This is a genomic window from Lelliottia sp. CFBP8978 (assembly GCF_034046055.2).
GTDB lineage: Bacteria > Pseudomonadota > Gammaproteobacteria > Enterobacterales > Enterobacteriaceae > Enterobacter.
In genome coordinates this window covers 2,643,014-2,873,699 of the sequence record NZ_CM188253.1, presented here as the reverse complement: position 1 = coordinate 2,873,699, position 230,686 = coordinate 2,643,014, and the positions used below count along the sequence as shown (strand labels likewise).

200 protein-coding genes, 8 tRNA genes, 4 pseudogenes, 1 riboswitch and 1 other annotated feature (2 of these 214 cut by a window edge) are annotated in these 230,686 nt (G+C 53.3%); of the genes and pseudogenes, 119 read left to right on the top strand and 93 right to left on the bottom strand.

The annotated features are described in order from the left end of the window. Nucleotides 1-355, top strand: partial view of a galactose/methyl galactoside ABC transporter permease MglC gene (gene mglC, locus SOM82_RS13560; RefSeq protein WP_100779526.1) — the final stretch only. 656 nt of this gene lie to the left of the window's left edge; 355 of the gene's 1,011 nt are visible here — the last part of the coding sequence; the start codon falls outside the window, past its left edge; the stop codon is at nt 353-355. Nucleotides 356-402: 47 nt separating this feature from the next. Here mglC and sanA read toward each other — a convergent pair whose 3' ends face one another. The 4 genes from sanA to SOM82_RS13540 form a co-directional block, all read right to left on the bottom strand. Then, on the bottom strand, nt 403-1,122 hold the full coding sequence (gene sanA / locus SOM82_RS13555) for an outer membrane permeability protein SanA (protein WP_154127374.1): 720 nt from the start codon (nt 1,120-1,122) through the stop codon (nt 403-405). Between the two features lie 127 nt (nt 1,123-1,249). Continuing rightward, a complete protein-coding gene (cdd, locus tag SOM82_RS13550) occupies nt 1,250-2,134 on the bottom strand; it encodes a cytidine deaminase (RefSeq protein WP_320459778.1) in 885 nt (294 codons plus the stop codon). A 128-nt stretch (nt 2,135-2,262) separates the two neighbouring features. Continuing rightward, nucleotides 2,263-2,958 carry a CidB/LrgB family autolysis modulator gene (locus SOM82_RS13545; protein ID WP_154127372.1) on the bottom strand — a complete coding sequence of 232 codons (696 nt, stop codon included), beginning with the start codon at nt 2,956-2,958 and terminating at the stop codon, nt 2,263-2,265. Beyond that, nucleotides 2,955-3,353, bottom strand: a complete 399-nt coding sequence (locus SOM82_RS13540; RefSeq protein WP_154127371.1) for a CidA/LrgA family protein — start codon at nt 3,351-3,353, stop codon at nt 2,955-2,957. The genes SOM82_RS13545 and SOM82_RS13540 overlap by 4 nt, the downstream gene beginning before the upstream one ends. 293 nt (nt 3,354-3,646) lie before the next feature. Between SOM82_RS13540 and dusC the strand changes: the two genes are divergently transcribed. The 4 genes from dusC to SOM82_RS13520 all read left to right on the top strand — a co-directional run bounded on the left by dusC (nt 3,647) and on the right by SOM82_RS13520 (nt 9,130). Further along, nucleotides 3,647-4,579 carry a tRNA dihydrouridine(16) synthase DusC gene (gene dusC / locus SOM82_RS13535; RefSeq protein ID WP_320459779.1) on the top strand — a complete coding sequence of 311 codons (933 nt, stop codon included), beginning with the start codon at nt 3,647-3,649 and terminating at the stop codon, nt 4,577-4,579. Between the two features lie 311 nt (nt 4,580-4,890). Further along, nucleotides 4,891-5,724 (top strand): BglG family transcription antiterminator LicT, encoded by an 834-nt coding sequence (gene licT, locus SOM82_RS13530; protein WP_320459780.1) that lies wholly within the window; start codon nt 4,891-4,893, stop codon nt 5,722-5,724. Between the two features lie 136 nt (nt 5,725-5,860). Then, nucleotides 5,861-7,723: a PTS beta-glucoside transporter subunit IIABC gene (gene bglF / locus SOM82_RS13525; protein ID WP_320459781.1), complete on the top strand. Its 1,863-nt coding sequence runs from the start codon at nt 5,861-5,863 to the stop codon at nt 7,721-7,723. A gap of 12 nt (nt 7,724-7,735) precedes the next feature. After that, nucleotides 7,736-9,130, top strand: coding sequence for a glycoside hydrolase family 1 protein (locus SOM82_RS13520; RefSeq protein WP_320459782.1), 1,395 nt, complete (start codon nt 7,736-7,738; stop codon nt 9,128-9,130). A 46-nt stretch (nt 9,131-9,176) separates the two neighbouring features. Here the strand turns inward: SOM82_RS13520 and yohP are convergent, their stop codons facing one another. Beyond that, nucleotides 9,177-9,260, bottom strand: coding sequence for a small membrane protein YohP (gene yohP, locus SOM82_RS13515; RefSeq protein ID WP_015572324.1), 84 nt, complete (start codon nt 9,258-9,260; stop codon nt 9,177-9,179). A 219-nt stretch (nt 9,261-9,479) separates the two neighbouring features. Between yohP and mdtQ the strand changes: the two genes are divergently transcribed. Next, the gene (gene mdtQ / locus SOM82_RS13510; protein WP_320459783.1) at nt 9,480-10,898 is read left to right on the top strand and encodes a multidrug resistance outer membrane protein MdtQ; all 1,419 of its coding nucleotides are present in this window, start codon (nt 9,480-9,482) and stop codon (nt 10,896-10,898) included. A 50-nt stretch (nt 10,899-10,948) separates the two neighbouring features. Beyond that, a complete protein-coding gene (locus SOM82_RS13505; RefSeq protein ID WP_320459784.1) occupies nt 10,949-11,731 on the top strand; it encodes an SDR family oxidoreductase in 783 nt (260 codons plus the stop codon). On the opposite strand, the gene SOM82_RS13500 is transcribed toward SOM82_RS13505, so the two are convergent. Continuing rightward, complete coding sequence (locus SOM82_RS13500) at nt 11,728-12,294, bottom strand: DedA family protein (RefSeq protein ID WP_320459785.1); 567 nt, start codon at nt 12,292-12,294, stop codon at nt 11,728-11,730. The two genes, SOM82_RS13505 and SOM82_RS13500, sit on opposite strands and share 4 nt — an antisense overlap. A gap of 176 nt (nt 12,295-12,470) precedes the next feature. On the opposite strand from SOM82_RS13500, the gene SOM82_RS13495 reads away from it, so the two are divergent. Together SOM82_RS13495 and pbpG are read left to right on the top strand one after the other, a co-directional pair. Next, nucleotides 12,471-13,058 (top strand): Yip1 family protein, encoded by a 588-nt coding sequence (locus SOM82_RS13495; RefSeq protein WP_320459786.1) that lies wholly within the window; start codon nt 12,471-12,473, stop codon nt 13,056-13,058. A 167-nt stretch (nt 13,059-13,225) separates the two neighbouring features. Beyond that, on the top strand, nt 13,226-14,146 hold the full coding sequence (gene pbpG / locus SOM82_RS13490; protein ID WP_320459787.1) for a D-alanyl-D-alanine endopeptidase: 921 nt from the start codon (nt 13,226-13,228) through the stop codon (nt 14,144-14,146). Nucleotides 14,147-14,523: 377 nt separating this feature from the next. Here the strand turns inward: pbpG and SOM82_RS13485 are convergent, their stop codons facing one another. Together SOM82_RS13485 and dld are read right to left on the bottom strand one after the other, a co-directional pair. Further along, entirely contained in the window at nt 14,524-15,078 is a 555-nt protein-coding gene (locus SOM82_RS13485) for a GNAT family N-acetyltransferase (RefSeq protein ID WP_320459788.1), read from the bottom strand. Nucleotides 15,079-15,172: 94 nt separating this feature from the next. Next, nucleotides 15,173-16,939 (bottom strand): D-lactate dehydrogenase, encoded by a 1,767-nt coding sequence (gene dld / locus SOM82_RS13480; protein ID WP_320459789.1) that lies wholly within the window; start codon nt 16,937-16,939, stop codon nt 15,173-15,175. Between the two features lie 189 nt (nt 16,940-17,128). On the opposite strand from dld, the gene bglX reads away from it, so the two are divergent. The 8 genes from bglX (at nt 17,129) to SOM82_RS13440 (ending at nt 27,738) form a co-directional block, all read left to right on the top strand. After that, complete coding sequence (gene bglX, locus SOM82_RS13475) at nt 17,129-19,426, top strand: beta-glucosidase BglX (protein WP_320459790.1); 2,298 nt, start codon at nt 17,129-17,131, stop codon at nt 19,424-19,426. Between the two features lie 345 nt (nt 19,427-19,771). Further along, nucleotides 19,772-21,124 carry a glycoside hydrolase family 28 protein gene (locus SOM82_RS13470; RefSeq protein WP_320459791.1) on the top strand — a complete coding sequence of 451 codons (1,353 nt, stop codon included), beginning with the start codon at nt 19,772-19,774 and terminating at the stop codon, nt 21,122-21,124. Next, nucleotides 21,121-22,674, top strand: coding sequence for an MFS transporter (locus SOM82_RS13465; protein ID WP_320459792.1), 1,554 nt, complete (start codon nt 21,121-21,123; stop codon nt 22,672-22,674). Before SOM82_RS13470 ends, SOM82_RS13465 begins: the two co-directional genes overlap by 4 nt. Next, on the top strand, nt 22,671-23,906 hold the full coding sequence (locus SOM82_RS13460) for an MFS transporter (RefSeq protein WP_320459793.1): 1,236 nt from the start codon (nt 22,671-22,673) through the stop codon (nt 23,904-23,906). Before SOM82_RS13465 ends, SOM82_RS13460 begins: the two co-directional genes overlap by 4 nt. 80 nt (nt 23,907-23,986) lie before the next feature. Then, nucleotides 23,987-24,904: a glycine betaine ABC transporter substrate-binding protein OsmF gene (osmF, locus tag SOM82_RS13455; RefSeq protein WP_320459794.1), complete on the top strand. Its 918-nt coding sequence runs from the start codon at nt 23,987-23,989 to the stop codon at nt 24,902-24,904. Nucleotides 24,905-24,916: 12 nt separating this feature from the next. Continuing rightward, complete coding sequence (locus tag SOM82_RS13450; RefSeq protein WP_320459795.1) at nt 24,917-26,074, top strand: ABC transporter permease; 1,158 nt, start codon at nt 24,917-24,919, stop codon at nt 26,072-26,074. Further along, nucleotides 26,067-27,017, top strand: a complete 951-nt coding sequence (locus SOM82_RS13445) for an ABC transporter ATP-binding protein (RefSeq protein WP_320459796.1) — start codon at nt 26,067-26,069, stop codon at nt 27,015-27,017. The genes SOM82_RS13450 and SOM82_RS13445 overlap by 8 nt, the downstream gene beginning before the upstream one ends. Next, the gene (locus SOM82_RS13440) at nt 27,001-27,738 is read left to right on the top strand and encodes an ABC transporter permease (RefSeq protein ID WP_320459797.1); all 738 of its coding nucleotides are present in this window, start codon (nt 27,001-27,003) and stop codon (nt 27,736-27,738) included. Before SOM82_RS13445 ends, SOM82_RS13440 begins: the two co-directional genes overlap by 17 nt. Here the strand turns inward: SOM82_RS13440 and SOM82_RS13435 are convergent. Both SOM82_RS13435 and mlrA read right to left on the bottom strand, forming a co-directional pair. Then, entirely contained in the window at nt 27,713-27,826 is a 114-nt protein-coding gene (locus SOM82_RS13435; protein ID WP_154127352.1) for a protein YohO, read from the bottom strand. The two genes, SOM82_RS13440 and SOM82_RS13435, sit on opposite strands and share 26 nt — an antisense overlap. A gap of 79 nt (nt 27,827-27,905) precedes the next feature. After that, the gene (gene mlrA / locus SOM82_RS13430; protein WP_154127351.1) at nt 27,906-28,637 is read right to left on the bottom strand and encodes an HTH-type transcriptional regulator MlrA; all 732 of its coding nucleotides are present in this window, start codon (nt 28,635-28,637) and stop codon (nt 27,906-27,908) included. Nucleotides 28,638-28,856: 219 nt separating this feature from the next. Between mlrA and SOM82_RS13425 the strand changes: the two genes are divergently transcribed. The 3 genes from SOM82_RS13425 to SOM82_RS13415 are packed head-to-tail and all read left to right on the top strand — an operon-like array spanning nt 28,857 to nt 31,775. Continuing rightward, entirely contained in the window at nt 28,857-30,545 is a 1,689-nt protein-coding gene (locus tag SOM82_RS13425; RefSeq protein ID WP_154127350.1) for a LytS/YhcK type 5TM receptor domain-containing protein, read from the top strand. After that, nucleotides 30,539-31,258: a two-component system response regulator BtsR gene (btsR, locus tag SOM82_RS13420; RefSeq protein WP_320459798.1), complete on the top strand. Its 720-nt coding sequence runs from the start codon at nt 30,539-30,541 to the stop codon at nt 31,256-31,258. The genes SOM82_RS13425 and btsR overlap by 7 nt, the downstream gene beginning before the upstream one ends. Before the next feature lie 46 nt (nt 31,259-31,304). After that, entirely contained in the window at nt 31,305-31,775 is a 471-nt protein-coding gene (locus tag SOM82_RS13415; protein ID WP_320459799.1) for a YehS family protein, read from the top strand. Nucleotides 31,776-31,834: 59 nt separating this feature from the next. On the opposite strand, the gene metG is transcribed toward SOM82_RS13415, so the two are convergent. Beyond that, on the bottom strand, nt 31,835-33,868 hold the full coding sequence (metG, locus tag SOM82_RS13410) for a methionine--tRNA ligase (protein ID WP_320459800.1): 2,034 nt from the start codon (nt 33,866-33,868) through the stop codon (nt 31,835-31,837). Nucleotides 33,869-34,004: 136 nt separating this feature from the next. Between metG and apbC the strand changes: the two genes are divergently transcribed. Continuing rightward, nucleotides 34,005-35,114 (top strand): iron-sulfur cluster carrier protein ApbC, encoded by a 1,110-nt coding sequence (apbC, locus tag SOM82_RS13405; RefSeq protein ID WP_154127346.1) that lies wholly within the window; start codon nt 34,005-34,007, stop codon nt 35,112-35,114. Nucleotides 35,115-35,136: 22 nt separating this feature from the next. Here the strand turns inward: apbC and SOM82_RS13400 are convergent, their stop codons facing one another. Together SOM82_RS13400 and SOM82_RS13395 are read right to left on the bottom strand one after the other, a co-directional pair. After that, on the bottom strand, nt 35,137-35,622 hold the full coding sequence (locus SOM82_RS13400) for a GNAT family N-acetyltransferase (protein ID WP_320459801.1): 486 nt from the start codon (nt 35,620-35,622) through the stop codon (nt 35,137-35,139). After that, on the bottom strand, nt 35,567-35,899 hold the full coding sequence (locus SOM82_RS13395; protein ID WP_320459802.1) for an RcnB family protein: 333 nt from the start codon (nt 35,897-35,899) through the stop codon (nt 35,567-35,569). Before SOM82_RS13395 ends, SOM82_RS13400 begins: the two co-directional genes overlap by 56 nt. Nucleotides 35,900-36,395: 496 nt before the next feature. Here SOM82_RS13395 and SOM82_RS13390 point away from each other — a divergent pair, with 496 nt between their 5' ends. From SOM82_RS13390 to SOM82_RS13380, 3 genes are read left to right on the top strand one after another with little or no spacing between them, the layout of a single operon-like run. Beyond that, nucleotides 36,396-37,535: a polysaccharide export protein gene (locus tag SOM82_RS13390; RefSeq protein WP_320459803.1), complete on the top strand. Its 1,140-nt coding sequence runs from the start codon at nt 36,396-36,398 to the stop codon at nt 37,533-37,535. After that, nucleotides 37,535-37,978, top strand: a complete 444-nt coding sequence (locus tag SOM82_RS13385; protein WP_154127342.1) for an arsenate reductase/protein-tyrosine-phosphatase family protein — start codon at nt 37,535-37,537, stop codon at nt 37,976-37,978. The genes SOM82_RS13390 and SOM82_RS13385 overlap by 1 nt, the downstream gene beginning before the upstream one ends. Before the next feature lie 6 nt (nt 37,979-37,984). Next, on the top strand, nt 37,985-40,192 hold the full coding sequence (locus SOM82_RS13380) for a polysaccharide biosynthesis tyrosine autokinase (protein ID WP_320459804.1): 2,208 nt from the start codon (nt 37,985-37,987) through the stop codon (nt 40,190-40,192). A 60-nt stretch (nt 40,193-40,252) separates the two neighbouring features. On the opposite strand, the gene SOM82_RS13375 is transcribed toward SOM82_RS13380, so the two are convergent. The 5 genes and pseudogenes from SOM82_RS13375 to SOM82_RS13355 all read right to left on the bottom strand — a co-directional run bounded on the left by SOM82_RS13375 (nt 40,253) and on the right by SOM82_RS13355 (nt 46,015). Next, nucleotides 40,253-41,719 carry a pyridoxal phosphate-dependent decarboxylase family protein gene (locus SOM82_RS13375; RefSeq protein WP_320459805.1) on the bottom strand — a complete coding sequence of 489 codons (1,467 nt, stop codon included), beginning with the start codon at nt 41,717-41,719 and terminating at the stop codon, nt 40,253-40,255. A gap of 18 nt (nt 41,720-41,737) precedes the next feature. Beyond that, entirely contained in the window at nt 41,738-43,114 is a 1,377-nt protein-coding gene (locus SOM82_RS13370) for a diaminobutyrate--2-oxoglutarate transaminase (protein WP_320459806.1), read from the bottom strand. Between the two features lie 263 nt (nt 43,115-43,377). Then, a complete protein-coding gene (locus tag SOM82_RS13365; RefSeq protein ID WP_320459807.1) occupies nt 43,378-43,839 on the bottom strand; it encodes a hypothetical protein in 462 nt (153 codons plus the stop codon). A 724-nt stretch (nt 43,840-44,563) separates the two neighbouring features. Next, nucleotides 44,564-45,403 (bottom strand): annotated as a pseudogene (locus SOM82_RS13360) (IS3 family transposase); the annotation flags it as partial. 126 nt (nt 45,404-45,529) lie between these two features. Next, nucleotides 45,530-46,015 carry a DUF8093 domain-containing protein gene (locus tag SOM82_RS13355; protein WP_320459808.1) on the bottom strand — a complete coding sequence of 162 codons (486 nt, stop codon included), beginning with the start codon at nt 46,013-46,015 and terminating at the stop codon, nt 45,530-45,532. A gap of 337 nt (nt 46,016-46,352) precedes the next feature. Beyond that, nucleotides 46,353-46,449, top strand: a riboswitch (TPP riboswitch). A 36-nt stretch (nt 46,450-46,485) separates the two neighbouring features. Here SOM82_RS13355 and thiM point away from each other — a divergent pair. From thiM to SOM82_RS13310, 9 genes are all read left to right on the top strand, one after another. Further along, a complete protein-coding gene (thiM, locus tag SOM82_RS13350) occupies nt 46,486-47,256 on the top strand; it encodes a hydroxyethylthiazole kinase (protein WP_154127334.1) in 771 nt (256 codons plus the stop codon). Continuing rightward, the gene (gene thiD, locus SOM82_RS13345) at nt 47,253-48,053 is read left to right on the top strand and encodes a bifunctional hydroxymethylpyrimidine kinase/phosphomethylpyrimidine kinase (protein WP_320459809.1); all 801 of its coding nucleotides are present in this window, start codon (nt 47,253-47,255) and stop codon (nt 48,051-48,053) included. Before thiM ends, thiD begins: the two co-directional genes overlap by 4 nt. A 348-nt stretch (nt 48,054-48,401) precedes the next feature. Then, nucleotides 48,402-49,454, top strand: coding sequence for a class I fructose-bisphosphate aldolase (gene fbaB, locus SOM82_RS13340; RefSeq protein ID WP_320459810.1), 1,053 nt, complete (start codon nt 48,402-48,404; stop codon nt 49,452-49,454). 375 nt (nt 49,455-49,829) lie between these two features. Next, nucleotides 49,830-50,984 carry a mandelate racemase family protein gene (locus tag SOM82_RS13335; RefSeq protein ID WP_154127331.1) on the top strand — a complete coding sequence of 385 codons (1,155 nt, stop codon included), beginning with the start codon at nt 49,830-49,832 and terminating at the stop codon, nt 50,982-50,984. 100 nt (nt 50,985-51,084) lie between these two features. Next, complete coding sequence (locus SOM82_RS13330) at nt 51,085-52,701, top strand: ABC transporter substrate-binding protein (protein ID WP_320459811.1); 1,617 nt, start codon at nt 51,085-51,087, stop codon at nt 52,699-52,701. After that, complete coding sequence (locus SOM82_RS13325; RefSeq protein WP_154127329.1) at nt 52,698-53,735, top strand: ABC transporter permease; 1,038 nt, start codon at nt 52,698-52,700, stop codon at nt 53,733-53,735. Before SOM82_RS13330 ends, SOM82_RS13325 begins: the two co-directional genes overlap by 4 nt. Next, nucleotides 53,732-54,637, top strand: a complete 906-nt coding sequence (locus SOM82_RS13320) for an ABC transporter permease (RefSeq protein WP_154127328.1) — start codon at nt 53,732-53,734, stop codon at nt 54,635-54,637. The genes SOM82_RS13325 and SOM82_RS13320 overlap by 4 nt, the downstream gene beginning before the upstream one ends. After that, entirely contained in the window at nt 54,609-55,472 is an 864-nt protein-coding gene (locus tag SOM82_RS13315; protein ID WP_320459812.1) for an ABC transporter ATP-binding protein, read from the top strand. The genes SOM82_RS13320 and SOM82_RS13315 overlap by 29 nt, the downstream gene beginning before the upstream one ends. A 9-nt stretch (nt 55,473-55,481) precedes the next feature. Next, on the top strand, nt 55,482-56,255 hold the full coding sequence (locus SOM82_RS13310) for an ABC transporter ATP-binding protein (RefSeq protein ID WP_320459813.1): 774 nt from the start codon (nt 55,482-55,484) through the stop codon (nt 56,253-56,255). Here SOM82_RS13310 and yegS read toward each other — a convergent pair. The 10 genes from yegS to yegD form a co-directional block, all read right to left on the bottom strand. Next, nucleotides 56,252-57,151, bottom strand: a complete 900-nt coding sequence (yegS, locus tag SOM82_RS13305) for a lipid kinase YegS (RefSeq protein ID WP_320459814.1) — start codon at nt 57,149-57,151, stop codon at nt 56,252-56,254. The genes SOM82_RS13310 and yegS overlap by 4 nt on opposite strands. 249 nt (nt 57,152-57,400) lie before the next feature. Beyond that, complete coding sequence (gene trhP, locus SOM82_RS13300; RefSeq protein ID WP_320459815.1) at nt 57,401-58,762, bottom strand: prephenate-dependent tRNA uridine(34) hydroxylase TrhP; 1,362 nt, start codon at nt 58,760-58,762, stop codon at nt 57,401-57,403. A gap of 212 nt (nt 58,763-58,974) precedes the next feature. Continuing rightward, nucleotides 58,975-59,916, bottom strand: a complete 942-nt coding sequence (locus SOM82_RS13295; RefSeq protein WP_501083530.1) for a hypothetical protein — start codon at nt 59,914-59,916, stop codon at nt 58,975-58,977. A 168-nt stretch (nt 59,917-60,084) separates the two neighbouring features. Further along, nucleotides 60,085-60,807 carry an envelope stress response regulator BaeR gene (gene baeR / locus SOM82_RS13290; RefSeq protein ID WP_154127323.1) on the bottom strand — a complete coding sequence of 241 codons (723 nt, stop codon included), beginning with the start codon at nt 60,805-60,807 and terminating at the stop codon, nt 60,085-60,087. Then, on the bottom strand, nt 60,804-62,207 hold the full coding sequence (gene baeS / locus SOM82_RS13285; RefSeq protein ID WP_320459817.1) for an envelope stress sensor histidine kinase BaeS: 1,404 nt from the start codon (nt 62,205-62,207) through the stop codon (nt 60,804-60,806). The genes baeR and baeS overlap by 4 nt, the downstream gene beginning before the upstream one ends. After that, a complete protein-coding gene (locus tag SOM82_RS13280) occupies nt 62,204-63,619 on the bottom strand; it encodes an MFS transporter (RefSeq protein ID WP_320459818.1) in 1,416 nt (471 codons plus the stop codon). The genes baeS and SOM82_RS13280 overlap by 4 nt, the downstream gene beginning before the upstream one ends. Beyond that, nucleotides 63,620-66,697, bottom strand: coding sequence for a multidrug efflux RND transporter permease subunit MdtC (mdtC, locus tag SOM82_RS13275; RefSeq protein ID WP_320459819.1), 3,078 nt, complete (start codon nt 66,695-66,697; stop codon nt 63,620-63,622). It lies immediately after the preceding gene. After that, the gene (locus tag SOM82_RS13270; RefSeq protein WP_320459820.1) at nt 66,698-69,820 is read right to left on the bottom strand and encodes an MdtB/MuxB family multidrug efflux RND transporter permease subunit; all 3,123 of its coding nucleotides are present in this window, start codon (nt 69,818-69,820) and stop codon (nt 66,698-66,700) included. Continuing rightward, complete coding sequence (locus tag SOM82_RS13265) at nt 69,820-71,067, bottom strand: MdtA/MuxA family multidrug efflux RND transporter periplasmic adaptor subunit (RefSeq protein ID WP_320459821.1); 1,248 nt, start codon at nt 71,065-71,067, stop codon at nt 69,820-69,822. The genes SOM82_RS13270 and SOM82_RS13265 overlap by 1 nt, the downstream gene beginning before the upstream one ends. Before the next feature lie 294 nt (nt 71,068-71,361). After that, entirely contained in the window at nt 71,362-72,714 is a 1,353-nt protein-coding gene (gene yegD / locus SOM82_RS13260; protein WP_320459822.1) for a molecular chaperone, read from the bottom strand. A gap of 133 nt (nt 72,715-72,847) precedes the next feature. On the opposite strand from yegD, the gene alkA reads away from it, so the two are divergent. Further along, a complete protein-coding gene (gene alkA, locus SOM82_RS13255; RefSeq protein WP_320459862.1) occupies nt 72,848-73,687 on the top strand; it encodes a DNA-3-methyladenine glycosylase 2 in 840 nt (279 codons plus the stop codon). Between the two features lie 33 nt (nt 73,688-73,720). Here alkA and SOM82_RS13250 read toward each other — a convergent pair whose 3' ends face one another. Further along, a complete protein-coding gene (locus tag SOM82_RS13250; protein WP_320459823.1) occupies nt 73,721-77,050 on the bottom strand; it encodes a diguanylate cyclase in 3,330 nt (1,109 codons plus the stop codon). Between the two features lie 344 nt (nt 77,051-77,394). Between SOM82_RS13250 and udk the strand changes: the two genes are divergently transcribed. The 3 genes from udk (at nt 77,395) to asmA (ending at nt 80,585) form a co-directional block, all read left to right on the top strand. Further along, nucleotides 77,395-78,036 carry a uridine kinase gene (gene udk, locus SOM82_RS13245; protein ID WP_100779601.1) on the top strand — a complete coding sequence of 214 codons (642 nt, stop codon included), beginning with the start codon at nt 77,395-77,397 and terminating at the stop codon, nt 78,034-78,036. Nucleotides 78,037-78,132: 96 nt separating this feature from the next. Beyond that, a complete protein-coding gene (gene dcd / locus SOM82_RS13240) occupies nt 78,133-78,714 on the top strand; it encodes a dCTP deaminase (protein WP_320459824.1) in 582 nt (193 codons plus the stop codon). A gap of 23 nt (nt 78,715-78,737) precedes the next feature. After that, complete coding sequence (gene asmA, locus SOM82_RS13235; protein ID WP_320459825.1) at nt 78,738-80,585, top strand: outer membrane assembly protein AsmA; 1,848 nt, start codon at nt 78,738-78,740, stop codon at nt 80,583-80,585. A gap of 37 nt (nt 80,586-80,622) precedes the next feature. On the opposite strand, the gene SOM82_RS13230 is transcribed toward asmA, so the two are convergent. Then, entirely contained in the window at nt 80,623-82,206 is a 1,584-nt protein-coding gene (locus tag SOM82_RS13230; protein WP_154127314.1) for a TerC family protein, read from the bottom strand. 817 nt (nt 82,207-83,023) lie between these two features. Between SOM82_RS13230 and SOM82_RS13225 the strand changes: the two genes are divergently transcribed. The 32 genes from SOM82_RS13225 (at nt 83,024) to ugd (ending at nt 120,665) form a co-directional block, all read left to right on the top strand. After that, a complete protein-coding gene (locus SOM82_RS13225) occupies nt 83,024-84,163 on the top strand; it encodes a polysaccharide export protein (protein WP_154127313.1) in 1,140 nt (379 codons plus the stop codon). 6 nt (nt 84,164-84,169) lie between these two features. Then, nucleotides 84,170-84,613 (top strand): low molecular weight protein-tyrosine-phosphatase Wzb, encoded by a 444-nt coding sequence (gene wzb, locus SOM82_RS13220; RefSeq protein WP_154127312.1) that lies wholly within the window; start codon nt 84,170-84,172, stop codon nt 84,611-84,613. A gap of 2 nt (nt 84,614-84,615) precedes the next feature. Next, a complete protein-coding gene (gene wzc / locus SOM82_RS13215; protein WP_320459826.1) occupies nt 84,616-86,778 on the top strand; it encodes a tyrosine-protein kinase Wzc in 2,163 nt (720 codons plus the stop codon). A gap of 528 nt (nt 86,779-87,306) precedes the next feature. Then, nucleotides 87,307-88,149: a colanic acid biosynthesis glycosyltransferase WcaA gene (wcaA, locus tag SOM82_RS13210; RefSeq protein ID WP_154127310.1), complete on the top strand. Its 843-nt coding sequence runs from the start codon at nt 87,307-87,309 to the stop codon at nt 88,147-88,149. Nucleotides 88,150-88,151: 2 nt separating this feature from the next. Further along, the gene (gene wcaB, locus SOM82_RS13205; RefSeq protein WP_320459863.1) at nt 88,152-88,640 is read left to right on the top strand and encodes a colanic acid biosynthesis acetyltransferase WcaB; all 489 of its coding nucleotides are present in this window, start codon (nt 88,152-88,154) and stop codon (nt 88,638-88,640) included. Further along, entirely contained in the window at nt 88,637-89,854 is a 1,218-nt protein-coding gene (gene wcaC / locus SOM82_RS13200) for a colanic acid biosynthesis glycosyltransferase WcaC (RefSeq protein ID WP_320459827.1), read from the top strand. Before wcaB ends, wcaC begins: the two co-directional genes overlap by 4 nt. Beyond that, nucleotides 89,829-91,049: a colanic acid polymerase WcaD gene (gene wcaD, locus SOM82_RS13195; protein WP_320459864.1), complete on the top strand. Its 1,221-nt coding sequence runs from the start codon at nt 89,829-89,831 to the stop codon at nt 91,047-91,049. The genes wcaC and wcaD overlap by 26 nt, the downstream gene beginning before the upstream one ends. A 16-nt stretch (nt 91,050-91,065) precedes the next feature. Continuing rightward, nucleotides 91,066-91,812 (top strand): colanic acid biosynthesis glycosyltransferase WcaE, encoded by a 747-nt coding sequence (gene wcaE / locus SOM82_RS13190; protein WP_320459828.1) that lies wholly within the window; start codon nt 91,066-91,068, stop codon nt 91,810-91,812. A gap of 15 nt (nt 91,813-91,827) precedes the next feature. After that, nucleotides 91,828-92,376, top strand: coding sequence for a colanic acid biosynthesis acetyltransferase WcaF (gene wcaF / locus SOM82_RS13185; protein WP_320459829.1), 549 nt, complete (start codon nt 91,828-91,830; stop codon nt 92,374-92,376). Nucleotides 92,377-92,401: 25 nt separating this feature from the next. After that, nucleotides 92,402-93,523 carry a GDP-mannose 4,6-dehydratase gene (gene gmd / locus SOM82_RS13180; RefSeq protein ID WP_154127305.1) on the top strand — a complete coding sequence of 374 codons (1,122 nt, stop codon included), beginning with the start codon at nt 92,402-92,404 and terminating at the stop codon, nt 93,521-93,523. Nucleotides 93,524-93,525: 2 nt separating this feature from the next. Beyond that, on the top strand, nt 93,526-94,491 hold the full coding sequence (fcl, locus tag SOM82_RS13175) for a GDP-L-fucose synthase (RefSeq protein WP_320459830.1): 966 nt from the start codon (nt 93,526-93,528) through the stop codon (nt 94,489-94,491). Between the two features lie 2 nt (nt 94,492-94,493). Further along, nucleotides 94,494-94,973, top strand: coding sequence for a GDP-mannose mannosyl hydrolase (locus SOM82_RS13170; protein ID WP_154127303.1), 480 nt, complete (start codon nt 94,494-94,496; stop codon nt 94,971-94,973). Then, nucleotides 94,970-96,193, top strand: a complete 1,224-nt coding sequence (gene wcaI / locus SOM82_RS13165) for a colanic acid biosynthesis fucosyltransferase WcaI (RefSeq protein WP_320459831.1) — start codon at nt 94,970-94,972, stop codon at nt 96,191-96,193. Before SOM82_RS13170 ends, wcaI begins: the two co-directional genes overlap by 4 nt. Before the next feature lie 3 nt (nt 96,194-96,196). Continuing rightward, nucleotides 96,197-97,633 (top strand): mannose-1-phosphate guanyltransferase, encoded by a 1,437-nt coding sequence (gene cpsB, locus SOM82_RS13160; protein WP_320459832.1) that lies wholly within the window; start codon nt 96,197-96,199, stop codon nt 97,631-97,633. An 89-nt stretch (nt 97,634-97,722) separates the two neighbouring features. Further along, nucleotides 97,723-99,093, top strand: coding sequence for a colanic acid biosynthesis phosphomannomutase CpsG (gene cpsG / locus SOM82_RS13155; RefSeq protein WP_320459833.1), 1,371 nt, complete (start codon nt 97,723-97,725; stop codon nt 99,091-99,093). Between the two features lie 592 nt (nt 99,094-99,685). Then, complete coding sequence (wcaJ, locus tag SOM82_RS13150) at nt 99,686-101,080, top strand: undecaprenyl-phosphate glucose phosphotransferase (RefSeq protein ID WP_154127299.1); 1,395 nt, start codon at nt 99,686-99,688, stop codon at nt 101,078-101,080. Between the two features lie 32 nt (nt 101,081-101,112). Next, nucleotides 101,113-102,591: a colanic acid undecaprenyl disphosphate flippase WzxC gene (wzxC, locus tag SOM82_RS13145; RefSeq protein ID WP_154127298.1), complete on the top strand. Its 1,479-nt coding sequence runs from the start codon at nt 101,113-101,115 to the stop codon at nt 102,589-102,591. Nucleotides 102,592-102,722: 131 nt separating this feature from the next. Beyond that, nucleotides 102,723-104,003: a colanic acid biosynthesis pyruvyl transferase WcaK gene (gene wcaK / locus SOM82_RS13140; protein ID WP_154127297.1), complete on the top strand. Its 1,281-nt coding sequence runs from the start codon at nt 102,723-102,725 to the stop codon at nt 104,001-104,003. After that, nucleotides 104,000-105,220 carry a colanic acid biosynthesis glycosyltransferase WcaL gene (gene wcaL / locus SOM82_RS13135; RefSeq protein ID WP_320459834.1) on the top strand — a complete coding sequence of 407 codons (1,221 nt, stop codon included), beginning with the start codon at nt 104,000-104,002 and terminating at the stop codon, nt 105,218-105,220. The genes wcaK and wcaL overlap by 4 nt, the downstream gene beginning before the upstream one ends. A gap of 11 nt (nt 105,221-105,231) precedes the next feature. After that, nucleotides 105,232-106,623: a colanic acid biosynthesis protein WcaM gene (wcaM, locus tag SOM82_RS13130; RefSeq protein ID WP_320459835.1), complete on the top strand. Its 1,392-nt coding sequence runs from the start codon at nt 105,232-105,234 to the stop codon at nt 106,621-106,623. Nucleotides 106,624-106,798: 175 nt separating this feature from the next. Continuing rightward, on the top strand, nt 106,799-107,695 hold the full coding sequence (galF, locus tag SOM82_RS13125; protein ID WP_154127294.1) for a GalU regulator GalF: 897 nt from the start codon (nt 106,799-106,801) through the stop codon (nt 107,693-107,695). A 348-nt stretch (nt 107,696-108,043) separates the two neighbouring features. Continuing rightward, the gene (locus SOM82_RS13120; RefSeq protein WP_320459836.1) at nt 108,044-109,330 is read left to right on the top strand and encodes a lipopolysaccharide biosynthesis protein; all 1,287 of its coding nucleotides are present in this window, start codon (nt 108,044-108,046) and stop codon (nt 109,328-109,330) included. Nucleotides 109,331-109,338: 8 nt separating this feature from the next. After that, complete coding sequence (locus SOM82_RS13115) at nt 109,339-110,460, top strand: hypothetical protein (protein WP_501083529.1); 1,122 nt, start codon at nt 109,339-109,341, stop codon at nt 110,458-110,460. Then, complete coding sequence (locus SOM82_RS13110; protein ID WP_320459838.1) at nt 110,453-111,613, top strand: glycosyltransferase; 1,161 nt, start codon at nt 110,453-110,455, stop codon at nt 111,611-111,613. Before SOM82_RS13115 ends, SOM82_RS13110 begins: the two co-directional genes overlap by 8 nt. Then, nucleotides 111,613-112,764, top strand: a complete 1,152-nt coding sequence (locus SOM82_RS13105; protein WP_320459839.1) for a glycosyltransferase — start codon at nt 111,613-111,615, stop codon at nt 112,762-112,764. Before SOM82_RS13110 ends, SOM82_RS13105 begins: the two co-directional genes overlap by 1 nt. A gap of 14 nt (nt 112,765-112,778) precedes the next feature. Beyond that, nucleotides 112,779-113,813, top strand: coding sequence for a UDP-N-acetylglucosamine 4,6-dehydratase/5-epimerase (gene fnlA / locus SOM82_RS13100; RefSeq protein ID WP_154129020.1), 1,035 nt, complete (start codon nt 112,779-112,781; stop codon nt 113,811-113,813). Nucleotide 113,814: 1 nt separating this feature from the next. Continuing rightward, a complete protein-coding gene (gene wbjC / locus SOM82_RS13095) occupies nt 113,815-114,921 on the top strand; it encodes a UDP-2-acetamido-2,6-beta-L-arabino-hexul-4-ose reductase (RefSeq protein WP_320459840.1) in 1,107 nt (368 codons plus the stop codon). Further along, entirely contained in the window at nt 114,918-116,048 is a 1,131-nt protein-coding gene (wecB, locus tag SOM82_RS13090; RefSeq protein ID WP_320459841.1) for a non-hydrolyzing UDP-N-acetylglucosamine 2-epimerase, read from the top strand. The genes wbjC and wecB overlap by 4 nt, the downstream gene beginning before the upstream one ends. Continuing rightward, nucleotides 116,048-117,283: a glycosyltransferase family 4 protein gene (locus tag SOM82_RS13085; protein ID WP_320459842.1), complete on the top strand. Its 1,236-nt coding sequence runs from the start codon at nt 116,048-116,050 to the stop codon at nt 117,281-117,283. The genes wecB and SOM82_RS13085 overlap by 1 nt, the downstream gene beginning before the upstream one ends. Continuing rightward, nucleotides 117,252-117,656: a WbuC family cupin fold metalloprotein gene (locus SOM82_RS13080; RefSeq protein ID WP_320459843.1), complete on the top strand. Its 405-nt coding sequence runs from the start codon at nt 117,252-117,254 to the stop codon at nt 117,654-117,656. The genes SOM82_RS13085 and SOM82_RS13080 overlap by 32 nt, the downstream gene beginning before the upstream one ends. A gap of 182 nt (nt 117,657-117,838) precedes the next feature. After that, nucleotides 117,839-119,245, top strand: a complete 1,407-nt coding sequence (gnd, locus tag SOM82_RS13075; protein ID WP_320459844.1) for an NADP-dependent phosphogluconate dehydrogenase — start codon at nt 117,839-117,841, stop codon at nt 119,243-119,245. Between the two features lie 253 nt (nt 119,246-119,498). Beyond that, complete coding sequence (gene ugd, locus SOM82_RS13070; protein ID WP_320459845.1) at nt 119,499-120,665, top strand: UDP-glucose 6-dehydrogenase; 1,167 nt, start codon at nt 119,499-119,501, stop codon at nt 120,663-120,665. Between the two features lie 55 nt (nt 120,666-120,720). On the opposite strand, the gene SOM82_RS13065 is transcribed toward ugd, so the two are convergent. Beyond that, nucleotides 120,721-121,725, bottom strand: coding sequence for an NAD-dependent epimerase (locus SOM82_RS13065; RefSeq protein ID WP_320459846.1), 1,005 nt, complete (start codon nt 121,723-121,725; stop codon nt 120,721-120,723). 195 nt (nt 121,726-121,920) lie between these two features. Here SOM82_RS13065 and wzzB point away from each other — a divergent pair, with 195 nt between their 5' ends. Next, the gene (wzzB, locus tag SOM82_RS13060) at nt 121,921-122,901 is read left to right on the top strand and encodes an LPS O-antigen chain length determinant protein WzzB (protein ID WP_320459847.1); all 981 of its coding nucleotides are present in this window, start codon (nt 121,921-121,923) and stop codon (nt 122,899-122,901) included. A 36-nt stretch (nt 122,902-122,937) separates the two neighbouring features. Here the strand turns inward: wzzB and hisIE are convergent, their stop codons facing one another. From hisIE to hisL, 9 genes are all read right to left on the bottom strand, one after another. After that, on the bottom strand, nt 122,938-123,549 hold the full coding sequence (hisIE, locus tag SOM82_RS13055; RefSeq protein ID WP_320459848.1) for a bifunctional phosphoribosyl-AMP cyclohydrolase/phosphoribosyl-ATP diphosphatase HisIE: 612 nt from the start codon (nt 123,547-123,549) through the stop codon (nt 122,938-122,940). Beyond that, nucleotides 123,543-124,319 (bottom strand): imidazole glycerol phosphate synthase subunit HisF, encoded by a 777-nt coding sequence (gene hisF / locus SOM82_RS13050; protein WP_320459849.1) that lies wholly within the window; start codon nt 124,317-124,319, stop codon nt 123,543-123,545. Before hisF ends, hisIE begins: the two co-directional genes overlap by 7 nt. Continuing rightward, on the bottom strand, nt 124,301-125,038 hold the full coding sequence (hisA, locus tag SOM82_RS13045; RefSeq protein ID WP_320459850.1) for a 1-(5-phosphoribosyl)-5-[(5-phosphoribosylamino)methylideneamino]imidazole-4-carboxamide isomerase: 738 nt from the start codon (nt 125,036-125,038) through the stop codon (nt 124,301-124,303). Before hisA ends, hisF begins: the two co-directional genes overlap by 19 nt. Further along, on the bottom strand, nt 125,038-125,628 hold the full coding sequence (gene hisH / locus SOM82_RS13040; protein ID WP_154129008.1) for an imidazole glycerol phosphate synthase subunit HisH: 591 nt from the start codon (nt 125,626-125,628) through the stop codon (nt 125,038-125,040). The genes hisA and hisH overlap by 1 nt, the downstream gene beginning before the upstream one ends. Beyond that, nucleotides 125,628-126,695, bottom strand: a complete 1,068-nt coding sequence (gene hisB / locus SOM82_RS13035; protein ID WP_320459851.1) for a bifunctional histidinol-phosphatase/imidazoleglycerol-phosphate dehydratase HisB — start codon at nt 126,693-126,695, stop codon at nt 125,628-125,630. Before hisB ends, hisH begins: the two co-directional genes overlap by 1 nt. Next, the gene (gene hisC, locus SOM82_RS13030) at nt 126,692-127,753 is read right to left on the bottom strand and encodes a histidinol-phosphate transaminase (RefSeq protein WP_320459852.1); all 1,062 of its coding nucleotides are present in this window, start codon (nt 127,751-127,753) and stop codon (nt 126,692-126,694) included. The genes hisB and hisC overlap by 4 nt, the downstream gene beginning before the upstream one ends. Beyond that, nucleotides 127,750-129,054: a histidinol dehydrogenase gene (hisD, locus tag SOM82_RS13025; protein ID WP_320459853.1), complete on the bottom strand. Its 1,305-nt coding sequence runs from the start codon at nt 129,052-129,054 to the stop codon at nt 127,750-127,752. The genes hisC and hisD overlap by 4 nt, the downstream gene beginning before the upstream one ends. 5 nt (nt 129,055-129,059) lie before the next feature. Continuing rightward, nucleotides 129,060-129,959 (bottom strand): ATP phosphoribosyltransferase, encoded by a 900-nt coding sequence (gene hisG / locus SOM82_RS13020; RefSeq protein ID WP_154129004.1) that lies wholly within the window; start codon nt 129,957-129,959, stop codon nt 129,060-129,062. Nucleotides 129,960-130,004: 45 nt separating this feature from the next. Then, nucleotides 130,005-130,128: a sequence feature (His leader region), on the bottom strand. Then, nucleotides 130,104-130,154 carry a his operon leader peptide gene (hisL, locus tag SOM82_RS13015; protein ID WP_099516347.1) on the bottom strand — a complete coding sequence of 17 codons (51 nt, stop codon included), beginning with the start codon at nt 130,152-130,154 and terminating at the stop codon, nt 130,104-130,106. (Overlaps the previous feature by 25 nt.) Nucleotides 130,155-130,329: 175 nt before the next feature. On the opposite strand from hisL, the gene SOM82_RS13010 reads away from it, so the two are divergent. The 4 genes from SOM82_RS13010 (at nt 130,330) to SOM82_RS12995 (ending at nt 133,760) form a co-directional block, all read left to right on the top strand. Beyond that, a complete protein-coding gene (locus tag SOM82_RS13010; protein ID WP_154129003.1) occupies nt 130,330-131,154 on the top strand; it encodes an SDR family oxidoreductase in 825 nt (274 codons plus the stop codon). 41 nt (nt 131,155-131,195) lie between these two features. Continuing rightward, nucleotides 131,196-132,125 carry a LysR family transcriptional regulator gene (locus tag SOM82_RS13005; protein WP_320459854.1) on the top strand — a complete coding sequence of 310 codons (930 nt, stop codon included), beginning with the start codon at nt 131,196-131,198 and terminating at the stop codon, nt 132,123-132,125. Between the two features lie 221 nt (nt 132,126-132,346). Next, nucleotides 132,347-132,409: a membrane protein YoeI gene (gene yoeI / locus SOM82_RS13000; RefSeq protein ID WP_154129030.1), complete on the top strand. Its 63-nt coding sequence runs from the start codon at nt 132,347-132,349 to the stop codon at nt 132,407-132,409. Then, a complete protein-coding gene (locus tag SOM82_RS12995) occupies nt 132,399-133,760 on the top strand; it encodes an APC family permease (protein ID WP_154129001.1) in 1,362 nt (453 codons plus the stop codon). The genes yoeI and SOM82_RS12995 overlap by 11 nt, the downstream gene beginning before the upstream one ends. A 63-nt stretch (nt 133,761-133,823) precedes the next feature. Here the strand turns inward: SOM82_RS12995 and sbcB are convergent, their stop codons facing one another. After that, entirely contained in the window at nt 133,824-135,248 is a 1,425-nt protein-coding gene (sbcB, locus tag SOM82_RS12990; protein ID WP_320459855.1) for an exodeoxyribonuclease I, read from the bottom strand. Nucleotides 135,249-135,458: 210 nt separating this feature from the next. On the opposite strand from sbcB, the gene dacD reads away from it, so the two are divergent. The 4 genes from dacD to SOM82_RS12970 all read left to right on the top strand — a co-directional run bounded on the left by dacD (nt 135,459) and on the right by SOM82_RS12970 (nt 138,895). Further along, nucleotides 135,459-136,625 carry a serine-type D-Ala-D-Ala carboxypeptidase DacD gene (dacD, locus tag SOM82_RS12985; RefSeq protein ID WP_320459856.1) on the top strand — a complete coding sequence of 389 codons (1,167 nt, stop codon included), beginning with the start codon at nt 135,459-135,461 and terminating at the stop codon, nt 136,623-136,625. A 132-nt stretch (nt 136,626-136,757) separates the two neighbouring features. Beyond that, the gene (sbmC, locus tag SOM82_RS12980; RefSeq protein ID WP_154128998.1) at nt 136,758-137,231 is read left to right on the top strand and encodes a DNA gyrase inhibitor SbmC; all 474 of its coding nucleotides are present in this window, start codon (nt 136,758-136,760) and stop codon (nt 137,229-137,231) included. Nucleotides 137,232-137,332: 101 nt separating this feature from the next. After that, the gene (locus SOM82_RS12975) at nt 137,333-138,391 is read left to right on the top strand and encodes an FUSC family protein (RefSeq protein WP_320459857.1); all 1,059 of its coding nucleotides are present in this window, start codon (nt 137,333-137,335) and stop codon (nt 138,389-138,391) included. A 168-nt stretch (nt 138,392-138,559) separates the two neighbouring features. After that, complete coding sequence (locus tag SOM82_RS12970; protein ID WP_154128996.1) at nt 138,560-138,895, top strand: DUF496 family protein; 336 nt, start codon at nt 138,560-138,562, stop codon at nt 138,893-138,895. A 55-nt stretch (nt 138,896-138,950) separates the two neighbouring features. Here the strand turns inward: SOM82_RS12970 and SOM82_RS12965 are convergent, their stop codons facing one another. Continuing rightward, nucleotides 138,951-140,156 (bottom strand): ISL3 family transposase, encoded by a 1,206-nt coding sequence (locus tag SOM82_RS12965; protein ID WP_501083528.1) that lies wholly within the window; start codon nt 140,154-140,156, stop codon nt 138,951-138,953. A 296-nt stretch (nt 140,157-140,452) separates the two neighbouring features. Between SOM82_RS12965 and SOM82_RS12960 the strand changes: the two genes are divergently transcribed. Then, entirely contained in the window at nt 140,453-140,698 is a 246-nt protein-coding gene (locus SOM82_RS12960; RefSeq protein ID WP_154128995.1) for a YmjA family protein, read from the top strand. Nucleotides 140,699-140,857: 159 nt separating this feature from the next. On the opposite strand, the gene SOM82_RS12955 is transcribed toward SOM82_RS12960, so the two are convergent. Next, a tRNA-Asn gene (locus SOM82_RS12955) sits at nt 140,858-140,933 on the bottom strand. Between the two features lie 51 nt (nt 140,934-140,984). Here SOM82_RS12955 and SOM82_RS12950 point away from each other — a divergent pair. The 3 genes and pseudogenes from SOM82_RS12950 to SOM82_RS12940 form a co-directional block, all read left to right on the top strand. Next, nucleotides 140,985-141,035, top strand: a pseudogene (locus tag SOM82_RS12950) (hypothetical protein); the annotation flags it as partial. A gap of 126 nt (nt 141,036-141,161) precedes the next feature. Continuing rightward, a complete protein-coding gene (emmdR, locus tag SOM82_RS12945; RefSeq protein WP_320461469.1) occupies nt 141,162-142,607 on the top strand; it encodes a multidrug efflux MATE transporter EmmdR in 1,446 nt (481 codons plus the stop codon). Nucleotides 142,608-142,687: 80 nt separating this feature from the next. Further along, nucleotides 142,688-142,763: transfer RNA gene (locus SOM82_RS12940), tRNA-Asn, on the top strand. Nucleotides 142,764-142,847: 84 nt separating this feature from the next. Here SOM82_RS12940 and SOM82_RS12935 read toward each other — a convergent pair. The 3 genes from SOM82_RS12935 to shiA form a co-directional block, all read right to left on the bottom strand. Further along, complete coding sequence (locus SOM82_RS12935) at nt 142,848-144,623, bottom strand: aminopeptidase P family protein (protein WP_320461466.1); 1,776 nt, start codon at nt 144,621-144,623, stop codon at nt 142,848-142,850. An 18-nt stretch (nt 144,624-144,641) separates the two neighbouring features. Beyond that, a complete protein-coding gene (locus tag SOM82_RS12930; RefSeq protein WP_320461465.1) occupies nt 144,642-146,096 on the bottom strand; it encodes an AMP nucleosidase in 1,455 nt (484 codons plus the stop codon). Between the two features lie 75 nt (nt 146,097-146,171). Continuing rightward, nucleotides 146,172-147,485: a shikimate transporter gene (gene shiA, locus SOM82_RS12925; protein WP_320461464.1), complete on the bottom strand. Its 1,314-nt coding sequence runs from the start codon at nt 147,483-147,485 to the stop codon at nt 146,172-146,174. Between the two features lie 256 nt (nt 147,486-147,741). On the opposite strand from shiA, the gene pagP reads away from it, so the two are divergent. Beyond that, nucleotides 147,742-148,317 (top strand): lipid IV(A) palmitoyltransferase PagP, encoded by a 576-nt coding sequence (gene pagP, locus SOM82_RS12920; protein ID WP_320461463.1) that lies wholly within the window; start codon nt 147,742-147,744, stop codon nt 148,315-148,317. Between the two features lie 6 nt (nt 148,318-148,323). Here the strand turns inward: pagP and SOM82_RS12915 are convergent, their stop codons facing one another. Continuing rightward, nucleotides 148,324-149,247 carry an acyltransferase gene (locus SOM82_RS12915; protein ID WP_320461468.1) on the bottom strand — a complete coding sequence of 308 codons (924 nt, stop codon included), beginning with the start codon at nt 149,245-149,247 and terminating at the stop codon, nt 148,324-148,326. A 38-nt stretch (nt 149,248-149,285) separates the two neighbouring features. Beyond that, nucleotides 149,286-152,348, bottom strand: a pseudogene (locus SOM82_RS12910) (efflux RND transporter permease subunit). Between the two features lie 99 nt (nt 152,349-152,447). Between SOM82_RS12910 and SOM82_RS12905 the strand changes: the two are divergent. After that, a pseudogene (locus tag SOM82_RS12905) lies at nt 152,448-154,040 on the top strand (HAD-IC family P-type ATPase); the annotation flags it as partial. Between the two features lie 52 nt (nt 154,041-154,092). On the opposite strand, the gene SOM82_RS12900 reads toward SOM82_RS12905, so the two are convergent. After that, nucleotides 154,093-154,168 (bottom strand) — tRNA-Asn (locus SOM82_RS12900). A gap of 320 nt (nt 154,169-154,488) precedes the next feature. Between SOM82_RS12900 and nac the strand changes: the two genes are divergently transcribed. After that, nucleotides 154,489-155,406 carry a nitrogen assimilation transcriptional regulator NAC gene (gene nac, locus SOM82_RS12895; protein WP_154128975.1) on the top strand — a complete coding sequence of 306 codons (918 nt, stop codon included), beginning with the start codon at nt 154,489-154,491 and terminating at the stop codon, nt 155,404-155,406. Between the two features lie 96 nt (nt 155,407-155,502). Next, complete coding sequence (gene cbl / locus SOM82_RS12890) at nt 155,503-156,453, top strand: HTH-type transcriptional regulator Cbl (protein WP_320461462.1); 951 nt, start codon at nt 155,503-155,505, stop codon at nt 156,451-156,453. 100 nt (nt 156,454-156,553) lie between these two features. On the opposite strand, the gene SOM82_RS12885 is transcribed toward cbl, so the two are convergent. The 6 genes from SOM82_RS12885 to mtfA all read right to left on the bottom strand — a co-directional run bounded on the left by SOM82_RS12885 (nt 156,554) and on the right by mtfA (nt 163,727). After that, nucleotides 156,554-158,449, bottom strand: a complete 1,896-nt coding sequence (locus SOM82_RS12885) for a heavy metal translocating P-type ATPase (protein WP_320461461.1) — start codon at nt 158,447-158,449, stop codon at nt 156,554-156,556. Continuing rightward, nucleotides 158,446-159,498, bottom strand: a complete 1,053-nt coding sequence (hflK, locus tag SOM82_RS12880) for a protease modulator HflK (protein WP_320461460.1) — start codon at nt 159,496-159,498, stop codon at nt 158,446-158,448. Before hflK (SOM82_RS12880) ends, SOM82_RS12885 begins: the two co-directional genes overlap by 4 nt. Then, nucleotides 159,491-160,480, bottom strand: coding sequence for a protease modulator HflC (hflC, locus tag SOM82_RS12875; RefSeq protein WP_154128972.1), 990 nt, complete (start codon nt 160,478-160,480; stop codon nt 159,491-159,493). The genes hflK (SOM82_RS12880) and hflC overlap by 8 nt, the downstream gene beginning before the upstream one ends. Then, on the bottom strand, nt 160,477-162,345 hold the full coding sequence (gene hflK / locus SOM82_RS12870; RefSeq protein WP_320461459.1) for a protease modulator HflK: 1,869 nt from the start codon (nt 162,343-162,345) through the stop codon (nt 160,477-160,479). Before hflK (SOM82_RS12870) ends, hflC begins: the two co-directional genes overlap by 4 nt. Before the next feature lie 408 nt (nt 162,346-162,753). After that, a tRNA-Asn gene (locus tag SOM82_RS12865) sits at nt 162,754-162,829 on the bottom strand. 100 nt (nt 162,830-162,929) lie between these two features. Next, nucleotides 162,930-163,727 (bottom strand): DgsA anti-repressor MtfA, encoded by a 798-nt coding sequence (gene mtfA, locus SOM82_RS12860; protein WP_154128970.1) that lies wholly within the window; start codon nt 163,725-163,727, stop codon nt 162,930-162,932. A 93-nt stretch (nt 163,728-163,820) separates the two neighbouring features. On the opposite strand from mtfA, the gene SOM82_RS12855 reads away from it, so the two are divergent. Then, a tRNA-Ser gene (locus SOM82_RS12855) sits at nt 163,821-163,910 on the top strand. Between the two features lie 225 nt (nt 163,911-164,135). On the opposite strand, the gene fumA is transcribed toward SOM82_RS12855, so the two are convergent. Beyond that, complete coding sequence (gene fumA / locus SOM82_RS12850; RefSeq protein WP_320461458.1) at nt 164,136-165,785, bottom strand: class I fumarate hydratase FumA; 1,650 nt, start codon at nt 165,783-165,785, stop codon at nt 164,136-164,138. A 55-nt stretch (nt 165,786-165,840) separates the two neighbouring features. Beyond that, nucleotides 165,841-167,349 (bottom strand): anion permease, encoded by a 1,509-nt coding sequence (locus SOM82_RS12845; protein WP_320461457.1) that lies wholly within the window; start codon nt 167,347-167,349, stop codon nt 165,841-165,843. Nucleotides 167,350-167,964: 615 nt separating this feature from the next. Between SOM82_RS12845 and SOM82_RS12840 the strand changes: the two genes are divergently transcribed. Both SOM82_RS12840 and SOM82_RS12835 read left to right on the top strand, forming a co-directional pair. Continuing rightward, entirely contained in the window at nt 167,965-170,745 is a 2,781-nt protein-coding gene (locus tag SOM82_RS12840; RefSeq protein WP_320461456.1) for a flavocytochrome c, read from the top strand. A gap of 65 nt (nt 170,746-170,810) precedes the next feature. Next, nucleotides 170,811-171,776, top strand: a complete 966-nt coding sequence (locus SOM82_RS12835) for an FAD:protein FMN transferase (protein ID WP_320461455.1) — start codon at nt 170,811-170,813, stop codon at nt 171,774-171,776. Here SOM82_RS12835 and dcuR read toward each other — a convergent pair. Both dcuR and SOM82_RS12825 read right to left on the bottom strand, forming a co-directional pair. Then, the gene (gene dcuR, locus SOM82_RS12830) at nt 171,757-172,476 is read right to left on the bottom strand and encodes a two-component system response regulator DcuR (protein ID WP_320461454.1); all 720 of its coding nucleotides are present in this window, start codon (nt 172,474-172,476) and stop codon (nt 171,757-171,759) included. The two genes, SOM82_RS12835 and dcuR, sit on opposite strands and share 20 nt — an antisense overlap. Beyond that, entirely contained in the window at nt 172,473-174,089 is a 1,617-nt protein-coding gene (locus SOM82_RS12825) for a sensor histidine kinase (RefSeq protein WP_320461453.1), read from the bottom strand. The genes dcuR and SOM82_RS12825 overlap by 4 nt, the downstream gene beginning before the upstream one ends. A 164-nt stretch (nt 174,090-174,253) precedes the next feature. On the opposite strand from SOM82_RS12825, the gene SOM82_RS12820 reads away from it, so the two are divergent. From SOM82_RS12820 to SOM82_RS12800, 5 genes are all read left to right on the top strand, one after another. Next, entirely contained in the window at nt 174,254-175,117 is an 864-nt protein-coding gene (locus SOM82_RS12820) for an N-acetylmuramic acid 6-phosphate etherase (RefSeq protein WP_320461452.1), read from the top strand. Between the two features lie 277 nt (nt 175,118-175,394). Continuing rightward, nucleotides 175,395-175,676, top strand: coding sequence for a cell division protein DrpB (gene drpB / locus SOM82_RS12815; RefSeq protein ID WP_320461451.1), 282 nt, complete (start codon nt 175,395-175,397; stop codon nt 175,674-175,676). Between the two features lie 36 nt (nt 175,677-175,712). After that, the gene (locus tag SOM82_RS12810; RefSeq protein WP_320461450.1) at nt 175,713-176,408 is read left to right on the top strand and encodes a phosphohydrolase; all 696 of its coding nucleotides are present in this window, start codon (nt 175,713-175,715) and stop codon (nt 176,406-176,408) included. A 49-nt stretch (nt 176,409-176,457) separates the two neighbouring features. Further along, a complete protein-coding gene (locus tag SOM82_RS12805; RefSeq protein ID WP_320461449.1) occupies nt 176,458-177,891 on the top strand; it encodes a DNA cytosine methyltransferase in 1,434 nt (477 codons plus the stop codon). Then, a complete protein-coding gene (locus SOM82_RS12800) occupies nt 177,872-178,363 on the top strand; it encodes a very short patch repair endonuclease (RefSeq protein ID WP_320461448.1) in 492 nt (163 codons plus the stop codon). Before SOM82_RS12805 ends, SOM82_RS12800 begins: the two co-directional genes overlap by 20 nt. Here the strand turns inward: SOM82_RS12800 and yedA are convergent. Further along, entirely contained in the window at nt 178,335-179,249 is a 915-nt protein-coding gene (yedA, locus tag SOM82_RS12795; protein WP_154125861.1) for a drug/metabolite exporter YedA, read from the bottom strand. The two genes, SOM82_RS12800 and yedA, sit on opposite strands and share 29 nt — an antisense overlap. Before the next feature lie 177 nt (nt 179,250-179,426). Here yedA and SOM82_RS12790 point away from each other — a divergent pair, with 177 nt between their 5' ends. The 3 genes from SOM82_RS12790 (at nt 179,427) to dgcQ (ending at nt 182,393) form a co-directional block, all read left to right on the top strand. Further along, on the top strand, nt 179,427-180,338 hold the full coding sequence (locus SOM82_RS12790; protein WP_154125860.1) for a DUF808 domain-containing protein: 912 nt from the start codon (nt 179,427-179,429) through the stop codon (nt 180,336-180,338). A gap of 78 nt (nt 180,339-180,416) precedes the next feature. Then, nucleotides 180,417-180,599, top strand: a complete 183-nt coding sequence (locus SOM82_RS12785; protein WP_282495385.1) for a YodC family protein — start codon at nt 180,417-180,419, stop codon at nt 180,597-180,599. Between the two features lie 102 nt (nt 180,600-180,701). Further along, entirely contained in the window at nt 180,702-182,393 is a 1,692-nt protein-coding gene (gene dgcQ, locus SOM82_RS12780; protein WP_320461447.1) for a cellulose biosynthesis regulator diguanylate cyclase DgcQ, read from the top strand. Here dgcQ and SOM82_RS12775 read toward each other — a convergent pair. Next, complete coding sequence (locus SOM82_RS12775; RefSeq protein ID WP_320461446.1) at nt 182,360-183,187, bottom strand: mannosyl-3-phosphoglycerate phosphatase-related protein; 828 nt, start codon at nt 183,185-183,187, stop codon at nt 182,360-182,362. The genes dgcQ and SOM82_RS12775 overlap by 34 nt on opposite strands. A gap of 291 nt (nt 183,188-183,478) precedes the next feature. After that, a complete protein-coding gene (gene yodD / locus SOM82_RS12770) occupies nt 183,479-183,706 on the bottom strand; it encodes a YodD family peroxide/acid resistance protein (protein WP_154125856.1) in 228 nt (75 codons plus the stop codon). 127 nt (nt 183,707-183,833) lie between these two features. Between yodD and dsrB the strand changes: the two genes are divergently transcribed. Further along, nucleotides 183,834-184,022 carry a protein DsrB gene (gene dsrB / locus SOM82_RS12765; RefSeq protein WP_320461445.1) on the top strand — a complete coding sequence of 63 codons (189 nt, stop codon included), beginning with the start codon at nt 183,834-183,836 and terminating at the stop codon, nt 184,020-184,022. A 107-nt stretch (nt 184,023-184,129) separates the two neighbouring features. Here dsrB and rcsA read toward each other — a convergent pair whose 3' ends face one another. The 14 genes from rcsA to fliF all read right to left on the bottom strand — a co-directional run bounded on the left by rcsA (nt 184,130) and on the right by fliF (nt 195,647). After that, nucleotides 184,130-184,753 (bottom strand): transcriptional regulator RcsA, encoded by a 624-nt coding sequence (rcsA, locus tag SOM82_RS12760; RefSeq protein ID WP_154125853.1) that lies wholly within the window; start codon nt 184,751-184,753, stop codon nt 184,130-184,132. Between the two features lie 288 nt (nt 184,754-185,041). Next, nucleotides 185,042-185,836 carry a flagellar biosynthetic protein FliR gene (fliR, locus tag SOM82_RS12755; RefSeq protein ID WP_154125851.1) on the bottom strand — a complete coding sequence of 265 codons (795 nt, stop codon included), beginning with the start codon at nt 185,834-185,836 and terminating at the stop codon, nt 185,042-185,044. An 8-nt stretch (nt 185,837-185,844) separates the two neighbouring features. After that, on the bottom strand, nt 185,845-186,114 hold the full coding sequence (gene fliQ / locus SOM82_RS12750; RefSeq protein WP_154125850.1) for a flagellar biosynthesis protein FliQ: 270 nt from the start codon (nt 186,112-186,114) through the stop codon (nt 185,845-185,847). 10 nt (nt 186,115-186,124) lie between these two features. Then, the gene (gene fliP, locus SOM82_RS12745) at nt 186,125-186,862 is read right to left on the bottom strand and encodes a flagellar type III secretion system pore protein FliP (RefSeq protein WP_320461444.1); all 738 of its coding nucleotides are present in this window, start codon (nt 186,860-186,862) and stop codon (nt 186,125-186,127) included. Further along, a complete protein-coding gene (gene fliO / locus SOM82_RS12740; protein WP_154125848.1) occupies nt 186,862-187,236 on the bottom strand; it encodes a flagellar biosynthetic protein FliO in 375 nt (124 codons plus the stop codon). The genes fliP and fliO overlap by 1 nt, the downstream gene beginning before the upstream one ends. A 2-nt stretch (nt 187,237-187,238) precedes the next feature. Then, nucleotides 187,239-187,652 carry a flagellar motor switch protein FliN gene (gene fliN / locus SOM82_RS12735; protein WP_095282473.1) on the bottom strand — a complete coding sequence of 138 codons (414 nt, stop codon included), beginning with the start codon at nt 187,650-187,652 and terminating at the stop codon, nt 187,239-187,241. Then, nucleotides 187,649-188,653, bottom strand: a complete 1,005-nt coding sequence (gene fliM, locus SOM82_RS12730) for a flagellar motor switch protein FliM (protein WP_320461443.1) — start codon at nt 188,651-188,653, stop codon at nt 187,649-187,651. Before fliM ends, fliN begins: the two co-directional genes overlap by 4 nt. 4 nt (nt 188,654-188,657) lie before the next feature. After that, a complete protein-coding gene (gene fliL / locus SOM82_RS12725; RefSeq protein ID WP_154125846.1) occupies nt 188,658-189,125 on the bottom strand; it encodes a flagellar basal body-associated protein FliL in 468 nt (155 codons plus the stop codon). A gap of 105 nt (nt 189,126-189,230) precedes the next feature. Next, nucleotides 189,231-190,445, bottom strand: coding sequence for a flagellar hook length control protein FliK (fliK, locus tag SOM82_RS12720; RefSeq protein WP_320461442.1), 1,215 nt, complete (start codon nt 190,443-190,445; stop codon nt 189,231-189,233). Beyond that, the gene (gene fliJ, locus SOM82_RS12715) at nt 190,442-190,885 is read right to left on the bottom strand and encodes a flagellar export protein FliJ (RefSeq protein ID WP_154125844.1); all 444 of its coding nucleotides are present in this window, start codon (nt 190,883-190,885) and stop codon (nt 190,442-190,444) included. Before fliJ ends, fliK begins: the two co-directional genes overlap by 4 nt. Nucleotides 190,886-190,906: 21 nt before the next feature. After that, entirely contained in the window at nt 190,907-192,277 is a 1,371-nt protein-coding gene (fliI, locus tag SOM82_RS12710) for a flagellar protein export ATPase FliI (RefSeq protein ID WP_154125843.1), read from the bottom strand. Next, nucleotides 192,277-192,984 carry a flagellar assembly protein FliH gene (fliH, locus tag SOM82_RS12705; protein WP_320461467.1) on the bottom strand — a complete coding sequence of 236 codons (708 nt, stop codon included), beginning with the start codon at nt 192,982-192,984 and terminating at the stop codon, nt 192,277-192,279. Before fliH ends, fliI begins: the two co-directional genes overlap by 1 nt. Beyond that, nucleotides 192,977-193,972 (bottom strand): flagellar motor switch protein FliG, encoded by a 996-nt coding sequence (fliG, locus tag SOM82_RS12700; protein ID WP_154125842.1) that lies wholly within the window; start codon nt 193,970-193,972, stop codon nt 192,977-192,979. The genes fliH and fliG overlap by 8 nt, the downstream gene beginning before the upstream one ends. After that, nucleotides 193,965-195,647: a flagellar basal-body MS-ring/collar protein FliF gene (gene fliF, locus SOM82_RS12695; RefSeq protein WP_154125841.1), complete on the bottom strand. Its 1,683-nt coding sequence runs from the start codon at nt 195,645-195,647 to the stop codon at nt 193,965-193,967. The genes fliG and fliF overlap by 8 nt, the downstream gene beginning before the upstream one ends. A 228-nt stretch (nt 195,648-195,875) precedes the next feature. On the opposite strand from fliF, the gene fliE reads away from it, so the two are divergent. Next, nucleotides 195,876-196,190, top strand: coding sequence for a flagellar hook-basal body complex protein FliE (gene fliE / locus SOM82_RS12690; protein WP_154125840.1), 315 nt, complete (start codon nt 195,876-195,878; stop codon nt 196,188-196,190). A gap of 85 nt (nt 196,191-196,275) precedes the next feature. Beyond that, nucleotides 196,276-196,689: a lipoprotein YedD gene (gene yedD / locus SOM82_RS12685; RefSeq protein WP_154125962.1), complete on the top strand. Its 414-nt coding sequence runs from the start codon at nt 196,276-196,278 to the stop codon at nt 196,687-196,689. Nucleotides 196,690-196,736: 47 nt separating this feature from the next. Here yedD and amyA read toward each other — a convergent pair whose 3' ends face one another. The 4 genes from amyA to fliD all read right to left on the bottom strand — a co-directional run bounded on the left by amyA (nt 196,737) and on the right by fliD (nt 200,501). Further along, nucleotides 196,737-198,224: an alpha-amylase gene (gene amyA, locus SOM82_RS12680; protein ID WP_320461441.1), complete on the bottom strand. Its 1,488-nt coding sequence runs from the start codon at nt 198,222-198,224 to the stop codon at nt 196,737-196,739. A 66-nt stretch (nt 198,225-198,290) separates the two neighbouring features. After that, nucleotides 198,291-198,653, bottom strand: coding sequence for a flagella biosynthesis regulatory protein FliT (gene fliT / locus SOM82_RS12675; RefSeq protein ID WP_320461440.1), 363 nt, complete (start codon nt 198,651-198,653; stop codon nt 198,291-198,293). Continuing rightward, on the bottom strand, nt 198,653-199,063 hold the full coding sequence (fliS, locus tag SOM82_RS12670; RefSeq protein ID WP_320461439.1) for a flagellar export chaperone FliS: 411 nt from the start codon (nt 199,061-199,063) through the stop codon (nt 198,653-198,655). The genes fliT and fliS overlap by 1 nt, the downstream gene beginning before the upstream one ends. 13 nt (nt 199,064-199,076) lie before the next feature. Further along, entirely contained in the window at nt 199,077-200,501 is a 1,425-nt protein-coding gene (gene fliD, locus SOM82_RS12665) for a flagellar filament capping protein FliD (protein ID WP_320461438.1), read from the bottom strand. Between the two features lie 385 nt (nt 200,502-200,886). Between fliD and SOM82_RS12660 the strand changes: the two genes are divergently transcribed. The 3 genes from SOM82_RS12660 (at nt 200,887) to SOM82_RS12650 (ending at nt 206,708) form a co-directional block, all read left to right on the top strand. Then, nucleotides 200,887-201,723, top strand: a complete 837-nt coding sequence (locus tag SOM82_RS12660; protein WP_320461437.1) for a flagellin N-terminal helical domain-containing protein — start codon at nt 200,887-200,889, stop codon at nt 201,721-201,723. 199 nt (nt 201,724-201,922) lie between these two features. Then, complete coding sequence (locus SOM82_RS12655) at nt 201,923-203,317, top strand: hypothetical protein (protein ID WP_320461436.1); 1,395 nt, start codon at nt 201,923-201,925, stop codon at nt 203,315-203,317. Nucleotides 203,318-203,360: 43 nt separating this feature from the next. Further along, nucleotides 203,361-206,708 (top strand): O-linked N-acetylglucosamine transferase family protein, encoded by a 3,348-nt coding sequence (locus SOM82_RS12650; RefSeq protein WP_501083527.1) that lies wholly within the window; start codon nt 203,361-203,363, stop codon nt 206,706-206,708. 94 nt (nt 206,709-206,802) lie between these two features. Here SOM82_RS12650 and SOM82_RS12645 read toward each other — a convergent pair whose 3' ends face one another. Continuing rightward, nucleotides 206,803-207,630 carry a methyltransferase domain-containing protein gene (locus SOM82_RS12645; protein ID WP_320461434.1) on the bottom strand — a complete coding sequence of 276 codons (828 nt, stop codon included), beginning with the start codon at nt 207,628-207,630 and terminating at the stop codon, nt 206,803-206,805. 277 nt (nt 207,631-207,907) lie between these two features. On the opposite strand from SOM82_RS12645, the gene SOM82_RS12640 reads away from it, so the two are divergent. Then, nucleotides 207,908-209,047 (top strand): DegT/DnrJ/EryC1/StrS family aminotransferase, encoded by a 1,140-nt coding sequence (locus SOM82_RS12640; RefSeq protein WP_320461433.1) that lies wholly within the window; start codon nt 207,908-207,910, stop codon nt 209,045-209,047. Between the two features lie 36 nt (nt 209,048-209,083). On the opposite strand, the gene SOM82_RS12635 is transcribed toward SOM82_RS12640, so the two are convergent. The 10 genes from SOM82_RS12635 to SOM82_RS12590 all read right to left on the bottom strand — a co-directional run bounded on the left by SOM82_RS12635 (nt 209,084) and on the right by SOM82_RS12590 (nt 218,157). After that, nucleotides 209,084-210,214 carry an FkbM family methyltransferase gene (locus tag SOM82_RS12635; protein ID WP_320461432.1) on the bottom strand — a complete coding sequence of 377 codons (1,131 nt, stop codon included), beginning with the start codon at nt 210,212-210,214 and terminating at the stop codon, nt 209,084-209,086. A 25-nt stretch (nt 210,215-210,239) separates the two neighbouring features. Then, nucleotides 210,240-211,448 (bottom strand): acyl-CoA reductase, encoded by a 1,209-nt coding sequence (locus SOM82_RS12630; protein ID WP_320461431.1) that lies wholly within the window; start codon nt 211,446-211,448, stop codon nt 210,240-210,242. Next, complete coding sequence (locus tag SOM82_RS12625; RefSeq protein ID WP_320461430.1) at nt 211,432-212,517, bottom strand: LuxE/PaaK family acyltransferase; 1,086 nt, start codon at nt 212,515-212,517, stop codon at nt 211,432-211,434. Before SOM82_RS12625 ends, SOM82_RS12630 begins: the two co-directional genes overlap by 17 nt. Beyond that, nucleotides 212,501-213,880: an AMP-binding protein gene (locus SOM82_RS12620; RefSeq protein WP_320461429.1), complete on the bottom strand. Its 1,380-nt coding sequence runs from the start codon at nt 213,878-213,880 to the stop codon at nt 212,501-212,503. The genes SOM82_RS12625 and SOM82_RS12620 overlap by 17 nt, the downstream gene beginning before the upstream one ends. Before the next feature lie 3 nt (nt 213,881-213,883). Beyond that, nucleotides 213,884-214,846, bottom strand: a complete 963-nt coding sequence (locus SOM82_RS12615; protein WP_320461428.1) for a transketolase family protein — start codon at nt 214,844-214,846, stop codon at nt 213,884-213,886. Beyond that, on the bottom strand, nt 214,840-215,667 hold the full coding sequence (locus SOM82_RS12610; RefSeq protein ID WP_320461427.1) for a transketolase: 828 nt from the start codon (nt 215,665-215,667) through the stop codon (nt 214,840-214,842). The genes SOM82_RS12615 and SOM82_RS12610 overlap by 7 nt, the downstream gene beginning before the upstream one ends. Beyond that, a complete protein-coding gene (locus SOM82_RS12605) occupies nt 215,664-216,407 on the bottom strand; it encodes an SDR family NAD(P)-dependent oxidoreductase (RefSeq protein WP_320461426.1) in 744 nt (247 codons plus the stop codon). Before SOM82_RS12605 ends, SOM82_RS12610 begins: the two co-directional genes overlap by 4 nt. Before the next feature lie 11 nt (nt 216,408-216,418). Then, complete coding sequence (locus tag SOM82_RS12600) at nt 216,419-217,162, bottom strand: SDR family NAD(P)-dependent oxidoreductase (RefSeq protein WP_320461425.1); 744 nt, start codon at nt 217,160-217,162, stop codon at nt 216,419-216,421. 3 nt (nt 217,163-217,165) lie between these two features. After that, entirely contained in the window at nt 217,166-217,408 is a 243-nt protein-coding gene (locus tag SOM82_RS12595) for an acyl carrier protein (RefSeq protein WP_320461424.1), read from the bottom strand. A 104-nt stretch (nt 217,409-217,512) separates the two neighbouring features. Beyond that, nucleotides 217,513-218,157: an acetyltransferase gene (locus SOM82_RS12590; RefSeq protein WP_320461423.1), complete on the bottom strand. Its 645-nt coding sequence runs from the start codon at nt 218,155-218,157 to the stop codon at nt 217,513-217,515. A gap of 461 nt (nt 218,158-218,618) precedes the next feature. On the opposite strand from SOM82_RS12590, the gene SOM82_RS12585 reads away from it, so the two are divergent. The 7 genes from SOM82_RS12585 (at nt 218,619) to sdiA (ending at nt 224,306) form a co-directional block, all read left to right on the top strand. Further along, nucleotides 218,619-219,338: an RNA polymerase sigma factor FliA gene (locus SOM82_RS12585; protein WP_320461422.1), complete on the top strand. Its 720-nt coding sequence runs from the start codon at nt 218,619-218,621 to the stop codon at nt 219,336-219,338. Nucleotides 219,339-219,392: 54 nt separating this feature from the next. Continuing rightward, entirely contained in the window at nt 219,393-219,944 is a 552-nt protein-coding gene (gene fliZ / locus SOM82_RS12580; protein WP_154125833.1) for a flagella biosynthesis regulatory protein FliZ, read from the top strand. 85 nt (nt 219,945-220,029) lie between these two features. Then, complete coding sequence (tcyJ, locus tag SOM82_RS12575) at nt 220,030-220,830, top strand: cystine ABC transporter substrate-binding protein (protein ID WP_154125832.1); 801 nt, start codon at nt 220,030-220,032, stop codon at nt 220,828-220,830. A gap of 107 nt (nt 220,831-220,937) precedes the next feature. After that, nucleotides 220,938-221,924 (top strand): D-cysteine desulfhydrase, encoded by a 987-nt coding sequence (gene dcyD / locus SOM82_RS12570; RefSeq protein WP_320461421.1) that lies wholly within the window; start codon nt 220,938-220,940, stop codon nt 221,922-221,924. Between the two features lie 19 nt (nt 221,925-221,943). Then, complete coding sequence (gene tcyL, locus SOM82_RS12565) at nt 221,944-222,612, top strand: cystine ABC transporter permease (protein ID WP_154125830.1); 669 nt, start codon at nt 221,944-221,946, stop codon at nt 222,610-222,612. Then, the gene (gene tcyN, locus SOM82_RS12560; RefSeq protein WP_154125829.1) at nt 222,609-223,361 is read left to right on the top strand and encodes an L-cystine ABC transporter ATP-binding protein TcyN; all 753 of its coding nucleotides are present in this window, start codon (nt 222,609-222,611) and stop codon (nt 223,359-223,361) included. The genes tcyL and tcyN overlap by 4 nt, the downstream gene beginning before the upstream one ends. A gap of 222 nt (nt 223,362-223,583) precedes the next feature. After that, nucleotides 223,584-224,306 carry a quorum-sensing transcriptional regulator SdiA gene (gene sdiA / locus SOM82_RS12555; protein WP_154125960.1) on the top strand — a complete coding sequence of 241 codons (723 nt, stop codon included), beginning with the start codon at nt 223,584-223,586 and terminating at the stop codon, nt 224,304-224,306. A gap of 66 nt (nt 224,307-224,372) precedes the next feature. Here sdiA and SOM82_RS12550 read toward each other — a convergent pair whose 3' ends face one another. Together SOM82_RS12550 and SOM82_RS12545 are read right to left on the bottom strand one after the other, a co-directional pair. Beyond that, entirely contained in the window at nt 224,373-224,597 is a 225-nt protein-coding gene (locus tag SOM82_RS12550) for a DUF2594 family protein (RefSeq protein ID WP_154125828.1), read from the bottom strand. Then, nucleotides 224,584-224,664, bottom strand: a complete 81-nt coding sequence (locus SOM82_RS12545; protein ID WP_422655530.1) for a hypothetical protein — start codon at nt 224,662-224,664, stop codon at nt 224,584-224,586. Before SOM82_RS12545 ends, SOM82_RS12550 begins: the two co-directional genes overlap by 14 nt. Nucleotides 224,665-225,066: 402 nt before the next feature. On the opposite strand from SOM82_RS12545, the gene uvrY reads away from it, so the two are divergent. The 8 genes from uvrY to SOM82_RS12505 form a co-directional block, all read left to right on the top strand. Then, nucleotides 225,067-225,723, top strand: coding sequence for a UvrY/SirA/GacA family response regulator transcription factor (gene uvrY, locus SOM82_RS12540; protein ID WP_154125827.1), 657 nt, complete (start codon nt 225,067-225,069; stop codon nt 225,721-225,723). Beyond that, nucleotides 225,720-227,552, top strand: a complete 1,833-nt coding sequence (uvrC, locus tag SOM82_RS12535) for an excinuclease ABC subunit UvrC (RefSeq protein ID WP_320461420.1) — start codon at nt 225,720-225,722, stop codon at nt 227,550-227,552. Before uvrY ends, uvrC begins: the two co-directional genes overlap by 4 nt. A 56-nt stretch (nt 227,553-227,608) precedes the next feature. Next, on the top strand, nt 227,609-228,157 hold the full coding sequence (gene pgsA, locus SOM82_RS12530; protein WP_154125826.1) for a CDP-diacylglycerol--glycerol-3-phosphate 3-phosphatidyltransferase: 549 nt from the start codon (nt 227,609-227,611) through the stop codon (nt 228,155-228,157). Nucleotides 228,158-228,308: 151 nt separating this feature from the next. Then, nucleotides 228,309-228,384, top strand: a tRNA-Gly gene (locus SOM82_RS12525). 52 nt (nt 228,385-228,436) lie between these two features. Beyond that, nucleotides 228,437-228,510, top strand: a tRNA-Cys gene (locus tag SOM82_RS12520). A gap of 12 nt (nt 228,511-228,522) precedes the next feature. Beyond that, nucleotides 228,523-228,609: transfer RNA gene (locus SOM82_RS12515), tRNA-Leu, on the top strand. Between the two features lie 122 nt (nt 228,610-228,731). Beyond that, nucleotides 228,732-229,400 carry a YecA/YgfB family protein gene (locus tag SOM82_RS12510; protein WP_320461419.1) on the top strand — a complete coding sequence of 223 codons (669 nt, stop codon included), beginning with the start codon at nt 228,732-228,734 and terminating at the stop codon, nt 229,398-229,400. 132 nt (nt 229,401-229,532) lie between these two features. Continuing rightward, nucleotides 229,533-230,686: the 5' portion of an ISL3 family transposase gene (locus SOM82_RS12505; RefSeq protein WP_501083526.1), read on the top strand. Its footprint extends 52 nt past the window's final position; only the first 1,154 of its 1,206 coding nucleotides appear in the window; its start codon is at nt 229,533-229,535; its stop codon lies off the right edge, out of view.

The window sequence follows — 230,686 nt, the reverse complement described above, 5'->3', positions numbered from 1 at the left end:
GGCTAAAGTATCAGGGGTTAACGTTGCTCTGAACCTGCTGATGATTTATGCGCTGTCCGGTGTGTTCTATGCCTTCGGTGGGTTACTGGAAGCGGGCCGTATCGGCTCAGCCACCAACAACCTGGGCTTTATGTATGAACTGGATGCGATCGCAGCCTGCGTAGTGGGTGGCGTTTCCTTCAGCGGTGGGGTGGGGACAGTTGTTGGCGTGGTCACCGGTGTTATCATCTTTACCGTCATCAACTACGGTCTGACCTACATCGGCGTGAACCCGTACTGGCAGTATATTATCAAGGGCGCGATTATTATCTTCGCCGTTGCGCTGGATTCACTGAAGTACGCACGTAAGAAGTAATCACGTTACAGATGGAAAAAGCCCGCTCATCGTTGAGCGGGCTTTTTTTATTTGCGGGTTTTCTTCTCTATATCCAGCAGCTGTTCCGGGGTGACCGCCGGGTAATCCTGCGCATCTTCCGGTATCTGGTGCATCGCCGGGATGGGAACCAGCGGGCCTAAAAAACGAGGTTCACGCTTGAAGAGATAAAGGTCGGCCAGAGCACCAAAGCGTGCGCCAAACTCGCGAACGCGGACGCTCCACATATCTTTAGGCGAAGGGACCGCATAACACTGGGCCTGAATGCCCATATGGAGCGCGATAAAGAGCGCTCGTTCGCAGTGGAAGCGTTGAGTGATGATGATGAAATCATTGGTATCAAAGACTTTACGCGTGCGGACGATCGAATCCAGCGTGCGGAATCCGGCATAATCAAGCACGATATCCGCCGGATCGACGCCAGCGGCAATCAAATCCTTACGCATCGTCACCGGCTCGTTATAGCTCTGCTGGGCATTATCGCCGCTCAGCAGCAGGTAATTGACCTTGCCGCTGTTATAGGCGTTTAGCGCGCCCTGAATGCGGTAGCGGTAGTACTGATTAATGACCCCGGTACGATAATATTTTGCCGTCCCCAGCACCACGCCGACCTGGCGATAGGGCAGGTCCTGCAAATCATCAAAAATATAGGGGGCGGTTTTCCAGCTCATCCAGCGATCGAGGCCGAGCGCCGTCAACAGCAGTATGCCGACCAGGACAGACAGGCTGTAAAACACACGCTTTAACATGAAGATGACTCGATCCGTGGGTGAAATTTCACTCAGGCTACTGTACCCGCCTGTGAAGCGCAAGAAACGGTGGTTTGATTGGGGGGATTTTCATCAGTATGGCGGACATTTCTGTCCGCCAAAAGCATTAAGCCAGTAACACGCGGTCGATGGCAGAACAACCCAGCGCTTTCAGGGTCGCGGCGGTGGCGTCCCACTGAATTAAAGGCGCATCGCCTTTTTCAGCCAGAATCGCGCGCTGAATATCCGGGTAGTCGTACCCGTTCAGGCTCAGCAGATTGAGTGCGCCTTGCAGCGGTGGCAGCGTCGGGTTGAATGCGGCATTTTCGGCGTAGCTGCCGGTGAAGATACGGCCATCACGGCACTCCAGCGCCACGCCGCTCGGCGCCTGGCTGTAGGGTGCATGGCTGTTGTTCGCCGCAGCGATCGCCGACTGGGCCAGTTCGTCGCCCGTTAACGCAAAGCCGTGGTTCTGCTCGTCCATCAGCAGCGTTTTGATCTCCAGATCTTTCGGGCCAAAAGCATCTGGCAGATAATCGCCAAGCGTATGTGGCTCACGGCCTGGCAGATTAATGCGCAGTTGCAGACCGCTGTTCAGCTCATTCATAAACTGACGGCAATGACCGCAAGGGGTGTAGTTGACGGTGATGGCTTGCAGCGCTTTTTCACCGCGCAGCCACGCATGGCTGATAGTGCTTTGTTCTGCGTGGACGGTTTGTTGCATGGTCGCACCAAGGAACTCCATGTTCCCGCCGAAATACCAGGCTCCACTGACGCCGCGCGCGATTGCGCCGACGTTAAAATGGGAGAGATCGGCTCTGGCGCAGGCGGCAGCCAGCGGCAGTAATGCGAAAGCCAGCGCGTCTTCGTCCAGTCCCGTTGCCTGTTTAAGCGTCGCGACCTGCTCTGCCGACAGCATGGCGGGGAAGTGCGTATCCGCCAGAACCGGGGCCAGGGCTGATTGCAAATTCTCTGCGAGCTGGGCGAAAGCAGTTTGAAAACGTGGGTGCATGGCAATGCCTCATAAAGGTTAATGGATCGGTAGTGTACGGAGCCAACAGGGCTTTATATGTGATCCAGTTCTCATTATGTGTGCAACTTATGAAATCAAAATGAATTTTGCGCGACGCATCGCAAATTTTAGCCCACCACCGCCAGAATAATCGGGAACAGGAACGGAGCAATCAGCGAGGTCATAATCCCGCAAATCACCAGCGCCAGCGAGCTGAAAGCGCCTTCCTGATAATCCAGCTCCGCACAGCGCGCAGTACCAAGGGCGTGTGAGGCGGTTCCCATTGCCAGACCGCGTGCGGCTTTGGTGCGGATACGCATTAAATTGAGCAACGTATGGCCAAACACCGCCCCCAGGATCCCGACAAAAATCACGCACATGGCGCTAATGGCCGGGATACCACCGATGCTGCCGCCCACGGCCATCGCAATCGGCGTGGTCACGGATTTCGGCAGAATAGAGGCGGCGATTTGCGGTGAGGCGCCCATCAGCAGGGCAACCGAGGTGCCTGTGACCATCGCCACCACGCTACCGATCAGGCAGATGGTAATGATCGATTTCCAGCGGGCGCGGATCTGATGCAGCTGCTCGTAAAGCGGAAACGCCAGCGCCACGACGGCAGGCTGCAGCAGATCGTTTAAAATCTTACTGCCCGCAAAATAGCGTTCGTAAGGAATGCCGGTGAGCAGCAGGAACGGAATAATCACCACCATCGCCACCAGCAGCGGGTTGAGCAGCGGCATTTTAAAACGGGCGGCAAGTTTACGTGCGGCGAAAAACACCACCAGTGTCAGTGGCAGCGACCACCAGATATTGGCCATCATTTTTTACTTCCTTTCTGCCCAACGACTTTGCGTTCGCCGTGCACCAGATGCGAACTCCAGCTCACCACCAGGAACACCACCAGCGTACTCACCGCACAGGAGACCAGAATTGGGCCGTACTGCGCTTTAAGCAGATCGTAATATTGCATCACGCCGACGCCGATCGGCACAAACAGTAGCGCCATATAGCGGATAAGAACGAAGCAGCCCGGGTTGACCCATTTTGCGGGAAGAATTTGCAGCGCCAGCAGCAGAAAAAGAATCAGCATGCCGATAATGCTGCCGGGAATGGTGATAGGCAGCAGAGATGAAATGAAAATCCCCGCATAGAGGCAGGCATAAATCAGAATAAACGCGCGCAGATATTGCCAGATAATATTGAATGATTTGCTCATGGTGAAAGTCCTTGATGGAACATATTCATCATACAATTAAACGTTAAAACGTGCTACGGATCACATCATGAATTTTGAGCATACCAGACATTCCTTTCTGGAACGTCGGGCATTTTCACAGGATTAACGGTAAAAGCGATAACAATCAGTGTAGTTGTCGTGCCCAGATTTGAAGCAGTGAAAGGAGAGAAACACCTCTGTCCTTACGGCGGGTTGCGGAGTCTCGCTTGAAAGCCTTTCCACGCTTCAGGAGAGCGGCTACCATAGCGCGTCTTTTTTCACAGGTATTGATCATGCGGGTATTACTGGCGCCGATGGAAGGCGTGCTCGACTCACTGGTGCGCGAGCTGCTGACTGAGGTCAATGATTACGATCTTTGCGTCACCGAGTTTTTACGGGTGGTCGATATGCTGTTGCCAGTAAAGTCGTTTTATCGACTCTGCCCGGAGCTGCATCGTCAGAGCCGGACCACTTCCGGTACGCTGGTGCGTATCCAGCTGCTGGGGCAATACCCGGAGTGGCTGGCGGAGAACGCCGCCCGCGCCGTAGAGCTGGGCTCTTACGGTGTGGATCTCAACTGCGGCTGTCCGTCCAAAATGGTCAACGGCAGCGGCGGTGGCGCAACGTTACTGAAAGATCCCGAGCTGATTTACCGTGGCGCGAAAGCGATGCGTGAGGCCGTACCTGCTCATTTACCGGTGACGGTAAAAGTGCGTCTTGGCTGGGACAGCGGCGATCGCCAGTTTGAAATTGCCGATGCGGTACAGCAGGCCGGTGCAACGGAGCTGGTGGTGCACGGGCGGACCAAAGAGGACGGCTACAAAGCCGAACGCATTAACTGGCAGGCCATCGGTGAGATCCGCCAGCGTCTGTCGATACCGGTGATCGCGAACGGCGAAATCTGGGATTACGAGAGCGCTCAGGCGTGTCTCAAAGAGACCGGCTGCGATTCCGTCATGATCGGTCGCGGGGCGCTCAACGTGCCCAACCTGAGTCGGGTGGTAAAATACAACGAACCGCGTATGCCGTGGCCTGATGTGGTCACGCTATTGCAAAAATATTCTCGCCTGGAAAAGCAGGGTGATACGGGGCTTTATCATGTGGCTCGTATTAAACAGTGGCTGAGTTATTTACGTAAAGAATACAGTGAGGCGCTCGGACTCTTTCAGGAGATCCGCACATTACAGACCTCAGCCGATATTACGCGCGTCATTCAGGCCAAATAATAGCGTCGGGATCGGAGCGTCAATGCGCTCGCAGGCCTGCATATGGCATATAAAACGCTATATGCGCTGAGTTTACTGAGGTGTTCCGCAAACGCAGAGTGCTGAATGACGGAACTGAAAACCGCCGTGGCCTTCTGACATCAGGGTAAAACCGCATCAATGACGACCTGCGTCACGTTTTTACACGTGATACATTGAGGCTGCGAATGAAACTGATAGAGTGCAAAAACTGGATTGTTACTGCTGCGGCAGGCAAAACCTGATTTTCTGGCATCTGCCGGAGGTCAGGTTTTTTTGTTTCTGGGGTTCTGATGAAAATCGCCAAAATTCTTAATAATAATGTGGTGGTTGTTCTGGATGAGCACAAGCGCGAACAGGTCGTGATGGGGTGCGGGCTGGCCTTCCAGAAACGCATTGGTGAAGATCTTGACGCGGAGAAAGTGGAAAAGGTTTTCGCACTGCAAAGTGACGAACTAGCGCGTCGGCTGGGGGAGTTACTCAGTCAGATCCCGCTGGAGGTGATGACCACCTGCGACCGCATTATTGGGCTGGCGGTGCAGCGGCTGGGGAAATTGCAGGATAGCCTCTACATCACGTTGACCGACCACTGCCATTTTGCCATCGAACGGCAAAAGAAAGGCTTAGCGATCAAAAATGTGCTGTTGTGGGAGATCAAACGTCTGTACCCGAAAGAGTTTGAGCTGGGGCAGGAAGCGAGAGCGATTATCGCCAGCAGGCTCGGGGTGGAGCTTGCTGAAGATGAAGCGGGCTTTATTGCCCTTCATCTGGTTACCGCGCAGCTGAACAGCGAAATGCCTGAAGTGATGCACGTCACCCGCGTAATGCAGGAGATCCTGCAGCTGGTGAAGTATCAGCTTCAGCTGGAATATGACGAAGAGTCGCTCAGCTATCAGCGCTTTGTCACCCATCTGAAGTTCTTTGCTCAACGGATGCTGACCCGCACCGTGGTGGAAGATGACGATGTGACGCTGCATACGGCGGTAAAAGACAACTACGCGAAAGCCTGGATGTGCGCCGAGAAAATCGCGCAGTATTTGCAGAAAAGTTATCAGCGCGAGCTGACGACGGAAGAAATTATGTTTCTCACCATTCATATTGAGCGCGTGAGAAAAGAAGGGCGATAAGCCCCAAAATCTGGATTGTTACTGCATAACGCAGGCAAAACCTGAGCGCGGCATCTGAAGAGGTGCCGTTCTCGGGTTTTTTTATTTTTATACTCAGTCAACAGATGCCTGCGGGCATCGAAGAAAGGAAATCGAGATGGAATATCAAGCTTTGGCGAAGGATATTCTCGGCCACGTAGGGGGCAAAGATAACATCATCAGTCTGGTTCATTGCGCCACCCGGCTTCGCTTTAAACTGAAAGAAAATCAAAAAGCGGATGCCGAAGGGCTGAAGAAAAATCCGGGTGTGATCATGGTCGTCGAAAGCGGCGGGCAATTTCAGGTGGTGATTGGAAACCATGTGAATGATGTCTGGAAAGCGGTGCGGGCTGAAGCGGGTTTGCATGACGATACGCCAGTGGCCGCAGACGAGAACGGAGAAAAAGGCAATCTTCTCGGGCGCTTGATCGACGTTGTCTCCGGCATCTTTACCCCGTTTATTGGCATCCTGGCGGCATCCGGTATTTTGAAAGGATTGCTGGCGCTGGCCGTGGTTTGCGGGTGGCTCAGTCCTGACAGCGGAACCTACAAGATCTGGTTTGCGGCAAGCGATGCCTTATTCTTCTTCTTCCCGCTGGTGCTGGGCTACACGGCCGGGAAGAAATTTGGCGGCAATCCGTTTATCACCATGGTCATCGGCGGTGCGCTGACCCATCCGATGATGATTCAGGCGTTTGAGGCCAGCCAACAAACCGTGGCTGTAGCGGACGCATTTCTTGGAATTCCGGTCACCTGGTTCAACTACAGCGCGTCGGTGATCCCGATTATTTTCGCAGCGTGGGTCAGCTGCTGGCTGGAAAAACAGAGCGGCAAGCTGCTGCCGTCGTCGATGAAAAATTTCTTTACGCCGCTGATCTGTTTAGCGGTCACCGTCCCGTTGACCTTCCTGGTGATTGGACCGGTAGCGACCTGGCTGAGCCAGCTACTGGCTAACGGCTATCAGGTGATTTATGTCCTTGCCCCGTGGCTGGCGGGTGCTGCGATGGGGGCGCTGTGGCAGGTGTGCGTGATCTTCGGTCTGCACTGGGGGCTGGTGCCGCTAATGATCAATAACCTGGCGGTGCTGGGGCATGACTCGATGCTGCCGATGCTGCTGCCTGCGGTGATGGGGCAGGTGGGGGCCGCGCTGGGGGTCTTCCTGCGCACTCGCGATGCGCGTCTGAAAATGCTGGCGGGCTCATCGGTAACGGCGGGGATCTTTGGCATCACCGAGCCGGCGGTGTATGGCGTGAACTTGCCGCTGCGCCGTCCGTTCATCTTTGGCTGCGTGGCCGGGGCGATTGGCGGTGCCATCGTAGGCCTGAGCCAGGCCTACGTTTACTCCTTTGGGTTTGCCAATATCTTTACCATTGCGCAGATGATCCCGCCGGGTGGCATTGATGCCTCGCTGTGGGGGGGGATTATCGGGACCGTGGTGGCACTGATTTTGAGTTGCGTGATGACGCTGGTTGCGGGGATGCCGGGGCGTGTAGTTGAGACGACGCCGGTCGCGGTAACCGCGGGCGAAGACGATGTGCTTTCGCCCATGAGCGGGACGGTACTGGCCCTGGATCAGGTGCCGGATGCCACTTTTGCGAGCGGTCTTCTCGGTCAGGGCGCGGCAATTATCCCGTCTGATAACAAAGTTATCGCCCCGTTTGCGGGTGAGGTCGCCTCGCTGTTCCAGACCAAACACGCGATTGGCCTGCTAAGCGAAAGCGGCATTGAAGTGCTGATCCACGTCGGTATCGACACCGTTAAGCTCGACGGTAAACCGTTCACCGCTCACGTCAACGTGGGCGATAAAGTGAAGCCTGGCGATCTGCTGCTGGAATTCGACAGACAGGCCATTCTTGACGCCGGATACGATCTGGCGACCCCGATTATTATCAGTAACAGCGACAGTTATGCCGAGGTGATCACCGTGGCGGCCAGCGCCGTCAACGCCGGTGCGCCGCTGCTGACCGTCAGCCATCAATAACAGGAGAACGTGATGAAAACTTTCCCGGATGCATTTTTATGGGGCGGCGCGGTTGCTGCCAACCAGGTAGAAGGCGCTTACCTTGAAGATGGCAAAGGCCTGTCAACGTCGGACGTCCAGCCGAAGGGTGTATTTGGCCCGGTGGTGGAGCGCGTGCCGGGCGACAGCGGGATTAAGGATGTGGCGATCGATTTTTATCATCGCTATCCGGACGATATTAAGCTGTTTGCTGAGATGGGATTTAGCTGCCTGCGTGTCTCTATCGCCTGGACGCGTATTTTCCCTGACGGGGATGAGCAGCAGCCGAATGAAGCGGGTCTGGCGTTTTACGACAAACTGTTTGACGAACTGGCCGCGCACAATATCACTCCGCTGGTGACGCTGTCGCACTATGAAATGCCGTGGGGCCTGGTGAAACAGTACGGTGGCTGGGGCAGCCGTCAGGTGATAGGTTTCTTCGAGCGTTATGCGCGCACGGTGTTTACCCGCTACAAAGACAAAGCGAAGTTGTGGCTGACATTTAACGAAATCAATATGTCCCTGCATGCGCCAATGACGGGCGTCGGCCTGCCGGAAACCAGCAGTAAAGCGCAAGTCTACCAGGCTATCCATCATCAGCTGGTGGCCAGCGCATTGGCGGTGAAAGCCTGTCATGAGATTATCCCGGAAGGCAAAATTGGCAATATGCTGCTGGGAGGGCTGGTCTATCCGCTCACCTGTAAGCCGGACGATGTCCTGGAAGCGTTGCAGGAGAACCGCGCGTGGCAGTTCTTCGGCGATGTGCAGTGTCGCGGCGCTTATCCGGGCTATATGCTGCGTTTCTTCCGCGATAACGGTATTCAGCTTGAGGTCACCGATGCCGATCGCGAGGCGCTGAAATCGACCGTCGATTTTATCTCCTTCAGCTATTATATGACCGGTTGTGTCACTACGGATGAAGAGCTGAACCAGCAGGCGCGCGGCAACATTTTAAGCATGGTGCCAAACCCGCATCTCGCCAGCTCAGAGTGGGGCTGGCAGATTGACCCGGTTGGTCTGCGTACTCTGCTGAATGTGCTGTGGGATCGCTATCAGAAGCCGCTGTTTATTGTTGAAAATGGTCTGGGCGCGAAAGATAAACCTGATGCCGACGGCATCGTGCAGGATGACTATCGTATTGACTATCTCAACGATCATCTGGTGCAGGTGCGCGAGGCAATCGAAGACGGCGTTGAGGTGATGGGGTACACCAGTTGGGGGCCGATCGATCTGGTGAGTGCGTCGAAAGCGGAGTTGTCCAAACGCTACGGCTTTATTTACGTCGATCGCGATGACAGCGGTAAGGGCACGCTGGCCCGCAGCCGTAAGAAAAGCTTCCACTGGTACAAAGAGGTCATTTCGACCAAAGGCGCTTCGCTAAAAGCGTAATCGCACGAAGCTTTGCCCGACCAACAATAATCGGTCGGGCAAATCATCAGAAAATCATTTTAAATACGCCCGTCACGACCAGTAAACCAATCAAAAAAATGATTAAGATAACCCACAGTAATATCTTCATTCCCTTCTCCTTAGCCAATGAGCTTAAGTGAATAAAGTGTAGCAGCCTGACGGTAAAGCTAAATAATAAGTTACATGAATGAATTTAACTTATTAATTCACAAGATAAATATTTTTCTGATTGTGTACGTATATATCAAATTAAGTATTGCCACGGGTTACTAAAAAAAAGAAAGACAGAAGAGGTAATTTGCGCCTTTCTTTTTGTGTGAATGGCGTGATGAAACGTTCGACTCTCTTATCGTTAACCTTACCTTTGTCTTTATTACTTGTTGCTTGTGCTCCCGGTCATGATACGTCAGCGTCACTGAATCAGCAGATCCCCGCCACGCGAATTAATACCCAGCTGTCGCAGCAGCAGTGGCCCAAAAATGAGTGGTGGAAAGCATTCCACGATACGCAGCTGAATGAACTGATCGCCAAAGCCCAGGCGGATGCCCCGGATATGCAGATTGCTCGTCAGCGTATCGCCCTGGCGGAGGCGCAGGCGAAAATGGCCGTTGCAGCCGACGGGCCGTGGGTCGATTTTTCCGCAGATGCCGAGCGGCAAAAAATGTCGGCAGAAGGGTTGATGGGACCTTTTGCAACGACCGATCCCGCAGCGGGAACCACCGGGCCGTGGTATACCAACGGAACCTTTGGTTTAACCACCGGCTGGAATTTGGATCTGTGGGGTAAAAACCGGGCAGAGACAGAAGCCCGAATTGGTAAGGTCAACGCGCAAAAAGCGGAGATGGAACAAACCCGCCTGGTGCTCGCCAGCAGCGTGGCGCGTTTGTACTGGGAATGGCAGACAGAGGCGGCGATAGGCAACGTGCTGACGGCGATTCAGCAGCAACAGGACGCGGTGGTCAATGCCGATCGCGAACTCTACGAGCACGGCGTCACCTCCTCGGTGGAAGGGGTGGTCAATAATATGAACTCCAGCAAAACGCAAGAACACGAGGCTGAAGTCGCCGGAAAAATGAAAGCCATCGAGGCGCGTCTGGAAGCGCTGACCAACACGTCATCGCTGAAACTCACCCCCCACGCATTGCCGGTGGTGGAGTCGTCGTTGCCTTCAACGTTGGGCTACGAACTGCTGGCGCGTCGTCCCGATCTGCAGGAGGCGCACTGGTATATTGAAGCGTCAATGAGCGAAGTGGACGCTGCAAAAGCGGCCTTCTACCCCGACATCAATCTGATGGCGTTCCTGCAACAGGACGCGCTGCACCTAAGCGATCTGTTCCGCTCCTCGGCACAGCAAATGGGGGTGACAGCCGGACTGACGCTACCGATCTTTGACAGTGGTCGGCTGAATGCCGGGCTGGATATCGCCCAGGCGCAAAGTAATCTGAGCATCGCGAACTACAATAAAGCCGTGGTGGAAGCGGTGAATCAGGTCGCGCATACGGCCAGCGAAGTTGAAACGCTGATCGGTAAAAATAAGCATCAGCAGCATGTCGAAGCCGATGCCGCTCGCATTGTCGCACTGGCGCAGGCGCGCTTCTCGGCCGGAATCATTGCAGGCTCACGAGTCAGTGAAGCCCGGATCCCCGCTCTGCAGGAGCAGATCACCGGGCTGATGTTGCAGGGGCAATATATTGACGCCACGCTGCAGTTGACGGCAGCACTCGGCGGCGGTTATCACCAGAGCTAATTAGTGTGCCTTATCTATACTTACCTCTTTGTCGTTTGACGGAGGCAGGTATGGCATCAACTCAACGTGTTGCAATTGTGACGGCATCAGATTCCGGGATCGGTAAGACGACGGCTCTGCTTCTTGCCGGGCGCGGGTTTGATATAGGCGTGACCTGGCATTCTGATGAGGGCGGGGCGCTGAAGACCTGTCAAGAAATTGAAGCGCTTGGCCGACGCGCCGAGGCCATCCAGCTGGATTTAAGCCATCTGCCGGAAGGGGCAAACGCCATTGAAACGCTTATCGCCCGCCTGGGTCGCCTGGACGCATTGGTCAACAATGCCGGAGCGATGGCCAAAGCCCCGTTTCTGGATATGTCGTTTGAAGACTGGCGATCGATATTTACCGTGGATGTGGATGGCGCGTTTCTCTGTTCGCAAATCGCCGCCCGGCAGATGATTCAGCAGGGAGAGGGGGGACGGATTGTGAACATCACCTCGGTGCATGAGCATACGCCACTCCCGGAGGCCAGCGCCTATACGGCAGCTAAACATGCCCTGGGCGGGTTAACCAAATCCATGGCTCTGGAGCTGGTGCATCACAATATTCTGGTTAACGCCGTGGCGCCTGGCGCTATCGCTACGCCGATGAATGATATGGACGACAGTGAAGTCAAAGCCGGTTCAATGCCGGAAATCCCTCTCGCTCGTCCGGGCCATACCAGTGAGATAGCCAGTCTGGTGGCCTGGCTGTGTGACACTGATGCCAGCTACACCACCGGGCAGTCGTTTATTATTGATGGCGGTTTTATGCTCGCCAATCCGCAGTTTAAGCCGCAGGATGATGGGCGCTAATCGCGCCGCTTGTCGCGATATTTGAACCACAGCCGTACCGCCACCACCAGCACGACGACCAAAACCACCCAGATCCAGTGCTTCAAATGCTGATCAAGGTTATGCAACCAGGGGGCGATCACTTCGCCTCCGACATAACCCAGAGAGGTAAAAATGAGTGCCCAGGCGATGGCACCAATAATATTGAGCGGCAGGAAAATCTTAGGCGGCAGGTGGCTGGCGCCAATCAGTATTGGGCCAATAATGCGGAAGCCGTACATAAATCGGGTTCCGATAACAAATAAATAGGGGTGGCGCTGGATCAGTCGTTGGGCGCGATGAATTTTTTTCTGATGCTTTGCAAAACGTTTAAGAAGCGCGGGACCAAAGCGTAAACCCAGCAAATAGAGGAGCTGATCGCCAATCATCCCGCCCAGCGCCACGGCAGCAACCACCAGCGGAAAGCGGAGCAAACCCTGATGGGCCGCGACACCGCCAAGAAGTGTAATCGTTTCACCTTCCGCCACGCTGCCAATCACCAGTGCGACGTACCCATACTGCTCAATTAGACTATTGATATCCATAAAGTAAGCGTAGTCTCCCTGCGTTAACGTGCTTTAAGCATACACCCTGTCAATCAATGGTGCGGCAACCATCGCGAATTCCCCCTCTGCGGCATTTTTAGTGCTGTACATAAAATAATCTAAAGGCTGCATTATACTGAAAGTATCGCAGTGCGGGCTGACAATGAGGGGGCGGTATGAACCATGTCTGGGGGCTGTTTTCCCATCCCGATCGTGAAATGCATGTCATCAGAAACGAGAACGAAACGGTCGCGCATCACTATACGCACCATGTCCTGCTCATGGCCGCAGTACCGGTGATATGCGCGTTTATTGGCACCACACAAATCGGCTGGAATTTTGGCGATGGCAACATCGTGAAGCTCTCCTGGATGACCGGGCTGGCTCTTGCGGTTGTCTTTTATGGTTTGATGCTGGCAGGCGTCGCGGTGATGGGACGGGTCATTCACTGGATGGCGCGCAACTATCCTCAACGGCCATCGCTGGCGTTGTGCATGGTGTTCGCCGGATACGTTGCCACACCCATTTTTATGAGCGGCATCGTCGCCCTCTATCCGCTGGTGTGGCTGTGCGCGCTCGTGGGAACCATCGCGCTGTTCTACACCGGTTATCTGCTGTATGTCGGTATTCCCACTTTTCTCAATATTAACAAAGAAGAGGGATTAAGCTTCTCCAGCTCTACCCTCGCCATTGGCGTGCTGGTGCTTGAAGCACTTCTGGCGCTGACGGTGATCCTCTGGGGCTACGGCTATCGTCTCTTCTGACCTGAATACATTGCTGGTATTTATGCCAGCAATGCATTATTTGTTCATGATTCTTCACTGGCGACATATTCCCGGGCCAGCTATGATGCCTTTGCCAGCCTGTGTTTGCTCTTTTTCACAGGAAGCGTACGTCATAACGTGCATGAATAATTATCAGAAGTCTCACCATGCTGAAATTCCGAGTTTCTTTACTTAGCCTTGCGCTGATCCTGGCCGTGGCTGTTGCTGCGCCAGCGTTTGCCAAATCATCTGCAGTAACTGCTGCCGCGCAACCGGAAATTGCCTCCGGAAGTGCGATGATTGTCGATCTGAACACCAACAAAGTGATCTATTCCAGTCACCCGGATCTGGTGCGCCCGATTGCCTCAATTACCAAATTAATGACCGCGATGGTGGTGCTGGATGCACGGCTGCCGCTGGATGAGAAACTGAAAGTTGATATCAGCCAGACGCCAGAAATGAAGGGGATCTATTCCCGTGTGCGTCTGAACAGTGAAATCAGCCGTAAAAATATGCTGCTTCTGGCGCTGATGTCGTCGGAAAACCGCGCTGCAGCAAGCCTGGCGCACCATTATCCGGGCGGATATGGCGCATTTATTCGAGCGATGAATGCCAAAGCCAAATCACTGGGCATGAGCAATACGCGTTTTGTGGAACCGACGGGGCTGTCGATTCACAACGTCTCGACGGCGCGCGATCTGACCAAATTGCTGCTTGCCAGCAAACAGTATCCGTTGATTGGCCAGCTCAGCACCACGCGTGAAGAGATGGCCACCTTTGCGAACCCGGCCTACACGCTGCCGTTCCGCAATACCAACCATCTGGTGTATCGCGATAACTGGAATATCCAGCTGACCAAAACGGGTTTCACCAATGCGGCGGGTCACTGTCTGGTGATGCGTACCGTATTTAACGGTAAACCGGTCGCGCTGGTGGTGATGGATGCCTTCGGTAAATATACCCACTTTGCCGATGCCAGCCGTCTGCGAACCTGGATTGAAACCGGGAAAGTGCAGCCCGTTCCGGCCGCAGCATTGACCTATAAAAAGCAGAAAGCGGAACAGATGGCGACGGCGCAGAACGACTGAGCCGTTTGTGCGCGCTAATGCCCTCACCCCGGCCCTCTCCCACAGGGAGAGGGAGAAAAAACTAAAAACGGTAACCCAGGTTACCGTTTTGCTTTTACTCTGTGCGCGCTGATGCCCTCACCCCGACCCTCTCCCACACGGAGAGGGAGAAAACACTAAAAAAGGCAACCTAAGTTGCCTTTTTGCTTTTCTTCTGTGCGGTCTGATGCCCTCACCCCGACCCTCTCCCACAGGGAGAGGGAGAAAACACTAAAAAAGGCAACCTAAGTTGCCTTTTTGCTTTTCTTCTGTGCGGTCTGATGCCTTCACCCCGACCCTCTCCCACACGGAGAGGGAGAAAACACTAAAAACGGTGACCCAGGTTACCGTTTTGCTTTTTATTCCGGCAGCGTCCAGTCACCTTCGTTGAGTGGACGCTGCATAATCAGCGTATCCCGCCAGTTGCCTTTCTTATATCCCACGCTTCTGAGTTGCCCGGCTATCTCAAAACCATGCTTTTTATGCAGTCGAATTGACCCGGCATTGTTATGCCCGTCGCCGACCACGGCAATCATCTGCCGCCAGGGGCCTTTTTCACAGCGTTCGATCAGCGCGTCCATCAGCGCAGTGCCAAAGCCGCGTCCGGTGGCGCTGGCATCAACGTAGATCGACTCTTCAAGCGTATAGCGATAGGCGGGGCGGGCGCGATAGAGTGAGGCGTAGCAGTAACCCACGACCACGCCGCGATAGAGCGCCACCAGCCACGGTAAACCGTCAGCGGCGATGTGGCTCATGCGCTGGCGCATTTCATCAATGGCGGGAGGAATTTCTTCGAACGACGCGCGTCCGTTAAGCACATGCCAGGCATAGATGGCAGCGATGGCGTGGACGTCGTCAGGTTGGGCGTCGCGCACCTCAACTTCGGAGGCAGACAAAATATCAACGGCCGACATGGTGGGCGGTATCCTCAGAATAAAATGCCGGAGAAACGTTTCTCCGGCGATGTGAGGTTACTCTAGTACGATTGTTACAAGCTTAACAATAATTTCAGTGTGGCTTTACTATGTGATCAGCGGCTTGCAGATCCACAGGCTCTGTTTTTGACGCTTCTTGCCAGTATTTGTGCTTTGTTGTTTTACCAATGCCGGGGTTCATGCTGTTTGTCGGGTCATTGTCACGATAAAAACGTTTAAGCGTTTCTGGTGCTTCATACAGATGCCCCACGTTGTGTTCAGCCGGATATTGAGCCCCGCGTTCACGCAGCAGCGCCAGCATCTGATCTTTCAGCGCGTGCGCATCAACCCCTTTTTTGACGATGTAATCCTGATGGAAAACATGGCACATAAAGTGGCCGTAGTAGAGTTTATGCACCAGCTTGCTGTCGATTTCCGGCGGCAGATGTTCAAACCACTCCGTGTCGTTACGACGCAGCGCAATATCCAGCGCGAGAATATCTTCTACCTCTTCGGCATGAACCGCCTGATAGCGAATCGCCGCTCCGGCCGCCGCAAAGCGATGCAGGAAGGCTTTACTGCCTTCTTCAGGAGTGCAGGCAAAGAAATCGCCTTCCGCCGTTTTGAAGTAGTCACTCAGCCAGCTTTGGGCCTCGGCAATCCCGTCGCCCGCCATTTTCAACAGCAGATGATGTTCGTATTTATCGCGCCAGCTTTTCATTCGCGGCGGCAGATGCGCCGGGAAAGCGTTGCCCAGCTTTTGCATAAAGCGATCGGTGAAATGCGGTTTGAACAGCGACACTTTACCCAGCATCGCGTCGGCACGGCCTTTCATCGTAAAGAAGAACGGCATTTTGTCGGTGCCGAGTTTGTCGATCATCAGGAAGGTGTCTTTGCCGTAGCGCTCCGCGATATCGTAAATATCACGATGCATGTATTCGCCCGCCACCGGCAGATTCGCGAATTCGCCCAGAATGTGGCGGCGAATTTCCGTTAACACGTCGGGCTGATTCGTGCCGATATAAAACACCTGCTGTCTTTTCTCGGCAGGGAAGGTGTCCAGACGTACGGCAAACACCGCGAGTTTTCCCGCGCAGCCGGACGATTCGAACAGCCGGTCCGGATCGGCGTTATAGCGAGCGGGCGTATCGGCCTCGATATCGCGCACGCGTTCGACATAATCATGATCGTGGGCGTGACGGCCATCGTGCTGGACGTCGGCGTCGCTCACCCGCTCATCGTCGAGTTTGCTGAGGATCTGCTCCGGCGTGACGCCAAGAGTGATCCCCAGATGGTTAACCAGCTGCAGTTTGCCGTGTTCATCAATGCGCGCATACAGCGACATTTCGGTATAGGCCGGGCCGCGCTGCACCAGCGAGCCGCCGGAGTTATTGCAGATCCCGCCAATGACGGAGGCGCCAATGCAGGAGGAGCCGATCACCGAGTGCGGCTCGCGACCCAGCGGCTTGAGCGCTTTTTCCAGCGAATAGAGGGTCGTGCCCGGATAGGCCAGCACCTGTTCACCTTTGTCCAGCAGATGCAGTTTATCCAGACGCAGGGTGCTGATAATGACAATGTCACGATCGTAATCGTCGCCGTTCGGCGTCGAGCCTTCTGTCAGGCCGGTATTGGCCGCCTGCATCAGAATGATTTTGTCGGCGTCAACGCAGCAACTGAGGACACGCCACAGCTCCAGCAGCGTGCCGGGGAAGACCACGGCAAGCGCTTTGCCCTGGCCAGAACGAAAACCTTTGCGATAGCGGGCGGTTTTTTCCGGATCGGTTAACAGGTGAGCGTGACCGACCAGGCGCGACAGTTCGTTAATAAATGTGTTGTTATTTTGCGTGCGAACAGAAGTCATTTTCCACTCCTTGTGGTGGGGCAAATTTCTCGCTGTAAAGCATAGCGCGATTAACTGTTAAGCGAGCAAGTATTCATTAGAAAAATCAGAGAATAACCCTGCAAGGTTCAGAGGGTTTGTGGCACACTGCGCTTTTCGCACGGTCTGGCCGAGTTTTTCCGGCGGTTGATGATGAGAGAGTACAACAACATGAAATGGCTTTGTTCTGTAGCTGTCGCAGTAGGTCTGGCGCTGCAACCCGCGCTGGCTGAAGATCTGTTTGGCAATCACCCGTTAACGCCTGAAGCCCGCGACGCTTTTGTCACGGACTTGCTCACCAAAATGACGGTCGATGAGAAAATCGGCCAGCTACGCCTGATCAGTGTCGGACCGGATAACCCGAAAGAGGCGATCCGCGAGATGATCAAAGAGAGCCAGGTCGGGGCGATTTTTAACACCGTCACCCGCGAAGATATCCGCAAAATGCAGGATCAGGTGATGCAGCTCAGCCGCCTGAAAATCCCTCTCTTCTTCGCCTATGACGTGGTTCACGGGCAACGTACCGTTTTCCCGATCAGCCTGGGATTAGCGTCAGCTTTCAATCTGGATGCGGTGCGCACCGTCGGGCGGGTATCCGCGTATGAAGCCGCCGATGATGGTCTGAATATGACCTGGGCTCCGATGGTTGACGTCTCCCGCGATCCGCGCTGGGGCCGCGCCTCAGAAGGCTTTGGGGAAGACACCTATTTAACCGCCACGCTGGGCAAAACGATGGTGGAAGCGATGCAGGGCAAAAGCCCGGCGGATCGTTATTCGGTTATGACCAGCGTTAAACACTTCGCTGCCTACGGTGCGGTGGAAGGGGGCAAAGAGTACAACACCGTTGATATGAGCCCGCAGCGCCTGTTCAACGACTATATGCCGCCGTACAAAGCCGGGCTGGATGCGGGCAGCGGCGCGGTGATGGTGGCGCTGAATTCGCTCAATGGCACGCCAGCCACGTCCGATTCATGGCTGCTGAAAGACGTTCTGCGCGACCAGTGGGGCTTTAAGGGCATTACGGTTTCCGATCACGGCGCGATTAAAGAGCTGATTAAACACGGCACCGCCTCCGATCCGGAAGACGCGGTGCGGGTGGCGCTCAAAGCCGGTATCAACATGAGCATGAGCGACGAGTATTACAGTAAGTATCTGCCAGGCCTGGTGAAAAGCGGTAAGGTTACGATGGCTGAGCTGGACGATGCGACCCGTCATGTGCTGAATGTGAAGTACGACATGGGGCTGTTTAACGATCCGTACAGCCATCTGGGGCCGAAGGATTCCGATCCTGTGGATACCAATGCCGAAAGCCGTCTGCATCGTAAAGAAGCCCGCGAAGTGGCGCGCGAAAGCCTGGTGCTGCTGAAAAACCGCCCTGAAACGCTGCCGCTGAAAAAATCCGGCACCGTTGCCGTGATTGGCCCACTGGCCGACAGCACGCGCGATGTGATGGGAAGCTGGTCGGCAGCGGGCGTGGCTGACCAGTCTGTTACCGTCCTGACCGGCATTAAAAACGCGCTGGGTGAGCAGGGTAAAGTGGTGTACGCCAAAGGCGCGAACGTCACGAACGACAAAGATATCGTCACCTTCCTGAATCAGTACGAAGAGGCGGTGAAGGTCGATCCGCGTTCAGCGCAGGAGATGATCGACGAAGCCGTTAACGCGGCCAAACAGTCCGACGTGGTGGTGGCCGTGGTTGGCGAGGCGCAGGGTATGGCGCATGAGGCCTCCAGCCGGACCGATATTACCCTTCCGCAGAGCCAGCGCGATCTGATTGCTGCGCTGAAGGCAACCGGCAAGCCGCTGGTGCTGGTGCTGATGAACGGTCGTCCGCTGGCGCTGGTGAAAGAAGACCAACAGGCCGATGCGCTGCTGGAAACCTGGTTCGCCGGTACTGAGGGCGGCAACGCTATCGCCGACGTGCTGTTTGGCGATTACAACCCGTCGGGCAAACTGCCGATGTCCTTCCCGCGCTCTGTCGGGCAAATCCCGGTCTATTACAGCCACCTGAATACCGGTCGTCCGTATAACGCCGATAAGCCGAACAAATACACTTCGCGCTACTTTGACGAAGCCAATGGCCCGTTGTATCCGTTCGGTTATGGTCTGAGTTACACCACCTTTAAGGTGTCGGAGGTGAAAATGTCCGCGCCAACCCTGAAGCGTGATGGCAAGGTGACCGCCAGTGTCGAAGTGACCAACACCGGTAAACGCGACGGAGCCACGGTTATCCAGATGTATGTTCAGGATGTCACTGCTTCCATGAGCCGTCCGGTGAAACAGCTGCGCGGTTTCGAAAAGGTTGACCTGAAGCCGGGTGAGACCAAAACGGTGAGTTTCCCAATCGACGTCGATGCGCTGAAGTTCTGGAATCAGCAGATGAAATATGATGCTGAAGCCGGCAAGTTTAACGTCTTTATCGGCGTTGATTCTGCCCGCGTCAACAAAGGCGAGTTCGACCTGCTGTAACGGCGATGTGCCCCTTTCTTAAACGGAGAGGGGCACAGATTGCACAATCCCGGTTTCCCCTCTCTGCGCTCAATTCGTGACGGCCAACACAAACTTTCGCCGCTTTGCGCTGTAATGCTCCCGAAATACGCTATTTACCCCCGATTGTCCGCCTGAAATGTGATGATTTTCACACTTCATTTTTGCGTCACGGTCCAAAACGTGAACACTGTCAAAAGCGCCGATAGCGCCATCAGACTCGCGTGATGCCCTTCACTCTTCCCGAAAAAGCCCGGCAAAGACCTCGCGAGCGGCAGACAGAAAGACCCTTTAATACCTGTCACTTAACCTCTGACAGGTATCAACATGAAACTCTCATTAGAAAATGTCGCACTCGACCGTAGCGGAAGGACTCTCGTCACGTCCACGCTCCAGCGCTTAATCGACACGCTGCAGCAGGCCGGTGGTGGAACGCTGGTGGTCACGCCCGGTATCTACCTGACGGGAACGCTGATTCTGCCGTCTAATTTCACACTGCACCTGGAGGCGGGCGCCCGTCTGCTCGCCAGCCAGCACGAAGCCGATTATCAGGCCGCTGAAACACTCACGATGGCCGAGCTTTCCCGGATGGCGCTCATTTATGCGCGGAACGCGCGCAATGTCAGTCTGAGCGGCGAGGGCTGTATCGACGGGAATGCAACCGCCTGGTTTAGCGCGGAGGCGGATACGCAAGGCTACCGCCAGCCGAAAACCCAGCGTCCGCGTCTGCTGGTGCTGGAAGGGTGTGAGCAGGTGCGCCTCACCGATATCACGCTGCATGATTCGCCGATGTGGACCGCGCATCTGGTGAGCTGCAACCACGTGTTCATCCGTAATATCACCATTGATAACGATCTGGCGCTGTCGAATACTGACGCGCTGGATATCGACAGTTGCCAGCATGTGCACATCAGCGACAGCTACTTTAGCGCTGCCGATGACGGTATCTGCCTCAAGACCACCGCGAAGCCCGCAGAGCTGCAGCAGCCGGTGTATAACGTGACGGTGAACAACTGCATTATCCGCTCCAAAAGCTGCGCAATTAAGGTCGGCACTGAGACCTTCGCCGACATTACCCATCTGGCCGTCAACAACTGCGTGATTTTTGAATCCAACCGCGGCATTGGTCTGGTGTCGCGCGACGGCGGACGCTTCAGCAAGATGAGCTTCAGCAACATCCTGTTTGACTGCGGCCACGGCAATCCCTGTCACTGGGGAAAAGCCGATCCGGTCTTTGTCTCCGTACGCCATCGCGCGCCTGACGTGACTCCCGGTGACATCAGCCTGGTGGTCTTCTCTGGCCTCAACGGAGTCGGCGAGGGGGCCATCAATTTGCATAGCGAAATACCCGGCGCGATTCGTGATGTCACCTTTAACGGGCTCACTTTCAGCCAGCGTGTCAGCGAATCGGACGAGCAGGGGTGCTACGACGTGCGTCCGCCGTGCAATCCGGATCGTCCCACCGGAATGGGACGGGATAACGCCTGGCGGGTGAATCCGCAAACCGGTCGGGCCCACGGAGTGGAGCGTTATCCGCAGGGGCTTCCTGCCATTTATGCCCGCGGTGTGCAGGGCTTGCAGCTTAACGCCATCAATATTACGCGACCTGAACCGCTGCCTGCGGGCTGGGATGCAGAGCATATCCGTATTCAGGACGGCGATATCAGGGAGGCAAAATGATCATCAACGTGCGGGAAATAAAGCTGCGTAACTACGTCTGTTACGGGCTGGCAGATGTGATTGGTTCAGGAGCGTTTACGCTGGTCAGCGCGTGGCTGCTGTTTTTCTTAACCACCTTCTGCGGGCTGACCCCGATTCAGGCGGGATCGCTGTTTGCCGTGGCCAGAATTGTCGATGTGATTATGTGCCCGGTGATCGGGTATGTTTCCGATAACTTCCATAAAACACGCCTTGGCCGCCGGTTTGGCCGCCGCCGTTTCTTCCTGTTAGCCAGTATTCCCCTGGTCTCGGTGTATAGCCTGCTGTGGGTTCAGGGCTTTAACTACTGGATGTATCTGCTGTTCTATATTCTGTTTGAAATCGTCTACACGATGATCATCATTCCTTACGACACCCTGTCGGCGGAGATGACTTCTGATTTCAAAAAGCGCTCAAAACTCACCAGCGCTCGCATGTATATTGCCCAACTGGCGGGCTTTGCGGCGGCTTTTCTGCCCGGGCGACTGGTGGCGTATTTCGGTCCTGACTCTTCTGAATCCTTTTTCTATACCGGGGCGATATTTACCGTCTCGTTTATGATTGTGCTGTTCTTTGTTTACTTCGGCACATGGGAGCGTTCGCTGGAAGAGATCCAGCAAAATGAGCAACACGACGAGGAGGAGGAAAAAGAGCCTTTCACCACCCGTGCTTACCATATCTATTACGATTTTGTCTCGACGTTAAAAATCAAAACCTTCCGCTCACATCTGGGGATGTACCTCGGCGGTTCGGTGGCGCAGGATATTTTCAATTCGGTGTTTACCTACTTTGTGGTTTTTGCGCTGATGACGTCGTCGGTGATGGCCTCTAATCTGCTGGGGGTGGTCAACGGACTGCAATTCTTTGGCGTCGGTATCGCGACATGGCTGACGCTGCGCTTTTCACCGTCGCGCGCGTTTGCCACGCAGGCGAGTATGGCGCTGGTGGCATTTGCGCTGTTTGTCGCGGCCTATTTCAGCAAATCCAGTGGCATGACGATGCTGTATATCGGCGCGGCCATCGCCGGGCTGGCGCGCGGGGGGATCTACGCGATTCCGTGGAATAATTACACTTTCGTCGCGGACGTGGATGAAATCCTCACCGGTTGTCGCCGCGAAGGGATCTTTGCCGGGTTTATGAGCCTGCTGCGTAAAGCTTCTCAGGCGCTGTCCATTTTCCTTGTCGGTGTGGCGTTGCAGATGTCGGGCTTTGTCTCCGGACAAAGCGCACAGCCGCAATCGGCTATCAACATGATCCTGATGATCATGATTGTGCTGCCGGTGATACTCACCGTCTGGGGGATCTGGTCGGCCTTCCAGTTCAACGTCAATGGCAGAACGCACGCCATTCTGAACGAAGAGGTGGCCCGCCTGAAGCAGGGCGGCAGCAAGGCGACCGTCAGCGCAGAAAACAGAGCGGTGATCGAGAGTCTGACCGGCATGCCTTATGACCACTGCTGGGGTGACAATCGCGTTGGCTATCTGAATCGTAAACGCATGAATATGCGCTCACTGCGAGACAAAATGGCATGACGGAGCAGAGCATTATTATCCAGCAGGGCCTGTGGGCCCGGCTGGGATTACCCCGGGAACTGTGCTGGGGTTTTATCGGCGTATTTCTGTTTATTACCGGAGCCACCATTGAGCAAAGCTGGCTGGCCTCAATGCTTCAGCATCGCGGTTTTGATGCCGTACACATCAGCCTGCTGTCGTCGGTTTTTGGTTTGTGTGTCGCGGCGGTGTCGTGGTTTTCCGGTATTGGCGCGGGCGTGCTGGGGTTAAGGCGGCTGATGTGGGCCGCAACGATTATCTATTTTGCAGGCTCGGTTCCATTTATTGGCTACGCGCTGCCGCAGGGCAACTATCCGCTGATGGTGGCGAGCTATGCGCTCCGCGGCGTGGCGTATCCGCTGTTTGCCTATTCATTCCTGGTATGGGTTAACCAGCGCTGCGAACAGGCGATCTTAGGGCGCGCGGTGTCATGGTTCTGGATTGCCTTCGGGGCAGGCATGACCATTGTCGGCCCGTGGTACTCCAGCCTGATGTTGCCTTTAATGGGCGAAATATCGACATTGCTGAGCGGCTTTATCTTTGTTGCGCTGGGGGCCATCTGCGCGCTACTGCTGAATCGCGATCGGCCAGACGGGCAAAGTCATGCTCATCTCGGGGCGGCATTCGCCGAAGGGATTCTGGTGCTGGTGCGTGAGCCGAAAATGCGTCTGGCGGTGATCGTCAAGACCATCAACGATATTGGTAAATTCTCGCTGGTGATCCTGATGCCGGTGTACCTGCCGCGCTTTGGGTTTAGCATCGCCGAGTGGCTCACCATCTGGGGGCTGGTGAATGTGGTCAATATTTTCGCCAACTACCTCTTTGGCTGGTTGGGCGACACCATTGGCTGGCGAAATACGGTGGTCTGGTTTGCAGGATCGCTGTGCGGTGTAGCGATGCTGGCGGTGTGCTATGCGCCGGTTTTATTTGGCGACAGCGAGACGGCGCTTTTTCTGGCGCTGGCGCTGTACGCCATCGGGCTGGGAGCATTTGGCCCCCTGAGTGCGCTGATTCCGTCATTATTACCGGAGAACAAAGGGGCAGCGATCTCCTGCCTGAATCTTGGTTCGGGGTTAAGCAATTTTGTCGGGCCGTTAATTGTGACGCTGTGCGTTTCACCGTTGGGTGTGGAAGGGACGCTGTGGGTGATGGCACTCCTCTATTTTGCAGCCAGCCTGCTGACTCTTCCTCTGAAATTACCCACAGAGCGTTGAATGCAGGATGAAATGGCGGAATTCGTCTACGCTTTTCTCTCAAGCCTCTGATAAAGGCGGCAAATAATGAGGAAAGCGGAATGACAATCACAAAGGGGATATGGGGTTCAGCGGCGTTACTTGCGGCGCTGAGCCTGCCTTTACAGGCAGCGGAACCGGTCAAAGTGGGATCGAAGATTGATACGGAAGGCGCATTGCTCGGGAATATTATTTTACAGGTACTGGAAAGTCACGGCGTCAAAACCGTTAATAAAGTGCAGCTGGGGACAACGCCTGTTGTCCGCGGTGCGATCACCTCCGGCGAGCTGGATATCTACCCGGAATATACCGGTAACGGGGCATTCTTCTTCAAAGATGAAAATGATGCAGCGTGGAAAAACGCCAGCGCTGGCTACGAGAAAGTCAAAAAACTCGATGCCGAACAAAACAAACTGATCTGGCTGACGCCTGCGCCGGCTAACAACACCTGGACCATTGCCGTGCGTAAGGATCTGGCGGAGAAAGGCAAACTGACCTCTCTCGACGATCTGAGTCGCTACCTGAAAGAGAAAGGTGACTTTAAGCTTGCGGCCTCGGCGGAATTTATTGAGCGTCCGGATGCGCTGCCTGCTTTCGAAAAAGCCTATGATTTCAAACTTGAACAAAGCCAGCTGCTGTCGCTGGCTGGCGGCGACACCGCCGTGACGATCAAGGCCGCGGCGCAGAAAACCTCTGGCGTGAATGCGGCGATGGCCTACGGCACCGACGGCCCGGTGGCTGCGCTCGGTCTGCAAACGCTTACCGATCCGAAAGGCGTGCAGCCTATCTATGCGCCAGCCCCCGTGGTGCGTGAGGCGGTTCTGAAAGCGTATCCGCAAATGGGCGACTGGCTGAAACCCGTCTTTGAAAGTCTGGATGAAAAAACGCTGCAACAGCTCAATGCGAGCATCGCGGTGGAGGGGCTGGATGCCAAAAAAGTGGCAGCAGACTACCTGAAGCAAAAAGGACTGGTGAAGTAACAGGATAAAGCGGTGCCAATAAAATGTCATAACCGCGTACTGCTGCTGCTCGTGATTCTCGCGCTGGCAGCGTGCGCGTTACCGTTCGTCAATTTTGCCCCTAATCGTCTGATGTCGGGAGAAGGGCGGGCCGTGTGGCAGGTGTGGACATTTTCACCCGTGCTGCTGGCGATCGCCCTCGTGCTGCTTTTGGCGCTGGCACTGCGGCAAGGACGGCTGCCGCTGCTGCTGACTCTGATCCTCAGCGAGCTGCTGTTTGCGGTTCTCTTCTGGAGTGCCGGGCTGGCTGCGACCCATCTGGCAGCGGTTGAGAGCCCGCTGGCGCGCACCTCCACGGGCAGCGGACTGTGGCTGTGGCTGGCGCTTTGCCTGCTTGCCTGCAGCGATGCCATCCGCCGTCTGACGGATCGCCCTTTGTGGCGTTGGCTCCTGAATGCGCAAATCTGGATCCTGCCCTTGCTGTTGCTGTTTAGCGGCGAGCTGAACGATCTCTCCCTGCTCAAAGAGTATGCCAACCGCCAGGATGTTTTTGATGATGCACTGGCGCAACACCTGACCATTCTTTTCGGTACGCTGATCCCGGCCCTGCTTATCGGTGTGCCGGTGGGGCTGTGGTGTTATCGCCATCCCGCGCGTCAGGGCTCTGTGTTTGCCGTGCTGAATGTCATTCAGACGATCCCTTCGGTGGCGCTATTTGGTTTACTGATTGCCCCGCTGGCCGGACTGGTGAAACAGTTTCCCGTGCTCTCTACGCTTGGCATCGCCGGGACAGGGCTGACGCCGGCTTTGATCGCGCTGGTCCTTTATGCGCTGCTCCCGCTGTCGCGCGGTGTTCTGGCCGGACTCAGTCAGGTCTCACCGGACGTGCTGGAGAGTGCAAATGCGATGGGGATGAGCCCGCCACAACGATTCTGGAAAGTCCAGTTGCCAATAGCATTGCCGCTTTTGTTGCGCAGTTTGCGCGTGGTTGCGGTGCAAACAGTGGGGATGGCGGTGATTGCGGCACTGATTGGTGCAGGGGGTTTTGGGGCGCTGGTGTTTCAGGGGCTGCTCAGCAGCGCGCTCGATTTGGTTTTACTTGGCGTCATTCCGACGATAGCTCTGGCGGTGGTGATTGACGCGATCTTTGCTTTGTGGCTCGCCCTGCTCAAGGGGAAAAACGATGATTGAATTTCACGATGTGAACAAAAGTTTTGCCGGGCAGCCGGCAGTCAGCAACCTGAATCTGCATTTTGAGGAAGGGGCGTTTTCAGTGCTGATTGGCACATCCGGTTCCGGAAAATCCACCACTCTGAAGATGATTAACCGGCTGGTGGAGCATGACAGTGGCCTGATTCGCTTTGCCGGAGAGGAGATCCGCAGTCTGCCCATCCTCGAGCTGCGCCGCCGCATGGGGTATGCCATTCAGTCCATTGGGCTGTTTCCGCACTGGACGGTGGCGCAGAACATTGCCACCGTACCTCAACTGCAAAAATGGTCGCGGCAGAAAGTGGCCGATCGGGTGGATGAACTGATGGCGCTGCTGGGGCTTGAGCCGGTACTGCGTGAACGCTATCCACACCAGCTTTCCGGCGGACAGCAGCAGCGTGTCGGTGTCGCGCGTGCGCTGGCGGCCAATCCACAGGTTCTGTTGATGGATGAGCCTTTCGGCGCACTGGACCCGGTCACCCGCAGCGCATTGCAAACAGAGATGACCCGCATTCACCGGATTCTGGGGCGTACCATAATCCTGGTGACCCACGATATTGATGAAGCGCTTCGCCTTGCGGATCGCCTGGTGCTGATGGATAACGGGGAAGTGGTCCAGCAGGGCACGCCGCTGGAGCTGTTAACGCAGCCGGCGACGGATTTTGTACGTGAATTCTTTGGGCGCAGCGAGCTGGGTGTCCGGCTGCTCTCATTACGCACGGTAGGCGACTATCTGCGCCAGCAGCCTGCGGGGATGCCTGGCGAACCGCTGCGGACGCAGATGAGCCTGCGGGATGCGTTATCCGCCTTTGTCGCGCGGCAATGCGAAATTTTACCCGTGGTCGATGAACATGGCACACCGTGTGGCACGCTGCATTTTCGCGATCTGCTGACGGGGGAGGCGGCCGATGAAATGGGCGCGTGATCCGCTGCTGTGGCTGGTATTACTGTTCGTCGGCTTACTGTGGCTGATGCCGCACAGCGGCGGGCTATTCAGCGCCTTATTTCCCGGCTTGCCCAGACCCGTTTATTTGCAGGAGAGCTTTATCAGCCTGACGCTGGCGCATTTCTGGCTTGTTGGTATATCGAGTGCGATCGCTATTGTGCTGGGCGTCGGGGCTGGTATTGCGGTGACCCGCCCGGCGGGCAAAGAGTTTCGCCCGCTGGTAGAGACCATCGCCGCCATTGGTCAGACCTTCCCGCCTGTGGCGGTACTGGCGATTGCGGTACCCGTCATTGGGTTTGGTCAGGAACCGGCGATCATTGCGCTGATTCTCTACGGCGTATTGCCTATCCTTCAGGCCACTCTGGCAGGGCTGGCGGCTGTTCCGGCGGCGGTCATTAGCGTGGCGGAAGGGATGGGAATGAGCGCCTTTCAGCGACTGCGCAATGTTGAGCTCCCGCTGGCTGCGCCGGTGATTCTGGCCGGGGTGAGAACGTCGGTGATTATTAATATCGGGACAGCGACCATCGCTTCGACGGTCGGGGCTAACACGCTGGGCACGCCGATAATTATCGGCCTGAGCGGATTTAACACTGCCTATATTTTACAGGGGGCGATACTGGTTGCGCTGGCGGCGATTGTGGTTGATCGCGGTTTTGAACGGCTGGCGCAGTATCTCAGCCGACACCGCCGCGGACAATAAATGAGTAGCCGGCCAGCATAACGCCGCCGATGCCGCTGATGGCCATAAAGGCGAAGAGAGTAATAACGGCGACTTTGGTTGCCTTCATAATGTGCTCCTTTTGTTAACCGCCCAATTATACGGTGAAGCACGCCTGTTAATGAATCATTAAATGCCGTTTTAGCGATTTAGAGACCGAGAATGATGACGGGGTAGCCATGCTCCCGCCATTCCGACAGCAGCAGCTGTTGGGCGGCGGAGGGAATATCTCCGCACCACACCAGCAGGGTTTGCCCCTCGAACAGCTCAGGGCGAAGTTGGGCTAAAGAATGGGCCAGCACGTCCACCCGCCAGCCTTGTTGAGTGGCAATCCAGGCTTCGAGCCACAGGCGCGTCGTGTCATGAACGTTCCACCCGACCACCAGCGCATCCCTGCCAGCCTTTTTGCGTGCGGATGAGAGGCAAACGGAAATGTAGTTGATCAGCACGCCATCCAGCATGCTTAACAACGCCTGCAATGTTGGCTGTTGAGACTGAAGGCGGCGGCGCAGGGGAATAAAAAGTTCGGTGATCAGCGTCTGGGCGGGATAATCCCGACCCTGTTCTTTGATCCAGCCGCGCAGGCGTTGCAGATTGCCGGCCTGCAAAAAGCGCAGCAAGGTTTCCTGATGTTCTCGCCATTCGCCCTGATGGCAGGGGTCGTGTTCAGTTAACAGCGATTTGACCTTACTGACCTGGACACCGTTGTCGATCCAGCTTTTGATTTCGCGAATGCGGTCGATATCGGCATCGTTGAACAGACGATGTCCCCCGTCGGTCCGCTGCGGTTTAAGCAGTTCGTACCGGCGCTGCCATGCCCGTAATGTCACAGGATTGATATCACAAAGGAGTGCCACTTCACCTATCGTGTACAGCGCCATCTTAGCCCCCTGGCTTGCGCGACCCCAGAATAACTGTAGTCGTTGATCTACGAACCAGGAAGAACCGACCGTTTTTTGCACAAATAATGCGAAGGATGTATGACCTTCAGCTAAACGATGTGATGGCCGACACGAATTGCAGCTTTTTTGGAATGCTTCAAAGAAAGTTAAAGCGCATCAGTGTATGTTACGCGTTTTTAGAAAGTGCGGTTTGCGGTCATGTACGAATTTAATCTGGTGTTGCTGCTGCTACAGCAGATGTGCGTGTTTTTAGTCATCGCGTGGCTGATGAGCAAAACGCGGCTGTTCATTCCGCTGATGCAGGTCACCGTTCGCCTGCCGCATAAATTCCTCTGCTACGTCGTTTTTTCCATTTTCTGCATCATGGGGACCTGGTTTGGTCTCCACATCGAAGATTCTATCGCCAATACCCGCGCTATCGGTGCTGTGATGGGCGGGCTGCTCGGTGGCCCGGTCGTTGGCGGTTTAGTGGGGTTAACGGGCGGATTACATCGTTATTCCATGGGTGGCATGACGGCGCTGAGCTGTATGATCTCAACGATCGTTGAAGGTCTGCTGGGCGGCCTGGTTCACAGCTATATGGTCAAACGCGGCCGCCCGGATAAAGTGTTTAGTCCACTGACTGCCGGCGCTGTCACCTGCGTGGCGGAGCTGGTGCAAATGCTGATTATCCTGTTGATTGCGCGCCCGTTTGAAGATGCTCTGCACCTGGTCAGCAGTATTGTTGCGCCGATGATGGTGACGAACACCGTCGGCGCTGCGCTGTTTATGCGCATTCTTCTGGACAAGCGCGCCATGTTTGAAAAATACACCTCGGCGTTTTCTGCCACGGCGTTGAAGGTTGCCGCGTCGACGGAAGGTATTCTGCGTCAGGGCTTTAACGAAGAGAACAGCATGAAGGTGGCGCAGGTGCTGTATCAGGAGCTGGACATTGGCGCGGTGGCGATAACCGATCGCGAGCGGCTGCTGGCGTTTACCGGCACCGGCGACGATCACCATCTCCCCGGTAAACCGATATCGTCGGCGTATACCTTGCGCGCCATTGAGACCGGCGAAGTGGTGTATGCCGACGGCAATGAAGTGCCGTATCGCTGTTCCCTGCATCCCCAGTGCAAGCTGGGTTCGACGCTGGTGATCCCATTACGCGGCGAAAATCAGCAGGTGATGGGCACGATCAAACTCTATGAAGCGAAAAACCGGCTGTTCAGTTCCATCAACCGCACGCTGGGAGAGGGGATTGCGCAGCTGCTTTCTGCGCAGATTTTAGCCGGGCAATATGAGCGTCAAAAGGCGCTGCTGACCCAGTCGGAGATCAAACTGCTGCACGCTCAGGTGAACCCGCATTTCCTGTTTAATGCGCTCAACACGTTGAAAGCGGTGATCCGCCGCGATAGCGAACAGGCGACACAGCTGGTGCAATACCTGTCGACGTTCTTCCGTAAAAACCTGAAGCGACCCTCGGAGATTGTCACCCTGGCGGATGAAATTGAGCATGTGAATGCCTATCTGCAAATCGAAAAAGCCCGCTTCCAGACGCGCCTGCAGGTATCGCTGTCTGTGCCGGAAGCACTTGCTTATCAGCGTCTTCCGGCCTTTACCTTACAGCCGATAGTGGAAAACGCGATTAAGCACGGAACATCACAGCTGCTGGGCATCGGGGAGATCAGCATTAAGGTTAGCCAGTTTAATCATCATCTGGTGCTGGATATAGAAGATAACGCAGGGCTTTATCAGCCCGGCGCCGAAGCCGGTGGGCTGGGGATGAGCCTGGTGGATAAACGGCTGCGCGCGCACTTTGGCGACAGTTGCGGGATCACCGTGGCCTGTGAGCCAGACAGTTTTACCCGAATTACCTTACGATTACCGCTGGAGGAAAACGCATGCTAAGAGTGCTGATTGTCGACGATGAGCCGTTAGCACGGGAAAACCTGCAGGTTTTGTTGCAGGAACAGGGCGATATTGAGGTGGTGGGCGAATGCGCCAACACCATCGAAGCGATCGGCGCTGTGCACAAGCTGCGCCCGGATGTGCTGTTCCTTGATATCCAGATGCCGCGCATCAGTGGCCTTGAGATGGTCGGCATGCTGGATCCGGAGCATCGCCCGTACATCGTCTTTCTGACGGCGTTTGATGAATATGCGGTTAAAGCCTTTGAAGAACATGCGTTCGATTATTTGCTGAAACCTATCGAAGAGAAGCGGCTGGAAAAAACGCTAAACCGTCTGCGTCAGGAGCGTTCCGCTCAGGATGTTTCGCTTCTGCCGGAACATCAGCAGGCGTTGAAGTTTATCCCTTGTACCGGTCACAGCCGGATTTATCTTTTGCAAATGGACGACGTGGCGTTTGTCAGCAGCCGCATGAGCGGGGTGTTTGTGACCAGCGCCGAGGGAAAAGAGGGATTCACGGAGCTGACGCTGCGTACGCTGGAAAGCCGCACGCCGCTTGTCCGCTGTCACCGGCAGTATCTGGTGAACATGGCGCATCTGAAAGAAATTCGCCTGGAAGAGAATGGCCAGGCCGAGCTGGTGCTGCGGGCGGGGCAGACTGTGCCGGTGAGTCGGCGTTATCTCAAAAGTCTGAAAGAGGCGATTGGGTTGTAAAACTGGTACACTGCGCCCCATCGCATCACCGACAGCTGAAGGCTTTATGTTAAGTAACGATATTCTTCGTAGCGTGCGCTACATCCTGAAATCTAACAATAACGATTTGGTTCGTATTCTCGCTCTGGCGGAGGTCGAAACGACGCCGGCGAATATTGCCAGTTGGATCACCAAAGAAGACGAAGAGGGGTTTGTTCGCTGCCCGGATATTATCCTGTCATCGTTCCTGAATGGCCTGATTTACGATAAACGCGGCAAAGATGAGTCTGCTCCGGTGCTGTCGCCAGAGCGTCGCGTGAATAACAACATCGTGCTGAAAAAACTGCGCATCGCGTTTTCACTGAAATCTGACGATGTGATGGCTATCATGACCAAGCAAAAATTTCGCGTGTCGATGCCGGAAATCACGGCGATGATGCGCGCTCCGGATCACAAAAACTATCGCGAGTGTGGCGACCAGTTTATGCGCTACTTCCTGCGCGGGCTGACTCAGCGTGTGCATGCCGCAAAGCCATGATCTAGCGCCACCGGGCGACAAAGCATAAAAAAGCCGGAGATGATCTCCGGCTTTTTAGTTTATTTCACCTGCTGACCAGGCTTCGCGCCTTCGTCAGGGCTTAACAGGAAGATGTCCTTCCCGCCAGGGCCTGCGGCCATCACCATCCCTTCCGAGATACCGAAGCGCATTTTACGCGGCGCAAGGTTAGCGACCATCACCGTCTGGCGGCCAATCAGCACCTGCGGGTCCGGATAGGCAGAACGGATGCCGGAGAAGACGTTACGCTTCTCGCCACCGAGGTCCAGCGTCAGGCGCAGCAGCTTGTCAGAGCCTTCAACGAATTCCGCGTTTTCAATCAGCGCGATGCGCAGATCGACTTTGGCGAAATCATCAAAGGTGATGGTGTCCTGAATCGGATCGTCTACCAGCGGGCCAGTCACTGGCGCAGCGGCGGCTTTCACCTCTTCTTTCGACGCTTCAACCAGCGCTTCAACCTGTTTCATTTCAATGCGATTATACAGCGCTTTAAAGGTGTTCACTTTGTGGCTGAGCAGCGGCTGCTGGATAGCATCCCAGGTCAGTTCGGTGTTCAGGAAAGCTTCGGCACGTTCCGTCAGCTGCGGCAGAACCGGCTTCAGGTAAGTCATCAGCACGCGGAACAGGTTGATACCCATGGAACAGATGGCCTGCAGATCGGCATCGCGGCCTTCCTGCTTCGCCACCACCCACGGTGCCTGCTCGTCGACATAGCGGTTTGCCAGATCGGCCAGCGCCATGATTTCACGAACCGCTTTACCGAATTCGCGGGCTTCCCATGCATCGCCAATCGTCGTCGCTGCGTCGATGAAGGTCTGATACAGCGCTGGATCGGCCAGTTCTGCCGCCATCACACCGTCGAAACGCTTGGCGATAAAGCCTGCGTTACGGGAGGCGAGGTTCACCACTTTGTTGACGATATCCGCGTTCACGCGCTGTACGAAATCTTCCAGATTCAGGTCGATATCGTCGATGCGGGAAGAGAGCTTGGCGGTGTAGTAGTAGCGCAGGCTGTCGGCGTCGAAGTGATTCAGCCAGGTGCTGGCTTTGATGAATGTGCCGCGAGACTTGGACATCTTCGCGCCGTTGACCGTTACATAGCCGTGGACGAACAGGTTGGTCGGCTTGCGGAAGTTGCTGCCTTCCAGCATCGCCGGCCAGAACAGGCTGTGGAAATAGACGATGTCTTTACCGATGAAGTGATACAACTCGGCATCGGAGTCTTTTTTCCAGTATTCATCGAAGCTGGTGGTGTCGCCGCGCTTGTCGCACAGGTTCTTGAAAGAACCCATGTAGCCGATTGGCGCATCGAGCCAAACGTAGAAGTATTTGCCTGGCGCATTCGGGATTTCAAAGCCGAAATAAGGCGCATCGCGGGAGATATCCCACTGCTGCAGGCCGGATTCAAACCACTCCTGCATTTTGTTCGCCACTTGCTCCTGCAGCGCGCCACTGCGGGTCCACGCCTGCAGCATTTCGCTAAACGAAGGCAGGTCAAAGAAGAAGTGTTCAGAATCGCGCATCACTGGCGTCGCGCCGGATACCACAGATTTCGGCTCGATAAGCTCGGTTGGGCTATAGGTTGCGCCACACACTTCGCAGTTATCGCCATACTGATCCGGGGATTTACATTTCGGGCAGGTGCCTTTGACAAAACGGTCCGGCAGGAACATGCCTTTTTCCGGATCGTAAAGCTGAGAGATGGTGCGGTTTTTGATAAAACCGTTCTCTTTCAGACGCGAGTAGATAAGCTCTGACAGCTCGCGGTTCTCGTCGCTGTGCGTCGAGTGGTAGTTGTCATAGCTAATGTCAAAGCCAGCAAAATCGGTCTGATGCTCCTGACTCATTTCGGCAATCATCTGCTCCGGAGAGATCCCCAGTTGCTGCGCTTTCAGCATAATCGGCGTGCCGTGAGCATCGTCCGCACAGATGAAGTTGACCTGATGGCCGCGCATTCGCTGGTAACGGACCCAGACATCAGCCTGGATATGCTCCAGCATGTGGCCGAGGTGGATTGAGCCGTTTGCGTACGGCAGTGCGCACGTTACCAGAATTTTTTTCGCGACTTGAGTCATAGTGGGCATTACTTCTTTAACAGTAAAAAGGGTTTTTGATAGTAACAAAAGGGCCATTATTAAGTAAGCACAAACCACGGCCTTTCAGGTAAACTTGTTCAACTAAGGTCTTATTCACAAGAACAAAGGAGTCGGGATGAGTTCTCAATCCCAGGCCAAATCACCGGAAGCCTTACGAGCAATGGTTGCCGGGACGCTGGCCAATTTTCAGCATCCAACCCTGAAGCATAATCTGACGACGCTCAAGGCGTTGCATCATGTGGCGTGGCTGGATGAGACGTTGCACATTGAGCTGCAAATGCCGTTTGTCTGGGCCAGCGCATTCGAAACGCTGAAAGAGCAGTGCAGTTCCGATCTGCTGCGCATCACCGGCGCGAAGGCGATTGACTGGAAGCTGACCCACACGATCGCCACGCTCAAACGCGTCAAGAATCAGGCGGGTGTGAACGGCGTTAAAAATATTATCGCCATCAGTTCGGGCAAAGGTGGGGTCGGGAAGTCTTCTACCGCGGTGAACCTGGCGCTGGCGCTGGCCGCCGAAGGGGCCAAAGTCGGTATTCTGGATGCCGATATCTACGGCCCGTCGATTCCGAATATGCTCGGTGCGGAAAATCAGCGTCCAACCTCGCCGGATGGCACGCATATGGCGCCGATCGTGGCGCACGGTCTGGCAACGAACTCTATCGGCTATCTGGTGACCGACGACAACGCCATGGTTTGGCGTGGTCCGATGGCCAGCAAAGCGCTGTTGCAGATGCTGCAGGAGACGATGTGGCCGGATCTGGATTATCTGGTACTGGATATGCCGCCGGGAACCGGTGATATTCAGCTGACGCTGGCGCAAAATATCCCTGTGACCGGGGCTGTTGTCGTCACCACGCCGCAGGATATCGCGCTGATCGACGCCAAAAAAGGCATCGTGATGTTCGAGAAAGTTGAAGTGCCTGTCCTCGGTATTGTCGAGAACATGAGTATGCATATTTGCAGCAACTGCGGACACCATGAGCCTATCTTTGGCACCGGTGGGGCCGAAAAACTGGCAGTCCAGTATCACACGCAATTGCTGGGGCAGATGCCGCTGCATATCACGCTGCGCGAAGATCTCGATAGCGGTAAGCCGACCGTCGTGAGTCGTCCTGACAGTGAATTTGCCGGGATGTACCGTCAGCTTGCAGGCCGCGTGGCCGCGCAGCTGTACTGGCAGGGTGAAGTAATACCGGGTGAAATCGCCTTCCGCGCGGTGTGATCCCTTCGTTACAGGCTGTCTTTTAAGGCAGCCTGTAATGCATCAGATAATACTCTCCTTCCGGAGAATCCCCCGTCCCTTCTTTCTGCCAGCCGTGTCGCTGATAAAAAGCTACCGCACGTTCATTCTTGACCAGACATTTGAGTGACCCGGTGCTGGTAAAGGTTTGATGAACGTAGTCCAGCAGTACGCTCCCCACGCCTAAACCCTGGTACTGCGGATCGACAAACAGATGGTGCAGAAAATTATCGTGGGTGTAGAGGGACGCGAATCCGAGACGATGGCCTTCGCCGATGGCGACCCAGATTTGCTCGTTCAGCGTTGCCGAATCGAAATCTTCTAACTGCCAGTCGGCGCCATCAAGCCAGGGCCAGGCCTCACGACGGGCATGGAGAAAGAGGGTGCGCAGGAAAGGACGATCGCTTTCCTGCCAGGGTCTGACGATGATGAGATCAGCGGTGATAGAAGATATCTCCGTTATAGGCTTTATGAATTTTACCGTCTGCATCGCCTATCAGGACGTAGTTTTCACCCATGTAGGTCCAGTGTGTTCCTGCATCAGGCGCAGGTAAGTTGCGCAGCTGATACTGCTTAATGGTGTATTCAGGCGTTTGATAAAGAGACGGGGCGGTATCGCCAATTTTAAATTTTGTGAAATCGGCGATGAACTCTTGTTCTTCATAGGCCTGGATGCCGGTGGGCGCAGAAGCCGTTTGCGGGGCTGAATATGCCGTGCCCGCCAGTGACATCAATACGCTGAGAAGCAGCAATTTACTCTTAGCCATTTTTTCTCCAGTTAAACCGTTTGCTGAAACCTTCAGCTTGCCGATTTTGTAACAGCGCGGCAAGCAGCCTATTTTATGCAGCACAGGCGCGTTTGTTAGAAAAATAATGTAACAAATATGAACCGATTTGTCTGGTGCTCAATTATTCACCATAAATATGGATTACCTCAATATATGAGGCTTAACATTATAAATAGAGTAAACGTTGGACAATATTATTGGTGCAAAATTGGACACCGGATCGAATGCATTTTGCGCGATTACCTTTTAATATGAGATTAGCTGAAAATATCTTTTGTTATTAAAGTGAGAATAATTTTTTATTGTCTGACAAAGGATTATGCAGTAAACCCTTTTTGATTTACTCAATTGTTTTGCATTGATGTTTTTTTGTTTAATTTATTTCAATTAAATCATTTGGTTATAATTCATTTTTGCTAATTGATCTAAAAAGCATCGCAATAATTCTTGACAAAATAAAGACCCGTCTACTTCAATGAAAATTAAAATATCGTTTCCTCTTGTCGCTCTGATAATACTCCCTTTGACCGGCTGTACATTTATGCCAGGCCAGAGTCTGAGCATGTCGGATAAAAATATTATTGATGCAACTGATGCTAATTACAGTCTTGATAAAAGAGTGGATGTCTATCCTGTTACGCCATCGTTGATTGAGTCTCTTCGGCCAACAGCCCTGAAATCTCAGTCAAATCCTAATCTCGATGAACAGTTGAAACACTGGGAATACCACATTGATGTAGGGGATATCCTGACTATCACCGTCTGGGATCACCCTGAACTGACGACCCCGGCAGGTCAGTATCGCAGCGCCAGCGATACCGGTAACTGGGTCGCTGCGGATGGCACAATTTTTTACCCCTACATTGGCAAACTTTTGGTGGCCGGGAAAACAGCGTCAGAAGTGCGGGAAGAGATCTCAACCCGGCTGGATAAGGTGATCGAAAGCCCGCAGGTCGACGTCAGCGTTGCCGCTTTTCGGTCGCAAAAAGCGTATGTCACGGGAGAAGTGGTCAAATCGGGACAGCAGGCGATTACCAATATTCCTTTAACCGTCATGGATGCTATCAATACGGCAGGTGGATTGTCGGCCGACGCTGACTGGCGGGATGTGGTGCTGACTCATGATGGGCAGGACACACACATTTCTCTCTATGCGCTGATGCAACATGGCGATCTGACGCAAAACCACTTGCTTTATCCGGGAGATATTCTTTTTGTCCCGCGTAACGATGCCCTGAAAGTGTTTGTGATGGGGGAGGTGGCGAAACAAAGCACACTGAAGATGGATCGCAGTGGAATGACTCTCGCCGAAGCGTTGGGAAATGTCGGTGGGCTTAACCAGGATATGGCGGACGCCACCGGGATTTTTGTTATTCGCTCGGCTGCTAAAGCTAACCCGGACGGGAAAATCGCCAGCGTATATCAACTTGACGCGAAAGATGCTTCAGCTTTGGTGCTGGGAACCGAATTCCAGCTGCAGCCCTATGACATCGTCTATGTCACAACTGCGCCAGTCTCGCGCTGGAATCGAGTGATTTCGCAGTTGGTTCCGACCATCAGCGGCGTGCATGACCTGACAGAAACCGTTCGCTATATCAGATCGTGGCCGCAGTGATGGTTCATTCAATTTTAGTGGTATGCACCGGGAATATCTGTCGCTCGCCAATCGGTGAGCGGCTGTTACGCCAGCAAATGCCTGGATTTACGGTGGCTTCTGCAGGCGTGAGTGGTCTGGTCGGCCATCCGGCAGACGCGCGGGCACAAGAGGTCGCGGCGTCGCATGGTATCTCACTGGATGGACATGTGGCGCGCAAACTCACCCCGCAACTGATGCGCGAATATGATCTTATCCTGGCGATGGAGCCGGATCACCTGAACCATATTTCGGCTATTGCGCCTGAGGTCAGAGGAAAATCGTTATTGTTTGGGCAATGGCTCCAAAAGCGGGAAATACCCGATCCATATTGTAAGAGCCACGATGCGTACGAATATGTGTTTGAGCTGCTCGGCAGAGCAAGTCAGGAATGGGCTCAACGACTGAGCCACCAGAGGAACTGAGTTTCAATGTCTTCAAATAATACAGACAGCTATTCTGCCGCGAATGGCAATCAAGAGCTGGATCTTGCTTACCTGCTTGGCGAGTTGATCGACCATCGCAAACTCATTCTCTGTATTACGCTGTTTTTTACGGCCTGTGCAGGGCTGTACACCTTTATCGCGACCCCGATTTTCCGGGCGGATGCGATGATACAGATAGAAGGTAAACAGGATAACAGTCTCCTTAAGACGCTTGGCGAGCTGAGCCCGGAGCTGTCACCGGATGCACTGCCGGAAATCCAGCTGCTTAAATCACGCATGATTCTCGGCAAAACGGTAGAAGATCTGCATCTTAATTATAATATCAAAGAGCGCTATTTCCCGCTGATTGGTCGCTCCTGGGCGCGACTGACTGGCAATGAGCCGGGCAAACTCAATATCATCAGTCTGCGTATCCCGACGACGAAGGGCAAAACACCCTCTCTGGCGCTGACCGTTCTGGATAAAGATCGCTATCGTATTGAGGGCGAAGGTTTTCAGGGCGAAGGGCGTGTCGGAAAACCGTTTGAAAAGTCGGGGGTTTTCATTTGGGTAATGGAAATGAACGCAACGCCGGGCACGAAATTTTCGCTGTCTGAAGAATTGCCGCTACAGACCATTAACGCACTGAATAAACAATTCACGGTGGTTGAAACAACCAAGCAGAGTGGGGTGCTTAATCTGTCATTGACGGGTGCAGATCCTGATTTGATTGCGGCTACGCTAAACAGTATCGCAGATAACTATCTAAAGCAGAATATCGACCGTCAGGCGGCGCAGGATGCGAAAAGTCTGGCGTTTTTACAGACTAAATTACCGCAAATTCGCAGCGATCTGGATCAGGCTGAAGAGCGACTCAACACTTACCGCAAGCAGCGGGATTCAGTTGATCTTACGCTGGAAGCGAAATCGGTACTGGAGCAAATCGTCAATGTGGACAACCAGCTTAATGAGCTAACGTTCCGTGAAGCGGAGATTTCTCAGCTCTTTAAAAAGGATCACCCTACCTATCGGGCGTTGAAGGAGAAACAGCAAACGCTTGAAAGTGAGAAAGTGCGCCTAAATAAACGCGTCACGACCATGCCTGCAACGCAGCAGGAGATCCTGCGTTTGAGCCGGGATGTGGATTCCGGGCGGGCGATCTACTTGCAGTTGCTGACACGTCAGCAAGAGCTGAGTATCTCGCGGTCCAGTGCAATTGGTAACGTGCGCATCATTGACTCTGCGGTTACGCAGCCTGAGGCGATTAAACCTGCAAAAGCGTTAATTATTATCATGGGCTTTTTGCTGGGAATGTTTCTTTCCATCGGTATCGTACTGGTGCGAAAAGCGTTTAACCACGGTATTACCACTCCCGAGCAGCTTGAAATGCAAGGGATCACCGTGCTGGCAACCTTGCCACGTTCAACCTGGCTATGGAAGAAAACCCGCCTGCGCAGCAAGCGTTTTATTGGCGAACGCTGGAGCCATAAGGTCAGTGATGTGCCCTTCCTGCCCGTTGACCGGCCACTCGATCTCTTTATTGAGGCCATCAGGGGCCTGCGTACCAGTCTTCACTTCACTATGATGGAAGCAGATAACCGCATCGTTCTGTTAACGGGACCAACGCAGAACTGCGGTAAGACGCTTATTAGTACGTCACTGGCTGCCATTGTCGCTCAGAGTGGGCAGAAGGTGTTATTTATTGATGCAGATATGCGCAAAGGCTATGTACACCAGATTCTGGCGCTTAACAACCATATCGGTTTAGCCGATATTTTGACGGGCAAAGTCGCACACCCGGATGCCATACAGCATTATGCACCCGGAGGCATTGATGTGATCACCTGTGGTCTGAATCCCGGGAATCCGTCTGAGCTGCTAATCGGGGAGCGATTCCAGCAATTGCTTAAATGGGCAAATGACCATTATGAGATGGTTATCGTCGATACCCCGCCGATACTCGCCGTAACCGATGCTGCGTTAGTGGGTCGACGGGTTGGAACAACCTTATTGGTGGCGCGATTTAGAATGAACAGCGCGAAAGAGATGCAGGCTTGTGTGAAGCGTCTGTTGCAGGCTGGTGTGTCTGTGAAAGGTGCAATTCTGAATGATGTGGTTAAATCTGCCGCGCTGTACTACCAGAATGGTTATAACGCCTACGATTACAGCTATACAACCGATCAACATAAAGCCAAAGAGCGTTCCCGCTCCTGACTTAAGTCACACCGTCTCGCTAAGATTTCCCCCTCTCTTCGATAAGAGGGGGAAACCGAATTACTTCGCGAGGATCTCGTGCGCCGTGCGTTCAACCAGCGACAACAAGGTCTTCACATCATCCAGCGTTACCGTCGGATTCAGCAACGTCAGCTTCAGGCAGGTCACCCCGTTGTGCTCAGTCACGCCGACGTTAGCGCGACCAGAATCGAGCAGCGCATCGCCAATTTTTTGGTTCAGCAGCGCGACAGCAGCATCGTTGATTTCATGCTGCGGGCGGAAGCGGAACAGCACGCTTGCGAGCTGCGGTGGCATCACCAGCTCCAGCGTATCCTGGTCCTTGACCCACCCGGCAACGTGTTGCGCCAGTGTGACGCCGTGGTCGATAATGGCCGCATACTGTTCCTGCCCCAGCGCTTCCAGGCTCATCCACAGCTTGAGGGCGTCGAAACGGCGCGTCGTCTGCAGTGATTTGGATACCAGATTCGGAACACCTTGCTCTTCGTCAAACTCAGAGTTGAGGTATGCCGCCTGGTAACGCATCAGCTCGTAGTGGCGGGCTTCTTTCAGCAGGAATGCACCGCAGCTGATGGTCTGGAAGAACTGCTTATGGAAGTCCAGCGTGATGGAGTCTACCTGTTCGATGCCGTCCAGATAATCACGATACTTATCGGACATCAGCAGCGCACCGCCCCAGGCTGCATCGACGTGTACCCAAATCTGCTTCTCTGCGGCCATCTCTGCGATAGCGCGCAGCGGATCGATAGCACCCGCATCAGTGGTCCCCGCCGTCGCGACGATCGCCAGGATCTGTTCGCCATTCGCGTCACACTGCGCAATTTTCGCGGCCAGATCGGTCAGGTCCATACGTGAACATTCATCGGTTTTTACCTGAATAACCGACTGATAGCCCAGACCGAGCAGCGCCATGTTCTTCTGAACAGAGAAGTGCGCGTTTTCAGAGCACAGTACGCGAATCTTACGCAGATCGCCCACCAGACCATCCTGCTGGATGGAGTGCCCCTGACGTGCGAAGAACGCATCGCGCGCCAGCATCAGCCCCATCAGATTGCTCTGAGTGCCGCCGCTGGTGAACACGCCCGCATCCCCGGCCTGATAGCCAACGCGGGTACGCAGCCATTCAATCAGCTTCATTTCAATAATGGTGGCTGACGGGCTCTGATCCCAGGAGTCCATACTCTGGTTTGTTGCGTTGATCAGCACTTCCGCTGCCTGGCTAACCACCAGACTTGGGCAGTGCAGATGCGCCACGCACTGCGGATGGTGGACAGATAAACTGTCTTTAAGGAAATACTCAACGGCACGGGCAATTGCGGCTTCATTGCCAATACCTTTCTGTCCAAAATTCAGGGAGATATTGTCGCGCAGTTCGGCAACGCTTTTTCCCTGGTACATCTCAGACTGCTGCAGCCACTGCATAACCGCCTGAGAGCTCTGCTCAATGGCCTGCTGATAGGCCTCGATGCTTTGCGCCGAGGACGACAGAATAGGGTTTGAATCAGACATCGTGATCAATAACTCCGGTTATACCGGGCGAACGCCCGCGGCGAGCAGCGCCTGCTCAAATTTATCCAGGAAGACTTTCAGCTCCTGATTGCTGATCAGCAGAGAAGGCAGCAGACGCAGAACCACGCCATTGCGACCGCCGCGCTCCAGAATCAGCCCCGCTTCGAAGCATTTTTTCTGAATCAGTGCTGACAGATCGCCATCACCCGGGAAACAACCCATGTGGTCGGCGGCTTCGTGTGGTTTCACGATCTCAATACCGATCATCAGGCCCAGGCCACGAACATGGCCAATCACCGGATAACGCTTCTGCAGTTCAGCCAGCTGACCTTTCAGCCATTCGCCCTGCGCGGCAACTTTGTCGGCAATATTCTGATCTTTGAGAATCTTCAGCGTGGTCAGGCCGGTCGCCATAGCGAGCTGGTTGCCACGGAAAGTCCCGGTGTGATGACCTGGCGCCCAGGCGTCGAACTGCTTTTTGATACCGAGCACAGCCAGCGGCAGACCGCCACCGACGGCTTTGGACATGACGATAATGTCTGGCTCAATACCCGCATGTTCAAAGGCGAAGAACTTACCGGTGCGGGCAAAACCTGCCTGCACTTCGTCAAGAATCAGCAAAATGCCGTGTTCCTGAGTCACCTTGCGAATGCGCTGCAGCCACTCAGCCGGAGCCGGGTTGACACCGCCTTCACCCTGAACGGCTTCGAGAATCACCGCGGCCGGTTTACGTACGCCGCTTTCGACATCGTTAATCAGATTGTCAAAGTAGTAGGTCAGAGCCTTCACGCCTGCATCACCACCAATGCCCAGCGGGCAGCGGTACTGATGTGGATACGGCATGAACTGCACTTCTGGCATCATGTTATCAACGGCTTCTTTCGGTGACAGGTTACCTGTCACGGAGAGCGCGCCGTGCGTCATACCGTGATAGCCACCAGAGAAGCTAATAATGCTGCTGCGGCCAGTGACTTTTTTAGCCAGCTTCAGTGCAGCTTCAACAGCATCTGCACCGGATGGTCCAGTAAACTGCAGGCAATACTCTTTGCCCTGACCCGGTAACTGGGAGAGAAGGTATTCTGAAAACTCGTCTTTCAACGGCGTGGTCAGATCCAGTGTATGTAACGGCAAGCCGCTGGTAATGACATTTTGGATGCTTTTCAGCACATCAGGATGATTGTGTCCAAGCGCGAGGGTGCCGGCGCCTGCAAGACAGTCGAGGTATTCTTTATTATCTGCATCGGTAATCCATACGCCGTCTGCTTTAGTGATAGCTAAAGGCAGCTTGCGAGGATAACTCCTGACGTTCGATTCAAACTCGGCCTGACGGGCCAGATAGGTTTCGTTGCTTTTGCGGGCATCTGCGGTGTCAATACGGACTTTATCCGTCATCATATCACTCCTACAACCGGGGCTGTCTTATGCGCCTCGATTGAATAAATAGTTAATAAAGGGTGGGGTGTGTAAAAAACGCGGCCAATATAGAGCCTTTTGGCGCGTGGCTCAATGGTTAATTTGTTTACTGTTTTGTTACAAAACGGATGATAAAATAAGATGGGTATAACAGTTTGTTTTTGTTGAAGTTAATGCAGGCCTTCTGTGGATGAAAACCCTCTCATCAGCAGACAGTTAAAGGCGGCGTTTTAGCCGCCTTAACATTACTTCTGAATTACCTGCAGTAATCCATGATCTCTTCCATGGGTTTTGTTCCATGAAGCATCTGTAATGCCGTTCTCATCGAGCGTGACTGACAGAATGTAACCCGCGCCAGTGATCTCATACGCGTTAGCATTAAAGCGCTTTACAGTGGCTTTCTTTCCATTGACTGTCGCGCTGAAGAAACCGTTACTGACCGTGGCTTTAATCCCATTCGCGGTAAATGAGGCTTCACGCAGAGGATCCAGTACTTTTGCACTCTGCCCATGCTGGACGGCGTTCGCAGCATTTTCTAACGCTTGTTTCTCCGCTACAGCATTCATCGCCGTAGAACGGTTTTGTTCGGCCATATAGCACGTATCTTTACTGACACCTTGTGCTTCACACTGCGCCATACGCTCAGCAGGAGAAGAACAGGCAGAAAGAACCGAGACCGCAATCGCTACTAACATTAACTTCTTCATTAAAACCTCTACTTCCATCAGAAAAAACAATAAAAAAATCTATATTTCAAACGCTTATCGTTATCCGTTGTGACAGTTTACCGACTGTTGCGGGAAAAAATCGCGATACATCGTACCGACCCAAAAGCCAGTAAGCATTAATGCAATATAAAGCGTAGCAGACAGGATGATAATTTTTAGCATGAGTCATTTATCAGATTAACAGGGTATCGGTATGTAATGGAGGACTAAATAAAATTAATTATTGTTATTTTACTATTTCGCAGGAAACTATTCTCTGTAAAAATAACAGATAAATCCTAAACTGTTTCTTTAACTGCGATAGCATTTTGTGGCTGAACTATCGCCCAACGGTCGCGAAGGATCTTTGATTTGGATCATATGAAATACATTTTATAACTGTAGCAAAAGTCAACATTAATAATTTTTATATTATTGATTTTATGCAGTTTGTTTTGCTGATGTCTATTTGGGTATAAAATTCCTGCATTCGTTTAAGTCTTAATTTATGAGAATTCAATGACATTAAATGTATACATATATTCTCGGTGGTTATTTTTATAACAGCTATTTTTGGTGAGTAAGAAAAATAGTAAATTCTGGTTGCTGGATTAATCACAATGCCAGTGATTCGCTCCCCGTATGTGATCCAGCCATAATCAGGAATAACCGGCTTCATTCTGGCTGCATATTCTGGCAACCGGAAGATTTTCGGCAAATTCGCGGGGGGCATCCAGCCCAGTGCAAAATGGGGACGACTCTGGTTATAGTGTATGCGCGCCTTGATTTTGAACCGTGCATCCTCCAGAGACATGAACCCGTTCTCGTTCAGGCATTCCTGCCGCACCTGCCGTTGAAGGACTCGACTGTAGCGTTGTCCGTCGATGTCCCGGGCATGAGAAGTCGATCCTTATTCCTCTTTCATACACCCACTTGTCCAGCATTTTTCATGCAAATTCAGAACCATTATCGGTTATCAGCAACTGTGGTAAAGGACGCCCGAGCGCTATACTGTCCAGTATCCCAGCCACTTCTGTCGAACGCAGATTCCCAGACATTCTCGGGTGTAAAGGTCGATAACCGTCCACAGGCGGAGTCGTCGCCTGTCAAACAACGCATCAGAAATAAAATCCATGCCCCAGACGTGGTTTGGATATTGCTGGGCAGATTTATTGCGGCGTGGTCGTTTGAAGCGTAGCGACAGCCCTTGCTCACCGTAGAGGCTGTAGATTCGTTTGTGATCGTCTCGCCAACCCTCACGCCGGAGCATCACGTGTACCCGGCGATATCTGTAGTGAATTTGCGTTTCGGTGATCTCACAGATACGCAGGCGCAGTGCGCTGTCATCGGCAACCAGTTTCTTCAGCCGCAGATTTCCCTCTTCCCGTTGCCACATATGTTTGAGTTCACAGGGAGTATTTCCACCGTATTTCTTGCGCCAGGTGTAAAAGGTGGCATCGGAGTTATCCAGCTTGCGGCAAACATCCGGCAAGGACACCTACCCAGCTCAGCCTGTTTGAGGGTAAAGAGAATCTGTGTCTTCGGCGAATCGTGTTTTTTTCATCGACACCACCTCCGTTCAGGGGAGTGTATTTCATGCCGGAGTTCTGTTTCTGAATGGAGCAGGATTTTGGGGTAGGGTCAATGCCGGATGACCTCTAAATATGAATGGCACGATTATGTGGGGTACTTACAGTGCATCTGATGGGTGAAACTTCTGTGTAGGTGCTGGTTGTCTTCCCTGATGGCTATCTAAGCATTTTCGGTAAGCATCTCTAACTTCCATTTCAAACCATGAATGCCAGTGATCCATAAAGCAATCGTAGACAAGTTCACCTTTCTCATCAAAATAGAATGGATGCTTAAAATAATCCCATTGCTCGGATTCATCTATTCCAATAAACCAACCAGTATCTACATTATGTTGTGTATGATCATAAGCACCATCATACATGCCATTACTCTTACGGTCATACTTAGCTGAAAAGGAATTGATAAAACCGCTTTTCCTCTTTGGCATTTGTTGAAGGCTAAAGTGAGAGTAGTTGTCAGAATCAAGATCGTAGTAAACCCTTGCTCTTTCGAATGCTACCTCTGGCCTTAGTATGTATTGGAAATCTTGGGGGCTAAGTTCTCTTGCAGCATCCCATATCATGATTAATCTGAAATCGTGCATGTGAATCCCTCATAATGTTAAAGGTTTATGTTGGCGCCGTTCTTTATATGGTCAATTGTGGTTTAGGGAGTTTTTCGCTCTATCGATGCTCTTAATTTATCGGTATAGGTGTTTTTATTCTGTGATTAAAAAGTAGGGGAAGCAAACCACGACAGCTAAATCACTAAATCACTGCTCACGACAAGGATAAACCGGACGGTTTTAGAGTGTGATACGGGATGATAAGTGCTGTGATACCCTTTTGCTGCTGCCAGGACGTGAAGAAGCGATAACCGGAAGGCGGGCTTGCGCAAGCAAGCCACTTCCCCTAAGCTGGCAAAAAGTATAGAGATTCAATCTACATGACTCGGGGTGCCCTTCTTTGTGAAGGCTGAGAAATACCCGTACCACCTGATCTGGATAATGCCAGCGTAGGGAAGTCAGATGCCTTTCACGGTTATCGCTTCTTCACGCAAGGCAGGAGCGAAACCATGCAGCCTGACCTGCTCGATTTACACGTCTTACACCACTTCCGCGCGCGATCACCTTTGACACACTGCATGACTAACGATGTGGTGCAAACCTTTACGGCTAACGTTTTGCTGGCGCTGGGTGCTTCTCCGGCAATGATCGTCGAAGCCGAAGAAGCAGAGCAATTTGCCGCCATCGCCGATGCCCTGTTAATCAACGTTGGCACGCTCACTTCGCCTCGCTCGCAGGCGATGCGTCGGGCCATCGAAAGTGCGGTTGCCGCAGGCAAGCCGTGGACGCTCGATCCCGTGGCCGTCGGTGCGCTGGCATTTCGGACCCGTTTTTGTCAGCAAGTGCTAAGCCTGAAACCCGCGGCGATCCGCGGTAATGCCTCGGAAATCCTTGCCCTTGCAGGGATGAGCGCCGGCGGGCGTGGCGTCGATACTACCGATGCCGCCGCCATTGCACTGCCTGCCGCACAGGCGCTGGCTCGCCAGACGAATGCCATTGTTGCCGTCACCGGAGAAGTAGATTACGTCACGGACGGGCAGCGAACGAAAACGGTCAGCGGAGGGGATCCTCTGATGACCCGAGTGGTCGGCACCGGATGCGCGCTGTCGGCGGTGGTAGCGGCAAGCTGTTCGCTGCCGGGTGACAGACTGGATAACGTGGCGGCTGCCTGCGGATGGATGAAGCGGGCAGGCACGCGTGCGGCTAGTCAACGTTCCGGGCCGGGCAGCTTTGCTTGTGCATTTATCGACGCGTTGTGGAACCTGGAGAGCCATGCATGAAACGGATTAACGCCTTAACGATTGCGGGCACCGATCCGAGCGGCGGTGCGGGAATTCAGGCCGATCTTAAAACGTTCTCTGCTCTGGGGGCCTATGGTTGCTCGGTCATTACCGCCCTGGTGGCGCAAAATACTCGCGGGGTGCAGTCGGTGTACCGGATTGAACCCGATTTTGTGGCAGCCCAGCTCGACTCAGTATTTAGCGACGTGCGCATTGATACCACCAAAATCGGCATGCTGGCCGAAACGGACATTGTTGAAGCGGTCGCGGAACGGCTGGAGCGTTATCAGGTGCGGAACGTGGTGCTCGATACGGTAATGCTGGCGAAAAGTGGCGATCCGCTTCTTTCGCCATCCGCCGTTGAAACGCTGCGCAAAAAGTTGTTGCCGCAGGTGGCGCTCATTACGCCGAATCTGCCAGAGGCCGCTGCGCTGCTCGGCGCACCGCATGCACGCAACGAACGCGAGATGAAAGAGCAAGGCAATGCATTATTAGCGCTGGGCTGCGAGGCGGTGCTGATGAAAGGGGGGCATCTTGATGACACAGAAAGTCCGGACTGGCTCTTTACCCGTGATGGTGCTAAGCGCTTCACGGCGGCACGTATTGTCACCAAAAACACGCACGGGACGGGCTGCACGTTATCGGCAGCGCTGGCCGCGCTGCGTCCACGTCATCAACACTGGGACGATACGGTGCAGGAGGCCAAAGCTTGGCTCTCCTGTGCGCTTGCCAAAGCCGACACGCTGGAGGTCGGCCACGGTATTGGCCCGGTTCACCATTTTCATGCGTGGTGGTAACGCGTAAAAGGCGTCGACGGGGATAAGCGTTTTCGCTCAATAAAATGGAGAAGGAACAATCACATAGCGGGAATGGGTCAACTGAACGAACGGAACGCGACGCCAGGAGTCTCCACTGCGGTTGCATAAATTATGCGCCTCAGGCAGGCCATCCCGTTACCCGTTAGGGGCGACAGTTTGAACGGTGTAACGATGTTGATGTACAGGAAACGAGCCAGCAGATTGTGCTGAAAAAACCAGCTAAAGCTGGAAATTAGGCTAACCAGGGTCCAGGCTTTGTCTGCTCACAAAAATGTGGGTATGGATATCACGTACCGACATGACGTCGGAACTTACGGGAGCATAGCTATGACTGATATTGCGCAATTGCTTGGCAAAGATGCCGACAGCCTGTTACAGCATCGTTGTATGACCATTCCAGCCGAGCAACTTTACCTGCCAGGTCACGACTACGTTGATCGGGTCATGATAGATAACAACCGTCCGCCAGCGGTACTGCGGAACATGCAGACGCTTTATAACACCGGGCGTTTAGCCGGAACGGGTTATCTCTCCATTCTGCCAGTCGATCAGGGCGTTGAGCACTCCTCCGGGGCATCGTTTGCCGCCAACCCGCTGTATTTCGATCCGAAAAATATCGTGGAGCTGGCTATTGAGGCGGGCTGCAACTGCGTGGCCTCCACCTACGGCGTGTTAGCATCCGTCTCTCGCCGCTACGCCCACCGCATTCCTTTCCTCGTCAAACTGAACCATAACGAGACGCTAAGCTACCCGACCGAATATGACCAGACGCTGTACGCCAGCGTAGAGCAGGCGTTCAACATGGGGGCTGTGGCGGTGGGAGCGACGATTTATTTCGGTTCCGAACAGTCTCGCCGTCAAATCGAAGAGATCTCTGCCGCCTTCGAGCGCGCCCACGAACTGGGGATGGTCACCGTGCTGTGGGCCTATCTGCGCAACAATGCGTTCAAGAAAGATGGCGTTGATTACCATGTCTCAGCCGACCTCACCGGCCAGGCAAACCATCTGGCGGCCACCATTGGCGCAGATATCGTGAAGCAGAAAATGGCCGAAAATAACGGCGGTTACAAAGCGGTGAACTTTGGTTACACCGATGACCGCGTGTACAGCAAGCTGACCAGTGACAATCCGATCGATCTGGTGCGTTACCAGCTCGCCAACTGCTACATGGGTCGCGCGGGGCTGATTAACTCCGGCGGTGCAGCAGGGGGCGAAACGGATCTGACCGACGCGGTACGCACGGCGGTTATCAATAAACGCGCCGGCGGGATGGGGCTGATCCTGGGTCGCAAAGCGTTTAAAAAAACGATGTCCGACGGTGTGAAGCTGATCAACGCGGTACAGGATGTGTATCTGGATAAGAAGGTCACTATCGCGTAGTTTGGCGCGGGCCTTCACTCTTCACTCTTACCCCTCACCCTAACCCTCTCCCCAAAGGGGAGAGGGGACTATTCGGTGCAGCCTTTTCTCCCTCGCCCCTTTGGGGAGAGGGCCGGGGTGAGGGGATCAGACCGCAGTAAACGTAAAAACCGAAACCCTTTTTCATTTCATTCAAACCTCTCTCCCGATCGACTTCACACTTCCCCTGTCTTTTGTGAAAAGTATCACTCCCTCCCGTGCATATGCACAATAAATGGTCGATGCTTAGCGGAATTTGTCTAAGGCAGCGGACGAATTTTGCGCTTAAAGTTACTTTCGGAACAGCTTTTCAAATTACGAAGTCGCTCTGAACCTACGTTGTTTTAAGGACTGATAATGAAAATTGAATCTGTAAACGTCACCGTCTTCCAGTACCCAACGCGCCGGGTCTCCGACAGCGCCGGGCATTCGCATCCAGGGCCAGAAAGCCTGGCTAAAATGGCGATGCTGACCATTACTGCAGACGATGGCACCAAAGGGTACTCATTTGCGCCGCCGGAAGTGGTGCGCCCCTTTGTGGTGAATACCTTCTTTCGTAAAGTGCTGGTCGGCCAGGACGCGTTTAACCGCGAGAAAATCTGGCAGGAACTGGCGCACTGGCAGCGCGGGAGCGCACACCAGCTCACCGAGCGCGCGCTCGGTTTCGTCGAGCAGGCGCTATGGGATCTGATTGGCCGCAAACTGAATATGCCGGTCTGGAAACTGCTTGGCGGCTTCCGCGATAAAGTGCCGGCCTACGGCAGCACCATGTGCGGTGACGATCTGCCCGGTGGCCTCTCCACGCCGGACGAGTACGCAAGCTTTGCTGAAAAACTGGTGGCCCGCGGCTACAAAGCGATCAAGCTGCACACCTGGATGCCGCCCGTTTCCTTCGCGCCAAACCCTAAAATGGACGTCAAAGCCTGCGCCGCCGTGCGTGAAGCGGTCGGCCCGGATATCGATCTGATGATTGACGGCTATCACTGGTACAGCCGCACCGAAGCGCTGTACATCGGTAAAGAGCTGGAAAAACTCAACTTCGCGTGGTTTGAAGAGCCGATGGAAGAGGAAAGTATGTCCTCTTACGCCTGGCTTGCCGAAAACCTGTCGATCCCGATTATTGGCCCGGAAAGCCTGGGCGGGAAGCACCACAGCCGCGCAGACTGGGTAAAAGCGGGCGCCTGTGACATTTTACGTGCCGGGGCAAACGGTGTTGGCGGGATCTCCCCGACGCTGAAAGTGGCAAATCTGGCAGAGTCGTTTGGCATGGATTGCGAGGTTCACGGCAACGGCGCGGCAAGCCTGGCAGTGATCGGAGCGATTAAAAACTGTCGCTGGTATGAACGCGGCCTGCTGCACCCGTTCCTGGATTACGACGAACCCGCGGCCTATCTCCACAGCCTGATCGACCCGATGGATGAAAACGGCATCGTCACTCTTCCGGACCGCCCGGGGCTGGGTGAAGACATCAATTTTGCGTATATCGACAATAATACCGTCAGCCACGACTGATGAGAAAAGTCCCTGACGATTTCGGGTTGCAGACTGCTAACGCACCGGCAGCCTGAAACAGGACGGGGATAAATACCTTACCCTACAACGGTATACACAGATGAAGAAAAACTCCCTCACGAGGGCGGGGTTACTCGCGCTCTCGCTGATGATGGGGAGCGGTGCGGCGTATGCGAAAACGCCGCCCGACCAGCTCATCATCGGTATGAATATGAACAACCTGCTCACGCTCGATCCGGCAGCGATGACCGGCAACGAAGTGGTGGGCATTGTGGTGAATCTCTATGATTCGCTGGTTGAACTCGATCCCAATGAGCTCACCAACGTCAGACCCGCGCTGGCAAAATCCTGGGATATTGCGCCGGATGGCAAAACCCTGACCTTCCATCTGCGTGATGACGTGAAATTCCACTCCGGTAATCCGCTCACCGCGCAGGATGTGGTGTGGTCGATGCGCCGCTTACTCCACCTGAATCTGGCCCAGGCGTCGGTGTGGAAATCCTATGGTTTCAGTAAAAAGAATATTGATAAGCAGATCGTCGCGCCGGATGACTACACCGTGCAGATTGTCCTGCCAAAAGCCAATGACCCGCAGCTGGTGATCTACTCGCTCGGCGCGCTGGGCAACCTGGGGGTACTCGACAGTAAAACGGTGCAGAGCCACGAGGTGAATAACGACTGGGGCAACCGCTGGCTGACGACGAATGAAGCCGGTTCAGGGCCGTTTATGCTCGAAACCTGGCAGGCGAAAGATGTGCTGCGCATGCAGCGCAATCCGCACTACTGGCGCGAAGAGCCGAAAATGAATCGCATCGTATTGCGCCATTTTCAGGAGTCGCAAACTCTGCGCCTGATGATTGAAAAAGGCGATCTGGATATCGCCAACAATATGGCGGTCTCCGACATCAACGCCCTGCGTAAAGACCCGCAGCTCACGGTCGAAGCCGTGCAAAAAGGCACGGTTTACTACGTGGCAATGAGCATGAAAGAGAGCCACTTTGCGAACCCTAAAGTGCGGGAAGCGGTGCGCTATCTGATTGATTATCAGGGCATCAATAAAGCGCTGATGCCGGGCTACGGCGTACTGCATCAGCGCCCAATCAAAGCCGGAATGCCCTCCACGCTGCCGGATCCGGGCTACACACTGGATATTCCGCGCGCCAAAAAGCTGCTGGCGGAAGCGGGCTATCCGGAAGGTTTCAACACCACGCTGCGGGTGCTGGCGGATCAGCCGTTCCTGAATATCGCCATTGCGGTCCAGTCGACGCTGATGCAGGCGGGTATCAACGCCAAAATCATTACCGGCACTGGCAACCAGATTTATGGCGCGATGCGCGAGCGTAAATTTGACATGTTAGTCGGTCGCGGTGGCAGTGGGGTTGAACCACACCCGCACTCCAGCCTGCGTGCGCTGGTCTATAACCCCGACAACAGCGACGAGGCGCGGCTGACCAACTTCCAGGGCTGGCGCACCAGTTTCTACGACAAACCGCTGAACGAGATGATCGACAAAGCGCTGCTGGAGCGCGATCCGCAAAAACAGATCGCCGACTACCAGCAAGTCCAGGTGCGTTATGACGAGCTGATCCCGGCGATGGTCCCGCTGTCGCAAATGGTCGATTCGGTGGTGGTGCGTAATGAAGTGAAAAACTTCCAGTCGCACCCGTCCGCCACCACCTTCCTGCGCGAAGTCTACAAAACCGGAGGTGATAAATGAGCGTGGCGATCCTCTCTCCCGGCTCACGCACCCGACGCTTTTCGAAGCGTTTAACTCAGGTGCTGGTGACGCTGTTTGGCCTGCTGCTGCTGACTTTTTTCATTGGCCGCGTGATGCCTGTCGATCCGGTGCTGGCGATTGTCGGCCCGGATGCCGATCACAGCACCTATCAGCAGGTATATCACCAGTTAGGCTTTGATAAATCACTGCTGACGCAGTTCGGCATTTACCTGAACAACCTGCTGCATGGCGATCTCGGCAATGCGCTGCTGACCGGTAAACCGGTGACGGACGATATTCTGCGCGTCTTCCCGGCCACGCTGGAGCTGGCAACGATGGCGATCATCGTTGGCGCCGGGCTCGGTATCCCGTTGGGCGTGCTGGCAGCGGCGCGTCGCAACAGCGTGTCCGATTATGTGGTGCGAATTATCAGTCTGGCCGGTTATTCCACGCCGATTTTCTGGGTCGGGATGATGGGGCTGCTGCTGTTCTACGCCTGGCTCGGCTGGGTGGGCGGCGCGGGGCGGCTGGATTTAGGGCTTGATGGTTTAGTGCCGCGTCGTACCGGCCTGATGACCGTCGATGCGCTGCTGGCGGGAAACAGCGCCGTTTTCTGGAATGCGATTAACCATCTGGTACTTCCGGCATCGCTGCTCGGTTTTCACTCCCTGGCCTATATCAGCCGCATGACCCGCAGCTTTATGCTGGCGCAGCTGTCCCAGGAGTTCATTATCACGGCGCGGGTGAAAGGGCTAACCGAGCGTCAGGTGATCTGGAATCACGCGTTCCGCAATATCCTGGTGCAACTGTTGACCGTGGTGGCGCTGGCCTACGGCTCGCTGCTGGAAGGGGCGGTACTGATCGAAACCGTCTTCTCGTGGCCGGGATTTGGCTCCTATCTTACCGGCAGTCTGCTGCTCGGCGACATGAATGCGGTGATGGGCTGCGTGCTGCTGGTGGGGCTGATCTTCGTGATGCTCAATCTGCTCTCCGACATGCTTTATCAACTCTTTGACCCGAGGACGAAATCATGACCGTTTCTCTGGATACGCCGCTGGGCGCGCGCAACACCGAAAGCCGCCAGCGTATAAAACGCTCGTTTTTCCGGGCAGCCGGATTTGTCGGCAAAATGGCCCGCAACCCGCTGACCGCCATTGGCGGCGGAATTGTTCTGCTGCTGCTGATTGTCGCCGCGTTTGCTCCGGTGATCGCGCCGTACAACCCGCTGGTGCAAGACCTGAACAACGCGCTGGTCGCCCCTAACGCGCAGCACTGGTTTGGCACCGACGAGTTTGGCCGCGATATCTTTAGCCGTCTGGTGTATGGCTCGCGTATCACGCTGTATATCGTGCTGCTGGTATCGGTCACCGTCGGGCCGCTGGGGCTGCTGCTGGGCGTGACGGCCGGGTATTTCGGCGGCAAAGTGGATGCGGTGCTAATGCGCGTCACGGATATTTTTATCTCTTTCCCAAGCCTGGTACTGGCGCTGGCGTTCGTGGCGGCTCTCGGTCCGGGGCTGGAGCATGTGGTGATTGCGATTACGATCACCGCCTGGCCACCGATTGCCCGTCTGGCGCGCGCGGAAACGCTCTCTTTACGTCAGGCCGATTTTATCTCGGCGGTGCGTTTGCAGGGGGCTTCTGCGGTCCGCGTGCTGTGGCGACATATCGTGCCGCTGTGCCTGCCGTCGGTGATTATCCGGATCACCATGAACATGGCCGGGATCATTCTGACGGCGGCGGGCCTTGGCTTTCTTGGCCTGGGCGCGCAACCGCCGGAGCCGGAGTGGGGCGCGATGATCTCCAGCGGGCGCACCTACATGATGGAGTGCTGGTGGGTAGTGACTATTCCGGGGCTGGCGATTCTGATTAACAGCCTGGCATTCAACTTCTTAGGAGATGGCCTACGTGACATCCTCGATCCTCGCAGCGAATAACGCTCCACTGCTCGATGTGCGCGATCTGCACGTCGATTTTATCAACGGCGGCGCGGTAACTAATGCCGTGCGCGGCGTCTCCTTCCAGCTCGGACGCGAAAAGCTGGCGATTGTCGGCGAGTCCGGATCCGGGAAATCCACCGTCGGGCGCGCGCTGTTGCGCCTGCATCCGGCGAAAGCGCGGATCAGCGCCACCCGTATGCAGTTTGGAGATGTGGATTTGCGCACCGTCAGCGAGGCGCAAATGCGCGGCATTCGCGGCAAACGCATCTCAATGATTATGCAGGACCCAAAATACTCGCTCAATCCGGTGGTCTGCGTCGGAGATCAGATTGCCGAAGCCTGGCTGACGCACCATCCGGGGCGCAAAGCCGAGGCCAAAGCCAAAGTGCTGGAGATGCTGGATGTCGTGCGCATTCGCCAGCCGGAGCGTGTTTATCACCTCTACCCGCATGAAATTTCCGGCGGTCAGGGGCAACGCATCATGATTGCCATGATGCTGATCACCGATCCTGAGCTGGTGATTGCCGATGAACCGACCTCCGCGCTGGATGTTTCGGTGCGTTTGCAGGTGCTGGGATTGCTCGACGATCTGGTGAAATCACGCGGTCTGGGGCTGATCTTTATCAGCCACGATATCAACCTGGTGCGCAGCTTCTGCGATCGCGTGCTGGTGATGTACGCCGGACGCGTGGTGGAGTCCATTGCCGCAAGCGATCTGCACAACGCCCGGCATCCGTATACCCAGGGGTTAATCAACGCGTTGCCGGAGCTTAACCATCGCCGTCCGGTGCTGCCCGTGTTGCAGCGCCAGGCAAGCTGGCTCACCGAGTAAGGAGCAGAGATGATCGAGATTACCAACCTTAACCTGGCCTTTGGCGAAGGCGAAAAGCGCAATCAGGTGCTGGACGATGTGAACATTACGGTCGCAGAAGGGGAGATCTACGGGCTGGTGGGGGAGTCGGGTTCCGGCAAAACCACGGTGCTGAAATGCCTTGCCGGACTGTTTACCCACTGGGACGGCCAGCTTGCGATTGACGGCAAACCGCTCGGGCGCAATATCAGCGCCGAGCGCTGTCGGCGCGTGCAGATGGTCTTTCAGGATCCCTATGGCTCGCTGCATCCGCGTCATACCATTGGCGATATTCTGGAGGAACCGCTGCAAATCCACGGTATTGCGGACCGGGACAGACGGATCCACGGTTTGCTCGATAAAGTGGGGCTGAACCGCGCGTTTCGCGATCGCTACCCGCATCAGCTTTCGGGCGGGCAGCGTCAGCGCGTGGCGATCGCCCGGGCGTTAATTCTGGAGCCGCAGGTGCTGCTGCTGGATGAACCGACATCGGCGCTGGACGTATCCGTGCAGGCAGAAATCCTCAATTTGCTGGCGGAACTCCAGCGCGAATCGAATCTCACCTATCTAATGGTGACGCACGATCTGGGCGTGATAGCGCACCTGTGCCAGAAAGTTGCGGTGATGCAGTACGGTAAGATTCTGGAAACCTTAACGGTTGACGAACTGGTGGCCGGGAATGCCAAAACCGACTATACGCGGATGCTGGTGAATGCCAGCCTGCAGTATAGTCGTGAGATGGCGCGGGAAGTGGCGGTGTATTAACGCAGCAACGGACAATCCGGCGGCAGGCGACACTCCAGCGCGCCGGGTAGCAGCGAGATGCGGAAATGCTCGCCGCTCAGCGGTTCACCGTCCAGGTTAAAGGTCATACCGTGTGGGGCGATCACCTCAAACCACGCCGACTGCCCGTCGAGCACATTCGGGCTCTCTTCTGGCCGTGTCAGAGTGGTGAACAGGGCCGGGAGCATGCCGTCGCTGGTGAAAATGCGCAATTGCAGCAAGCCGTCATTGATCAGGGCGTCCGGGCAAAGCTGTTGGCCGCCGCCAGCCTGACGACCGTTGCCAATCCCAATGACCAGCGCGTCACCCTGCCAGTGGAAATTGTCGCCATTAATTTCGCAGCGATCGGGTTTAAGCATGTCCATGCGCATCAGGCCATGAATCAGGTATGACACGCCGCCCAGCGCAGCTTTGAGTTTTTCCGGGGTTTCGCTGGTAATGCGAGTACCAAATCCACCCGTCGCCATATTGATAAAACAGGTTTTATCATTGACCTGGGCAATATCGACGGCGGTCGGTTTACCCACAATCGCCAGTTGCAAAGCCTTGTCCAGGCTTTCAGGAATGCCTGCGCTGGTGGCGAAATCATTGGCCGTACCCAGCGGTAAAATGCCCATGACCGGGCGCTCTGCGACATCCCGTTCGATAAGTGCGGTAGCGATTTCATTGATCGTTCCGTCGCCGCCCGCGGCGATAACCGTCTCAACGCCCAACTGGCAGGCCTCTTCGATATACCGTGCGGCATCCCCTTTTTCCCACGTCACGCGAACGTGAATAATCACGCCCTCGTCGCGCAGCGCGGTAATCGCTTCGCGCAGAAGATCGTTACCAGCACTTTTGCCGTTGAGGATCAGTAAACTATCCGGATAGGTAGACATCCAACGTTGCTCCTTTTTAGCCCTGATAAGAGTGTATCTCAGAGAAGGAAAAAGCGGGTAAGAACAGGATGAAAGGGGAAAAAATAAGCCTGCGTAAGGGAGATTACGCAGGCTAAGGAGGTGGTTCCTGGTACAGCTAGCATTTATGGGTTATGTTTTTCAGCGCAGGGGATAATACCCTTATTGAACGAAGCGGTATGTGATCCGATTCTAAGAATTATCCCACGCTGAAAAAATCCCGGTGCTTGACTATTTGTTGTGCGGATTACGGGTGCTTTCGCCGTTAAAGTTACGCATCAACAGCGCGTATTCCAGCTCCACTTCTTGCGGAACCGGCAGCCAGACGGTGTGTCCGTCGCCAGGCGCCACGGTAATCGCTTCGCCTTTGCCGTTTTCCAGGTGCTCCAGCGTGAAGTTGATATTCCCCTGCGGGGTCATCAGCTCCAGGCTGTCGCCCATCGTAAATTTGTTTTTCACCGCCACCGCGGCCAGATCGCCTTTGCGTGCGCCGGTAAAATCGCCCACGAACTGCTGGCGCTCGGAGATGGAGTAGCCGTGCTCGTAGTTCTGATAATCGTCATGGGTGTGACGACGCAGGAAACCTTCGGTGTAGCCGCGATGGGCCAGGCCTTCCAGGGTTTCCAGCAGGCTGGTATCAAACGGTTTACCCGCAGCAGCATCGTCGATGGCTTTGCGATAAACCTGCGCGGTACGGGCGCAGTAGTAATAAGACTTGGTACGGCCTTCGATCTTCAGGGAGTGAACGCCCATCTGCGTCAGACGCTCAACGTGCGAGATGGCGCGCAGATCTTTGGAGTTCATGATGTAAGTGCCGTGCTCGTCTTCAAACGCCGTCATGTATTCGCCCGGACGTTTGGCTTCTTCAATCATGAACACGCTGTCAGTCGGTGCGCCCACGCCCAGCGTTGGCTCAACGTTTTTCACCGGGATCGGCTCATGTTTATGCACGATATTGCCGACATCGTCTTCCTTACCTTCCTGGACGTTATATTCCCAGCGGCAGGCGTTGGTGCAGGTTCCCTGATTCGGGTCACGTTTATTGATATAGCCAGAGAGCAGGCAGCGGCCAGAGTAGGCCATGCACAGCGCACCGTGAACGAAGATCTCAATCTCCATTTCCGGCACCTGAGTACGAATCTCTTCGATCTCTTCAAGCGACAGTTCGCGCGACAGAATCACGCGGGTCAGCCCCATCTGTTTCCAGAATTTGACCGTTGCCCAGTTAACGGCGTTCGCCTGTACGGACAGGTGAATGTCCATCTCCGGGAAGTTCTCGCGAACCAGCATGATTAAACCGGGATCTGACATAATCAACGCATCAGGACCCATTTCCACGACCGGCTTAAGATCGCGAATAAACGTCTTCAGCTTGGCGTTATGCGGCGCGATATTCACCACCACGTAGAATTTCTTGCCCAGGGCATGCGCTTCGTTGATGCCAAGCTGCAAATTCTCGTGGTTGAATTCGTTATTACGCACGCGCAAGGAGTAACGCGGCTGGCCGGCATAAACGGCATCGGCGCCATAGGCGAAAGCGTAACGCATATTCTGCAGCGTTCCCGCCGGGGAAAGGAGTTCAGGTTTAAACATGTTTGTTCTCGTTCTGATGACAGGTCAGATCCGCTTGCACCAGGTGAAGCGGTAAGGGGAGATCCCCTACTTTAAGGGCGGGCATTGTAGCGCTGCGGGGCAGGGAGGTAAAGCGCCGGGTGGCGTCAAGGGCCGCCCGGCCTTTGCGCATGGGTCAGGAATTGTCTTTCAGCATCTGACGCGCACCGCTTCGCGGCAATAATGCATGGAAGTTATGTGAACAGGAATGACAGAACATACAGACACATAAAGGCAAATGACATCAGGATAATCGCAGCGATAAGAATAAATCCAATCGCGTTAATGGTGTCAGTGCCAGCGAAATTAACCACCCAAATAGCGATACGGCGCACGCGTTGAATTAATTTCGTCAGCAGATAGCTAATGAAAACGATAATTAGCGTTAACTGGGTAATAATAGACAAATACAACATAATGGCCTGAGGGATAAAATAGTTAGAAATAAGCCCCTTAGGCGTCATAATCAACATAGTTTCGTTATCGATAAAACTTAGCGATGAGCGGATGACTTCCATAACGTCCCAGTGTATGACGGGTCGCACCTCGAAATACATCTCTTGCTGAATATATAAATCTTCTATTGAGTCATTCTTGAGATGGGTGATGATTCCAGTGAACACCAGCAGAATAGCAATAAAAATAAAGGCAAAACTGAGGACGGCTTTGAGGGATGAAAAACCTTTTGCTATACCTGCGTTGATATAAATTCTGATCAAGAAAACAGAAAGAGCGTCCAGCAGCAGCGAGTACCAGAATCCCTGATGGATGAAGTCATGCAACGCAACATAAATGCCGGTTGGCAAATGCGCAGGAATAATCCGTTCCGGATTGCGAAAAACGAGAACCCACACATACCATACAACGAATAAAATACTGGAATACAAGATAAGCAAACAGGGAATAGTGAACAATTGTCTTTTAGAAAACGTTCGACTACCAAAGACCAGAAAGAAGGCGCTGACCCATTGTTCAGAAAAACGTGATATTTTATTATTATCAGGTAACAGGCGTTCTATTTTAAGTATTGCCTGCGTTTTCATTTTTTTATTGTAATTTAGCAAGCAGAGTAAAAGACTGGCAACACTAATGGTGGTAGTGATAATAATAAATAGCGTTCCAATAATGTTTGGCATTATAAAATATAACCTGTTTGACGGAAAGTCGATGGCTTTTTTTAGCATCACGACCCGGTACATGCAATCGTCAAATCAGGTAGGGAGTATCAGGAATGCGACCGGTAAAGGAGCGCAGCGGCAAGGTGATACCCGAGAGGCTCGGGTCACCTTTCAATGCAGAAAAATTTACGCAATCCTGCAGGCATCCGCCTCCCAGCGATAGCCCACACCGTATACCGCGCGGATAAACGACTGGTCTTCGTCCAGGGCTTCCAGCTTGCGGCGCAGGTTTTTGATATGACTGTCGATGGTGCGGTCCGTCACCACGCGATAATCGTCGTAAAGATGATTAAGCAGTTGTTCTCTGGAGAACACTTTGCCCGGCTCGTGAGACAGCGTTTTCAGCAGGCGGAACTCCGCCGGGGTCAGATCCAGCATCTTATTGCGCCAGCTGGCCTGGAAACGACTTTCATCGACAATCAGCGGGCTTTCGGCGTCGAGCACCTGCAGTTCGCGCTGCGGGCGGCAGCGACGCAGGATCGTTTTCACGCGGGCCACCACTTCACGCGGGCTGTACGGTTTACAGATGTAATCATCCGCGCCAATTTCCAGCCCCAGCAGGCGGTCGATCTCTTCGATTTTGGCTGTCACCATCACAATCGGCACGTCGGAAAAACGGCGGATCTCGCGGCACAGCGTCAGTCCGTCGGTGCCCGGCAGCATCAGGTCCAGCAAAATAAGATGCGGCGGCGTCTGGCGCACGTACGGAAGCACCCGATCGCCGTGGCTGATAAGCGTAGGGGCGTAGCTTGCTGCACGTAAATAGTCGATTAATAACTGCCCAAGCTTAGGCTCGTCCTCCACGATCAGAATGCGCGGTGTGTTTTCGTCAATGGGTAACTCAGTCATACTTCTCTCGATAAATCGCGTTCCAGCGGTAACTCTACTGTAATGCTAACCCCGCCAAAAGGCGAATGGGCGGCGCGGATCGTGCCCCCGTGCGCCTCAACGATGTTGACACAAATCGCCAGCCCCAGGCCGGAGCCGCCACTGGCGCGGTTGCGGGAGCCTTCGGTGCGGTAAAAACGCTCGAACAGTTTCTCCAGTTGTGCGTCCTGCACACCGGGGGCGGAGTCTGCAAAGGTCAGGGCAAAACGCCCCTCTTCCTGCCTGCCGGAGATACGTAAAGTGCCGCCGCCATCGGTATAGCGCAGGCTGTTTTCCAGCAGATTATTGAAAAGCTGCATCAGGCGATCGCGGTCGCCGAATACCACCGCGCTGTCCGGCAACGACAATTCGATGTTCAGATTGCGGCTGGCAAAGCGCTCGCGAAACGCGCCGCTGGCGACTTCCAGAACATTAATCACATCGACTGGCGCTTTCTGATAGGCCAGCGCGCCTTCGTCGGACATCGAAAGCTGATGCAGATCGTCCACCAGCTTGGTCAGCGTGCCCACTTCCGCCTGCAACGAGGCCACCGATTCAGGCGTGAACTGACGCACGCCGTCCTGAATGGCCTCCAGCTCGCCGCGCAAAACCGCCAGCGGTGTGCGCAGCTCATGGGAAATGTCGGCCATAAAGTCGCGGCGCATCTGCTGGTTTTTCTCAAGCGTACTTGCGAGCTGGTTAAAGTCCTGCGCCAGCCTGCCCAGTTCGTCCTGGCTGCGGGTATCCACGCGGGTGGAAAAATCGCCCGCCGCGAGCTTATGAGTGCCTTCCACCAGCCGCTTGACCGGCGCCAGCAGGCCACGCGCCAGCGGGAATGTCGCCAGTGCGGCCAGAAGGGTCGACAGGGCGACAATCAGCCAGCTGGTCTGCCGCTGCTGGCGATCAAAGTTGATATCGGTGTTACGCGTCAGCCGTTCGACCGGGGAGGCAATCACCCAGCCCACGGCGGCGCCATTAAACATAATGGCGCGTTTAGTACCGTCCGGTGGAACAGGGGCGCGCGGGCCAACCAGCACGTATTTGTCCTGATCGATAACCCAGAACTGCGTGCGCCAGCCGTGGGGCGGCATCCCGGGCCCCGGGCGATCGTCGTCATTATCATGTTCGAGCGAGCGCAAAATCTGGAACACAAACCGGTCGTTGTTACGCAAAAAACGCCAGTTGCCGTGCAGCGCATACTGATCGGCCAGCGCATCGCTCAGCCCCTGTAGCCGCTGCTCGTTTCCGCGCTTGATGTAGTCAATAAATCCCCGTTCAAAACTGACGCGCACGGCCCAGTGCATGGTGATCAGCAGGACAATACAGGTGGCGAAAATAGCCAGAAACAGTTTTCCGGTAATGCCGGTGCGCCAGAATTTCATCGTTCACTCCTTTTGCGTCGGCTAATGACGACATTGGTGCTGGTATCATCCGGAACCCGGGCGAAAATCAGGGCGGGCAGGGCGATAATGACCGCCATGCAAAGATAGGTGTAGAGGAAGACCTGATGCGCACTGGAAGAGTCGGCACCTAAATGGTGCTGGCCGTACATGCCGAGCAACAACCCCGCAATGGTGACCCCAACGCTCATGGAGAGCTGCATAATCATCGACAGCAAGCTGTTACCGCTGCTTGCCAGTTCGTCAGGTAAATCTTTCAGCGTCAGGGTGTTCATCGACGAGAAGCGCGTCGAGTTAATCACCCCCTGGAAAAACAGCACCAGCGGCAGGGCGTAGTACCAGCCCATTAATGCGACCGCCATAAACAGCAGGCTTACCAGCGCCAGCCCAAGCGTGCTCGTCACCAGTACTCGACGATAGCCAAAGCGGTTAACCACCTGCACCACAATACGCTTCATGCCCATGCTGCCGAGCACCATCGGGATCATCATCAGCCCGGCGTGGAACGGCGAAAACCCAAGGCCGATTTGCAGGAACACCGGCGTCATAAACGGTAGCATGCCGCTGCCGATCCGCCCTGCAAAGCTGCCAAACAGCCCAAGACGATAGGTGGCGTTACCAAAAAGGGACAGGCTGAACAGGGCGCGTTCGTTTTCACGGGCGTGCCACAGATACCAGAGGATGGCGATGATCCCGATTGCCACCAGAGCGCTCAGCGTGAGCGTGGAGATCCCGAGCCCTTTCTGTCCGTCGAGCGCCAGGGTCAGGGTCGCCATCCCCGCCGCCAGCAGCACAAAGCCGAAGAGATCAAAGCGCCGCGTCTGCATTTTGTAGTTCGGCATCAGCATCAGCGTGGCGATCGCGCCGACAATCCCGACCGGCAGATTGATCAAGAAAATCCAGTGCCAGGAGGCGTACTCCACCAGAATGCCGCCGAGCGCCGGGCCGAGTAACGGCCCGACCTGTCCGGGGAGCGTCACGAAGGTCATCGCCGCCATATACTGCGCGCGCGGGACAATTTTCATCACCGTCAGTCTGCCGACGGGAACCATCATGGCGCCGCCGACGCCCTGTAACACGCGGGCCATCACCAGTCCATCGAGGGTATCGGCCTGTGCGCAAAACAGGGAACCGGCGGTAAAGAGCACGATGGCGGTAAAGAAAATATTACGCACGCCGATTTTGTCTGCCATCCAGCCGCTGGCAGGCAGCATCACCGCCACCGTCAGCACATAGGAGACAATCACCATGTGCATATGCAGCGGGCTCTCTCCCAGACTTTTCGCCATCGAGGGGAGGGCGGTGTTGACAATGGTGGTGTCCAGCGACTGCATAAAAAAGCCGAAGGCGACAATCCACAATTGCCAGCGGACGTTTTTGGGAAGGTCAGTCATTTACCCGTTTACCCTGTCTCGGTTTGTACGTGAAAAACGCACCCGCAGGCGGTCGAAGAACAGATAGACCACCGGCGTGGTATAGAGCGTCAACAGCTGGCTCACTACCAGCCCACCGACAATCGTAATCCCCAGCGGCTGACGCAATTCCGAGCCATCGCCGCCGGATATCACCAGCGGCAGCGCGCCAAACAGCGCCGCCAGCGTGGTCATCATGATCGGGCGAAAACGCAGCAGACAGGCCTGGAAGATGGCGTCCTGCGGCGACATATTGCCGTTGCGCTGCGCGTCGAGTGCAAAGTCGACCATCATAATCGCATTTTTCTTCACAATGCCTATCAGGAGCATGATCCCGATAAGCGCGATGAGGCTAAAGGGCGCACCGAACAGCTCCAGCGCCAGCAGTGCGCCGACGCCCGCAGAGGGCAGGGTGGAGAGGATCGTCAGCGGATGGACGTAGCTTTCGTATAAAATCCCCAGCACGATATAGACCGTCGCAATCGCCGCCAGAATCAAAATCACCTGCGAGTTCATCGTTTGCTGGAACACCTGCGCCGTTCCGGCAAAACTCCCGCGCACGGTGGACGGCACGCCGAGTTGCGTCATCGCCCGGTTAATCGCATCGCTGGCCTCGGAGAGTGACGAGCCGGTCGGCAGGTTAAACGAGACCGTCGAGGCTGCCGACAATCCCTGATGGTTGACCGACAGCGGCGCATTGGCGGGTTGCCAGCGGGCAAAATAAGAGAGCGGTATGGATTTGCCCTCGTTATTAATGACGTACATTTTATCCAGCGCGCTGATGTCCTGGGTATAGCGCGGATCAACTTCCATCACCACTTTGTACTGGTTCATCGGCTGATAGATGGTGGAAATCTGGCGCTGACCAAAGGCGTTGTTGAGCAAACTGTTGGCCGCTTCGACGTTAATACCGAGCCGCGCCATGGTTTCGCGATCATAGGTCAGGTTCATCTCCGCGCCGTTATCCTGCTGGTCCGAGTTCACATCTGCCAGCTCCGGCAGGGCCGCCAGCGCTTTGCGGATTTTCGGCTCCCACTCGCGCAGGGCGGCCAGATCGTCTGACAACAGCGTGTACTGATAGCTGGCATTCGCCTGACGCCCGCCGACGCGGATATCCTGAACGGCCATCAAAAACAGATTCGCCCCCGGCTCTTTTGCCAGCTTGACGCGCAGGCGGTCAATCACCTGTTGAGCGCTTTCATGGCGCTCGCCGCGCGATTTCAGAGTGATAAACATCATTCCACTGTTGACGCGCGAGCCGCCGGTAAAGCCGGTCACGTTATCGACGGCGGAGTCTTCACGAATGATCTTCATGAAATCCTGCAGCTTCACGCGCATCGCCTGGAATGAGATGCTCTGATCCGCCTGAATCCCGCCCATCAGCACGCCGGTGTCCTGCTCCGGGAAGAAGGTTTTCGGGATGGAGATATACAACCAGACGTTAAGGGCAATGGTTGCCACCAGCACCAGCCCGACCAGCCGCGTATGGTTCAGCACCCACTTCAGCGACTTGCCGTAGCCTTCCTGCAGGGCAATCAGCAGGCGGCCAAAGCCTTTTTTGCGCGGTTGCGAGTGAGGCTTGCTGCGTTTAAGCATCCAGCCGCACATCATCGGAGTGAGGGTCAGAGAGATGACCAGCGAAATACCGATTGCCACCGAGAGCGTCACGGCGAACTCACGTAACAGCCGTCCGGGCAGGCCCCCCATTAGCAGCAGCGGCAGGAATACCGCCACCAGCGACAGACTCATCGACAGTACCGTAAAGCCCACTTCGCGTGTCCCTTGCAGGGAGGCTTGCAGCGGCTTCATTCCCGCTTCCAGATGGCGCGAAATATTTTCCAGCACCACGATGGCATCATCGACGACAAATCCGGTGGCGATGGTCAATGCCAGCAGCGACAGGTTGTTGAGGCTGAATCCGCACAGATACATAGCGGCAAAAGTGCCGATCAGCGAAACAGGAACCGCCACGGCGGGGATCAGCGTCGCGCGACCGGAGCGCAGGAACAGGAACACCACGAGGATCACCAGACCTACAGAGATGATCAGCGTCTGCTCGACCTCCTCCAGCGACGCGCGAATCGTCGGGGAGCGATCCTGGGCGATTTGCAGATCGATAGCCGCAGGAATGGTCTCCTGCAGTTCCGGCAGTTTTTCGCGGATGCTATTGACCGTCTGAATAATGTTGGCTTCCGGCAGCTTGCGGATCATCAGCAGAATGGCAGGTTTTGCGTTAGTCATCCCGGCGTTACGCACGTCCTGCACGGAATCGGTCACGCTCGCCACGTCGCTCAGGCGCACCGCCGCGCCATTGTTGTAGTGAATAATCAGCGGCTGATATTCCGCCGCGGTTTTCAGTTCGTCGTTGGTCTGGATCTGCCAGCGACGGCCGCTGTCCTCAATCGCCCCCTGCGGCTTGCGCACGTTGGCATTGCTGATGGCGCTGCGCACGTCATCCAGCGATACGCCCTGATTAAACAGCGCTTCAGGATTTAAGCCGACACGCACGGCGGGCAGGGAGCTACCGCCCACGTCCACGTCGCCGACGCCGTCAATCTGGGCGATGGTTTGCGCCAGCTGCGTAGAGGCAAAATCGTACAGCTCGCCCTGCGAATAGGTGTCCGACGTCAGCGTCAAAATCATGACCGGCGCATCGGACGGGTTGGCTTTGCGATAGGTCGGACGGCTCGGCATCCCGGACGGCAGCAGGTTTTGGGCGGCGTTAATGGCCGCCTGCACGTCGCGGGCAGCGCCGTTGATATCACGGTCGAAATTGAACTCAAGAATAATACGCGTGCTGCCAAGAGAGCTGCTGGAGGTCATTTCGCTGACCCCGGCTATGCGGCCAAGCGAGCGCTCCAGCGGTGTGGCCACCGACGAGGCCATGGTTTCCGGCGACGCGCCCGGCAGCGAGGCGCTGACCATGATCACCGGGAAATCCACCTGCGGCAGCGGAGCCACCGGCAGCAGCCGGAAGCCGAGCACGCCGCACAGGGTAATGGCGACCGAAATCAAAATCGTCGCCACCGGGCGGTAAATGAAGAGGGCGAAAAACTTCACTTACGCCTCCTCTTCACGCTTAGGGAAACGCGCTTTGAGCTTCAGCGCCAGGCCATCGAACAGCAGATAGATCACCGGGGTGGTGAACAGCGTCAACACCTGGCTGACCAGCAGACCGCCGACCATACCGATCCCCAATGGACGGCGCAGCTCTGCGCCGACGCCGGTACTGAGCATCAGCGGCAGAGCGCCGAGCAACGCCGCCATGGTGGTCATCAGAATCGGGCGAAAACGCAGCAGGCAGGCCTGGAAAATCGCCTCGCGCGGCGTCATGCCCTGTTCGCGTTCGGCGGCGAGAGCAAAGTCGATCATCATGATGGCGTTTTTCTTGACGATACCGATCAGCAAGATGATGCCGATGATCGCAATCACATCCAGTTCACTGCCGGAAAGCATCAGCGCCAGCAGCGCCCCAACGCCCGCGGTGGGCAGAGTGGAGAGGATGGTCACCGGGTGGATAAAGCTTTCGTACAGCACGCCGAGCACGATATACATCGCCACCACGGCCGCCACGATCAGCCAGATGGTATTTCCAAGCGCGGCCTGAAACGCCAGCGTACTCCCCTGGAACTGGGTCTGGATATCGGTCGGGAAGTTAAGCGTTTTTTCCGCATTCAGAATCGCATTCACCGCCTCGCCAAGGGAGTAGTTGTCCGGCACGTTAAACGAAATGGTGGTGGACGGGAACTGATCCAGATGGTTGACGGAGAGCGGCGTAAAGCGCTGTTCGACGGTGGCAATGGCGCTGAGCGGGACAATACCGCCGTCTTTGCTGGTCAGGCGAATTCCGTCGAGCGCGGCCAGCCCCGGAGTCTGTTCAGTATTGTGTTCCAGCACCACGCGATACTGGTTGGCCTGGGTATAAATGGTGGAGATCAGGCGCTGACCAAAGGCGTTATACAGCGCGTTATCCACGTCAGCCATGGTGATACCCAGCCGGCTGGCGGTGTCGCGGTTGACGTTGACATAGGCCGCCAATCCCTGGTCCTGCCAGTCGCTGCTGACGTCTGATAGCTGGGGCAACGCCTGGAGCTGACTGACCAGCTGTGGAACCCAGGTGCTCAGGGCATCGAGGCTGGTGGCCTGGAGCGTGAACTGATACTGCGTGCGGCTGACGGTGGTATCAATCGTCAGATCCTGAGTGGGTTGCAGGTACAGTTCTACGCCCGGTACTTTCGCGACCGCCTGTTGCAGCCGTTCAATAACCGTGTTTACGCGATCGTCCCGGTCATCCAGCGGCTTAAGGTTGATTTGCAAACGAGCGCTATTAAGCGAAGGATTGGTGCCGTCCACGCCGACAAACGAGGTCAGGCTCTCGACCGCCGGATCTTTCATGATCACCTCGGACACCTGCTGCTGGCGCTGCGCCATGCTGGCGAAGGAGACCGACTGCGGCGCCTGCAGCGTGCCCTGGATAATGCCGTTATCCTGAATCGGGAAAAATCCTTTGGGGATCACAATCCACAGCATCACGCTCAGGGCCAGCGTGCCCAGTGCCACGCTGAGAGTGGCCCAGGGGTGATTCAAAACTTTTGCCAGCACGCGCCCGTAAGCGGCAATAATACGGTCAAACAGGCGTTCCGAGGCGCGGGAAAAACGGTTTTGCTTGCGCAGCGACTCATAGCTCAACATGCGGGCGCACATCATCGGCGTGAGCGTCAGGGAGACAACGGCAGAAATCAGGATCGCGACCGCCAGCGTCACCGCAAATTCACGGAACAGACGGCCCACAATATCGCCCATAAACAGCAACGGGATCAGCACCGCAATCAGCGAGAAGGTTAACGAGATAATGGTAAAGCCAATTTCGCCCGCGCCTTTCAGCGCCGCCGCCAGCGGCTTTTCGCCTTTTTCGATATAGCGGGAGATATTCTCAATTACCACGATGGCATCATCGACCACAAACCCGGTAGCGATGGTCAGGGCCATGAGCGTGAGGTTATTGATCGAGAAATCAAGAAATACCATGACCGCAAACGTACCGACCAGCGACAGCGGGACCGCGACGGCGGGAATAATGGTCGCCGGAACGTTACGCAGGAAGACGTAGATAATCATCACCACCAGCGCAATCGCCAGCATCAGCTCGAACTGGGTGTCGCTGACGGACGCGCGGATATTGGTGGTGCGGTCGGAAAGTACCTTGACGCTCACCGATTTTGGCAGGCTCTCAATCAGCTGCGGCAGCATGGCGCGAATGCTGTCGGCGGTGTCGATGATATTTGCGCCCGGCTGACGCTGGACGTTCATCACAATCGCCTGCTGCCTGTTGGCCCATGCCCCCAGCCAGCTGTTTTCAGCCCCTTGTTCCACGACGGCTACATCCCCCAGACGGACTGGCGCACCGTTCTGATAGGCTACGATGAGCTGACGATACTCGTCCGCCGACTGCATCTGATCGTTAGCCGACAGGGTCACCGCGCGCGACGGGCCATCCAGCGAGCCTTTCGCCGAATTGACGTTAGCGCTGCTGATGGCGGTGCGAATGGTTTCACTGGTCAGGCCCAGAGCGGCAATCGCCTGGGCGTTAAGCCTGACGCGGACCGCAGGGCGCTGCCCGCCGGAGAGCGTCACCAGCCCGACGCCGGAAACCTGCGAGATTTTCTGTGCCACGCGGGTTTCCACCATATCCTCGACCTGAGTCATCGGCATGGCGGAGGAGGTGACCGCGAGAGTCATGATCGGCGGATCGGCCGGATTGACTTTACTGTAGACCGGCGGGTTGGGCAGATCGGACGGCAGCAGATTGGTGGCGGCGTTGATGGCGGCCTGCACCTCTTGCTCGGCCACGTCGAGCGGCAGAGTGAGCTGGAACTGCAGGGTGACGACCGAGGCACCGCCGGAGCTTTGCGATGACATCTGCTTTAAGCCCGACATCTGGCCAAACTGACGTTCCAGTGGCGCCGTAATCGCTGACGTCACCACATCCGGGCTGGCGCCGGGATAGAGAGTGATGACCTGAATCGTCGGATAATCCACCTCTGGCAGCGCGGAAACCGGCAGGAAGCGATAGCCAATAATCCCGGCCAGCAGAATCGCGACCATCAACAGCGTGGTGGCGACGGGACGCATAATGAACAGGCGTGACGGCCCACCTGTGGAGCCGGGCGGTAACACCTGCATCAGGAAGCCGCTCCCGGTTTAGCATGTTCAGGTCGGGCGGGTGTTTGGCTCGTCGCGGTGTCGCTGTGCGCTTCAACCACTTCCACTTTTGCCCCTTCGGTCAGACGATCAATTCCGTCGGTCACCACCCGATCCCCGGCAGAAAGACCGGCGCTGATCACCACGGTTTGACTGTCCTGAATACCCGGTTTCACCAGATGTTTGCTCACTTTGTTATCGCTGTTCAGCACCCAGACAAAGTTGCCTTCATTCCCCATCTGGAGCGCGGCAGTGGGGATCACCACGGCGTTCTCTTCGGTCGCAACCAGCATCCGCGCATTGACAAACTGATTGGGGAACAAGGCGTCATCCGGGTTGTTAAAACGGGCTTTAAGCTTGATGGTGCCGGTGGTGGCGTCGATCTGGTTATCCAGGCTCAACAGCGTACCGTCGCTCAGTTTGGCCTTGTTCGCCCGATCCCATGCTTCCACGGTTAGCTTCTGGCCTGCTTTTTGCGCCTGGACAACGGTGGCGATATCACTCTCCGGCAGGGTAAACACCAAATCAATCGGGTGGGTTTGGGTGAGAACCACAATGCCGGTGGTATCGCCGCTGGAGATCTGGTTGCCAATGTCGACCTGTTTTAAGCCGACGCGCCCGTCAATCGGGGCGGTGATTCGGCTCCAGTCGAGCTGTAACTGCGCGCTGGCAACGGCGGCTTCATCAGCCTTGAGCGTTCCCTGCGCTTCACTGACCAGCGACTGTTGGGTGTCAAGCTCCTGGCGGGAGACCAGATTGGTTTTGACCAGCTGCTGATAACGAGCCAGATCGCGCCGGGCGTTGGCAAGCGTCGCTTTGTCTTTTGCCAGTTGCCCCTGTGCCTGAGCGAGCGCCACTTTGAACTGGCTGGGATCGATTTCTGCCAGTAAATCACCGGCTTTGACCTGCTGACCTTCCTGGAAGTGGATCGCCATCAGTTGTCCGTCAACGCGGCTGCGTACGGTCACGGTATTGGCGGCGGTAACGGTCCCCAGGCCGGAGAGATAACGAGGAACGGATTTGCTGACGGCTGTCGCGGCCTGGACAGGTGCCAGCGCACCGCCGCGCATACCGTGACGGCCACCGCCAGCAGGGCGTTGCGCCTGGCTGTTTGCGCCCGCAGGGGCGTTCGCACCCTGGGATTGACTGTACCAGTACCACGCAGCAGCAAGAGCCACCACAATGACACCGGCGGCGATTGCCCAGCGGGATTTATGACTGCCTTTCATCGTTATACGTTCTCATCCTGAAACACTTCGGGAAATGATACTAGTTTAGTCAGGTAAAGCCGCGGAAAAATGGAGGAAATATGAAAGACTGTCTGGATTTGTCTGAATGGAGGCAAAAGCAAAACGGTCACGCCAGTGACCGTTTTGAGTGTTTTCTCCCTCTCCCCGTGGGAGAGGGCCGGGGTGAGGGCATCAGACCGCACAAGGCAAAAGCAAAACGGTCACGCCAGTGACCGTTTTGAGTGTTTTCTCCCTTTCCCCGTGGGAAAGGGCCGGGGTGAGGGCATCAGGCTGTTAGCTAAACATCACCTTCGCCCAGCGGGCCAGACCGGCGGTCACGGAGCCAAAATCATCGCCCCCGGCAATCGGAATGCCCGGTAGCTGTTCCGCCAGCGCTTTTTTGATCAGCGGTGAACGGGCGCTCCCCCCGGTCAGGTAGATCACGTCCGGCTTCTCGTTGCCATTCTCCAGCGCCAGCTGAACTTGCTCCAGAATACGCTGCAAAGGCTGAGACAGCGCGGTTTCCAGCCCTTGCTGAGAGATGGCGGTGGCCAGTTCGTCGCTGATAAACGGTAATCGCACGGCGTGCTCGACGGCGTCAGAGAGCGCAATTTTGCTCTCTTCAGCGCTACGCACCACGCGGTAGCTCAGACGCTGACGCCAGACTTTATGCAGCAGGGCCACTTTGTCGCCGTCCTGGGCATCGCGCACCAGATCGTTGAGGAAGCGTCCATTGGCGGTGCTGTAAAAATCGCTCTGTGCCGGAACATCGTTAATCGCGACCGCATTCCACCACGGCAGGATCGGCAACGCGGTCCCTTTTTCAGTTTGCCCGCCCATTCCGAGCAGCGGCATCAGACTTTTAAACGCCAGCGCGATATCCAGATCGTTACCGCCCACGCGGCAGCCGCTGTGGCCCAGAAGGCTGTTTTCACGATCGCGGCGTTGGTGCCACTGTGGCCCCATCAGCAGCAGGGAGCAGTCGGTTGTCCCCCCTCCGATATCGACCACCAGCACGCGCTTTTCTTCACGCAGCGTGGCTTCAAAATCCAGACCCGCCGCAACCGGCTCGTACTGGAATACCACGTCGCGAAAACCGGCGCGGTGCGCTGCGCGTTCAAGGATACCCTGCGCCTGCTGGTTTGCCTCATCGCCACCCAGGCCCTGGAAGTTTATCGGACGACCAATCACGGCCTGGGTGATGGCGTCAGTGACCTGAGTCTGCGCCTGATTGCGGATGTGCAGCATCATGGCGCACACCAGATCTTCGAACAGGGCGACCTGCTGGGGCTTCAGCCCACTGGCTCCGAGGAACGATTTTGGCGACTTAACGAAGTAAACTTCTTCCGGATCTTCGATGTACTGGCCCAGAGAGGACAAGCCAAACTGCACGCTGGATGGCGTAACGTCGATATCTTCTTCGCGGTTGTAGTTGACGGCCCGACGCAGCAGCGCCTGAGTCTCCCCGGCAGTGGCCGGAACCTGATGATGGCGGTAGAGCCATTCGCTCACGGCCTCACGCGTCGGCGCGCAGAGCATCGACGGCAGCAGAGTGCTCTCTTTTTCCATTTTCAGCAGACGAGGCTGATCGTTATCCATCACTGCCACAGAGCAGTTTGCTGTACCGTAGTCAAAACCAATAAACACTGACGAAGTCCCCATGCCGTTGAGAAGGGGCGAGACTTTAGCGAAATGTCACGCCCGCGACAACAGGAATATGAAAGCAAGGCGCTGCGGACAAACCCGGTTTATGCTGAGGAGGACAATGAAAGGAGTAACAATGTACACCCTGAACTGGCAACCCCCCTATGACTGGCAATGGATGTTGGGATTTCTTGGCGCACGTGCGGTGGCCGGGATTGAAACCGTGACGGATAACTATTACGAGCGTAGCTTCAGCTACGACGGCCATCACGGGCTGTTTCGCGTCACGCCAGAGATCGAGAAGGCCACGCTTCTGGTGACGCTTAGTGAAGGACTGATGCCGGTCGCTCAGGTTTGTCTGACGCGCATCGAACGGCTGTTCGATCTCGCCTGCGATCCGCAACAGATTGCCGCCGCGCTGGGCGACCTGGGAGCCGCGCGACCCGGTTTACGCCTGCCGGGAGCGATGGATGCGTATGAGCAGGGCGTGCGTGCGATTCTGGGTCAACTGGTGAGCGTCTCTATGGCGGCGAAGCTCGCGGCTCGCGTGGTGGCGTTGTGCGGTACGCCGTTGCAGGGCGTTGCTGGCTATTACATTTTCCCCACGCCCGATGCCCTTGCGGCGGCGGATCCGCAGGCGCTTAAGGCGCTGGGGATGCCGGTCAAACGCGCAGAATCGCTGATTCATCTTGCGCAGTCGGTTGTGGAGGGAAATTTCCCGTTACAGCCGCCAGACGATATCGAGGCGGGGATGAAGGCGCTGCAGACGCGTCCCGGAATCGGGCGCTGGACGGCAAACTATCTGGCTCTGCGCGGATGGCAGGCGAAGGATGTTTTTCTGCCTGATGACTATCTGATTAAGCAGCGGTTCGCCGGAATGACCCCGGCGCAAATCCGCCGCTATGCCCAGCGCTGGCAGCCGTGGCGGTCTTATGCGTTGCTGCACATCTGGTATACCGACGGCTGGACGCCTTGACGGCAGCCGTAATAACAACCGCTGAGGTTATCGCTAGTTGATGGCGAAGTAGCTGGTGTTCAGCAGCAGCTCCAGCGGCTGGGGTTCGGCAATGGAATCGCCGTAGATGAAGTCAATGCCAATGCCGGAAAGGGTATCCATCATCAGCGGATGGTTGCTGGGACCGGCAATGGTTTTCATGCCGAGACGCTGGGCGTGGCCCTGGATAATCGTCACCATCATTTCATCCATCAGATTGCCATGCACATTGGTGACCAGCTCCGGATCCAGCAACAGGTAATCAGCCATGTGCGCGCTCAGATGGTTGAACACCTCCATATCGCGACCAACATGACAAAGCACGATGCGACAGCCCGCCTGACGAAGTTTTTGCAGCCCGGTTTGAATATTAACATCCTGATTTTGCAGGGTGTTAACGGGGATCACCAGATGCAGCAATCGTCCCGGCAGCGGACTTTTTTCCAGCAGTTCGAGCAATTCGTCCACCAGCGTAACGCTGCACAGCCCTTCCGGTGAAAGCGGCAGGGCCACGCCCATGCCTTTATTCGCCACCTGAGCGGCAAAGGTACGGAAGAACTCCTGGAAGATGCGGCGATCCAGCGCATGAAGCAGTTCCGGTTCCGCCAGGCCCGACCGGAAAGCGTGCTCTTCCATGACATCGCCATGGCTGGTCCACAGGCGCAGGGAGATCAGCCAGAAGTTGCTGCTTTCCGGGATCCGCGGCGAGGCGACGCTGCGCCCCGTCATCAGCAGATGATTGTCTTTGATCATATGCCACTGCTCGTCGAGCGACATCATGCTGCGCGCGCTGTGAATTCTCTCCTGCTGCGGTTCGTAAACCGTCACCACACCGCGGCCATTATTTTTAGAGGCGTAACAGGCGATATCGGCCTGAGACATCACTTCAGCGGCCTGGCTGTTACGATCGTCGATCAGCGTAATCCCGGCGCTGGCACCGACGCGGTGCAGACGGCCTTCCCACATAAAGTGGTAATCGTTGATGGCATGAATAATACGGCCTGCAATATAACGAGCGCTTTCGACATTGCAGTCCGGCAGAAGCAGGCCAAACTCATCGCCACCGAGTCGCGCCAGCACATCGCTTGACCGTAACATGCTGAGCATCAGCGACGACAGTTCACGCAGCAGCGCATCGCCCGCTGCGTGACCCGCGGTATCGTTTACCGCCTTAAATCGATCGAGATCGATAAAGACCAGCGCGTGACGCTGGTGGGTGTCGTCAACGGTTTGCAGCAGGCGTTTGAGATGGCTTTCGAAACTCACGCGGTTAGCCAGATGAGTCAGGGCGTCATGAGAGGCGCTGTAACTCAGCTGACGCAGCATCTTACGCGATTCAGTGACATCCTGAATGACCAGCACCGAACCGATGTTTTGCCCGTCGAGCGTACTTAGCGGGGTAATACTGTAATGAATATCGAATGTGCCGCCGCTGCGGTTATGAAGCACCACATCCTGGTCGATGTCGGAGCGGGACATATCCCCGCTGTGAATATTTTCCATCAGCGGGCCGTTTTCGCTAAAAGTGATATGCAGCACGTTCAGGATCGGCTGGCCCATGGCTTCTTGCTGCGTCCAGCCGCTCATTTTCTCGGCGACCGGGTTCATAAAGGTGACATGCATATCGACATCGGTACAGAGTACGGCTTCGCCGATGGAGTCGAGCGTGATGTGAAGACGCTCTTTTTCCTGGAACAAGGCTTCGTTAAGCTCTTTAACCTCGGTCATATCCATATTTATGCCCAGCAGACGTTCCACTTCACCCTGCTTGTTGAGTACCCGGCTGGCCAGCGAGCGAATATGGCGCACGCCTTCTTTCACCCGGATGCGGAACTCCAGCTTGAAGGGCGCTCTGGCCATCAGCGAATCGCGAATGATCTGCTCAGCCTGGTCGCGATCTTCCGGGTGCAGACACTCATGCCAGAGCTGCCAGGTGGGTTTGATATGCGCCGGGATGTCATACAGTTCAAACATGCGCTTGTCCCAGCTGATCACGTCGGGCTTTAAATCCCACTCCCAGATCCCGATTCCGCCCGCTTCGTTCGCCAGCGTAATACGTTCCATCAGGCGCTTATTAACCCACTCGGTGTGCTTAAGATCGTTAATATCTTCGATTTGCGCGATAAAATAGAGCGGCGACCCGTCTGCATGGCGCACGACGGAGACCGCCAGCAGCGCCCATACCACTTCGCCGTTGCGGTTGTAATAACGCTTCTCCATTGAGTAGCTGTTGATATCGCCGCGCGTAAGTTGCTCAAGGTTGTCCAGATCGATGTTTAAATCTTCCGGCCAGGTCAACTGCTGAAAAGTCAGGGATTGCAGCTCAGTCTGGGAGTAGCCCAGGAACTGGCACAGCGCTTTATTGGCCTGTAGCCATTGCCCCTCAATACCGACCAGCGCCATGCCGATGGCGGAATACTCCATGGCATTGCGAAAACGCTCTTCGCTTTCGGTAATGTGCTTGCGCTCCGCGCGAAACGCGTACATCACCATGGTCATAATGTTCGCTGGCAGCAGCATCATCAGGAATGGCAGCCACGGCGCGTTGAGCATCACGCCGGTATTCTGGGTGGACAAGGATGTCGGGTTTGTCGCCATCATCAGTGACACCATCATCACCGTGACCAAAAAGACCATAAAAGCTTCCATACGCGGTAAACGTACGGCGCTCCACATCAGCAATACGATGACGCAGGTAAACGGCCACGGAAGGAAGGAGATCGCCACCCAGCATAAGACCAGCGTAACGGCCATAGTGAGCAGGGTTTCCAGCAGCAGGCGGGGATTACGATGGCGCAATAAATAGTGCGGTTTGAACAGCAGGCCGAGCGGCACCAGCGCCAGCGCGCCGATCGATTCTGACAACACCCACACCAGAAAATTACGCAGCGGCTCGGTACCCGGGACCAGCAGCCAGACCAGTATACCGCCCACAAGCGGTGGGATCACCGCGCTGCCTATTGCCAGGCGTATCCAGTCGCCCAGGTTTTTGAGCGGGTTATACCAGGGCAATAATTTGCGCAGCAGCAGGGCACCGACGCAGGCTTCAATCACGTTGATTGCCGTATACCAGAAACTGATGGTTTCCCAGGAAAACAGCATCCAGGAAGCAAGAACATTGCCAAACGAGCAGGCGAGGGCAATTCCCGGCCACATTTTTCCGGCGTGGCGATAAAACGCGACCATCATAATGGAGGTCGGGAACCACAGCGGTGCCAGTAACGTTCCGAAACGGGTCAGTTCAAGCGAGAAAAGCGTAAAGATAAAGGTCACCAGACCTAGACTGACAAGCCGTAGTAAAGGATGTGGGGTGGTAACCAAAACGTGCTGGTATTGTTTTTTCATTACCGCTTTATCCAGGGGACGCCATGCCGCCAGGAACCAGGTCCAGACGAAGTAAAATAGGAATTTGGATTATGCTAGTACAAACAATTTACAATTCATATGCCGACTGCTCATAATTTGTCATCATAGAGTTATTAAATACTTAGTCTGCAGAAAATTCATGTTTAACGCGTTAAATTTGACCGCTAAAATTTTAGTCAGGGCGAAAAGGGCGGGTTTGGAATGACTCTCGCAATACCTGCGCTTTCGACTAGTATCAGGCAAGCGAAATCCCTATAATTGCCGCGTTTGACGCTCAGGCGTCGCCCTTCCTTTACATCCAGGTTAATCAGGTCGCTAAATTTATGACTGATAAGTCTCATCAGTGCGTCATCATAGGCATCGCCGGCGCATCCGCTTCAGGTAAAAGTCTTATTGCCAGTACGCTTTATCGCGAACTGCGTGAACAAGTTGGTGATGAGCACATCGGCGTCATTCCCGAAGACAGCTATTACAAAGACCAATCCCATCTGTCGATGGAAGAACGCGTAAAAACCAACTACGACCACCCCAATGCCATGGATCACAGCCTGCTGTTCCAGCATTTACAAATGATCAAAAGCGGCACGCCTATTGACCTGCCGGTTTATAGCTACGTCGATCATACCCGCACGCAAGAGACCATTCACATTGAACCCAAAAAGGTGATCATCCTGGAAGGCATTTTATTGCTGACCGACGCGCGTCTGCGCGAAGCGATGAATTTCTCTATTTTTGTGGATACGCCGCTGGATATCTGTCTGATGCGTCGAATCAAGCGCGATGTGAATGAGCGTGGCCGTTCGATGGATTCTGTTATGGCACAATATCAGAAGACGGTTCGCCCGATGTTCCTGCAGTTTATCGAGCCGTCCAAGCAATACGCCGATATCATTGTGCCGCGCGGGGGTAAAAACCGCATTGCGATTGATATCCTGAAAGCCAAAATTAGCCAGTTTTTTGAATAATTCGCGCGAATTGTGTACCGTTCAGCAATAACCTGAACCTGGTTTGCCCTGAGGCGTGACGTCTTCAGGGCCTGATGCACGAAAGGAGAAAGCGTCATGCGTCTTTGCGACCGAGATATAGAGGCCTGGCTGGATGATGGCCGTCTGTCTATCACCCCTCGTCCGCCAGTGGAGCGAATCAACGGCGTCACCGTTGACGTGCGTCTGGGAAATAAATTCCGCACGTTTAGCGGCCATACCGCCCCGTTTATTGATTTGAGCGGGCCGAAAGACGAAGTCAGCGCCGCGCTTGACCGCGTCATGAGCGACGAAATTGTGCTGCCTGAAGGCGACGCGTTCTATCTGCATCCGGGTGAACTGGCGCTGGCAGTGACCTATGAGTCGGTCACCTTACCGGCAGACCTGGTCGGCTGGCTCGATGGTCGCTCCTCGCTGGCGCGTCTGGGGCTGATGGTCCACGTCACTGCGCACCGTATCGATCCGGGCTGGTCGGGTCGTATCGTACTGGAATTTTTCAATGCAGGTAAACTGCCGCTGGCCTTACGCCCGGGGATGATGATTGGTGCGCTAAGCTTTGAGCCTTTAACAGGCCTGGCCGATCGCCCTTATAACCGCCGTCAGGACGCAAAGTATCGCGACCAGCAGGGTGCGGTTGCCAGTCGTATTGATAAAGACTGATTTTACGCTTCACTGAGGATGTCATGAGAAGAGTTCTTACAACGCTGATGATTTTGCTGGTGGTTCTGGTGGCTGGCCTTTCGGCGTTGGTTCTGCTGGTTAACCCCAATGATTTCCGTGCCTATATGGTCCGGCAGGTCGAAGCACGTAGCGGGTATGAACTGAAGCTGGACGGGCAGCTGCGCTGGCACGTTTGGCCGCAGCTCAGCATTCTTTCTGGCCGGATGTCATTAACCGCGCCCGGCGCCTCGGTTCCCATTGTCACGGCCGATAATATGCGCCTGGACGTGGCGCTGATGCCTCTGCTGTCGCATCAGTTGCAGGTTCGACAGGTGATGCTGAAAGGCGCGGTTATCCAGCTCACGCCGCAAACCGAAGCCGTTCGTCAATCCGATGCGCCCGTCGCGCCGCATACCAACACGCTGCCGGATGCCGCGGAAGACGCAGGCTGGTCCTTTGACATCGCCAGCCTGAAAGTGGCAGACAGCCTGCTGGTCTTCCAGCATGAGGATGAAGAGCAGATCACGGTGCGAAACATCAACCTGAAAATGGAGCAGGATCAACACCACCTGGCGGCGGTTGATTTTTCAGGGCGTATTAATCGCAATCAGCGTGATATGACGTTGTCAATGAACGCCAACGTGGACGCCTCCGACTATCCTCATAAACTGACCGCCGATATCCAACAGCTCAGCTGGCAGATTTCCGGCGCCGATCTCCCCACCCAGGGGATTAGCGGGCAGGGCAGTTTGCAGGCGCTTTGGCGAGAAGAACAAAAGCAGCTGGAACTGAATAACCTCAATTTGCAGGCCAATGACAGTGCGCTGAAAGGACGGGCCAGCGTGGTGTTAAGTGAAACGCCGAAGTGGGTCTTTGATCTTCAGTTTGACAAACTCAACCTGGAAAATCTGCTTCCACCACAGCCGGTGACGGCAGAACAAAGCGCTGAACGGCAGGAGACAACTCCGCCTAAGCAGATGCGGCCGGTGATTTCATCCAGCATCGATCAGCCTGACTATAACGGCCTGCGCAGCTTCACCGCCGATATCCTGGTGAAGGCGAACACGGTACGCTGGCGCGGTATTGATTTCACAAATGTCAGCAGCCAGATGCTCAACCATAACGGGCTGCTGGTGATTTCTGAACTGAGCGGTCAGATGGGCGCAGGGCATTTGTCTCTGCCGGGTCTTCTGGATGTTCGCAAGGAGATCGCCCGGGCTGAGTTCCAGCCGCGTCTTGATAACATTGAGATCGGAACCATCCTTAAGGCCTTTAATTATCCTATCGCGCTGACCGGTAATCTGACGATGGCCGGTGATTTCTCCGGCGACAGGATTGATGCCGATGCGTTTCGTCGTAGCTGGCAGGGGCAGGCGCATGTTCAGCTCTCTGACAGCCGTATGGAAGGACTCAATTTCCAGCAGCTGGTTCAGCAGGCCGTGGAGCGCAGCAGCAATGTTAAAGCCAAAGAGAGTTATGACAGCGCAACGCGGCTCGATGACTTCTCCAGTGACCTGACGCTTAATCGCGGTGAACTGACGCTGGATAATATGCAGGGACACTCTTCACTGCTGGCGCTGACCGGTAAAGGCTCGCTGGATCTGGTGAAAGAAACCACCGATACCCGCTTCAATGTGCGAGTGTTGTCCGGTTGGGAAGGCGAAGGTCCGCTGATTGACCTGCTGAAAGAGACGCCGATTCCGCTCACCGTTTTCGGAAAATGGCAGGAACTCAACTATAGCCTTCAGGTTGATCAGGTCCTGCGTAAGCATTTACAGGACGAAGCAAAACGTCGTTTGAGCGACTGGGCGGATAAGAATAAAGATTCGCAAAGCGGCAAAGACATGAAGAAACTTTTAGATAAGCTTTAACCGTGCGCCCCTCTCCCGTAGCGGGAGAGGGTGTAGTTCAGACCTGGTAGTCCAAATCCTCGTCGGTACGCAGCGGGATAAGTTGGACTTTCTGCACCCGATGGCTCTCGACCTGCAGTGTCTTCAACATATAATCACCCACCTGAACTTCTTCTCCCTGCTTTGGAATACGCTGAAGGTTTTCCATAAGCAGCCCCGCGATAGTGTGGTATTCACGCTTATCATCCAGCGGTAACGGCACATACTGCACCAGATCTTCAAGCGGCATATGACCATTAGCAGTCCACGACCCGTCGGCATTTTTTTGGATGTCGTGCCGGGCATCGATCTCGTCTATCTCGTTTGGCAAATTACCGGCGATGGTTTCCATCACGTCACTCAGTGTCACCAGCCCCTCAACCGAACCGAATTCGTCCACCACGAAGGCAAAGTGGGTGCGCGCATTACGAAACTGCTCAAGGGCCGACAGCAAAGGCAGCGTTTCCGGGAAGACCAGCGGCTGGCGTACCAGCGCGCGTAAATCCAGCGCTTCGCCGCGCAAAGACTGTTGCAGCAGGTCAATAATATGCACTACGCCCAGTAAATCTTCCTCTTCATCTCCCCCCGTCACGACCACGCGGGTGTGCTGATTTTTGTCCAGCAGCGCGCGGATGTGTGCCTCTGGCGAGTTCAGGTCGATATGTTCGATATCGTGACGCGAGGTCATGATGCTGCTGACAGACCGCTGATTCAGATTGAGCACCCGCTCAATCATTCTTCGTTCCTGAGGATTGAAAATCTGGCTGTCATCGTGATCGGCGAGAAGTGAGGACGATTCTGCATCCAGTTCCGCATCCTCTTTTTTGCCGCTTAACAGACGCAGCACCGTCTCGGCGGTGCGCTGGCGCAGCGTCTGATTAGCAGAGAGGAAGCGGCGGCGGTTGAAAATAGCCAGCTGATTGAGCGTCTCAATAATCACTGAGAAGCCAATCGCTGCGTACAGATAGCCTTTCGGAATCGAGAAACCAAAGCCGTCGGCCACCAGACTAAAGCCAATCATCAGCAGGAAACTCAGACACAGTATGACGATGGTCGGATGGCTGTTGACGAAGCGCGTCAGGGCCTTGCTGGCCATGACCATCAGGGTAATAGCGATGATCACCGCAGCCATCATGACCGGCAAATGGTCCACCATACCGACGGCAGTAATCACCGAGTCGAGGGAAAATACCGCATCCAGCACCACGATTTGCGCGACAACCGGCCAAAATCTGGCACCCCGACGCTGCGTGGTGTTCTCGCTGTCTTTACCTTCGAGCCGTTCATTGAGTTCAACCGTGGCTTTAAACAGCAGGAAAAGCCCGCCGAAAAGCATAATTAAATCTCGCGCGCTAAAGCTCAGGCCGTGGAGAGTGAAAAGAGGCGTTGTCAGCGTGACGAGCCACGAGATAGAAGCCAGCAGCAGCAGGCGCATCACCATCGCCAGCAGCAAACCGGTGACCCGCGCGCGGTCGCGCTGCCCGGGTGGCAGTTTTTCGGCAAGAATGGCAATAAAGACCAGGTTATCAATGCCGAGGACTAATTCGATGACAATAAGTGTCACCAGTCCGGCCCAAATTGACGGATCGGCAATCCATTCCATAGTAATCGCAATACCTTCGGTTATTGGCGCTCGTTGTCATTCAGGTTGCAGGGGCGAAGGCGGCGAAAGCAGGCCCTTATGCGTGGGGCCGTGCCTGGGGGATTCGCTCCCTTGCCGCCTGTCTGAAACCGTAATGACGTGGAGCAAAAGAAATATGTCACACTTCGATCATGGATAAAGCTCGAGAAAATTGCAATGGAGAGCGTGAGATTTCTCTTAATCCCTCAAAGATAAATAGGGGCGGCTATTAACCCTAATATTTGTATATGAAAGTTGAATTAACGTATTAACCGATATTTAGGAAATATCGCATGAGGTATTTTTAGTCCGTGATTTGTCAATATGAAGAAATTCCTAAAACAGCAGAAATTTGCGCTTAATATTATTCTTAAAAACTGTTATTCAGACAGTTGTCTCCTTGCCTGCTATTAGGTTAGCTGCAACAATTCTCCCAGCATCAAATGTTAAATCTTCTTGCTGCTATTTTTGTATCGGTCTCAGGAACGGTAATTCATTACTGCTCAGGCATTAAGAATGCCGGATATATTTATCCTGCAAGACCTAATCTAAGAGGGTGTCTATCCATAACACATTGTTTCGTCAGTGGATTGGTAACTGAAAGCCAAGGGCGGTAGCGTGCCTGAAAGCGTGTGAATCAGCCTCGATTATTCTGTCAATAGCCGGTGGATGAATAAGATTTTTTTAGGACTGATGCCAGTTATATTTCTTTTTGATTAACTGCATTCTGAATGACAAAACGCCCCGCGCTTATTTAAATTGCACAGGATAATTACTCTGCCAAAGTGATAAATAATCAATGATGAAATCCAAAATGAAATTGATGCCATTATTGGTGTCTGTGACCTTGATGAGTGGTTGTACGGTCTTTCCCGGCAGCAATATGTCAACGATGGGTAAGGATGTGATCAAGCAACAGGATGCTGATTTTGATCTCGACAAAATGGTGAATGTTTATCCATTAACACCGCGCCTGGTCGAACAATTACGTCCGCGTCCGAATGTTGCCCAGCCGAATATGTCCCTGGACCAGGAAATCTCGTCTTATCAATACCGCGTTGGACCGGGTGACGTCGTCAGTGTGACCGTCTGGGATCACCCGGAGCTCACCACGCCCGCAGGGCAATACCGCAGCTCCAGCGATACCGGTAACTGGGTGCAGCCTGATGGCACCATGTTCTATCCCTATATCGGCAAAGTCCACGTGGTGGGTAAAACGCTCGCTGAAATTCGTAGTGATATTACCGGCCGCTTAGCGCAGTACATCGCCGATCCGCAGGTGGACGTTAATATCGCCGCATTCCGCTCGCAGAAAGCCTATATCTCCGGTCAGGTCAACAAATCGGGCCAGCAGGCGATCACCAACGTGCCGCTCACTATTCTCGATGCGATTAACACGGCGGGCGGGTTAACCGACGCGGCGGACTGGCGCAACGTGGTGCTGACGCACAACGGTAAGGAAGAGCGCATTTCACTCCAGGCGCTGATGCAGAACGGGGATCTGAGCCAGAACCGTCTGCTTTATCCGGGAGACATTCTGTTTGTTCCACGAAACGACGACCTGAAAGTGTTTGTCATGGGCGAAGTGAAGAAACAGAGCACGCTCAAGATGGACTTCAGCGGCATGACCCTGACCGAAGCGTTGGGCAACGCAGAAGGCATCGATCTGACCGCCTCCAATGCCAGCGGCATCTTCGTTATCCGTCCGCTGAAAGGCGAGGGCAGTGCGAAAGGCAAGATTGCCAACATCTACCAGCTCGATATGTCCGATGCAACATCCCTGGTGATGGCAACGGAGTTCCGCCTCCAGCCATACGATGTGGTGTATGTCACGACTGCGCCGGTTGCTCGCTGGAACCGTTTGATCAACCAGTTGCTGCCAACCATCAGTGGCGTTCGCTACATGACGGATACGGCGCGCGACATTCATACCTGGTAATCCACGATGTTTAATAAAATTCTGGTGGTGTGCGTGGGGAATATTTGCCGTTCCCCGACGGCTGAACGACTGCTGAAAAATTACCAGCCTGAGCTGACGGTCGCCTCGGCAGGACTTGGGGCGCTTGTGGGTAAGGGGGCTGATGAGCGCGCGACGAGCGTGGCAAAGGAGCACAACCTCTCACTCGACGGGCATTGCGCCCGTCAGGTTTCCGGCCGCATGTGTCGGGAATATGACCTGATCCTCGCGATGGAAAAGCGCCACATTCACGCATTGTGCGAAATCGCACCGGAGATGCGCGGCAAAGTGATGCTGTTTGGTCACTGGGACGGTGAGCGCGAAATTCCCGATCCGTATCGCAAGAGCCGTGAGGCATTTGAGGCGGTTTATACCTTACTTGACCAGTCTGCCCAACAGTGGGCGCAGGCACTGAAAGCTCAGCAGGGATAACAATGACAGAAAAAACAAAACCTTCTGCCGCCCCGATATCGGGCAGTGATGAAATTGATATCGGTCGCCTGGTAGGGACGATTGTTGAGGCGCGCTGGTGGGTGCTGGGCATTACGGCGGTTTTTGCGCTGGCTGCCGTGGTGTATACCCTCTTCGCGACCCCCATCTATAGCGCCGATGCGCTGGTTCAAATCGAACAAAACAGCGGTAACTCACTGGTGCAGGATATCGGTTCGGCGCTGGCCAATAAGCCCCCGGCATCAGAGGCGGAAATCCAGCTGATCCAGTCGCGTATGGTGCTGGGCAAAACGGTTGACGATCTTGACCTGGATATCGCGGTCACCAAAAACACCTTCCCGGTGTTTGGCGCGGGCTGGGACCGACTGATGGGACGACAAAACGACACCGTTAAAGTCACTACCTTCACCCTGCCAAAAGGCACCGCGGATCAGATTTTCACGCTGACCGTGCTGGGGCCAAAGCAGTATGAGCTGAAAAGCGATGCGGGCTTTAGCGCCCGTGGTGAAGTGGGGCAGATGCTCAGTAAAAACGGCGTTAGCATTATGGTCAGCGGCATTCAGTCTGCGGAAGGCGGCGAATTTACGGTCAGTAAATTCTCGACGCTGGGGATGATCAATAACCTGCAAAACAACCTTACCGTCACCGAAAATGGCAAAGACACGGGCGTGTTGAGCCTGAACTTTACCGGTGAAGATAAGGAGATGATCCGCAACGTCCTGAACAGTATTACGCGCAACTACCTTGAGCAGAATATTGAGCGCAAATCCGAGGAGGCCGCTAAAAGCCTTGCCTTCCTGGCGAAACAACTGCCGGAAGTGCGCACCCGTCTGGATGATGCGGAAAACAAGCTGAACGCCTATCGCCAGCAGAAAGACTCCGTCGATCTGCCGCTGGAGGCGAAGTCGGTGCTCGACTCCATGGTCAATATTGATGCGCAGCTGAACGAGCTGACCTTCAAAGAAGCGGAAATCTCCAAGCTTTACACCAAACGCCACCCGGCTTACCGCACGTTGCTGGAAAAACGCCAGGCGCTGGAAGATGAGAAATCGAAGCTCAATAACCGCGTCACCGCGATGCCGAAGACCCAGCAGGAAATCGTGCGTCTGACCCGCGATGTGGAGTCCGGCCAGCAGGTGTATATGCAGCTGCTGAATAAACAGCAAGAGCTGAAAATCACCGAAGCCAGTACCGTCGGCGATGTCCGCATCGTTGACCCGGCGATCGCTCAGCCGGGCGTGCTGAAACCGAAGAAAGCGCTGATTATTCTCGGCAGCATTATTCTGGGTCTGATGCTCTCTATCGTCGGTGTTCTGCTGCGCTCCCTGTTTAACCGCGGTATCGAAAGCCCGCAGGTGCTCGAAGAGAACGGAATCAGCGTTTACGCCAGCATTCCGCTGTCGGAATGGCAGAAATCGCGCGACAGCGTGAAAACGGTCAAAGGCGTTAAGCGCTACAAGCAGAGTCAACTGCTGGCGGTGGGTAATCCAACTGACCTCGCGATTGAAGCCGTGCGCAGCCTGCGTACCAGTCTGCACTTCGCCATGATGCAGGCGAAGAATAATGTGCTGATGTTGACCGGGGTCAGCCCGTCGATTGGTAAAACCTTCGTCTGTGCCAACCTGGCGGCGGTCATTAGCCAGACCAACAAACGCGTATTGCTGATCGACTGCGACATGCGCAAAGGCTATACCCACGAACTGCTTGGGACCAACAACGTCAACGGCCTGTCGGAAATTCTGCTCGGCAAGGGCGATATCGCCCAGTGTGCCAAGCCGACGTCGATCACCAACTTTGATCTCGTGCCGCGCGGACAGGTTCCGCCAAACCCCTCTGAACTGCTGATGAGCGAACGCTTTGCGCAGCTGGTGACGTGGGCGAGCGAGCATTACGACCTGGTGCTGATTGATACCCCGCCAATTCTTGCAGTGACGGATGCCGCGATTGTCGGGCGTCATGCCGGTACCACGCTGATGGTAGCGCGTTACGCCGTCAATACCCTGAAGGAAGTGGAAACCAGTCTCAGCCGCTTTGAGCAGAACGGTATCGAGGTGAAAGGGGTGATTCTGAACTCCATCTTCCGTCGCGCAACCGGATACCAGGATTACGGGTATTACGAGTACGAATATAAGTCTGACAGTAAGTAATCAGTTCTAAACCACTTATCACTCGCCCTCACCCCTCACCCTAACCCTCTCCCCAAAGGGGAGAGGGGATGGTACGGAGCTGTCTTATCTCCCTCGCTCCTTTGGGGAGAGGGAATGGTACGGAGCTGTCTTTTCTCCCTTGCTCCTTTGGGGAGAGGGGATGGTACGGAGCTGTCTTTTCTCCCTTGCTCCTTTGGGGAGAGGGAATGGTACGGAGCTGTCTTTTCTCCCTTGCTCCTTTGGGGAGAGGGGATGGTACGGAGCTGTCTTATCTCCCTCGCTCCTTTGGGGGAGGAGATAGTACGGCGCTGTCTTTTCTCCCTCGCAGCTTTGGGGAGAGGAGATAGTACGGCGCTGTCTTTTCTCACTCGCTGCTTTGGGGAGAGGGGATGGTACGGAGCTGTTCTTTCTCCCTCGCTGCTAAGTGTAGGGAAGGGTACGAGGCTCTCTTTTCTCCCTCGCCCCTTTGGGGAGAGGGCAGGGGTGAGGGGTTTGGAAGAGCATCAACAACGCATTGCGGGGAATAAAATGACAACACAACGCCCTTTGATTTCTATCTATATGCCGACATGGAATCGTCAGCAGCTGGCGATCCGCGCGATTAAATCGGTATTACGTCAGGATTATGACCACTGGGAACTGATCATCGTGGATGACTGCTCTTCGTCTTATGAGCAGCTACAGAAATTTGTCAGCGATCTGGGTGATTCACGCGTGGTGTATGTGCATAACGCCATCAATTCTGGCGCTTGCGCGGTGCGTAACCAGGCGATTTTGCAGGCAAAAGGAGAGTTCATCACCGGGATAGATGATGACGATGAATGGACGCCCAACCGCCTGTCTACTTTCCTGTCGCACAAACAGCAGCTGGTGACCCACGCGTTCCTGTATGCCAATGACTATGTGTGTCAGGGCGAAGTCTATTCGCAGCCGGCAAGCCTGCCGCTGTATCCTAAATCGCCGTACTCCCGTCGTCTGTTTTACAAGCGCAATATCATCGGCAACCAGGTCTTTACCTGGGCGTGGCGTTTCAAAGAGTGCCTGTTCGATACCGAACTGAAAGCGGCGCAGGATTACGATATTTTCCTGCGTATGGTGATGGAGTATGGCGAACCGTGGAAAGTGGACGACGCCACGCAAATTCTGCACATCAATCATGGCGAAATGCAGATCACCTCATCGCCAAAGAAATTCTCTGGTTACTTCCATTTCTATCGCAAGCACAAAGACAAGTTCGACCGTGCCAGCCGCAAGTACCAACTTTTTACCCTCTACCAGATCCGCAACAAGCGCATGAACTGGCGCACGCTGTTAACGCTCTTTTCAGTGCGTAACACCAAGCGTCTGGCTGACGGACTTCGGGGGAAATAATGATTCTGGAAGATTGCCGTGCTAACGGCTGGAGCTTGCGCCCGTGCTGCATGGTTCTGGCGTATCGCGTTGCCCATTTCTGCTCCGTCTGGCGCAAAAAAAATGTGCTGAACAACATTTGGGCCGCACCGGTGCTGGTGCTGTACCGCATCATCACCGAATGCCTGTTTGGCTATGAAATCCAGGCGGCTGCCACGATTGGGCGTCGTTTTACCATCCATCACGGCTATGCGGTGGTGATCAATAAATTCGTTGTGGCGGGGGACGATTTTACCATTCGCCACGCCGTCACCATCGGTAACCGTGGGCCAGACAGTCTGGCCTGCCCGGTGATTGGCAATAACGTTGAGCTGGGCGCCAACGTGGTGATGATTGGTGATATTACCGTCGGTAATAACGTCGTGGTTGGTGCGGGTAGCGTGGTGCTGGACAGCATTCCCGATAACGCGCTGGTGGTGGGTCAAAAAGCCAGTGTAAAGGTTATTAAATGAATATTCTGCAATTTAATGTCCGCCTGGCTGAAGGCGGCGCGGCAGGCGTGGCGCTGGATCTGCATCAGCGTGCGCTACAAAAAGGTTTACAGTCGCGCTTTGTTTACGGTTACGGCAAAGGCGGCAAAAAAAGCGTGAGCCATGATCACTATCCGCAGGTGTTAAAGCAGACGCCGCGTTTAACGTCGATCGCTAACATTGCGCTGTTTCGCCTGTTTAACCGCGATCTGTTCGGCAATCTGAACAATCTTTATCGCACGGTGACGCGAACCCGCGGGCCGGTGGTTCTCCATTTCCACGTTCTGCACAGCTACTGGTTAAACCTGGAAGAGGTGGTCGCATTCTGTGAAAACGTGCTGGCGCATAAGCCCGATACCACGTTTGTCTGGACCCTGCACGATCACTGGAGCGTCACCGGGCGCTGCGCGTTTACCGACGGGTGTGAAGGCTGGAAAAATCACTGTCAGAAATGCCCGACCCTTTCTAACTATCCGCCGGTAAAAGTGGATCGTGCTCATCAGCTGGTGGCGGGTAAACGCCAGCTGTTTCGCGACATGCTGGCGCTGGGCTGTCAGTTTATCTCCCCGAGCCAACACGTCGCCGATGCTTTTAACAGTCTTTACGGTGCCGGGCGCTGCCAGATCATCAACAACGGTATTGATGTGGCAACGGAAGAGATTCTGGCGGAACTGACGCCTGTCGCCGTGACGCCGGGGAAACCCAAAATTGCGGTGGTGGCTCACGATCTGCGCTACGACGGAAAGACCAATCAACAGCTGGTGCGCGACATGATGGCGCTGGGTGACAAGATTGAGTTGCACACCTTCGGCAAATTTTCGCCGTTTGAAGGCGCGAATGTGGTTAATCACGGCTTTGAAACCGATAAACGCAAACTGATGAGTGCCCTGAACGGTATGGATGCGCTGGTCTTTAGCTCTCGCGTGGACAACTATCCGCTGATTTTGTGTGAAGCGCTCTCGATTGGCGTCCCGGTCATTGCGACCCACAGCGACGCCGCGCGTGAAGTGCTGGAAAAATCAGGCGGAAAAACGTTTAGCGAGCAGGAGGTTCTGCCGCTGGTTCAGCAGCCAAAAGCGGATATCGCGCAGGCTGTTTTTGGCACCAGCCTGGAATCGTTCCGCAACCGCAGCCGCAAGGCTTACAGTGGTCAACAGATGCTGGAGGAGTATGTCTCGTTCTATCAGAATCTGTAGCTACCTGCTGTTACCGCTGATTTATCTGCTGGTTAACGTCAAGATAGCCCAGCTGGGAGAAAGCTTCCCCATTACCATTGTGACCTTCTTACCTGTGCTGCTTTTGTTGTACGTTGAGAAGATCAGCATTAAGAAGCTCATGATTGCTCTTGGGCTGGGCGTGGGGTTAACGGCATTTAACTATCTCTTCGGTCAGTCGCTGGATGCCAGCAAATACGTCACCTCGACCATGCTGTTTGTTTATATCGTCATTATTATTGGCATGGTGTGGAGTATTCGCTTTAAAACTATTTCGCCGCACAATTATCGGAAAATCCTTAGGTTCTTTTATATTGCCGTTGCGTTCATTGTCACTCTGGCGGCCATGGAAATGGCGCAGATTATTTTGACCGGTGGCAGTAGCCTGATGGAGATGATTTCGAAATATCTGATTTACAGCAACAGCTATGTTCTGAACTTCATTAAGTTTGGCGGGAAACGAACCACCGCCCTGTATTTCGAACCGGCATTTTTCGCTCTGGCATTAATCTCAATTTGGCTCAGCATCAAACAGTTTGGTATCAAAACCCCAAAGACCGATGCTATGATTCTTGCAGGGATTGTTCTGTCAGGTTCTTTCTCAGGGGTCATGACATTTATCTTGTTTTACCTGCTGGAATGGGCTTTTCAGTACCTGAATAAAGATGCGATTAAGAAAAAACTACCTTTAGCAATAATTTCACTAACCGTTTTTCTGGTGGGTATTATTTTTGCTTTCCCTTACATCGCCACGCGCCTGGGGGATTTAGGAACAGAAGGTTCATCGTCCTATTATCGCATTATTGGTCCGCTGGTTATGGTGGGGTATTCGTTAACCCATATTGATGGCGTAGTCAGATTTGGCTCACTTTACGAATATGTTGCATCATTCGGAATCTTTAACGGTGCGGACGTCGGTAAAACCATAGACAATGGGCTGTATCTGTTAATTATCTATTTCTCATGGTTCGCAGTGCTGTTAACGCTGTGGTACCTGTTTAAAGTCTTCAAAATGATGATTAACGCATTTGGAGATAATCAGAATTTTCGGGTGCAGCTTTATCTTTTTACGCCGGTGTCGCTTTTTTTTACCGGGTCAATTTTTAGCCCGGAATATGCGTTCTTAATTGTATGTCCGTTTATTTTGCGCAAGGCGCTTAATATTACGCATTCATGACAAAATGAGGTGGTTTATGTTTCTTAGCGTCATTACTGTCGCCTTTCGCAATCACGAAGGGGTAGTAAAAACCTGGCGCTCGCTGCGCAACCTGGCGCGCGATCCCAGCCTCACGTTTGAATGGATCGTGGTCGACGGAGGCTCGAATGATGGCACGGCTGAATTCCTGGAAAAACTGAACGGCGAGTTCAACTTACGCTACATCAGCGAGAAAGATAAAGGCATCTATGATGCGATGAATAAAGGCATCGAGATGGCTCAGGGCCGTTACGCCATTTTCCTTAATTCAGGTGATGTGTTCCATGACGATGTCGCGCTGTTTGCTCGTCAGCTGTCGCGCCAGAAAGATGACGCTATGGTGATCGGTGATGCGCTGCTGGATTTTGGCGATGGCAATAAAGTGCGTCGTAGCGCCAAGCTTGGTTGGTATATTTATCACAGCTTACCGGCCAGCCATCAGGCCATTTTCTTCCCGACGGCGGGACTGAAAAAACATCCGTACGATTTGCAATATAAGGTGTCGTCTGATTATGCGCTGGCCGCCAGCCTGTATAAATCGGGCTACCCGTTCCGCCGGATTAAAGGCCTGGTGTCGGAATTCTCGATGGGCGGTGTGTCAACCTCGAATAATCTGGAATTATGCCAGGATGCCAAAAAAGTGCAGCGCACTATTTTGCGCGTGCCGGGCTTCTGGGCGGAATTATCTTATTTATTACGCCTGCGTACGACAGGTAAAACGAAAGCCTTATATAACAAAGCCTGAATATAAGGAAACACAATGCAGGATCTGAATGGTTTCACCGTACCGAAAGGATTTCGTGGCGGTAATGGCATAAAAGTTCAATTGTGGTGGGCTGTACAGGCAACGGTGTTTGCCTGGTCGCCACAGGTGTTGTATCGCTGGCGCGCATTTTTACTGCGTTTGTTTGGCGCAAAAATTGGAAAAAACGTCGTTATTCGCCCGTCGGTCAAAATTACCTATCCATGGAAATTAACCCTCGGTGATTATGCCTGGGTCGGCGATGACGCGGTGTTATATACCCTGGGCGATATTACGATTGGTGCCCATTCTGTGGTGTCACAGAAGTGTTATTTGTGTACCGGCAGCCACGATTTTATGAGTACGCATTTCGATATTAATGCTACGCCGATTGTGATTGGCGAGAAATGTTGGCTGGCGACAGATGTCTTTGTCGCACCAGGTGTTTCTGTTGGCGATGGCACGGTTATTGGTGCCCGCAGCAGCGTTTTTAAATCGCTACCGGCAAATAAGATTTGCCGTGGCAACCCCGCAGTGGTGATACGCGAACGCGTTGAAACTGAATAATTTCGATAAGTAGAGGAAGATAAACATGTCAAAAGTCGCTCTCATCACCGGCGTTACCGGACAGGATGGTTCTTATCTGGCGGAACTTCTGCTGGAAAAAGGTTATGAAGTTCACGGTATTAAGCGTCGTGCTTCATCTTTCAACACCGAGCGTGTGGATCACATTTATCAGGATCCTCATGCCACCAACCCGAAATTCCATCTGCATTATGGTGACCTGAGCGATTCGTCTAACCTGACGCGTATCCTGCAGGAAGTGCAGCCGGATGAAGTCTACAACCTGGGCGCGATGAGCCATGTGGCTGTCTCGTTCGAATCGCCGGAATATACCGCTGACGTGGATGCCATGGGTACGCTGCGTCTGCTGGAAGCCATTCGCTTCCTGGGCATGGAGAAGAAAACCCGTTTCTACCAGGCGTCTACTTCTGAGCTGTACGGTCTGGTACAAGAGATCCCGCAGAAAGAGACCACGCCATTCTACCCGCGCTCTCCGTATGCAGTCGCAAAACTGTACGCTTACTGGATCACCGTGAACTATCGCGAGTCCTACGGCATGTATGCCTGTAACGGCATTCTGTTCAACCACGAATCCCCGCGCCGTGGCGAAACCTTCGTGACCCGCAAAATCACCCGCGCTATTGCCAACATCGCTCAGGGCCTGGAGTCTTGCCTGCACCTTGGCAACATGGACTCCCTGCGTGACTGGGGCCATGCAAAAGACTACGTCAAAATGCAGTGGATGATGCTGCAGCAGGACACCCCGGAAGACTTCGTGATCGCGACCGGCGTGCAGTACTCCGTGCGTCAGTTCGTTGAAATGGCGGCCGCGCAGCTGGGTATTAAACTGCGCTTTGAAGGCACCGGCGTGGAAGAGAAGGGCATCGTGGTTTCTGTTACCGGTCATGACGCGCCGGGTGTGAAACCGGGCGATGTGATTGTTCAGGTTGACCCGCGCTACTTCCGTCCTGCTGAAGTGGAAACCCTGCTCGGCGACCCAACCAAAGCGCACGAAAAACTGGGCTGGAAACCGGAAATTACGCTGCAGGAAATGGTCTCGGAAATGGTGGCTAAAGATCTCGAAGCGGCGAAAAAACACTCCCTGCTTAAGTCCCATGGCTACGAGGTTGCCATCGCGCTGGAGTCCTGAGAATGAGCAAACAACGTATTTTTGTCGCGGGTCATCGCGGGATGGTGGGTTCCGCCATCGTTCGCCAGCTGGAACAGCGCGGCGATGTCGAGATCATTGTCCGCACTCGCGATGAGCTGAACCTGCTGGACAGTCAGGCGGTGCAGGCGTTCTTTGCGAATGAACGCATCGACCAGGTGTATCTGGCGGCGGCAAAAGTGGGCGGCATTGTCGCCAACAATACTTATCCGGCCGATTTCATCTACGAGAACATGATGATCGAGAGCAACATCATTCACGCGGCACATCTGCACAACGTGAATAAGCTGCTGTTTCTCGGCTCATCCTGCATCTATCCGAAGCTGGCCAAACAGCCGATGGCGGAGAGTGAACTGCTGCAGGGCACGCTGGAAGCGACCAACGAACCGTATGCCATTGCCAAGATTGCCGGGATTAAGCTGTGCGAATCGTATAACCGTCAGTATGACCGCGATTATCGCTCGGTGATGCCGACCAACCTCTACGGGCCGCACGACAATTTCCATCCGAGCAATTCGCATGTGATCCCGGCGCTGCTCAGACGCTTCCACGAAGCGACGACCGACAACACGCCGGACGTGGTGGTGTGGGGCAGCGGCACGCCGATGCGTGAATTCCTGCACGTGGACGATATGGCTGCGGCCAGTATTCATGTGATGGAACTGGATCGCGAGGTGTGGCAGGAAAACACCGAGCCGATGCTGTCGCACATCAACGTCGGGACGGGGGTGGATTGCACCATCCGCGAGCTGGCGCAGACCATCGCGAAGGTGGTGGGCTATAAGGGACGCGTGGTGTTTGACGCCACAAAACCGGACGGCACGCCGCGCAAATTGCTGGATGTGACGCGCCTGCACCAGCTGGGCTGGTATCACGAAGTGTTGCTCGAACAGGGACTGGCAAGTACCTACCAGTGGTTCCTGGAAAACCAGCATCGCTTCCGGGGGTAATCATGTTTTTAAGTCAGGAAGATTTTGCCACGGTAGTCCGTTCCACGCCGCTTGTCTCTGTTGATTTGATCGTGGAGAACGAACGCGGTGAATTTCTGCTCGGAAAGCGAACCAATCGCCCCGCGCAGGGGTTCTGGTTCGTGCCGGGAGGACGCGTGCAAAAGGATGAGCAGCTTGAGAGCGCTTTCGAGCGCCTGACTCTGGCTGAACTGGGGCTGCGTCTGCCGATGTCGGCAGGCCAGTTTTACGGGGTCTGGCAGCACTTCTATGACGATAATTTCTCCGGGACGGACTTCAGCACTCACTACGTGGTGCTCGGTTTTCGCCTGAAAGTGAATCAGGCCGATTTGCGTCTGCCTGATTCCCAGCATGACGATTACCGCTGGCTGGAACAGGCCGCTCTGCTTGCCAGTGACAACGTTCACGACAACAGTCGCGCCTACTTCCTGGCGGAACGTCAGGCTGAGGTGCCGGGCTTATGAGAATCCTCGTTTACGGAATCAACTACTCGCCAGAACTCACCGGCATCGGCAAGTACACCGGTGAGATGGTGGAGTGGATGGCACGTCAGGGACATGAGGTGCGGGTCATTACGGCCCCGCCTTACTACCCGGAGTGGAAAGTCGGTGAGCGTTATTCGAGCTGGCGTTATCGCCGCGAGCAAGGGGCTGCAACCGTCTGGCGCTGCCCGCTGTACGTTCCCAAACAGCCCTCGACGCTGAAACGCCTTTTGCACCTGGGAAGCTTTGCGCTGAGCAGTTTCTTCCCGCTGATGGCGCAACGTCGCTGGAAGCCGGATCGCATTATCGGCGTCGTGCCCACGCTGTTTTGCACCCCGGGCATGCGCCTGCTGGGCAAACTCTCGGGCGCACGCACACTGCTGCACATTCAGGATTATGAGGTCGATGCGATGCTCGGTCTGGGAATGGCCGGGAAGGGCAAGGGCGGCAAAGTTGCCAGCCTGGCCAGCGCCTTCGAACGCAGCGGCTTACATAACGTTGATTATGTCTCGACTATTTCGCGCTCGATGATGAATAAAGCGCAGGAAAAGGGTGTGCCGGCAGAAAAGGTCATCTTTTTCCCCAACTGGTCTGAAGTGGCGCGTTTTCGCGACGTCACGGACAGCGATGCCCTGGCATTAAGGGCGCAACTCGGTTTGCCTGACGATCAAAAAATCATTCTCTACTCAGGCAATATCGGGGAAAAGCAGGGCCTCGAAAGCGTTATCGAAGCGGCTCAACTTCTTAGCAAACATCCATGGGTGTTTGTGATTGTTGGACAGGGCGGCGGGAAAGCGCGCCTGGAGAAGATGGTCAACGAGTGCGGCCTGAATAACGTTAAATTTTTCCCGCTTCAGTCATATGAAGCACTGCCTGCGCTGCTGAAGATGGGCGATTGCCATCTGGTGGTCCAGAAACGCGGGGCGGCGGACGCGGTTCTGCCTTCCAAACTGACCAATATTCTGGCCGTTGGCGGCAATGCGGTGATCACCGCCGAGGCGGAAACCGAACTGGGCCAGCTGTGTGATAACTATCCGGGGATCGCGGTGTGCGTGGAACCGGAATCGGTGAACGCGCTGGTGGCCGGAATTGAACAGGCACTCGCTATGCCGAAAGAGAACACGGTGGCACGTGAATATGCCGAACGCACGCTGGAGAAAGAGAACGTGCTTAGCCAATTTATTGCAGATATACGGGGATAAATCATGAGTCAGAATAAATTGTATCCGGTCGTGATGGCTGGTGGCTCTGGTAGTCGGTTGTGGCCGCTGTCCCGCGTGCTCTATCCAAAACAGTTCCTCTGCCTGAAAGGGGAGCTGACCATGCTGCAAACCACGGTATCGCGTCTGAAAGGCGTGGAGTGCGAAAGCCCGGTGGTGATTTGTAACGAGCAGCACCGCTTTGTGGTTGCCGAGCAGTTACGCCAGATTAACAGGCTGACCGAAAACATCATTCTTGAACCGGCGGGTCGTAATACCGCGCCGGCCATCGCGCTGGCGGCACTGGCCGCGCGGCGCAGCAGCCCGGATTGCGATCCGTTGATGCTGGTTCTGGCAGCGGATCATGTTATCCAGCAGGAAGACGCGTTTCGCGCGGCGGTTCGTGCGGCGATTCCTTACGCTGACAGCGGCAAGCTGGTGACCTTTGGCATCGTGCCGGATCTGCCAGAAACCGGCTATGGCTATATTCGTCGCGGCGATGTCAGTCAGGGCGAGGGGGACAGCGTGGCGTTTAACGTGGCGCAGTTTGTCGAAAAACCGAATCTCGACACCGCGCAGGCGTATGTGGCCAGCGGGGAGTATTACTGGAACAGCGGGATGTTCTTGTTCCGCGCCGGACGCTATCTGGAAGAGCTGAAAAAGTATCGTCCTGACATCCTGAGCGCCTGCGAGAAAGCGATGGCTGTCGTGGATCCGGATCTCGATTTTATTCGTGTCGATGAAGCGTCGTTCCTCGCCTGTCCTGAAGAGTCGGTGGACTACGCGGTGATGGAACGCACGGCGGATGCGGTAGTGGTTCCGATGGATGCCGGCTGGAGCGATGTGGGTTCATGGTCTTCGCTCTGGGAAATCAGCGCCCAAACGGCGGAAGGCAATGTTCATCACGGTGACGTGATTAGCCACAAAACGGAAAACAGCTATGTGTATGCCGAATCCGGTCTGGTGACAACCGTTGGGGTCAAAGACCTGGTGGTGGTACAGACGAAAGACGCGGTGCTAATTGCCGATCGCAACGCCGTTCAGGATGTCAAAAAAGTGGTTGAGCAGATCAAAGCTGACGGGCGTCACGAGCATCATATTCACCGTGAAGTTTATCGCCCGTGGGGCAAATATGACTCCATCGACGCCGGGGATCGCTATCAGGTGAAGCGCATCACCGTGAAACCTGGCGAAGGGTTGTCCGTGCAGATGCATCATCATCGCGCTGAACACTGGGTGGTAGTGGCCGGAACGGCGAAAGTCACCATTGACGGCGAGATCAAACTGCTGGGTGAAAACGAATCCATTTACATTCCGCTGGGGGTAACGCACTGCCTGGAAAACCCCGGGAAAATTCCTCTCGATCTGATTGAAGTCCGCTCCGGCTCGTATCTGGAAGAGGACGATATTGTCCGCTTCGAAGATCGCTACGGGCGCGTGTAAACCCGCAGCCTGCGGGCACTGAACTGAAAACAAATGAATAAGGCTCACTCAAGAGCCTGGGCCGACTGTTGCCTGAAAAAGGGATCATCATGGAAAAGTTAACCTGTTTTAAAGCCTACGATATTCGCGGCAAGCTGGGTGAAGAACTGAATGAAGATATCGCGTGGCGCATCGGCCGCGCTTATGGCGAATACCTGAAACCCAAAACCATTGTGCTCGGTGGCGATGTGCGTCTGACCAGCGAGGCGCTGAAACTGGCGCTGGCAAAAGGGTTGCAGGATGCGGGTGTGGATGTGCTGGATATCGGCTTGTCCGGCACGGAAGAAATCTATTTTGCCACTTTCCATCTGGGCGTCGATGGCGGTATCGAAGTGACCGCCAGCCACAATCCGATGGATTACAACGGCATGAAGCTGGTGCGTGAAGGGGCTCGTCCGATCAGCGGCGATACCGGGCTGCGTGACGTACAGCGCCTGGCCGAAGCCAACGACTTCCCGCCGGTGAATGAAGCGAAGCGCGGAAGCTATCAGCAAATCGATCTGCGCAACGCGTATATCGACCATCTGCTCGGCTACATCAACGTGGCAAACCTGACGCCGCTGAAGCTGGTGATCAACTCCGGTAACGGCGCGGCGGGTCCGGTTGTGGATGCTCTTGAGGCGCGCTTTAAGGCGCTGAATGTGCCGGTCACCTTCGTGAAAGTTCATAACACGCCGGATGGCAACTTCCCGAACGGTATTCCTAACCCGCTGCTGCCCGAGTGCCGCGACGATACCCGTAATGCGGTAATCGAGCGCGGCGCGGACATGGGGATTGCCTTTGACGGCGATTTTGACCGCTGCTTCCTGTTCGACGAAAAAGGGCAGTTTATCGAGGGCTACTACATTGTTGGCCTGCTGGCGGAAGCGTTCCTCGAAAAGCATCCGGGGTCGAAGATTATTCACGACCCGCGTCTCTCCTGGAACACGGTGGATGTGGTGAGCGCGGCGGGCGGCACGCCGGTGATGTCGAAAACCGGTCATGCCTTCATTAAAGAGCGGATGCGCGAAGAAGACGCGATTTACGGCGGCGAGATGAGTGCGCATCACTATTTCCGTGATTTTGCCTACTGCGACAGCGGAATGATCCCCTGGCTGCTGGTGACGGAGCTGCTGTGTCTGAAAGGGCAGACGCTGGGTGAACTGGTGCGTGACCGGATGGCGGCTTTCCCGGCGAGCGGAGAAATCAACAGCAAGCTGGCGCAGCCTGCGGAGTCCATCGCGCGGGTGGAAGCGCATTTTGCGCAGGATGCCCTGGAGATTGACCGTACCGATGGTATCAGCATGTCGTTCCCGCAGTGGCGCTTTAACTTACGCTCCTCCAACACCGAGCCGGTGGTGCGCCTGAACGTCGAGTCGCGCGCCGATACGGCACTGATGGAGGCACGAACGCAGGACATTCTGGCGCTGTTGAAGGCGTAATGGTATTTCGTCCCGACATATACCCCTCACCCTAACCCTCTCCCCCCAGGGGAGAGGGGATCGCCGGAGATGGGGTGGGAGATCGCCCGGAGCGGATTTCACCCTCGCCGCTTTGGGGAGGAGGATAGTCCGGAGCGGTTTTCGCCCTCGCCGCTTTGGGGAGGGGGATCGCCCGGAGCGGTTTTCGCCCTCGCCGCTTTGGGGAGGGGGATCGTCCGGAGCGGTTTTCACCCTCGCCGCTTTGGGGAGGGGGATCGCCCGGAGCGGTTTTCGCCCTCGCCGCTTTGGGGAGGGGGATCGCCCGAATCGGTTTCACCCTCGCCGCTCTGGGGAGGGAGATCGCCCGGAGCGGATTTCACCCTCGCCGCTTTGGGGAGGAGGATAGTCCGGAGCGGTTTTCGCCCTCGCCGCTTTGGGGAGGGGGATCGCCCGAATCGGTTTCACCCTCGCCGCTTTGGGGAGGAGGATAGTCCGGAGCGGTTTTCGCCCTCGCCGCTTTGGGGAGGGGGATCGCCCGGAGCGGATTTCACCCTCGCCGCTTTGGGGAGAGGGCCGGGGTGAGGGGTATAGCGGGGAACTTAAAGGAACAACGATGACAAATCTAAAAAAGCGCGAGCGAGCCAAAACGAATGCATCGTTAATCTCTATGGTGCAGCGTTTTTCTGATATCACCATCATGTTCGGTGGGCTGTGGGTAGTGTGTCAGCTAAGCGACCTGTCGTTTTTATACATGCATCTGTTGATGGCGCTGATTGCGCTGGTGGTCTTTCAGATGATCGGCGGGATGACCGATTTTTATCGCTCTTACCGCGGGGTCAAAATCACCACTGAGCTGATGCTACTTCTGCAAAACTGGACCTTAAGCCTGATCTTTAGCGCCGGGCTGGTGGCGTTCAGCAGCGACTTTGATAACAGCGTTGTGACCTATCTGAGCTGGTATCTGTTAACCAGCGTTGGAATGGTGGTCTGCCGTTCGCTTATCCGCTTCGGTGCGGGCTGGCTGCGCAACCGCGGCTACAACAAGCGTTATGTGGCGGTAGCCGGGGATTTACCGGTGGGTCAGGCGCTGCTGGACAGTTTTCGCAAAGAGCCGTGGCTGGGCTTCGACGTGGTGGGTGTGTATCACGATGCCAAACCCGGCGGTGTGCCGTCTGACTGGGCGGGAAATTACGAACAGCTGATTGAAGACGCCCGGGCGGGCAAAATCCACAACGTCTATCTCGCCATTCAGATGAGTGAAGAGGCGCGCATTAAATATCTGATGCGCGAGTTAGCGGATACCACCTGCTCGGTGATCCTGATCCCTGACGTGTTTACCTTCAACATTCTGCACTCGCGTATCGAAGAGGTGAACGGCGTGCCGGTCGTGCCGCTGTATGACACCCCGCTGTCCGGTATTAACCGTCTGCTGAAGCGCGCCGAAGATATTGTCCTCTCCTCCCTGATTTTACTGCTGATCTCGCCGGTGCTGTGCGGTATTGCGCTGGCGGTAAAAATCAGCTCGCCAGGGCCGGTGATCTTCCGCCAGACCCGTTACGGCATGGACGGCAAGCCGATCATGGTGTGGAAATTCCGCTCAATGAAGGTGATGGAAAACGACAAAGTGGTGACACAGGCAACGCAGAATGACCCGCGCGTCACCCGCGTCGGTAACTTCCTGCGTCGTACCTCGCTTGACGAACTGCCGCAGTTTATCAACGTGCTGACCGGCGGGATGTCGATTGTCGGGCCGCGTCCGCATGCGGTGGCGCATAACGAGCAGTATCGCGCGCTGATTGAGGGCTACATGCTGCGTCATAAAGTGAAGCCAGGCATTACCGGCTGGGCGCAAATCAACGGCTGGCGCGGCGAGACCGATACGCTGGAAAAAATGGAAAAACGCATTGAGTTCGATCTGGAGTACATCCGCGAGTGGAGCGTCTGGTTCGATATCAAAATCGTCTTTTTGACCATCTTTAAAGGCTTTGTTAATAAAGCCGCGTACTAACTGCCTGATGGAACAGGCTTAAAGGAGTGGTCATGAGTTTACGTGAAAAAACCATCAGCGGGGCGAAGTGGTCAGCGATGGCCACGATCATCATTATCGGCCTCGGGCTGGTGCAGATGACGGTGCTGGCGCGCATTATTGATAATCACCAGTTTGGTCTGCTGACCGTCTCACTGGTGATTATCGCGCTGGCAGATACCCTGTCAGACTTCGGCATTGCCAACTCGATTATTCAGCGCAAAGAGATCAGCCATCTTGAACTCACGACGCTTTACTGGCTGAACGTCGGGCTGGGGATTGCGGTGTTTGTGGTGGTGTTTCTGCTGAGCGACGTGATCGGTGATGTGCTGAATAACCCGGATCTTGCACCGCTGATCCGCACGCTGTCGTTTGCCTTTGTGGTGATCCCCCACGGCCAGCAGTTCCGCGCGCTGATGCAAAAGGAGCTGGAGTTTAACAAAATCGGCATGATTGAGACCACCTCGGTGCTGGCCGGTTTTACCTTCACCGTGGTCAGCGCCCATTTCTGGCCGCTGGCGATGACCGCGATCCTCGGTTATCTGGTCAATACGGCGGTGCGTACCCTGCTGTTCGGCTATTTCGGGCGTAAGATTTACCGTCCGGGTTTTCATTTCTCGCTGGCATCGGTGTCGTCGAATCTGCGCTTTGGCGCCTGGCTGACCGCCGATAGCATCATTAACTACGTCAATACCAACCTTTCAACGCTGGTGCTGGCGCGTATTCTCGGCGCCGGCGTCGCAGGCGGTTACAACCTCGCCTATAACGTGGCGGTGGTTCCGCCGATGAAGCTGAACCCGATTATTACTCGCGTGCTGTTTCCGGCGTTCGCCAAGATTCAGGACGACACGGACAAGCTGCGGGTGAATTTCTATAAGTTGCTGTCGGTGGTGGGAATTATCAATTTCCCGGCGCTGCTGGGGCTGATGGTGGTCTCTAATAATTTCGTCCCGCTGGTGTTTGGTGAGAAGTGGAACAGCATCATTCCGGTTCTGCAGCTGCTGTGTGTAGTGGGGTTATTACGCTCGGTCGGGAACCCGATCGGTTCGCTGCTGATGGCGAAGGCGCGAGTGGATATCAGCTTCAAATTCAACGTGTTTAAAACGTTCTTGTTCGTTCCGGCAATTATCGTTGGCGGCCACATGGCGGGCGCAATTGGCGTGACGCTGGGCTTCCTGGTGGTGCAAATCATTAACACCATTCTGAGCTATTTCGTGATGATCAAACCGGTGCTGGGATCCAGCTATCGTCAATACATTTTGAGCCTGTGGCTACCGTTTTATCTGTCGCTGCCGACGCTGGCGGTGAGCTACGGGCTGGGTGTGATTCTTGATGGACATCTGCCGCTGGGCGCGCTGCTGGCGACGCAGATTGCCGCCGGTGCGCTGGCGTTTGGGGTGATGATTGTTCTGTCTCGCAACGCGCTGGTGGTGGAGATGAAGCGCCAGTTTTGTCGCAGCGAGAAGATGAAGTCGTTATTGCGGGCGGGATGACCTCTCCCTAACCCTCTCCCCCGGGGAGAGGGAACGGTCACTGCATATTTTCACTCTCTCCCGCGGGAGAGGGCCGGGGTGAGGGCGTCAGCCCACACCTGTTACATGAAGAACCCCTTTAAGAGGTCATTATGAAATTACTGATTCTTGGCAACCATACTTGCGGCAACCGTGGCGACAGCGCCATTCTGCGCGGTTTGCTCGATGCCATTAACACGCTCGAGCCTGAGACCGAAGTGGATGTGATGAGCCGCTATCCGGTGAGTTCATCCTGGCTGCTGAATCGTCCGGTGATGGGTGACCCGCTGTACAGCCAGATGAAGCAACACAACAATGCTGCTGGTGTGATGGGGCGCGTAAAGAAAGTGCTGCGCCGTCGCTATCAGCACCAGGTGCTGTTGTCGCGCGTGACCGATACCGGCAAGCTGCGCAATATTGCCATCGCCCAGGGCTTTACCGATTTTGTTCGTTTGCTGTCGGGCTATGACGCCATTATTCAGGTGGGGGGATCGTTCTTTGTCGATCTCTACGGCGTGCCGCAGTTTGAGCATGCGCTTTGTACGTTTATGGCGAAAAAGCCTCTGTTCATGATTGGCCACAGCGTCGGTCCCTTCCAGAATCCGCAGTTTAACCAGCTGGCAAACTATGTCTTTGGCCATTGCGATGCGCTGATCCTGCGCGAATCGGTCAGTCTGGATCTGATGAAGCGCAGCGATATTGATACCAGTAAAGTCGAGCACGGCGTGGATACGGCCTGGCTGGTCGATCATCAGGAAGCGAATTTCACCCCGAGCTATGCCGTGCAACACTGGCTGGACGTGACGGCAAAGCAAAAAACGGTCGCTATCACGCTGCGTGAACTGGCCCCGTTTGATAAGCGACTGGGAACGACCCAGGCGGCTTATGAAAAAGCGTTCGCCGGGGTGGTGAACCGCGTGCTCGATAGCGGCTATCAGGTGCTGGCATTGTCCACATGTACCGGGATCGACAGCTACAACAAAGATGACCGCATGGTGGCGCTAAATCTGCGCCATCTGGTGAATGACCCGTCGCGCTATCACGTGGTGATGGACGAGCTTAACGATCTCGAAATGGGCAAGTTGCTCTCATCCTGCGACCTGACGGTGGGGACGCGTTTGCACTCCGCGATTATCTCGATGAACTTTGGTACGCCAGCCATCGCCATCAACTATGAACACAAATCTGCCGGCATTATGCAGCAGCTTGGGATGCCGGAGATGGCGGTGGATATTCGCCATCTGCTGGATGGCTCTCTGGAGGCGATGGTAGGGGATACGCTGGGGCAATTGCCGGCCATCAACCAGCGCCTGGCGCAGGCCGTTAAAGCCGAGCGGGAAAACGGGATGAACATGGTGAAATCCGTTCTCGAACGCATCGGGGAGGGCAAATGAAGGTTGGTTTCTTCTTACTGAAATTCCCGCTCTCTTCTGAAACGTTTGTGCTGAACCAAATCACCGCGTTTATTGATATGGGTTACGACGTGGAGATTGTTGCCCTGCAAAAGGGCGACACGCAGAACACCCATGCCGCCTGGACGCAGTACGATCTTGCGGCGAAAACCCGCTGGTTGCAGGATGAGCCGCAAGGACGCCTGGCGAAACTGCGCCATCGGGCCAGCCGGACGCTTTGCGGATTGCATCGCCCCACGACCTGGCGCGCGCTGAACGTCTCGCGCTATGGCGATGAATCGCGCAATCTGATCCTCTCCTCAATCTGCGGGCAAACGGCGCAGCCATACAAGGCGGATGTGTTTATTGCGCACTTTGGCCCGGCAGGCGTGACGGCCGCTAAACTGCGCGAACTGGGAGTGATCGACGGTAAAATTGCGACTATTTTTCATGGTATTGATATCTCCAGCCACGAAGTGCTTAACCATTATACCGGTGAATATCAGCAGCTGTTTCGTCGCGGCGACATGATGCTGCCCATCAGCGAGCTGTGGGCCGGACGGCTGAAAAGCATGGGCTGCCCTGGGGAGAAGATCACCGTTTCACGGATGGGCGTCGACATGGATCGCTTCACGCAGCGCCCGGTCAAAGTGCCGGGTAAACCGCTGCAAATTATCTCCGTGGCGCGTCTCACCGAGAAGAAAGGACTGCATGTCGCGATTGAGGCCTGCCGCCAGCTGAAATCGCGCGGGGTGGACTTTCACTATCGTATTCTGGGCATTGGCCCGTGGGAGCGTCGCCTGCGTACGCTTATCGAGCAATATCAGCTGGAAGGCTATGTCGAAATGCCGGGTTTCAAACCCAGCCATGAAGTGAAAGCGATGCTTGATGACGCCGATGTGTTTTTGCTGCCGTCGGTCACCGGCGCGGATGGCGATATGGAAGGGATCCCGGTGGCGTTGATGGAAGCAATGGCCGTGGGTATCCCTGTGGTCTCAACCGTGCATAGCGGTATTCCGGAGCTGATCGACCCGGGCCACTCCGGCTGGCTGGTGCCTGAAAACAACGCTGCCGCCCTTGCCGATCGTCTGGCTGCGTTCAGCGATATCGACCAGCAAGAGCTGATACCGGTTCTGCGCAATGCGCGTCAAAAAGTCGAAACCGAATTTAATCAGCAGGTGATAAATCGTGAATTAGCGAGCCTGTTACACACGCTATAAGCCGAGGTTGTATGCTGAAAAAAATAACCCGACGCACCTTTGTCACGTCATGCTCTTTGCTGGCCGCTACCCCGCTACTCTCCTCGCGTATTGCGCGCGCTACCGGCGGCGGGACGGTTGATATCAGCCAGTATAATCACAACGACTGGATTGCCTCTTTTAAACAGGCTTTTGCGGATGGGGATACGGTTGTGGTCCCTGAAAATCTCACCTGCAAGAATATCAACACCGGGATTTTTATTCCGGATGGAAAAACGCTGCTTATTCGCGGGGCTTTGACCGGCAATGGCCGCGGACGATTCGTGTTGCAGGAGGGCAGTAAAGTTATTGGTGAAGGGAAAGGGCGCACGGAAAATATTACTCTGGATGTGCGGGGATCCGGTTGTGTGATTCAGGGGCTGGCAATGAGCGGTTTTGGGCCGGTCACGCAGATTTACATTGGCGGTAAAAAACCGCGGGTGATGCGTAATCTGCTGATCGACAAGATTACCGTCACCCAGGCCAACTACGCCATTTTGCGCCAGGGCTTTCATAATCAGGTGGATGGCGCGCGGATCACCAATAGCCACTTTAGCCATCTGCAGGGTGATGCGATTGAGTGGAACGTGGCGATTAACGATCGCAATATCCTGATATCAGACCATGTTATCGACAACATCAACTGCACTAACGGCAAGATAAACTGGGGTATCGGGATTGGTCTGGCCGGGAGTACCTATGACAATGAGTACCCGGAAAAACAGACTGTTAAGAACTTCGTGGTGGCGAATATCACCGGCAGTAACTGTCGGCAACTGGTCCATGTGGAAAACGGCAAACACTTTATCATCCGTAATGTGAAAGCCAAAAATATTACACCGGATTTCAGTAAGAAGGCAGGAATCGACAATGCCACGGTAGCCATTTATGGCTGTGATAATTTCGTCATTGATAATATCGACATGGTCGATAGCGCAGGCATGTTAATTGGCTACGGGGTTATCAAGGGCGATTATTTGTCGATACCGCAGAATTTTAAGCTCAATGATATTCGCCTGGATAACCGACAGCTTGCGTATAAATTGCGCGGCATCCAGATTTCGTCGGGGAATGCGACCTCGTTTGTGGCTATCACTAACGTGGACATGAAGCGCGCGACGCTGGAGCTGCATAACAAACCTCAGCATCTTTTTTTGCGTAATATCAATGTGATGCAGGAAAGCAAAGTGGGTCCGGCGCTGACTATGAATTTTGACCTGCGAAAAGATGTTCGCGGCAAGTTTATGGCCAAAGAAGAGACGCTGCTCTCTCTGGCAAACGTCACCGCAGTCAATGAGAAAGGGCAGAGTTCAGTCGATATAGACCGGGTGGATCAGCATGTGGTGAATGTTGAGCGACTGAATTTTACGTTGCCGCACAGGTGAACACCTCTATGCGATTTTGCGACAAATCTGAATCAAAGCTGTGACCGATTAGGAATACAGCTACTGTAATTTATGTATCAAAAGAGTAACATCGGTCGGGTTATGAACCAAATCATGCTGGCGAAAAAAGGTTTAAGAGCTATAATTCGGCAACCATTTTAAGGTGGAAGAAATAATGATTAATTTGAAAGCAGTCATTCCGGTAGCAGGCTTAGGCATGCACATGTTGCCAGCCACGAAAGCGATTCCTAAAGAGATGCTGCCGATCGTTGACAAGCCGATGATTCAATACATCGTTGACGAGATTGTTGCTGCAGGGATCAAAGAAATCGTTCTGGTGACCCACTCTTCCAAGAATGCGGTAGAAAACCACTTCGACACCTCTTATGAACTCGAAGCGTTGCTTGAGCAGCGCGTTAAACGTCAGCTTCTGGCCGAAGTGCAGTCGATCTGCCCGCCAGGGGTGACCATTATGAACGTTCGTCAGGCACAACCGCTTGGACTGGGTCACTCCATTTTGTGTGCTCGCCCGATTGTCGGCGACAACCCGTTCATCGTCGTGCTGCCTGATATCATTCTGGATAATGCTTCTGCCGATCCGTTGCGCTATAACCTTGCGGCAATGGTCGCGCGTTTCAACGAAACGGGTCGTAGCCAGGTGCTGGCGAAACGCATGAAAGGCGATCTCTCTGAATACTCTGTCATCCAGACCAAAGAACCTCTGGATTCTGAAGGGCAGGTGAGCCGTATTGTAGAGTTTATCGAAAAACCCGATCAGCCACAGACGCTGGATTCCGACCTGATGGCAGTAGGCCGTTATGTGTTGAATGCTGATATCTGGGCAGAACTGGAAAATACAGAGCCAGGCGCGTGGGGTCGTGTACAACTGACGGATGCCATCGCACAGTTGGCAAAAAAACAGTCCGTTGATGCGATGCTGATGACCGGTGATAGCTACGATTGCGGCAAGAAAATGGGCTATATGCAGGCATTTGTGAATTATGGTCTGCGTAACCTCAAGGAAGGGCAAAAGTTCAGAAGTAGCATTCAGAAGCTACTGGCTAACGATTAACTTTTTCAAACGGTTAGCAGTTTAAAACGCAAGTCGCGGCAATCTGTCATTCTGAGTTGATATATGACTCAAGTATGATAGTTGCCGCTTTTGCATTTTAAACTACAGCTGTTTCAATGAGTTAGGTAGCTTACTTTTGGACCGTCTGATAAGGATTTCTGCTTGTTTCTGTCGCAGATTAGGACGACAATTAACGGATGTGTCGTGAAAATTAAAGATTCTCGGTTGTACAAAATATAGCCACCCAGGCATTCACAATTCGATACGCTCAGTGCACTGGTAGCTGTCAAGCCAGGGGCGGTAGCGTGCTCTTTTGAAATATACAATAGCTGCGTCATAATATTACTTATGATTTCTAAATTTATACGTGAAATTATCATTTTTTTGTTTGTTTCAGGGTTATCAAGGCTACTTCCATTCTTGTTGACGCCAATTTTCACTCACTATTTAGCCCCTCAGGATATGGGACAGCTTGAATTAGTCTTATCGTTATATAATATTTTTATGGTGTTCGGCATGTGTCAGTTAGATACTAGCTTACAAAGATACTACCACCTGAGTCCCTGTATACCTAAAGCAACGCTAATGGGAGTCATTAAATTATCAGTATTAACTACCATAATATTTTTTATTACTATTCCGTTATCTGTCAATGTTCTGTCTCTTGGAGAGAATGCTTATACTATCTTATTGATCGCAGGCGGATCTATTTTGTTTGCTAATCTACATATAATAAATAGTTTAATCATTCGATATTCTCGACCTATAAAGTACGTCATTGTAGTGAATGCACTACAAACCACTCTTTTTGCGACACTTGCCTACGTTGCTATTGTTAAATTTAATTCCGGGGTTCAAGGTTACTTCTTGGCATTATTGGTCTCGTATGTTATTACAGTGTTACTGTCAGCTTTAATAACTAAGGAGCTGTGGGTATTAAGCATTAATAAAGAAGATGCAGGAAAAATTTGGAGTTTTGCATTACCGCAAATGCCTGCTCGTATTGCTAGTGTCGTAGCTCAATACGGAAATCGTTTTGTTTTGTTCACAATATTTTCACAAACAACAATTGGAATCTTTGCTGTTGCGAGTAAAATATCAACACTTATGTTAGTGGGGTTGAGTGCATTTTGTATGGTATGGTATCCATTACTGTACGATAAACATCAAGACGCCGCACGTAAAGACGTTACTCTCATTTTTAAATTAATTATTACAATAATGCCCGTTGTAGTCTTGGCTTTATTTGCTCTAAGCGCTTTTATATTTAAGTTTTATATTTCGAAGGAATATATACAAGCAGAATTACCAACTTATATTATGATTGTCGCGGCATCATTTTTAGTGATTAAAGAAATGGTAGATGCCGGTATAAAAATAAGTGAAAAAGTGAAGTATATTTCATATATTTACATCAGCAATACGATTCTATTGTTCATTTTAATGATATTTGCAGGGGTTATGTGGGGGTTGAATGGAGTAGCATATTCTATACTTATATCAAACATTATCCTGACATATTCAACCTGGCTTGTGGCTGAAAAGCTACATCCAATGAAATTTGATATGCGATATTGTCATGTATATGTATTGTTTTGCTTCGTTATCGTATTGTCTCTACAACTTTGGACGTGAAGAATAATATGGAAATTAACCATCAGAACAAATCCATTATAATATTCAAATATTATCTCTTTATAATATTCTGCATGTCCTGTTTTATTTATTTTTGGCTGTTTGCATATGATACAGGGTTCACTTATGAACCAATTAAAGGGTGGCTCAATCCCGTAAATATCCATGATCATTATGTTTACCTTAGCTATATTGATGAGATAGAAAAAACTGGTGATTGGGTAACATTATCTGGATTGAATAATAACTTTGGCATATCTCTCGTATATTATTGTATTCATACTATTCTTGAACAAATAGATCTAGAACTCAATTATGAGACGCTGGCATTGGTTGTTAACCTGATTATTATGATGTATGCAATGAGAGTTTATTCGTCGATTATATATAAACTCGGATTAAACCCAGTCTGGACACTCACTTTTTTTGTTATGTCCCCACTTTTGTATTTCGCCCAACTTATCAATAAAGACTCATTCACTATATTAATAATTTTACTTGCCATAAACTATTCGATAAGTAAACAATGGAGACAATTTTTCATTTTAACCATATTATCAATGTTAATTCGATTTCAATTGCCTGCGTTACTTTTATTATATTTATTTTTTGTAGTTGGTAAAAAAAATCATGTATTAAAATTCATTTGTGTTTATATTTTTCTGTCGTTGATGAATGGTGTGCTGGCAAAGTATCAAATTGATTTCTTTAATGAATCAACACTGTCAGATGGTATGAGTTACTTGGTTTATAGCCTAAATACAAAATATTATATCGGCTCACTATTGCTAAATCCTGTACGTGCAATTCAATATATTCATGATGCATTAATCTCATTCGATTTTATAAATGGTGAAGTGATAGATGTAGGCAGAATGAAAAATATTCCTCAGGTCATCTTCCTGTTGCTTCTTTCACCATTTTTGATAAACGTCATCCTGAATTATCGTTTTTACATGGGAAAAAAAGAGAAGTATCTACTTGCTATGATCAATGCATTCTTTGGTATTTGGCTATTTAACCCAACAATAAATTTAAGATACTTTATTCTCTTTTTCCCAATCCTACAGATATTGGGTATCTGCATGTATATAAATTATAGGAAAAGAGGGAGTTTAATTAATGGATAGTTTGTCAGTATTTTATACAGGTATGTTTAGGTTTCCTGATAAAGACGCTGCTGGTAAGCGAGTGCTAAATATCGCAAAAACTATCGAAAAATTTAATGATTGCGAAAACATAATAATTGGTGGTTGGGAACAAGGAACAACTAAAGAGACATCGTTGACCAGAAAGATCTCCCATTTATCATTTTCATTGTTGGATAAAAAACGCGACTCGAAATTTAAAAAATTATTCGGTTTTTTATTTATGGGAATAACAATAATTCCGTGGATGTTTAGAAAAAGAGATCGATTTACACATATTGTTCTTTATAACACACCTTTTGTTTTTACAGTGGCATGTGTAATTATGAGCTATTTATTTAATAAAAAGCTGGTGCTAGACTCAACGGAATGGTATGAAAGCGAGCATATCATCGGCGGAAGTTACGGTCCGGCGTCAATTGAAAATTGGTTCCGCATGCGCTTGGCATATCCATTAGTCAGAAATGTTATTGCTATTTCAAGTTTTCTTGAGCATTACTATCAACAAAAAAAAATACATGTAATTAAAGTCCCTCCACTTGCTGATGAAAACAATACTATTAGATCGAGTAATAAAACCGGTGATTATGATGTGACTTTTATGTATGCGGGTTCGCCGGGCAAAAAAGATCGACTCGATTTATTTATATATGATTTGCTGAGTAATAAGGAAATAGATATCTCGATAAGGTTTTATATCGCTGGAATAACAAAAGATGACTTTTTAGAACAATACCCAGCATGTAATATTAATAACAATATTCTTGATACTATATGCGTTTTTTTAGGTCGTTTAAAAATGTCTGAAGTTATAGATTATTATAAAAAAATTGACTACTGCGTCTTCTTTAGGGAACACAAACGCTACGCTCTAGCAGGTTTTCCTTCAAAATATGTTGAAGCACTATCACATGGAGTTCCAGTTATAACAAATGGGGTGGGGGATATTGTGGATGATTTTCCAGAAACCGGTATTTTATTCCAGCCAGGGAAAGACAATATTAACCAATTGATTGAGAATGCTTTCGATAATAAAATACGGTTCCGGCACAGTATTGCAAATATTTTTGACAATAAGTATTCAATTAAAGCCAACGTTGAAAGGTTACATATGTTCTTTAGGCAAGCTAAGTAATGGATAATACCAATAAATTTGATATAGTATTTAATTGCTCAACCAATGTAGTTGGTGGTGGCATCCAGAATAGTGTGAATTTTATCAATCATGTTTTCATGAATAATGGCTTTAACTTACAATGGTATTTTTTGCTGAGCCCACAAGTTTTTGATCAAGTTAGGCATCTGATGCAAGACGGGACATTTTATGTAGCATACAAATCCCCAGCATCATCACTAATTACTCGCAGAGAGATTTTAAAACTAGTAAAGAGGTTAATGCCAAAGCTTGTATATACCTCAGCAGGGCCTGCATATATTTCTTTTCCTGTGCGACATATTTTGGGCTGTAGTAACCCTTATATACTGGGAGCTTCGAATTATGCATATAAATTATATGGGAATTATGTTGAACAGTTCAAGCGAAGACTAAAAACAATTTATCAGAGAAAAGAAATAAAGAAAGCTGATGTATGGATTGTTCAAACTGAGTCATCAGAAAAGAGTTTACATATGATCGTCGGTGCCAGTGCACCGATCCATGTAATTTATAATTCCGTCTCAGAAGAGTTTATAGAATATCTCAATACTATAAATATTGACGCTTACGAAATCGAATCTCAATCTACAGTAAAGAAAATATTAGTTCCAACTGCATACTACAAACATAAAGATCTCGAGAAAATTCCTCATGTAATTTCATTGTTACAAAAAAAATATGGTTATGAAGTTGATGTGATTTTTACAGTTCAATCTCAGTGTGATTATGAAAGCATTGTAGCGATCGCTCGAAAACTTAATGTTGAATCTTCTTTTATTAATATTGGAGCATTTCAACATAAAGACGCTTTAGCTATTTATAAGCAGTATGATGTGATTTTACAGCCAAGTGCACTTGAGGTGTTTTCAACCAGTTATATTGAAGCCATGGCCACCTTGAAACCATTAGTTGTGCCGCGGTTTGACTTTTCAGAATCAATATGTGGGAATTATGCCTATTACTATACAAGTGATGATATGAATAGTTATGCAGATACATTATATGCTGCGTTAGAAGATATTGATATTGAGAGTAGATACGTGAAGGCTATTAGTATTGTCTCAAAGTATGGTTCTCAAGAACGTCGTGTAGATAAGATAATGTCTTTGGTTAAAGAATATATAGCGTGAGAATAGGGAAAAAAATGTTTAAAGATAGAGTGTTGTTAATTACAGGTGGTACAGGTTCCTTCGGTAATGCTGTATTGAATCGATTTCTTGATACAGACATTAAAGAAATTAGGATTTTTTCGCGTGATGAAAAAAAACAAGATGATATGCGAAAAAAATATAACAGCCCAAAGCTTAAATTTTATATTGGTGATGTTCGAGATTATGGAAGTATCTTAAATGCATCTCGCGGAGTTGATTTTATTTATCATGCGGCTGCTTTGAAACAGGTACCTTCATGTGAATTTCACCCGATGGAAGCAGTGAAAACTAATGTACTAGGTACAGAAAATATTCTTGAAGCTGCAATTACAAATGCGGTCAAAAAAGTTGTTTGCCTAAGTACTGACAAAGCCGTATATCCGATCAATGCCATGGGAATTTCTAAGGCAATGATGGAAAAAGTGATGGTTGCTAAATCTCGAAATGTTGATAGTAGTAAAACGGTTATTTGTGGCACTCGTTACGGTAATGTCATGGCGTCTCGAGGCTCAGTAATTCCATTGTTTGTGGATTTAATTCGGGCCGGAGAACCTTTGACAATTACCGATCCGAATATGACCCGTTTTATGATGACGCTTGAAGATGCAGTTGACTTGGTGCTTTATGCGTTTGAGCATGGTAATAATGGAGATATTTTTGTCCAGAAGGCTCCAGCAGCGACCATTGAAACTCTCGCTATCGCATTGAAAGATTTATTAGGTGTGCCTGAACACTCCATAAATGTTATTGGAACACGTCATGGCGAAAAATTGTATGAGGCATTGCTGAGTCGTGAAGAAATGATTGCTTGTGTTGATATGGGTGATTACTATCGAGTTCCACCGGATTTACGCGATTTAAATTATGGGAAATATGTAGAGCAGGGTGATCGTCGTATATCTGAAGTTGAAGATTATAACTCTCATAATACTCATCGCCTTGATGTTGAAGGTATGAAAAAATTACTATTGAAACTGGCTTTTATAAGAGCACTTCGTGCTGGTGAAAAATTCGAACTGGATTCATAATATGAAAATATTGATAACTGGTGCGGATGGTTTCATTGGCCGAAATCTTTGTACTATGCTTAATGATAAAGGATTTGATGATCTTATAAAAATCGACCGTGCGTCTTCAAAAAAAGAACTGCATGCAGGGCTATACCAAGCAGATTTTATTTACCATCTCGCTGGCGTTAATCGGCCACAAACTGACTCGGAATTTTTTGAGGGGAATTTTAATCTCACCCAAGAAATCATTGATACTCTTGAGGAAAACAATAAAAATACACCTATTATGCTTAGTTCCTCAATACAGGCTGAGCGTGATAATGCTTATGGGATAAGTAAAGCACAAGCGGAAAAATGTGTTGAAGTATATGGGTTAAAAAATAATGCACAATTTTACATCTATCGTTTCCCAAACGTTTTTGGAAAATGGTGCCGGCCAAATTATAACTCTTTCGTTGCAACTTTTTGCCATAATATCTCTCAGGGTCATGATATTCAAATAAATGACCAAAATGCTGAAGTTACGTTAATATATATTGATGATTTATGCCAGGATTTAATTTCGTTGCTTGATAAGACCTCGGTTTCGGGTTACAGGAAAATATTACCAGAATATAATGTCACGGTTGGTGAAGTCGCTACTTTATTGCATACTTTTAAAAATAGTCGTTCAACTCTTATTACGGAAGACGTTGGTATAGGATTTACTCGAGCCCTTTACTCCACATGGCTCAGCTACTTTAGACCAGAACAGTTCACATACCCTGTTGCATCATACGCTGACGCTCGTGGTGTTTTTTGTGAGATGTTAAAGACGAAAAGTGCTGGCCAGTTTTCATTTTTTACGGCGCATCCCGGAATCACCAGAGGGGGTCATTATCATCATACTAAAAATGAGAAATTCTTAGTTTTAAAGGGTAGAGCATGCTTTAAGTTTGAAAATATCCAAACCGGTGAAAAATACCAGGTTGACGTTAGTAGTGACAATTATCAAATCGTGGAAACAGTACCTGGATGGTCTCACGATGTGACAAATATTGGTGAAGAAGAACTTCTTGTTATGCTTTGGGCGAATGAAATTTTCGATCGTGAAGCACCGGATACAATAGCGAGACCTTTAAAATGAAAAAATTGAAAGTGATGACTGTTGTCGGAACACGACCAGAAATTATCCGCCTTTCTCGTGTTTTGTCCAAACTCGACCAATACTGCGAACATATTTTGGTTCATACCGGTCAAAATTATGATTTTGAATTGAATCAAATTTTTTTCAACGATTTGGGTGTGCGCAAACCCGACCATTTTCTTGATGCCGCAGGCGAGAGTGCAGCAGAAACAATAGGTCAGGTTATTATTAAAGTCGATAAAACATTGCAGATTGAAAAACCTGACGCGATGTTGATCCTTGGTGACACTAACTCATGTATATCTGCAATTCCTGCAAAAAGGCGTAAAATTCCTATTTTCCATATGGAAGCTGGTAATCGCTGTTTTGATCAGAGAGTTCCGGAAGAAACAAATCGGCGTATTGTTGACCACACTGCTGATATTAATTTAACCTACAGTACTATTGCACGCAATTATTTGTTGGCTGAAGGAATTCCTGCGGATCGGATTATTAAAACTGGTAGCCCGATGTATGAAGTGCTGAGCTATTATATGCCACAGATTGACCGTTCGGATATACTTATTCGTCTCGGATTAGAAAAAGAGAAGTTTTTCGTTGTTAGCGCACATCGTGAAGAAAATGTTGATTCTCCACGTCAATTAAAGAAACTTGCTGATTCACTTAATGCCGTTGCAGAAAAATATAACCTGCCTGTTATCGTTTCTACACATCCACGTACGCGAAATCGTATCAATGAAGCTGGAATTGAATTTAACTCACATATTCAGTTACTGAAGCCACTAGGCTTCCATGACTATAATCATTTGCAAAAAAATGCGCGAGCGGTGTTATCTGATAGTGGAACTATCACTGAAGAATCTTCCATAATGAACTTCCCGGCTTTGAATATTCGTGAAGCACACGAACGTCCAGAGGGATTTGAAGAAGCTTCTGTTATGATGGTGGGCCTGGAGACCGAGCGAGTATTACAAGCTCTTGAAATTTTGGAATCTCAACCACGCGGCGAGGAACGTTTGTTGCGTCAAGTGTCTGATTATAGTATGCCTAATGTATCTGACAAAATTGTTAGAATTATTCATTCATACACAGATTATGTGAAACGTGTTGTTTGGAAAGATTATTAATGAAACTTGCATTAATCATTGATGATTACCTGCCCTCGAGTACGAGGGTGGGGGCGAAAATGTTTCATGAATTAGCTTTGGAATTGCAATCACATGGTCATACCATCACTGTTATTACACCAGAATGTTGTCAGGTAAAAACATTAATGATAGATGACCTGGATGGCATAACAGTATGGCGTTTTAAAAGTGGCCCGCTTAAAGATGTTGGGCGTATACATAGGGCAATTAATGAAACTTTACTGTCAACAAAAGCATGGAAATCCGTTCAGCATTTAATCTCGGGAAACAGTTTCGATGGTATTGTCTATTATTCTCCAACTATTTTTTGGGGAGGGCTGGTACATAAGATAAAACATCGCTGCAGATGCCCTGCTTATCTCGTCCTGCGTGATATGTTTCCACAGTGGGTGATTGATGCCGGTATTATCAAAGAGGACTCACTCGTTGACAAATATTTTCGAGTCTTTGAAAAAAAATCTTACGATCAAGCTGATTGTATCGGATTGATGTCTGATAAAAATCTTGAGGTTTTTCAAAAAAAACAATCTGGTTATAATTGTGAAATCCTTAGAAATTGGGCTAGCGTCTCACCAGTTCAGACTGATAAATATGGATGTGCAAAAAGTTTCCGTGTTCGATTATCTCTTGAAGGAAAAATCCTTTTTCTATATGGTGGTAATATTGGTCACGCTCAAGATATGGCGAATTTAATGCGCTTGGCCCGTAATATGCAAGATTATGAACAGGCACATTTTCTTTTTGTTGGTCAGGGTGATGAGGTTGAATTAATCAATAATCTTGCGCGGCAGTGGCAATTAACTAATTTTACCTATATTCCTCCGGTCAGTCAGGATGAATTTAAAGCCTTACTTACTGAAGTCGATGTGGGACTTTTTTCACTTTCACCAAAACATTCTTCACACAACTTCCCTGGGAAATTGCTTGGATATATGGTTCAATCCATACCAATCTTGGGTAGTGTCAATAATGGTAATGACCTCTCTGATTTGGTCAATAATAACTGTGCAGGTTTTATCCACATTAATGGTGAAGATGAGAAATTATTTTATTCTGCAAAACGTTTATTGATGGATCCTGAATTGCGGCATAGACTTGGAGATGGTGCAAATAAACTACTTAGGCAACAGTTCTCTGTAACTGCCGCTGCGCGTGCTATTGAAGGGAGTCTGGAGGCTGATTATGAAACTAATAGATCGTACCATACTGTCTAATTTATTTTCTAATGCCAGCCTTTCTGAAAGGCTTCGCTCACATCTTTTGTTACATACTAGCCATAACGATAAAGTTCAACGCTTATTAATAGGGTTAGTAAAGGGGAGTTACGTTGAACCTCACTTCCATGAATTATCTCACCAGTGGGAAATGTTTATTGTCATGGAAGGAGTGATTGAAGTTTGTCTATACAATGAATTCGGCGAGGTAAAACGAAAATTCATGGTAGGAGAAAACACGAATTGCTCAGTCGTCGAATTTTCTCCCGGCGACATACATAGTGTTGAGTGTATCTCTGAAAAAGCTTTAATGATGGAAGTTAAAGAGGGGCCTTTTGACTCTAATAATGCAAAATCTTTTCCCCGTTGGTAGCAAGATAGAGGATGTCCAATTCCTTTAAATATCATTAATTTTAATGGTATCTTTCATGAGTTACATACAATTAATAATTAAAAGCATCTTACGCTATCCTACTTGCATTAAACTGAGTTAACATCTTCAAAACATTCAAGCCGCGCATAAGTTGCGGTGACCACCCCTGACAGGAGTATGTAATGTCCAAACAACAGATCGGCGTTGTCGGTATGGCAGTGATGGGGCGCAACCTGGCGCTCAATATCGAAAGTCGTGGTTATACCGTCTCCGTTTTCAACCGTTCCCGTGAAAAAACCGAAGAAGTGATTGCCGAGAACCCGGGCAAGAAACTGGTTCCCTTCTATACGGTACAGGAGTTTGTTGAATCCCTTGAAACGCCGCGTCGTATCCTGTTAATGGTGAAAGCAGGCGCTGGCACAGATGCTGCCATCGATTCCCTGAAGCCGTATCTGGATAAAGGCGACATCATTATTGATGGCGGTAACACCTTCTTCCACGACACCATTCGTCGTAACCGTGAACTCTCAGCTGAAGGTTTCAACTTCATCGGTACTGGCGTGTCCGGTGGTGAAGAGGGCGCTTTGAAAGGTCCATCTATCATGCCTGGCGGTCAGAAAGAAGCCTATGAGCTGGTTGCGCCGATCCTGACCAAAATCGCCGCTGTTGCTGAAGATGGCGAACCTTGCGTGACCTATATCGGTCCGGATGGTGCGGGCCACTATGTGAAAATGGTTCACAACGGTATCGAATACGGCGATATGCAGCTGATTGCTGAAGCTTATTCGTTGCTGAAGGGCGGCCTGAATCTGTCTAACGAAGAGCTGGCGCAGACTTTCACTGAGTGGAACACCGGTGAGCTGAATAGTTACCTGATCGACATCACTAAAGATATCTTCACCAAGAAAGACGAAGAAGGTAAATACCTGGTTGATGTCATTCTTGATGAAGCGGCAAACAAAGGTACCGGTAAGTGGACCAGCCAGAGCTCTCTGGATCTGGGCGAGCCACTTTCTCTGATTACTGAGTCCGTTTTTGCACGTTATATCTCTTCTCTGAAAGAGCAGCGTGTTGCAGCGTCTAAAGTGCTGTCGGGGCCGCAGGCGAAACCAGCGGGTGATAAAGCTGAGTTTGTCGAGAAAGTACGTCGTGCACTGTACCTGGGCAAAATCGTCTCTTACGCACAGGGCTTCTCTCAGCTGCGTGCCGCATCTGATGAAAACAACTGGGATCTGAATTACGGTGAGATCGCGAAGATCTTCCGCGCCGGTTGCATCATTCGCGCTCAGTTCTTGCAGAAAATCACCGATGCTTACGCTGAAAACGCGGGTATCGCTAACCTGCTGCTGGCACCATACTTCAAGAAAATTGCTGACGAATACCAGCAGGCACTGCGTGATGTCGTTGCCTATGCGGTTCAGAACGGTATCCCGGTACCCACCTTCTCTGCAGCGGTAGCATATTACGATAGCTACCGTGCAGCGGTGTTGCCTGCGAACCTGATTCAGGCGCAGCGTGACTACTTCGGCGCGCACACCTACAAGCGTACCGATAAAGAAGGTGTGTTCCACACCGAATGGCTGGATTAATCTGATTTAACTCAGTCTCATAGATAAGCCCGGCGAGTGACGCCGGGCTTTTTTATTGCGCCCATCCCTGTCTTTTCTTGCTTTGCAAAACCACATCGGTCAAATGCAGGATAAATCACTCTTTTTACCCGCTCCAGCAGCAAGGGCTTTGCCTTGACAGCGCATAAACATAAGAGGTAAAAACCTCAACAGTTGTTTATTGCGGTGGCGTTGCTGATGCCTCCTGACACTCATACTTGAAGAAGTTGAACGAATGAAAATTACAATCTCCGGAACAGGCTATGTCGGTCTCTCTAACGGTATTCTGATTGCGCAGCACCATGAAGTGGTCGCGCTGGATATCGTGCAGGCCAAAGTGGATATGCTAAATCAAAAGATCTCACCGATTGCTGATAAAGAGATCGAGGATTATCTGGCCAATAAGCCGCTTAACTTCCGCGCAACGACCGACAAAGAAGACGCTTACCGCGGTGCAGATTATGTGATTATCGCCACCCCAACGGATTATGATCCGAAGACCAACTACTTCAATACCTCCAGCGTAGAAGCCGTCATTAAAGACGTCATCTCACTTAACCCGAATGCGGTGATGATCATCAAATCAACCATCCCGGTCGGGTTCACCCAGTCGATTAAAGAGAGGCTGGGTATTGATAACGTGATCTTCTCTCCAGAATTCCTGCGTGAAGGCAAGGCGCTTTACGACAACCTGTATCCATCGCGTATTGTTATTGGTGAGCGTTCCGAACGTGCGGAACGCTTTGCGGCGCTGTTGCAGGAGGGGGCGATCAAGAAAGACATTGATGTGCTGTTCACCGATACCACTGAAGCTGAGGCTATCAAGCTCTTCGCCAATACCTTTCTGGCGATGCGCGTTGCCTTCTTTAATGAGCTGGACAGCTACGCGGAGAGCCTGGGTCTGAACACCAAACAGATCATCGAAGGTGTTTGTCTGGACCCGCGTATTGGCAATCACTACAACAATCCATCCTTCGGGTATGGTGGTTACTGCCTGCCAAAAGATACCAAACAGCTACTGGCAAACTATCAGACGGTGCCTAACAACCTGATTTCCGCGATTGTGGAAGCGAACCGTACGCGCAAAGATTTTATCTCTGACTCCATTCTGGCGCGCCAGCCCAAAGTAGTCGGTGTTTATCGTCTGATTATGAAGAGTGGTTCGGATAATTTCCGCGCCTCTTCCATTCAGGGGATCATGAAGCGTATTAAGGCGAAAGGCGTGCAGGTCATTATTTATGAGCCAGCGATGAAAGAAGATGAGTTCTTCCATTCACGCGTGGTTCGTGACCTGAATGCGTTCAAGAACGAAGCGGATGTGATTATCTCTAACCGTATGGCAGAAGAGCTGGCGGATGTGGCGGATAAAGTCTATACCCGCGATCTGTTCGGAAGTGATTAAGCTTTGTTGCTAAACGCATCGAGAAAATGCCCGGCACTGCCGGGCATTGTTGTTTTTAAGCCTTGTAGAAGTCACGGTACCAGTCGACGAAATTCTTCACGCCTTCTTTGACAGACGTCTGAGGTTTAAAGCCAATCACTTCGTACAGCGCTTTCGTGTCGGCGCTGGTCTCCAGCACATCGCCTGGCTGAATTGGCATCATATTTTTGTCTGCCTCGGTGCCTAATGCTTCTTCCAGTGCGGTGATGTAATCCATCAGCTCGACCGGTGAGCTGTTACCGATGTTATAAACCCGGTACGGGGCAGAACTGGTTGCCGGCGTACCTTCTTCCACCGTCCAGTTGGCATCAGCCTGCGGAATAACGTCCTGCAGACGAATAATGGCTTCAGCGATGTCATCAATATAGGTGAAATCGCGCTTCATTTTGCCATAGTTATAGACGTCAATGCTTTTGCCTTCGAGCATCGCTTTAGTGAATTTAAACAGCGCCATATCCGGGCGGCCCCATGGCCCATACACCGTAAAGAAACGCAGACCAGTGGTTGGAAGTTGGTAAAGATGGGAGTAGGTATGCGACATCAACTCATTGGCCTTTTTCGTGGCCGCATAGAGCGACACCGGATGGTCTACTGAATCATCGGTAGAAAAAGGCATTTTACGGTTAAGTCCGTAAACGGAGCTGGAAGAGGCATACAGAAGATGCTGAACCTTGTTGTGACGACAGCCTTCCAGCACGTTCAGGTGACCGATAAGATTAGCATCTGCGTAAGCGTGTGGATTATCCAGCGAGTAACGTACCCCAGCCTGAGCGGCCAAATGGATGACGCGATCAAATTTCTCGTCAGCAAACAGTGTCGCCATTCCTTCGCGATCGGCGAGATCGAGTTTGTGGAACGTGAAATTCTCAGATGTCAGCAAATCCAGTCGAGCAAGTTTAAGACTGACATCGTAATAGTCGTTAAGGTTGTCAATTCCGACAACGTGATGTCCGGCATCCAAAAGACGCTTGCTGACGTGGGAGCCAATAAAGCCTGCTGCACCGGTGACCAGAAATTTCATATCCATCCTCTGTAAAAAATCAAAATCGCTATCTCTATAGCCTAAATTGTATGATGCTAATCATACCCCGATGTACAAAGTATGCAAAACTTCACCAGTCACCAGATAACTCATCGGATTCTTATAGAAAAATTGTACACAAGCGATACACTAGGCAAATAACATTTCTGCCAATTTTTACCCCCTAAGGATTGTATGTCCCAGAACAACAATAATGTGGTCAGCAGTCGAAATGACCCGGAGCAAATTGATTTAATTGATTTAGTGATGCAGCTTTGGCGTGGCAAGTGGACGATTGCGGTGTTTGTCGCTATCACGATTGTGTTTGCTGGGGTGTATTTAGCCACTGCAAAAGAGAAATGGACCTCTACTGCAATTATCACTCAGCCTGATGCCGCGCAAATCGCAACTTACACTACAGCTCTTAATAATCTCTATGGCGAGAAAGCGCCAATCATGAGCGATATTCAACTGCGCGTTGTGGGACGTTTTAACTCTGCGTTTTCCGCATTGGCGCAGTCTCTCGATAATCAGGATGTACCTGAAAAGCTGACCATTGAACCTGCCGTTAAGGGGCAACCATTGCCTCTGAATGTGACTTATGCGGGTGAGACTGCTGAAGCGGCGCAGAAACAACTGGCGCAGTTTATTCAGCAGATTGACGAGCAGACGGCAAAAGAACTTGGTGTCGACCTCAAAGACAATATCAAGCAGCAAATCACCACGTTAAACGCCTCCCTGCAAAACCAGGAAAAAGTGGCTCGGGAACAAAAAGAACTCCGTATTCAGCAGATTGCTGAGGCTCTGAAATATGCGCAGGCGGCGAAAATTGCTTCGCCACAGATTCAGCAAACGGAGGATGTCACCCAGGACACTATGTTCCTGCTGGGCAGCGCAGCGCTGGAATCTATGATTCAGAACGAATCAACGCGACCTCTGGTCTTTTTACCGACTTACTACGAGACAAAACAAAATTTGCTGGATATTCAGAATCTTAATGTGAATCCTTCCACTATCCATGCATATCGCTATGTGATGAAGCCTGATTTGCCGATTCGTCGTGACAGTCCGAAAAAATCGATTACCCTAATTCTGGCGGTTCTGCTGGGCGGGATTATCGGATCTGGCGTGGTGTTGGGTCGTAATGCGTTGCGCAATTATAAACCGAGAGCTTGATCGTATGAAAATAGACCGGGTCTCCCCGGTCTTTTTTTATTTATGGCGTTTGCGTAAATTGTCGATGACGGCGGTTAAATCCAGATCTTGATCCTGAAGCAGAACCATCAGGTGATACATCAAATCAGAGGCTTCATTCGTCAGCTCCTCGCGATCGTTCACGGTTGCTGCCAGCGCCGTTTCAACCCCTTCTTCCCCAACTTTCTGCGCAATTCGTTTCGTGCCGCTGGCGTATAATTTTGCGGTATATGAGCTTTCAGGATCGGCATTTTTGCGTTCGGCAAGCAGTTGTTCCAGCTGATAAAGGAACAGCCACTGATGGCTGGCGTCGCCAAAACAGCTGCTGGTCCCCAGATGACAGGTCGGGCCAACAGGTTTCGCCAGCACCAGCAGTGTGTCATGGTCGCAATCAGGGGTCACACTGACGACATTCAGGAAATGACCGGAAGATTCGCCTTTGGTCCATAAACGCTGCTTAGTGCGTGAGAAAAAGGTGACTTTCTTGCTTTCGAGCGTTGTGTCCAGCGCATCCTGGTTCATGTAGCCCAGCATAAGTACTTCACCAGATACTGCGTGCTGTACAACCACCGGCATTAATCCGTCAGTTTTTTCCCAGTCCAGCTGGGCCCGTTGTTGCTCAGTTAACATACCCTAATCTCCACGCCCTGCGTTGCCAGGTACGTTTTTAACTCGCCAATATTGATAATTTGTTTGTGGAATACCGATGCTGCCAGCGCACCGTCGACGTCAGCATCCCGAAACGCTTCCAGAAAATGCTCCATCGTTCCGGCTCCGCCCGAGGCAATCAGCGGCACACGACACACCGCGCGGACTTTTTTGAGTTGCTCAAGATCGTAGCCATTACGGACACCATCCTGATTCATCATATTCAGCACGATTTCACCCGCGCCGCGTTTTTGCACTTCCTGCACCCAGTCCAGCGTCTCCCACTGTGTTACGCGCGTACGATTTTCATCGCCAGTGTATTGATTGACGTGGTATTTGCCGGTACTGGCGTCATACCAGGTATCAATGCCGACCACGATACACTGCACGCCAAAGCGATCGGCGAGACGGGTAATCAGCTCCGGATCGGCCAGGGCAGGGGAGTTAATGGAAATTTTGTCCGCACCGAAGGAGAGTATTTTTGCCGCGTCTTCCGCAGATTTAATGCCACCCGCCACGCAGAACGGAATATCAATCACTTCAGCCACGCGCGCAACCCAGCTTTTGTCCACCACGCGGCCATCGCTGGATGCGGTAATATCATAAAACACCAGTTCGTCTGCGCCTTCTTCGGCATAACGTTTCGCCAGAGGAACGATATCACCAATGATTTCGTGATTACGGAACTGCACGCCTTTCACCACCTGACCATCACGCACGTCAAGACAGGGGATTATCCGTTTTGCCAGCATTGAATCGCCTCCGTTACAGTAAACTTTTCTTCCAGTAAGGCGCGTCCAACGATGACCCCGCGCACTCCTGTGCCACGCAGCGCGGCAATATCGGCTAAATCACCAATGCCGCCGGATGACTGGAATGCCACCTGCGGGTAACGCGCACAAACGTCTTTGTACAATGCGACATTTGAGCCTGTCAGCGTGCCGTCGCGCGAAATATCCGTGCACAGCACATGCTTCAGGCCGACGGGCAGGTAGATATCGACCAGTTCTTCCAGCGTTACGCCGGAGTTTTCCTGCCAGCCGCTGACCGCAACCTGCTTATTGCCGTGTTCGTCAATGCGCACATCCAGCGCCAGAACCAGCGCCTCGGCGCCAAAACGCCTGAACCAGCCTTTGACCTGCTCAGGGTTTTTAACCGCAGTTGACCCTACCACTACACGCGCGACACCCGCTTCAAGCAGCGCGGCAACATCCTCTTCTGTACGCACGCCGCCGCCGACCTGCACAGGCACGTTGACGCCAGCCACCAGCGTTTTCAGCAGGGCGATCTGTCGTTTGGCCGGATCTTTTGCCCCGGTCAGATCGACCAGGTGTAACACTTCAGCGCCTTGCGCCGCATAATCCTGCAAACGCGGCAGCGGATCGTTGCCGTAGTCGCGCTGTTGGCCGTAATCTCCCTGATGGAGACGGACAACCGTACCGTCAATTAAATCTAATGCGGGGATAATCATCACATCTCCAGGAAGTTTTTCAGCAGTTGGGCGCCCGCCGCGCCAGAGCGCTCAGGATGGAACTGCACGCCAAAGAAATTATCTTTGTTCACGGCGGCGGTGAAGGGCTCGCCGTAATGACACTGAGCGATGGTGTAAGGGTTTACCGGCATGGCATAGCTGTGGACAAAGTAAAAATAGGCCCCGTCTTCAATCCCGCGAAACAGCCGGTCACCGGCTTTGGGATAGACCCGGTTCCAGCCCATATGCGGTAACGGCAAGCCAAAATCGGTCATCTTTGGCACATCTTCTTCAATGATACCCAGCAGATCCACGCCGTTGCTCTCTTCACTCCGGCGGCCAAGTATCTGCATACCAAGACAGATCCCCAGCACGGGCTGAGTACAGGCTTTAATCAGATCCACCAGTTCGCGCTCATGGATCTGGTCCATCGCCGCCTGGGCGGTGCCCACGCCCGGTAAAAAGAGTTTGTCGGCACGCAACACCACGTCGGGGTCGCGGCTGACCACGGGCTCATAGCCGTGGCGGGCGATGGCCGATGTCACGGAGTTCAGATTGGCGCAACCGGTATCCAGAATCACCACGTTCATCACAACACTCCTTTAGAAGAGGGCAGCGTGTCACCCTCCACGCGAATGGCCTGGCGCAGCGTACGACCGAACACCTTGAACAGGCTTTCCACGCGGTGGTGATCGTTCTTACCTTTGGTTTTCAGATGCAGCGTCACGCCCATGGTGTAAGAGAGTGAGCGGAAGAAGTGCTCTACCATTTCGGTGCTCAGATCGCCGACGCGCTGGTAATTAAATTCGGCTTTATATTCCAGGTGCGGACGTCCGGAGATATCCAGCGCGCAGCGGGCCAGGCACTCGTCCATAGGCAGGACAAAACCGAAACGATTGATGCCGCGCTTATCGCCCAGAGCCAGTTTAAGGGCCTCGCCCAGCGCCAGGCCGGTATCTTCAACGGTGTGGTGATCGTCGATATACAGGTCACCCTTCACGTTGATCTCCATGCGAAAACCGCCGTGGGTTGAAATCTGGTCGAGCATATGATCAAAAAAGCCCACGCCGGTGTGAATTTTGCTGCTGCCTTCGCGATCCAGCCAGACTTTAACGTCAATCTGGGTCTCTTTGGTATTCCGCTCAACGTGGGAGTAGCGATCGCGTTTGGTCAACTGTTCGCCAATCATCGCCCAGTTCAGCTCGGTGCGGTTAAAACGCAGACCCTGAATGCCCATATTTCCGGCCAGTTCGATATCGGTGGCGCGATCGCCGATCACATAGCTGTTGGTTTTATCCAGCTGTTCGTCAGCGAGATAGCGCTCAACCAGCTTCACTTTGGGTTTCCGGCAGTCGCAATTATCCGCCGGTAAGTGCGGGCAAATCAGCACTTCATCAAAGATGACACCCTGCGAAGTCAGGATCTGCATCATCAGGTTGTGCGGACCATCAAAATCAGCCTGCGGGAAGCTGGCGGTCCCCAGCCCGTCTTGATTGGTGATCATCACCAGCGTGTAACCTGCTTTCTGCAGTTTAAGCAGAACCGGGATCACGTCCGGTTCAAAAGCCAGTTTGTCGAAACGATCGACCTGATAATCACTCGGTGGCTCGGCAATAATCGTGCCGTCACGATCGATAAAGAGATACTTCTGGCTCATACTTTCTCCGCTTTCAGGGCGTCAATAACGCGCTGGCTCTCTTCCCGGGTGCCGACGGTGATGCGTAAACAGCCGCTCAGAGAAGGTTGTTTATTTTGGTCTCGTAAGATAATGCCCTGATCCCACAAAGATTTAAATACAGCGCTGGAGGCGGTGAAGCGCACCAGGATGTAATTGGTTTCAGAGTCGAAAACCTGTTCCACGCAAGGAATGTCTTTCAGCGCGTTGACCAGATACTGACGTTCAACCAAAATTTGCGCCACGCGTTCGCGCATGGCATTGATGCCCTGCGGTGCCAGCGCCTGGGCGGCAATATCCGCGACCGGCGTCGAGAGCGGATACGGAGCGATGACTTTCATCAGCAGGTCAATCACTTCTTGATTAGCCAGCGTAAATCCGCAGCGCAGACCGGCCAGCGCGAAGGCTTTCGACAAAGTACGTAACACCACCAGATGCGGATACTCGTCCAGCCAGCCTGCCAGAGTGGCCTGCGGACAAAACTCAATATAGGCCTCATCGGCGACCACCAGAGCTTTGCCACGGGTCAGTTCAAGCAGAGTGCGAATATCCTGCGGGTTGATAATTTGTCCGGTTGGATTGTTCGGGCTGCAGACAAAAATAACTTTCACGCCATCGAGATTATCGGAAATCGCCTGCAGATCGAGCTGCCAGTCTTCCAGCGCCAGAATATTACGACACGCTACGCCAAAGGTTTCGGCGCTGACGCTGTACATGCCGTAGGTTGGCTGACAATACAACACCGCGTCTTTACCCGGTTCGCAGAACGCACGGATCAAAAGCTCAATCCCCTCGTCAGCGCCGCGACTCACCAGCACCTGCTCGGGTTTTACGCCCGCGTACCGGGCATAATTCTCGATCACCGCTTTTGGCTGACACTCCGGATAACGGTTAAGTGTTTGTTGAGAAAGTTCAAATGTGACCGCCGTCGGAAACTCATTCGCATTCAGCCAGACATCACCGTTTCCACCCAGGCGACGAGCGGACTGATAAGGGGTCAGTCTGCGAACGTTTTCACGGGCTAATTCTTCAATGCTCATGCTTGCTCCTTCAGGGCGGCAACGCGCAGCGTCACGGCGTTTTTGTGGGCGGTCAGGCGCTCGGCGGCGGCCAGCGTTTCAATCGTTGAGGCCAGTGCGGCGAAGCCATCGCGGGACAGTTCCTGAACGGTCATACGCTTCTGGAAATCAGCCAGCCCCAGGCTTGAACAGGTAGAGGTATAGCCGTAGGTCGGCAGTACGTGGTTGGTTCCGGAGGCATAATCGCCAGCCGATTCCGGCGACCAGTCACCGAGGAACACGGAACCGGCGCTGGTGATGCTGCCGACCAGAGAACGGGCGTCGCGGGTTTGAATAATCAAATGTTCCGGTCCGTACTGGTTAGAGATGGCGATGCACTGCTCCAGCGAATTCGCCACGATCAGGCGGCTGGCGGACAGCGCCTGGCGCGCCGTTTCTGCACGCGGCAGTTCTGCCAGCTGGCGTTCAACCGCTTCGCCCACGCGTTTTGCCATGTCGGCGTCCGGCGTCAGCAAAATCACCTGCGAATCCGGACCGTGCTCGGCCTGAGAAAGCAGATCAGATGCGACAAAGTCCGGCGTCGCGCCGCTGTCGGCAATCACCAGCACTTCCGAGGGGCCCGCTGGCATGTCAATCGCCGCGCCATCCAGACGCTGGCTGACCTGGCGTTTGGCTTCAGTCACGTAGGCATTCCCTGGCCCAAAAATCTTATCGACTTTCGGTACGGATTCGGTGCCAAAAGCGAGGGCGGAGATGGCCTGCGCACCGCCCACTTTAAAGACGTCCTGCACGCCGCACAGTTTTGCCGCGTAGAGGATCTCATCGGCAATTGGCGGCGGCGAACAGAGCACCACTTTCTGACAACCGGCGATACGTGCCGGAGTGGCGAGCATTAAGACGGTAGAAAACAGCGGTGCGGACCCCCCGGGAATATACAGTCCGACGGAGGCCACCGGGCGAGTCAGCTGCTGGCAGCGTACGCCGGGCAAGGTTTCGACGTCCACCACCTGCAGTTTCTGCGCGGTGTGAAAGGTGTCGATGTTTTTGACCGCCACGGCCATCGCCTGCTTGATGTCATCGCCAAGACGGCTGCACGCGTCATCAATTTCTTGCGCCGTCACTTTCAGCGCACCGACGTCGGTTTTATCAAATTTTGCACTGTATTCACGCAGAGCCTCGTCGCCACGCGCTTTAACATTATCCAGAATCTCCGCTACGGTGCGGGTAATGCTTTCAGACGCAGAAATGGCCGGGCGCATCAGCAGCGCGCGCTGCTGCTCTTTACTGCAACTGTTCCAGTCGATGATAGTGTTGAAGCTCATGCGCGTTACTCCATCATTTTTTCAATTGGCAGCACCAGAATCGAGCTTGCGCCCAGCGCTTTCAGTTTTTCCATCGTTTCCCAGAACAGCGTCTCAGTGCTGACCATGTGCATTGCCACGCGCTGCTGATCGCCTGCCAGCGGCAGAATGGTTGGGCGTTCCGCGCCTGGCAGCAAGGCAATCACTTCATCCAGACGCTCGGTTGGCGCATGCATCATGATGTATTTCGATTCGCGGGCCTGGATGACACCCTGAATACGGGTTAACAGGCGGTCAATTAACTGTTGCTTGGCATCCGCCATTTCGCCGTCGCGTTGGATCAGGCAGGCTTTTGAACGGTAGATCACCTCGACTTCGCGCAGGCCGTTGGCTTCAAGCGTGGCGCCGGTTGAGACGAGATCGCAGATCGCGTCAGCCAGACCCGCACGCGGTGCCACTTCGACGGAGCCATTCAGCAGACAGGATTTAAACTGCACGCCTTTCTGATCGAGGTAGCGTTTGAGCAGGTGAGGGTAAGAGGTGGCGATGCGCTTGCCGTTCAGCCCGGCAGGACCATCCCAGGCTTCATCGACTGCGGTGGCCAACGACAGGCGACAGCCGCCAAAGTCCAGACGGCGCAGCGTGAAATAGCGCGGATCTTCGCCCTGCGCACGACGCGTCAGTAACTCTTCTTCCAGCACGTTTTCGCCGATGATACCGAGGTCAACCACGCCATCCATTACCAGGCCCGGAATATCGTCATCACGCACGCGCAGGATATCGATCGGCATATTTTCCGCCAGGGCGATCAGACGCTGGGTGTGCAGGTTAATTTTGATTCCACAGCGGGCCAGTAATTCGCGTGAATCGTCGCTCAGACGGCCTGATTTCTGAATAGCTATGCGTAAACGTGAGTTATCTAACATTGGGTTGTCCTCTTTATCCTGTTTTAACCTGTCTGAACGCGGTCCAAAAAAAAGCCCCCGGAAGATGATCTTCCGGGGGCTCTCTCTTGCGTTCTCGCACCACTGGAAGATCTGAATGTCTTCCAGCACACATCGCCTGAAAGACTAGTCAGGATGATGGTGATGATGGTGGTTTTTAAATGGAACGCGTGTCATATAATTTCTCGATGAATGCTTATTCATTTGATGTCGTTTAACCTAAACCACATTCACTGTTTAACGCAAGGGCTTTTTTTAAACATTAATTCATTTCATATTGATGCTATGAATTGTCAGTTCTGCAACGCTGGCGTAGCCTTAAGACAGACGCGTGAAAGTCAGGAGAAAACGCATGAAGAAGGTCGCAATTGTCGGTTTAGGATGGTTAGGCATGCCGCTGGCGATGTCGTTAGCAGCGCGAGGCTGGCAAGTGACGGGCAGCAAAACGACGGTTGATGGGGTTGAGGCCGCGCGGATGTGTGGCATTGAGAGCGTCGAGTTACGCCTTGAGCCGGAACTGGTCTGCGACGCGGACGATCTGGATGCGCTGATGAATGTCGATGCGCTGGTGATTACGCTGCCGGCGCGTCGTAGCGGGCCTGGCGAGACTTTTTACCATCAGGCTGTGCAGGAAATTGTCGACAGCGCGCTGGCGCATCATATCCCGCGCATTATCTTCACCAGCTCGACGTCGGTGTATGGCGAAGTAGAGGGTAACGTAAAAGAAAACACCGAGCGAACCCCTGTCACCGCCAGCGGCCGTGTGCTGAAAGAGCTGGAAGACTGGCTGCATAATTTGCCGAATACGCAGGTCGATATTTTACGACTTGCGGGATTAGTCGGTCCTGAGCGGCATCCCGGGCGCTTTTTTGCCGGTAAGACTGCGCCAAACGGCCAGCATGGCGTCAATCTTGTCCATCTTGAAGACGTTATCGGTGCCATTACGCTGTTGTTGCAGGCTCCTAAAGGCGGGCACATCTATAATATATGTGCGCCTTCCCATCCGGCGCGGAGTCTTTTTTACCCCGCAATGGCCCGTCAGCTTGGGCTTGAGCCGCCGCAGTTTCGCGAGGCGTCCGGGGAAGGGCAGGGCAAATTGATTGATGGCAATCGTATTTGTCGTGAGCTGGGATTTGAATATCAATATCCCGATCCGCTGGTGATGCCACTGGAATAACCCCGCCAGCGGGTACGATCGCACACCGTAAGGGGGCGAGCATGAAACCGCTGTTGGATGTTCTTATTATCCTGGACGCGCTCGAAAAAGAGGGGAGTTTCGCCGCCGCATCAGCGAAACTCTATAAAACGCCCTCCGCACTGAGCTATACCGTGCATAAGCTCGAAAGCGATCTCAATATTCAAATACTGGATCGCAGCGGACACCGCGCCCGCTTCACCCGTACCGGACAAATGCTCCTTGAAAAAGGGCGTGAAGTGCTTCATACCGTGCGAGAGCTTGAAAAACAGGCCGTTAAGCTGCATCAGGGTTGGGAAAATGAACTGGTGATTGGCGTCGATGACACCTTTCCCTTCTCGTTACTTACCCCGCTGATTGAAGCCTTTTATCAGCGTCACAGCGTGACCCGACTCAAATTTATCAACGGTGTGCTCGGCGGCTCCTGGGAAGCGTTAACGCAGGGGCGGGCGGATATTATTGTAGGCGCCTTGCATGAACCTCCGCAGTCGAGCGACTTTGGTTTTTCTCGTCTCGGCATACTTGAACAAGTCTTCGTGGTGGCTCCCCATCATCCCCTTGCCCAGGAACCCGAACCCATCGCGCGCCGGGTCATAAAAAGCTGTCGCGCCATCGTGGTGGGCGACAGCTCTTTGCCGGAGTGCGCCGCCTCTTCACAACTGCTGGACGATCAGGAGGCGATCACCGTTTTTGATTTTAAAACCAAGCTGGAGCTGCAAATCAGTGGGCTCGGATGTGGTTTTTTGCCCCGTTATCTGGCGCAGCGATTCATTGAGAGCGGGGCGCTGGTAGAGAAACAGGTTCTGGCGCAAAGCAACAGTGAATCAGTGTGGGTTGGCTGGAATGAGCAAACCGCCGGGCTTGCCAGTGCCTGGTGGCGGGATGAGATTTTAGCAAATAGTGCTATCGCTGCTGTTTACACAGCGCCGGAGAGCGGGAAATCAACCGCTTAGTAAAAAGAAAAGCGCGATCGGGTCCTGAATCTATTGCCTTTTATCCCAAAGATGGGGCAAAATGCGCCGCTGCAAAAAAATGAGATTAACCGACGATATAAAAGGCGTCGGTTATTTTTTTTGCATGTCACAAACGCCATTTAAAAATCAAGAGGCCGGGCTTCGTACCGGATAGATACTTACTAAAATCCGACAGTTGTTGTCGCTGAGGAATACAGAAAATGGGGCAATCTTTTGCTTACGCGGCGGTATTCACCGTAAAGGAGAATAACCATGTCGCATAACGCTACTCCAAAAACCTCTCGCGTGGAATTACGTAAAACGCTTACGTTGGTTCCGGTTGTCATGATGGGCCTTGCCTATATGCAGCCGATGACGCTGTTCGATACGTTTGGTATCGTTTCAGGCCTCACAGACGGTCACGTTGCAACGGCTTACGCCTTTGCGCTGGTCGCTATTCTCTTTACTGCGTTGAGCTACGGTAAACTGGTTCGCCGTTTCCCGTCTGCTGGCTCTGCGTATACCTATGCTCAGAAATCCATTAGCCCGGCGGTTGGCTTTATGGTGGGCTGGTCATCTCTGCTGGACTATCTGTTCATGCCGATGATCAACATTCTGCTGGCAAAAATTTACTTCGAAGCGCTGGTGCCTTCTGTACCTTCGTGGATCTTCGTTGTCGCGCTGGTGGCCTTTATGACCATCTCTAACCTGCGCAGCATCAAGACCGTGGCCAACTTCAACACCCTGATTGTGATTCTGCAGATGGGGATTGTGGCGGTCATCGTTGGCATGATCATCTACGGTGTCGCTCATGGTGAAGGCGCGGGTACGCTGACCAGCACCCGTCCGTTCTGGTCTGAAGGCGCACACGTGGTCCCGATGATTACCGGTGCGACCATCCTGTGCTTCTCATTCCTGGGCTTTGACGGTATCTCTTCTCTTTCTGAAGAGACGAAAGATGCAGAGCGCGTGATTCCGCGTGCCATTCTGCTGACCGCACTGTTGGGCGGCATGGTGTTCATTGGGGCATCTTACTTCCTGCAGCTGTACTTCCCGGACATCTCTCGCTTTAAGGATCCGGACGCTTCTCAGCCTGAAATCATGCTGTACGTGGCCGGTAAAACCTTCCAGTGGGGCGTGCTGATCTTCTCCAGCGTGACCGTACTGGCATCGGGGATGGCTGCACACGCAGGTGTTTCGCGTCTGATGTACGTGATGGGTCGCGACGGTGTGTTCCCGACTCGTTTCTTCGGCTACATTCATCCGAAATGGCGTACTCCGGCCTGGAACGTACTGCTGGTTGGCGCAATTGCTCTGCTGGCTATTAAATTTGACCTGGTGACCGCAACCGCGTTGATTAACTTCGGTGCGCTGGTGGCGTTTACCTTTGTTAACCTCTCGGTGATCTCTCAGTTCTGGATCCGTGAGAAGCGTAACAAAACGCTGAAAGACCACTTCAACTACCTGGTTCTGCCGATGTGTGGCGCGTTGACCGTGGGTGCGCTGTGGGTCAACCTGGAAGAAAGCTCTATGATTCTGGGTCTGATTTGGGGCGGTATTGGCCTGGTTTACCTGGCTTGCGTGACCAAAAGCTTCCGCAACCCGGTTCCACAATACGAAGACATCGCTCAGTAATTAGCGAATGCACAAATAAAAAACCGGAGATGATGTCTCCGGTTTTTTTATGTCCTGGTTTTGTCAGACGATTTCCTGCGCGTATTGATATAACGCTTTCAGCAACGTCTGTTTCTCGGTATTCCCTTCATACTGCGTATACAGCATCTCCAGTTCCTGCGCGTAGCTTTGCAAAAACTCTGGCGTAAAGACGTTGCGGCGATGCTGCAACCAGCGCGCCTGCTCGGTTTCATCCAGCGTGCCCGGGAAATTACGCGCCCGATAGTTAAACATCAGCTTTTCAATTCGCTTATCGGCAAAAGTGATATCCAGCGCAGGCAAATTGCGCGGTTCAGTCTGGAGGACGATATTCATCGCAGCCCGATCGGCATCGCTGAAAAAGCCGTTATAGAGCTGTGCGTCAACGTTATCCGACGGTGTAAACGGTTCAGCCTCAGCAAAGATAGCCACCACTTTATCGCGAATCTGCGGGTTATCGCGCAGCACCTTCAGATTATCGAGACACTGCTGGCGGTTAACGCCGAGTCGATCGGCATCTTCCGGGCGCAGCGTATTTGCCTGAGCCAAAACCGGACATTTATTGATATGCACCAGCTTAACGGGCACGGCTGCGCTATCACCCAACTCGCTTTTCGGGGTGTACAAACGCTCGCGCAGGGCGTCGCTGTCCAGTTCAAGGAGTGGCGTCACGTCACCCGCCAGGTCGACCATAATCACCGCATTACGGTTATCCGGGTGCCACGCCAGCGGTGCTACCCAGCTGGTGTTTCCGCGCCATGCGCCAAACATCCCGGAGATATGCACCAGCGGTTTCATCTGTGGGATATCAATCAGCGTCATCAGCTTCTGTTTACTGCGATGGCTAAGAAGATACTCAAACAGTTTAGGTTGTGCGGTTTTCACCTGTTTTGCCATGGCGATAGTGGCGTATACGTCGGCCATCGCATCGTGGGCGTTACTGTGCTCAACGCCGTTGGCGCGGGTCAAATGCTCCAGACGAAAGCTGGGTAAACCGTCATCGTTTTCGGGCCAGTTGATCCCCTCAGGACGCAGGGCATAACAGGCACGCATCACATCCAGCAAATCCCAGCGTGAGTTACGGTTTTGCCAGCTCCAGGCGTAGGGATCGTAGAAATTCCGATACAGCACGTTGCGCGTCACTTCATCATCAAAGCGGATGTTGTTGTAGCCAACGATACACGTATTCGGCACGGTAAAGAGATCGTGAATACGACGGGCAAATTCAGCCTCGATAACCCCTTTCTCACGCGCTTCCTGCGGCGTAATCCCGGTCACCATGACCGCGCCCGGTTGCGGCAGGTAATCATCGGCAGGTTTACAGTAAAAAACGTCCGGCTCGCCAATGATGTTGAAATCGGCATCGGTGCGGATCGCCGCAAACTGCGATGGCCGGTCCAGCGACGGGCTGGTGCCAAAGGTTTCGTAATCGTGGAAGAGGAATGTGGGGAGCGCAGCGGAATCAGACACCAAAAGTACCATCCTGTTGATAAGTTGCTTCGCTATGGTAAACCATCAGCGACGGCTCGCCGAACAAAAAGCGTGTTTGGGCGTCAGATTTGCGAACCATCTTCCGGGGGAAACGTGCTGGCAGTCACATTTTTTTGCAATTTAGCCAGGTAACGAGGCGAGAACTTCCGTAAAAAGGTCAACGATTTTAAATGACCTGAGGATATATCGTTGAAACGCCGTCTGTTTATTGCTGTTTCTTTACTCGCTTCGAGTATCACTTCCGCCTTGGCCGCCAATCCACTGGATTATTCACCGCAGCCGCCCGCCATCCAGGCAGGCTCATGGGTGCTGATGGATTACACTACTGGTCAGATACTAACGGCAGGCAACGAACATCAACAGCGCAATCCGGCCAGTCTTACCAAACTGATGACGGGCTACGTGGTTGATCGTGCAATCGACAGTCATCGTATTACGCCGGACGACATGGTGACCGTCGGGCGCGATGCCTGGGCGAAAGGTAACCCGGTATTTGACGGCTCATCGCTGATGTTTTTGAAAGCAGGGGATCGCGTTTCCGTCCGCGATCTGAGCCGGGGCCTGATTGTGGATTCCGGTAACGACGCCTGTGTGGCGCTTGCCGATCACGTGGCTGGCGGCCAGCCGCAGTTCGTCAAGATGATGAATGACTACGTGCAAAAGCTGAATCTGCACGACACGCACTTCGAAACGGTACACGGGCTGGATGCGCCAGGACAGCACAGTTCAGCCTACGATCTCGCGGTACTCTCGCGCGCCATCATTCACGGTGAGCCAGAGTTCTATCATATGTACAGTGAAAAGAGCCTGACCTGGAATGGTATCACTCAGCAAAACCGTAATGGCCTGCTGTGGGATAAAACCATGAATGTTGATGGCCTGAAGACCGGTCACACTTCCGGGGCTGGTTTCAATCTTATTGCCTCGGCGGTAGACGGCCAGCGCCGCTTGATTGCGGTGATCATGGGCGCGGAAAGTCCGAAAGGGCGTGAAGATCAGGCCCGTAAGCTACTGCACTGGGGCCAGCAAAATTTCGACACCGTCCAGATCTTGCGCAACGGCAAACAAGTGGGGACGGAACGCATCTGGTACGGCGACAAAGAAAGGATTTCGTTGGGCACGGATCAGGATTTTTGGCTGGCGTTGCCAAAAGCTGAAGTCGCCAATATCAAAGCCAAATACGTGCTCGATAAAAAAGAGCTGGAAGCGCCAATCGCTGCGCATCAGCGGGTGGGCGAAATTGAGTTGTATGACCGGGACAAAATTGTTGCGCACTGGCCGCTGGTGACGCTGGAAAGTGTCGGTAAAGGCGGTATGTTCTCCCGTCTCAGCGACTATGTGCATCACAAAGCCTGACGGGCCTAAACAGATCAAAAAGAGCAGACTGGCGCTCCTGCGAGTCTGCTCACATAATAAACACGTCCTGATTGCCGGACATTCATCATCTGCTTTATCGTGTATATATATACAGTAATAAACGGAGGCAGCATGGACTACAGCATTAAGCAGCAGCAAAAGCGTAAGATCGCCGGTTTTCATCTGGTTGGCCCGTGGGAAAAAACCGTTAAGACAGGTTTTGAGCAGCTGACGATGTGGGTTGATGGTCACCACATTCAGCCTCTCGAATGGTTGGCGGTCTACTACGATAATCCGGATGAAGTGCCCGCTGAAAAACTGCGCTGCGATACGGTTGTGACCGTCGCGGACGACTTTGTTATTCCCGCCAACAGCGAAGGGGTGATCCTCACCGAGGTGGCCGCCGGTGACTATGCCGTCGCCACCGCCCGCGTCGAAAACCACGATTTTGCGACTCCCTGGTACAGCTTCTTCAACAGTCTTCTGCAAGACCACCATTATGAGATTGCCCCTAAACCCTGTTTCGAGCGCTATCTGAATGACGGTAACGCCGAGGGGTACTGGGATATCGAAATGTACGTTCCGGTACAAAACAAGGCCGGGTAACCCTTAATTTCCTGGTATTTACGGGGTTTTGCTGTCGGACGTGATGCGTCTGGCAGAAAACCCAGTACAATTGTGATTTGCCGTGTAGATGGAGAGCGGGTGTGCGTCCCGACAAATCATTAACGCCTTTTGAGATCCGTTTGTATCGCCATTACCGTGTCGTGCATGGTTGCCGTATTGCGCTGGCGTTCATTCTCACCTTTTTGCTGGTGCGTCTGCTGCATATTCCCGAAGGAACCTGGCCACTGATCACGCTGGTGGTGATTATGGGACCGATCTCTTTCTGGGGAAACGTGGTTCCGCGCGCGTTTGAGCGTATTGGCGGTACGATCTTTGGTTCTGCGTTAGGGTTGATTGCGCTCAGGCTTGAGCTGATCTCCCTGCCGATTATGCTGATCTGGTGCGCGGGTGCGATGTTCCTGTGCGGCTGGCTGGCACTGGGTAAAAAGCCTTATCAGGCGCTGCTGATTGGGATCACGCTGTCGGTCGTCATTGGCGCCCCGGCTGGCGACATGGCAACAGCGCTATGGCGAAGCGGGGACGTGATTCTGGGATCGCTTTTGGCGATGCTCTTTACCGGTATCTGGCCGCAGCGTGCCTTTATTCATTGGCGTATTCAGATGGCTCACTACGTCACCGCGTTTAACCGCGTTTATCAGGCCGGTTTCTCGCCTAATCTGGTCGAGCGGCCTCGGCTCGAAAAGCACCTGCAAAAAATTCTCAATGACGTTGTGAAAATGCGCGGAATTATCACTCCCGCCAGCAAAGAGACGCGCATTCAGAAATCGATCTTCGAGGCGATCCAGACCGTCAGTCGTAATCTGGTGTGCATACTTGAGTTGCAGATCAATGCCCACTGGGCATCGCGCGCCAGTCACTTTGTCCTGCTGAATGCGCATACCCTGAAGGAGACGCAGCAGATGACGCAGCAAACGCTGCTCACCATCGCTCACGCGCTTTATGAAGGTAATCCACAGCCGATTCTCGCCAATACCGAGCGACTGAATGAAATCGTTGCTGAGCTAAGGCAGTTAATCAGCGAGCATCAGGGGGATAATGTGTCGGAAACGCCTATCCACGGTTATGTCTGGTTGAGCATGGAACTGGCGAGACAGCTGGAGCTTTTGTCACATCTCATTTGCCGGGCGTTGCGCAAATAAAAAGCAGCCATCTCCGGATGTGACGCCTGCTGCTTCGATTCAGCAGCAATTGGGGTTATGATAGGCTTAAACGATATACTCATTGTCATTCGCAGCTGCTGTCAGTAAGGTTATCTGCACAGCGGTTGCTTAAACGAATCCGAATCTCACATTATCAGGGGTATCAAAATGGAAACTACCAAGCCTTCGTTCCAGGATGTTCTGGAATTCGTCCGCCTGTTCCGCCGCAAAAACAAACTGCAGCGTGAAATCCAGGACGTTGAGAAGAAGATCCGTGACAACCAGAAGCGTGTTCTGCTGCTTGATAACCTGAGCGACTACATCAAGCCGGGTATGAGCGTGGAAGCTATCCAGGGCATTATCGCCAGCATGAAAAGCGACTACGAAGATCGCGTAGACGACTACATCATTAAAAATGCTGAGCTGTCCAAAGAGCGTCGCGACATTTCTAAAAAGCTGAAAGTGATCGGCGAAATCAAAAACGGCGAAGCAAAAAGCGAGTAATTGCCGTTACGCATCACGAGGCCTCTCTGCAAAAGCAGAGGGGCTTTTTTTTGGTTCATCGCGCCTTACCGGGGAACGCTGCTTTTATCTTCATAAAAAAGTAGTCGTTATCCCGGTATCCGTATGCCATTCGTTTTATCACTTTGATCTTGTTGTTCATTCCCTCAAGTACGCTGGTATTCAGACGATGCGTGGCACTCGCGATTATGCCGCTCACGTAACCCTTCAGCTTATCAGCGAACTGCTGCAACGCCCTGATGCCACTTTCCTGTGCCTGCCTGTACCACTCATTCCAGCGACGCTTCACAACGTCTTTATCCGGGGCATACCACAGCTCTTTCAGGGCTGTTTTCATCACATACACCGTATTTAACGGCTGGTTCGCCGCCAGCAACTCTGCCAGTTTCACATCATGCCCGGCCGGCAGGTTCTCTGGATTACGCAACAGCAACCAGCGGCCGCGTTTGATAACCTTCCGCGCCTTGCTGTTGTCACGCAACTGATTCGCCTGATCGACCCTCACTCTGTCGATGACTTCCCGGCCGAACTTCGCCACAACATGGAACAGGTCATACACCACTTCCGCCTGCGGGCACTGCGCTCTCACTTCCAGGTCCAGCGCCGTATTCATATCCATCGCGACAGATTCGATGGCGGCACATCCTTCCGGGCCCAGCCAGGTGAAGAACGGACGGAAGGCTACCCGGCTGCACCCTTCACCGACCCACAGCACCCGTTGTGTATCTGCATCCACCACAACCGTGGCATAGCGATGCCCTTTGAACAGCGCGAACTCATCCATTATCAGGCGGCGCAGCGTGTGCCGTTCAGGCTCCCGGAGTTCCCGCCGCAGGCGTCGGCAGTCGATATTTTTAATGGTGTGCCAGTGCAGACCGGTCAACTGTGCCACATGCTTAACCGGCAATAACCGGGTAAGAGATTCCACCCAGGTCGCTAACGAGGACGTGTAACGTTGCCGTTCAGGCACCCATGAGATGCGCTCGGTGACAATCCCGCAGCGGGAACAGCGCAGACGGCGAACGGGAAGCTGAAGTGTGACGCGCCAGTGAAGTAAATCGCGCTCACGAACCCGTCGCACAGAGACATCATGGACAGCACAGTCTCTACAGCCACATCGACGGCAGGACGGCGCAAAACCGGGGTCAGGCCGGAGCGTAATAAGCAGAGCATCCGGTGCAGGATGAGTGAAGGAATCAACAGTGAAACCTTCCCAGAAGAGGGAAGAAAGATTAGCATTCATGGCAGACGGCGGTTGAGTGGCTGGTTAGTGTTTTGGCGAATACAAAACTAACCACTTTTACCGCCGTTTTCTATTGGTTCACGCTTAACCGCGATGAACCTTTTTTTTGCCTCTTATCAGAGCACAAATCCGACATTTATCGACCCGCACTGCACAATGCGTTTAACGGATGACATTCCTCTTTTTACTGGAGGGTTGCCGCCGTCAGGACGGAAAAAACGAGATAAGAATGTTATTATTCATGCATCAAAGATGCAGGCAGCAACTTGCAGCGGCGTTAACCCTGGAGACGACAGATGAACGACGAAGTTCCACTAAAATATTACGACATTGCCGATGAGTATTCGACGGAGTCCGCAAAGCCTGTGAGCGAGTCTGAACGTGACTCCCTGGCGCGCTATTTCCAGCTGTTGATCACCCGGTTGATGAATAACGAGGAGATCAGCGAGGATGCGCAGAAAGAGATGGCTGATGACGCAGGTATCGACGATAAGCGAATTGATGAAATCGCGACGTTCCTGAATCAATGGGGCAATGAGTAGTTTCTTATTCAGCCTGGCTCAGCGTTATATGACGCTGAGCGCAATCAGGGGCGTTATGACATCATTCGCGTGGCGCCTGTCTCAACTGCCTGAGAAAGAGGCTGAAATCCCCGAAAGTAAAAAGCCTGCTTAAGTTTCCTTAAGCAGGCTTTTCAAATTTGGCTCCTCTGACTGGACTCGAACCAGTGACATACGGATTAACAGTCCGCCGTTCTACCGACTGAACTACAGAGGAATCGGTTAGGAGGCTTATCTTAGCGGCGAAAAAACTTTTGTCAAACCTGATCTTACACTGGATTGCTCAACTGCTGATTCTGTCGACAGTTTGTCGTCATAATCGACATATTTTTATGGAAAATACTTTGCAGGATTAGCGTTTCTCCCTCATCATTTGAAATGTAGTTTCAACTTTCTCTCTCTAAGGTCCATTTTGAACGTCACTGCCGCTCTACGTCAGGCCGTCATGCGCACGCCCTGGTATGCCAAACGCAAAAGTTACCGTGTTCTGTTCTGGCGTGAAATCACCCCCCTTGCCGTGCCTATCTTTCTGGAAAACACCTGCGTTCTGTTGATGGGCGTGCTCAGTACGTTTCTGGTGAGCTGGCTCGGAAAAGAAGCAATGGCGGGTGTGGGCCTGGCGGACAGCTTCAACATGGTGGTGATCTCCTTCTTTGCCGCTATTGATCTGGGGACGACGGTGGTTGTGGCATTCAGCCTTGGCAAACTCGACCCGAAACGCGCGCGCGAAGCGGCGCGGCAGTCGCTGATGATCATGACCATTTTCTCGATTATTCTCGCGGCCGTGATCCACTATTTTGGTAAAGAAATCATTGATGTTGTCGCTGGGGAAGCCACCAGCGAGGTCAAGGCTCTTGCACTAACATATCTTGAGATGACGGTGCTGAGTTATCCGGCCGCTGCCATTGCCCTGATTGGCAGTGGGGCGCTGCGTGGAGCGGGTAACACTAAAATTCCGCTGCTGATTAATGGCGGGATGAATATCCTGAATATCATCATCAGTAGCATTCTGATTTACGGGATTTTTTCCTGGGATGGATTGGGATTTGTTGGCGCGGGTCTTGGGCTGACTATCTCCCGCTACATTGGCGCTATCGCGATTATCGTGGTGCTGATGGTGGGCTTTAACCCGGCGCTGCGCATTTCATTAAAAAGCTATTTCCGCCCGTTTAATTTCGCCATTATCTGGGAAGTGATGGGGATCGGTATTCCCGCCAGCATTGAATCGGTGCTGTTTAACGGTGGGAAATTACTCACTCAAATGTTTGTCGCCGGAATGGGCACTGATGTCATTGCCGGGAACTTTATTGCTTTCTCTATCGCCTCGCTGATAAACCTGCCAGGAAATGCGCTCGGTTCGGCGTCGACGATCATCACCGGCAAACGTCTGGGCAAGGGGCAAATTGCGCAGGCGGAGCGTCAGCTGCGGCATGTGTTCTGGCTGGCAACTATCGGCCTGACGCTTATCGCCTGGGGAACGGCTCCCTTTGCCGGATTAATCGCCTCGTTCTACACCCATGAAGATGACGTTAAAGAGGTGGTGAAAATCCTCATCTGGCTTAATGCCGCGTTTATGCCCATCTGGGCGGCATCGTGGGTTCTGCCTGCGGGGCTGAAAGGGGCGCGTGATGCCCGCTTTGCGATGTGGGTGTCGATGCTGGGCATGTGGGGTTGTCGCGTGGTGGCGGGCTATACGCTCGGGATTATGCTGGGAATGGGCGTGGTTGGCGTCTGGCTGGGGATGTTCCTTGACTGGGCCGTCCGTGGTGCGCTGTTCTACTGGCGAATGGTCAGCGGGCGCTGGCTGTGGAAATATCCGCGAAAAAATAAGATCGAACCGCTGGCCGCCGCGCCCTCAGAACGTGTGACAAATGTCCGAACTGGAGAATAAATCGGCAAACGATCCGTTTTGCGTATTCAGTCTTTGACAACGGCGGGTGGCGTCGATAATATGCGCCCCGTTCACACGATTCCTCTGTAGTTCAGTCGGTAGAACGGCGGACTGTTAATCCGTATGTCACTGGTTCGAGTCCAGTCAGAGGAGCCAAATTTGAAAAGCCTGCTTTTAAAGCAGGCTTTTTGCTTTTCTGCGTCAGGTGAAAAGCCGGGCGAGATCCCCGGCATGCGTATTTTATCCTGCCTGCACCCGAATTGGGGCGGTGGCTGCAAACAGCCAGGGCCGCGCGTCGCTGCTCACCAGTGGCGACAGGGCTTCTCTCACCTGCTGATGATAATCGTCCAGCCACTGCTTTTCCCGATCGCTCAGCAACTGCATTTCCACCTGGCTTAAATCAATCGGGATCAGGGTCAGCGAAGCAAATTTGCAGAACCCAGGCTGGCTATCCACAATTTCTACCTGATTTTCAATGCGAATCCCGTGGCTCTGTGCCTGATAATAGCCCGGCTCGATCGTAATGATGTTTCCCGCCACCAGAGGCCATGGGTTCACCTTCTTCGCGATGCGATGCGGGTTTTCGTGGATCAGCGACTGATGGCCGACGCCATGGCCTGTCCCGTGATCGTAATCCAGCCCCAGCTCCCACAGCGGACGGCGGGCAAACGCATCCAGCTGATGCCCCTGGCTGCCAGACGGGAATTGCAGTGTGATCAGGGCTAAAAAGCCTTTCAGCACGGCGGTGTAGTGCAACCGCTGCTGCGCATCCAGGTTGCCGTATGCCAGGGTTCGGGTCGCATCGGTGGTTCCGTTGTGATACTGGCCGCCAGAATCATTCAGATAAAAGTGAGCGCTGGTCAACGCCTTGTTCGTGGCTTCGCTTGAATGGTAATGGCACATCGCCGCATTACTGGCGGCGGCAGAAATGGTGCCAAAGCTCTGCTCGATAAACCCAGGCTGTTGCTGGCGGAAAATGAGTTGCTGCGCCTGAGCTTCCAGCTCCGTCAGCGGCTGGCCGGCCGCTTCGCGCTGGGGAACCTCATGCGACAGCCAGGCGAGAAAGTTAACCCAGGCAGCGCCGTCATAATGATGACTCTCACGATATCCAGCCAGCTCGACGGCGTTTTTATGCGCCTTCAGCAGGGTAATGGGGTCGGCCTGCCAGATAATTTCGCCCTGCGGCTCGATAGCAAAGTGCAGCGCGACCGGCGCTGAGTCGGCATCCACCCAGACGCGTTTGCCTTCACTCCGCTGCTGGCAGCGTCGCACAAAATCGTCCTCAGGAGAGATCACCAGCCCTTCCAGAGCGGAGGCGGGCAATTCGCGGAGTTTATCGCCATTAACAAACCACTCCAGCTCACCCTGACGGCTCAGCAACGCAAAAGAGAGCGGAACCGGGCTTGTCGGAATGTCGGAACCGCGCACATTGACCAGCCAGGCGATATTATCCGGCAGGGTTACAGCCAGATAATCCGCGCCTTCTGCGGCCAGCATCTCAGCCACGCGCTGGCGTTTATGGGCGCTGCTTTCGCCACTCACCTCCACGGGCATCTCACGAATCAGCCCGGCAGGGGCTGCGGGACGGTCTGTCCACAGCGTGTCGAAAGGGGAAACTTTAAGGGGAACGAATTCAACGGGCGTGGTGGAGAGCTGCTGATATTCCGTGCGCGTCATCAGCAGGGCATCAAACGCAATGCGGCTGTTGGCGTCCAGGTGGCTTGCGAGCCACTCTGCCAGCGGTTCATTGTGCAAATGATGGATCTCAAAATCATCCATATTGACCTGCATGCGGGCCTGCACCTGATAACGGCCATCGACGAACAACAGCGCGCGATCCTTTAACACCAGCGCCAGCCCGGCAGAGCCGTCAAAACCGGTCAGCCAGGCCAGCTTATTATCGTACGGTGCACAGTATTCGCTTTGCCACGCATCGGTGCGCGGCACGATCATGCCGTCGAGGTGATTTTCCTGTAGCCACTGGCGAAGCGCAGAGAGCGGTGATGGGGTTTCCATGGTTTTTCCCTTTTATTTTTAGCGGAACGGCGGCTCGTTGAAGGTACGCAATTTGCGTGAATGCAGCTTGTCGCCCTCGGCGCGCAGACGGTCAATCGCGCGAATGCCAATTTGCAGATGCTCGGAAATCGCGCCCTCGTAAAAACGGTTGGCCTGACCCGGCAGTTTAATTTCGCCATGAAGCGGCTTATCGGAAACGCACAGCAAAGTGCCGTAAGGGACGCGGAAGCGATAGCCCTGAGCGGCGATGGTGGCACTTTCCATATCAATAGCCACCGCGCGGCTTAAGTTAAAGCGCAGAGCCGACGCGGAGTAGCGCAGTTCCCAGTTACGGTCATCCGTGGTCACGACCGTACCGGTGCGCAGGCGCTGTTTAACCTCTTCACCCGGCATGCCGCTCACCTCTTTTGTGGCGTCATACAGCGCGCGCTGTACTTCGGCGATGCTTGGAATCGGGATGTCCGGAGGTAAAACCGCATCAAGAACGTGGTCGTCACGCAGGTAGGCATGCGCCAGCACGTAGTCGCCAATCAACTGGCTTTCACGCAGGCCGCCGCAGTGGCCGATCATTAACCACACGTCCGGGCGCAGCACCGCAAGATGATCGCATATCGTTTTCGCATTCGACGGGCCAACGCCAATGTTAATCAGGGTGATCCCCTGGCCGTCGGCGGTGATCAGGTGCCAGGCCGGCATCTGATGTTTTTTCCAGGCCAGGTCGGAAATAGCCATTTCAGGCGCTTCGGTCTCGGCGGTGATCCAGATCCCTCCCGCGCAGGAGAGCGCCACATACGGACTATCCGGATCCAGGATCTGGCTGCAGCCCCAGCGGACAAACTCGTCAACATAGCGGGTGTAGTTGGTGAACAGAACAAAGGGCTGGAAATGTTCAGCCGGTGTCCCGGTGTAGTGGCGCAGACGGGCCAGCGAGAAATCAACGCGACGCGCATCAAAGTGCGACAGCGGAGAAAACTCGGCGGGATGATAAATACCATCCGCCGTTTCATCGCCAATCTGCGACAGCTCGGTGGTCGGGAAGTGGCGCGTCAAACCAGCGCTCATGGAGCGGTCGAGAGTCAACGCCGAGCCATCAATAACGTAAGGATAAGGGATCTCATGCATCGACGGCTCAACGGCGATGTGCGCGTCATAATCCTGATAAAGCAGCGTCAGTTGTTCTTCAAGATAGGGGCGAAACAGAGAAGGGCGGGTGATGGTGGTGGAGTAACATCCTGAATGGGTGAAACGGGCATAGGCGCGGGTTTTTGGCGTATTGGTTGTCCCACCGTCCCACGTCACCGAAAGCGAGGGATAAACAAAAAGGCCGTCGAATCGGGCCTTTTCATCGGGAAGTGTCCCGTTCTCAATATACTGGCTAATGGCGCTGCGCAGGGCCGTAACGGATTGTTCGTATAGCGTCTCGAGTTTGTCCAGTGCCTGAGCCGGTGTCAGGCTGGAACCCTTATTATTCATGTCTGTCTCCTTGATCCACAGATGTGCGACTCACTCGATAGTATGTCACACATATGTAAAAAAAAAGTCAGGACATCAGGCCTGAGTGTCTTTCATCAGCAGCGCCGTCGCCGCCGAGATCAGGCAGCCCGCCAGCAGATAAATCGCCACGCTATGCCAGTCTCCGCCCGAGAGGGTGACTAACGCTGCGGCAATAAACGGGGTAAATCCACCGCCCACTACGCTTGCCACCTGGTAGCCAACGCCTGCACCGCTATAGCGATAGCTGGCCCCAAACATACCGGTAAACATGGGCTGTTGAACGCAGACCACCATGTCATGGGCGATATTCGCCAGCATGATGGCGAAGAAAACAATCCAGACGATCGACTGGGCCTCCAGGGCCATAAAGAACGGCCAGGCGCTCAGCGTACCGATGAGCGCTCCGGTGATGTAGATGCGGCGGCGGCCAAAGCGATCGGCAAGCCAGGCAAAACACGGGATGGTCAGACAGCTTATTCCGCCGACCAGCAGACCAATATTCAGAAAAAGCTCACGCGGCAGGCCGAGGTTCTGGGTGGAATAATTCAGGGCGAAGGCGGTGACGATATACATAGTCAGCAGCTCGCACAGGCGCAGGCCGATAATTTTCAGAAATGCGCCGGGATGGCGAACCAACGCTTCCATCACCGGCAGACGTCTTTTTGCCTGCGGCTTTTCTTGCTGCTGCTGTTCAAATTCGGTGGACTCTTCCATCCCGTTTCGCACCCACAGCGCGGCCAGAACCAGCACGATGCTGAAGAGAAACGGAATACGCCAGCCCCAGCTCAGGAACTGCTCGTCGGTCGTCAGCTGGCTAATCAGCGATACCAGCCCGGTGGAGAGTAACAGGCCAACGCCGTAACCCACCTGCACGCCGCTACTGTAGAACGCTTTTTTATTTTTCGGGGCGCTTTCAACGGACAGCAGCGCCGCGCCGCCCCATTCTCCGCCAACGGCAAACCCCTGAATGGCGCGAAGGGTTACCAGCAAGACCGGCGCCCACCAGCCAATAGTGGCGAATGAGGGTAAAATGCCGATAAGTGCGGTGGCGATCCCCATCATCCATACGGTGAGCATTAACATCCGTTTGCGGCCAAGCTTATCGCCGAAATGGCCAAAGATAATGCCGCCCAGCGGACGAAACAGGAAGCCGACGCCAAAGGTGGCAAAGGCCGCCAGCGTGCCCATTGCGGGGCTAATCTGAGGGAAAAATTCGCGATTAAATACCAGCGCGGCGGTGATCCCGTAGAGCAAAAAGTCATACCAGTCGACAACGGCGCCCGCAAAACTACCCAGGGCCGCGCGTCGTGCGCGATGAAGCGAAGGGGTCTCCCCGGTGGTGCGTTCGGAGATGAGGGTGGAGTCCATTTGTAGTCCTGCCTGTACCAATTTTTAATTATTAGAATTTAAAAAAGGTTACTCACATAGCACCGTCATATTGACGACAAGAATGAGACTACCCCGACAGGCGGCAGGAGAAAACGATTTTATTTTGTCGGCGCGGTAAAAATTGCCGATCGTGGGAATGAGATATCGCGCGGTATTCTCTTCAGCTTTCGGCCGACAACCAGCGGATGGTTTACAGTATTACTTATCGCGGAATGCGAGGGCGGAGGATTTCACGATGCAACAACTGCGGATTGCTTTACTCATTGTTATGGCGTGGCTGGCGCTTCCCCTGCATGCCGAACCCGGCGTGTATGGAGAGCAGCGGATCACTCGCTGGTGGGGCGAACTGACCACCGATATCTCCGGGACGTGGAACGCGCCACAAAATTACGATCTTTACCTGCCGTTTTTGAGCTGGCATGCGCGCTTTATGTACGACAAAGAGAAAACGGATCATTACAACGAAATGCCCTGGGGCGGCGGCTTTGGCATCTCCCGTTATAACGAAGAGGGCAACTGGAGTGCTCTTTACGCCATGATGTTTAAAGATTCGCATAACGAATGGCAACCTATTGCAGGTTACGGGTGGGAGAAGGGCTGGTATCCCGATAATGCCCGTGATTTCCGTCTGGGACTCGGCCTGACGGCAGGGGTCACCGCGCGAAAGGATTTTGCTAACTACGTTCCGCTGCCCATTATTTTGCCGCTCTTCTCGGCGGGGTATAAACGTCTCAACGTCCAGTTCACCTGGATTCCTGGAACCTACAACAACGGTAACGTGCTGTTTGCCTGGCTGCGCTACGGGTTTTAGTCACCGTCAGAGGGTGATGATTTTTTTGGCCACAGAGTGCGACAGCGCCAGCATAGAAATCAAAACCGAAGCGACAAACGTCAATGCAATCAGCAGCAATTTGGTGGTGAGAGACGTCACCGGAATCAGCGCCGTGAGAAGATGAAAAACCGAATAGTGCAGGATGTATACGCCGGTCATCGTCTTACTCACGGCGGCTAATATCGCCTCTTTCAATTCGATATTCTGGCGAAAACGCACACCGTTGGCGGCAATCACCAGCGCCACGATCAGAATATATATTTGCGAGCCGGTGAGAATGAACGCATTTCGGTCAGCCTTAAATAGCGCAAAAAAGAAGTGCTGCTCATAAAACCAGGTAAACAGATAAATTACCGGAATGGCCGCGACTGCGGCTTTCACCACCTTCGCTTTACTGATCCAGCCCGAAATCAGCGGGTCGAAGAAGAGTTGGCCGGTCAAATAGAACAGCAGCCAGGTCCAGAGACGGTATTGCGGCGCCAGGGAGAGCAGATGCTTCTCGGGCCACAACGCTGCCAGCAAATCGTAACCGTAGGAAAAAAGCAGTAGCGCGGCAATAACGCCGCAAAAGCGTTTACGCCGCTGGCTCAACCACTCGATGAGAGGGTGGAAGGTATAAATCACGATAAAGGTAAAGACGAACCACGGCTGGATTAAATAGCCGCGCTGATAGGGCTCCCAGAGATAATAGACCGTCATCCAGAACAGAAATACCACCACTACGCCCTTTATCTTATTCATTTGCCAGCGAACGCTATGCCGCGATTGCGCATCCAGATAACCGGCAACCACGAAAAACAGCGGGGTGGCGATAGTCGAAATAAAGGTCAGAAAACCGAGGATCCAGTGATAATCGTAATCGTAACGATCCCATGTGTTGTAGATAGTGAAAAATGTTACCGCCGTCATGCATCCCAGCGTTTTAATAATATTCAATCCCGTCGGATTCATTGCGACTCAATCCTCTGCGTGCGGTGGAAACAGGCATAAATGACGGGAAGCACCAGCAGAGTCAGGAGGGTGGCAAAGCCAAGCCCAAACATGATCACCACCGCCATGCTCTGGAAGAACACATCGCGCAGCAGGGGCGCCAGGCCAGGCACGGTGGTAAAGGCGGTCAACAAAATAGGGCGCAGTCGAGACGTTGCCGCATCGACAATGGCCTGATGCTGTTCTTTATGCTGTTTCTGTTGTTCAATTTCTTCGACCAGTACGATCCCGTTACGGATAAGCATGCCGCTCAGGCTCAGTAGCCCAATCAGTGCCATAAAGCCGAACGGGATCCCGGTCAGCAAAAAGCCGGGTGTGACGCCGATTAAGGCCAGGGGAACCGTCAGCCAGATCGCAACCGCATTTTTTAGCGAGCTAAACATCAGAATAGTAATAATAAACATCACGAGATAACCGATCGGAAGGGTTGAAAAAACACCTTGTTGCGCTTCACTGGAACTTTCTGCATCGCCCCCCCATTCAATACGATAACCATGAGGCAGGGCCAGGGCATCAATTTGCGGTTTAACCCGCGCCAGTATATCGCCTGAGGTTTGCTGGCTCAACGGATCGGGATCGGTCTGAACCGTCAGCACCCGGCTACGGTCCCGGCGCAGGATCAGGGGATCTTCCTATTCCAGCGTGAAATCGCTCACCACGTTGCTTAGCGCGACGTACTGCTGGCGGTTTTGACTCCATACCAGCACGTTATTGAGATGGTTGGCATCCTGTCGTTCGCTTTCAGGCGGTCTGACGACGATGGGCAGGAGATCCGACCCTTCGCGGTATAACCCAACCCGACTGCCGGAAAAATTCATCTCCAGCGCATTATCAATATCTTGTTTATCCACCCCCAGCTCTCTGCCCTGCGACGGAGAATATTGTGGACGTATCACTTTGCTGCGGTTCTGCCAGTCATTTCTTACGCTGTCTGTCGCCGGATCCCGGGTAAGAATATCGTCAACCTGACTGGCAATGAGCCGCAACTGGTCAGGATCCGGGCCCTTGATACGGACTTCAATAGCACTGTCGCCGGAAGGACCAAACATCACCCGTTTGGTACTGGCGTTAATCTGTGGAAAGTGGCGGGCGATATAATCATCGACGTGGCGCGTGAGTGCGGCAATATTACGCTGATCGTCCATACGCACCATGATTTGCGCATAGTTACTGTATTGCCTCTGACCGCTGTAGGTCAGAATAAACCGCATGCTCCCCTGGCCAATCGTGGACACCGTGGTGACGACGCCGGGCTGGCCATTAATGGTTTTTTCAATTTCGCGGGTCATTTTTTCGGTTTGGCTAATATCCGTGCCGTAAGGTAACCACAGGTCGACAAAGAAAATAGGCGTGTTTGAGGAGGGGAAAAAGTTTTGCCGTACCGAACCGAATCCCCAGACTGCCGCCGCCAGCAGAGCGACCATCAGCGTCAGAGTGATTGTTTTACGCAGCAGAATAGCGTTCAGAATGCGCTGGTAGATTCGATAGAAGGGTTTGTCATAGGGATCGATATCCGCAGGCGCTTCGGCTGTTTTTTGCCCCTTAAACAACCACCATTTAATCATCACCGGGGTAAGGGTGAGCGCAGAAAACCAGCTCAACAGCAGCGAAATCAACAGAACCTGGAACAGTGATTTACAGTATTCGCCGGTCGAGTCCTGAGAAAGGCCGATGGGGGCAAAGGCGAGGATTGCGATAACCGTTGCGCCCAGCAGCGGCAGCGCCGAGCGTGAAATCACATAGTTAATAGCCGTCATCAGCGTTGAGCCGCGCTGTCTGGCGATCAGCACCCCTTCGACGATCACAATCGCGTTATCCACCAGCATACTGAGCGCGATGATTAATGCTCCCAGCGAAATACGCTGAAGTTCAATCCCCCACAGGTACATGATAAGGAGCGTGCCTAACACATTCAGCGCCAGTGATAAGGCGATAATGATCCCGCTGCGGATACCCATAAAAATCAGCAGGACGCCGATCACAATGGCCAGCGCTATCAGGAAATTGATAATGAAGCCATTAACCGACTGGCCCACCTCGGCAGCCTGATCGTAAAACAGTGTTATCTGAATACCGGCCGGTTTTTCCGCCGACATCTGCTGCAATTTCGCCTCTAAGGCGCGCCCGACATCAATGACATTGACGCCGGGAATAAACGACACCCCCATCGTCACGGCCTGGCGACCATTGGCGTGATAGATGCCAGAAGGCGATTCAGTCAGCCCGCGGGACAGGGTGGCGATATCACGCAGCCGCGTGGTTGCCGCCGCGCCGTGAGGGGTGATAATCAGATCGCCCAGTTCATCAATATTGTCAAATTCCCCCGTTGGATGCAGACGAATCGACTCGGTGCCGGAGGCGATCTCCCCGGCGTTTGAGACCACATTTACGCGGCTCAGCAGGGCGGAGAGTTGTGTCAGCGTAATACCGCGTGCGGCCATTTTGGGCAGCGAAATATCAATATTAATCTGCTGCGGTATCGCTCCCCCAATGGCGACTTTACCCACGCCCGGGATGAGCACCAGCTCGCGGCGCAGTTGCTCCGCGTACCGGGCGAGTTCGGGGTTGGTAAAATCATTGCCGGAGATTGCAAAGAAGAAACCAAATACATCACCAAAATCGTCATTAACGAACGGCGTCACGACGCCCGGCGGAAACTGGCGGGAAGCATCACCAACCCGACGACGCAGCTCATCCCAGATTTGCGGCAGGTCGTCTGAGTGATAGCGCGAGGCGATATTAACGGTAATTTGTGACAGGCCATTTGATGAGATAGAGCTGACGTTGTCGAGATAGGGCAACTGCTGTAGCGCATTTTCGACCGGAAGCGTGACCTCCTCTTACACCTGCTGAGCCGAGGCTCCGGGGTAGTGGGTGATAATCACGGCGGTTTTAATGGTAAAGGCCGGATCTTCGAGCCGCCCGATATTCAGGAGGGCGAAAATGCCGCCGACGCCCAGCAGAAGAATGGTCAGCCAGACGCGGATAGGGTTGTTGATAAACTGGCGGGAGATATCCATTACAGACCTCGCTCACGCGTCCAGATGCGAACCTGCTGCCCGGCGTGTAATTCGCCCACGCCCGCCGCTACGACGCGATCGCCAGCCTTAAGCCCTCTGATTGATGATCCTTCACCGGTAACCGTGACGCAGGGATCGCTTCTGGCGCGCTATTTGCGCACCATCGATCTGTGTAATGACAGCCAGCTAAGCAAGGATGAACACGGTCACTGGAGGATAACCGGCGGCCCAACCGAGGGCGCACTGAAGGTTCTGGCCGCCAAAGTGACACTCCCTGCGCAACAGACAGATCTGCGCAGCAAAATTCCTTTTGATTCGCAGTACAAATACATGTCAACGCTCCATCGAATCGGTGATGAAGAGATGATATTGATCACCGGTGCGCCGGACGTCCTGTTCAGACTCTGCCAGCATCAGCAGACGGAGACAGGGCTTGACCCCCTCGATCAACCCTACTGGGAAGCGAAGATTGAGGAGTACGCCCGCGAAGGCCTGCGTATGGTGGCGGCAGCCTGGAAGCCTGCGGCGCCAGGGCAAACGGAACTCACCCACCAGGATTTACAGCAGAGCGTCATTTTGCTGGGGATTGCCGGGATGATGGACCCCCCGCGACCAGAGGCGATTACGGCGATTGGCGACTGCCTGCAGGCGGGCATTCGCGTGAAAATGATCACCGGCGATCATCCGCAAACCGCAATGAGCATTGGCCAGATGCTGGGGATTGGCAATGCGGGCAACGCCATCACCGGACGTGAGCTGGAGGTAATGGACGATCAACAGCTGAGCGAGGCCGCGCAGAAATTTGATATTTTCGCCCGTACCAGCCCGGAGGATAAATTCCGTCTGGTCCAGGCGCTGCAAAGCAAAAAAGAGATTGTCGGGATGACCGGCGATGGCGTCAACGATGCGCCTGCGCTGAAGCAGGCCGACGTTGGTATTGCGATGGGGATCAAAGGGACAGAGGTCACGAAGGAAGCGGCCGACATGGTGCTGACGGATGATAACTTCGCCACTATCGCCAGTGCGGTCAGAGAAGGCCGGCGGGTGTACGATAACCTGAAAAAGACCATTCTGTTTATCATGCCCACCAACCTGGCCCAGGGTCTGTTAATTATCATCGCCCTGCTGGCCGGGAACTTGATTCCGCTGACCCCGGTATTGATTCTGTGGATGAATATGGCGACGTCCGCCACGCTGTCGTTTGGCCTGGCATTTGAAGCGGGCGAAAAGAACATCATGAAACGACCGCCGCGTGATCCTAAACTGCACGTGATGGACGGCTTTGCCATCTGGCGCGTGGTGTTTGTTGGCTCAATGATTGCCGTCAGTGCGTTTGTGCTCGAAGCCTGGCTGCAACCCCGCGGTTACTCGCCGGAATTCATTCGCACCGTTCTTTTGCAGACACTGGTGACCGCGCAATGGTTCTACATGCTGAACTGCCGCATCTCTGACGGGTTCTCGTTGAGTAAAGGCCTGCTGGCGAACAAAGGTATCTGGATAGTGAGTGGGGTACTGCTGGTGTTGCAGCTGCTGATCATCTATGCGCCGTTCATGCAGATGCTGTTTGGCACAGAATCTCTGCCTTTCCGCTACTGGGTGATCACCTTTATTATCGGGTTCGTGATGTTCCTGATTGTCGAGGTCGAAAAACCGCTGACGCGCAAATGGCGGGTAGAAGCGACAACGCGGTAATGGTGATATCAGAAAAGCAAAAAGCCTGCTTTAAAAGCAGGCTTTTTAAATTTGGCTCCTCTGACTGGACTCGAACCAGTGACATACGGATTAACAGTCCGCCGTTCTACCGACTGAACTACAGAGGAATCGTGTGAACGGGGCGCATATTATCGACCTCGATACCGCTTGTCAAAGGGTGGATCAACACCTTTCAACTGTTTGCTGACAAAATCAGCAAAGTGGTCCTTTTCATAGCGAATTGCACAATTCTGGTGCAGGCATACCCCTAATGGGGCAGATCGTAAACCGCTGTTTCAGTCATAAAAGCGCACCGGGTGATTAGATTTCCTTATTTTCAGCCGGTTAGCGAACATATCGGACCTCCTGAAAAAACTGGCATCCATATTGCAAAAACCTTCTCAACAATGAGCGCCAGTACCGGCACTGTATTTTAACAGGGGGCAAAATGAACTTAAGACGACTGAAATACTTCGTAAAAATCGTCGATATCGGTAGCCTGACCCAGGCCGCGGAAGTGTTGCATATCGCGCAGCCTGCGCTGAGCCAGCAGGTCGCCACTCTGGAAGGTGAACTGGACCAGCAGCTGTTAATCCGGACTAAACGTGGCGTTACGCCAACGGAAGCGGGCAAAATCCTCTATACCCACGCGCGGACCATTCTGCGCCAGTGTGAACAAGCCCAGCTCGCTGTCTGCAATGTCGGACAAACGCTGAGCGGGCAGGTGTCGATTGGCCTGGCGCCGGGCACTGCGGCATCCTCAGTGACAATGCCCCTGCTGCAGGCGGTGCGCGCTGAGCTGCCCGAAGTGCTGGTCTATCTGCATGAAAATAGCGGTTCGGTCCTTAACGACAAACTGCTGAATGGCCAGCTGGATATGGCGGTACTTTACGATCGTTCGCCCATCGCGGGGATCACCAGCCAGCCGTTGCTCAAAGAAGATCTCTACCTGGTGGGGACGCGTGATTGTCCGGGGCAGAGCGTCGATCTGACCGCGGTAGCTGAAATGAATCTGTTCTTGCCGCGCGATTACAGCGCCGTGCGTCTGCGCGTCGATGAAGCCTTTTCCCTGCGCCGCCTGACGGCAAAAATTATTGGTGAGATCGATTCTATCTCTACGCTGACCGCCGCTATCGCCAGCGGAATGGGCGTCACGGTTCTGCCGGAATCCGCCGCGCGCTCGTTATGCAGTGCGGCAAACGGCTGGATGGCGCGGATCACGACGCCATCCATGAGTCTGCCGTTATCCCTGAATATGTCTGCTCGCGGATCCCTGTCGCCACAGGCGCAGGCCGTAAAAGAGATCCTGATGTCGCTGGTGAGCCGTCCTTCTCTGGAGAATCGTGAACTGCAGCTGGTGAGCTGATATTCCATAAAGGAATAAGATGCTGGTTTTTATTATTTGTTCTGCAGGTCTGCTGACTCTAACAATAGGGCTATGTCAGATGCGCCGGAGTGAATCGTGAATTTCCAGCAACTTAAAATTATTCGTGAGGCGGCCAGGCGGGACTACAACCTGACCGAAGTCGCCAACATGCTTTACACCTCCCAGTCGGGCGTCAGCCGCCATATCCGCGAGCTGGAAGAGGAGTTGGGTATTGAGATTTTCATCCGCCGTGGCAAACGCCTGCTGGGGATGACTGAACCCGGTAAAGCGTTGCTGACTATTGCTGAGCGTATTCTTAATGAAGCCAGCAACGTTCGTCGTCTGGCGGATCTGTTTACCAACGATGCCTCCGGGGTGCTCACTATCGCGACGACCCACACCCAGGCGCGCTATAGTCTGCCGCCGGTGATCAAAGCTTTCCGCGAACTCTTCCCGGATGTGCGCCTGGAGTTAATCCAGGGGACGCCGCAGGAAATCGAAGTGCTGCTGCAAAACGGTGGGGCGGATATTGGTATTGCCAGTGAGCGCCTCAGTAATGATCCGCTGCTGGTGGCTTTCCCCTGGTTCCGCTGGCACCACAGCCTGCTGCTGCCGGTCGACCATCCCCTCCATCAGGTTTCGCCTCTGACGCTCGAAGAGATCGTCAAATGGCCGCTGATCACCTACCGCCAGGGCATTACCGGTCGTTCGCGCATCGACGAGGCGTTTAATCGTAAAGGGCTTACGCCGGATATCGTGCTGAGTGCGCAGGATTCCGATGTGATCAAAACCTACGTGGAATTAGGCCTCGGGATTGGTCTGGTGGCGGAGCAGTCCGGCGGTGAACGTGAGCTGGGCGGGCTGGTTCGTCTCGATACCCGCCATCTGTTTGATGCCAATACCGTGTGGCTCGGCCTTAAACGCGGGCAACTGCAGCGCAACTATGTCTGGCGTTTTATTGAGCTGTGTAACGCCGGGCTGTCGGTGGATGAGATCAAACGTCAGGTTATGGAAGCAGACGAAGTGGCGATTGATTATCAAATCTGAGTGATAAACGCCGAAGGGCAAAAAGCCTGCATGTGAAGCAGGCTTTTTCGTTTGGCGCGGATGGGCTTGTCGTTCTTTGGCCCTTTAACTGCCTCGCGGATCAGCTGAGTTTTTCTTCAAAGCGGAGCAGTCGCCCGGCATTGCCCAGAACCAGCAGGGTGCTGAGGTTGTGCAATATGGCGGCGATCACCGCGCCGGAAGCCCCCAGCCAGCCTAACGCCGCGGCGACCACTATCACCACCGTCCAGCCAAGCCCGATAACCACGTTCACCTGCAGGGTTCGGCGGCAGCGGCGGCTTAAGCGCACGCAAGTGCCTAACCGACGCAAATCGCTGCCAATCAACACGATATCCGCCGATGACATCGCGATATCTGAACCGCCCGCACCCATCGCCACGCCGACAACGCCCGCTTTCAGCGCCAGCGAATCATTGATGCCATCGCCGATCACCATCGGACGGAAGCCATGGTCGATTTGCACTTTCACATGGTGGAGTTTATCGGCCGGGAGCGCCCCGGCGATGACATCGGCGATCCCGACGTGTTGTGCGATATGCCGGGCCACTTCCTGCCGGTCACCGGTCAACAATACCTGGCGGTTTAAACCCAGTTCGCGCAGTTCGCTCATCGCCTGTGCCGCCTCCGGTCGCAGGCTGTCGGCCAGCAGCAGCCATCCCAGAAAACGACTGTTCAGTACCAGCCCGACCACCGGTCCGTCATGATCCGGCTCCGCAGGAAGATCGCGACTGTATTTTTCTAACAGCTCGCGTCTGCCCAGCACCGCTTCTCCGGCCGGTGTATGGGCGCTGACGCCTAACCCCTGATGTTCTCGCACGTTATCCAGCGTCGGCCACCCGATCTGCGGGGCGATAGTCACCAGCGCGCGGCTCACCGGGTGATTGCTGGTGGAGCCAAGGCTTGCGGCAAATGCGCGCAGGCGTTCAGCCGATTCCCCTTCCTGCTCGATCACCGCCTGAAGCTGCAGTTTACCGTGAGTCAGCGTGCCCGTTTTATCGACCACCACGGCGTTCAGCTCGGCCAGCGCCTCAAGAAATGCCGCGCCACGGATTAAAATGCCGTGACGCGCAGCCACCGTGAGTCCGGCAATGGATGTCGCGGGCGCGGAGAGAACCAGCGCGCAGGGGCAGGCGGCAACCAGCACGGCCAGAACCGCCTGCGCATTTTGCGTCAGGAACCAGGTGCTGGCGGCAATCATCAGAACCAGCAGCAGATAGGAGGCCGCGTGGCGCTCAAGCATTCGGGTAATCGGCGGACTTGCCTGCTCGGCGCTTTGCATGAGGGCAATCACTTTCCCGAGAGTCGATGAGTCGCCGGTTTGGGTGACTTCGATGCGCAGCCGTCCATCAAGATTTATCGCACCGCCATAGACCTCCATGCCCGGCTGGACCTCCTGCGGGATGGATTCTCCCGTGATAGGGGCGGTGTCGAGGCTGGCTTTCCCGTCGAGAATACGCCCGTCGGCGGGAATATGATCCCCGGCACGCACCTCCACAATATCGCCTGCAACCAGATCCTGATTGTCGATGTCATGGAGATTTCCGTCGGCATCGACGCGGCGCGCACGACTGCGAGTGAGCTTGCTGAGCGCCTCAATCGCTTCCTGAGAGCCAATCACACTGCGCTCTTCCAGGATATGGCCGATGATCATAATCAGCGGCAGGAGTGCGGCAGTCAGTAAGTCACCGGATGCCCACGCGCCCAGCAGCGCCAGGGCGATAAGCTGATCGGTGAGGCCGTGTAAACTCGGGTGGCGCAGGCTGTGGATCGCGTGGCGTAGCACCGGGACCGCAACCACCAGCGATGCGAAGCCCAGTAAAATATCGGCGACGGCAACCTGAGCCGGGGCCAGCCAGCGCCACAGCAATCCGAGGATCAGCGCCCCGCTGGCAATCAGTGCCAGTACCAGCTGGCGCGTGATATGGCGGCGTTCCTGGCGGGTCAGTGAGTCGCCAGGGTTAAGAGTGGTGGTGGTCATGGGGTCGAAGTGTCCTTTTGCCCTGCGGTCTGAAGGATGAGATGCGCATCATCCTGCGGTGCGATAGTGACGACCGATTCTGCCTGCGCGAGGATGGCGGCGATCCGCTCGCGATAAATCCGCGCCAGCAGGTCGGGATCGGAATGGTTACGCGTTAACCGGGTGATCGTTGCGGTGTCTGCCTGCGCTTTCGCGACATTTTCCTGGGCATTGGCCTGGGATATTTGCAACAGTTGATCCACTCGCTGCGTGGCTTTTTGCCGGGTCAGAGAGGCGTCCGTGCGGGCGCTGGCCACCGCCTGTGAAGCCTGCTGAGTAGCGGTTAATACCGCATTGAACGCGGAAACGGTGGCGCGGGGGAGCGTCGATTGCACCGTCACCCGTTCAAGAGTGATCCCCAGATCGGCGCCGGCGTTGGCAAGCCGCAGCAGGTTTTGCTCAACGTTATGCTGCACGTCTGCGCGCAGGCGTTCGCGCAGCTGGGCCACGTTCGAATCGCTGCCCATGATTTCCGGGCGCGCCACCAGGATGGTATCCAGATCGCGCGAGGCACACACCGCCACCGCTGCGCGTTCCACCAGCCTGTCCAGCGCCGGAATAACATGCGGCCCCTGTAGCACCCAGGCCATCGGCGTTCTGACGCGATAAAACACGCTGATATCCAGCTGCACCACGCCCGCATCCCCGGTGAGCAAATACCCCGAGCCGGCCAGGGTGTCGTTACTGCTCGCGCCCTGAAAATCCATCTCCTGCGCGTCGGAAGAGCGCATAAGCGCGGTAACGTGATGTTCGATCACGCGGTCAAAGGCGGGGACTATCACCACGTCATTAATCGGGGAGGGCCATGCCAGCAGTAAACCCGGTCCTTCGACGCGCTGTTGCGCGCCAAAACTCAATACCACCGCCTGGCTGTCGGCGGGGATCTGTCGCACGTTGGAAAACAACCACACACCTGCGGCGAGTAAAGTCAGCGCCAGCAGAGCGAAAAAGGCGAGGCGTATCGACTGGGTCCACGGCCCTGCGGATTCAGGGGAACGGTGTTCACTCATGCTGATTGCCCAGTTTTGGTCCATCCACTAACAAACTGAACGGCGCAGCATCGGTACGTAATACCAGCCGGGTATGCGAGTTCACCATGCCACTGAGCGCATCAAGCTGACGGAGTAAAACATAGAGCTGCGGGGAGCTGGCGTAGGCTTTGGCATAAATATCGGCGGCCTGCACCTGAGACTGCGCTTCGATGTTCGCCGCCTGCACGGAGGCCTGCGCCTCGACAATCCGCGCGTCGCGCTCGGCGGCGGAGCGAATTTCTGCGGCAGCGCGTTTACCGTCGGCGGTGCGTTCGGTGGCGATGGTTTCACGCTCGGCGCGCATCCTGTCCACCGTGGCATTTAAGGTGACGGCGGGCAGGGTCAGACGTTCTGTGCCCGTCTGGACCAGGCGAATGCCATAGCTTTCCAGAAGCGACTGGCTGATTTGCGCCTTCAGATGCGCTTCGAACTGGCTGAGCTGTACCTGTTTGCTGTCAGTATTGACCAGCTGGGAGAGGGTAAACCCGCTGGCGGTTGTTTCCAGCGCCGATCCGAGATAAGTGCGGATTTGTCGTGCGGCTTCATCGGGCTGATTTTGCACCGCGCGCATGAAGCGCTGCACGTGTTCCGGGGTGTTATCGACCTGCCAGATTGCATAGGACTGAACGATAATGCGTAGCCCGTCGCGCGTACCGACATCCTGCAAACCGCTGGAGGTGGTGCGCAGGCGTAAATCGACCGGCGTGGCGATTTCAAACGGAGCGGGTAAACGCCAGGCCAGGCCAGGTTTAAGTAAAACGCGCACCGGATCGCCAAAACGGGTGATCACCAGCGATTCACCGGACCGCACCTGCACAAGGCTTGCCGCAGCCGCGAGGATCAAACCTAACGCAGCCGCAATGGCGAGGCGTTTGCCCGTGCCTTTTTTGGCGGGCTGCGAGTCAGAAGGGTGGCCGTGGTTGCAGCCGTGATGGCAACCATGATGATGTGAATGGCTCAACGGGAGGGCTCCTGTGCAGGTTTAACGGGCGTATCGTGCTGCGCCGCTGCGTTTAATGATGGAAATTCGCGAAGATCGAGCGTGGGCGGTGACCCGACGCCAATGTGATGATCGATGATCAGCAGCGGGCGGCCCGCCAGGGTTTGCTGTAACTTTTTCAGCCACTGCTCGTCGATGTAGACTTGCCCGGCTTTGGCCTGGGCATTTTTCTGCGCAGTGAATTGAACGGCGGTGGCCTGAGCTTTGCTCAGAACATCTGTCGCACTGGCCTGGGCGTCATTGCGCCGGGAAGTGGCGGTTGTCGCCGCGCTGGCGGTCAGTTCGGCAGCATGTCCGCGTTCGTTAAATATCAGTGATTGCGCGGTAATCTGGGCGGCCTGCACGCCGTGGAACGCATCTGCGGCCCCGGCAGGAGGATGGATGGCTTCCACCACCGTCGAAAGGAGCTCGACCCCGCTGTGGAGTTGATCGAGTCGCTGCTGAACCGCCTGGTTGAGCCGCTGGCTTAAATCGTTGCGCTGAGCCCCCAGCAAACCTTCGAGCGTCATGGCGGAAAACTGATGCACCAGCACCTGATTTGCCGTGCTGCGAATGAGTTCCGCAAGATTGTTGCTGTTGTAGGCCGCGGCCAGCGCTGCGTCATCGGACAGTCCTATACGCCACATAAAGCGCACATCGCTGTTCATGATTTGCAGACTTTGCTGCTGTCCGCTCTGGCTGGCGATAATCTGCGCTTTGTCGAAATTATGCGTGGCATCCCACAGACGGTTAGCGCTGGCGGGCGCATTGCCCTCCGCATCAGCCGGTACGACCGGTTCGCGGTCATCGGGCGTTTCGCCGGCGGCCAGTTCATGCACCTGACCATTTTCAGTCACGATCACCTGGCCAAACGGCCACGGGAGCCCGGCGTGCAGACCGGGAGAGAGCACCGCGACAGGCTTGCCGAAGCGCTCGTAAATGCCACGCTGATCGGCGGAGAGTTGCTGGAGACCCGTCAGTAGCCAGCCGCATAGCATCATCACTGCGATAACGGGTAACAGCGCCCGACGCAAAACCGTGAAAGCCCAGAGCTGGCGAAGATCAATCCTCAGGTGCTGATGAAGCTCCTGCTGGAGAAAACGTAGCGGGCGCGGTGGCCAGGTAAGCAGCTGCGCAAGCCGGCTTTTCGCTAAAAAATCAGGTTCGTCCTCTTCATTACGCGGCGGGCGAAACAGCGAAAACAGGCCACGCAAAATCAATTCAATCGCCACCGGGACCACAAGAATGGCGGGCAGGTTAATCAGCCAGGGAGAGGTGAGCGCGGGGAACAGCAGCATCGGGAGTGTGCAAAACAGCACGGCCATCATCAGGCGCAGAACGGGGGCGAGCAGATTGGCCTCCGGCCAGGTTTCCTGCCCCGTTGCCGCCAGATGACGTTCAGCCACCAGCAGAATAAAGATCGTCAGCGCAATGCCGCCGATGATTACCCAGCGAATTCCGCTTTCCGCCAGCGGCGTGTAATCCGTTCCCCAGCCTGCCAGAACGGTAAACAGCGCGATAAAAGACATCGTCCCCAGGTTGATGCCGTCGGATTTCAGGAACGAATCAACCCGTTTGAAGTTAAAAGGAATGGCGGCAACCATCTTCTGAAAAATCGGGTACGGTGGCTCGTCCGGCTCCGGGGACGCAGGCGTTGCTTCCGGGCTTTGCTTGTCGGCGCGCCACTGACAAATACGCCCGGCATTGTGCAGGGCGAGAGCCAGTATGATACCCGCCGCCGCAGTGCTGCATAAAAAGGCCATCCAGCGCGACGTCGGGTCAAACATGGTGACCATGAGCGCCACGATCACCATCAGAAAGGCAACAGTACCCGTTAAGAAAACCACTCTCGTGACACGTCTGGCTTGCCGCGCAGCGAATAAAAAATGCGCCTGGGGCAGGCGCTGCGAGCGTGCGGGTTCATTTGATTTTGGCGATTGCATAGGTTCATTTGCTGCGCGGCACAGAGGCTGTTACCACGGAATTTGAGTGTTATTTTATAACATATCATGCACCCTGAATCTTCACAATCGGCAGTAATAGGCAAAACGCGCGCAATTGTGTCCATTTATGACCATACCGGGATCACGGATGTTCACAGGCTTCTGCGTTACCAGGCAAAGCAATCACAGGAGCAGAATCAGTGAGTAAAGGTGAGGTGCAAAGCAGGTGTTAAGCGGAGATGACTGGCAGGATTGTCAGAGCGTAACTGACAGATAGCAAAAAGCCTGCTTTAAAAGCAGGCTTTTTAAATATGGCTCCTCTGACTGGACTCGAACCAGTGACATACGGATTAACAGTCCGCCGTTCTACCGACTGAACTACAGAGGAATCGTGTGAACGAGGCGCATGTTAATAGCCTCGCTATTTTGTGTCAACACTAAATTTAACGTGCTGATTCGAATGATTAATTAAGAGTCAACCTGCTCTTTTAGTGTACTTGAGAGGGGGAATGCCCGCCAAACTCTTCATTCGCACGTAAGCGTTGCAAAGGATCTTGCTGGTAAAACTGGCAAAAACGTTGCCACAAGGCCGGAAAACGTGGCGCAAACAGCTCCGGTGCGCTGAAGAAATATTCCGACAGTACGGCAAAGCACTCTGCCGGATCGGTGGCGGCGTAGGCATCAATACTGGCTGCGCTTTCGCCCACCAGATCGATCTCATCCTGAATATTATTCATCGCCGCGTGGAGATCGTGCTCCCATCCCGCAACTTCGCGCAGCGGGATAAACGGCACGCCGCTGGCCCGATCGCCATTGCGGGTGTCCAGCTTATGCGCGACTTCGTGGACGATGAGGTTAAAACCGGAAGCATCGAAAGAGTCCTGAATATCGAGCCAGTTAAGAATAATGGGCCCTTGCTGCCAGCTCTGTCCGGACTGAACCACGCGCTGATTATGCACCAGCCCGATATCATCTTCCCATTCGTCATCCACCACGAACGGTGCCGGGTAGATCAGCACTTCATGGAAGCCGTCCAGCCATTCAATGCCCAGCTCAAGCACCGGTAAGCAGAATAGCAGCGCGATTCGCGCGCTTTTCAGCGCATCCAGCTCAAATCCCTGTAGCGGGACGAGGCGTTTTTGCTGCAAAAAACGATCGGCCAGCTGTACCAGTCTGGTCTGTTCGTCCGATGTCAGGCTGGCAAGAACAGGGATGGCCAGCGCGTCCTCCCACGGAAGGGCGGTGCTTGGTGCGGTTTCGTTCGATTTCCAGGGCCATTTAATCATCGCTTCGCTCGCAAACTCATCACTTGAACAAAATTACAGGATAAGGGCCTGTTAAAATGCCAAATTACCTGGCAATATGGCAACCCTTAAAACGGAGAGATGCCGGAGCGGCTGAACGGACTAGTCTCGAAAACTAGAGTAGGGGCAACTCTACCGGGGGTTCAAATCCCCCTCTCTCCGCCACTTTTCCTCTGCAGAACACCTTTCCTGTTGTTTTTTCTCTTCAAAATCACCGTGCGACGAGTACCTTATCACTCTGCTCATGCGAAGGAATACCCCTTTACCGCTTCGTCACAAGATATGTGAACTCAGTCAGTCTGAAGTATTGTCGTTCAGGCGTTTCCTGCGCCAGTTTTCGAAATAAAAAAGCCAGACGCAAAAGCCTGGCTTAGTCACATTCACATCATCTTATCGCTGCGAGCAGCCTGAACACTGCTTGTTGTGGATCTGCTGGAAGAAGTCGTTGCCTTTATCATCGACCAGGATAAACGCCGGGAAGTTTTCGACTTCGATTTTCCAGACTGCTTCCATCCCCAGTTCAGGCCAGGCCACGCACTCCAGGCTCTTGATACTGTCCTGAGCCAGTACCGCCGCCGGGCCGCCAATGCTGCCGAGATAGAACCCGCCGTGCTGATGGCATGCGTCGGTGACCTGTTGGCTACGGTTACCTTTCGCCAGCATGACCATACTGGCACCATGTGATTGCAGTAAATCCACGTAAGAGTCCATACGTCCTGCCGTTGTCGGGCCTAACGAACCGGAGGCAAAACCCTCTGGCGTTTTGGCCGGCCCCGCATAGTAGATCGGGTGATCTTTAACGTACTGCGGCAGCTCTTCGCCGTTATCCAGCAGCTCTTTTAGCTTCGCATGGGCGATATCGCGCGCCACGATGATTGTGCCGTTCAGCGACAGACGCGTCGAAACGGGATGGGCAGAAAGCTGCGCCAGGATCGTTTCCATCGGGCTGTTCAGGTTAATACTCACCACATCGCCTTCGCCTTGCTGACGCAATGATTCAGGAATGTACCGGGCGGGATTGTGTTCCAGCTTCTCGATCCAGATGCCATCGCGGTTGATTTTGGCTTTGATGTTACGGTCTGCTGAGCAGGAGACGCCCATTCCGACCGGGCAGGAGGCGCCATGACGCGGCAGGCGGATCACGCGGATATCGTGAGCAAAATATTTGCCGCCGAACTGCGCGCCGAGACCGAGATTCTGGGCTTCTTTCAGCAGTTCTTGTTCCAGCTGAACATCGCGGAACGCCTGACCATGCTCGTTGCCTGCGGTTGGCAGACCATCGTAGTAGTGCGTAGAGGCCAGCTTGACGGTTTTCAGCGTGCTTTCAGCGGAAGTCCCGCCAATCACAAACGCGATATGATAAGGAGGGCAGGCCGCCGTCCCCAGTGAGCGCATTTTCTCAACCAGATAATTTTTCAGTTTGGCTGGCGTAATCAGGGCTTTGGTTTCCTGGTAGAGATACGTTTTGTTGGCTGAACCGCCGCCTTTGGCCATGCACAGGAATTTATATTCATCCCCATCAACACTGTATACATCAATTTGCGCCGGCAGGTTGGTCCCGGTATTCACCTCTTGGTACATATCCAGCGCCGCGTTTTGCGAATAGCGCAGGTTGTCTTCGATATAGGTGTTATAGACGCCCTGACTCAGCGCGGCTTCGTCACCGCCGCCGGTCCACACGCGCTGGCCTTTTTTACCCATAATGATCGCCGTACCCGTATCCTGACAGGTCGGCAGCACGCCTTTGGCAGCGATCTCGGAATTGCGCAGGAACTGGAGCGCCACGTATTTGTCGTTTTCGCTGGCTTCGGGGTCGCTAAGGATAGCGGCAACTTGCTGCTGATGCGAAGGACGCAGCATAAAGGCGGCATCATGGAATGCCTGCTGGGCCAGCAGCGTCAGGGCTTTGGGCTCCACTTTGAGGATCTCTTCGCCGTTAAAATCAGCGACTGACACATGATCTTTGGTCAGCAGGTAGTATTCGGTATCGTCGTGTGCGAGCGGGAAGGGATTCTGATAATAAAAGGGTTTGTTCGACATTGCGTATCACTCCATAAAATAAAACCGCCGGACGTTATCTTCCGGCGGTTATGAATCAGAACATCATGGACATCCACGGATAACCAATCAGCAGCAGGGCCGCCAGGAAGATGGCGCCAAATATGGTGCCGAGACGCCAGTAATCTTTGGTGGGCAGATAGCCGCTGCCGTAGTAAATCGGGCTAGGGCCAGTGCCATACGGGGTGATGATCCCCATGATACCCAGCGAGGTCACCATCAGCAGCACGAACACTTCCATATTCATGCCCGGAATGGTGGCGGCAATGGTCAGCATCGCCGGCAGCAGCGCGGTGGTGTGCGCGGTGGTGCTGGCAAACAGGTAGTGCAGCAGATAGAAGGCCAGCAGCAGGACGACCGTCGCCACGCCCGGCGAAATCCCGCTCATCAGTTCGCCGCCTTCTTTACCCAGCCAGCCGATAAAGCCCGTTGAGGAGAGGCCGTCAGCCAGAGCGACCAGGGTGGCGAACCAGACGAAGGTATTCCACGCGGCTTTGTTGCCGGTAATGTCGTTCCACTCAAGGACGCCGGTCCACAGCATTAAACCGACGATCAGCAGGGCTGCCATGGCGGGTTCAATCCACGCGGCGGCAAAAATCCACATCAGCAGGGCGCAGCATACAAAGACCAGCAGCAGAATTTCATTGCGCGACAGCTTGCCCAGTTTCTCCAGTTCACGGCTTGCCCACAGCGGCACTTCGTCGTTGACTTTCACCTCTGGCGGATAGAACCAGTAGGCCAGCAGCGGCATCACCAGAATCAACAGCACGCCCAGCGGCAAGAAGGCGATAAACCAGGTGCCCCAGGAGATATCAATCCCCACAATGCTTTTGACCAGCGCCAGCGCCAGCAGGTTAGGGGCGAGCGCGGAGAGGAACATAGAGCTGGTGATACAGGCCGCGGTGATGGCAACCCACATTAAGTAAGAGCCAATTTTACGCGCGCTGGGATCGTTAGGCTTCGACCCATACAGCGGCGGCAGGTTAGCGATAATCGGGTAGATAGTCCCACCGCTGCGCGCCGTGTTGGACGGTGTAAATGGGGCCAGCAGCAGGTCGGCGAAGGTAATCGCGTAGCCCAGCGTCAGGCTGCGACGACCCAAATATTTCACCAGAATCAGCGCCAGTCGGCGGCCAAAACGCGTTTTGTCGTAGCCTGCGGCAAACATAAAGGCGCCAAATATCAGCCAGACGGTTGAGTTACCAAAGCCGCTTACCGCCCATTTAAAGGAGGCCCCTGCCAGCTTAAATTTCGGGTCAGCCAGCTGTTCCGGGCTAAACAGCACCCACTGGCTGCACAGGCCGATGGCGACGACGCCGGTCAGGCCAATCACCGCCCCCGGCAGCGGTTCGAAAATCAAACCGACAATCACGCCGACAAAGATAGCGAAGTAGTGCCAGGCATAAGGCGGAAGGCCTTCAGGCACCGGGACAAACAACAACAGCACTGCGACAATAATGGGCAGGGCCATCATAATCAGACGGTTTTTGTTACCGTCTTTTGGCTTGCTCGCCACCGAAGGCGTTACAGCTGTTTTATCATTCATAGGTTTGCTTCTTAAGTTGTCAGAAATTCGGTTTAGCAGAAATAACAGCGCGACTTTTTTAATTACTTTGCTTTCTTTAGTTATTTAAAGTGCTTTCTGGTTATTTCTTGAATAGCTATTTAACGCACCTTAAAAGACGTTAAATTAAAAATTGATGATGATTATATAGTGCGCCTTTAGAGGCCGGTGGAATTGATTGCGATCAATAAAATAGAATTGCAGTGTTATTTTTATCCATATTTTAATAACCCTGTTGAGTTATGTGGATATTATCTGTTTGATGGATTTGATTTTACGTGTTTGATATTGTTCGCAAACGATTTTCAGTTTAAAAACACATATAAATCATTAAGTTATTTAATTTTATTTATCGAGATGAAAGTAATCAAAACGTTAACAGAATTGATATTGTTGTGAACGCGGTATCCTGATATCAATAACACCTATGTAGTAATAATGTTATTGCAGGGATTAAATAGTTTTATAACTAACGTAATAACTTTCGTAACTAAAAATACCTTTATATTAATACCATGACATCGGCAAAAAAATTAACCAGAAAGAAATCCGATAAAGAATTCAAAATTTCAATTTTAAAAGTTTGGAGTTTCTATTATGAGCACGAACGAACGCATTTTAAGCCCCTTCACATTACCGAATGGCACAGAACTTAAAAACCGTCTGTTAATGGCCCCGATGACCACCTGTACCGGTTATTACGACGGCACGGTGACCAGCGAACTGGTGGAATACTATCGCGCACGGTCAGGCAGTATCGGCACTATCATTGTTGAGTGCTGTTTCGTTGACGATTTGGGCCTGGCCTTCCCTGGCGCCCTCGGAATCGACAACGACGAGAAGATCGCCGGCCTGGCGAAAATTGCTCAGGCCATCAAATCCGAAGGCTCCCGCGCCTTGCTGCAGATCTACCACGGCGGCCGCATGGTCGATCCGAAACTGATCGGCGGACGGACTCCGGTGGGGCCGAGCGCCGTAGCCGCTCCGCGTGAAGGGGCCGCCACGCCGGTTGCGCTGAGCGGTGAAGAAGTCGAAGCGATGATCGCCAAATTTGGCGAAGCGGTTCGCCGCGCCATTCAGGCGGGTTTCGATGGCGTCGAGATCCACGGTGCCAACACCTATCTTATTCAGCAGTTTTACTCGCCGAACTCCAATCAGCGTGAAGACGAGTGGGGCGGCAGCCGCGACAACCGCGCGAAGTTCCCGCTGGCGGTGCTGGATATCACTCACAAAATGGTGCGTCAGTATGCCGACGATGCGTTCATTATTGGCTACCGTTTCTCCCCGGAAGAGATGGAAGTCCCCGGCATCCGCTTTGACGATACCCTGTACCTGCTGGAAAAACTGGCGGCGCGTGGCGTCGATTATCTGCACTTCTCGGTGGGTGCGACGCTGCGTCCGTCAATCGTCGATACACAGGATCCCACTCCGCTTATCGAAAAATATTGTGCAATGCGTTCCGAAACGCTCGCACAGGTTCCGGTGATGGGAGTCGGTGGCGTCGTAAATGCGGCCGATGTCCACGACGCGCTGGACCATGGGTACGATCTGATCGCTGTGGGCCGCGCAACGATTGCGTATCCCGACTGGACTGACCGGATTTGCAGTGGCGAAACGCTGGAGCTGTTTATGGACAGCACGAAGCGTGAAGCATTGCACATTCCCGAGCCGCTGTGGCGTTTCTCGCTGGTGGAGGCGATGATCCGCGACATGAGCATGACCGAATCGAAGTTCAAGCCCGGGACGTTTGTCGAGAAAGTTCAGGACGACACCCGTGAACTGGTTATCAACGTCAGCCTGGAAACCGATCGCATTGCAGACATTGCGCTCGCATCGGGTCCCGATGACGACGTGGAATTTGTCACCAGCTTTGAAGAAATTCGTAGCCGTATTCTCGATGCTAATACCCCTCATGTCGACGCCATTACCGGCGCAACCAGCCAGAGCGAAGCGGTCAAAAAAGCCGTTTCTAAAGCGATGGTGAAATCCGGCAAAGCGCTGGCCGCCGAAGAAGGTGTCGATCCTGATGCCGTCAAATGTGTGGATGTGGTCGTGGTCGGCAGCGGTGGCGCGGGACTGGCGGCAGCGATTCAGGCCTATGACGAAGGCGCCAGCGTGCTGATCGTCGAAAAAATGCCAACCATCGGCGGTAATACGATCAAAGCCTCTGCCGGGATGAACGCGGCCGAAACGCGCTTCCAGCGGGTGAAAGGCATTCAGGACAGCAAAGAACTGTTTTACCAGGAGTCGCTGAAAGGCGGCCATAACAAGAACAATCCGGAGCTGCTGCGCCGCTTTGTGGAAAATGCACCTGAAGCGATTGAATGGCTGGCAACGCGCGGCATCATGCTTAACGACATCACCACCACGGGGGGGATGAGCATCGACCGTACTCACCGTCCGAAAGACGGCTCTGCGGTGGGCGGCTATCTGATCAGCGGCCTGGTGCGTAACGTCAACAAACGCAATATCGACGTGATGCTGGATACCTCCGTCAGCGAGATCCTGTTCGAAAACGGCGAAGTCACCGGTGTCCGCCTGACCACGGAAGAGAACGAAACACTCACCGTTTCGACCAAGAGTGTGATTATGGCGACCGGCGGTTTCAGCGCCAATAGCCAGATGGTGGTGAAATATCGCCCGGACCTGGCCGGTTTCGTGACCACGAACCACAAAGGCGCGACCGGCGGCGGTATTGCGCTCCTCGAACGTATTGGCGCAGGGACCGTGGATATGGGCGAAATCCAGATCCATCCGACCGTGGAACAAAACACCTCGTATCTGATTTCTGAATCAATCCGTGGCGGCGGTGCCATTCTGGTGAACCAGAAGGGGAATCGCTTCTTCAACGAGATGGAGACGCGCGACAAAGTGTCGGCGCAGATCATTGCCCTGCCGGAAAAATATGCCTATATCGTCTTCGATGAGCATGTTCGCGCGAAAAACAAAGCTGCCGATGAGTACATTGCTAAAGGTCTGGTGACCAGCGCCAGCTCGCCAAAAGCGCTGGCAGAAATGCTGGGTATGGATTATCACGCCTTCATGGCCACGCTTGAGCGCTACAATGGTTTTGTTGAAAAACAGCACGACGACGATTTTGGCCGTACCACCGCGCTGCGTGCGCCTGTCAACGAAGGCCCGTTCCACGCCATTCGTATCGCGCCGGGCGTGCATCACACCATGGGCGGTGTCACCATCAACACCGAAACCTGTGTACTGGACAGCGCTCACAAGGTGATTCCGGGGGCCTATGCGGCGGGGGAAGTGGTCGGCGGGATTCACGGCGGTAATCGTATTGGCGGGAATGCCGTGGCGGATATCATTATTTTTGGTACGCTTGCCGGACATCATGCGGCAATGCGCGCGAAAATGGCCTAGTTTCATCGCTCATGCAGGCCGGATACGCGGGTGCTATCCGGCCAGTCAACCAGGGAGCCTTTGCCATGTCCACCGACCCACGCGTTTACAGTTACTCCGCTGTTCTGATGGGTTCCCCCATCCTTCTGAAACTCTTTTCCCACAACGAAACGCTCGCCTCGCGGGTGTTTCGTCTTATCAAACAGTACGAAAATTTACTGACGGTCAATCGCACGCCGTCGCAGGTGATGGATATCAATCATGCCGCCGGGAAACATCCCGTCAGCGTCAGCCGTCCGGTATATGAGCTGATTCGCTGCGCGAAGGCGGCCAGTCTGCTGGAAAACAGCGCCTTCAATCTGGCGATCGGTCCGCTGGTCAAACGCTGGAAAATCGGTTTTCAGGGCGATAGCGTACCGCCGGAGTCAGAGATCCAGACCCTGCTGGCGATCACCGATCCGACGCAAGTCCTGCTCGATGATGCGGACTGTAGCGTGTTTCTGACCCGACCGGGCATGGAGATTGACCTCGGGGCCATTGCCAAAGGCTTTATCGCTGACAGAGTGAGAGATTTTTTACGTCAGGAAGGGGAGACGCTCGGGTTGATCAATCTGGGCGGGAATATCCAGACGCTGGGTGCGCCAGAGGGCGGCTGGGCCGTTGGACTTAAAAAACCTTTTGGTGCGGCGGAGGAATTGATCGGTTCGCTGGTGGTCGAGAATAAATCGGTGGTGACATCGGGAACCTATGAGCGCTTTTTTGAGCGCGATGGCAAGCGCTATCACCATATTCTTGATCCGCGCAGCGGCTATCCGCTGGATAACGAACTCGACAGCGTCACCATCATTTCAAATGACTCTCTCAACGGCGATATCTGGACCACGCTGATTTACGGTATGGGCGTGGAGAAGGGCTGTGCCGCGCTACGCGCGCGGCCTGATATTGAAGCGGTGTTTGTGACGCGGTCCGGCGAGATCGTGACCTCTTCGCAGCGTCACTTCCGCTTTACGCTGCTCGACAATCGCTATCGCCTTACTGGCAATATTGCCTGAGCAGACCTGTCTGTTCCGGCTGCAGGCGATAGCGGTATACCGGACGCCCCGTCGCGCCATAGTGGATGCTGGTAAATAAGATATTAATTTGTGCCAGCCAAATTAGGTACTTACGGCAGGAGACGCGCGAAATACTGACCGCGTTGGCCAGGTCATCGGTGGAAAACTCCGCATCGGGATGGCCCTCAATCCACTGGCAAATGGTGCGCAGCGTCTGCGGCGTTAACCCCTTCGGCAGGCGTTTGCTGTCTGCCAGCTCCGGCGCACCGCCGTGCAGCAAACGATCGACATCGGCTTGTTCATAATATTGATGAGCGCCCATCAACTGCTTTTTCTCCTTCCAGCCGTTTAACGCCTCTTCAAAGCGCGGGAACTGGAACGGCTTGATCAGATAATCCACCACGCCGTAATGCATTGACGTCTGGATGGTGGCCGCGTCAGAGGCCGATGAAATCATGATCACATCAATGGGACGGCCCGACGCGCGAATCACCGGAAGCAGATCCAGCCCGTTATCCTGCTGCATATAGACATCCAGCAACACCAGATCGACAGGCTGAGTGGGGTCGTTAATCACCCCCTGCGCCTGACTTAGCGTGGAGGCGACGCCACAGCAGCTAAAGCCCTCAACCCGGTTGACGTACAAACGGTTAAGGTCGGCCACCATGGCATCATCATCGACAATTAAGACATTTATCACGCGATTTTCCTCTCGCTATCCCAGGGGATCTGAACAAAAAATTGAGTAAATACGCCAGGCTCGGATTCAACGGCAATCTCGCCGCCCAATTCTCCGAGCTGCTGACGGGCAAGGAATAATCCCACACCGCGGTTTTCACCTTTGGTGGAATAGCCTTTGGTAAAAATGTGCTCCAGCCGCGCCGGGTCAATTCCGGGACCATCATCGCTGATTTCACAGCTCAGCCAGCCGTTCTGATAGTGCATCAGCAGGCCAATTTCACCTTCAGCGTTATCGGACATCGCATCCAGCGCGTTTTCAATCAGATTGCCCAGCACGGTGATCAGCACTGTGACCTGTTCCGTATTCGGGGTGTCGGGCACCAGGCACTCGTCTGCCAGCGTTAAGGTGATGCCCGCCTCTTTCGCACGATTCATTTTACCCAGCAGGAATCCGGCGATCACCGGGGATTTTATCTTGCGCTGGATCGCGCCAATATCGGTCTGATAATTTTGCGCCGTCTGGATGATGTACTCTTCCAGCTTGTCGTAGCGCTTCATGTGCAGCAGGCCGAGTATGACATGCAGCTTATTCATAAACTCGTGCGAATGGGTGCGCAGCGCATCCACGTAGCTCACCATGCCGTCCAGACGCTGCATCAACTGCCTGATTTCCGTTTTATCGCGAAATGTGCAGATGGCGCCAATCACCGCATTCTGACTTTTGACGGGGAAGGTGTTGCACAGCAACAGCCGGCCGTTGCAGTCGATCTCCTGATCCTGCAACGCCTGACCGGTTTGCGAGACCCGACGCAGCGAAGCCAGCATCGGCACGTGACGCGGTTCGTTCGTGTTGTTCATCGGCAGGAGCAATATCTGGCGGGCGGCGTGGTTAATCATGGTGACGTGGCCCTGACTGTCGACGGCAATGACGCCTTCCTTTAGCGATTGCAGCATCGCCTGACGCTGTTCAAACAGGGCGGAAATTTCATAGGGTTCAAGCCCGAACAGCACCCGCTTGAGCAGATGGACCACGCCCCAGATGCCGAGCGACCCCATCAGCGCGCTGAATAATACGGTCCAGATCACGTCCCAGCGGCCGCGACCGATCTGCTCGTCCACTTTATTGAGTGAGATCCCGATGGCGACCACGCCGATTTGCTGATGCGCGTTGTCATAGACCGGGGTAAAAACGCGTAGAGCTTCCGCCAGTACGCCGTGGTTGATGGCAACATTTTCTTTGCCTTCCAGCGCCGGTTTAAGGTCGTCGCCAATAAAGGGTTTGCCGAGCAGAGTGTTATCAGGATGAGAGAAGCGCACCCCCTGCATATTGGTGACCACCGCAAACAGCAGATCGTTGCGTTGAGTCACCGCGTCAGCGAGAGGCTGAATCTGGCTTTTCTCCGCCGGGAGCAGCAGGCCGCGTTTCACATCGGGGCTGTCCGCCAGCGTTCTGGCGATAGCGAGTGCGGTATCTTTTACCCCATCACGCGTGGCTTTGGTGATCTGCATGAAATAGAGCGCAAAAATAACCAGCAAAACCGACCCGATCACGCCGCACACCATCAACGTGACCAGGGTGTTGAGCTTCATCGGGCGCTTGCGCGTGATGGTTAAAGGCTGCAAATCGCTCATCGAAACCCCGTGGCTAATAATAAAGGGGTAATTATCGCTGATGACGGCACTTTCTTAAAGCCATGTAAAAGCTTGCGAATGCTACCTTTTTCGTGACTCCCTTCTCAGGCCATCCATATAAAACACTTTATAGTGTGTTGTAATTCATCGAAAGGAGGCATTTTATGAGCGTTAAGCTGAACGGTTTGAACAGGGAAAGACGTCACGCGGAGACGGCGGATATCGACAGGTTGTCGACTCTGGACATGCTAAATCTCATCCATCAGGACGATAAATGCATTACCGATTCCATTACTCCATTTTTACCTGTCATCGCTCGCGTCGTGGACAATGCTGCTGCCACCCTGAGTCACGGCGGGCGTCTGGTTATCGTGGGGGCGGGGGCATCGGGGCGAGCGGCTGTTCAGGCGGCGCAGGAGTTCGCTCCCGGTAAGCACCCCGTCGTGGGTATGGATGCCGGGGAAGATCCCGGGAGTTACGACAGGGGTGTCGCTGAACTTCAGGCCATTCACTTCTGCGAGCACGATATGATGCTGGCGTTGACCGTTAGCGGCAAAACGCCGTGGGTCTGGGGGGCGATGCGCCACGCCTGGTCGCTCAGCTCGCCCGTCGCCATTATTACCGGCGATGAACAAAGTGAAGCGGCGCAGCTCGCCAGTATGGTGATCGCGCCGCAAACCGGTCCGGATGTCGTCGCGGGCTTCACGAATGCCAAAGCGGCAATAGCGCAACAACTGATCCTGAAGATGATCGCCACCGGGCTGGCAGTGCGAACCGGGCGCGTGTACAGCAACATGCGCGTGGATCTGGAGGCCAAAACGACCAGATGGGCCGAACGCCAGATTGCGATTGTGATGGAAGCAGGCGGCTGTTCCCGTAGCGTGGCGAAAAGTGCGCTTGAAAGCTGCAACCATCACTGTAAAACGGCGGTGCTGATGGTCATGACGGGGCTGAATGCCTGGGAGGCCCGCGACCTGCTGGAGCAGAACAACGGTTTTATTCGTCTGGCGTTACAGGAAGCGCCATAACGGCATGGTCTGCCAGCGCTAAAGGTCGCGAAAGCGGCCTTTCGTCTTTCTCTCCCGCTGATCTGCACAAATCTTCACGTCATCTCAGCGCAACCCCTGATTCTGCGCCATCCGCAAGAACGCTCGGCAAAAATTGCGTGGGATCAACTCAACCCAAATCACCCGGCGTAAACCGTCGCATGTCGACGAAATCAATGTCAGAATGTGACTTAATTCACAAATTTTAGCGTTTGATGTGACAGCGGTAACGTGATGGCCGCTGATGAAAGGGTTAAACATGGAACACAATAATCATCGCAGCCTGGGAGGCAAGCTGGCCCTGTGGGCGTTTTACGCATTTTGCGGGTACTTTGTCTGGACGATGCTGCGCTATGTGTGGGTGGTGAGCAAAATAACATCCTCACCGGGTATAGTCGTCGCCGGCGACTTAGGATCGGCCAGCGGCAAATGGCTGGGCGCATTGCTGGGATTTTTGGTTCCTGGCACGGTTGGCTTGATGCTCGGAGGAATTGCCTGGTATACGCGCCCGCGCGGGGGCAACGGGTGCCAGGAAGAGTGAAAGTTGGTAAGGTGACTGTTTTGTGAAGGAGAGAAAATGGAACTCACCCAATGGCAGCAGCGCCTCGAAGCCTGGCTAACGGAACATCACACCACAGAAGATGCCGCGCATGATATTGCCCATTTCCGCCGCGTGTGGATGACGGCCCGGCAAATCATGGCGGGGCAAACCGTCGATCCGCTGGTTATCCTCACGGCCTGTTATTTTCATGACATTGTCAGTCTGCCCAAGAATCACCCCGACCGTAGCCAGTCATCCCGCCTTGCGGCGCGAAAGACCCGGCAAATCCTCAATGACGCTTTTCCTGATTTCCCGCCGGACCGCATCCCTGCCGTTGAACATGCTATCGAAGCGCACAGCTTTAGCGCCGGAATCACGCCACACAGCGCCGAGGCCAAAATTGTCCAGGACGCCGACAGACTGGAAGCCCTGGGCGCGATTGGCCTGGCGCGCGTGTTTGCCGTGTCGGGTTCGCTGAATGTGGCGTTATTTGATGCAGACGATCCCTTTGCCGATGCGCGCGAACTCAACGACAAACAGTTTGCGCTTGACCATTTCCAGACCAAACTGCTGCGTCTGCCAGAGACCATGCAAACCGGGATGGGACGCGAACTTGCCCGCCATAATGCGCATTTTCTGGTGCAATTTATGGCGAAACTGAGCGCCGAGTTGCAGGGGGATTGTCTCGGTCTCGACCAGCAGATCGTGAGCCGATTCCAGCGCAGTCTGTGAAGCCGAACTATGGTAATCTGTTTCCAGTCTCTCTCGTCCGGTTAACGATATGCAGGAAAAACTCTCAGTGACTCAGCCCGCTCTTTTGCTGGCTGAGAAATCAACGGCAACGGTGCAGACGTTACTCAGCACGCTGCTGACCATCTATGATGTCAAAACGCTGGTCAATCAACTGAATGCCCAGGGCGAGAGCCACTGGAGTCCCGCGATCCTCAAGCGACTGGTCACCAGTGAGCGGGCAGGGCATCGGTTGAGCGACGGAGAATTTCATCTCCTGCAAACCCTGTTACCGCGCCCGCCTGCTTCGCATCCGAACTATGCCTTCCGCTTTATCGATCTGTTCGCCGGTATCGGCGGGATCCGTAAAGGCTTTGAGGCCATTGGCGGGCAATGCGTGTTTACCAGCGAATGGAATAAACATGCGGTACGCACCTATAAAGCGAACTGGTACTGCGACCCGCAGACGCACCATTTCAATGAAGACATCCGCGACGTTACGCTTAGCCATAAAAGCGGCGTCAGCGATCAACAGGCGGCGGACCATATCCGTGAGAATGTGCCGCCGCATGATGTGCTGCTGGCCGGTTTTCCGTGTCAGCCCTTCTCCCTGGCGGGCGTTTCCAAAAAGAATGCGCTTGGCCGCGCACATGGTTTTGCCTGCGATACGCAAGGCACGCTCTTTTTTGACGTTGTCCGCATTATTGACGCGCGACGCCCGGCGATTTTCGTGCTGGAAAATGTCAAAAACCTGAAGAGTCACGACGGCGGCAAAACGTTCCGAATCATCATGCAAACCCTGGATGAGTTGGGCTACGACGTGGCTGATGCCCAGGATACCGGTGCAGACGATCCCAAGATTATTGATGGCAAACATTTCCTGCCGCAGCACCGCGAACGTATTGTGCTGGTGGGGTTCCGCCGGGATTTAAACCTGAAGGGCGATTTTACGCTGCGCGATATTCCGTCGCTCTATCCGGCGCATCGGCCGTCCGTGGCTGAACTGCTGGAACCGGCTTTTGACGCCAAATTTATCCTCACCCCGGTGCTGTGGAAATATCTCTACCGCTATGCCAAAAAGCACCAGGCGAAAGGAAATGGTTTTGGATTCGGGATGGTCAATCCGGATAACCCTCACAGCGTCACGCGTACGCTGTCGGCGCGGTATTACAAAGACGGGGCCGAAATCCTGATTGACCGCGGCTGGGATAAAGCGCTCGGTGAAGTGAATTTCGACGATCCGCAGAATCAGCGCCATCGCCCGCGTCGGTTGACGCCGCGGGAGTGCGCCCGGCTGATGGGGTTTGAATCGCCGCAAGGCTACAGTTTCCGCATTCCGGTTTCTGATACCCAGGCTTACCGTCAGTTTGGCAACTCGGTGGTGGTGCCTGCCTTTGCTGCCGTGGCGAAACTGCTGGAATCACGCATCAAACTCGCGGTGCAGCGTCGTCTGAGTGAGGCCGTCAATGACGGATGTGCACAATAAGGCCACCCGCAGCAAAAACATGCGTGCCATTGGCACGCGTGATACCGCCATTGAAAAACGGCTGGCCCAATTATTAACCCAGGCGGGCTTTGAGTTCCGCGTCCAGGACGCCTCGCTGGCGGGTCGCCCCGATTTTATCCTCGATGACTATCAGGGCATTATCTTTACCCACGGCTGTTTCTGGCACCATCATGACTGCTATCTGTTTAAAGTCCCGGCGACGCGGACCGAGTTCTGGCTGGAGAAAATAGGCAAGAATGCGGCGCGCGACAAACGCGACACCGCCGCGCTTATCGCTCAGGGCTGGCGCGTTTTGATCGTCTGGGAGTGCGCGCTGCGCGGCAGATTGAAACTTGACGACGCCGCGTTAACCGAGCGTCTGGAGGAGTGGATCTGCGGCGGGGGAGATGCCGCGCAGATCGACACTCAGGGAATTCATCCGCTTACGGTTTTTCCACCTCACAGGAAATAACCGTCGGTTTGGCCGGGAACAGGTATTTCCCGAGCGTCACCAGCACCACCGCCATAATAATCACGCCCAGCGCTATCCATTCGACGGATGAGAGCACTTCTCCAGCAAAGGTCGTCCCCAGCAACACGGCGACCACCGGGTTGACGTAGGCATAGCTCGTCGCCACGGCAGGGCTGACGTTGCGGATCAGGAACATATAAGAGCTGATGGCGATAATCGAGCCGAAAATGGCCAGATATCCCACCGCCAGGAAACCGGACAGCGTCGGCAGAGTAGTCAGTTTTTCACCGCTCACGCCGGAGACCAAAAGCAGCGCAATGCCCGCCGCCAGCATCTCGATGGCACCGGCCATCATGCCGGAAGGCAGTTCCACTCGTGAACCGAGCACCGAGCCAAAAGCCCAGCTCATCGAGCCAATCAGAATCAGCACCGCGCCCCACGGATTACCGCTCAGGTTTCCGCCGCTGTTGAGCAGAATAATTCCCGCCAGACCAATGCCGATCCCCATCCACTCCAGCTTGCGGGTCCGGATACCGAACAGTCGGCTAAAGCAGAGGGTAAACAGCGGCACGGTAGCGACAACCACCGCCGCAATGCCGGAGGGCACGTTCTGGTGCTCGGCCACCGTCACACCGCCGTTCCCGACGGCCAGCAGTAGCAGGCCGATCAGCGCGGCGTTTAACAGCGGGCGCAGCGGGGGGAGTTTATGCCCGCGCAGCAAGAGAAATGTTAAAAGCAGCACGCCGGCAGAGAGAAAACGCACGCCCGCCATCATCAGCGGAGGCCAGCTTTCCACGCCGATACGAATCACAAAGTAAGTGGATCCCCAGATGATATAGAGCGAAAACAGCGCTCCGATAAGCGGTAATAGTTGCCTGAAACGCATATTCCCTCACAGCGATTAAAAAAGTTCGCATAGAGTAAACGTCAAAACCAGCGGGTTGGCGAGCGCTTTAATTGTCTGAATGATGTGAATTATTTGTTGACTTGAGGTGTCTGTTTCAGGGTTTTGATTTTTGCTCCATACTATTCACTTAACTAGCAAAATAAGAAGGATAAGATTTTGGCAGGAAGTAGCTTATTAACATTGCTCGACGATATTGCCACCTTGCTGGATGACATTTCGGTGATGGGAAAACTGGCCGCCAAAAAAACGGCCGGTGTGCTGGGAGATGACTTATCGCTTAACGCGCAGCAGGTGACGGGGGTACGCGCTAACCGCGAACTGCCGGTGGTGTGGAGCGTGGCGAAAGGGTCCTTTATCAATAAAGTGATCCTGGTGCCGCTGGCACTGCTGATCAGCGCCTTTATTCCGTGGGCGATCACGCCGCTACTGATGATTGGCGGCGCGTTTCTGTGCTACGAAGGCGTCGAGAAAGTGCTGCACTCTTTTGGCTCGCATAAAGACGAAGAGACTCCGCAGGCGCGACAGCAACGTCTGGAAGCTCTCGCGGCTAAGGACCCGCAGGCTTTCGAGCGCGATAAGGTCAAAGGGGCCATTCGCACGGACTTTATCCTCTCGGCAGAAATCGTGGCGATTACCCTTGGCATCGTGTCGGAATCGCCGCTGCTCAATCAGGTGCTGGTCCTCTCGGGTATCGCGATTTTAGTCACCGTTGGGGTGTATGGCCTGGTCGGGGTGATCGTTAAGCTCGACGATATGGGATTCTGGCTGGAGAAAAAATCCAACGCGCTGGCGAAAGTCATCGGCAAAGGTCTGCTGGTGCTGGCCCCGTGGCTGATGAAATCGCTCTCCATTATTGGCACCCTGGCGATGTTCCTGGTCGGCGGCGGGATCGTGGTGCATGGCATTGCGCCGCTCCATCACGCCATTGAGCATTTTGCGGCAGGGTTCGGCGCGATTGTGGCGGCGGTGCTGCCAATGGTGGCTAATCTTGTGATTGGCTTTATCATTGGCGCGATAGTGATTGCCGCCGTGAAGGGCATTGAAAAAGTGCGCGGTGTATCGCACTAAATGCCTCGTGAAAGATGATGCAAAAACGTCATTCCTCGTCTAGATTGAAACAGTTTCACCCTGATACTGGAGGCGGGTATGGTCTTTGTGGTCAGTGATGAAGTTAAGCCAAAAAATGGTGGTCCGTCGATGATTGTCACCGGGTATTCCAGTGGCATGGTGGAGTGCCGATGGTATGACGGATACGGAATCAAGCGCGAAGCGTTTCGTGAAGACGAGCTTCTGCCTGGTGACGGACGACAGCGAAGAGAGACGGCTTAATCACCTCACGCCCGGCATGTCCGGGCGTTTTTGTCACAGTCGTCGATGACAGGCATTTTGAGGTAGGGTATTGATGGTGCAGAGTGGGAGCAGGGAGTTTGTGTGCAGCGCGATACCTTGAAAACAAAAAAGAATTATCTCGAACGGTTACGCCGCCACCCGGGGCGGATTGTGAATCTCTGTTTTTTGGTGGTCCTCATTTTTTCGACCATCCTGACGTGGCGGGAAGTCGTGGTGCTGGAAGAGGCGTATATCTCAAGCCAGCAAAATCATCTGGAAAATGTCGCCAACGCGCTGGACAGACAGTTGCAGTTCAGCGTGGATAAACTGCTTTTTTTTCGCCATAGCATGGGCGATGCGTTGCAAACGCCGCTGGGCTTTCGCGTATTGCATGATGCGGTCAGCGATTTTACTCGCCTGCGCACCGAGCCTTTCTGGCAGCTGGACGTTGATCATCAGCGCACGCTAGCGATATATGGTGTATCCGACGCGCTGGTTGAGCGCACCACGCTGCTGGCGCGCGATAATAAGCGGATCGGAAAAGAGCTCTCCGCCGCGCTGGAACTCGGCTATTTGCTGCGCCTTGCCACGTCCACTTCCGGCAAGGAAAAAGGCGTCTCTTACGTTTCACGCGCCGGATTCTTCCTCTCCACCCAGGCTTCAGCCCAGCATCAGACGGTGGTCTCACGCTACTACCATTTTGTCACGCAACCGTGGTTTACCCGGCAGACCGAGCGGGAAAATCGTGGACGTAGCGTGCGGTGGTTCATTGCATCGCCGTCGGGCGTGGACGAGGAACGTACGATCACCGCCAGCGTTCCGGTCTATCTCGATCACTACTGGTACGGCGTTCTGGCGATGGATTTTACCCTCACGACCATGAAAAATTTACTCACCGATGCGGTAGACGTCCACACAGACGGCGAATATCAGCTCTATGACAGTCGGCTTAATCGCATTGCCTCTTCAGAATCGGCGGACGATGCGATTAACCTGTTTGATGAGAATGAGCGGGCGCAGATTGCGGATGCCATAGAGCGCGATACAGAAGGCGGTATACGTTTAAACACGCGCTATGTGAGCTGGGAGCGTCTCGACCATTTTGATGGCGTGGTGCTGCGCGTACACACGCTGGAGGAGGGGGTTCACGGCCAGTTCGGCAGCATCAGCGTGGCGCTGGCGTTATTGTGGGCGCTGTTTACCGCCATGCTGCTGATCTCCTGGCTGGTGATCCGCCGGATGGTGAGCAACATGTACACGCTGCAAAACTCGCTGAAGTGGCAGGCGTGGCACGATCCCCTTACCCGACTGAATAATCGTGGTGCGTTTTTCGATCGGGCGAAAGCCCTGGCGCAAAAGTGCCATCAGCAGAAAATACCGTTCTCGGTGATTCAGCTCGATCTGGACCACTTTAAAAATATCAACGACCGCTATGGTCATCAGGCCGGTGACAAAGTGTTGTCGCATACCGCCGGACTGATTGCCCGTGCGTTGCGCAGCAGCGATGTTGCCGGTCGTGTAGGGGGCGAGGAGTTTTGCGTTGCCCTGCCGGGCGCCACCGCCGAGCAGGCGGTGATCGTCGCCGAAAGGATCCGCGCGTCTGTCAACAGCAAAGAGATTCTGATCCTGAAGAGTACCACCACGCGCGTCACCGCCTCTCTGGGGGTCAGCAGCTCGGAAGAGAGCGATAACGCCGACTTCGAGCAACTGCAGTCCATCGCCGACGCGCGCCTGTACCAGGCCAAACAGCAGGGGAGAAATCAGGTGGTATGCCGGGAACCGGATAAAAAGTGATCCAGTCCTTCACGCCAGCCTTCCGGTCCCGGCAGACTGGTGTGATAGACCCGCTCGGGAATATCGTCCTGAAGCTGGATCCCGTGACGGTTAATGCCTTTAACCACCACGGCGTAATCCACGTTATCGAGCAGCGGCGCATCATTGGGACCATCGCCCAGACCAATGGTGGTGGGGACAAACCCCTCGCGCTTGCGATATTCGTCAATCAGCCAGTTCACCGCCTGATCTTTACCGCCGCGCGCGTCCAGAATATGCCAGAAACGCGCGCCCTGGATGAACTTAAACCCCAGCTGTTCCAGCTCGGTTTCAAATTGCGCCATTCGATCGTCGCTGTCACGCCAGATGAGCGTGACCGAGGCTTCATGCAGGCGGGCCAGCGCCGATCTTTCGCGGTTCAGCCCGGTCCACTCGCCGATAACGCGTTCGTCCACGTCATCAAAAGTGGTGAACTTATAGCCCGCGTTTTCCCGCAGCGGCTCAATCACCTGACGAATTTCACTGTGCGGCGTGCCGTTAATCAGCCGGGGCGCGTCAGGATGGTCGCCCCATCGCACATCCAGCTGGATAACCGCGCCATTCTCAGCAATAAAAGGCAATCCCTCCAGCCCAAGGTCCTGCTGAATGGCAAGGGTTTCTGCGGCGGTTTTACTGCTGCATAAAATCACCGGGATCTGATGGTCCTGCAGTTTTTCCAGCCAGGACGCCGCCGGTTGCCAGTCATAGGTATGGATATCCAGCAACGTACCGTCCAGATCGGTAAATATCAGCAGCGTCTCCTTGAGTAAGGACATAGCGTCTCCTGGGGGGGTAACCCTAAGATAAATCCTAAAACAAATTTCGCCTGGGCCATGCCGTTTCCGGAACCGATCCCGCCGGAGCCGCGCGGGACAGGCTGCGCGTTATATAACTAAAACTAAGACTTAACGTTAAATGCATTTGCTCCAGGAATATATTCTTGTCATGCAAAATCATTGGGGATAATGTAAATCCCACATCAGATTTCCTGGTGTAACGAATTTATAAGTGCTTCTTGCTTAAGCAAGTTTGATCCCGGTCACCCCATGACCGGGATTTTTTTCGCCTTAACGGTTGACTTCCGTCACGCTGAAATCATGGATATCGAGTTCAAACGCTTCGGCCAGCTCACGATAGGTGTGATAATCGTGCCCGTTGACGACCACTCTGCTGGGATCATCCCCGGTACGACGGACTTCGCTTTCGCTGATTTCATTAATGGCGGCCAGCAGGGCATCGACATCGACGCTCACTTCGCGTTTTGCGGTGTCGCTGTACTCTTTCGCGGTCTTCATTCCACATACCTCATTTGCCGTATTCAGCGTTAAGTATAGACCGCCCACAAAAGCACCATTCACTCTTGCACCCGCTGCCAGTTGCTGCGTTTTGTTCTACACTGGCTCAAAACGACAGGAGGAAGTTATGAAGGTTAACGATCGGGTTACCGTGAAGACAGACGGCGGGCCGCGCCGTCCGGGCGTGGTACTGGCAGTGGAGCAGTTTAATGAAGGCGTAATGTATCTGGTGTCACTTGAGGATTACCCGCTCGGCATCTGGTTCTTTAATGAAATAGGTCATTCAGACGGGATTTTTGTGGAGCTGGCAGAGTAGCCACATGCGAATTGCCTCAAACCCAGGCTGACCCCTGTCCGGGATGTCAAAACGAAAAATCTCTGGCCAGGCCAGAGATTGATGGTGTGCAGAGAAACAGAAATCAACTAGCGCATATTAACGAAAATACCGTTGGTCACATTATCCGTCAGACGAACGACATGATATATAACTTGTTTATTATGCGTTTTAATTTTCCTTTTAATATTTCCCTTATGTGATGAAACCGTTTTTGCTTTGATGTTCATTTGGTCGGAAATCTGAATTGTCCCTTGCCCGGCCATCCACATTCGCAGCATACTCGATTCAGTACGGCTTAATGATAACGTGGGTAAGTTAAATTCTCCTACACTCTTTGCTTCTTTATTCAGATAATCACCCAAAATGTCATCCAGTGACTCGGGTTTAATAGATTTCGAACTAATCAATAAGTTTTTACGCACTAACAAATATTCATCGAAATGGATATTCGCAATTGCCATAAAAACAATAAACAGGGTTTTAGGATGTTGATTAATGATCTGCTTAATGTGCTGACTGTTGGCTGGATCGTGAATGAAACAGTCCTCATTAATAAACACCACGCCAGGCTTGTAAGTTTCACAAGCGGCTGCAAGTTCGTCAACGTCGTGAACATCGTTAACGTCTCGTTTTTTAACCCCTCTACTCGCCAGATACCCGGTTAGCCCTAGCCGGGTGTAACTGCATAAATCCATAATGATCGTTGACATGGCATACCCTCACTCAATGCGTAACGATAATTCACCATCTGCCTGAGAGCTCATAAACAGCCATACGGGATGGATAAAAAAAGGTATTAACCTGTGAGCAATACAAAGACTTTCAGGCGAACTCACTATCCCGTAAAGTTACGTATAATTTGCCAGGAATCATCTTAAAGTAAAGTAAATGTTGAGTAATGTGAGGGGCATAAAAACAAATAAACCGCACCAGATATATCCTGGTAGATGTTTTTCATGTTTTATTTTAGGAATATCCTCAGAGAGACAATATAAACATCAGGGATTACTATTTCGGGGTAACTCATGAACAATATCGGCTAACAGATTGAATATTTCCCCGAATAAATGTTCACAGAAAGGAGCGATAAGCGGCATTAACAGCGCCATCAATATCATCCCGACGGTCAGTGTCACCGGGAAACCGATAACAAATACTGAAAGCTGCGGGGCCATTCGGTTGAGTAATCCCAGTGCCAGGTTTACGGTCAGCAGAAGGGTGATCACCGGTAGCGCCAGCATCAGGCCATTCAGGAAAATCAGCCCGGCAGCGCGGGTTAGCGCCAGGAAGGCATTGCTGTTGACCGGATTTCCACCCACCGGGAGCGTATGGAAGGTGTCCACCAGCATCGAAATCAGCCATAAATGGCCATTGAAGGTTAAGAACAGCAGCATCGCCAGCATATCAATAATGCGGGCGAGAACGGGCATGTTGAGATGGCTTGCCGGATCCACGAAGGTGGCGAACGACAGACCCATCTGCAGGCCGATCAGTTCACCCGCGGTACGAATCGCCGCAAAAGCCAGCTGCATAGTGAAGCCAATCGCCACACCAATCAGCACCTGCTGCAGCGCAAGCCATATCGCCTGCGCGGAGAAAATCGCGACGTTGACCGGCGGTAGCGTGGGGGCAATCACAAACGTAATCAGCAGCCCCAGGCCGACTTTAACGCGCTTAGGGATCGATCGCTCGCTGAGGATGGGCGCCGTCATGATCAGCGCCATTACGCGCAGTAAGGGCCAGAAGTAGAGGCCAAGCCACTGCATCCACTGATCGCTGGTGAAATGAAGCATTCAGCGGGTCAGCCGATGATGTACGGCAGATTGGTAAACAGGTTGCGCATGTAATCCAGCAGCAGGTTTAACATCCACGGCCCGGCAACAATGATCGCCACGAACACGGCGATGATTTTTGGAATGAAGGAGAGGGTCATTTCGTTAATCTGCGTCGCGGCCTGAAGAATACTGATAATCAGACCGGTCACCAGGGCAACCAACAGCAGCGGGGCGGCGACGGAGATGGCGACTTTCATCGCCTCCGTGCCCATCATCATGACCGATTCAGGAGTCATTGGACGCGCCTCAACTGTAGAAACTCTGCGCCAGCGAGCCAACCAGTAGCTGCCAGCCGTCGACCAGCACAAAGAGCATGATCTTAAAGGGCAGGGCAATGGTGGCCGGCGGAACCATCATCATCCCGAGCGCCATCAGCACGCTGGCGATCACCAGGTCGATAATCAGGAACGGGATAAAAATGGTGAAACCGATCTGGAAAGCGGTTTTCAGTTCGCTGGTGACATAGGCCGGCAGCAAAATGCGCATTGGCACTGCTTCCGGTCCCTGCATTGGCCCGGCATTGGCCAGACGAGCAAACAGAGCCAGATCCGCTTCACGCGTCTGACGCAGCATAAACTCACGCAGCGGTTGAGCGCCTTTTTCGAGGGCGACCTGCATTGAGATTTTGTCTTCACTGAAAGGCTGATAAGCGTCGGCGTAAATCTTATCAATCACCGGCGACATAATAAAAAAGGTCAAAAACAGCGCTAAACCGAGCAGCACCTGGTTAGGTGGCGCCGACGGTGTACCCAGCGCGTTTCGCAGTAAACCGAAGACGATGATGATGCGGGTGAAGCTGGTCATCATCAGCAAAATAGCCGGGATAAAGGTCAGCGAGGTGATAAAAACCAGCGTCTGCACCGGCAGAGACCAGCTTTGCCCGCCACCGGCCATGGGGGTAGAAATCAAGCCTGGCAACTGGGCATACACGGCGGGAGCAAACAGGCCAATGCCTGCCAGCGCAAGGGACAACACACGGCGCATCACGATCTCCCGGTACGCTTAAGCAAACTCTTCATCACGGACTGAAAATCCGCGGGCTCCTCTGCGCGTTTCTCAACCGAAACGGGCGCAGGAGGCAGGGTATGTAACAGATTGATTTGCGATGCGGTAACGCCCAGAACCAGGCGAGCATCTTCAACGTCAACGATGACCACGCGTTCGCGCGGACCCAGCGAAGCGCTGGCGCTGACGTTAAGACCGCGCGCGTTGGCGGTTTTACCCGCCAGGCCGAAGCGTTTTGCCAGCCACGCGATAATCAAAATAAAGGCAATAATACCGATCAGCGCACCGCTAACCTGAAGCAGCGGAGAGCCTGGAACCGCAGAGGGGGGGGATACTGTTGCCTGGGTTTTCATACTTAACGGCTCAGACGACGCATACGTTCGGATGGGGTGATGATGTCGGTAATACGTACGCCGTACTTATCTGCGACCACCACGACTTCGCCCTGAGCAATCAGATACCCGTTGATCAGAATATCCAGCGGCTCACCCGCCAGGCCATCAAGCGCCACAACGGAGCCTTGCGTCAGGCGCAGCAGCTCTTTAATGGTCATGCGGGTACGGCCCAGTTCGACAGTCAGCTTGACCGGGATATCCATAATCAGATCGATATCCTGCAGGGTTCCGCTCACGTCACCGCCGCCTAACTGCTGGAATACTGCATCCGCCGCGCTTTTGCTCGGGGTTGCCTGCTGCTCGTTCAACGCATCAGCCCACAGATCGTCCAGTGCTCCGCTGTTTTCATCGGACGGATTGTTCATGTCACTCATTTGGGCTGTTCCTCATTCAGCGAATTCAATATCGGATTGATCAGGTGCTCAACGCGTAACGCGTACTGACCGTTTACAGTGCCGTATTGGCTGGTCAACACCGGTACGCCATCCACATGGGCAATAATGCGGTCGGGTTTTTCTATCGGCAGGACATCGCCGGGTTGTAATTTCAGTATCTGGGATAAACGCAGTGGGATATCCGCAAAGCTCGCTACCAGCTCAAGCTGTGAATGCTGAACCTGGCGGACCAGATTCTCACGCCAGTTCTGGTCTTCATTACGCGAGTTCTCCAGCGGCGGGTTCACCAGCACTTCACGCAGAGGTTCGATCATGCTGAACGGCAGACAAATATTAAATTCGCCGGTCAGGTTGCCGATTTCGACGTGGAAGGGGGTATTGACGACGATATCGTTAGGCGAGGTGGTGATGTTGGTGAACTTCACCTGCATCTCCGAACGCACATATTCCACTTCCAGCGGGTTAATCGCTTTCCACGCGTCGCTGTAAGACTCCAGCGCCAGCTTCAGCATGCGGTTAATCACGCGCTGTTCAGTATGGGTAAACTCGCGACCTTCGACTTTCGTCGGGAAACGCCCATCGCCACCAAACAGGTTATCTACCGCGATAAACACCAGGCTCGGCGAAAACACGAACAGCCCGGTGCCGCGCAGCGGCTTCAGGTGGATCAGGTTAAGGTTCGTGGGTACCGGCAGGTTACGCGCGAACTCGTGATAAGGCTGAATGCGAATCGCGCCGACGGTAATATCCGGGCTACGACGCAGTAGGTTGAACAGCCCCATACGGAACTGACGCGCGAAACGTTCGTTAATGATCTCCAGCGCCTGCAGACGCTCACGCACCACGCGACGCTGGGTATTCGGGTCATAGGGGCGAATATCAGGTTCGCCGCCCAGTCCCGGTTTAGGATCATCGTTTTTGTCGCTGTCGCCATTGAGCAGCGCATCGATTTCCGCTTGAGAAAGAATACTATCGCCCATGTCTTTACCGCAGGATGAAGGCTGTATACAGAACGTCAGTGACTTCCTGCTTAGGTTGACCGGTTACCAGTGGCGGTGCCAGCGTTTGCTTGATCGCTTCGACCAGCTTTTGCTTACCGTCATCGGTTGCCAGCCCCGAGGCGTCCTGACGTGAGAAAAGCAGAAGCAGACGGCTACGTACTTCCGGCAGATATTCGCTCAGACGGGTACGCGTCGCATCGTCTTTCAGACGCAGCGTAATGCCGATATAGAGCACGCGATCGGCATCGCCCAGGTTAACGGTAAACGTATCCAGTGCAAAAAAGACCGGTGCCGGAGGCGGCGGAGGTTCTGCTTTGGCAGCGGCTGACGGGACTTGCTGTGAACGCCAGTAACTATAGCCAGCGGTCGCGCATGCAGCGAGCGTAATCAACACCAGCAGCGGGACCCAGATGGATCGCTTGCTTTTTTTGGTGATAGCGGAGTCAGTCATCTGATACGAGCTTCCTGTTTCGGTACAGCTAATATAATGATTATCCCGCGTCCTGCTTAGGTCAAAGCGTGGAAAAGACGGGGATAATCACGCTACCTCTGGCGTTTAGGCAAAGATGTCTACCGCGCCATTTCCACGCCCTGCGGACTGCAGCGCAGCCGGTGTGACCAGCAATTCATCACTCTCGTTGTTAAATCCGCCTTGCTGACCGGAGCGAGAAGCGTGCTGTTGCTGCTGTGAGGACGACTGCTGCTGTCCTGCTGAGCTTTCGCTGCTGATGCTGCTTTGCGACAATTGAATGCCGTTTTCAGCCAGCTGCGTGCGAAGCATCGGCAGTGCGGCTTCGAGCGCCGCACGTACGTGACCATGTGCTGAAACCATCTGCAGTTGCGCCTGGTTCTCATCAAGTTTAAGCGATATTTGCACCTGGCCCAGATCTTCCGGATGCAGACGCAGTTCCGCGCTCTGCTGCCCCTGTTTGGTGAACAGCGTGACGTGCTGACTGATCGCCTGTTGCCACTCGTGCGTACCCAGCGGCTGGCTGATGACCGGTGCGGTGGCAAAGGTCGCCGCAGGCTGCGCCGCAGCATGACTGCTCACAATCGGTGCGAGAGTGGCGGCAGGCGATGCGGTTGACGCGCTACTGGCGGCTTCCTGCTTTGCTTCAGCCGCGACGGCAACAGGGGTGAGGGACTGTGTGCTGGCTGGCAGCGCATTATCGGCAGCCGTCGTTTTCGCGGTCTCTTTACCGTGATAAGGCAGGTCGTTGCTCAGCAACGAGCCGCGTCCGGTTGCAGATGGCGTGGCGCTGGCCTGCGTGGCGATGGGGTTAGCCTCAGTCGGCGCTGACGCCACTGAGGTCGCGGTTTGCTGATGAGGTAACATCGCCATCAGCGCGCTCAGTCCGGCCAGCTCCTCTTCGCTCAGTTCCGTTTTGCTGTCTTCTTTCTGCGCGGCCGCGGTCAGCGTCTTCAGCGCATCACCACGGGCGGCAGGAAGCAGCCCGGAGACCAGGCCCTGAAGAGTGGTGGTCTGCTCGCTGTCGTCGATGTTAAGTAAATCTTCACGCGCCAGCAGGGTGGTGATCTTAGCGGTGAGCGGGTTTTCGCCGTCCTGCTGCAGGGCGGCTTTCGTCAGCTTGCTGCCCGCGGCTTTAAGATCGGCCAGCGTCAGAGGTGCGTCCTTTCCCTGGGCGGCGGCGTCGGTCAATGCGCCCGCCAGCAGGGAGAGAAAGTCTTGTGCGCCCTCGGCGCCTTTGCCAGTCTGCGTACCGCCGGACAGGTCAGTGTCGGTCATCAGCAGTTGTTGCAGTGTGATCATTCCGGTTTCCTCATTGATGCGCGCTGGGCAAACTCATCCATTTTTTTCTGATCAAGGCGGTTCTCGGCAAGCAGTGTCGCGGCGGTTTGTCGGTCCTGTAATGTGGTCCAGGCCTGCAGCCGCTGCTTTTTCTCTCGCCAGAAATTGAGTGCCTTATCGACTTTCTGGTCCCACTGGGACAACTGCTGGCGATGCTGGTCAATCGCTTTTTCCAGCGTCTGAATAAACTGCTGATAGTTAATCCAGCGCTGGCTGCCAATGCCCTGTGTCATATCGGTATTAAGGTTGGTGCGATATTCATGCTGATAGTCGATTAACATCGTCAACTGTTCTTCAGCCTGCTGATATCCGCGTCGCATTGCACCAAGCTGCAGTGCGGCATCATCAACTTCCTTTTCAGCCAGATCTTTTAGCGTCGCTAACGCGCTGTTTTGCGCCATGATCTTCGCCCTCCACCTGTTTTACACCTGCGGGAAAATCAGCTCTAAAGCCTGAAGAGAATCTTCCCAGTCGGCACGTTCAAAAATACCTTGTTGCAGAAACGCCTCCAGCTGCGGCCAAAGCGCAATCGCTTTGTCGAGCATCGGGTCGCTGCCTTTTGCATAGGCTCCCACACTCACCAGATCGCGGTTGCGCTGGAAGCTGGAAAGCAGCTGTTTAAAGTGACGCACGCGGGCGTAATGTTTTTCGCTAATCAGCGAGGTCATCGCACGGCTGATTGATGCTTCAATATCAATAGCCGGATAGTGGCCCGCCTCGGCCAGACGGCGTGACAACACAATGTGCCCGTCGAGGATCGCACGCGCCGAATCGGCAATCGGGTCCTGCTGATCGTCGCCTTCGGTCAGCACCGTATAGAAGGCGGTAATCGAGCCGCCGCCGCTGATGCCGTTACCCGCGCGTTCCACCAGCGCAGGCAGTTTGGCAAATACCGATGGCGGATAGCCTTTGGTGGCCGGGGGCTCGCCAATCGCCAGCGCGATTTCACGCTGGGCCATCGCATAGCGGGTCAGGGAGTCCATGATCAGCAGAACGTGCTGACCGCGGTCACGGAAATCTTCTGCGATACGGGTGGCGTAAGCGGCCCCCTGCATGCGCAGCAGCGGAGAGACATCCGCCGGTGCGGCGATAACCACCGAGCGGGCGCGGCCTTCGGCACCGAGAATGTTCTCGATAAAATCTTTAACTTCGCGGCCACGTTCGCCAATTAGCCCGACGACAATCACGTCGGCCTGGGTGTAGCGCGCCATCATCCCGAGCAGCACCGATTTACCGACGCCGGAACCGGCGAACAGGCCCATACGCTGACCGCGACCGACCGTGAGCAGGGCGTTGATCGGACGCACGCCCGTATCCAGCACGTGTTCAATGGCGGTACGTTGCAGCGGGTTAAACGGCTGGGTGATCAGCGCGCCGGTTTCAGTGGTGTCCGGGGCGGGCAGGCCATCGAGCGGTTTACCAGCGCCGTCAAGGACACGGCCTAACAGCGCCGGACCGAGCGGCAATTGCTTACCGCTGTGCAGCCCGTCGCCGGCATTATTTTTCGCATACACGCGCGCGCCGGGCAGAATGCCTTCCACCTCTTCCAGCGGCATCAAAAACAGTCGCTGGCCGTTAAAACCGACGACTTCACTTTCCACTTCGCGCGTTTCATTGGCGTCCTGCCGTTCAATGACGCAGGTCGCGCCGAGCGGCAACTGCAAGCCGGTGGCTTCCAGAACCAGCCCGGTTGCGCGGGTCAGGCGGCCATAACGACGAACAGATGGCAGTTGCGCCATCTTCGTTTCAAAGTTGTCGAGGGTGTTGAGCCAGCGCGTGAGACGGGCAGTCATCAGACCACTCCCGGCGCAGCCAGGCGGCACAGTTCCTGCCAGCGCGTCGCCACGCTGGCGTCCAGATCGCCCTCATCGGCGGATACTTTGCAGCCGCCATGATGTAACGACGGATCGCCGCGCAGACGCCAGCCGTGCAGACTTAGCGTCGCGCCGAGCATCTCTTCCACGCGCTGTAAATCATCCGGATGAACGCGCAGCTGCGGCTTACCGCTGAACAGCGGCTCCTGCTGGAGTAAACCCTGAATCTGTTTTATCAGCGCCGAGTTGTCCACGACAGGCGTATGGCCGATGACCTGGCGCGCAGCCTCCAGCGCCATCTGCATCAGGCGCGAGGCGATCACACTGTCCAGCGCATCGAGCGTATTTTGAAACTCGCTCACCAGCTGCTGCATGCGGGCATGGATCGGCGCTTGCTGCTGACGCGCCTGTTCCTGGCCCTGTTCAAGACCTTGTGCCAGACCCTGCTGATAACCCTGTTCATGACCTTGCTGGCGTCCCTCGTTCATGCCGGCGTTAAAGCCCTGCTCGTGCGCCTGCATTTGCAGCTGCGCCAGCATTTGTGCGCGTTGCTGCTCTTCGCTGAGTTCCGGCTCCTCTTCGTCCGGCTCTTCCGTGAGGGAAGGGGCCAGCGCAGGCATAAACTCCGTTACCGGAGGCGCCAGATCGTCAGGCGTCCAGCGCTTCCACGGCAGCTCATTAGACATAGGCATCGTCTCCGCTGCCAATCACCATCTCGCCGGTTTCCGCCAGACGACGAACAATAAGCAGGATGGCTTTCTGTTCGTTTTCCACCTGAGACAGACGCACCGGGCCACGGTTGGCGAGGTCGTCGCGCAGGATATCCGCCGCACGCTGCGACATGTTGCGCAGGAACTTCTCGCGCAGCGGCTGCTCGGCGCCTTTGAGGGCGATAAGCAGGGATTCGGAATCCACTTCCTGGAGCAGGCGTTGAACGCTGCGATCGTCCACTTCGACCAGGTTTTCGAACAGGAACATCTCGTCGATAATTTTCTGTGCCAGCTCGCCGTCGAATTCGCGAACGGCGGTAATAACGGCCTCTTCCTGCTGCGTTTTCATCAGGTTGATAATTTCTGCGGCCGTTCTCACGCCGCCCATTTTGCTGCGCTTGAGGTTCTGGCCGTCGAGCAGGCTGTTCAGCACTTCGGTCAGCTCTGCCAGTGCCGCCGGCTGGACACCGCCGAAGGTGGCAATACGCAGCATGACGTCGTGACGCAGACGCTCGTCGAACAGTGCCAGAATATCCGCCGCCTGACCCCGTTTGAGGTGAACCAGGATAGTCGCGATAATCTGCGGGTGTTCGTCGCGAATCAGGTCGGCAGCGCTCTGCGGCTCCATAAAGTTGAGCGTTTCGATGCCGCTGGCGGTATCGCGGGTCTCCAGAATATCTTCCAGCAGGCTGGCAGCACGCTCTTCGCCCAGTGCTTTGACCAGCACGGAACGCAGGTAGTCGTTGGCGTTGACGTTGAGCGCCGCAAACTGTTCGGCTTCCTGCTCAAATTCGGCTAACACTTCCGTCAGCTGTTTGTTGGAGATCTGGCGAACGTTGGCCATGGCCGCACTGAGGATCTGCACTTCGCGCTGGGAGAGGTGTTTAAACACCTCCGCCGCACGATCTTCACCAATGGTCATCAACAGGATGACGCTTTTGTCTGTTCCGCTAAGGTTACTCATCTTCGTTACCCATCCACTGGCGAATGACCAGCGCGACGACGCGTGGATCGTTATCTGACATTTCGCGAATTCGTTGACTCATGACTTCAGCCCCCATGCGCTGATTGGCACGGCGTTGCTGGATCTGCTCGTCTTTGCTGAGGCGAACTTCCACCGCGTCTTCCGTTTCCTGACGCGTGTTCATGCTTTCCTGCGCGGCTTTAAGCTGTTCGGCGCGGCGGTTAAGCTGCGGACGAATACCCTTACGCCACAGCAGCCACGCGACAATCAGCACCAGCAGCCAGCGACCGGCAGACATCAGCTGATCGATAAACGCCTGCTGTTGCCAGAACGGCAGTTCACCACCCAGTTCGTCGGTTGCGGTAAACGGAGAGTTGACCACGTTGAGGGAGTCTCCGCGTTTTTCGGAGTAGCCCATCGCTTCGCGGGTCAGGTCTTCGATCTGTTTCATCTGGTCGGCGGTCAGCGGCAGCGGCTTCCCGTCCGGCAGCGTTTTATAGTTCACCACCACGGCGACGGAGAGACGCTGGACATCGCCCACGTTCATTTTGGTGTGGCGAATGGTGCGATCGACTTCGTAGTTGGTGGTCTCGTTACGACTGCTGTTACGCGGACCGCTATTGTTGGCCGTCGTCGTAGTCTGCTGTTGATTATTTTGTTGGCCGTTCTGCTGATTGGCAGGCGGCGTTGAAATTGGCGCGGTGTTAGCCGGAGCCGGCTGATTGGATAACGCGCCCGGAACCCCGCCGGGATTCTGGCCACCGATCTGCTCGGTGGTGTTCAGCTGACGTGAACGCATCACGGCCTGAGCGGCATCGCCGTTCGGGCTGTACTGCTCTTCCGTCTGCTCTTTATTGGCAAAATCGATCTGCGCGGTCACTTGCGCATGCACATTGCTGCTGCCGACGATAGGGCCGAGGATCGCTTCGATACGACGCTGAACGCGTCCTTCCACGTCGGTGGCATATTTCAGCTGGGCATCGTTCAGGTCGCGGCTGCTGGTATTGGACTGCGTCAGCAGATGGCCGCCCTGATCGACGACCGTCACGTTACCCGGCGGCAGGCCTGCAACGGCGCTGGAGACCAGGTGGGTGATGGCGCTGATTTGCCCCTCGTCCAGCGCACGGCCAGGTTCGAGGTTAACGGTCACAGAGGCCGTCGGGGATTTTTGCTCGCGCACGAACAGAGACGGTTTTGGCATCGCCAGATGCACGCGGGCGCTTTTGACCGGTCCCAGCGTTTCGATGGTGCGGGCCAGTTCGCCTTCCAGCGCACGCTGGTAGTTGATCTGCTCACTGAACTGGCTGATACCGAACTTTTCCTGATCCAGCAATTCGAAGCCGACTGAGCCGCCTTTCGGCAGGCCCTGCTGGGCAAGACGCAAACGCAGCTCGTGGACTTTATCCGCCGGAACTTCCAGCGCGCCGCCGTTATCAGCAAAACGATAGGGGATATTCATCTGGGTCAGCTGGGTGACGATAGCCCCGCCGTCCTGATCGGAAAGATTACTGTAAAGGGTGCGGTAGTCCGGGCTTTTCGCCCACAGAACCATCGCGACCAGAATCGCAATAGCGGCAGCACCCGCCACGATCAACGGAATTTTAGGGTTCGCGCGCAGGCGGTTCATCCACTCGAGTGATTTATTTTGCGGTGCTGCCGATGCTGTTGCATTCATAGCGCACCTCGTGGCTCGTTGTGGATTACGTTATTCGTGTAGTGAAACAAAACTGACTCCCGGGTCGGCAAACACGACAAAAGTTCCATATTGATGGCCCTGCCATTATTTGATGATTCGGGATTTTCTATGGGTCAAATAACCTGGTTTTTTAACGCTATTTACCGCCATTATCTTATTGACAAGGTGCTAGTCTTGACCGCGTAAAAAACCATCCAGGGGAAAGTCATGGCTATACAGGGCATTGAAGGGGTGATCAGTCAGTTGCAGGCAACGGCGATGACGGCGCGTAATCAAAGCGTGGCAGACGCGCAGCCAGAGATCAGTTTTGCCGGGCAATTGCACGCCGCTCTCGATCGCATCAGTGACACGCAAAACGCAGCGCGCACGCAGGCGGAGAAGTTTTCCCTGGGTGAGCCAGGCGTGGCGCTCAATGATGTCATGACCGATTTGCAAAAATCGTCTGTCTCACTGCAGATGGGTATTCAGGTACGTAATAAGCTGGTGGCGGCGTATCAGGAAGTGATGGGTATGCAGGTTTAACGCCTGCAATCCATTCAGCATCTTACGCTGGCGGCTTTAACGCTTTAATGCCACAATATTTTTTTCTTCGCAGGCAGGAAAGATGATGAAAAAAATAGTGATGGTTGGCGCAATGCTGGCGTTAACCGGTTGTGTGCAGGTCGATAATTATCAGGAAGTGATTAAGCATCCTGTCCCTGCCAGCCTTGCGGGCTACTGGCAGTCGAAAGGGCCGCAAAGCAAAATGGTCAGCCCGGAAGCCATTGCCACCCTGGTGGTGACGCAAGAGGGCGATACGCTGGATTGTCGTCAGTGGCAGCGGGTGATTGCGGTGCCGGGTAAAATCATGCTGCGTTCGGATGATTTTTACAACGTGACCAGCAAACTGGAGATCTATCCGCTCGACCGTGAAGGCAATACGCTGGAGTATGATGGAATGGAGTTACAGCGCGTCGACCGTCCTACGGTGGAATGCGCGGATTACCTGACCAAAAATCCGCTTGAGAGTCAGTTGCCTTAAAAGAGTTTGCCGGGTAAGCGCTGTGCCACCCGGCAAGTCGCCACGCGTTACAACACATCCTCCATGACCCAGATGCTTACGCTACCGCCGTTACAGGTAAAGGTGCCTTCACCGTCTGCTGCCGTGGTGATCATCTCTTCCCGGTTTCCAAGAAAATCACGCCAGCATTTGTTGCCGTAATTCTCACCCAGGCAGAGCACTTTTTCGCCGTCATCGCCGTTTGAGAGCACCACCACGCAGCCCGGCGCTTCATCGGTACCGCTGCGGCTAAATGCGATGCAGTTGGGGTGATCGAAATAGAGCGTCTGCACGCCATGAGCGAAACGCTGGCGGGCGAGGATCAGCTCGTGAAGCTGTTCGATGACTGGCATATCAATATGATAAGTCTCGCCGTCGCCGCCGGTATCATCGTAACTCGCCCCGAACAGATCCGGATAAAACACGCTCGGGACGCCGTTTTCGCGCAGTAAGATCAGCGCATAGGCGAGGGGCTTGAACCAGGATTCCACCGGCGCTTCCAGAGCCTGCAAAGGCTGGGTGTCGTGGTTAGCGACCAGCGTGACGGCGTGGAAGGGATCCGCCTCAACCAGCGTACCGGTGAAAATCTGGCTCATATCGTAATCACGACCCTGCCGGGACGCTTCGTGGAATTTCATCTGCAGTGGGGCATCGAACAGCATGGTTTTGCCTTCCACCTGTTCAATATATTGCTGCAGTTTATCGACTTCGTGGGACCAGTATTCGGCGACGATAAACAGCGTTTTTGGCGCCACTTCCTGCACGTGCTCAATCCACTCTTTATAGAACCACGCCGGGATGTGCTTTACCGCATCCAGACGGAAACCGTCGCACTGCGTCTGCTCCATCACCCAGCGCGCCCAGTATTTGATCTCTTCAGTGACGGCGTGATTGCGAAAATCAATGTTTTCGCCCATCAGGTAGTCGAAGTTCCCCATCTCATCGTCCACCTGATCGTTCCAGCCTTCGCCGGTATAATCGTTGACGATTTTGAAAATGCTGTCCTCGTTCGGGTTTTCAATGTGATCGATGCCGCTAAAGCATTTGAAGTCCCAGATGAACTCGGAGTATTTCCCGGCGCGGGCAGGGAAGGTGTAGCGGGTCCAGGCCTCACACTCAATGATTTCATCGTCAATCTGCGTGCGGTCATGCTCATTCACCCGCTGAACGCGGATGGGCTCTTTCTCATCCGCGCCCATTTTGTGGTTAACCACTACGTCCAGCAATACCGCGATGTCATTGCTTTTTAACGCGTTAATCGCCTCAAGCAGCTGCGCCTTATCGCCGTATTTAGTGGCGACGGAGCCTTTCTGATCAAACTCGCCCAAATCGAACAGATCGTAAGAGTCGTAACCCACCGAATATCCGCCCGATGCGCCTTTATACGCGGGCGGTAGCCAGATCATATTGATGCCGATTTCGTTAAGATTGGGGGCCAGCGCGGTCACTTCTCGCCACAGCTCGCCGCCGGTGGGGTAATACCAGTGAAAACATTGCAATAGCGTGGGGTTTTTCATCTTCCGTGCTCCAGAAGCCGATGTCGGCGAATCTCTGGAGTATGGATGATAAACCACTAATGTGGATTACTGATTGATCTCGCCGGGAAACAAAACGTTACCGGAAAGCCTTCCGTAGGTCATGTTGACATTTTTCTGCTTGCCGGTCTGGGCAATAAGACCGTGCAGCTCGTCCATTCGCTCCTGCAGCAATTGTTTAAGCGTCACTTCATTCTGCAGGATGTTGTTGAGTATGACCATGGCCTGATCCTGGATATGCTTACTACCAGGCGGAAAGGGGGTAACGCTGATTTTTTCTACCAGCGTAACGTAGGCAACTTCCTGTTCGATGAGCTCATCCCATTTCCCGGATTGAGCAAGGCCCAGCATGGTATTGCTGAGCGCATAAAGTGCATGCCACTTTTTTAGGGATAAGCTGGAATCGTTCATCAAAATTGATCCTGCGTAGGAGAATAACCCGGGCCGATTTGCTTCCAGGCGTCGGAAATATTGAGCAGCAGGGCTTCAACTTCAATGATCGCCTCGACGTCGTTACGCAGGTTAGCGTGCAACAAACGGCGTACCATATAGTCATAAAGTGCTGACAGATTATGGGGGAGTGTGTCCCCGACCTCCATATTCAGCCCGGCTTTAAGTCCATTGTCGATAATGTTAATGGCTTTTGACAGCGCTTCTCCTTTTGAAGGGATATCGCCCTGTTCAAGGAAAAGGCGCGCCCGAACAAGCGCGCTATGGACACCGTCGAATAGCATGACAACCAACTGGTGCGGGCTGGCACTTAAGACGGCAGATTCGACACCTACCTTCTGATAGGCCTGTACACCAGATTTGCTATACATAGTGGTTCCTTTCTTATTTGCTGCTGGTACTGAATTGTTGATTCAGATAGGTGGCAGTCCCGTTGAATTTGGTGACCAGAGCATCTAAATCATTAAATTGCTTTTTATAACGCGCCATCGTTGCTTCAATGGTGAGTTCCATCGCTTCATAACGCTTGCCGATGGATTTCAGCGTGGCGTTGATCCCGTCCTTCGCATTTTGAATAACCCCTTCTTTACCGACAGACGTGCTCAGCATATCGGTCAGTTTGTTATTCAATTGAGTGGCGAAACCGGTGGTTTTACCGTCACCAACGAAGTAAGCCTGCACGCCAGCCGGGTCATCTGACAATATCTGGGTCAGCTTCTTGTCATCAATTTTCAGATTACCTACGGCGCCATCCGCACCTTTAACAGGATCCTGAGTGATGCCCAACTGAGCCATAATGGCATAGGAACCACTCTGGACATTGGTCAATAAAGCACGCAGATCTGACTGTACTCCTCTGATAGTGCTGTCGCCCATCAGTACGCCGTTGCTGGAAGACTGGGCTGTTGCACCTGTAGCAGGGGGCTCGTATTTGGTCAGCGCGGCAATCGTTGACTGCAGCGAGTTGTAGGCGGTTACCCAATCGGTAATGGCTTTTTTGTTATCGTCAGTTGAACGTGTAACGGAAAGCGTTTCCTCAGCGGTGCTCGGTGCTTTCAGCGTCAACGTTACACCTGGCATCGCATCAGTCACGACATTGCTCTGGCGAATAATGTCGATACCGTTGACGTTAATGACGGCGTTCTGCGATTTAACCTGTTCGTTGAGCGCAGCGCTGCCGATGATATCGTTCAGCGTATCATCGCCCGTTACCGATACGGTCATATCCGAATCGGTGCCGGTGGTTTTTGACGACAGCATCAGACGGTAATCACCGTTATCTGCCTTAACCACGCTTGCGGAAACGCCACCATTGGCGGCGTTAATCGCCTTTGCAATTCCATTCAGAGAGGTATCACCGTCAGCCAGTGTGACCGTCAGCGGTTTACTGCCTGCACCGGCCTGGGTAATGGTAATTGTGCGGCTATTACCCGACGTCGTGCCACCCAACTGTTTTGTGTTGCTGTCGATGGTGCCTGCTGCGGTCGTCAGAACCTGGCCTTTGGCAATTTTACTGACGTTAATCGTAAACTCGCCAACATTGGCATTGGATGTGGTGGTCGCAGAAAACGCGGTATTGGTGCTGGAAACTGACGTCGAGTTCCAGGTATCAATATTGGCCAGCTTAGCGGCAGCGGTTTGCAGGTTGGTCAGGGAGCTCTGTAATTTGCCGTAACCGGTGATCTGCGCGTCGTATTTGGTTTTCTGCGTGGCGATGGCCGTAAGTTTTGTCTCTTCTGCAGCCTGTAACTTATCGTACAGGTCTGACAGCCCAGGCATTCCAACCCCGAGGTTACTGATAGTCGCCATACATTATTCCTTGTCAATGGTTGTTTCAGACCTATATCGGCTCTAATGAGGAAAAGTTTATGGCAAGCCAAAAAAAATAAATCGGCGAATTACCACTTTAAATGGATGCTTATATAAGCTTCGCCCCCCAGGTGATATTTCAAATGACGGGGTGAATTTAATTAAAGCGTTCTGTGTGTTTGCGAAAACCGGCACGAATGGATGGGCGAAAAAGAGAAACTGAAGAGTAAATGGAAAAACAATTCCTTTAAAAACATACAATTAAAAAAATTCTTCGATATTTTCTAAAGTCTGTATGCAGAGCGTCGATAACCTTGTTGACGGTGAGAGACGCCGTAAGTGTTAGGCACCGACCCTAAAAACCATTTTTGAAGGAATTAAAATTATGGCAGTTATCAATACTAACCTGTTGTCCCTGACCACTCAGAACAACCTGAACAAATCCCAGTCTTCCTTGGGTACCGCTATCGAGCGTCTGTCTTCCGGTCTGCGTATCAACAGCTCTAAAGATGACGCTGCTGGCCAGGCGATTGCTAACCGCATGAACTCCCAGATCAAAGGGATGACTCAGGCAGCTCGTAACGCAAACGACGGTATCTCTCTGGTTCAGACTGCTGAAGGTAACCTGAACGAAATCAACTCCAACTTACAGCGTATCCGTGAGCTGGCTGTTCAGGCTGCTAACGATACTAACGGTACTACTGACTACACTTCTGTCAGCACTGAAATCACTCAGCGTCTGGGTGAAATCGACCGTATCGCTGGCGCAGCTAACTTCAACGGTAAAAAACTGCTTGATGGTAGCCAGACTGCATCCCTGAACATCCAGGTGGGTGCTGGTACCGGCGCAACTGATACCATCTCTATCACCACTGGCGCTCTGATCAACGCTAAAGCAACCAGCCTCGACACGGGTCTGACCGGTACTATCACCGACAACAGCTCTGCTAAAGCATTCATCACCGCTGCTGATAACGCAATCAGCAAAATTGATACCGCTCGTTCTAACATGGGTGCGATTCAGAACCGTTTCGAATCTACCATTAACAACCTGAACAACTCTATCACTAACCTGTCTGCTGCTCAGTCCCGTATCCAGGACGCTGACTACGCGACCGAAGTTTCCAACATGTCTCGCGCGCAGATTCTGCAGCAGGCTGGTACTTCTGTACTGTCTCAGGCAAACCAGGTTCCTCAGGCGATGCTGTCCCTGCTGCGTTAATTTCGCAGACCATTCAGAAAAGGTTGCTGGAAACAGCAGCCTTTTTTTATCTGCTTTCTTGCCATTTATCCCTTACGCAATCTGTAAAATAAGACCTTAATCAGCGATGTTTTCCCGTCATCGACCCCGTAGCGCAGTGATACTCTCTTAAAATCTCTATTCCGGTCGTTTGACGACATTTCACCGATGAGTTATTAAGATGAGCGAATTTGCACGCACCCGGGCTATGCGTCAGTTTTACCGCAATCTATTTACACGATTGATTGATCTACCGGAAGCGGATGTTATGCCCGCGCATATAGTGGCGGAAATATTTAGTTTTAAAAGCGCTAATCTTGCCCTCCTTGACCCCATGATCCGCGATGCGAAAACGGGTCTTGATGCAGAAAAAGAAGACGCGTTAAAGAATCTTCTGCGTGCTATTGTTCTCGCTAATCATGTCTTTGATGACGGCCATTCTGACGAAAATCCAGCGTTCCCGGCAGACTTAACTGCTCAGATCACTGAATATGTGGTGTCAGCACTGCAAGTAGACAGTAACGTCAATTATCTCGTCGCCGCCATTCAGATACTTTTCCGTGTTAATGAGATCAGTTCAGCTCTGTTCTTAATTAACAATCATCTGTCGACGGTCAGTCAGTCAGCGCCTGTGCTTAAAATTCTTCTGCTCGTCTGCTTAATGGAGGATGACTACAATCAGGCGATGGTGGTGATCCAGGCTCTGACAGCAGAGGCTTCCCTGATTGGCGAAGACCCTATGGCGCTGTTGATGATCACTTGCGGAATCTTCAAGCTGGGTGGTTTACCTGATTCATATATCGACTTCAGATCCCTTGACGACAGCGAGTCTGAGATAGCCGATCCAGGCTATGACGTCTGGATTGAAAAAACGTCAAACGCTAAAACGACGGTGCTGTTGAGCTGTGATGAGCGTGACTATTACACGCACGCCGTCCCCCTCGTGTACTCCATCCATGCCACCAACCACGACGAACTGGATGTCCACCTGCATCTCTATAATTGTGGTGATGATGTTAAACAGAACCTGCTGGCGCTGAGAGAACAACTCCCGGAACTGCACATTTCGGCCAGTCACGAACACATCAATAGCCGTGATGCATTGGCCGTTATCTACGCGTCCCGTCGCATGATTTTACTGCGCCATGCATTGCAGACGTTTGCCACGCCGATTATCGCAATGAATACCAACATGCTTATTCGCCATCGCTGGAAGCCTTTAGATACGCCGCTGCTGCTATTACAAAGTGAGACGTCTCCGTTCTGGGAAGAGGTTTTCGCGGGCTTTATCTATGCACAACCCGATGAAGTCACCCAACGCTATTTCGATAAGGTTGCCCGTTTCATTGACGTGAACCTGAGTAGCGGCAATCACGTACCGGGTCTGGAACAAGTGGCACTATTTGCCTGTCTGGACAGGCTTTCCGGGACAGATCAAATGGCGATTTTACGCAAAGAACGCACCTCAATTCTTGATAGCCATGATGGAACTGAAGCTTTCTGCTGGGTGGGTGGGAACGCCGATAGTTCTTACCAGACCTGTAAAGCGTCGCTTTTAGAACAGTACCCACGCTAAAACGTTAGCGCTGCGAATGAATAATAAGGATCAGGAACAAAACGTGACGACCCTCTATCCCTGCTATCGGATTAGCCCCGAGACTCTCCATGCTGCCGCGGCGCTCAATGGCCTTACGACGCCACTTCCAGCAACTGCGCGCATTCTTGAGCTTGGATGCGGTTCGGCGACGCGTCTCATTTTGCAGGCCCGCGCCAACCCGCAGAGCATTGCCATCGGTATTGACGTTGATGAGCAGGGGATTTTACAGGGACAGCAGCATGCCGCAGCGCTGGAATGCCGTAACGTTGAGCTTTTTGCCGCCGGGTTGGGTGATTTGCTCGCGGCCGATCCGGGCGAATTTGATTACATTATTATTCATCAAACATTCGCTTTTCTGGGAAAAAGTGAGCGTGAAGCGCTGCTTAAATGGTGTCAGGGGCATTTATCAGCCAACGGAGCGATCGCTATACGCTGGTCGGTTCTGCCTGGATCCTCGCTCGTCAGTACGTTAGGTGAAGCATTACAGTTTCATCTTCAGCGTGCAGAAGAAGGGACCGATCTTCTGGCAAGCGCTCGTGCGATGCTGAGTTTCTTGCTGGTTACGCTGGAGGAGGGGGCGTTAAAAAACGAAGTGCTTATCGCCGAGTCCATGGATGACGCAACCCTGACGCTGGCCTATCTCATCCCGAGTGACGGAGCCAGTACGCTTGCAGCCTTCTGTACGCAGGCTGAAAACAGTGGTCTGGCGTTTCTCGGGGATTTGCTGCCGCAATACGAACTGGGCAGTTACTATCATCCGACAATTGAGCAAATGCTCAATGCCGTGAGTGCCGGAGCCAGTCGCACGATGGCGCAGCAGTATCTTGATTACGCCGTTCAGCGACGAGAGCGTTTTACCTTGCTGTGTCACCGGAATACCGTGACTCCCACTGTCGAGCCGGATCTTACCCAACTGAAAAACCTGCACTGGGCCGGAAGCTTTACCCCCCTCGAAATTGATTCGGCGAAGACGTCTAATGCATTCAAAAACAGTCACGGTAAGATTATCCGTACAGACAATGGAATAATTATTCGCATTATGGAACTGCTGGGCAACGCCTGGCCAATGTCTTTGAGTGTTGAACAGCTGGTATTTAACTGCCAGGCACCTGAAAACAAAGATGATATTCAGGAAACAGTCCTGGACTCCCTGAAGACACTTTATATGACGGGGACTGAAGGGTTGTTCTGGAGTGCCGCTCCTGGTGCATATAACACTGCCCAGAATGATGTGCTGGCAGCGGTAGGCCTAATCCCTTCCGAACGTCCGACAGAAAATATTGCCATGATGAACCTGTGGGGGGAGCCGGTTTCCATGACTCCCGCCGAATGGAATTATATTCAGTTTGAGATGAATACCGCGGATCGGTCCTCATGGGAACATTATACCGCGCTGAAAATGAAAGGGTTGTTGATTGGTTCCCCTTCAGCCTGGAAAAAGCAGCTCCAGTCTTTTCTACGAGTCGGAATGACTGATGTCTTAATATCTCAGCTCACCCTGTTGTTATTACTCAGTGTTCACCAGCAGCAGGGGGGAATGTTAGCTGATGAAACGCTGGAGCCTGAGTTAGCCGATCAGAATGTTGACGCGATTTACGAGCACGTCAACAGTCTCATTAGCAAAGGGCATTCTCAGGAAGCGAGAGAATATGCCCGTGGCTTAATGGAGGACAACCCTGAAAATATCCATGTGCTTCGTTGTTACTCACGAGCCTGCGTATTAACATCTGCCTGGGATGATGCACTAAGTTCACTCTGTAAATTAATGGGTTATTATTTTTCCAGCCTTGATATCTACTACGATCTCGCTACCGTACTTCAGCGAAAGCGTGAGTTTTATGCTGCGCGAAATATCATCCGCACATTACTTCGGCTGAACAATAAAAATATTGACTACTGGCTGAGTCTGGCCTCTCTTCATCATGCGTATGGTGATATGACGTTAGCCGAAAAATGCTGTCGTGAAATCATGAGATTTCAGCATCCAGGCGCCAGTTCACTTGGTTTAACCGGGATAGTGCTCAGTGATAATCATAAAATGGCGGAAGCACGCTATTTTATGGAAAAAGCCGTTGAGATGAGCAATTACAATTTCGGTTACTTCAGTAACTTATTATTTGTGATGAGTCACGACGCCAGCGTTGAAGCAGAAGAATTGCGTTTAAAACATCTTGAATACGGCCGTCGGGCGGAAGAGTGGGCTAAAGGCTGTGAGTTCAATCTGGTTCCGAATAATAACAAAGATCCACACCGTAAGCTTCGGGTCGGTTTTGTCTCGGGTGACTTACGTAAACATCCTGTGGCTAATTTCTTGCTTCCAAGCTGGAACGCACTGGACCGTGAAAAATTTGACCTGGTGGCCTATAGTACGCTTTTCCTGGATGATGACGCTGTCTATCAACATTTTCGTAAGACGTCGACCCTGTGGCGCCAGGTTGATGGTCTCAGCGATCTTGAGCTGGCAAAAATAATCGTCGAAGATCGCATTGATATATTGTTCGATTTATCCGGTCATACGGCTCACAACCGTCTGCCAGCTTTTGCTCTGCGTCCGGCACCTATCCAGATAACCTGGATTGGTTATCCGGGAACCACCGGTCTTAAGGAAATGGATTATATTTTATTGCCGACAACGTTGACTCAGTCACGGGTTCTTAGAGAACAGTTAACTGAAAAGATCATGTTTGTTGAAACGCGTAAGTGTTTCGAGCCGCATCCACAATGCCCTGATATCAATGAACTCCCTGCGCTGCGCAATAAATATATTACTTTTGGGAGTTTCAACAGGGCGAAAAAGCTTAATGACCATGTGCTTGGGGTCTGGGCGAAAATTATGCTGGAGTATCCACAGTCTAAATTGCTGATGGGCTTTATGACTGATGGAGAAATGATTGCAGCAATGACAAAACGCCTTCAGGACCTTGGGATAACAGAAGACAGATTAATATTCAGAGGGCTTGTTGAGATTGAAGAGTATCTCGCTTATCACCACGAAATTGATATATTGCTGGATACTTTCCCCTATACCGGTGGCACAACGACGCATCATGGTGCCTGGATGGGAGTCCCGACGATTACGTTGAGTGGTCCCACAATACCCTGTCTGCAGGGCGTGGATATAATGGGAGCCTATAAGCTTGAGCAGTTTATTGCCATTGATGAACAAGATTACATTAATAAGGCGGTGAGCTGGCGTGATAAAATTCCTGAACTCGCGGAAATTCGTCGGGGAATGCGTGCTCAAATTCCCGTTGAAAATGAACAGGGTTATAACGTTGCCGCTAACTTCGAAAAAGCGCTTCATAAAGCATGGGAAATGTATTGTGGTGGAGAGAATCCATGCGAACTTCTTATCACGGATTTGACATGAGTCTGTCACGCACAGCGTAATGATGTGTCATTCAATAATTGGCTACAAAAGCAGGCAGTAAATTAACGCTGCCTGCCAAAATAAATCCGGGCAGCTATTTCCAGTAGTCCAGAAAACCTTCTGTACCGAAAAGCCAGGTAGTTTGCAATTCCTGATTTATGCTTTCAACCAGAGGTTTTACCTCTTTATAAGGCTGTCGCAGCAGAACCCAGGATTTGCTCTTAGGGCTATATACCGACGAGCGATATCCCCATTGCTCCATCAAAATACTCATACTTTTATTCGTATGAACGCAGGTATGTACCGGCACATCAATGTAAAACCAGTTGGGATCTTCAGGCACTTTTTCGACGACGACGGTATGAATAAACAAGCTGCCGCTGGCAGACACCAGGCGATTGACGTTATCCAGATCGTTTCGCGTTAACACATGTTCAAACATTGCAGAATTTATGACCAGAGACCAGTTTTTATCTTCGGGATCGTCAATGTAGTTAAACTGCGGATTTCGTACATATTTGTCATAACAATAGGTATTACGCTTGAAATACTTTTGAATTAAATGGCTAAGCGTTCCATAGCCAGCGGCGTAATCGAGGATTCGGCTGTCGTCAATAATGTTGTTGCGTGACAGCAACTCAATCATCAGGGCCTGTTCAGCATAGGGTGGTTGATTGAAACCAAGCGTTTCTCGTCCGCCATTTTCATTGTAGTGATGAAAATCAGTATTAAATTTTTCCCATTCCTGGAGCGTGAGATCCTGGTGGGTTTTCGAACTAAAAAATCCGCAGTTCGGGCATTGGTAATAGTGGACCGGCAGCAGACTTTGGGTGAATTTTTCTGCTGAAGGAGCAAGATATTTAGCTTTTTCGAAATAGAACTTCATTTCGGTGTTACAAATGATGCATGAGTTCGTCGTCATGATGCTCCACGTAAAATGTGTTTGCTGCCAGCCAGTGCGGGAGATTAATGCGAAAGAGATGTGTCCTGAGACTGAGTCAATGTCGCATATCTTTGAGGAGATCAGGCGCAAAACAGATGCCCTTTTCATCCCTTATTTCTTCGATGGCAGGCATTTTTTTTGAAAGCAGCAGGGCTGGTCTGTTCAAATAGGCGCTAAAACGTTGGCTATTTTGCCGATCAACCGGCGACTGTTCTCGATATGATAAGACAACTCCTTATCATCCGCAGGTTTGCCCATGGGCGATAATATCTTTGTCACCAGTCCCTTACTGCCTCCTCTTGAGGAGTTCATGCCCTACCTTGAGAAGATCTGGCAAAACCGGATCCTGACCAACGGCGGTGAATTCCATCAGCAACTGGAAGAAGCGTTGGCCCACTATCTGGGCGTCAAGCACGTTTGCTTGTTTGCAAATGGTACGTTGGCACTGTTAACCGCCTTACAGGCGCTGCGCGTTACGGGTGAAGTCATTACCACGCCGTATTCCTTTGTGGCGACATCGCATACCCTTTTGTGGAATGGTTTAACGCCAGTTTTTGCTGACATCGATCCGCACACATTTAATATCGATCCTGAGCGCATTGAGGAGTTAATCACTCCGCAGACAACGGCAATCATGCCAGTTCACTGCTATGGCATTCCTTGCGACGTTAAGAAGATCCAACAAATAGCTGATATTTATGGATTAAAGGTAATTTATGATGCGGCGCATGCTTTTGGCGTAAGCCAGAACGGCACCAGCATACTGAACAGCGGCGATTTGTCGGTTTTAAGCTTCCATGCGACAAAGGTTTTCAACACCTTTGAGGGGGGCGCAATTGTTTGTCACGATGCCCGAACGAAACAGCGAATTGACTACCTGAAAAACTTTGGCTTTGCCGGAGAAACACGCGTTGTCGCGCCAGGGATAAATGCCAAAATGAATGAAGTTGAAGCGGCATTTGGCCTGCTTCAGTTGCAATATATTGACGATGCGTTAACTGCAAGAGCAGGTATTTCACAGCGCTACAGCGAGGCGTTAAAAGATATTCCTGGTGTGACTTTCTTTGATCCAGAAGACCGCTTTGAGTGGAATCACTCCTATTATCCGGTGCTGATTGACAGCCATTATCCGCTGAGTCGGGATGCGCTCTACGAGGCGTTAAAAGCCGAAAATGTCTATTCGCGGCGTTATTTTTACCCACTCATCAGCTCATTCGCGATGTACCGTCATCTGCCTTCTGCGGCAACTGACAATTTACCTGTTGCCAATCAGCTTGCTGAACAGATTCTTTGCCTGCCAATCTATCCTGATCTTAAGATCGAGGATCAACGCCGGGTGATTGATATTGTGCGGCGCTATGCGCAAACGCCGACTCTCAGTCGTCACGTTGCGTAAATTTATAAAGGCTTTGTAAAACAAAGCCTTTATTTATTAGTGGGTCAACGCTCGATGGGAAGGAATAGCATACAACACCAGCTCACATGCCAGTCTTGGATGGTGGGCGCGGACATAGAAACGATAGCCAGCGTGTAATTGATGAATAAATTGCGGAATGGTGATGAGATCAACAGGCTTATGGTAAATACTGATCGCCAGTATCGGATGATAAGTTTTAATTGTCGCCTGTGCGCCTTTTAGTGCCTCCAGCTCTGCACCTTCAATATCCATTTTAATAAAGGTGACTTTCTCACCGGCAACCACATTATCAATGCTATCCAGCGCGATTTCATCACCGTCCGGCGCATTTGTGAGCGCTGAAGAAAGGGCATGACTGGCGTTGAAACGCAGTGTAGTCGCTTTGTGCCAAATTCCTGCGTTAATACACACGCACTGGGATAAATTCTCCGTATTTTGCTCCAGTAATTTGAAGGTCACTTTATCTGGTTCAAAGGCGAAAATTTTGGCCGGTGGGCCTGCATTTTGCTGCTGAAGAGCCTCAAGAAATGCCGCTATGCTATCGCCATTATATGCGCCACCGTCAACAAAGACTTCCTCTGCTTCGAGACGAATCAGCTCTTTCGGAAAGTAATGTTCTGGATGAAAGACTTCATGATAATAGATTTCCCGTGCGCTAATACGCTGATTCAGGTAAGCAATCAACGTGGCTTTTGATAAGTCGTCATTGAGATTATTGTAAAAGTTATTCAACGTGTCCTGGTGATCTTCACACCACTGCGTCGTGAAGTGCTCGCCAGCATTAATGCCAACAAATGTGGGATCGTAAAAGAGGATCTCGCAGGCATTTTGTGCAAGGCGGGCGCGTAACGTCTCATCAATGTACTGCATGGCGATGATGTAGTTATACTGCAAGCCAGTTGCCTTTAGCGAGTCAAAGCCAACAACGCGCTGGCCGTTGAATTCGCTGTCTGGTTTAAGCCATTCATCACTTATCGCCACATAATCGACAGTCATTTTATGCTGCTGCATAAAATCCCAGGTTAGTTGAGCCACGTACCCTGCACCGCAAAGCACTATGGGTTGACCGTTAGCCTGCATCCGTTCCAGGGTATCAATGAAGGAATTACGGGTTTCGCTAATTAAATCCAGTAAGGCTGTCAACATTATCTCCGGCGTTCAGCTAAAGGGATTATAAGGATGAATTGCTGGCACGAGTCATCACGCGCGTCAACATGGAGACCAAATCATAGCCGTCCCATTGCAGGGAAAAATCAAGCGTCCGGCCAAACGGGACGACACGGTCAATACCTCTGAATGCGCTGGCAAGCCAGACATCAAGCGCATCGGGAGGGATACCGAAGGTTGCCAGTGTCTGACAGCGTGAGCCACAAACGGGGGTTATTTCGTCAAGGGAGTCCGCCACATATTCCATAAAGAACCCGCAGTTGCCACGCCAGTTAAGCGTATCTTCTTCCAGTGCGGGCAATTCAACACGCAGCACGCTATTTTGTGTCCCGGAGACTTTTTTTACCCCTTCAAACCGGGCGCTCAATAAACACAGCTGAGTCAGTTTATTCACTGCGGAGGCGGGTTCGAGCGTGTAGCGTTCTGCGGCGAGCGTTTCAAAATTCTGCCAGAAAATTTCGCGTCCACGTTGGACGTCGTGTCCCATCCACACAAGCAGTGATGGCGACGAACACGCATTCTGATCGTTGAGTAAAGTATCATTGTAAAAGGCGCGTGCGACCTGCGCTTTATCGGGATGGGCCAGATAATAGTCGGCGTTGATCATGGCGATGGAGTAGCGATCGGCAAAAGCAATATCCAGGCCGCGCGGCGGTAGCGGAGACAGGCGCAATTGCGCGATGGTCTCGTCGCCACCCCAGATGATGCGAGTATCACATAATGCGGAGAGTGCAACATTAATGTGCTGTTCGCGCCCATAACGTACCAGGTTTATCCGCGGACGTAATGCTGGGTGACGCTCCAGCACGCTCTCTATCAGACGCACTATAATGGCCGTCTGAGGGTAATCTCGCCCGGGTAAACGAACGATATTGGCATTACCGGTGATGAGACCAACGATGAGCGAATAAGCAAAATTGACCGCCACGTTGCCCGGGGCGATATGAAAAACTACGCCGCGTCCGTAACAATGCGCGGCAGGCGCTCTTTCAGTCTGCATACGGGCCATTGACGCGCCACGACACCAGAATCCCAGAGTGATGACATCGGGCCAGGTTTTTGCTTCGCTGTCGGCAAGCGTCATGCGCGAGAAGGCGTCAAGAAAAGCGATAACTTCAGGGGCAAAAGGGGGCAGAGCCTTGAGTGCAGGCATGCCGCGTAAAAGGGTTTCATCGCCAAGGACAAAACGGAGGCCGTTAAAACTGTGCTGCATAGGTATCGCTACACCCTCTTAATTCGGCTTTCTTCAGCCTTCCTGACACACGGAAATATTTGCCTTTGCGCCCGCAAAGGCAATCATCCTCACCCAGAATGACACCTTCATCTTCGGTAAGAAGTGAATGTCCTGGATAGGATTCTGGCAGCAGGGATAACACCTGGATGATGCCCGGCTGGCCATGAGGGACGATCGAGAAATCGCGCGGATCGCGGACAATCACTTCCGAGAAAATCGACGTGTGCAGATGTCCATGCTCACACTGCATATAAATACAGCCGGTTTGTTCAACCATGCCGTAATAATCATGCACTGCGGGCAGGGCACAAATATCATGAAGTTTTTTGGCAAACACCGCAGGGGTAACCGCTTTATCCTGCAGATTTTTCCAGCCGCCGCCGTGGATTAACAGAGCGTTGCTAAGATCGACAGGGTGGCCGCTTGCTTTTAATGCCTGATAGAAATACTGCCAGACCATAAAAGTGAAACCGAATAGCAGGATCCGCTTTCCCTGATGCTTTTGTAAAAATGCATCAATAACCGGCAAGTTGAGAGCCATGTTCTCGTCGAGGGCCCATGCCCGATCACTGCCAAAAAGCGAGAATCCTAAAATTCCTGCACCGCGGGCGGAAAATTGTTGTCGGTCTTTTAGCACGTCCGGCGAATCGATAATTAACAACGGCAAACGCCCGTGACCGGTAAACTGGCTGACGATTTTCACCAGCGTTTTTTGCTGATGTGTCGCCGTGGCTTTATCCAGATAAATGCGCGAAACCTGTTGTCCGGTCGTACCGGAGGACGTCATGGTTTTCACAATATCGCTGTCCGGCACACTCTGCAGCTTCAATGTCTTGAAAAGCGAAACCGGCAAAAACGGCAATGAAGCGACATTATCGAGCGTAGCAGGCACAAATGACTGAGCATCCAGCATACGGCGATAGGGCTCGCAGGAGGCATAATGGTGCTCTGTGAGTTCACGCAGCCGGGTCAGTTGCATAGCGTGCTTATCGTCACGGGCGAGCGAGTAGGGTGCCTGCACCAGAATGGATTCAAACGAAAGGGACATAATCTTTCAGCCTGTGGTATAGGGTCTTGCCAGCAGCGTTTTTGGGGATTTCATCAAGTGTGATAACGCAAAATGCGGAATGATTGAGCTGACTTTTATCTGCCGCGTACTGCTTAACGACGCTTTCAAAAGCCGGATCGGTAATGAAAATACAGAGTAGATCATCCCGTCCGTCGCAGGCGCAGATGAGATCGGGAAATCCTGATTTTAGCAAACCTTCCATTTCGTCCAGTCCGACACGGTTGCCAAAAATTTTCAAAAAGCGCTTTTTACGTCCGACAATAGTGTAGAAGCCATCGCAATCCACGCGCGCGATATCCCCGGTGTACAACGTCCCGTTGAACGTATCGCCTGACGCAAGATCCTCCCCCCTTTCTGCGTAGCCCAGCGCGACATTTTCACCCTGATACACCAACTCACCCTCTGTATCAGGTGTGGTGATTGTCTGACCGTATGCATCGAGCAACAAAAATGTGCCGCCAGGTATGGGGTTACCAATGCTACCGTTTTTGCTCTGAGCGAATTCTGGCGCAAGCCAGGCCATACGTGATGTCGCTTCCGCAGCACCGTACATCACAATAAACCGCTTTCCATGCTGTTCAGCAAAATCGGTAAACTCTTTCACCAGCGCAGGGGCCAGTTTTCCTCCTGCCTGGGTCAGTGTGCGCATATCAGGAAGATCCATACGCATAAAACGTAATTTTTTGAGCATTTCCCAGGTGTAGGGGACCCCGGCCATGGAGTTAGCTCTTTCATTACGGACGAATTGCCAGAACTCGCGTTGCATCACACTGGCGCCTGTCAGTAGTAACGTGGCGCCTGCGCTCAGGTGACTATTGACGATCGATAAACCATACACGTAATTAAGTGGCAGGCTGACCAGTCCCCGCTCGCTGGCGTCAATGGAAAGGTAGTTCGCAATGCTCGTCGCGTTACTCTCCAGATTGCGCTGACTTAAGCGCACCAGTTTGGGGCTTCCGGTCGATCCGGAGGTGGTCATCAGCAGCGCGAGATCGTCGTGCAGTTGGAAGGGAGGCAAATGGGTTTCATGCAGGCGGAAAGTACCGTTATCCTCTCGCCATAAATAGCCCGGGTGATAGGTATCAATCAGTGACTTAACCAGCGTTTCGTCAAGATCGCTGTCCAGCATCAGCGCAACCGCATTTTGCTTAAGGCATGCCAGGTAGCCAATCACAGACTCACACTGGTTTTTGCAAAAAATAAAGACCAGGGCGCGAGGGGGGATCGACTGTCCCAGCTTCTGAATTCGGTCGGTAAGCTCACCCCACGTCAGGGTGAGTCCACCAGCATCCACCAGCGCTAAGTGGTCAGGCGATTTTTTTTCAGTGTGCCAGAATGCCATGATTTACAGCGCACCCAGTATGCGGTGAGTCAGGTGTTCGGCGGTCAATCCACTTTGCTCAAGCATCCATGCGTAATCGCCGGCATGTGGGTAGCCCTGAGGAATACCGACCATCAGCAGTTTTGGTCGACTTGTCTCTCCGACAAGATATTCTGCGACGGCGCTGCCCAATCCGCCTGTTGTACTGTGTTCTTCAGCCGTCACCAGCAATTTTTTATCTAAATGATGTGCAAGTGTTTGTTCATCAAGTGGCTTAAGGGTGTGCATATCAATCACCGCAGCATCTACCCCGTGGTCTGCGAGATGACCGGCAGCAGTGAGGGCAACGTGAACCATACTTCCGGTTGCGATAATGGCCACATCCTTGCCTTCACGTAAGGTAATGGCTTTACCGGGCACCAGTTCAAAGTCTTCTTTATAGACAATCGGCGCGCGCATTCCCCCCGTTAATCTTAAATAGACCGGCCCTGCATGTTCAAAAGCAGCCTGGGTCATTTTCACGGTCGCTGTGCAATCAGCAGGGGAAAAAATAGTGATGTTAGAAACAGAGCGCAACATGGCCAGCTCTTCGATACCGTGATGCGTGGCGCCGAACATGCCTGTAGCCAGACCTGACGCCAGACCAACCAGCTTTACGTTTTCCTGCATGTAGCCCAGATTCAGGCGAACTTGTTCTGCAGCGCGCAGGGTAAGGAAGTTGGGGAACGAGGTGACAAAAGGCACAAAGCCGCTGGCTGCAAGTCCGGCTGCCACTCCGACCATATTCTGCTCGGCGATACCGGCATTAAAGAAACGTTCGGGCCAGGTCGTGTTAAAACGGTCCAGGCCAGAAGATTTACACAGATCGCCTGAGAGAGCCACGATGCTTTCATGCGTGTGAGCGAGACTGAGTAGCGTCATGCCAAATGTACCGCGCGAACCGAGCATAGACCATGAACGGATAGCTGCGGGTGTAAATGCTAGCATGGTGTGCTCCCGTTGAGTTCTGTCAGCGCCTCGCTCAACTGCTGCGAAGAAATACGATTGCGGTGAAACTCTTTATTATTTTCCATAAAGGAAACGCCTTTACCTTTGACGGTGTTGGCGATAATCACTTTCGGTTTCCCGTTATGCGGAGCGGCGAAAGCATTCGCCAGAGCGTCAAGATCGTGTCCGTCACAGACAAGGGTTTCCCAGTGGCAGGCACGCCAGAGCGCCTCCAGATCCATGCGCATGACATCTTCGGTGTGGCCGTCAGATTGCAAACCATTACGATCGACAATCAGTGTCAAGTTATCCACTTTGTGATGTGCTGCCATAAAGGCGCATTCCCAGATCGCCCCTTCATTACATTCACCATCACCTACCAGCACATAGGTGTGCCATGCTTCGTGCTTGAGACGGCGGCCAAGCGCCAGACCCGTCGCAAAGGAGAGCCCCTGTGCCAGACTGCCACCCGAGAAATCTATGCCATATTCCGGATGTTTGGTGGGATGCACCTGCAGAACAGAACCGTTCAGTTCGAAGGTATCAAGCTGGGCAGGGGTCATGATGCCAAATTCGCACAGAGTTGCGTAAAGTCCCAGCGCACCATGTCCTTTACTCAGAATAAAGACATCACGCTGGGTATCCGTAATCGCTTGTGGGTCATAACGCATCACCGCGCCGTAAAGGACGCTGAGAATATCGACCATTGAAAGGGCGGGGGAGATATGAACACCGTCGCCTGGAGCGTGATGCGCCACGCTCAAAACTCGTTGACGGATTCGACGTGCCGCATTTTCTGTTTCCAAAAGAATGCTCGTCATTTCAATCCTCCATCAACGCGGATCGTCTGTCCGGTAATATAGGCTGAAAGATCGCTTGCAAGAAACAATGCCGCTTCCGCGATCTCTGCAGGCGTACCTGCACGGCGTAGGTCGGCGCTGTTTTTTGCCGCTTCCACGATGTGTTCAGGCATCGTCAGCAACATATCAGTATCGGTTATACCGGGTGCGATGCAGTTGGCGCGAATACCTTTTTCTCCCAGCTCTGCCGCAATGGATTTTGTCATTGCAATGAGCGCAGCTTTTGACGCGCCATAGGCGGATTTTCCTGGGTTGCCATCTTCACCTGCGGTTGAGGCAATATTAATAATGCTGCCGCGCTGATGGCGAACCATCATTTTGGCGATGTACTGGCTGAAAAGATAAACTGCGAAGAAGTTCACCTCAAACTGCGCACGTAGCTGTGCTTCGCTGGTCATCTGAAACAGACTGTTTAATGTAATCCCCGCATTGTTGATGACGGCGTCCAGTGGACGTTTGTCAGACATGATTTTTTTGATCGCCAACTTCATTGCGTCATAATCCGTCATATCAAAACAAACTGGCCAGATCTCAACCTGATGGCGTTTGGCTATGGCCGCCATTTGCTCGATGAAGGCTTCGTCGGCTTCACGCGCATGGGCGTAGATATTAGCGCCGTTGGCGGCGAAAACCTCGACCATCGCGAAACCCATGCCGCGTCGGCAGCCAGTAATTAAAACGGTTTTACCCTGCATCAACATATCTGCTTACCTCAACCCATTCCGCCATCAACGCGGATTATCTGTCCGGTGGTATAACTGGAAGCATCGGACGCCAGCCACAAAAGTGTGTTCGCCACTTCTTCTGGCAGACCAGGGCGTCTTAATTCGCAACGTGCCATCTGGCGTGCCAATACGTCTTCGGAAAGCGCAGCTGTCATTGCTGTGCTAATCACACCAGGTGCGATAGCATTGACGCGTATCCCCTGTGGGCCAAGCTCTGCGGACATGGTCTTGGTCGCAGCAATCCACGCCGCTTTGGCGCTGGCATAGGCAAGTTGGCCTGGGTTTCCGTCAAGTGCAGAGATGCTTGAAATATTGATAATGCTGCCTTTTTTCTGTCGCAGCATGATGCGGGCAATATATTGCGTAAAAGCGATTTGCGAGAAGAAATTGATAGTGAATGTTTTTTGCAGCTGATCGAGCGTGACCATCTGAAAATTAGCGTCAAAATTAGCACCAGCAATATTGACCAGTATATCAATTGTTTTTTTAGTCTTCTGGATAGCTATTGCAGCCTGCTTTATTGCATCGTTATCCTGCAAATCGAAATACACAGGAATGATTTCTGCCTGATATTTATCGTTGAGTTCCGCAATGAAATCCGTAAACGCAGCATCGGGTGCCTGGCAGCAAGCAAATACTGTCGCACCAGACCGGGCGAAAGTTTCCAGCGTCGCCTTACCGATACCCTGAAGACAACCTGTGATAACAGCCGTTTTTCCGTGGAGCTTCATCACTCAATCCTGAAGTTCTACGTCGTATTTTTTCAGAATTTCTTTGCCTTTTTGCCATGATGCGAATTCGATGATGTCATCGGTGTCCATCATGATGTCAAATGCATCCTCAAGTGACGCAATCATTGTCATATGACCGACAGAATCCCAGGATGGGGTATCTTGATATTTGTAGTCAGCCAAAATATCTTCTGACACTTCAAAAGTTTCGGTGAATATGCGGTTGTAAGTTTCCAAATTTGACATTTTTTTCTCCAGAGTGGCGAGGAAATTTCATTAACTTGTAAATTCAAAGAGTGGCGCGAGTGTGGGTAAAATAAGACTCTATTTTGAGCGCCAGTCTTTATGGTCTATTTAAATATCTTTTTATCCACGTTGGGGCGGATTGCCCGCGCTGGGTTGCCCATGACAATCATTGCGGGTGCGACATCATTAAAAACGGCAGCGCCCATGCTGATGATGGCGTCGTCACCAACGGAGGTAGATTCCCGAATAATCGCGTTCATGCCAATAAAGACGCGTTCACCGACGCTGCAATGGCCAGCCAGATTGGCATAAGAAGAAATGACCGTGTCTTGTCCAATATGACAGTCGTGTCCAAGACTGGCGTTGGGCTGAAGGTGCACGTTGGAACCCATTAAGGTATCGCACGAAACATATACGCCATAACAAATTACACACCCTTCTCCTGGCGTGCTATCGGCGCTTAAACGCGCTTCGGGATGGATTAATGTCGCCAGCTTAAAGCCACGATCACGTGCCTTTTGTGCCAGTTTGTGGCGCAGCGAGGGTTCACCAACGGCGATGACAATTTCATATTGCGCCGGTGTGAGGGCATCCAGGGTGACGACAGGATGGCCTTTTAACTGATCGATCGTGGGAGTGTCATCGATCAAACATATTGCTTCCCAGCGTGACGCTGCAGTGTTTATGTGCTGTGCGAGTTCAAGAACTTCTCGGCCTAATCCACCTGCGCCATAGATTGCTAGTTTCATCTTTCCCTCAACGTAGACGTACCAGAGCCTTACCGCAACTTTGCTTTATTACTGCCAGGAGGCATGAAATGAATTGATGCTAAAAACCCAATATAAACCAGCAGGGGGGCTTGTCAGGGAGAGAATAGCCATCATTTTTTCTCGTTAATTAGCGGATTGAAAAAATGTGGGTTTTACCTCGATAAAAATGTGAAATGGTTAAAAGTACAAATGAGTTCAATACAAAAGAAACATTATGTAACAGCCTTGTTTATCAGTTAAAGTTCGGCGAGCGATACAAATGGCGTCAGAATAAATACGGAAATATTATGAATTTTCACTAATGATACTCATGTTGTGCTGATGCATAACATTTATAACCCTTCAAATAACCCCACATTTCACCCACTATTCATCCAATTGAACGCCCTCCAGAATCGGATAATCATGCCGATAACTCAATTAACGCAGGGCTGTTTATCGTGAATTCACTCTATACCGCTGAAGGTGTAATGGATAAACACTCGCTGTGGCAGCGTTATGTTCCGCTGGTGCGTCACGAAGCATTGCGCCTCCAGGTGCGATTGCCGGCGAGTGTGGAACTGGACGACCTGCTACAGGCGGGCGGTATCGGGTTATTGAATGCGGTTGACCGATACGACGCTCTGCAAGGAACGGCATTTACGACTTACGCAGTACAGCGTATTCGTGGTGCGATGCTGGACGAGCTGCGTAGCCGCGACTGGGTGCCGCGCAGCGTTCGCCGCAACGCGCGCGAAGTGGCGCATGCGATGGGACAACTGGAACAGGAGCTGGGACGTAACGCGACGGAAACTGAAGTGGCGGAGCGTCTGGGTATTGCTGTTGAAGATTATCGCCAGATGTTGCTCGATACCAATAACAGCCAACTCTTCTCTTACGATGAGTGGCGTGAAGAGCATGGCGATAGTATCGAGCTGGTGACCGATGAGAACCAGCAAGAAAACCCGTTACACCATTTACTGGAAGGTAATTTACGCCAGCGCGTGATGGAAGCGATTGAAGCTTTACCGGAACGTGAACAATTGGTGTTAACCCTTTATTACCAGGAAGAGCTGAATCTTAAGGAGATCGGCGCGGTTCTGGAAGTAGGGGAGTCACGGGTGAGCCAGTTGCACAGCCAGGCCATTAAACGCTTACGTACCAAGCTGGGTAAGTTATAGGTGATTTATTCGCCCGAAAAGTGCCGCACAACGTATTGACAACCAGGAGTTATCATGACGGTGCAGCAATCTAAAAGACGGCCTCTAAGCCGCTACCTGAAAGACTTTAAACACAGCCAGACCCATTGCGCCCATTGCAATAAGTTACTTGATCGTATCACCCTGGTCCGCCGTGGCGAAATCGTGAACAAGATTGCGATCTCCCGTCTCGACACCCTGATGGATGAATCCGCGTGGCAGGAAGAGCAGCAGGAATGGGTGGCTTTGTGCCGGTTCTGTGGCGATCTGCATTGCAAAGAGCAGAGCGACTTCTTCGATATTATTGGCTTTAAACAATTCTTGTTTGAGCAAACCGAGATGAGTCACGGCACCGTGCGCGAATATGTCGTGCGCCTGCGTCGTCTTGGGCAACATCTTACCGTGCAAAATATTTCCCGCGATCTGCTGAGCACCGGCTATCTGGATGAAAATCTGGAACCGTGGCTGCCTGCGACCAGCACCAACAACTATCGCATTGCGCTGCGCAAGTACGCGCAATATAAAGCGCAGATGCCAGGAGTGATTAAGCAGAAAGTCTACGCCGGGACGACTTCTGATATATATTAAAAATGAATAAGATGTAGCGCAGTCGCCTTTGACGTCACTGGCGAAAGCCTTACACTACTCGAAAAATCACTCTATCGGGGTAACTATGAAATTAGCACTTCTGGGTCGTCAGGCACTGATGGGCGTCATGGCTGTGGCGCTGGTCGCAGGGATGAGCGTGAAAACGTTCGCCGCTGAAAATTTGCTGAATAAAGTCAAAGAGCGCGGCACGCTGCTGGTGGGGCTGGAAGGGACCTATCCTCCGTTCAGCTTCCAGGGAGATGACGGCAAACTGACGGGTTTCGAAGTGGAGTTTGCCGAGGAGCTGGCGAAGCACCTGGGCGTTAAGGCCTCGCTGAAACCGACCAAATGGGACGGGATGCTGGCGTCTCTTGACTCCAAACGTATCGACGTAGTGATCAACCAGGTCACCATTTCTGACGAGCGCAAGAAGAAATATGATTTCTCGACGCCGTATACGGTGTCCGGTATTCAGGCGCTGGTGAAGAAAGGTAATGAAGACTCCATCAAAACGGCTGCCGATCTGAAAGGTAAAAAAGTGGGCGTCGGGTTAGGCACTAACTACGAAGAGTGGTTGCGCCAGAACGTGCAGGGCGTGGATATCCGCACTTATGATGATGACCCGACCAAATATCAGGATCTGCGCGTTGGCCGTATTGATGCCATCCTGGTCGATCGCCTTGCCGCGCTGGACCTGGTGAAGAAAACCAAAGATACGCTGGCTGTTGCCGGTGAGGCGTTCTCCCGTCAGGAAGCGGGTGTGGCGATCCGTAAGGACAACGAAGATCTGGTCAAGGCTATCGACGGTGCCATCGCTGAGATGCAAAAAGACGGTACGCTGAAAGCGCTCTCTGAGAAGTGGTTCGGCGCAGACGTCACTCAATAAGTTTTGCCCGGCAAAAAAAGGCGCTTTCAAAAGCGCCTTTTTTATTTCTTATGCGTCTGCGTGCATAATGAAAAATATCAAATTGAGTCTGAGTTACCGGAGGTTTCATGTCACTGCAAAATTTAACGCGTTTTCCGCGCCTCGAGTTTATTGGCGCGCCGACGCCGCTGGAGTATTTGCCGCGTTTTTCCGACTATTTAGGTCGTGACATCTTTATCAAACGCGACGACGTGACGCCTGTGGCGATGGGCGGGAACAAGCTGCGTAAGCTGGAGTTTCTCGCGGCGGATGCGCTGCGCGAAGGGGCTGATACCCTGATTACGGCGGGAGCCATTCAGTCTAACCACGTGCGCCAGACGGCGGCGGTGGCAGCGAAGCTGGGACTTAACTGCGTGGCGCTGCTGGAAAACCCGATTGATACTCGCGCCGAAAACTATCTCAGTAATGGCAATCGCCTGCTGCTGGACCTGTTTAACGTTCAGATTGAGATGTGTGATGCATTAACCGACCCCGTAGCTCAGCTTGAAGAGCTGGCGACTCGCGTCGAAGCGCAGGGTTTTCGTCCGTATGTGATCCCGGTCGGCGGCTCGAATGCGCTGGGCGCGCTGGGGTACGTTGAAAGCGCGCTGGAGATCGCCCAGCAGTGTGAAGGCGCGGTAAGTTTATCCTCAGTTGTGGTGGCCTCGGGGAGTGCGGGAACGCATGCCGGGCTGGCCGTGGGGCTTGAGCAGCTTATGCCTGAGGTGGAACTCATTGGCGTCACTGTTTCGCGCAGCATCGCGGATCAGAAGCCGAAAGTCGTCACCCTGCAACAGGCCGTCGCGCAGCAGCTGGAGGTTCAGGCGAAGGCCGATATTTTGCTCTGGGATGACTATTTTGCGCCAGGATACGGCACGCCGAATGATGAAGGGCTGGAGGCGATAAAACTGCTGGCTCGTCTGGAAGGGATCCTGTTGGACCCGGTTTACACCGGCAAGGCGATGGCGGGGCTGATCGACGGTATTACGCAGAAACGCTTTAAGGATGAAGGGCCGATACTGTTTGTGCATACCGGCGGAGCGCCTGCGTTGTTTGCCTACCATCCTCATGTCTAAACTGCGGGTCTAAAACATAATGCAAGAAAGTATTCAGTTGGTTATTGATTCACTGCCCTACCTGCTGAAGGGGGCAGTGTTTACGCTCCAGCTCAGTCTGGGGGGGATGTTCTTTGGCCTGGTGCTGGGTTTTGTGCTGGCGTTAATGCGCATGTCGCCAATTCTGCCGGTACGCTGGCTGGCGCGTTTTTATATTTCCATTTTTCGCGGCACGCCGCTGATCGCTCAGCTCTTTATGATCTACTACGGTCTGCCGCAGTTCGGCATCGAGCTTGATCCGATCCCGGCGGCGATGATTGGTCTTTCCCTGAACACCGCGGCTTATACTTCGGAGACGCTGCGCGCGGCGATCTCCTCTATTGATAAAGGTCAGTGGGAAGCCGCCGCCAGTATCGGGATGACCCCATGGCAAACGCTGCGTCGCGCCATTCTTCCGCAGGCGGCGCGAGTGGCGTTACCCCCGCTCAGCAACAGTTTTATCAGTCTGGTCAAAGACACTTCTCTCGCGGCAACGATTCAGGTGCCTGAACTGTTCCGTCAGGCGCAGCTGATCACCTCGCGTACCCTGGAGGTCTTTACCATGTATCTGGCGGCATCGCTGATTTACTGGGTAATGGCCACGGTGCTGTCGGCGTTGCAGAACTATTTTGAAAACCAGCTTAACCGCCAGGAGCGAGATCCAAAATGAGTGCGATTGACGTCAAAAACCTGGTTAAGAAATTCCACGGACAAACGGTATTGCATGGAATTGATCTTGAGGTGCAAGAGGGGGAAGTGGTCGCGATTATCGGGCCCAGCGGTTCGGGTAAGACTACGCTGCTGCGCAGTATAAATTTACTTGAGCAGCCGGAGGGCGGAACCATCCGCGTCGGTGATATCACCATTGATACCGGAAAATCTCTCGGGCAGCAAAAAGGGCTGATTCGCCGTCTGCGCCAGCATGTGGGATTTGTGTTTCAGAGCTTTAATCTGTTCCCGCATCGCACGGTGCTGGAAAATATTATTGAAGGGCCGGTCATCGTAAAAGGTGAGCCGAAAGAGGAAGCGACGGCGCGTGCGCGCGAACTGCTGGCTAAAGTGGGGCTCTCCGGCAAGGAGACCAGCTATCCTCGCCGTCTGTCGGGCGGACAACAGCAGCGGGTGGCGATTGCCCGTGCGCTGGCGATGCGCCCGGATGTGATCCTGTTTGACGAACCCACGTCGGCGCTCGATCCCGAACTGGTAGGAGAGGTTCTGAATACCATCCGCCAGCTCGCGCAGGAGAAGCGCACGCTGGTGATCGTCACGCATGAAATGGGGTTTGCACGGGATGTGGCTGACCGGGCGATCTTCATGGACCAGGGGCGTATTGTGGAACAGGGGCCCGCAAAAGCGCTGTTTACCAGTCCACAACATCCGCGCACACAACAGTTCCTCGAAAAATTCCTGACGCGATAGCCTGTCCGAGCTAATTTGCTCCAGAATTGTCATCTGGAGCAAATTATTTCCCTTAAGTTGCAAAATCATAAGCTATTTATTCTAAAAGCAGTACTCATGCTGGAGTCAAACGAAAGTTATTCTCACTTGAGGCGATATTTTGTATATATAAATAAGTTTTATGTGTTAGGTTATATTCACCATAATAATGATTATCTTTATCAGGGGCTTCATTTAGTAAGTATGAGGGATACAGACTTTTTTACATGGCGGCGGAATTGCTTCCTTCGGTTCCAGGAAATGGGAACAGCAGACGAGGTGTATCAGGAACTCCAGCAGCAAACACAGGCTCTGGAATTCGATTATTTCTCACTCTGTGTTCGTCACCCGGTTCCGTTTACACGTCCTAAAATTTCGGTCCATTCCAGCTACCCGGCTGAATGGATGGCGCAATATCAATCGGAGAATTATTTCGCCATTGATCCGGTATTAAAAAGTGAGAATTTCATTCAGGGACATTTGCCCTGGACGGATACCTTATTTGCCGAAGCGCAACCGTTATGGGATGGCGCGCGCGACCATGGTATACGCAAGGGAATTACCCAGTGTTTGATGTTGCCTAATCATGCGTTAGGTTTTCTTTCTGTTTCCCGTGCCAGCCAGTTTGGCAAAATGATGAACAGCGAAGAAATAGAGTTACGCCTGCAAATGCTAGTGCAAATGGCGCTGACGGCATTGCTGCGATTTGAGCATGAAATGGTGATGCCACCGGAGATGAAATTCAGTAAGCGCGAGAAAGAAATTCTTAAATGGACAGCAGAAGGTAAAACATCGGCTGAAATCGCGATTATTCTTTCGATCTCAGAGAATACGGTGAATTTTCATCAGAAGAATATGCAGAAGAAGTTTAATGCGCCTAACAAAACGCAGATTGCCTGCTATGCGGCGGCGACGGGATTCATCTGACGACAACATTGTTCTGCGTGCCAGACACGAAAACGGCTGAAGGCGATGCGTTCAGCCGTTTCTTTTTTACTGACGGTAGGCCTGTTTAATTTGCTTAACTGTGCCGGAAAATACGTCAGCCTGCGCCTGGTCTTCCATCTGCGCGATTTGTTTTTCCATCTTAATGATCACACGACCCGCATCGGCCTGGCCCATAGCCTGAAGCATCAGCGTCAGCAGTGCCTTCAGACAGGATACTTCCTGCGCCAGTTCCTGGTTATTTTCTGCGGTGGCGAATTCAGGTGTGCTCATTTATATTCCTCATTACAAAACTGCGCTTGTACGCGACGATGAAAGTTATGGCGGCGGAGTATAGCACAAGCCAGCGCAAAAATAGCAGTGGTTATTTTTTGTCCAATTTGGGGCTATGTTTATTCGGATAAACAAAAATGAATTTTATCTCAATGATGTATTTAACATGCCTGATTTGTTTATAGCTGGTTTGGCTTCTGTTAATTGTTGTTACAAAAATATAGGCTGGGTTTTTGAAAGGAAAGCGGGCTGTTTTTTCGTAACTTTTTGAATCAAGGCGCTTAAAAATAGCGGCGAATCACCCGTGTGGCTGGGTTTATCTTTCCACTCTCTGTACAGGCTAATTTCCAGAAAAATGAGAACGGAATCGAATGGCGCGTTTTTTAGCGTTTTAAAGTTGCGTCGAAAAACGTTAATATAAACGAATTAGCAGTCAGTAGCGTTATCCCTATTTCTGGAGACATTTCCCTTGATCAACGTTCTTCTTGTTGATGACCACGAACTGGTGCGCGCAGGGATACGACGCATACTTGAGGATATAAAGGGTATTAAAGTGGCCGGTGAGGCCTGTTGCGGTGAAGATGCCGTGAAGTGGTGTCGTGCCAACTCCGCCGATGTGGTGTTGATGGATATGAACATGCCCGGCATCGGTGGGCTCGAAGCAACACGCAAAATTGCGCGTGCCTTTGTTGATACCAAAGTCATCATGCTTACCGTTCATACCGAAAATCCGCTGCCTGCAAAAGTGATGCAGGCGGGCGCCGCAGGCTATCTCACTAAGGGCGCAGCGCCACAGGAGATGGTGAATGCGATCCGTTCAGTGTATGCCGGGCAACGTTATATCGCCTCGGATATCGCTCAACAGATGGCATTAAGTCAGATTGAACCTGAAAAAACAGGATCGCCGTTTGCCAGTTTGTCTGAGCGTGAATTGCAGATTATGCTGATGATCACCAAAGGCCAGAAGGTGAATGAGATTTCTGAGCAGCTCAATCTCAGCCCGAAAACGGTGAACAGCTACCGCTATCGGATGTTCAGTAAACTGAACATTCATGGTGATGTCGAACTCACTCACCTGGCCATTCGTCATGGTCTGTGTAAATCAGAGACCCTAACCAGTCAGTGAGTGATGTGTTTGATTCAAAATCTTTCCTGAAAACCGTTACCAGCCAGCCCGGTGTTTATCGAATGTATGACGCTGGCGGAACGGTGATCTACGTGGGCAAGGCAAAAGACCTTAAAAAGCGTCTTTCGAGCTATTTTCGCAATAATCTTGCCTCCCGTAAGACCGAAGCTCTGGTTGCTCAAATTCAGCAAATCGACGTTACCGTTACCCATACGGAGACGGAAGCGCTGCTGCTTGAACACAACTACATCAAACTTTATCAGCCGCGCTATAACGTCTTGCTGCGCGATGACAAATCCTATCCGTTTATCTTCCTGAGCAGTGACACCCATCCGCGTCTGGCGACGCATCGTGGGGCGAAACATGCAAAGGGGGAGTATTTTGGCCCATTCCCTAACGGCTATGCGGTGCGCGAAACTCTGGCATTGCTGCAAAAGATCTTCCCGGTCCGCCAGTGTGAGAACAGCGTTTATCGCAACCGTTCGCGGCCATGTCTGCAGTATCAGATTGGCCGCTGCCTCGGCCCATGCGTGGCGGGTTTGGTCAGCGAAGAGGAATATGCGCAGCAGGTGGATTACGTGCGTTTGTTCCTGGCCGGTAAAGACGATCAGGTACTGACACAACTTATTGCGCGGATGGAAAAAGCCAGCCAGGCGCTGGCATTTGAAGAGGCCGCGCGGATTCGCGATCAAATTCAGGCTGTGCGTCGGGTTACGGAAAAACAGTTCGTTTCGAATAGCGGCGATGATCTGGATGTGATTGGTGTTTCGTTCGATTCCGGGATGGCCTGTGTGCACGTGCTGTTTATTCGCCAGGGCAAAGTGTTGGGCAGCCGCAGCTATTTCCCGAAAGTACCGGGCGGCACCGAGCTGGGTGAAGTTGTAGAAACGTTTGTCGGCCAGTTTTACCTGCAGGGCAGTCAGATGCGTACGTTGCCTTCGGAGATCCTGCTCGACTTTAATCTGAATGATAAAACGTTGCTGGCCGATTCGCTTTCCGAACTGGCAGGACGGCGCGTGAATGTTCAGACCAAACCGCGTGGCGATCGCGCGCGTTATCTGAAGCTGGCGCGCACCAATGCTGCAACTGCGCTCACCACTAAGCTTTCTCAGCAGTCGACTATTCATCAGCGCCTTATCGCGCTGGCGTCGGTTCTCAAATTGCCGGAAGTGAAACGGATGGAATGTTTCGACATCAGCCACACGATGGGGGAACAGACGGTCGCATCCTGCGTGGTATTTGATGCTAACGGCCCACTGCGCGCTGAGTATCGGCGCTATAACATTACTGGTATTACGCCCGGTGATGACTATGCTGCAATGAATCAGGTTTTACGTCGTCGTTACGGCAAAGCGATTGAAGGCAGCAAAATCCCGGATGTGATATTGATCGACGGCGGGAAAGGGCAGCTCGGTCAGGCTAAAAAGGTGTTCGCCGAACTGGATGTTGAGTGGGATAAACATCACCCGCTTCTGCTCGGCGTGGCAAAAGGAACCGATCGTAAAGCGGGCCTGGAGACCCTTTTCTTTGAGCCGGAGGGGGAAGGGTTTAATTTACCGCCAGATTCTCCTGCGCTGCATGTGATCCAGCATATTCGCGATGAGTCACACGACCACGCCATTGGTGGTCACCGTAAAAAACGGGCGAAAGTCAAAAATACCAGCACGCTGGAGACGATTGAAGGCGTTGGACCAAAACGTCGGCAAATGTTGTTGAAGTACATGGGCGGATTGCAAGGACTACTCAACGCGAGCGTAGAGGAAATTGCAAAAGTGCCGGGTATTTCGCAAGGGCTGGCAGAAAAGATCTACTACTCGTTGAAACATTGAGGGCTCTGTAGCAACATAGAGCTAAATTTTACTGACAACAGACAGTTACCGTCACTATGCGATTTAACATCCCTACGTTGCTCACGCTTTTTCGCGTCGTACTTATCCCATTCTTTGTGCTGGCATTTTACCTGCCGTTCACGTGGGCTCCTTTCGCATGTGCATTGATCTTCCTTGTGGCTGCGGTGACCGACTGGTTTGACGGGTATCTGGCGCGTCGCTGGAACCAGAGCACGCGTTTTGGCGCGTTCCTCGACCCTGTCGCCGATAAAGTGATGGTGGCGATCGCGATGGTCCTCGTGGCGGAGCATTATCATACCTGGTGGGTGACCTTACCGGCAGCGACGATGATCGCGCGTGAGATCATCATCTCCGCTCTGCGCGAATGGATGGCCGAGCTGGGTAAACGCAGCAGCGTGGCGGTTTCCTGGATCGGAAAAGTCAAAACCACCGCGCAGATGGCGTCGCTGGTCTGGATGCTGTGGCGTCCGAACGCCTGGGTTGAGTGGGCGGGTATCGGCCTGCTGTGGGTTGCCGCCGTCCTGACGTTGTGGTCGATGCTGCAATATTTGAACGCCGCGCGTGGGGATTTGCTTGAACAGTGATCGTTTCGGCGTAATTTTCAGCAAACGATCCGGGGAAGCAAAATTAACGTTGACTCATCACGTCATATAAGTAGAATGCAACGCATCGAACGGCGGCACACACTGTCGGACGATAATAAAATCAAGTGATTAGCAATTAGCTTAATCATATGCGGGAATAGCTCAGTTGGTAGAGCACGACCTTGCCAAGGTCGGGGTCGCGAGTTCGAGTCTCGTTTCCCGCTCCAGATTAAAAGCATCGGCAATTGCGGGTGCTGGTCGAAAGGCCTGAAGATTTAAGGCGCGTTAGCAAAGCGGTTATGTAGCGGATTGCAAATCCGTCTAGTCCGGTTCGACTCCGGAACGCGCCTCCACTTTCTTCCCGAGCCCGGATGGTGGAATCGGTAGACACAAGGGATTTAAAATCCCTCGGCGTTCGCGCTGTGCGAGTTCAAGTCTCGCTCCGGGTACCATGGGAAAACAAGAATAATCAAAGCAATAAGCAGTGTCGTGAAACCACCTCCGGGTGGTTTTTTTGTGCCTGCCATTTCTGTGTTACCCTTCCTTGATAGTCAATTTCCCAGGAGTTCGAGCAATGACTGAAGGCCCATTAAATGAAAACGAAATGGAGTGGCTGGAACAGACATTAATGTCTTACGGTCATGAAAACGCGTCTGTGATCGATGTTTCAGAGCTGGATGGCATGCTAACCGCAGTGTTGTCTGGTCCTCTTGTCGTTGAGCCTGACACCTGGCTGGTGGCGGTATGGGGTGGCGAAAAACATATCCCGCGCTGGAAAAACGATCGTGAAATGAATCGATTTATCGATCTCTGCTTTAAGCATATGAACGATATCGCCGAGCGATTAAGCGATTACCCCGACCAGTTCGAGCCTGTCTTTGGTATTAACGAAGTGGACGGTACAAGCTACACGGTGGTTGAAGAGTGGTGTTATGGCTATATGCGGGGCGTTGCATTGACCGACTGGTCAACGCTTCCTGAAGAGCTGAAGACCGATTTGGCGCTGATTGCGTTACACGGCAGCGAAGAAAACACTGCGCGACTCGATGAGCTGACGGAAGATGAATATCATGCCAGCATCGAAGCGATTCGTCCGGCGGCGTTACGTCTGTACAACTACTGGCTTGAGAATCCGCAGCAGACGGTCACGCAGCAACCAATCGTGAATGGCGCGAAGGTCGGGAGAAACGATCCTTGCCCTTGCGGCAGCGGTAAGAAATTCAAAAGTTGCTGTTTGCATTAATCAGAAAGGGCTCATGATGAGCCCTTTTTTTAGGTTCATCGCGGTTAAGCGTGAACCAATAGAAAACGGCGGTAAAAGTGGTTAGTTTTGTATTCGCCAAAACACTAACCAGCCACTCAACCGCCGTCTGCCATGAATGCTAATCTTTCTTCCCTCTTCTGGGAAGGTTTCACTGTTGATTCCTTCACTCATCCTGCACCGGATGCTCTGCTTATTACGCTCCGGCCTGACCCCGGTTTTGCGCCGTCCTGCCGTCGATGTGGCTGTAGAGACTGTGCTGTCCATGATGTCTCTGTGCGACGGGTTCGTGAGCGCGATTTACTTCACTGGCGCGTCACACTTCAGCTTCCCGTTCGCCGTCTGCGCTGTTCCCGCTGCGGGATTGTCACCGAGCACATCTCATGGGTGCCTGAACGGCAACGTTACACGTCCTCGTTAGCGACCTGGGTGGAATCTCTTACCCGGTTATTGCCGGTTAAGCATGTGGCACAGTTGACCGGTCTGCACTGGCACACCATTAAAAATATCGACTGCCGACGCCTGCGGCGGGAACTCCGGGAGCCTGAACGGCACACGCTGCGCCGCCTGATAATGGATGAGTTCGCGCTGTTCAAAGGGCATCGCTATGCCACGGTTGTGGTGGATGCAGATACACAACGGGTGCTGTGGGTCGGTGAAGGGCGCAGCCGGGTAGCCTTCCGTCCGTTCTTCACCTGGCTGGGCCCGGAAGGATGTGCCGCCATCGAATCTGTCGCGATGGATATGAATACGGCGCTGGACCTGGAAGTGAGAGCGCAGTGCCCGCAGGCGGAAGTGGTGTATGACCTGTTCCATGTTGTGGCGAAGTTCGGCCGGGAAGTCATCGACAGAGTGAGGGTCGATCAGGCGAATCAGTTGCGTGACAACAGCAAGGCGCGGAAGGTTATCAAACGCGGCCGCTGGTTGCTGTTGCGTAATCCAGAGAACCTGCCGGCCGGGCATGAGGTGAAACTGGCAGAGTTGCTGGCGGCGAACCAGCCGTTAAATACGGTGTATGTGATGAAAACAGCCCTGAAAGAGCTGTGGTATGCCCCGGATAAAGACGTTGCGAAGCGTCGCTGGAATGAGTGGTACAGGCAGGCACAGGAAAGTGGCATCAGGGCGTTGCAGCAGTTCGCTGATAAGCTGAAGGGTTACGTGAGCGGCATAATCGCGAGTGCCACGCATCGTCTGAATACCAGCGTACTTGAGGGAATGAACAACAAGATCAAAGTGATAAAACGAATGGCATACGGATACCGGGATAA

Excerpts from the sequence above, each read along its gene's own strand:
- pgsA (WP_154125826.1), top strand. The coding sequence starts at position 227,609 with ATGCGATTTAACATCCCTACGTTGCTCACGCTTTTTCGCGTCGTACTT.
- dusC (WP_320459779.1), top strand. The coding sequence starts at position 3,647 with ATGCGGGTATTACTGGCGCCGATGGAAGGCGTGCTCGACTCACTGGTG.
- bglX (WP_320459790.1), top strand. The coding sequence starts at position 17,129 with ATGAAATGGCTTTGTTCTGTAGCTGTCGCAGTAGGTCTGGCGCTGCAA.
- SOM82_RS12810 (WP_320461450.1), top strand. The coding sequence starts at position 175,713 with ATGGAACTCACCCAATGGCAGCAGCGCCTCGAAGCCTGGCTAACGGAA.
- fliO (WP_154125848.1), bottom strand. The coding sequence starts at position 187,236 with ATGAAAACCCAGGCAACAGTATCCCCCCCCTCTGCGGTTCCAGGCTCT.
- tcyJ (WP_154125832.1), top strand. The coding sequence starts at position 220,030 with ATGAAATTAGCACTTCTGGGTCGTCAGGCACTGATGGGCGTCATGGCT.
- emmdR (WP_320461469.1), top strand. The coding sequence starts at position 141,162 with ATGCGCACGCCCTGGTATGCCAAACGCAAAAGTTACCGTGTTCTGTTC.
- SOM82_RS12550 (WP_154125828.1), bottom strand. The coding sequence starts at position 224,597 with ATGAGCACACCTGAATTCGCCACCGCAGAAAATAACCAGGAACTGGCG.
- SOM82_RS13440 (WP_320459797.1), top strand. The coding sequence starts at position 27,001 with ATGAAATGGGCGCGTGATCCGCTGCTGTGGCTGGTATTACTGTTCGTC.
- btsR (WP_320459798.1), top strand. The coding sequence starts at position 30,539 with ATGCTAAGAGTGCTGATTGTCGACGATGAGCCGTTAGCACGGGAAAAC.
- SOM82_RS13065 (WP_320459846.1), bottom strand. The coding sequence starts at position 121,725 with ATGAAATTTCTGGTCACCGGTGCAGCAGGCTTTATTGGCTCCCACGTC.
- SOM82_RS13105 (WP_320459839.1), top strand. The coding sequence starts at position 111,613 with ATGGATAATACCAATAAATTTGATATAGTATTTAATTGCTCAACCAAT.
- wzxC (WP_154127298.1), top strand. The coding sequence starts at position 101,113 with ATGAGTTTACGTGAAAAAACCATCAGCGGGGCGAAGTGGTCAGCGATG.
- udk (WP_100779601.1), top strand. The coding sequence starts at position 77,395 with ATGACTGATAAGTCTCATCAGTGCGTCATCATAGGCATCGCCGGCGCA.
- SOM82_RS12635 (WP_320461432.1), bottom strand. The coding sequence starts at position 210,214 with ATGTTGACAGCCTTACTGGATTTAATTAGCGAAACCCGTAATTCCTTC.
- SOM82_RS13010 (WP_154129003.1), top strand. The coding sequence starts at position 130,330 with ATGAAGAAGGTCGCAATTGTCGGTTTAGGATGGTTAGGCATGCCGCTG.
- hisD (WP_320459853.1), bottom strand. The coding sequence starts at position 129,054 with ATGAGCTTCAACACTATCATCGACTGGAACAGTTGCAGTAAAGAGCAG.
- SOM82_RS13370 (WP_320459806.1), bottom strand. The coding sequence starts at position 43,114 with ATGATGACGGATAAAGTCCGTATTGACACCGCAGATGCCCGCAAAAGC.
- SOM82_RS12785 (WP_282495385.1), top strand. The coding sequence starts at position 180,417 with ATGGTCTTTGTGGTCAGTGATGAAGTTAAGCCAAAAAATGGTGGTCCG.
- SOM82_RS13330 (WP_320459811.1), top strand. The coding sequence starts at position 51,085 with ATGAAGAAAAACTCCCTCACGAGGGCGGGGTTACTCGCGCTCTCGCTG.
- sbmC (WP_154128998.1), top strand. The coding sequence starts at position 136,758 with ATGGACTACAGCATTAAGCAGCAGCAAAAGCGTAAGATCGCCGGTTTT.
- SOM82_RS13465 (WP_320459792.1), top strand. The coding sequence starts at position 21,121 with ATGATCATCAACGTGCGGGAAATAAAGCTGCGTAACTACGTCTGTTAC.
- SOM82_RS12625 (WP_320461430.1), bottom strand. The coding sequence starts at position 212,517 with ATGTCCCTTTCGTTTGAATCCATTCTGGTGCAGGCACCCTACTCGCTC.
- wcaM (WP_320459835.1), top strand. The coding sequence starts at position 105,232 with ATGCTGAAAAAAATAACCCGACGCACCTTTGTCACGTCATGCTCTTTG.
- SOM82_RS13225 (WP_154127313.1), top strand. The coding sequence starts at position 83,024 with ATGATGAAATCCAAAATGAAATTGATGCCATTATTGGTGTCTGTGACC.
- fumA (WP_320461458.1), bottom strand. The coding sequence starts at position 165,785 with ATGTCGAACAAACCCTTTTATTATCAGAATCCCTTCCCGCTCGCACAC.
- baeR (WP_154127323.1), bottom strand. The coding sequence starts at position 60,807 with ATGACTGAGTTACCCATTGACGAAAACACACCGCGCATTCTGATCGTG.
- mdtQ (WP_320459783.1), top strand. The coding sequence starts at position 9,480 with ATGAAACGTTCGACTCTCTTATCGTTAACCTTACCTTTGTCTTTATTA.
- baeS (WP_320459817.1), bottom strand. The coding sequence starts at position 62,207 with ATGAAATTCTGGCGCACCGGCATTACCGGAAAACTGTTTCTGGCTATT.
- SOM82_RS12915 (WP_320461468.1), bottom strand. The coding sequence starts at position 149,247 with ATGACGGCGGTAACATTTTTCACTATCTACAACACATGGGATCGTTAC.
- gnd (WP_320459844.1), top strand. The coding sequence starts at position 117,839 with ATGTCCAAACAACAGATCGGCGTTGTCGGTATGGCAGTGATGGGGCGC.
- sdiA (WP_154125960.1), top strand. The coding sequence starts at position 223,584 with ATGAGGGATACAGACTTTTTTACATGGCGGCGGAATTGCTTCCTTCGG.
- rcsA (WP_154125853.1), bottom strand. The coding sequence starts at position 184,753 with ATGTCAACGATCATTATGGATTTATGCAGTTACACCCGGCTAGGGCTA.
- SOM82_RS12995 (WP_154129001.1), top strand. The coding sequence starts at position 132,399 with ATGTCGCATAACGCTACTCCAAAAACCTCTCGCGTGGAATTACGTAAA.
- amyA (WP_320461441.1), bottom strand. The coding sequence starts at position 198,224 with ATGAAAAACCCCACGCTATTGCAATGTTTTCACTGGTATTACCCCACC.
- SOM82_RS12935 (WP_320461466.1), bottom strand. The coding sequence starts at position 144,623 with ATGGAAACCCCATCACCGCTCTCTGCGCTTCGCCAGTGGCTACAGGAA.
- SOM82_RS13470 (WP_320459791.1), top strand. The coding sequence starts at position 19,772 with ATGAAACTCTCATTAGAAAATGTCGCACTCGACCGTAGCGGAAGGACT.
- metG (WP_320459800.1), bottom strand. The coding sequence starts at position 33,868 with ATGACTCAAGTCGCGAAAAAAATTCTGGTAACGTGCGCACTGCCGTAC.
- SOM82_RS13545 (WP_154127372.1), bottom strand. The coding sequence starts at position 2,958 with ATGATGGCCAATATCTGGTGGTCGCTGCCACTGACACTGGTGGTGTTT.
- SOM82_RS13250 (WP_320459823.1), bottom strand. The coding sequence starts at position 77,050 with ATGAAAAAACAATACCAGCACGTTTTGGTTACCACCCCACATCCTTTA.
- yodD (WP_154125856.1), bottom strand. The coding sequence starts at position 183,706 with ATGAAGACCGCGAAAGAGTACAGCGACACCGCAAAACGCGAAGTGAGC.
- SOM82_RS13395 (WP_320459802.1), bottom strand. The coding sequence starts at position 35,899 with ATGGCTAAGAGTAAATTGCTGCTTCTCAGCGTATTGATGTCACTGGCG.
- nac (WP_154128975.1), top strand. The coding sequence starts at position 154,489 with ATGAACTTAAGACGACTGAAATACTTCGTAAAAATCGTCGATATCGGT.
- wcaD (WP_320459864.1), top strand. The coding sequence starts at position 89,829 with ATGTCTCGTTCTATCAGAATCTGTAGCTACCTGCTGTTACCGCTGATT.
- wcaK (WP_154127297.1), top strand. The coding sequence starts at position 102,723 with ATGAAATTACTGATTCTTGGCAACCATACTTGCGGCAACCGTGGCGAC.
- fliZ (WP_154125833.1), top strand. The coding sequence starts at position 219,393 with ATGACGGTGCAGCAATCTAAAAGACGGCCTCTAAGCCGCTACCTGAAA.
- yedD (WP_154125962.1), top strand. The coding sequence starts at position 196,276 with ATGAAAAAAATAGTGATGGTTGGCGCAATGCTGGCGTTAACCGGTTGT.
- SOM82_RS12640 (WP_320461433.1), top strand. The coding sequence starts at position 207,908 with ATGGGCGATAATATCTTTGTCACCAGTCCCTTACTGCCTCCTCTTGAG.
- wcaA (WP_154127310.1), top strand. The coding sequence starts at position 87,307 with ATGACAACACAACGCCCTTTGATTTCTATCTATATGCCGACATGGAAT.
- wcaE (WP_320459828.1), top strand. The coding sequence starts at position 91,066 with ATGTTTCTTAGCGTCATTACTGTCGCCTTTCGCAATCACGAAGGGGTA.
- cdd (WP_320459778.1), bottom strand. The coding sequence starts at position 2,134 with ATGCACCCACGTTTTCAAACTGCTTTCGCCCAGCTCGCAGAGAATTTG.
- SOM82_RS12620 (WP_320461429.1), bottom strand. The coding sequence starts at position 213,880 with ATGGCATTCTGGCACACTGAAAAAAAATCGCCTGACCACTTAGCGCTG.
- licT (WP_320459780.1), top strand. The coding sequence starts at position 4,891 with ATGAAAATCGCCAAAATTCTTAATAATAATGTGGTGGTTGTTCTGGAT.
- fliF (WP_154125841.1), bottom strand. The coding sequence starts at position 195,647 with ATGAATGCAACAGCATCGGCAGCACCGCAAAATAAATCACTCGAGTGG.
- asmA (WP_320459825.1), top strand. The coding sequence starts at position 78,738 with ATGAGAAGAGTTCTTACAACGCTGATGATTTTGCTGGTGGTTCTGGTG.
- fnlA (WP_154129020.1), top strand. The coding sequence starts at position 112,779 with ATGTTTAAAGATAGAGTGTTGTTAATTACAGGTGGTACAGGTTCCTTC.
- SOM82_RS12805 (WP_320461449.1), top strand. The coding sequence starts at position 176,458 with ATGCAGGAAAAACTCTCAGTGACTCAGCCCGCTCTTTTGCTGGCTGAG.
- SOM82_RS13385 (WP_154127342.1), top strand. The coding sequence starts at position 37,535 with ATGGTTCATTCAATTTTAGTGGTATGCACCGGGAATATCTGTCGCTCG.
- tcyL (WP_154125830.1), top strand. The coding sequence starts at position 221,944 with ATGCAAGAAAGTATTCAGTTGGTTATTGATTCACTGCCCTACCTGCTG.
- SOM82_RS13325 (WP_154127329.1), top strand. The coding sequence starts at position 52,698 with ATGAGCGTGGCGATCCTCTCTCCCGGCTCACGCACCCGACGCTTTTCG.
- mlrA (WP_154127351.1), bottom strand. The coding sequence starts at position 28,637 with ATGGCGCTGTACACGATAGGTGAAGTGGCACTCCTTTGTGATATCAAT.
- tcyN (WP_154125829.1), top strand. The coding sequence starts at position 222,609 with ATGAGTGCGATTGACGTCAAAAACCTGGTTAAGAAATTCCACGGACAA.
- SOM82_RS13005 (WP_320459854.1), top strand. The coding sequence starts at position 131,196 with ATGAAACCGCTGTTGGATGTTCTTATTATCCTGGACGCGCTCGAAAAA.
- fliD (WP_320461438.1), bottom strand. The coding sequence starts at position 200,501 with ATGGCGACTATCAGTAACCTCGGGGTTGGAATGCCTGGGCTGTCAGAC.
- SOM82_RS13425 (WP_154127350.1), top strand. The coding sequence starts at position 28,857 with ATGTACGAATTTAATCTGGTGTTGCTGCTGCTACAGCAGATGTGCGTG.
- wzc (WP_320459826.1), top strand. The coding sequence starts at position 84,616 with ATGACAGAAAAAACAAAACCTTCTGCCGCCCCGATATCGGGCAGTGAT.
- fliI (WP_154125843.1), bottom strand. The coding sequence starts at position 192,277 with ATGACTGCCCGTCTCACGCGCTGGCTCAACACCCTCGACAACTTTGAA.
- SOM82_RS12775 (WP_320461446.1), bottom strand. The coding sequence starts at position 183,187 with ATGTCCTTACTCAAGGAGACGCTGCTGATATTTACCGATCTGGACGGT.
- hisH (WP_154129008.1), bottom strand. The coding sequence starts at position 125,628 with ATGAACGTGGTGATTCTGGATACCGGTTGCGCCAATCTGAACTCCGTG.
- SOM82_RS12930 (WP_320461465.1), bottom strand. The coding sequence starts at position 146,096 with ATGAATAATAAGGGTTCCAGCCTGACACCGGCTCAGGCACTGGACAAA.
- SOM82_RS13270 (WP_320459820.1), bottom strand. The coding sequence starts at position 69,820 with ATGCAGGTGTTACCGCCCGGCTCCACAGGTGGGCCGTCACGCCTGTTC.
- fliT (WP_320461440.1), bottom strand. The coding sequence starts at position 198,653 with ATGAACGATTCCAGCTTATCCCTAAAAAAGTGGCATGCACTTTATGCG.
- hisIE (WP_320459848.1), bottom strand. The coding sequence starts at position 123,549 with ATGTTAACTGAGCAACAACGGGCCCAGCTGGACTGGGAAAAAACTGAC.
- galF (WP_154127294.1), top strand. The coding sequence starts at position 106,799 with ATGATTAATTTGAAAGCAGTCATTCCGGTAGCAGGCTTAGGCATGCAC.
- thiM (WP_154127334.1), top strand. The coding sequence starts at position 46,486 with ATGCAGCCTGACCTGCTCGATTTACACGTCTTACACCACTTCCGCGCG.
- SOM82_RS13115 (WP_501083529.1), top strand. The coding sequence starts at position 109,339 with ATGGAAATTAACCATCAGAACAAATCCATTATAATATTCAAATATTAT.
- cpsB (WP_320459832.1), top strand. The coding sequence starts at position 96,197 with ATGAGTCAGAATAAATTGTATCCGGTCGTGATGGCTGGTGGCTCTGGT.
- fliN (WP_095282473.1), bottom strand. The coding sequence starts at position 187,652 with ATGAGTGACATGAACAATCCGTCCGATGAAAACAGCGGAGCACTGGAC.
- SOM82_RS12645 (WP_320461434.1), bottom strand. The coding sequence starts at position 207,630 with ATGACGACGAACTCATGCATCATTTGTAACACCGAAATGAAGTTCTAT.
- apbC (WP_154127346.1), top strand. The coding sequence starts at position 34,005 with ATGAGTTCTCAATCCCAGGCCAAATCACCGGAAGCCTTACGAGCAATG.
- SOM82_RS13520 (WP_320459782.1), top strand. The coding sequence starts at position 7,736 with ATGAAAACTTTCCCGGATGCATTTTTATGGGGCGGCGCGGTTGCTGCC.
- SOM82_RS13355 (WP_320459808.1), bottom strand. The coding sequence starts at position 46,015 with ATGCACGATTTCAGATTAATCATGATATGGGATGCTGCAAGAGAACTT.
- wecB (WP_320459841.1), top strand. The coding sequence starts at position 114,918 with ATGAAAAAATTGAAAGTGATGACTGTTGTCGGAACACGACCAGAAATT.
- SOM82_RS13320 (WP_154127328.1), top strand. The coding sequence starts at position 53,732 with ATGACCGTTTCTCTGGATACGCCGCTGGGCGCGCGCAACACCGAAAGC.
- yohP (WP_015572324.1), bottom strand. The coding sequence starts at position 9,260 with ATGAAGATATTACTGTGGGTTATCTTAATCATTTTTTTGATTGGTTTA.
- wcaI (WP_320459831.1), top strand. The coding sequence starts at position 94,970 with ATGAGAATCCTCGTTTACGGAATCAACTACTCGCCAGAACTCACCGGC.
- SOM82_RS13120 (WP_320459836.1), top strand. The coding sequence starts at position 108,044 with ATGATTTCTAAATTTATACGTGAAATTATCATTTTTTTGTTTGTTTCA.
- thiD (WP_320459809.1), top strand. The coding sequence starts at position 47,253 with ATGAAACGGATTAACGCCTTAACGATTGCGGGCACCGATCCGAGCGGC.
- wzb (WP_154127312.1), top strand. The coding sequence starts at position 84,170 with ATGTTTAATAAAATTCTGGTGGTGTGCGTGGGGAATATTTGCCGTTCC.
- fliJ (WP_154125844.1), bottom strand. The coding sequence starts at position 190,885 with ATGGCGCAAAACAGCGCGTTAGCGACGCTAAAAGATCTGGCTGAAAAG.
- SOM82_RS13415 (WP_320459799.1), top strand. The coding sequence starts at position 31,305 with ATGTTAAGTAACGATATTCTTCGTAGCGTGCGCTACATCCTGAAATCT.
- sanA (WP_154127374.1), bottom strand. The coding sequence starts at position 1,122 with ATGTTAAAGCGTGTGTTTTACAGCCTGTCTGTCCTGGTCGGCATACTG.
- wcaJ (WP_154127299.1), top strand. The coding sequence starts at position 99,686 with ATGACAAATCTAAAAAAGCGCGAGCGAGCCAAAACGAATGCATCGTTA.
- wzzB (WP_320459847.1), top strand. The coding sequence starts at position 121,921 with ATGTCCCAGAACAACAATAATGTGGTCAGCAGTCGAAATGACCCGGAG.
- hisA (WP_320459850.1), bottom strand. The coding sequence starts at position 125,038 with ATGATTATCCCCGCATTAGATTTAATTGACGGTACGGTTGTCCGTCTC.
- SOM82_RS12885 (WP_320461461.1), bottom strand. The coding sequence starts at position 158,449 with ATGACCACCACCACTCTTAACCCTGGCGACTCACTGACCCGCCAGGAA.
- SOM82_RS12605 (WP_320461426.1), bottom strand. The coding sequence starts at position 216,407 with ATGTTGATGCAGGGTAAAACCGTTTTAATTACTGGCTGCCGACGCGGC.
- fbaB (WP_320459810.1), top strand. The coding sequence starts at position 48,402 with ATGACTGATATTGCGCAATTGCTTGGCAAAGATGCCGACAGCCTGTTA.
- SOM82_RS13365 (WP_320459807.1), bottom strand. The coding sequence starts at position 43,839 with ATGAAGAAGTTAATGTTAGTAGCGATTGCGGTCTCGGTTCTTTCTGCC.
- SOM82_RS13540 (WP_154127371.1), bottom strand. The coding sequence starts at position 3,353 with ATGAGCAAATCATTCAATATTATCTGGCAATATCTGCGCGCGTTTATT.
- hisB (WP_320459851.1), bottom strand. The coding sequence starts at position 126,695 with ATGAGCCAGAAGTATCTCTTTATCGATCGTGACGGCACGATTATTGCC.
- wcaL (WP_320459834.1), top strand. The coding sequence starts at position 104,000 with ATGAAGGTTGGTTTCTTCTTACTGAAATTCCCGCTCTCTTCTGAAACG.
- SOM82_RS13280 (WP_320459818.1), bottom strand. The coding sequence starts at position 63,619 with ATGACTGACCTTCCCAAAAACGTCCGCTGGCAATTGTGGATTGTCGCC.
- hisF (WP_320459849.1), bottom strand. The coding sequence starts at position 124,319 with ATGCTGGCAAAACGGATAATCCCCTGTCTTGACGTGCGTGATGGTCAG.
- SOM82_RS13310 (WP_320459813.1), top strand. The coding sequence starts at position 55,482 with ATGATCGAGATTACCAACCTTAACCTGGCCTTTGGCGAAGGCGAAAAG.
- SOM82_RS12600 (WP_320461425.1), bottom strand. The coding sequence starts at position 217,162 with ATGAAGCTCCACGGAAAAACGGCTGTTATCACAGGTTGTCTTCAGGGT.
- SOM82_RS13505 (WP_320459784.1), top strand. The coding sequence starts at position 10,949 with ATGGCATCAACTCAACGTGTTGCAATTGTGACGGCATCAGATTCCGGG.
- SOM82_RS13400 (WP_320459801.1), bottom strand. The coding sequence starts at position 35,622 with ATGCAGACGGTAAAATTCATAAAGCCTATAACGGAGATATCTTCTATC.
- pagP (WP_320461463.1), top strand. The coding sequence starts at position 147,742 with ATGCAACAACTGCGGATTGCTTTACTCATTGTTATGGCGTGGCTGGCG.
- SOM82_RS13390 (WP_320459803.1), top strand. The coding sequence starts at position 36,396 with ATGAAAATTAAAATATCGTTTCCTCTTGTCGCTCTGATAATACTCCCT.
- SOM82_RS12615 (WP_320461428.1), bottom strand. The coding sequence starts at position 214,846 with ATGCTAGCATTTACACCCGCAGCTATCCGTTCATGGTCTATGCTCGGT.
- SOM82_RS12840 (WP_320461456.1), top strand. The coding sequence starts at position 167,965 with ATGAGCACGAACGAACGCATTTTAAGCCCCTTCACATTACCGAATGGC.
- SOM82_RS12820 (WP_320461452.1), top strand. The coding sequence starts at position 174,254 with ATGAGCGTTAAGCTGAACGGTTTGAACAGGGAAAGACGTCACGCGGAG.
- SOM82_RS13500 (WP_320459785.1), bottom strand. The coding sequence starts at position 12,294 with ATGGATATCAATAGTCTAATTGAGCAGTATGGGTACGTCGCACTGGTG.
- SOM82_RS12660 (WP_320461437.1), top strand. The coding sequence starts at position 200,887 with ATGGCAGTTATCAATACTAACCTGTTGTCCCTGACCACTCAGAACAAC.
- fliK (WP_320461442.1), bottom strand. The coding sequence starts at position 190,445 with ATGATCACACTGCAACAACTGCTGATGACCGACACTGACCTGTCCGGC.
- SOM82_RS13085 (WP_320459842.1), top strand. The coding sequence starts at position 116,048 with ATGAAACTTGCATTAATCATTGATGATTACCTGCCCTCGAGTACGAGG.
- SOM82_RS13495 (WP_320459786.1), top strand. The coding sequence starts at position 12,471 with ATGAACCATGTCTGGGGGCTGTTTTCCCATCCCGATCGTGAAATGCAT.
- wbjC (WP_320459840.1), top strand. The coding sequence starts at position 113,815 with ATGAAAATATTGATAACTGGTGCGGATGGTTTCATTGGCCGAAATCTT.
- wcaC (WP_320459827.1), top strand. The coding sequence starts at position 88,637 with ATGAATATTCTGCAATTTAATGTCCGCCTGGCTGAAGGCGGCGCGGCA.
- drpB (WP_320461451.1), top strand. The coding sequence starts at position 175,395 with ATGGAACACAATAATCATCGCAGCCTGGGAGGCAAGCTGGCCCTGTGG.
- SOM82_RS12845 (WP_320461457.1), bottom strand. The coding sequence starts at position 167,349 with ATGAATGATAAAACAGCTGTAACGCCTTCGGTGGCGAGCAAGCCAAAA.
- SOM82_RS12655 (WP_320461436.1), top strand. The coding sequence starts at position 201,923 with ATGAGCGAATTTGCACGCACCCGGGCTATGCGTCAGTTTTACCGCAAT.
- mtfA (WP_154128970.1), bottom strand. The coding sequence starts at position 163,727 with ATGATTAAATGGCCCTGGAAATCGAACGAAACCGCACCAAGCACCGCC.
- osmF (WP_320459794.1), top strand. The coding sequence starts at position 23,987 with ATGACAATCACAAAGGGGATATGGGGTTCAGCGGCGTTACTTGCGGCG.
- SOM82_RS12800 (WP_320461448.1), top strand. The coding sequence starts at position 177,872 with ATGACGGATGTGCACAATAAGGCCACCCGCAGCAAAAACATGCGTGCC.
- fliR (WP_154125851.1), bottom strand. The coding sequence starts at position 185,836 with ATGCTTCATTTCACCAGCGATCAGTGGATGCAGTGGCTTGGCCTCTAC.
- bglF (WP_320459781.1), top strand. The coding sequence starts at position 5,861 with ATGGAATATCAAGCTTTGGCGAAGGATATTCTCGGCCACGTAGGGGGC.
- SOM82_RS13380 (WP_320459804.1), top strand. The coding sequence starts at position 37,985 with ATGTCTTCAAATAATACAGACAGCTATTCTGCCGCGAATGGCAATCAA.
- fliH (WP_320461467.1), bottom strand. The coding sequence starts at position 192,984 with ATGTCTAATGAGCTGCCGTGGAAGCGCTGGACGCCTGACGATCTGGCG.
- ugd (WP_320459845.1), top strand. The coding sequence starts at position 119,499 with ATGAAAATTACAATCTCCGGAACAGGCTATGTCGGTCTCTCTAACGGT.
- SOM82_RS13295 (WP_501083530.1), bottom strand. The coding sequence starts at position 59,916 with ATGCCAAACATTATTGGAACGCTATTTATTATTATCACTACCACCATT.
- fliG (WP_154125842.1), bottom strand. The coding sequence starts at position 193,972 with ATGAGTAACCTTAGCGGAACAGACAAAAGCGTCATCCTGTTGATGACC.
- fcl (WP_320459830.1), top strand. The coding sequence starts at position 93,526 with ATGAGCAAACAACGTATTTTTGTCGCGGGTCATCGCGGGATGGTGGGT.
- cpsG (WP_320459833.1), top strand. The coding sequence starts at position 97,723 with ATGGAAAAGTTAACCTGTTTTAAAGCCTACGATATTCGCGGCAAGCTG.
- SOM82_RS13080 (WP_320459843.1), top strand. The coding sequence starts at position 117,252 with ATGAAACTAATAGATCGTACCATACTGTCTAATTTATTTTCTAATGCC.
- SOM82_RS12835 (WP_320461455.1), top strand. The coding sequence starts at position 170,811 with ATGTCCACCGACCCACGCGTTTACAGTTACTCCGCTGTTCTGATGGGT.
- yegS (WP_320459814.1), bottom strand. The coding sequence starts at position 57,151 with ATGTCTACCTATCCGGATAGTTTACTGATCCTCAACGGCAAAAGTGCT.
- SOM82_RS13265 (WP_320459821.1), bottom strand. The coding sequence starts at position 71,067 with ATGAAAGGCAGTCATAAATCCCGCTGGGCAATCGCCGCCGGTGTCATT.
- SOM82_RS13335 (WP_154127331.1), top strand. The coding sequence starts at position 49,830 with ATGAAAATTGAATCTGTAAACGTCACCGTCTTCCAGTACCCAACGCGC.
- fliL (WP_154125846.1), bottom strand. The coding sequence starts at position 189,125 with ATGACTGACTCCGCTATCACCAAAAAAAGCAAGCGATCCATCTGGGTC.
- dcyD (WP_320461421.1), top strand. The coding sequence starts at position 220,938 with ATGTCACTGCAAAATTTAACGCGTTTTCCGCGCCTCGAGTTTATTGGC.
- SOM82_RS12610 (WP_320461427.1), bottom strand. The coding sequence starts at position 215,667 with ATGACGAGCATTCTTTTGGAAACAGAAAATGCGGCACGTCGAATCCGT.
- SOM82_RS12590 (WP_320461423.1), bottom strand. The coding sequence starts at position 218,157 with ATGAAACTAGCAATCTATGGCGCAGGTGGATTAGGCCGAGAAGTTCTT.
- SOM82_RS12510 (WP_320461419.1), top strand. The coding sequence starts at position 228,732 with ATGACTGAAGGCCCATTAAATGAAAACGAAATGGAGTGGCTGGAACAG.
- pbpG (WP_320459787.1), top strand. The coding sequence starts at position 13,226 with ATGCTGAAATTCCGAGTTTCTTTACTTAGCCTTGCGCTGATCCTGGCC.
- SOM82_RS12960 (WP_154128995.1), top strand. The coding sequence starts at position 140,453 with ATGAACGACGAAGTTCCACTAAAATATTACGACATTGCCGATGAGTAT.
- SOM82_RS12825 (WP_320461453.1), bottom strand. The coding sequence starts at position 174,089 with ATGAGCGATTTGCAGCCTTTAACCATCACGCGCAAGCGCCCGATGAAG.
- alkA (WP_320459862.1), top strand. The coding sequence starts at position 72,848 with ATGTACACCCTGAACTGGCAACCCCCCTATGACTGGCAATGGATGTTG.
- dcd (WP_320459824.1), top strand. The coding sequence starts at position 78,133 with ATGCGTCTTTGCGACCGAGATATAGAGGCCTGGCTGGATGATGGCCGT.
- hisG (WP_154129004.1), bottom strand. The coding sequence starts at position 129,959 with ATGTTAGATAACTCACGTTTACGCATAGCTATTCAGAAATCAGGCCGT.
- wcaF (WP_320459829.1), top strand. The coding sequence starts at position 91,828 with ATGCAGGATCTGAATGGTTTCACCGTACCGAAAGGATTTCGTGGCGGT.
- SOM82_RS12630 (WP_320461431.1), bottom strand. The coding sequence starts at position 211,448 with ATGCAGCACAGTTTTAACGGCCTCCGTTTTGTCCTTGGCGATGAAACC.
- yedA (WP_154125861.1), bottom strand. The coding sequence starts at position 179,249 with ATGCGTTTCAGGCAACTATTACCGCTTATCGGAGCGCTGTTTTCGCTC.
- hflK (WP_320461460.1), bottom strand. The coding sequence starts at position 159,498 with ATGAGTGAACACCGTTCCCCTGAATCCGCAGGGCCGTGGACCCAGTCG.
- SOM82_RS13110 (WP_320459838.1), top strand. The coding sequence starts at position 110,453 with ATGGATAGTTTGTCAGTATTTTATACAGGTATGTTTAGGTTTCCTGAT.
- SOM82_RS13485 (WP_320459788.1), bottom strand. The coding sequence starts at position 15,078 with ATGTCGGCCGTTGATATTTTGTCTGCCTCCGAAGTTGAGGTGCGCGAC.
- fliM (WP_320461443.1), bottom strand. The coding sequence starts at position 188,653 with ATGGGCGATAGTATTCTTTCTCAAGCGGAAATCGATGCGCTGCTCAAT.
- hisC (WP_320459852.1), bottom strand. The coding sequence starts at position 127,753 with ATGAGCATTGAAGAATTAGCCCGTGAAAACGTTCGCAGACTGACCCCT.
- trhP (WP_320459815.1), bottom strand. The coding sequence starts at position 58,762 with ATGTTTAAACCTGAACTCCTTTCCCCGGCGGGAACGCTGCAGAATATG.
- SOM82_RS12595 (WP_320461424.1), bottom strand. The coding sequence starts at position 217,408 with ATGTCAAATTTGGAAACTTACAACCGCATATTCACCGAAACTTTTGAA.
- SOM82_RS13375 (WP_320459805.1), bottom strand. The coding sequence starts at position 41,719 with ATGTCTGATTCAAACCCTATTCTGTCGTCCTCGGCGCAAAGCATCGAG.
- SOM82_RS13435 (WP_154127352.1), bottom strand. The coding sequence starts at position 27,826 with ATGAAGGCAACCAAAGTCGCCGTTATTACTCTCTTCGCCTTTATGGCC.
- SOM82_RS12965 (WP_501083528.1), bottom strand. The coding sequence starts at position 140,156 with ATGAATGCTAATCTTTCTTCCCTCTTCTGGGAAGGTTTCACTGTTGAT.
- fliE (WP_154125840.1), top strand. The coding sequence starts at position 195,876 with ATGGCTATACAGGGCATTGAAGGGGTGATCAGTCAGTTGCAGGCAACG.
- shiA (WP_320461464.1), bottom strand. The coding sequence starts at position 147,485 with ATGGACTCCACCCTCATCTCCGAACGCACCACCGGGGAGACCCCTTCG.
- fliQ (WP_154125850.1), bottom strand. The coding sequence starts at position 186,114 with ATGACTCCTGAATCGGTCATGATGATGGGCACGGAGGCGATGAAAGTC.
- dld (WP_320459789.1), bottom strand. The coding sequence starts at position 16,939 with ATGACTTCTGTTCGCACGCAAAATAACAACACATTTATTAACGAACTG.
- SOM82_RS13170 (WP_154127303.1), top strand. The coding sequence starts at position 94,494 with ATGTTTTTAAGTCAGGAAGATTTTGCCACGGTAGTCCGTTCCACGCCG.
- SOM82_RS12970 (WP_154128996.1), top strand. The coding sequence starts at position 138,560 with ATGGAAACTACCAAGCCTTCGTTCCAGGATGTTCTGGAATTCGTCCGC.
- SOM82_RS13445 (WP_320459796.1), top strand. The coding sequence starts at position 26,067 with ATGATTGAATTTCACGATGTGAACAAAAGTTTTGCCGGGCAGCCGGCA.
- dsrB (WP_320461445.1), top strand. The coding sequence starts at position 183,834 with ATGAAGGTTAACGATCGGGTTACCGTGAAGACAGACGGCGGGCCGCGC.
- SOM82_RS13230 (WP_154127314.1), bottom strand. The coding sequence starts at position 82,206 with ATGGAATGGATTGCCGATCCGTCAATTTGGGCCGGACTGGTGACACTT.
- fliS (WP_320461439.1), bottom strand. The coding sequence starts at position 199,063 with ATGTATAGCAAATCTGGTGTACAGGCCTATCAGAAGGTAGGTGTCGAA.
- SOM82_RS13460 (WP_320459793.1), top strand. The coding sequence starts at position 22,671 with ATGACGGAGCAGAGCATTATTATCCAGCAGGGCCTGTGGGCCCGGCTG.
- gmd (WP_154127305.1), top strand. The coding sequence starts at position 92,402 with ATGTCAAAAGTCGCTCTCATCACCGGCGTTACCGGACAGGATGGTTCT.
- fliP (WP_320461444.1), bottom strand. The coding sequence starts at position 186,862 with ATGCGCCGTGTGTTGTCCCTTGCGCTGGCAGGCATTGGCCTGTTTGCT.